Origin of the sequence: Marinimicrobium koreense, assembly GCF_003762925.1 — a bacterium.
In the GTDB taxonomy this organism is placed as follows: Bacteria; Pseudomonadota; Gammaproteobacteria; order Pseudomonadales; family Cellvibrionaceae; genus Marinimicrobium; species Marinimicrobium koreense.
On sequence record NZ_RJUK01000001.1, the window covers coordinates 976,061 to 1,206,746 of the forward strand.

General features: G+C 59.9%; 207 protein-coding genes, 6 tRNA genes and 1 pseudogene. 79 read left to right on the top strand and 135 right to left on the bottom strand.

Translation table 11 applies throughout. The features are described 5' to 3' along the window. Positions 1 to 168: 168 nt before the first annotated feature. The 6 genes from acpP to EDC38_RS04165 form a co-directional block, all read right to left on the bottom strand. Positions 169 to 405: an acyl carrier protein gene (acpP, locus tag EDC38_RS04140; RefSeq protein WP_012487300.1), complete on the bottom strand. Its 237-nt coding sequence runs from the start codon at positions 403 to 405 to the stop codon at positions 169 to 171. A 208-nt stretch (positions 406 to 613) separates the two neighbouring features. Further along, positions 614 to 1,360 (bottom strand): 3-oxoacyl-ACP reductase FabG, encoded by a 747-nt coding sequence (gene fabG, locus EDC38_RS04145; RefSeq protein WP_123637424.1) that lies wholly within the window; start codon positions 1,358 to 1,360, stop codon positions 614 to 616. A gap of 5 nt (positions 1,361 to 1,365) precedes the next feature. Further along, positions 1,366 to 2,313, bottom strand: a complete 948-nt coding sequence (gene fabD / locus EDC38_RS04150; RefSeq protein WP_123637425.1) for an ACP S-malonyltransferase — start codon at positions 2,311 to 2,313, stop codon at positions 1,366 to 1,368. 52 nt (positions 2,314 to 2,365) lie between these two features. Then, positions 2,366 to 3,358 (bottom strand): phosphate acyltransferase PlsX, encoded by a 993-nt coding sequence (plsX, locus tag EDC38_RS04155; RefSeq protein ID WP_123637426.1) that lies wholly within the window; start codon positions 3,356 to 3,358, stop codon positions 2,366 to 2,368. 33 nt (positions 3,359 to 3,391) lie between these two features. Continuing rightward, positions 3,392 to 3,574, bottom strand: coding sequence for a 50S ribosomal protein L32 (gene rpmF / locus EDC38_RS04160; RefSeq protein ID WP_024460253.1), 183 nt, complete (start codon positions 3,572 to 3,574; stop codon positions 3,392 to 3,394). A 40-nt stretch (positions 3,575 to 3,614) separates the two neighbouring features. Next, the gene (locus tag EDC38_RS04165; protein ID WP_024460254.1) at positions 3,615 to 4,151 is read right to left on the bottom strand and encodes a YceD family protein; all 537 of its coding nucleotides are present in this window, start codon (positions 4,149 to 4,151) and stop codon (positions 3,615 to 3,617) included. A gap of 121 nt (positions 4,152 to 4,272) precedes the next feature. Here EDC38_RS04165 and EDC38_RS04170 point away from each other — a divergent pair, with 121 nt between their 5' ends. Further along, positions 4,273 to 4,878 (top strand): Maf family protein, encoded by a 606-nt coding sequence (locus EDC38_RS04170; RefSeq protein WP_123637427.1) that lies wholly within the window; start codon positions 4,273 to 4,275, stop codon positions 4,876 to 4,878. Position 4,879: 1 nt separating this feature from the next. Here the strand turns inward: EDC38_RS04170 and EDC38_RS04175 are convergent, their stop codons facing one another. Together EDC38_RS04175 and rluC are read right to left on the bottom strand one after the other, a co-directional pair. Further along, a complete protein-coding gene (locus EDC38_RS04175) occupies positions 4,880 to 5,521 on the bottom strand; it encodes an HAD-IA family hydrolase (protein ID WP_123637428.1) in 642 nt (213 codons plus the stop codon). A gap of 56 nt (positions 5,522 to 5,577) precedes the next feature. After that, complete coding sequence (rluC, locus tag EDC38_RS04180) at positions 5,578 to 6,570, bottom strand: 23S rRNA pseudouridine(955/2504/2580) synthase RluC (RefSeq protein ID WP_123637429.1); 993 nt, start codon at positions 6,568 to 6,570, stop codon at positions 5,578 to 5,580. A gap of 792 nt (positions 6,571 to 7,362) precedes the next feature. Between rluC and rne the strand changes: the two genes are divergently transcribed. The 7 genes from rne to EDC38_RS04215 all read left to right on the top strand — a co-directional run bounded on the left by rne (position 7,363) and on the right by EDC38_RS04215 (position 13,180). Further along, on the top strand, positions 7,363 to 10,557 hold the full coding sequence (gene rne / locus EDC38_RS04185) for a ribonuclease E (protein WP_123637430.1): 3,195 nt from the start codon (positions 7,363 to 7,365) through the stop codon (positions 10,555 to 10,557). 149 nt (positions 10,558 to 10,706) lie between these two features. After that, positions 10,707 to 10,797: transfer RNA gene (locus EDC38_RS04190), tRNA-Ser, on the top strand. 205 nt (positions 10,798 to 11,002) lie between these two features. Continuing rightward, complete coding sequence (locus EDC38_RS04195; protein WP_123637431.1) at positions 11,003 to 11,686, top strand: Bax inhibitor-1/YccA family protein; 684 nt, start codon at positions 11,003 to 11,005, stop codon at positions 11,684 to 11,686. 68 nt (positions 11,687 to 11,754) lie between these two features. Beyond that, positions 11,755 to 12,147 (top strand): sulfurtransferase complex subunit TusD, encoded by a 393-nt coding sequence (gene tusD, locus EDC38_RS04200; protein WP_123637432.1) that lies wholly within the window; start codon positions 11,755 to 11,757, stop codon positions 12,145 to 12,147. 16 nt (positions 12,148 to 12,163) lie between these two features. Beyond that, entirely contained in the window at positions 12,164 to 12,526 is a 363-nt protein-coding gene (gene tusC, locus EDC38_RS04205) for a sulfurtransferase complex subunit TusC (RefSeq protein ID WP_123637433.1), read from the top strand. An 11-nt stretch (positions 12,527 to 12,537) separates the two neighbouring features. Continuing rightward, positions 12,538 to 12,846, top strand: a complete 309-nt coding sequence (tusB, locus tag EDC38_RS04210) for a sulfurtransferase complex subunit TusB (RefSeq protein WP_123637434.1) — start codon at positions 12,538 to 12,540, stop codon at positions 12,844 to 12,846. A 1-nt stretch (position 12,847) separates the two neighbouring features. Further along, positions 12,848 to 13,180, top strand: a complete 333-nt coding sequence (locus tag EDC38_RS04215; protein ID WP_123637435.1) for a TusE/DsrC/DsvC family sulfur relay protein — start codon at positions 12,848 to 12,850, stop codon at positions 13,178 to 13,180. A gap of 12 nt (positions 13,181 to 13,192) precedes the next feature. Here the strand turns inward: EDC38_RS04215 and EDC38_RS04220 are convergent, their stop codons facing one another. From EDC38_RS04220 to EDC38_RS04245, 6 genes are all read right to left on the bottom strand, one after another. Beyond that, positions 13,193 to 14,566, bottom strand: coding sequence for an alanine/glycine:cation symporter family protein (locus EDC38_RS04220; protein WP_246004330.1), 1,374 nt, complete (start codon positions 14,564 to 14,566; stop codon positions 13,193 to 13,195). 3 nt (positions 14,567 to 14,569) lie between these two features. Continuing rightward, on the bottom strand, positions 14,570 to 14,899 hold the full coding sequence (gene yajC / locus EDC38_RS04225) for a preprotein translocase subunit YajC (RefSeq protein ID WP_024460265.1): 330 nt from the start codon (positions 14,897 to 14,899) through the stop codon (positions 14,570 to 14,572). A 146-nt stretch (positions 14,900 to 15,045) separates the two neighbouring features. After that, on the bottom strand, positions 15,046 to 15,489 hold the full coding sequence (locus EDC38_RS04230; RefSeq protein ID WP_024460266.1) for a helix-turn-helix domain-containing protein: 444 nt from the start codon (positions 15,487 to 15,489) through the stop codon (positions 15,046 to 15,048). 359 nt (positions 15,490 to 15,848) lie between these two features. Beyond that, positions 15,849 to 16,328, bottom strand: coding sequence for a thioredoxin-dependent thiol peroxidase (gene bcp, locus EDC38_RS04235; RefSeq protein WP_123637436.1), 480 nt, complete (start codon positions 16,326 to 16,328; stop codon positions 15,849 to 15,851). Between the two features lie 83 nt (positions 16,329 to 16,411). Continuing rightward, positions 16,412 to 17,293 (bottom strand): carbon-nitrogen hydrolase, encoded by an 882-nt coding sequence (locus tag EDC38_RS04240; RefSeq protein ID WP_123637437.1) that lies wholly within the window; start codon positions 17,291 to 17,293, stop codon positions 16,412 to 16,414. Beyond that, the gene (locus EDC38_RS04245) at positions 17,280 to 18,323 is read right to left on the bottom strand and encodes an agmatine deiminase family protein (RefSeq protein ID WP_123637438.1); all 1,044 of its coding nucleotides are present in this window, start codon (positions 18,321 to 18,323) and stop codon (positions 17,280 to 17,282) included. The genes EDC38_RS04240 and EDC38_RS04245 overlap by 14 nt, the downstream gene beginning before the upstream one ends. Before the next feature lie 154 nt (positions 18,324 to 18,477). On the opposite strand from EDC38_RS04245, the gene EDC38_RS04250 reads away from it, so the two are divergent. Continuing rightward, positions 18,478 to 18,957 (top strand): J domain-containing protein, encoded by a 480-nt coding sequence (locus EDC38_RS04250; RefSeq protein WP_123637439.1) that lies wholly within the window; start codon positions 18,478 to 18,480, stop codon positions 18,955 to 18,957. Between the two features lie 6 nt (positions 18,958 to 18,963). Here EDC38_RS04250 and EDC38_RS04255 read toward each other — a convergent pair whose 3' ends face one another. From EDC38_RS04255 to EDC38_RS04270, 4 genes are read right to left on the bottom strand one after another with little or no spacing between them, the layout of a single operon-like run. Then, the gene (locus EDC38_RS04255) at positions 18,964 to 19,779 is read right to left on the bottom strand and encodes a methyltransferase domain-containing protein (RefSeq protein WP_123637440.1); all 816 of its coding nucleotides are present in this window, start codon (positions 19,777 to 19,779) and stop codon (positions 18,964 to 18,966) included. 8 nt (positions 19,780 to 19,787) lie between these two features. After that, the gene (locus EDC38_RS04260) at positions 19,788 to 20,399 is read right to left on the bottom strand and encodes a MiaE family protein (RefSeq protein WP_123637441.1); all 612 of its coding nucleotides are present in this window, start codon (positions 20,397 to 20,399) and stop codon (positions 19,788 to 19,790) included. Between the two features lie 14 nt (positions 20,400 to 20,413). Then, complete coding sequence (locus EDC38_RS04265) at positions 20,414 to 20,902, bottom strand: DUF1289 domain-containing protein (RefSeq protein ID WP_024460273.1); 489 nt, start codon at positions 20,900 to 20,902, stop codon at positions 20,414 to 20,416. Between the two features lies 1 nt (position 20,903). Continuing rightward, positions 20,904 to 21,962, bottom strand: coding sequence for an SMP-30/gluconolactonase/LRE family protein (locus EDC38_RS04270; protein ID WP_123637442.1), 1,059 nt, complete (start codon positions 21,960 to 21,962; stop codon positions 20,904 to 20,906). Between the two features lie 771 nt (positions 21,963 to 22,733). On the opposite strand from EDC38_RS04270, the gene acnB reads away from it, so the two are divergent. Further along, positions 22,734 to 25,352, top strand: coding sequence for a bifunctional aconitate hydratase 2/2-methylisocitrate dehydratase (gene acnB / locus EDC38_RS04275; RefSeq protein WP_123637443.1), 2,619 nt, complete (start codon positions 22,734 to 22,736; stop codon positions 25,350 to 25,352). Between the two features lie 83 nt (positions 25,353 to 25,435). On the opposite strand, the gene EDC38_RS04280 is transcribed toward acnB, so the two are convergent. Further along, positions 25,436 to 26,677 carry a pectate lyase family protein gene (locus EDC38_RS04280; RefSeq protein ID WP_123637444.1) on the bottom strand — a complete coding sequence of 414 codons (1,242 nt, stop codon included), beginning with the start codon at positions 26,675 to 26,677 and terminating at the stop codon, positions 25,436 to 25,438. A 134-nt stretch (positions 26,678 to 26,811) separates the two neighbouring features. Beyond that, positions 26,812 to 29,271, bottom strand: coding sequence for a pectinesterase family protein (locus EDC38_RS04285; protein ID WP_123637445.1), 2,460 nt, complete (start codon positions 29,269 to 29,271; stop codon positions 26,812 to 26,814). A 150-nt stretch (positions 29,272 to 29,421) separates the two neighbouring features. Between EDC38_RS04285 and EDC38_RS04290 the strand changes: the two genes are divergently transcribed. From EDC38_RS04290 to EDC38_RS04300, 3 genes are all read left to right on the top strand, one after another. Then, positions 29,422 to 30,159: a dienelactone hydrolase family protein gene (locus tag EDC38_RS04290; RefSeq protein ID WP_123637446.1), complete on the top strand. Its 738-nt coding sequence runs from the start codon at positions 29,422 to 29,424 to the stop codon at positions 30,157 to 30,159. Positions 30,160 to 30,257: 98 nt separating this feature from the next. Beyond that, entirely contained in the window at positions 30,258 to 31,280 is a 1,023-nt protein-coding gene (locus EDC38_RS04295; protein WP_123637447.1) for a DUF3080 family protein, read from the top strand. A 69-nt stretch (positions 31,281 to 31,349) separates the two neighbouring features. After that, complete coding sequence (locus EDC38_RS04300; RefSeq protein WP_123637448.1) at positions 31,350 to 32,186, top strand: SDR family oxidoreductase; 837 nt, start codon at positions 31,350 to 31,352, stop codon at positions 32,184 to 32,186. Between the two features lie 42 nt (positions 32,187 to 32,228). On the opposite strand, the gene EDC38_RS04305 is transcribed toward EDC38_RS04300, so the two are convergent. From EDC38_RS04305 to EDC38_RS04325, 5 genes are all read right to left on the bottom strand, one after another. Further along, entirely contained in the window at positions 32,229 to 32,687 is a 459-nt protein-coding gene (locus EDC38_RS04305; RefSeq protein ID WP_024460280.1) for a methylglyoxal synthase, read from the bottom strand. Positions 32,688 to 32,715: 28 nt separating this feature from the next. After that, entirely contained in the window at positions 32,716 to 33,738 is a 1,023-nt protein-coding gene (locus EDC38_RS04310; RefSeq protein ID WP_123637449.1) for a quinone-dependent dihydroorotate dehydrogenase, read from the bottom strand. A 68-nt stretch (positions 33,739 to 33,806) separates the two neighbouring features. Then, the gene (locus tag EDC38_RS04315; protein ID WP_123637450.1) at positions 33,807 to 34,028 is read right to left on the bottom strand and encodes a DUF2835 domain-containing protein; all 222 of its coding nucleotides are present in this window, start codon (positions 34,026 to 34,028) and stop codon (positions 33,807 to 33,809) included. Then, the gene (locus EDC38_RS04320) at positions 34,025 to 34,912 is read right to left on the bottom strand and encodes a substrate-binding periplasmic protein (RefSeq protein WP_123637451.1); all 888 of its coding nucleotides are present in this window, start codon (positions 34,910 to 34,912) and stop codon (positions 34,025 to 34,027) included. The genes EDC38_RS04315 and EDC38_RS04320 overlap by 4 nt, the downstream gene beginning before the upstream one ends. Positions 34,913 to 35,033: 121 nt before the next feature. Continuing rightward, positions 35,034 to 36,308: a DUF2254 domain-containing protein gene (locus EDC38_RS04325; RefSeq protein ID WP_123637452.1), complete on the bottom strand. Its 1,275-nt coding sequence runs from the start codon at positions 36,306 to 36,308 to the stop codon at positions 35,034 to 35,036. A gap of 170 nt (positions 36,309 to 36,478) precedes the next feature. On the opposite strand from EDC38_RS04325, the gene EDC38_RS04330 reads away from it, so the two are divergent. The 3 genes from EDC38_RS04330 (at position 36,479) to dbpA (ending at position 40,495) form a co-directional block, all read left to right on the top strand. Beyond that, positions 36,479 to 38,023 carry a glutamate synthase-related protein gene (locus EDC38_RS04330; RefSeq protein ID WP_123637453.1) on the top strand — a complete coding sequence of 515 codons (1,545 nt, stop codon included), beginning with the start codon at positions 36,479 to 36,481 and terminating at the stop codon, positions 38,021 to 38,023. A gap of 112 nt (positions 38,024 to 38,135) precedes the next feature. Beyond that, complete coding sequence (locus tag EDC38_RS04335; RefSeq protein ID WP_123637454.1) at positions 38,136 to 39,050, top strand: type 2 periplasmic-binding domain-containing protein; 915 nt, start codon at positions 38,136 to 38,138, stop codon at positions 39,048 to 39,050. A 74-nt stretch (positions 39,051 to 39,124) separates the two neighbouring features. Beyond that, positions 39,125 to 40,495, top strand: coding sequence for an ATP-dependent RNA helicase DbpA (gene dbpA / locus EDC38_RS04340; RefSeq protein ID WP_123637455.1), 1,371 nt, complete (start codon positions 39,125 to 39,127; stop codon positions 40,493 to 40,495). Between the two features lie 12 nt (positions 40,496 to 40,507). Here dbpA and EDC38_RS04345 read toward each other — a convergent pair whose 3' ends face one another. The 7 genes from EDC38_RS04345 to EDC38_RS04375 form a co-directional block, all read right to left on the bottom strand. Beyond that, positions 40,508 to 41,713 (bottom strand): pyridoxal phosphate-dependent aminotransferase, encoded by a 1,206-nt coding sequence (locus tag EDC38_RS04345; protein ID WP_123637456.1) that lies wholly within the window; start codon positions 41,711 to 41,713, stop codon positions 40,508 to 40,510. Positions 41,714 to 41,726: 13 nt separating this feature from the next. Then, positions 41,727 to 43,133, bottom strand: coding sequence for an amidase (locus tag EDC38_RS04350; RefSeq protein ID WP_123637457.1), 1,407 nt, complete (start codon positions 43,131 to 43,133; stop codon positions 41,727 to 41,729). Between the two features lie 16 nt (positions 43,134 to 43,149). After that, positions 43,150 to 44,094 (bottom strand): D-2-hydroxyacid dehydrogenase, encoded by a 945-nt coding sequence (locus EDC38_RS04355; protein ID WP_123637458.1) that lies wholly within the window; start codon positions 44,092 to 44,094, stop codon positions 43,150 to 43,152. Between the two features lie 28 nt (positions 44,095 to 44,122). Next, positions 44,123 to 45,382, bottom strand: a complete 1,260-nt coding sequence (locus tag EDC38_RS04360; RefSeq protein ID WP_123637459.1) for an aspartate aminotransferase family protein — start codon at positions 45,380 to 45,382, stop codon at positions 44,123 to 44,125. A gap of 65 nt (positions 45,383 to 45,447) precedes the next feature. Continuing rightward, entirely contained in the window at positions 45,448 to 46,608 is a 1,161-nt protein-coding gene (locus EDC38_RS04365; protein WP_123637460.1) for an isocitrate/isopropylmalate dehydrogenase family protein, read from the bottom strand. A gap of 5 nt (positions 46,609 to 46,613) precedes the next feature. Continuing rightward, positions 46,614 to 48,092: an NAD-dependent succinate-semialdehyde dehydrogenase gene (locus EDC38_RS04370; protein ID WP_123637461.1), complete on the bottom strand. Its 1,479-nt coding sequence runs from the start codon at positions 48,090 to 48,092 to the stop codon at positions 46,614 to 46,616. 180 nt (positions 48,093 to 48,272) lie between these two features. After that, positions 48,273 to 53,165: an NAD-glutamate dehydrogenase gene (locus EDC38_RS04375; protein WP_123637462.1), complete on the bottom strand. Its 4,893-nt coding sequence runs from the start codon at positions 53,163 to 53,165 to the stop codon at positions 48,273 to 48,275. Positions 53,166 to 53,390: 225 nt separating this feature from the next. Between EDC38_RS04375 and EDC38_RS04380 the strand changes: the two genes are divergently transcribed. From EDC38_RS04380 to EDC38_RS04430, 11 genes are all read left to right on the top strand, one after another. Next, the gene (locus tag EDC38_RS04380; RefSeq protein WP_123637463.1) at positions 53,391 to 54,350 is read left to right on the top strand and encodes an AAA family ATPase; all 960 of its coding nucleotides are present in this window, start codon (positions 53,391 to 53,393) and stop codon (positions 54,348 to 54,350) included. Continuing rightward, complete coding sequence (locus EDC38_RS04385) at positions 54,350 to 55,318, top strand: DUF58 domain-containing protein (protein ID WP_123637464.1); 969 nt, start codon at positions 54,350 to 54,352, stop codon at positions 55,316 to 55,318. The genes EDC38_RS04380 and EDC38_RS04385 overlap by 1 nt, the downstream gene beginning before the upstream one ends. 12 nt (positions 55,319 to 55,330) lie before the next feature. Next, a complete protein-coding gene (locus EDC38_RS04390) occupies positions 55,331 to 55,876 on the top strand; it encodes a DUF4381 domain-containing protein (RefSeq protein WP_123637465.1) in 546 nt (181 codons plus the stop codon). Continuing rightward, the gene (locus tag EDC38_RS04395; RefSeq protein WP_123637466.1) at positions 55,869 to 56,882 is read left to right on the top strand and encodes a vWA domain-containing protein; all 1,014 of its coding nucleotides are present in this window, start codon (positions 55,869 to 55,871) and stop codon (positions 56,880 to 56,882) included. The genes EDC38_RS04390 and EDC38_RS04395 overlap by 8 nt, the downstream gene beginning before the upstream one ends. Then, positions 56,882 to 58,783: a VWA domain-containing protein gene (locus EDC38_RS04400; protein WP_123637467.1), complete on the top strand. Its 1,902-nt coding sequence runs from the start codon at positions 56,882 to 56,884 to the stop codon at positions 58,781 to 58,783. Before EDC38_RS04395 ends, EDC38_RS04400 begins: the two co-directional genes overlap by 1 nt. A 56-nt stretch (positions 58,784 to 58,839) precedes the next feature. Beyond that, positions 58,840 to 60,555: a BatD family protein gene (locus EDC38_RS04405; protein ID WP_170162850.1), complete on the top strand. Its 1,716-nt coding sequence runs from the start codon at positions 58,840 to 58,842 to the stop codon at positions 60,553 to 60,555. Next, a complete protein-coding gene (locus EDC38_RS04410; RefSeq protein ID WP_123637469.1) occupies positions 60,552 to 60,845 on the top strand; it encodes a GIY-YIG nuclease family protein in 294 nt (97 codons plus the stop codon). The genes EDC38_RS04405 and EDC38_RS04410 overlap by 4 nt, the downstream gene beginning before the upstream one ends. After that, the gene (locus EDC38_RS04415; protein ID WP_123637470.1) at positions 60,842 to 61,444 is read left to right on the top strand and encodes a tRNA-uridine aminocarboxypropyltransferase; all 603 of its coding nucleotides are present in this window, start codon (positions 60,842 to 60,844) and stop codon (positions 61,442 to 61,444) included. The genes EDC38_RS04410 and EDC38_RS04415 overlap by 4 nt, the downstream gene beginning before the upstream one ends. A gap of 26 nt (positions 61,445 to 61,470) precedes the next feature. Continuing rightward, complete coding sequence (locus tag EDC38_RS04420; RefSeq protein WP_123637471.1) at positions 61,471 to 64,407, top strand: insulinase family protein; 2,937 nt, start codon at positions 61,471 to 61,473, stop codon at positions 64,405 to 64,407. A gap of 623 nt (positions 64,408 to 65,030) precedes the next feature. Next, the gene (locus EDC38_RS04425; RefSeq protein WP_024460305.1) at positions 65,031 to 65,882 is read left to right on the top strand and encodes a PP2C family protein-serine/threonine phosphatase; all 852 of its coding nucleotides are present in this window, start codon (positions 65,031 to 65,033) and stop codon (positions 65,880 to 65,882) included. Next, positions 65,882 to 68,233, top strand: a complete 2,352-nt coding sequence (locus EDC38_RS04430) for a bifunctional serine/threonine-protein kinase/formylglycine-generating enzyme family protein (RefSeq protein WP_123637472.1) — start codon at positions 65,882 to 65,884, stop codon at positions 68,231 to 68,233. Before EDC38_RS04425 ends, EDC38_RS04430 begins: the two co-directional genes overlap by 1 nt. Before the next feature lie 39 nt (positions 68,234 to 68,272). Here the strand turns inward: EDC38_RS04430 and murB are convergent, their stop codons facing one another. The 7 genes from murB to EDC38_RS04465 form a co-directional block, all read right to left on the bottom strand. Then, positions 68,273 to 69,292 (bottom strand): UDP-N-acetylmuramate dehydrogenase, encoded by a 1,020-nt coding sequence (murB, locus tag EDC38_RS04435; RefSeq protein ID WP_246004331.1) that lies wholly within the window; start codon positions 69,290 to 69,292, stop codon positions 68,273 to 68,275. A 17-nt stretch (positions 69,293 to 69,309) separates the two neighbouring features. Then, positions 69,310 to 69,783, bottom strand: a complete 474-nt coding sequence (locus tag EDC38_RS04440; RefSeq protein WP_123637474.1) for a low molecular weight protein-tyrosine-phosphatase — start codon at positions 69,781 to 69,783, stop codon at positions 69,310 to 69,312. A gap of 391 nt (positions 69,784 to 70,174) precedes the next feature. Further along, positions 70,175 to 70,933, bottom strand: a complete 759-nt coding sequence (kdsB, locus tag EDC38_RS04445; protein WP_123637475.1) for a 3-deoxy-manno-octulosonate cytidylyltransferase — start codon at positions 70,931 to 70,933, stop codon at positions 70,175 to 70,177. Beyond that, positions 70,930 to 71,961, bottom strand: a complete 1,032-nt coding sequence (lpxK, locus tag EDC38_RS04450) for a tetraacyldisaccharide 4'-kinase (RefSeq protein ID WP_123637476.1) — start codon at positions 71,959 to 71,961, stop codon at positions 70,930 to 70,932. The genes kdsB and lpxK overlap by 4 nt, the downstream gene beginning before the upstream one ends. 16 nt (positions 71,962 to 71,977) lie before the next feature. After that, the gene (locus EDC38_RS04455) at positions 71,978 to 72,403 is read right to left on the bottom strand and encodes an ExbD/TolR family protein (protein ID WP_123637477.1); all 426 of its coding nucleotides are present in this window, start codon (positions 72,401 to 72,403) and stop codon (positions 71,978 to 71,980) included. A gap of 19 nt (positions 72,404 to 72,422) precedes the next feature. Beyond that, positions 72,423 to 73,049 carry a MotA/TolQ/ExbB proton channel family protein gene (locus EDC38_RS04460; protein WP_024460312.1) on the bottom strand — a complete coding sequence of 209 codons (627 nt, stop codon included), beginning with the start codon at positions 73,047 to 73,049 and terminating at the stop codon, positions 72,423 to 72,425. Between the two features lie 131 nt (positions 73,050 to 73,180). Next, complete coding sequence (locus tag EDC38_RS04465; RefSeq protein ID WP_170162851.1) at positions 73,181 to 75,574, bottom strand: DNA internalization-related competence protein ComEC/Rec2; 2,394 nt, start codon at positions 75,572 to 75,574, stop codon at positions 73,181 to 73,183. 166 nt (positions 75,575 to 75,740) lie between these two features. On the opposite strand from EDC38_RS04465, the gene EDC38_RS04470 reads away from it, so the two are divergent. Together EDC38_RS04470 and EDC38_RS04475 are read left to right on the top strand one after the other, a co-directional pair. Further along, the gene (locus tag EDC38_RS04470) at positions 75,741 to 77,915 is read left to right on the top strand and encodes a coiled-coil domain-containing protein (protein WP_123637479.1); all 2,175 of its coding nucleotides are present in this window, start codon (positions 75,741 to 75,743) and stop codon (positions 77,913 to 77,915) included. A gap of 85 nt (positions 77,916 to 78,000) precedes the next feature. Continuing rightward, positions 78,001 to 78,540 (top strand): DUF2062 domain-containing protein, encoded by a 540-nt coding sequence (locus tag EDC38_RS04475; RefSeq protein WP_123637480.1) that lies wholly within the window; start codon positions 78,001 to 78,003, stop codon positions 78,538 to 78,540. A gap of 6 nt (positions 78,541 to 78,546) precedes the next feature. On the opposite strand, the gene EDC38_RS04480 is transcribed toward EDC38_RS04475, so the two are convergent. The 3 genes from EDC38_RS04480 to EDC38_RS04490 are packed head-to-tail and all read right to left on the bottom strand — an operon-like array spanning position 78,547 to position 81,683. Then, the gene (locus tag EDC38_RS04480; protein ID WP_123637481.1) at positions 78,547 to 79,776 is read right to left on the bottom strand and encodes a lipoprotein-releasing ABC transporter permease subunit; all 1,230 of its coding nucleotides are present in this window, start codon (positions 79,774 to 79,776) and stop codon (positions 78,547 to 78,549) included. Then, positions 79,769 to 80,452: a lipoprotein-releasing ABC transporter ATP-binding protein LolD gene (lolD, locus tag EDC38_RS04485; RefSeq protein ID WP_123637482.1), complete on the bottom strand. Its 684-nt coding sequence runs from the start codon at positions 80,450 to 80,452 to the stop codon at positions 79,769 to 79,771. The genes EDC38_RS04480 and lolD overlap by 8 nt, the downstream gene beginning before the upstream one ends. Beyond that, entirely contained in the window at positions 80,445 to 81,683 is a 1,239-nt protein-coding gene (locus EDC38_RS04490; RefSeq protein WP_123637483.1) for a lipoprotein-releasing ABC transporter permease subunit, read from the bottom strand. The genes lolD and EDC38_RS04490 overlap by 8 nt, the downstream gene beginning before the upstream one ends. A 163-nt stretch (positions 81,684 to 81,846) precedes the next feature. On the opposite strand from EDC38_RS04490, the gene EDC38_RS04495 reads away from it, so the two are divergent. Beyond that, entirely contained in the window at positions 81,847 to 82,461 is a 615-nt protein-coding gene (locus EDC38_RS04495; protein ID WP_123637484.1) for a PilZ domain-containing protein, read from the top strand. Then, positions 82,458 to 82,790 carry a hypothetical protein gene (locus tag EDC38_RS04500; protein WP_123637485.1) on the top strand — a complete coding sequence of 111 codons (333 nt, stop codon included), beginning with the start codon at positions 82,458 to 82,460 and terminating at the stop codon, positions 82,788 to 82,790. Before EDC38_RS04495 ends, EDC38_RS04500 begins: the two co-directional genes overlap by 4 nt. Here EDC38_RS04500 and sthA read toward each other — a convergent pair. The 9 genes from sthA to EDC38_RS04545 form a co-directional block, all read right to left on the bottom strand. Further along, positions 82,777 to 84,174, bottom strand: a complete 1,398-nt coding sequence (gene sthA, locus EDC38_RS04505) for a Si-specific NAD(P)(+) transhydrogenase (protein ID WP_024460321.1) — start codon at positions 84,172 to 84,174, stop codon at positions 82,777 to 82,779. The two genes, EDC38_RS04500 and sthA, sit on opposite strands and share 14 nt — an antisense overlap. Before the next feature lie 5 nt (positions 84,175 to 84,179). After that, positions 84,180 to 84,476 carry a (Na+)-NQR maturation NqrM gene (nqrM, locus tag EDC38_RS04510; protein ID WP_123637486.1) on the bottom strand — a complete coding sequence of 99 codons (297 nt, stop codon included), beginning with the start codon at positions 84,474 to 84,476 and terminating at the stop codon, positions 84,180 to 84,182. Between the two features lie 53 nt (positions 84,477 to 84,529). Further along, positions 84,530 to 85,516 (bottom strand): FAD:protein FMN transferase, encoded by a 987-nt coding sequence (locus EDC38_RS04515; protein WP_246004332.1) that lies wholly within the window; start codon positions 85,514 to 85,516, stop codon positions 84,530 to 84,532. 67 nt (positions 85,517 to 85,583) lie between these two features. Beyond that, entirely contained in the window at positions 85,584 to 86,807 is a 1,224-nt protein-coding gene (gene nqrF / locus EDC38_RS04520) for an NADH:ubiquinone reductase (Na(+)-transporting) subunit F (protein WP_123637488.1), read from the bottom strand. A 17-nt stretch (positions 86,808 to 86,824) separates the two neighbouring features. Next, the gene (nqrE, locus tag EDC38_RS04525) at positions 86,825 to 87,433 is read right to left on the bottom strand and encodes an NADH:ubiquinone reductase (Na(+)-transporting) subunit E (RefSeq protein WP_123637489.1); all 609 of its coding nucleotides are present in this window, start codon (positions 87,431 to 87,433) and stop codon (positions 86,825 to 86,827) included. A 2-nt stretch (positions 87,434 to 87,435) separates the two neighbouring features. After that, complete coding sequence (locus EDC38_RS04530; protein WP_123637490.1) at positions 87,436 to 88,095, bottom strand: NADH:ubiquinone reductase (Na(+)-transporting) subunit D; 660 nt, start codon at positions 88,093 to 88,095, stop codon at positions 87,436 to 87,438. Positions 88,096 to 88,098: 3 nt separating this feature from the next. After that, the gene (locus EDC38_RS04535; protein WP_123637491.1) at positions 88,099 to 88,878 is read right to left on the bottom strand and encodes a Na(+)-translocating NADH-quinone reductase subunit C; all 780 of its coding nucleotides are present in this window, start codon (positions 88,876 to 88,878) and stop codon (positions 88,099 to 88,101) included. After that, positions 88,871 to 90,073, bottom strand: a complete 1,203-nt coding sequence (locus tag EDC38_RS04540) for an NADH:ubiquinone reductase (Na(+)-transporting) subunit B (protein WP_123637492.1) — start codon at positions 90,071 to 90,073, stop codon at positions 88,871 to 88,873. Before EDC38_RS04540 ends, EDC38_RS04535 begins: the two co-directional genes overlap by 8 nt. Before the next feature lie 3 nt (positions 90,074 to 90,076). Beyond that, positions 90,077 to 91,420: a Na(+)-translocating NADH-quinone reductase subunit A gene (locus tag EDC38_RS04545; RefSeq protein WP_123637493.1), complete on the bottom strand. Its 1,344-nt coding sequence runs from the start codon at positions 91,418 to 91,420 to the stop codon at positions 90,077 to 90,079. Positions 91,421 to 91,888: 468 nt separating this feature from the next. On the opposite strand from EDC38_RS04545, the gene mfd reads away from it, so the two are divergent. Both mfd and EDC38_RS04555 read left to right on the top strand, forming a co-directional pair. Beyond that, positions 91,889 to 95,350 carry a transcription-repair coupling factor gene (gene mfd / locus EDC38_RS04550; protein ID WP_123637494.1) on the top strand — a complete coding sequence of 1,154 codons (3,462 nt, stop codon included), beginning with the start codon at positions 91,889 to 91,891 and terminating at the stop codon, positions 95,348 to 95,350. Then, positions 95,347 to 96,279 carry a CsiV family protein gene (locus EDC38_RS04555; protein WP_123637495.1) on the top strand — a complete coding sequence of 311 codons (933 nt, stop codon included), beginning with the start codon at positions 95,347 to 95,349 and terminating at the stop codon, positions 96,277 to 96,279. The genes mfd and EDC38_RS04555 overlap by 4 nt, the downstream gene beginning before the upstream one ends. Before the next feature lie 109 nt (positions 96,280 to 96,388). Here the strand turns inward: EDC38_RS04555 and EDC38_RS04560 are convergent, their stop codons facing one another. From EDC38_RS04560 to EDC38_RS04570, 3 genes are all read right to left on the bottom strand, one after another. Next, the gene (locus tag EDC38_RS04560; RefSeq protein ID WP_024460332.1) at positions 96,389 to 96,604 is read right to left on the bottom strand and encodes a cold-shock protein; all 216 of its coding nucleotides are present in this window, start codon (positions 96,602 to 96,604) and stop codon (positions 96,389 to 96,391) included. Between the two features lie 206 nt (positions 96,605 to 96,810). Continuing rightward, complete coding sequence (locus EDC38_RS04565) at positions 96,811 to 97,404, bottom strand: hypoxanthine-guanine phosphoribosyltransferase (RefSeq protein ID WP_211331040.1); 594 nt, start codon at positions 97,402 to 97,404, stop codon at positions 96,811 to 96,813. Further along, positions 97,358 to 98,617: a mechanosensitive ion channel family protein gene (locus tag EDC38_RS04570; protein WP_123637496.1), complete on the bottom strand. Its 1,260-nt coding sequence runs from the start codon at positions 98,615 to 98,617 to the stop codon at positions 97,358 to 97,360. Before EDC38_RS04570 ends, EDC38_RS04565 begins: the two co-directional genes overlap by 47 nt. A 289-nt stretch (positions 98,618 to 98,906) precedes the next feature. Between EDC38_RS04570 and EDC38_RS04575 the strand changes: the two genes are divergently transcribed. From EDC38_RS04575 to EDC38_RS04585, 3 genes are all read left to right on the top strand, one after another. Beyond that, complete coding sequence (locus EDC38_RS04575) at positions 98,907 to 99,221, top strand: DUF6763 family protein (RefSeq protein ID WP_123637497.1); 315 nt, start codon at positions 98,907 to 98,909, stop codon at positions 99,219 to 99,221. A gap of 137 nt (positions 99,222 to 99,358) precedes the next feature. After that, entirely contained in the window at positions 99,359 to 99,961 is a 603-nt protein-coding gene (lexA, locus tag EDC38_RS04580; RefSeq protein ID WP_024460336.1) for a transcriptional repressor LexA, read from the top strand. Continuing rightward, positions 99,954 to 100,349, top strand: coding sequence for a cell division inhibitor SulA (locus tag EDC38_RS04585; protein WP_123637498.1), 396 nt, complete (start codon positions 99,954 to 99,956; stop codon positions 100,347 to 100,349). Before lexA ends, EDC38_RS04585 begins: the two co-directional genes overlap by 8 nt. 180 nt (positions 100,350 to 100,529) lie before the next feature. Here the strand turns inward: EDC38_RS04585 and EDC38_RS04590 are convergent, their stop codons facing one another. The 3 genes from EDC38_RS04590 to topA form a co-directional block, all read right to left on the bottom strand. After that, entirely contained in the window at positions 100,530 to 100,787 is a 258-nt protein-coding gene (locus EDC38_RS04590) for a hypothetical protein (protein ID WP_123637499.1), read from the bottom strand. Between the two features lie 65 nt (positions 100,788 to 100,852). Then, positions 100,853 to 101,362 (bottom strand): DUF6586 family protein, encoded by a 510-nt coding sequence (locus EDC38_RS04595; RefSeq protein WP_123637500.1) that lies wholly within the window; start codon positions 101,360 to 101,362, stop codon positions 100,853 to 100,855. 31 nt (positions 101,363 to 101,393) lie between these two features. Further along, positions 101,394 to 104,015, bottom strand: a complete 2,622-nt coding sequence (topA, locus tag EDC38_RS04600; RefSeq protein WP_123637501.1) for a type I DNA topoisomerase — start codon at positions 104,013 to 104,015, stop codon at positions 101,394 to 101,396. A 341-nt stretch (positions 104,016 to 104,356) separates the two neighbouring features. Here topA and EDC38_RS04605 point away from each other — a divergent pair, with 341 nt between their 5' ends. Beyond that, complete coding sequence (locus EDC38_RS04605; RefSeq protein WP_123637502.1) at positions 104,357 to 105,061, top strand: hypothetical protein; 705 nt, start codon at positions 104,357 to 104,359, stop codon at positions 105,059 to 105,061. Here the strand turns inward: EDC38_RS04605 and EDC38_RS04610 are convergent. Further along, entirely contained in the window at positions 105,021 to 105,533 is a 513-nt protein-coding gene (locus tag EDC38_RS04610; RefSeq protein WP_123637503.1) for a hypothetical protein, read from the bottom strand. The two genes, EDC38_RS04605 and EDC38_RS04610, sit on opposite strands and share 41 nt — an antisense overlap. 133 nt (positions 105,534 to 105,666) lie before the next feature. Here EDC38_RS04610 and EDC38_RS04615 point away from each other — a divergent pair, with 133 nt between their 5' ends. Next, a complete protein-coding gene (locus tag EDC38_RS04615; RefSeq protein ID WP_024460344.1) occupies positions 105,667 to 106,119 on the top strand; it encodes a universal stress protein in 453 nt (150 codons plus the stop codon). A 19-nt stretch (positions 106,120 to 106,138) separates the two neighbouring features. On the opposite strand, the gene uup is transcribed toward EDC38_RS04615, so the two are convergent. Further along, complete coding sequence (gene uup, locus EDC38_RS04620) at positions 106,139 to 108,037, bottom strand: ATP-binding cassette ATPase Uup (protein WP_123637504.1); 1,899 nt, start codon at positions 108,035 to 108,037, stop codon at positions 106,139 to 106,141. A 210-nt stretch (positions 108,038 to 108,247) separates the two neighbouring features. Between uup and EDC38_RS04625 the strand changes: the two genes are divergently transcribed. Continuing rightward, positions 108,248 to 110,239: a transglycosylase SLT domain-containing protein gene (locus tag EDC38_RS04625; RefSeq protein ID WP_123637505.1), complete on the top strand. Its 1,992-nt coding sequence runs from the start codon at positions 108,248 to 108,250 to the stop codon at positions 110,237 to 110,239. A gap of 18 nt (positions 110,240 to 110,257) precedes the next feature. Here the strand turns inward: EDC38_RS04625 and EDC38_RS04630 are convergent, their stop codons facing one another. Next, entirely contained in the window at positions 110,258 to 111,196 is a 939-nt protein-coding gene (locus EDC38_RS04630) for a chemotaxis protein (protein ID WP_123637506.1), read from the bottom strand. A gap of 210 nt (positions 111,197 to 111,406) precedes the next feature. On the opposite strand from EDC38_RS04630, the gene EDC38_RS04635 reads away from it, so the two are divergent. Continuing rightward, on the top strand, positions 111,407 to 112,636 hold the full coding sequence (locus EDC38_RS04635; protein WP_123637507.1) for an EAL and HDOD domain-containing protein: 1,230 nt from the start codon (positions 111,407 to 111,409) through the stop codon (positions 112,634 to 112,636). 17 nt (positions 112,637 to 112,653) lie between these two features. Here EDC38_RS04635 and EDC38_RS04640 read toward each other — a convergent pair whose 3' ends face one another. The 6 genes from EDC38_RS04640 to EDC38_RS04665 form a co-directional block, all read right to left on the bottom strand. Continuing rightward, positions 112,654 to 112,899 carry a glutaredoxin family protein gene (locus EDC38_RS04640; RefSeq protein ID WP_211331041.1) on the bottom strand — a complete coding sequence of 82 codons (246 nt, stop codon included), beginning with the start codon at positions 112,897 to 112,899 and terminating at the stop codon, positions 112,654 to 112,656. Then, on the bottom strand, positions 112,900 to 114,174 hold the full coding sequence (locus EDC38_RS04645; RefSeq protein ID WP_123637508.1) for a DUF5610 domain-containing protein: 1,275 nt from the start codon (positions 114,172 to 114,174) through the stop codon (positions 112,900 to 112,902). Positions 114,175 to 114,248: 74 nt separating this feature from the next. Continuing rightward, complete coding sequence (locus EDC38_RS04650; RefSeq protein ID WP_123637509.1) at positions 114,249 to 115,106, bottom strand: FHA domain-containing protein; 858 nt, start codon at positions 115,104 to 115,106, stop codon at positions 114,249 to 114,251. A 42-nt stretch (positions 115,107 to 115,148) separates the two neighbouring features. Continuing rightward, on the bottom strand, positions 115,149 to 115,841 hold the full coding sequence (locus EDC38_RS04655; protein ID WP_123637510.1) for a sensor histidine kinase: 693 nt from the start codon (positions 115,839 to 115,841) through the stop codon (positions 115,149 to 115,151). Positions 115,842 to 115,895: 54 nt separating this feature from the next. Continuing rightward, positions 115,896 to 117,539 (bottom strand): tetratricopeptide repeat-containing response regulator, encoded by a 1,644-nt coding sequence (locus tag EDC38_RS04660; protein ID WP_123637511.1) that lies wholly within the window; start codon positions 117,537 to 117,539, stop codon positions 115,896 to 115,898. Between the two features lie 115 nt (positions 117,540 to 117,654). Beyond that, on the bottom strand, positions 117,655 to 119,460 hold the full coding sequence (locus EDC38_RS04665; protein ID WP_246004333.1) for a bifunctional diguanylate cyclase/phosphodiesterase: 1,806 nt from the start codon (positions 119,458 to 119,460) through the stop codon (positions 117,655 to 117,657). A gap of 96 nt (positions 119,461 to 119,556) precedes the next feature. Here EDC38_RS04665 and cmoA point away from each other — a divergent pair, with 96 nt between their 5' ends. Continuing rightward, a complete protein-coding gene (gene cmoA, locus EDC38_RS04670; RefSeq protein ID WP_123637512.1) occupies positions 119,557 to 120,291 on the top strand; it encodes a carboxy-S-adenosyl-L-methionine synthase CmoA in 735 nt (244 codons plus the stop codon). Further along, on the top strand, positions 120,288 to 121,265 hold the full coding sequence (gene cmoB, locus EDC38_RS04675) for a tRNA 5-methoxyuridine(34)/uridine 5-oxyacetic acid(34) synthase CmoB (RefSeq protein WP_123637513.1): 978 nt from the start codon (positions 120,288 to 120,290) through the stop codon (positions 121,263 to 121,265). The genes cmoA and cmoB overlap by 4 nt, the downstream gene beginning before the upstream one ends. Positions 121,266 to 121,271: 6 nt before the next feature. Here the strand turns inward: cmoB and EDC38_RS04680 are convergent, their stop codons facing one another. Next, positions 121,272 to 121,817 carry a flavodoxin gene (locus EDC38_RS04680; protein WP_123637514.1) on the bottom strand — a complete coding sequence of 182 codons (546 nt, stop codon included), beginning with the start codon at positions 121,815 to 121,817 and terminating at the stop codon, positions 121,272 to 121,274. 177 nt (positions 121,818 to 121,994) lie between these two features. Here EDC38_RS04680 and EDC38_RS04685 point away from each other — a divergent pair, with 177 nt between their 5' ends. The 3 genes from EDC38_RS04685 to EDC38_RS04695 all read left to right on the top strand — a co-directional run bounded on the left by EDC38_RS04685 (position 121,995) and on the right by EDC38_RS04695 (position 125,312). Continuing rightward, the gene (locus EDC38_RS04685; protein WP_024460358.1) at positions 121,995 to 122,714 is read left to right on the top strand and encodes a response regulator transcription factor; all 720 of its coding nucleotides are present in this window, start codon (positions 121,995 to 121,997) and stop codon (positions 122,712 to 122,714) included. Continuing rightward, the gene (locus tag EDC38_RS04690; RefSeq protein ID WP_123637515.1) at positions 122,711 to 124,123 is read left to right on the top strand and encodes an ATP-binding protein; all 1,413 of its coding nucleotides are present in this window, start codon (positions 122,711 to 122,713) and stop codon (positions 124,121 to 124,123) included. Before EDC38_RS04685 ends, EDC38_RS04690 begins: the two co-directional genes overlap by 4 nt. Before the next feature lie 268 nt (positions 124,124 to 124,391). Continuing rightward, positions 124,392 to 125,312 carry a GGDEF domain-containing protein gene (locus EDC38_RS04695; protein ID WP_123637516.1) on the top strand — a complete coding sequence of 307 codons (921 nt, stop codon included), beginning with the start codon at positions 124,392 to 124,394 and terminating at the stop codon, positions 125,310 to 125,312. Positions 125,313 to 125,322: 10 nt separating this feature from the next. Here EDC38_RS04695 and rluB read toward each other — a convergent pair whose 3' ends face one another. The 5 genes from rluB to EDC38_RS04720 form a co-directional block, all read right to left on the bottom strand. Then, positions 125,323 to 126,204: a 23S rRNA pseudouridine(2605) synthase RluB gene (rluB, locus tag EDC38_RS04700; RefSeq protein ID WP_246004334.1), complete on the bottom strand. Its 882-nt coding sequence runs from the start codon at positions 126,202 to 126,204 to the stop codon at positions 125,323 to 125,325. A gap of 137 nt (positions 126,205 to 126,341) precedes the next feature. Next, on the bottom strand, positions 126,342 to 127,340 hold the full coding sequence (gene scpB, locus EDC38_RS16480; protein WP_246004335.1) for an SMC-Scp complex subunit ScpB: 999 nt from the start codon (positions 127,338 to 127,340) through the stop codon (positions 126,342 to 126,344). A gap of 40 nt (positions 127,341 to 127,380) precedes the next feature. Beyond that, a complete protein-coding gene (locus EDC38_RS04710) occupies positions 127,381 to 128,253 on the bottom strand; it encodes a segregation and condensation protein A (protein ID WP_246004336.1) in 873 nt (290 codons plus the stop codon). 146 nt (positions 128,254 to 128,399) lie between these two features. Next, entirely contained in the window at positions 128,400 to 129,026 is a 627-nt protein-coding gene (locus tag EDC38_RS04715; protein WP_024460363.1) for an L-threonylcarbamoyladenylate synthase, read from the bottom strand. Between the two features lie 47 nt (positions 129,027 to 129,073). Continuing rightward, complete coding sequence (locus EDC38_RS04720) at positions 129,074 to 129,907, bottom strand: PHP domain-containing protein (RefSeq protein ID WP_246004337.1); 834 nt, start codon at positions 129,905 to 129,907, stop codon at positions 129,074 to 129,076. Between the two features lie 97 nt (positions 129,908 to 130,004). Between EDC38_RS04720 and EDC38_RS04725 the strand changes: the two genes are divergently transcribed. From EDC38_RS04725 to EDC38_RS04755, 7 genes are all read left to right on the top strand, one after another. Then, positions 130,005 to 130,745 carry a VC0807 family protein gene (locus EDC38_RS04725; protein WP_123637518.1) on the top strand — a complete coding sequence of 247 codons (741 nt, stop codon included), beginning with the start codon at positions 130,005 to 130,007 and terminating at the stop codon, positions 130,743 to 130,745. Positions 130,746 to 130,793: 48 nt separating this feature from the next. After that, on the top strand, positions 130,794 to 131,093 hold the full coding sequence (locus tag EDC38_RS04730; RefSeq protein WP_123637519.1) for a YciI family protein: 300 nt from the start codon (positions 130,794 to 130,796) through the stop codon (positions 131,091 to 131,093). A gap of 123 nt (positions 131,094 to 131,216) precedes the next feature. Then, positions 131,217 to 131,906, top strand: coding sequence for a TIGR04211 family SH3 domain-containing protein (locus EDC38_RS04735; RefSeq protein ID WP_123637520.1), 690 nt, complete (start codon positions 131,217 to 131,219; stop codon positions 131,904 to 131,906). A gap of 16 nt (positions 131,907 to 131,922) precedes the next feature. After that, complete coding sequence (locus EDC38_RS04740) at positions 131,923 to 132,519, top strand: peptidylprolyl isomerase (protein ID WP_123637521.1); 597 nt, start codon at positions 131,923 to 131,925, stop codon at positions 132,517 to 132,519. Beyond that, entirely contained in the window at positions 132,516 to 133,280 is a 765-nt protein-coding gene (locus tag EDC38_RS04745) for a pyridoxine 5'-phosphate synthase (RefSeq protein WP_123637522.1), read from the top strand. The genes EDC38_RS04740 and EDC38_RS04745 overlap by 4 nt, the downstream gene beginning before the upstream one ends. A gap of 98 nt (positions 133,281 to 133,378) precedes the next feature. Next, the gene (locus EDC38_RS04750) at positions 133,379 to 133,792 is read left to right on the top strand and encodes a CBS domain-containing protein (protein ID WP_024460370.1); all 414 of its coding nucleotides are present in this window, start codon (positions 133,379 to 133,381) and stop codon (positions 133,790 to 133,792) included. Positions 133,793 to 133,945: 153 nt separating this feature from the next. Next, positions 133,946 to 134,737 carry a TrmH family RNA methyltransferase gene (locus EDC38_RS04755; protein ID WP_123637523.1) on the top strand — a complete coding sequence of 264 codons (792 nt, stop codon included), beginning with the start codon at positions 133,946 to 133,948 and terminating at the stop codon, positions 134,735 to 134,737. 526 nt (positions 134,738 to 135,263) lie between these two features. On the opposite strand, the gene EDC38_RS04760 is transcribed toward EDC38_RS04755, so the two are convergent. The 20 genes from EDC38_RS04760 to leuC form a co-directional block, all read right to left on the bottom strand. Continuing rightward, on the bottom strand, positions 135,264 to 136,562 hold the full coding sequence (locus EDC38_RS04760) for an ammonium transporter (protein WP_123637524.1): 1,299 nt from the start codon (positions 136,560 to 136,562) through the stop codon (positions 135,264 to 135,266). Between the two features lie 366 nt (positions 136,563 to 136,928). Continuing rightward, complete coding sequence (locus EDC38_RS04765) at positions 136,929 to 138,947, bottom strand: transglutaminase TgpA family protein (RefSeq protein ID WP_123637525.1); 2,019 nt, start codon at positions 138,945 to 138,947, stop codon at positions 136,929 to 136,931. Next, complete coding sequence (locus EDC38_RS04770; protein WP_123637526.1) at positions 138,940 to 139,923, bottom strand: DUF58 domain-containing protein; 984 nt, start codon at positions 139,921 to 139,923, stop codon at positions 138,940 to 138,942. The genes EDC38_RS04765 and EDC38_RS04770 overlap by 8 nt, the downstream gene beginning before the upstream one ends. A gap of 107 nt (positions 139,924 to 140,030) precedes the next feature. Then, positions 140,031 to 143,471, bottom strand: coding sequence for a LamG-like jellyroll fold domain-containing protein (locus EDC38_RS04775; protein ID WP_123637527.1), 3,441 nt, complete (start codon positions 143,469 to 143,471; stop codon positions 140,031 to 140,033). Between the two features lie 203 nt (positions 143,472 to 143,674). Continuing rightward, positions 143,675 to 144,598, bottom strand: a complete 924-nt coding sequence (locus EDC38_RS04780; protein ID WP_123637528.1) for an AAA family ATPase — start codon at positions 144,596 to 144,598, stop codon at positions 143,675 to 143,677. 35 nt (positions 144,599 to 144,633) lie between these two features. Further along, entirely contained in the window at positions 144,634 to 145,821 is a 1,188-nt protein-coding gene (locus EDC38_RS04785) for an O-succinylhomoserine sulfhydrylase (RefSeq protein ID WP_123637529.1), read from the bottom strand. An 11-nt stretch (positions 145,822 to 145,832) separates the two neighbouring features. Beyond that, positions 145,833 to 147,368 carry an amidophosphoribosyltransferase gene (gene purF, locus EDC38_RS04790; RefSeq protein ID WP_123637530.1) on the bottom strand — a complete coding sequence of 512 codons (1,536 nt, stop codon included), beginning with the start codon at positions 147,366 to 147,368 and terminating at the stop codon, positions 145,833 to 145,835. A 55-nt stretch (positions 147,369 to 147,423) separates the two neighbouring features. Beyond that, complete coding sequence (locus EDC38_RS04795; RefSeq protein ID WP_024460379.1) at positions 147,424 to 147,918, bottom strand: CvpA family protein; 495 nt, start codon at positions 147,916 to 147,918, stop codon at positions 147,424 to 147,426. Positions 147,919 to 148,029: 111 nt separating this feature from the next. Further along, on the bottom strand, positions 148,030 to 148,617 hold the full coding sequence (locus EDC38_RS04800; protein WP_123637531.1) for an SPOR domain-containing protein: 588 nt from the start codon (positions 148,615 to 148,617) through the stop codon (positions 148,030 to 148,032). Next, positions 148,610 to 149,929: a bifunctional tetrahydrofolate synthase/dihydrofolate synthase gene (folC, locus tag EDC38_RS04805; protein ID WP_246004338.1), complete on the bottom strand. Its 1,320-nt coding sequence runs from the start codon at positions 149,927 to 149,929 to the stop codon at positions 148,610 to 148,612. The genes EDC38_RS04800 and folC overlap by 8 nt, the downstream gene beginning before the upstream one ends. Continuing rightward, positions 149,930 to 150,793, bottom strand: a complete 864-nt coding sequence (gene accD / locus EDC38_RS04810; protein WP_123637532.1) for an acetyl-CoA carboxylase, carboxyltransferase subunit beta — start codon at positions 150,791 to 150,793, stop codon at positions 149,930 to 149,932. A gap of 83 nt (positions 150,794 to 150,876) precedes the next feature. Then, on the bottom strand, positions 150,877 to 151,683 hold the full coding sequence (trpA, locus tag EDC38_RS04815; protein ID WP_024460383.1) for a tryptophan synthase subunit alpha: 807 nt from the start codon (positions 151,681 to 151,683) through the stop codon (positions 150,877 to 150,879). Positions 151,684 to 151,707: 24 nt separating this feature from the next. Then, positions 151,708 to 152,952 (bottom strand): tryptophan synthase subunit beta, encoded by a 1,245-nt coding sequence (gene trpB / locus EDC38_RS04820; RefSeq protein WP_024460384.1) that lies wholly within the window; start codon positions 152,950 to 152,952, stop codon positions 151,708 to 151,710. Continuing rightward, positions 152,942 to 153,580: a phosphoribosylanthranilate isomerase gene (locus EDC38_RS04825; RefSeq protein ID WP_123637533.1), complete on the bottom strand. Its 639-nt coding sequence runs from the start codon at positions 153,578 to 153,580 to the stop codon at positions 152,942 to 152,944. The genes trpB and EDC38_RS04825 overlap by 11 nt, the downstream gene beginning before the upstream one ends. Before the next feature lie 80 nt (positions 153,581 to 153,660). Continuing rightward, on the bottom strand, positions 153,661 to 154,560 hold the full coding sequence (gene truA / locus EDC38_RS04830) for a tRNA pseudouridine(38-40) synthase TruA (RefSeq protein ID WP_123637534.1): 900 nt from the start codon (positions 154,558 to 154,560) through the stop codon (positions 153,661 to 153,663). Between the two features lie 149 nt (positions 154,561 to 154,709). After that, positions 154,710 to 157,886, bottom strand: a complete 3,177-nt coding sequence (locus EDC38_RS04835) for a FimV/HubP family polar landmark protein (RefSeq protein ID WP_123637535.1) — start codon at positions 157,884 to 157,886, stop codon at positions 154,710 to 154,712. Between the two features lie 359 nt (positions 157,887 to 158,245). Then, positions 158,246 to 159,355, bottom strand: coding sequence for an aspartate-semialdehyde dehydrogenase (gene asd / locus EDC38_RS04840; RefSeq protein ID WP_123637536.1), 1,110 nt, complete (start codon positions 159,353 to 159,355; stop codon positions 158,246 to 158,248). A gap of 262 nt (positions 159,356 to 159,617) precedes the next feature. Continuing rightward, positions 159,618 to 160,697: a 3-isopropylmalate dehydrogenase gene (gene leuB, locus EDC38_RS04845; RefSeq protein ID WP_123637537.1), complete on the bottom strand. Its 1,080-nt coding sequence runs from the start codon at positions 160,695 to 160,697 to the stop codon at positions 159,618 to 159,620. A 172-nt stretch (positions 160,698 to 160,869) separates the two neighbouring features. Beyond that, entirely contained in the window at positions 160,870 to 161,517 is a 648-nt protein-coding gene (leuD, locus tag EDC38_RS04850) for a 3-isopropylmalate dehydratase small subunit (RefSeq protein ID WP_123637538.1), read from the bottom strand. Further along, the gene (gene leuC, locus EDC38_RS04855) at positions 161,514 to 162,950 is read right to left on the bottom strand and encodes a 3-isopropylmalate dehydratase large subunit (RefSeq protein WP_024460391.1); all 1,437 of its coding nucleotides are present in this window, start codon (positions 162,948 to 162,950) and stop codon (positions 161,514 to 161,516) included. The genes leuD and leuC overlap by 4 nt, the downstream gene beginning before the upstream one ends. 121 nt (positions 162,951 to 163,071) lie before the next feature. On the opposite strand from leuC, the gene EDC38_RS04860 reads away from it, so the two are divergent. Both EDC38_RS04860 and EDC38_RS04865 read left to right on the top strand, forming a co-directional pair. Further along, complete coding sequence (locus EDC38_RS04860) at positions 163,072 to 163,938, top strand: LysR family transcriptional regulator (protein ID WP_024460392.1); 867 nt, start codon at positions 163,072 to 163,074, stop codon at positions 163,936 to 163,938. A gap of 102 nt (positions 163,939 to 164,040) precedes the next feature. Then, on the top strand, positions 164,041 to 164,784 hold the full coding sequence (locus EDC38_RS04865) for a TIGR04219 family outer membrane beta-barrel protein (protein ID WP_024460393.1): 744 nt from the start codon (positions 164,041 to 164,043) through the stop codon (positions 164,782 to 164,784). Between the two features lie 150 nt (positions 164,785 to 164,934). On the opposite strand, the gene EDC38_RS04870 is transcribed toward EDC38_RS04865, so the two are convergent. The 3 genes from EDC38_RS04870 to prmB form a co-directional block, all read right to left on the bottom strand. After that, on the bottom strand, positions 164,935 to 165,708 hold the full coding sequence (locus EDC38_RS04870) for an amidohydrolase (RefSeq protein WP_123637539.1): 774 nt from the start codon (positions 165,706 to 165,708) through the stop codon (positions 164,935 to 164,937). 91 nt (positions 165,709 to 165,799) lie between these two features. Further along, on the bottom strand, positions 165,800 to 166,897 hold the full coding sequence (gene aroC / locus EDC38_RS04875) for a chorismate synthase (protein WP_123637540.1): 1,098 nt from the start codon (positions 166,895 to 166,897) through the stop codon (positions 165,800 to 165,802). 38 nt (positions 166,898 to 166,935) lie between these two features. Then, the gene (gene prmB, locus EDC38_RS04880) at positions 166,936 to 167,853 is read right to left on the bottom strand and encodes a 50S ribosomal protein L3 N(5)-glutamine methyltransferase (RefSeq protein WP_246004339.1); all 918 of its coding nucleotides are present in this window, start codon (positions 167,851 to 167,853) and stop codon (positions 166,936 to 166,938) included. A 199-nt stretch (positions 167,854 to 168,052) separates the two neighbouring features. Between prmB and folE the strand changes: the two are divergent. After that, positions 168,053 to 168,595 (top strand): annotated as a pseudogene (folE, locus tag EDC38_RS04885) (GTP cyclohydrolase I FolE); the annotation flags it as partial. 21 nt (positions 168,596 to 168,616) lie between these two features. Here the strand turns inward: folE and EDC38_RS04890 are convergent. The 7 genes from EDC38_RS04890 to EDC38_RS04920 form a co-directional block, all read right to left on the bottom strand. Beyond that, positions 168,617 to 169,576: a DUF4892 domain-containing protein gene (locus tag EDC38_RS04890; RefSeq protein WP_123637542.1), complete on the bottom strand. Its 960-nt coding sequence runs from the start codon at positions 169,574 to 169,576 to the stop codon at positions 168,617 to 168,619. A gap of 40 nt (positions 169,577 to 169,616) precedes the next feature. Then, positions 169,617 to 170,498: an alpha/beta fold hydrolase gene (locus tag EDC38_RS04895; protein WP_123637543.1), complete on the bottom strand. Its 882-nt coding sequence runs from the start codon at positions 170,496 to 170,498 to the stop codon at positions 169,617 to 169,619. Beyond that, on the bottom strand, positions 170,495 to 171,394 hold the full coding sequence (locus EDC38_RS04900) for a substrate-binding periplasmic protein (RefSeq protein WP_170162852.1): 900 nt from the start codon (positions 171,392 to 171,394) through the stop codon (positions 170,495 to 170,497). Before EDC38_RS04900 ends, EDC38_RS04895 begins: the two co-directional genes overlap by 4 nt. A 56-nt stretch (positions 171,395 to 171,450) precedes the next feature. Further along, positions 171,451 to 171,918 carry a phosphohistidine phosphatase SixA gene (gene sixA / locus EDC38_RS04905; RefSeq protein WP_123637545.1) on the bottom strand — a complete coding sequence of 156 codons (468 nt, stop codon included), beginning with the start codon at positions 171,916 to 171,918 and terminating at the stop codon, positions 171,451 to 171,453. A gap of 9 nt (positions 171,919 to 171,927) precedes the next feature. Then, the gene (locus EDC38_RS04910; protein WP_123637546.1) at positions 171,928 to 172,266 is read right to left on the bottom strand and encodes a DUF4389 domain-containing protein; all 339 of its coding nucleotides are present in this window, start codon (positions 172,264 to 172,266) and stop codon (positions 171,928 to 171,930) included. Continuing rightward, positions 172,266 to 173,285: an NAD(P)H-dependent glycerol-3-phosphate dehydrogenase gene (locus EDC38_RS04915; RefSeq protein ID WP_123637547.1), complete on the bottom strand. Its 1,020-nt coding sequence runs from the start codon at positions 173,283 to 173,285 to the stop codon at positions 172,266 to 172,268. Before EDC38_RS04915 ends, EDC38_RS04910 begins: the two co-directional genes overlap by 1 nt. A 488-nt stretch (positions 173,286 to 173,773) precedes the next feature. Beyond that, on the bottom strand, positions 173,774 to 174,310 hold the full coding sequence (locus tag EDC38_RS04920) for a flavin reductase family protein (RefSeq protein WP_123637548.1): 537 nt from the start codon (positions 174,308 to 174,310) through the stop codon (positions 173,774 to 173,776). Between the two features lie 175 nt (positions 174,311 to 174,485). On the opposite strand from EDC38_RS04920, the gene EDC38_RS04925 reads away from it, so the two are divergent. The 6 genes from EDC38_RS04925 to EDC38_RS04950 all read left to right on the top strand — a co-directional run bounded on the left by EDC38_RS04925 (position 174,486) and on the right by EDC38_RS04950 (position 177,592). Beyond that, positions 174,486 to 174,562 (top strand) — tRNA-Pro (locus tag EDC38_RS04925). Positions 174,563 to 174,587: 25 nt separating this feature from the next. Further along, positions 174,588 to 174,664 (top strand) — tRNA-Arg (locus EDC38_RS04930). A 161-nt stretch (positions 174,665 to 174,825) separates the two neighbouring features. Beyond that, positions 174,826 to 174,901 (top strand) — tRNA-His (locus tag EDC38_RS04935). A 112-nt stretch (positions 174,902 to 175,013) separates the two neighbouring features. Further along, a complete protein-coding gene (gene folD, locus EDC38_RS04940; protein WP_123637549.1) occupies positions 175,014 to 175,862 on the top strand; it encodes a bifunctional methylenetetrahydrofolate dehydrogenase/methenyltetrahydrofolate cyclohydrolase FolD in 849 nt (282 codons plus the stop codon). Between the two features lie 10 nt (positions 175,863 to 175,872). Continuing rightward, positions 175,873 to 176,568 carry a pseudouridine synthase gene (locus tag EDC38_RS04945; protein ID WP_342769059.1) on the top strand — a complete coding sequence of 232 codons (696 nt, stop codon included), beginning with the start codon at positions 175,873 to 175,875 and terminating at the stop codon, positions 176,566 to 176,568. Beyond that, complete coding sequence (locus tag EDC38_RS04950) at positions 176,561 to 177,592, top strand: class I SAM-dependent methyltransferase (protein WP_170162853.1); 1,032 nt, start codon at positions 176,561 to 176,563, stop codon at positions 177,590 to 177,592. Before EDC38_RS04945 ends, EDC38_RS04950 begins: the two co-directional genes overlap by 8 nt. A 6-nt stretch (positions 177,593 to 177,598) precedes the next feature. Here the strand turns inward: EDC38_RS04950 and EDC38_RS04955 are convergent, their stop codons facing one another. After that, on the bottom strand, positions 177,599 to 178,351 hold the full coding sequence (locus EDC38_RS04955; protein WP_123637551.1) for a methyltransferase domain-containing protein: 753 nt from the start codon (positions 178,349 to 178,351) through the stop codon (positions 177,599 to 177,601). 3 nt (positions 178,352 to 178,354) lie between these two features. Continuing rightward, positions 178,355 to 178,978, bottom strand: a complete 624-nt coding sequence (locus EDC38_RS04960; RefSeq protein WP_123637552.1) for a DNA-J related domain-containing protein — start codon at positions 178,976 to 178,978, stop codon at positions 178,355 to 178,357. A 241-nt stretch (positions 178,979 to 179,219) separates the two neighbouring features. On the opposite strand from EDC38_RS04960, the gene EDC38_RS04965 reads away from it, so the two are divergent. After that, positions 179,220 to 179,295 (top strand) — tRNA-Asn (locus EDC38_RS04965). 90 nt (positions 179,296 to 179,385) lie between these two features. On the opposite strand, the gene EDC38_RS04970 is transcribed toward EDC38_RS04965, so the two are convergent. The 4 genes from EDC38_RS04970 to EDC38_RS04985 form a co-directional block, all read right to left on the bottom strand. Continuing rightward, complete coding sequence (locus tag EDC38_RS04970; RefSeq protein WP_123637553.1) at positions 179,386 to 180,930, bottom strand: alpha/beta fold hydrolase; 1,545 nt, start codon at positions 180,928 to 180,930, stop codon at positions 179,386 to 179,388. After that, the gene (locus tag EDC38_RS04975; RefSeq protein ID WP_123637554.1) at positions 180,930 to 182,465 is read right to left on the bottom strand and encodes a putative bifunctional diguanylate cyclase/phosphodiesterase; all 1,536 of its coding nucleotides are present in this window, start codon (positions 182,463 to 182,465) and stop codon (positions 180,930 to 180,932) included. Before EDC38_RS04975 ends, EDC38_RS04970 begins: the two co-directional genes overlap by 1 nt. A gap of 322 nt (positions 182,466 to 182,787) precedes the next feature. After that, positions 182,788 to 183,993 (bottom strand): glycoside hydrolase family 26 protein, encoded by a 1,206-nt coding sequence (locus EDC38_RS04980; RefSeq protein WP_123637555.1) that lies wholly within the window; start codon positions 183,991 to 183,993, stop codon positions 182,788 to 182,790. A gap of 175 nt (positions 183,994 to 184,168) precedes the next feature. Next, positions 184,169 to 184,924 (bottom strand): DUF748 domain-containing protein, encoded by a 756-nt coding sequence (locus tag EDC38_RS04985; protein ID WP_170162854.1) that lies wholly within the window; start codon positions 184,922 to 184,924, stop codon positions 184,169 to 184,171. A 129-nt stretch (positions 184,925 to 185,053) separates the two neighbouring features. Here EDC38_RS04985 and EDC38_RS04990 point away from each other — a divergent pair, with 129 nt between their 5' ends. The 3 genes from EDC38_RS04990 (at position 185,054) to EDC38_RS05000 (ending at position 187,978) form a co-directional block, all read left to right on the top strand. Further along, entirely contained in the window at positions 185,054 to 186,607 is a 1,554-nt protein-coding gene (locus EDC38_RS04990) for an FMN-binding glutamate synthase family protein (RefSeq protein WP_123637557.1), read from the top strand. Then, the gene (locus EDC38_RS04995; RefSeq protein WP_123637558.1) at positions 186,600 to 187,112 is read left to right on the top strand and encodes a DUF3806 domain-containing protein; all 513 of its coding nucleotides are present in this window, start codon (positions 186,600 to 186,602) and stop codon (positions 187,110 to 187,112) included. The genes EDC38_RS04990 and EDC38_RS04995 overlap by 8 nt, the downstream gene beginning before the upstream one ends. Positions 187,113 to 187,405: 293 nt before the next feature. Then, on the top strand, positions 187,406 to 187,978 hold the full coding sequence (locus EDC38_RS05000; RefSeq protein WP_123637559.1) for a TMEM165/GDT1 family protein: 573 nt from the start codon (positions 187,406 to 187,408) through the stop codon (positions 187,976 to 187,978). A gap of 118 nt (positions 187,979 to 188,096) precedes the next feature. On the opposite strand, the gene EDC38_RS05005 is transcribed toward EDC38_RS05000, so the two are convergent. After that, the gene (locus EDC38_RS05005; protein WP_123637560.1) at positions 188,097 to 188,519 is read right to left on the bottom strand and encodes an HIT family protein; all 423 of its coding nucleotides are present in this window, start codon (positions 188,517 to 188,519) and stop codon (positions 188,097 to 188,099) included. Positions 188,520 to 188,861: 342 nt separating this feature from the next. Here EDC38_RS05005 and EDC38_RS05010 point away from each other — a divergent pair, with 342 nt between their 5' ends. Continuing rightward, the gene (locus EDC38_RS05010; RefSeq protein ID WP_123637561.1) at positions 188,862 to 190,691 is read left to right on the top strand and encodes a DEAD/DEAH box helicase; all 1,830 of its coding nucleotides are present in this window, start codon (positions 188,862 to 188,864) and stop codon (positions 190,689 to 190,691) included. A 187-nt stretch (positions 190,692 to 190,878) separates the two neighbouring features. On the opposite strand, the gene EDC38_RS05015 is transcribed toward EDC38_RS05010, so the two are convergent. Further along, a complete protein-coding gene (locus EDC38_RS05015) occupies positions 190,879 to 191,160 on the bottom strand; it encodes a hypothetical protein (RefSeq protein WP_024460422.1) in 282 nt (93 codons plus the stop codon). A 27-nt stretch (positions 191,161 to 191,187) separates the two neighbouring features. Beyond that, positions 191,188 to 194,112: an RNA polymerase-associated protein RapA gene (gene rapA, locus EDC38_RS05020; RefSeq protein ID WP_123637562.1), complete on the bottom strand. Its 2,925-nt coding sequence runs from the start codon at positions 194,110 to 194,112 to the stop codon at positions 191,188 to 191,190. 185 nt (positions 194,113 to 194,297) lie between these two features. Here rapA and EDC38_RS05025 point away from each other — a divergent pair, with 185 nt between their 5' ends. After that, the gene (locus EDC38_RS05025) at positions 194,298 to 195,194 is read left to right on the top strand and encodes a D-hexose-6-phosphate mutarotase (protein ID WP_123637563.1); all 897 of its coding nucleotides are present in this window, start codon (positions 194,298 to 194,300) and stop codon (positions 195,192 to 195,194) included. Between the two features lie 125 nt (positions 195,195 to 195,319). Here EDC38_RS05025 and EDC38_RS05030 read toward each other — a convergent pair whose 3' ends face one another. From EDC38_RS05030 to EDC38_RS05055, 6 genes are all read right to left on the bottom strand, one after another. After that, a complete protein-coding gene (locus EDC38_RS05030; RefSeq protein ID WP_123637564.1) occupies positions 195,320 to 196,303 on the bottom strand; it encodes a malate dehydrogenase in 984 nt (327 codons plus the stop codon). A gap of 217 nt (positions 196,304 to 196,520) precedes the next feature. Next, the gene (gene lapB / locus EDC38_RS05035; RefSeq protein WP_123637565.1) at positions 196,521 to 197,705 is read right to left on the bottom strand and encodes a lipopolysaccharide assembly protein LapB; all 1,185 of its coding nucleotides are present in this window, start codon (positions 197,703 to 197,705) and stop codon (positions 196,521 to 196,523) included. Positions 197,706 to 197,710: 5 nt separating this feature from the next. Then, entirely contained in the window at positions 197,711 to 198,010 is a 300-nt protein-coding gene (locus EDC38_RS05040; RefSeq protein ID WP_123637566.1) for a lipopolysaccharide assembly protein LapA domain-containing protein, read from the bottom strand. A 27-nt stretch (positions 198,011 to 198,037) separates the two neighbouring features. After that, positions 198,038 to 198,328: an integration host factor subunit beta gene (gene ihfB, locus EDC38_RS05045; protein ID WP_024460428.1), complete on the bottom strand. Its 291-nt coding sequence runs from the start codon at positions 198,326 to 198,328 to the stop codon at positions 198,038 to 198,040. Positions 198,329 to 198,642: 314 nt separating this feature from the next. Next, on the bottom strand, positions 198,643 to 200,544 hold the full coding sequence (gene htpG, locus EDC38_RS05050) for a molecular chaperone HtpG (RefSeq protein WP_123637567.1): 1,902 nt from the start codon (positions 200,542 to 200,544) through the stop codon (positions 198,643 to 198,645). 355 nt (positions 200,545 to 200,899) lie between these two features. Then, on the bottom strand, positions 200,900 to 203,350 hold the full coding sequence (locus EDC38_RS05055) for a glycoside hydrolase family 3 protein (RefSeq protein WP_281273504.1): 2,451 nt from the start codon (positions 203,348 to 203,350) through the stop codon (positions 200,900 to 200,902). Between the two features lie 194 nt (positions 203,351 to 203,544). Between EDC38_RS05055 and EDC38_RS05060 the strand changes: the two genes are divergently transcribed. The 3 genes from EDC38_RS05060 (at position 203,545) to EDC38_RS05070 (ending at position 205,363) form a co-directional block, all read left to right on the top strand. Continuing rightward, a complete protein-coding gene (locus EDC38_RS05060; protein ID WP_123637568.1) occupies positions 203,545 to 203,964 on the top strand; it encodes a secondary thiamine-phosphate synthase enzyme YjbQ in 420 nt (139 codons plus the stop codon). An 89-nt stretch (positions 203,965 to 204,053) separates the two neighbouring features. Continuing rightward, entirely contained in the window at positions 204,054 to 205,028 is a 975-nt protein-coding gene (locus tag EDC38_RS05065; protein ID WP_123637569.1) for a DnaJ C-terminal domain-containing protein, read from the top strand. 2 nt (positions 205,029 to 205,030) lie between these two features. Next, positions 205,031 to 205,363 carry a chaperone modulator CbpM gene (locus EDC38_RS05070; protein WP_123637570.1) on the top strand — a complete coding sequence of 111 codons (333 nt, stop codon included), beginning with the start codon at positions 205,031 to 205,033 and terminating at the stop codon, positions 205,361 to 205,363. Positions 205,364 to 205,373: 10 nt separating this feature from the next. Here the strand turns inward: EDC38_RS05070 and EDC38_RS05075 are convergent, their stop codons facing one another. Both EDC38_RS05075 and EDC38_RS05080 read right to left on the bottom strand, forming a co-directional pair. Further along, a complete protein-coding gene (locus EDC38_RS05075; RefSeq protein WP_123637571.1) occupies positions 205,374 to 206,162 on the bottom strand; it encodes an ion transporter in 789 nt (262 codons plus the stop codon). Positions 206,163 to 206,172: 10 nt separating this feature from the next. Continuing rightward, on the bottom strand, positions 206,173 to 206,844 hold the full coding sequence (locus tag EDC38_RS05080; protein ID WP_123637572.1) for an RluA family pseudouridine synthase: 672 nt from the start codon (positions 206,842 to 206,844) through the stop codon (positions 206,173 to 206,175). A 35-nt stretch (positions 206,845 to 206,879) separates the two neighbouring features. Between EDC38_RS05080 and EDC38_RS05085 the strand changes: the two genes are divergently transcribed. Further along, entirely contained in the window at positions 206,880 to 207,101 is a 222-nt protein-coding gene (locus tag EDC38_RS05085) for a DUF2970 domain-containing protein (RefSeq protein WP_024460435.1), read from the top strand. 1 nt (position 207,102) lies between these two features. Here EDC38_RS05085 and EDC38_RS05090 read toward each other — a convergent pair whose 3' ends face one another. Next, the gene (locus tag EDC38_RS05090) at positions 207,103 to 207,585 is read right to left on the bottom strand and encodes a MarR family winged helix-turn-helix transcriptional regulator (protein ID WP_123637573.1); all 483 of its coding nucleotides are present in this window, start codon (positions 207,583 to 207,585) and stop codon (positions 207,103 to 207,105) included. 167 nt (positions 207,586 to 207,752) lie between these two features. Next, complete coding sequence (locus EDC38_RS16345) at positions 207,753 to 207,890, bottom strand: hypothetical protein (RefSeq protein WP_170162818.1); 138 nt, start codon at positions 207,888 to 207,890, stop codon at positions 207,753 to 207,755. Between the two features lie 386 nt (positions 207,891 to 208,276). On the opposite strand from EDC38_RS16345, the gene EDC38_RS05095 reads away from it, so the two are divergent. From EDC38_RS05095 to EDC38_RS05105, 3 genes are all read left to right on the top strand, one after another. Then, positions 208,277 to 209,941, top strand: coding sequence for a nitrite/sulfite reductase (locus EDC38_RS05095; protein ID WP_123637574.1), 1,665 nt, complete (start codon positions 208,277 to 208,279; stop codon positions 209,939 to 209,941). Next, positions 209,925 to 210,434 (top strand): DUF934 domain-containing protein, encoded by a 510-nt coding sequence (locus EDC38_RS05100; protein WP_123637575.1) that lies wholly within the window; start codon positions 209,925 to 209,927, stop codon positions 210,432 to 210,434. Before EDC38_RS05095 ends, EDC38_RS05100 begins: the two co-directional genes overlap by 17 nt. Before the next feature lie 118 nt (positions 210,435 to 210,552). Further along, on the top strand, positions 210,553 to 211,269 hold the full coding sequence (locus EDC38_RS05105; protein WP_123637576.1) for a LamG domain-containing protein: 717 nt from the start codon (positions 210,553 to 210,555) through the stop codon (positions 211,267 to 211,269). On the opposite strand, the gene EDC38_RS05110 is transcribed toward EDC38_RS05105, so the two are convergent. The 11 genes from EDC38_RS05110 to EDC38_RS05160 form a co-directional block, all read right to left on the bottom strand. Then, a complete protein-coding gene (locus EDC38_RS05110; RefSeq protein WP_123637577.1) occupies positions 211,266 to 212,345 on the bottom strand; it encodes an alkene reductase in 1,080 nt (359 codons plus the stop codon). The genes EDC38_RS05105 and EDC38_RS05110 overlap by 4 nt on opposite strands. 162 nt (positions 212,346 to 212,507) lie before the next feature. Continuing rightward, positions 212,508 to 213,530, bottom strand: coding sequence for a 3-dehydro-L-gulonate 2-dehydrogenase (yiaK, locus tag EDC38_RS05115; RefSeq protein ID WP_123637578.1), 1,023 nt, complete (start codon positions 213,528 to 213,530; stop codon positions 212,508 to 212,510). Between the two features lie 21 nt (positions 213,531 to 213,551). Continuing rightward, on the bottom strand, positions 213,552 to 214,721 hold the full coding sequence (locus EDC38_RS05120; protein WP_123637579.1) for an ABC transporter permease: 1,170 nt from the start codon (positions 214,719 to 214,721) through the stop codon (positions 213,552 to 213,554). Then, positions 214,718 to 215,473, bottom strand: a complete 756-nt coding sequence (locus tag EDC38_RS05125; RefSeq protein WP_246004340.1) for an ABC transporter ATP-binding protein — start codon at positions 215,471 to 215,473, stop codon at positions 214,718 to 214,720. Before EDC38_RS05125 ends, EDC38_RS05120 begins: the two co-directional genes overlap by 4 nt. A 12-nt stretch (positions 215,474 to 215,485) precedes the next feature. After that, the gene (locus EDC38_RS05130) at positions 215,486 to 217,012 is read right to left on the bottom strand and encodes an alpha/beta hydrolase (protein WP_123637580.1); all 1,527 of its coding nucleotides are present in this window, start codon (positions 217,010 to 217,012) and stop codon (positions 215,486 to 215,488) included. 17 nt (positions 217,013 to 217,029) lie between these two features. Next, a complete protein-coding gene (locus tag EDC38_RS05135; RefSeq protein ID WP_024460444.1) occupies positions 217,030 to 218,175 on the bottom strand; it encodes a patatin-like phospholipase family protein in 1,146 nt (381 codons plus the stop codon). Between the two features lie 19 nt (positions 218,176 to 218,194). Further along, positions 218,195 to 219,823: an AMP-binding protein gene (locus EDC38_RS05140; RefSeq protein ID WP_123637581.1), complete on the bottom strand. Its 1,629-nt coding sequence runs from the start codon at positions 219,821 to 219,823 to the stop codon at positions 218,195 to 218,197. A gap of 179 nt (positions 219,824 to 220,002) precedes the next feature. Further along, entirely contained in the window at positions 220,003 to 220,809 is an 807-nt protein-coding gene (locus tag EDC38_RS05145; protein WP_123637582.1) for a dienelactone hydrolase family protein, read from the bottom strand. A gap of 108 nt (positions 220,810 to 220,917) precedes the next feature. Further along, positions 220,918 to 221,229 (bottom strand): YqfO family protein, encoded by a 312-nt coding sequence (locus EDC38_RS05150; RefSeq protein WP_123637583.1) that lies wholly within the window; start codon positions 221,227 to 221,229, stop codon positions 220,918 to 220,920. A 37-nt stretch (positions 221,230 to 221,266) separates the two neighbouring features. Then, positions 221,267 to 222,124 carry a CheR family methyltransferase gene (locus EDC38_RS05155; RefSeq protein WP_024460448.1) on the bottom strand — a complete coding sequence of 286 codons (858 nt, stop codon included), beginning with the start codon at positions 222,122 to 222,124 and terminating at the stop codon, positions 221,267 to 221,269. A 52-nt stretch (positions 222,125 to 222,176) separates the two neighbouring features. Beyond that, entirely contained in the window at positions 222,177 to 223,127 is a 951-nt protein-coding gene (locus EDC38_RS05160) for a chemotaxis protein CheV (RefSeq protein WP_123637584.1), read from the bottom strand. A gap of 212 nt (positions 223,128 to 223,339) precedes the next feature. Between EDC38_RS05160 and flgA the strand changes: the two genes are divergently transcribed. The 5 genes from flgA (at position 223,340) to EDC38_RS05185 (ending at position 226,043) form a co-directional block, all read left to right on the top strand. Continuing rightward, the gene (gene flgA / locus EDC38_RS05165; protein ID WP_123637585.1) at positions 223,340 to 224,110 is read left to right on the top strand and encodes a flagellar basal body P-ring formation chaperone FlgA; all 771 of its coding nucleotides are present in this window, start codon (positions 223,340 to 223,342) and stop codon (positions 224,108 to 224,110) included. A 139-nt stretch (positions 224,111 to 224,249) separates the two neighbouring features. Next, positions 224,250 to 224,567, top strand: a complete 318-nt coding sequence (gene flgM / locus EDC38_RS05170) for a flagellar biosynthesis anti-sigma factor FlgM (RefSeq protein ID WP_123637586.1) — start codon at positions 224,250 to 224,252, stop codon at positions 224,565 to 224,567. 69 nt (positions 224,568 to 224,636) lie between these two features. Further along, positions 224,637 to 225,131: a flagella synthesis protein FlgN gene (locus EDC38_RS05175; RefSeq protein ID WP_123637587.1), complete on the top strand. Its 495-nt coding sequence runs from the start codon at positions 224,637 to 224,639 to the stop codon at positions 225,129 to 225,131. Between the two features lie 89 nt (positions 225,132 to 225,220). Further along, positions 225,221 to 225,296 (top strand) — tRNA-Arg (locus tag EDC38_RS05180). A gap of 36 nt (positions 225,297 to 225,332) precedes the next feature. Further along, positions 225,333 to 226,043 carry a 16S rRNA (uracil(1498)-N(3))-methyltransferase gene (locus EDC38_RS05185; RefSeq protein WP_123637588.1) on the top strand — a complete coding sequence of 237 codons (711 nt, stop codon included), beginning with the start codon at positions 225,333 to 225,335 and terminating at the stop codon, positions 226,041 to 226,043. A 10-nt stretch (positions 226,044 to 226,053) separates the two neighbouring features. Here EDC38_RS05185 and EDC38_RS05190 read toward each other — a convergent pair whose 3' ends face one another. The 3 genes from EDC38_RS05190 to ttcA form a co-directional block, all read right to left on the bottom strand. Beyond that, on the bottom strand, positions 226,054 to 228,498 hold the full coding sequence (locus EDC38_RS05190; protein WP_123637589.1) for a putative bifunctional diguanylate cyclase/phosphodiesterase: 2,445 nt from the start codon (positions 228,496 to 228,498) through the stop codon (positions 226,054 to 226,056). Positions 228,499 to 228,545: 47 nt separating this feature from the next. Further along, positions 228,546 to 229,658 (bottom strand): alanine dehydrogenase, encoded by a 1,113-nt coding sequence (gene ald, locus EDC38_RS05195; protein ID WP_123637590.1) that lies wholly within the window; start codon positions 229,656 to 229,658, stop codon positions 228,546 to 228,548. A gap of 77 nt (positions 229,659 to 229,735) precedes the next feature. After that, entirely contained in the window at positions 229,736 to 230,617 is an 882-nt protein-coding gene (ttcA, locus tag EDC38_RS05200) for a tRNA 2-thiocytidine(32) synthetase TtcA (protein ID WP_123637591.1), read from the bottom strand. Positions 230,618 to 230,686 lie beyond the last annotated feature (69 nt).

The window sequence follows — 230,686 nt, forward strand, 5'->3', positions numbered from 1 at the left end:
CAATCACCGAGCCCGGGCCAGCTCCCGCTGCGGTGCAACGAGGGCCGGCCCGGGACCGAGTGTGATCTGGCATTATCGCCGTCCGGGACGGCAATAAGCAAAAGAAAAAGCCGTACTATTTCACAATAATACGGCTTTTCGGAAGACGGTAATCAACCAGCTTGAAGATTACGCCAAGTTGGCATTGATGTAATCGATAGCCAACTGAACAGTGGTGATCTTCTCGGCTTCTTCGTCAGGAATTTCGGTTTCGAATTCCTCTTCCAGAGCCATTACCAGCTCGACGGTATCGAGAGAGTCGGCACCCAGATCTTCAACGAAAGAAGCTTCGTTTTTAACTTCTTCTTCTTTCACACCCAGTTGCTCGGCAACAATTTTTTTAACCCGTTCTTCAATGCTGCTCATGATGTTATATAACTCCTAGTAGGTAGTATCGACGAAGCCAATACCGGACCCGGAAATACCGGTAATACCCGGAAAGACTCCTTAGATTAAGCTACGGACAAAATCGACGCGCATTTTACATCGAATTGCCCCGGGTTGTAACGGATATGGCCAATTTTCTTTGATTTTTACAAAAACCCATTAAAAATCAAAAGGTTAACCAAAGCCATTACGCCATATACATGCCCCCGTTGACATGTATCGTCTCGCCGCTGACGTAACCTCCGGCATCACTCGCCAGGAAGGCAACCACAGAGGCAATCTCCTCAGGCTGGCCCAGACGGCCAAGAGGGATCTTGTCGAGCAACTGATTGCGCTGCTCTTCCGGCAGAGCACGGGTCATATCGGTATCGATGAACCCCGGCGCCACGGTGTTAACCGTAATACCCCGCGAGCCTACCTCAGCGGCCAGTGATCTTGCAAATCCGGCAACTCCGGCCTTACTGGCCGCATAGTTGGACTGGCCCGGATTGCCCATGGCACCGACCACGGAACTGATGTTGATGATGCGCCCCCAGCGGGCCTTCATCATGCCGCGAAGCACCGCTTTGCTCAGGCGGTAGACGGCGCTCAGATTGGTGTTGATCACATCAAACCATTCGTCGTCGCTCATCCGCATCAGCAGATTATCCTTGGTGATACCGGCATTGTTCACCAGAATCGCGGGCAGACCGTGCCGCGCCTTCATGTCCGCCAGCACCGATGCGACCGACTCGGCATCGGTCACATTGAGCACCATACCTTCGCCGGTGACGCCCTGGGACGCGAGACGCTCAGTAATCCGGTCGGCACCGGCCTGGCTGGTCGCGGTACCCACCACCACAGCGCCCGCAGCGCCCAGCTGCTCGGCAACAGCGGCGCCAATGCCCCGACTGGCACCGGTAACCAGCGCTACCTTACCCTCAAGATTGTTCATGGGTGTTATTCCCCTTTGGTCTGTTGCAGTACCGCCTGGAGGTCTTCAGGCGATTCAATGGAAAGCGTGTTCAGCGATTTATCGATACGCTTATTGAGGCCCGAGAGAACTTTGCCCGGCCCACACTCAACTGTGCTGGAAACGCCACTGTTGACCAGAGCGCGGACACAGTCGACCCATAGCACGGGACTGTAGATCTGCTCGATCATCAGGCGCTTGATCGCCTCCGGATCCGTTTCACTTTTGGCGTTCACATTATGAATCACAGGAATCGTCGGCGCACGGAACTCGGTCTCAGCAATTTTGGGGGCCAGACCGTCCGCGGCCGGCTGCATCAGACTGGTGTGGAATGGGGCGCTGACCGGCAGAGCCAGGGCACGTTTGGCGCCCGCCGTTTTACAGAGAGCCATGGCGCGATCGACGGCAGCCGAAGCCCCGGCGATGACAACCTGACCCGGCGAATTGAAGTTGACCGGCGCCACGACTTCTCCTTCAGCGCCCTGCTCACACGCCTTGATAATGGCGTCGTCTTCGAGCCCGATGATGGCGGCCATACCGCCCTGCCCCGCTGGCACCGCTTCCTGCATCAGCTTGCCGCGTTGCTGCACCAGAGCAATGGCATCGGCAAAGCTGACCACATCCGCCGCCACCAGCGCCGACCACTCACCGAGACTGTGACCCGCCAGCAGTGCGGGCACCGCGCCGTTCTGGGACTTCCAGACGCGCCATACGGCCGTGCTCGCTGCCAGCAACATCGGCTGGGTGCGCTCGGTGAGGTTGAGCTGCTCCTGAGGCCCCTTTTGAACCAACTCCCACAGGTCATAGCCAAGCACATCGGACGCTTCGGCAAATGTATCCGTCACTACGCCGTATTCCGCGGCCAGATCCGCCAGCATACCCACCTTTTGCGAACCCTGGCCGGGGAAAACAAAGGCCAACGATTGTTCGGACATAAACTCCACCTCTTATGATGTTGTTTCCAGAACCACGAAGCGCACCCTTCGGTCAGGACTCCGCGAGCTCGGTTTCAATATGTTCTGTTACCCGCCGGCGCACCTGCTCTATAGCCACATTCAGGGCTCCGGCAAAGGCCCCCTCATCAGCGCCACCGTGACTTTTGATCACCGGCCGCCTGAGCCCCAGGAAAATGGCCCCGTTGTAGGCGCCCGGGTCCAGCTCGGTGCGCCAACGGCGAAGCAGGGGCATCAACAGGGGAACCGCCAGGCGATAACGCCAGCGCGATCGGATACCCGAGCGCAGCTTCTCGCCAATCAGCTTCGCCACACCTTCGCTGGCCTTGAGCGCGACGTTTCCGGCAAAGCCATCGCAGACCACCACATCGGCCCGCCCGGTGTAGATATCATCCCCTTCAATGTAGCCGATATAGTGCAGGCGGCGGTCATCGGCCATCAGCCGACTGGCGGCCTGCACCACTTCAGGGCCCTTGCCGGACTCGACACCGACATTCAGCAGGGCCACTTCGGCATCCCGGCCCAGTTCCCGAGTCGCCAAGACCGCGCCCATCAGGGCAAACTGGTGCAACTGCTCCGCCGTCGCCTGAGGATTGGCGCCAAGGTCCAACATCCAGGTTCGCCCACGGGACACCGGCATCGCCTTGCAGATGGCGGGTCGCTCGATGCCCGGCAGGCTTTTCAGAAGGTAGCGGCCCATCGCCATCAACGCCCCGGTGTTGCCAGCACTGACGCAGGCATCGGCCTGACCGGTGCGCACCAGATCCAACGCCCGCCACATGGAGGTTTCACGCCCGTGACGAAGCGCCGCGCGCGGATCATCATCCATCGCCACCCAGGATGGCGCATGATGCACGGAGACAGAGGACGGGAGAGTCGCGGGCAGCAAGCGCTCCAGAACGGAACGTTCACCCACTAGGATAAAGCGAACCCCGGAAGCGGCCGAGGTTGCCAATCGGAGCACCGCCAAGATAGCAGTGCGGGGACCTAAGTCCCCGCTCATAGCGTCTACCGCTATACGAATCATTTCCGGATGGCTGAGTAGTCAGCGACTCCGAAATTACTCGTCGTTGCCGGTGTCGACCACTTTACGACCGCGGTAAAAACCGTCGGCAGACACGTGGTGACGCAGGTGTTTTTCACCGGTCGTCGGGTCTACTGACAGCGCTTTTCCGGTCAGCGCGTCGTGAGAGCGACGCATGCCACGCTTGGAACGGGTCTTACGGTTTTGTTGTACGGCCATGATGATCTCCTGTTGACAATACCACTGAAGCCGGGGCGCCTCACGATTTCGGCGAGCCCTTGAGTTGCTTCAGAACTTGAAACGGGTTTTTTGTCGGCTCCGGCTCCACCGGCTCGCCACTGCTGAGCAATTGCTCATCAATGCACAGCGCCTCGTGATAAGCCACCGACGGCAAACTTAACAATAGCTCTTCTTCTACCATTGTGTAGAAGTCCGTGTTTCCATCCTCCGGCAATATCCAGGGATCCAGGGCGCGAGGCAGCTGTCGGGCTTCCTCTTCCGTGCGCACCAGTGCCAGCTCAATCTGCGCGTCCACCGCAACGGTCACCGGACCGAGGCAGCGTTGGCAGGTAAACACCAGATCAGCGGCGGCCGAACCTTCAACCACCAGCTTACCGGCCTCACTGATCCCGAAGGTCAGATCCACGCGAGCCTGCGCCCCTTCCTCCAACAGCAGATCCTGAATCCGGGTCAGTTGATCCACCGGCACATAGCCACTGATCCGGACGCCCTGTTGCGCGAATTTGCGCGGGTCGCCCTGACGCGGCAGAGGCTTGTCAAAGGGGGCTGAAAACATAAGCGCGCAATAATAGGGATAAGCGCCGCCTGTGTCAAAGAAAAAAGTGGCCAAAGGCCGCAACGACGGGGGTTTCCGTTAAAATGTTGACCGATTATCACTGTTTTTCGGAGATTGACCCATGCCAGAGCTATTATTGGCCTCCCGCTCGCCCTATCGACGCCAGCTACTCGAGCGGCTGAATCTGACCTTCACCTGCACCGCTCCCGAGGTTGATGAAACCCCCGCCCCAGGTGAAACACCAGAGGCCCTGGCCCGGCGACTGGCCCACATGAAGGCCCGCGCCCTGGCACCCACCGAAGCTCACGACCTGTTAATCATTGGCTCGGACCAGGTGGCCACCCTGGATGGCGAACAGTGCCTCGGTAAACCGGGCGATCACCAGAGGGCCGTTGAACAACTGCGCGCGGCCAGCGGGAAGGTGGTCACCTTTTACACCGGCCTTTGTATTTACGATGCCCGCACCGGTACTGATGAAACCCGGTGCGAGAGCGTCCGAGCGCACTTTCGCCCCCTGACGGACACACAGATTGAGCAGTATCTGCGGCAGGAAACGCCCTACGACTGCGCCGGCGCTTTCAAAGTGGAGGGGCTGGGCATTTGCCTGTTCGAGCGCCTGGAGGGCGATGATCCGAATGCACTGATCGGTCTGCCGCTGATCCAGTTGACCGAAATGCTGCAAAAGGCCGGTCTCGACCCCCTGCTCATGCCAACGGCGTCCCGTTAGCTTACAACCGATCCCACCGGAGCAGCCCATCAAACTGATCCAGGCACAGGGCGGGCTCATAGGGATGCAGCCGATCAATGGTATGGGCACCGTAACTGACGGCAATGCGATCCATGCCCGCTCGACGTCCCATTTCCATGTCGTATTCGGTATCCCCCACCATGACCGCGCTGGACGGCTCGGCCCGAAACGCCTCCAGCAATTGATGAAGCATCAGCGGATGCGGCTTCGAGGCGGTCTCATCGGCGCAGCGGGTGCCGTGAAAAAAACCATCAAGCCCCATGACCTTCAACACCCGATCCAGCCCCACCCGGCTTTTGCCGGTCGCCACGGCCATCTGATGCCCATCGTCACGCAACCGGGTCAGCGTTTCCATTACCCCGGGGAACAGCTCGGAGGGCTGCGCCTGATCGGCACGCAGATAGTTCGACCGATACCGATCGCGCAGCAGGCCATGCCCTTTGTCATCCTGATCCGGGAACAATAAATGAAGCGCCTCGGGCAAACCTAGCCCGATGATGTTCTGCACGGCAGCAGCTTCCGGGATCGGCCAACCGAGATCCTCGGCCGACTGTTGCATGGCCCGGGTAATCAGGCCTGTGGAATCGCTCAAAGTGCCATCCCAGTCAAAAATCAACAACAACGCTTATACCTCTTGATAACGTCCATCAAACACTCATAGCCTCATTCGTATTGGCGTCACTCTTGGGGCGTTTGCGCCAGAACGGTCTGCAGATCATCCGGCAGCGGTGCAACCACGCGCGTCATGGCCGACTGGTCCGGGAGGTAAAAACCCAGCTCCGCGGCATGCAGGAACAGGCGCTTTACGCCCCCCGCCCGCCAACGCCTATTGGCTTCATCATCGCCGTACTTCTCATCCCCAACCAGACTGTGGCCGGCGGACTGGGCATGAACCCGAATCTGGTGAGTCCGCCCCGTAATCAAATGTGCCTCGACCAGGGTCGCCCCCTCAAAGCGCCGCAGAACCCGAAACCGGGTCAGGCTCGGCTTGCCCTCCGGATGCACCTTGACGATCCGGTCACCGTTGATTTCCAGGCGCATCAGGGGCGCATCGACTTTGGTTTTACGCTCAGACCAGCGCCCCAGCACCAGCGCCTGATAGATTTTGGTGACGCCGCTGGCGCTCTTGTCTCTGAGCGCCGCCTGCATATGACGGAGCATACTGCGCTTTTTGGCCACCATAATGCAGCCGGACGTATCCCGATCCAGCCGGTGGATCAATTCCAGAAAGCGGGCCTCCGGCCTCATCTGCCGCAGCACCTCAATCAACCCCAGACTGACACCGCTCCCACCGTGAACGGCGAGACCCGGCGGCTTATTGAGCACCAACAGTCCCTCGTTCTCGAACAGGATGGCGCTATCAAGCTGACGAACCAGTTGATCGCTGGGCTTGGGTGCGGGCGCACTTTGGGTCACCCGCACCGGGGGCACACGGACCTGATCCCCAGAGACCAGACGATAATCGGGTTTGACCCGACCTTTATTCACCCGCACTTCGCCCTTGCGCAAAATGTTGTACACCCGGGACTTGGGCACCCCTTTGAGGCGAGCCATCAGGAAGTTATCGATTCGCTGACCGGCCTGGTCAGCATCAATCGTCAGCCACTGAACCTGAGTGGGTGGCGTCTGGGGCGGCGGGGCCGACCGGGAGGAAGAGGAGGGTTTAGTCATGGCGCGCATGATAGCGTAAACCGGGCCGGGTCGCGACGGGATACTCCCCGACGACAGGCTCGGGCCCGAAAACAAAGGCAGATTGAAGCTTTTTGCAATTACTGTTATATTCCGGGCTGCTGGGACAGGCAGGTTTCCGGACAGGTAAGCGTAAATCAGGCCTGTTGCGAGGAAATACCGCTGACAGCAACAGGGCCACTTCGGGCCAGGCGAGATGGTTTACCTCCCCCCGATGTTGGCCAGTGAACTGACAAAACCGGTGCTACCGCAACGACGCCCGAAAGGCCTGCGGGGCACCCCATGACCATCGCGCCAACCGCGTGATAGCCATAGTTGATACTGTACGTGTTTTTGTAGAACTCTGATTTCTACGCATTGCCGGCCAGGTGATTTTCCGGCGTCACAGCGAACACAGGGTCCAGACCAAGATGGTTTCTGGCGGACCTGAGAGATACCACGTGACGATTCGGCACCCGAACACAACACCGGCACTGCCAGATTCCACGCGGAACCCCCCGTTGAGCCCAGCTCCACCCGGGGAACCGCCTGAAGCCGAAACGAGAAAACTAGAGTTTCATGGAGCAGGATTGCATGACGATCAAGGCAACCGACAGCCCCCTCCGCCGACCGGCTCTTTGCCGGGCGGAGCCTGTGGCTGGCCGTCTGCCTCTGCCCCCAACCCCGACAGGCTCTACCCTGGAGCCCGGTCGGCCCTAAGGTTGTAAAACACAACAGCGTTAACCTTGGTTATTCCGCCGGCCTGGCGCCCCGGACGACTATATTAGGTAACGCATGAAAAGAATGCTCATTAATGCAACTCAACCCGAAGAGTTGCGCGTAGCGCTGGTCGACGGCCAATGGCTGTACGACCTGGACATCGAAAATCGCAATCGAGAGCAGAAAAAAGCCAACATCTACAAAGGCAAAATAACCCGGGTTGAACCCAGCCTGGAAGCCGCCTTTGTTGACTACGGTGCCGAGCGCCACGGCTTTCTCCCCCTGAAAGAAATCTCCCGCGAGTACTTCAGCAAAGCCCCCAACGATGTTGAGGGCCGCATCAAGATCAAGGAAGTGGTCAAAGAAGGTACCGAAGTGATCGTGCAGGTCGACAAAGAGGAACGCGGCAACAAAGGCGCCGCGCTCACCACTTTTGTCAGCCTGGCGGGTCGCTACCTGGTCCTGATGCCCAACAACCCCCGCGCCGGTGGCATTTCCCGCCGCATCGAAGGGGAAGACCGGGCGCAGCTCAAAGATGCCCTGAGCGGCGTCGAAATCCCCTCCGGGATGGGAATCATCATTCGCACCGCCGGCGTTGGCCGCAGCGCGGAAGAGCTTCAATGGGACCTGAACTACCTTCTGCAACTGTGGGAATCGATCGACAAGGCCGCCAAAAGCGCCCCGGCACCGAACTTCCTGTTTCAGGAAAGTAACGTCATCATCCGCGCCATTCGCGACTACCTTCGCCAGGACGTCGGCGAAGTGATCGTGGATAACAAGGAAGCCTTCGATCTGGCCAACGGTTTCATCCAACAGGTGATGCCCAACTTCGGCAGCAAGGTCAAGCTGTACAACGACGACATTCCGCTGTTCAACCGTTACCAGATTGAAAGCCAGATCGAGACCGCGTTTCAGCGCGAAGTCAAACTGCCTTCCGGCGGCTCCATCGTCATTGATGTGACCGAGGCATTGGTGTCCATCGACATCAACTCCTCGCGCGCCACCAAAGGCGGCGACATCGAAGAGACCGCCCTGCAGACCAACCTGGAAGCCGCTGACGAGATCGCCCGGCAATTGCGTTTGCGGGACATGGGCGGCCTGATTGTGATCGACTTTATCGACATGCAGCCTGCCCGCAATCAACGGGAAGTGGAAAACCGCATGCGCGACGCGTTGAACATGGACCGGGCCCGCGTTCAGGTAGGCCGCATTTCACGCTTTGGCCTGCTCGAAATGTCGCGCCAGCGCCTGCGCCCTTCCCTGGGCGAAGTGCACTCGAAAGTCTGCCCCCGCTGTAACGGTCAGGGCACCATTCGCAGCACCCGCTCTCTGGCCCTGTCGATCCTGCGTCTGGTGGAAGAAGAAGCACAGAAAGAGCGCAGCGCCGAGATCCGCGCGATCGCGCCGGTTTCTGTGGCCACCTATCTGCTCAACGAAAAACGCAAAACCATTTCCAACATCGAGCAGCGCAACAGCACCCGCGTGGTCGTCGTGCCGAACGCCGACATGATGACGCCACACTTCGAAGTTCAGCGTCTGCGCGATGACGACGAGGGCACGCTGGAGACCAGCTACAAAATTGTCGCCACCGCCGACGAACACAGCGAAGAGGAAGTGGAAACCAGCAGCAAGCCGGCGCCCCTGCCCCAGCCCGCTGTGCAACCGGCCGCGCCCACAGAAGCGGCACCCACGCCCGTGGCACCCAAAGAGCCCAGCCTGTGGGAGCGTTTTGTCGCCCTGCTGGCAGGTCTGTTCAAGGGTAATGAAGAGGACAAGAAGTCATCGTCGTCGAAAGGTCGCGGCCATCAACGCAGCCGGCACAGTCGCGGCGGCAACCAGAATCGACGTCGCGAGGGCGGCAACCGCAACCGCCGCGGTGGTCGTCGTGATGAACGCGGCAACCAGCGCGATGGCGACAGTCGCCCTGAAAAGCGTCAGGACAAAGCCGCCGACAAAGCCTCGGACAACAGTCAGGACAAGGGGCAGGAAAAAAACACAGAAGGCAACAGCGGTCGCCGTTCCCGTGGTGGCAGAAACCGTCGCGGTGGCGCCGGCAACAAGCCGGAAACCCGCGGTGATAACAGCCAGCCGAAAGACGCCTCACCGCAGAAAGCCGAGGCCGCCGAGGTCAATGAGCCGGCACAAGAGCAGGCCACCAATGAGCAGCAGGAAAACCGGCCGCCCAAGCGCCCGGCGGGACGTCGCACCCGTTCCGGCCCCCGTCGCCGTAACCGCCGCGAACTGCCCGAGGAGGTGATCGAGAAGGCCAATGAAATCCAGGCCGCCAATCAGGACACCACCGACAACGTGAAGGCCGAGCGAAGCAACCGGGCTAACCGTGACCAGAAGGCAGGCTCCGAGGCCCGCAGTGACAATGCGACCGACGACAAACCCGCCAAGGCGGATACGTTGGCTCGTCGCACTGACACAGGACCAGTGACGGCTCAGGCAGACACAGACCAGAGTGAAGAGCGCGAAGCGCGGCGCACTCGCGGCAACACTGAGGCCCGCAACACCGCGACCACTGAGGAGCCTCAATCTCCGAAGGACGCCGACGCTGAAGCCACCATCAAGCCAACGGCTACGGCGGAACTTCGGGAAGAGGCGCCCCGTCGCGTCAGCCAGCGTCAAGTGGGCGAGCCTCGCCCAACCCAGGACGCCGCTGCCCCGAAAGTCGACACGGCAGAAAGTAGCACCACAAAAAGCGATACCAAAGCGGCGCAGAACGCAACGGATACTGAGGCACCCCAGGGCCGCTCGGTAACCGACGCGGGCTCGGCTGAAACCGACGCCGAGGTCTCTGCCAAAGCGGTCCAGCCGGCCACTCCAGAGCCGGTCGCTGAGCCCGCCAATACCGCCGCCCCGGCGGAGCCCGCAGCGCCCGAGGAAAATGCGCTAGCCGAGGACGAGGCAAGCAAAGAAAGCGTCACCGCCGACACTCAGGAGCCGACAACCGCTGAGGCGCCGGCAGCCACTGCAGAACCCGCAGAGGCTCCGGCCGCGCCGGCAGAGGAGACGCAGGAAGTCAGCGCACCGACTCCGGAGCCCGCACCCCGCTCGTCGGCGCGGGCGACCAATGATCCGCGTCTGGCTCCCCAGCCCAAGGTACCGACGGAGATCGTGACCGAGCACCGTCAACGCTCCGCAGCCCAGGCGCTGGATACCCGGCAACCGCCCGCGGTAAGCCACAACCCACGGCCTCTGGCGCGCCCGGCAAATGACCCGCGCAACCGGCAGGCTCCAGAGGTTGAGTCAAGCGCCAGCGAGTAAACCTCGTAACGGCAAGTACAAAGGGCGCTCTCTTCGGGGAGCGCCCTTTTTTTGGCTCTTCAATCACTACTAAGTCTTCGAAATCCTTGAGTTTTTTTCCGCCCTCCCCTTGCCCCACAGAAAAAGCTCTGTATAATTTGCCCCTCTTCGGAAGGGTGGCAGAGCGGTTGAATGCAGCGGTCTTGAAAACCGCCGTAGGTTAATAGCCTACCCAGGGTTCGAATCCCTGCCCTTCCGCCATATAAAAACCCCTGCCAGCAATGGCAGGGGTTTTTTTATGGCAAAAGGGACGGGTAAGAACCCTCCGTTCGACTAACAAATATTTACACCACCCCCCCTAGAACTCCCCCAACCCGCCCCCATCTAATGCAACAAGCTTGGCAAGTTTCCGCCGGTTCCAGTATGATCTATGTCAGGCAATATTTGTCATCAATGGAGAAAAGCAATGCGAGAGCTCTACACCCAGAATGCCCGTGCTGATATCGGCAGCAGCATTGAGGTCAACAAGGTTTTGCGCAACACCTATATGTTGCTGGCACTGACCCTGGCCTTCAGTGCCGTGACCGCGGGTATCGCCATGGCCATCAATATGTCTCACGGCATGGGGCTGATCATGAGCGTCATTGCCATCGTATTGGTCTGGTTCGTACTGCCCAAAACCGCCAACTCCTCGGCCGGTCTGGGCGTCGTGTTTGCGTTCACCGGTCTGATTGGCGCCAGCCTCGGCCCCATCGTGAATCATTACCTGGCCATGTCCAATGGCGGCTCCATCGTTTTGCAGGCCCTGGGCGGCACTGCGGTCATTTTCCTCGGGCTGTCCGGCTACACCCTGACCACTCGCAAGGACTTCAGCTTCCTGCGCGGTTTTGTTGCGGTCGGCCTGATGGTGATGATCGCCTGTATGCTGTTGCTGATCGGCGCCTCCCTGTTCGGTTTTGATGTATCTGCCCTGAGCTTGGCCTTCTCTGCCGGTATTGTGTTGCTGATGTCGGCACTGATTCTGTTCCAGACCAGCGCCATTATTCATGGCGGTGAGACCAACTACATCATGGCGACCACATCACTGTACCTGTCAATCATCAACCTCTTTACCAGCCTGCTGCACCTGCTCGGTGCCAGCAACGAGTAAAGCGGGACGCACCACCATGAAAAAAGCCCCGTAGATCGGGGCTTTTTTTGTTTCAGGAACCAGCGCTGATGAAATTCTCACTCGCCGTATACGCCGCACCCTTCAACTCAGAGGCCAGCCAGAGCGCCCTGAACTTCGCGCAGGCACTCCTGCGCCAAGGCCACGACATCTATCGCGTTTTTTTCTATCAGGAGGGAGTGGCAACAGGTAATCGGCTCGCCACTCCCGCTCAGGATGAACAGAACCTGGTGGAGGAATGGCGAACCCTGGCCCGCGAGAACGCCATCGATGTGGTCGTCTGCATCGCCGCGGCGTTGCGTCGAGGCATTCTCAATCAGGAAGAGGCTGACCGCTACGAGCACGATGTTGCCAACCTTGCACCGGAGTTCAGTTTAAGCGGTCTGGGGCAGTGGGTGGACGCAGCGGTTCATGCCGACCGGGTCGTCACGTTTGGTGCCTGATGGAAAGGAGATGGAAATGAGTTGCCGCTTATTGTTTGTGATGCGCCACGCCCCCTACGGTAGCAGCACCGCCCGGGAGGCCCTGGATGCGCTCCTGGCGACCGCGGTATTCGGCCAGGACGTCGGCGTCCTGTTCATGAATGACGGGGTTTTTCAATTGGTACGGGATCAGTCTCCCGACACCCTCCCCCAGAAAAATCTGGCGTCAAGCCTGCAGGCATTACCGATCTACGACGTCGAACGATTGTATGTACACACCCCCTCACTGACCGAACGGGGTCTGGTAATGTCCGATCTGGTCATGGACAACCTTATCGAGCTGGACAACCGTGCGGTAGGCCGCCTGTTTTCCGAGCAGGACCAACTCCTCAGCTTTTAAGGTCGTTCTTCATGAGCACACTCCATACCGTCAATAAATCCCCATTTGAACACCGGACCCTTCGCGCCTGCCTTGATGTCTGCCAACCCGGGGACGCGGTGCTTCTGATTGAAGATGGTGTCTACGGCGCCCTGCCCGCCTCACCGGAAGCGAGTGCACTGAACGACTTGCACGAACGTCAGATTGAGGTGTACGCGCTGGAAGCGGACCTTAAGGCTCGCGGCCTGATGGAACGGATCGCGAACGGAGTGTCGATCTCGGACTATGAGAAATTCGTGGCGCTATCCGTCGCGCACAACACAATCCAGAGCTGGTACTGACATGTCACTGACAGTGGACGGTAAGACGTTGAGCACAGACAAGGAAGGCTATCTGAAAGACTTGGGGGACTGGAGTCCGGCGGTCGCCGAGGCGCTGGCCAGTCGCGAAAACATTACTCTGACAGCAGAGCACTGGGAAGTGATTGAACTGCTGCGTGAATTCTACCGCGAGTTCGAACTATCCCCCGCCATGCGCCCGCTGGTCAAGCGGGTGGGGCAAAAACTCGGCACGGAAAAAGGGCGCAGCATTTACCTGATGAAACTGTTTCCGCCCAGTCCGGCCAAGATTGCCAGTAAAATCGCCGGGCTGCCCCGCCCCGACAATTGTCTGTAGCCTGAACGAAGTTTACAGACCGAGGGGGTCGGTGTTTTTGCGCGCGAAGTACTCTCGGGTCAGACCTACCACAACACTGGATAGCGCCAGTAACGCAATCAGATTGGGAATGGCCATCAGGCCATTGAGAATATCCGCAAGAATCCAGACCACACCCAGGCTCATATTGGCGCCGACCGGAATCGCCAGCACCCACAGCACCCGAAACGGCTTAACCACACGCTCACCCATCAAGTACTGGGCACAGCGTTCACCGTAGTAGCTCCAGCCCAACAGGGTCGTGAACGCAAACAGGGAGACGCTCAGTGCGATCAAATGTTGCCCCTGGGGAATCACCGATGCGAAAGCCTCTTGGGACATGGCCGCACCCTCGGCCCCTGTCTGCCAGGCCCCCGTGACGATCAACACCAGGCCCGTCACGGTGCACACCACCAGTGTGTCGATAAAGGTGCCGAGCATCGCTATCAGCCCCTGGCGTACCGGGCTGTTAGTCTGCGCCGCCGCGTGGGCAATAGGCGCGCTACCCAGGCCCGCCTCGTTAGAGAACACCCCTCGGGCAACCCCAAACTGAATCGCCATCATCACGGTGGCGCCGGCAAAACCGCCGGTCGCCGCGGTCCCGGTGAAAGCGGAGTCAACCACCAACAGGACCGCCGCCGGCAGCACCGGCAAGTGGAGCGCCAGAATCACCAGCCCCGACAGAAGGTAGACGATGGCCATGAACGGCACCAGTTTCCCGGCGACACTGGCCAGACGCTTGATACCACCGATCAGAACGGCCCCCACCAGCGCCATAAGCAGGACACTGGTAATCCAGGGGCTGATGTTGAAACTCTCGGACAGTGCATCGGCAACGGAATTGGCCTGTACCGTGTTGCCGATACCAAACCCCGCGAGCATGCCAAAAAAAGCGAACAGAGCGCCGAGCCACATCCAGCGTTTGCCCAGACCGTTCTTGATGTAATACATGGGGCCACCGACGTGGCGCCCCTGATGATCGGTTTCCCGGAACTGGACCGCACACACGGCTTCGGCGTACTTGGTCGCCATCCCCACCAGGGCGCTGCACCACATCCAGAACAACGCACCCGGGCCGCCAATGCCGATGGCCGTGGCGACCCCCACGATGTTGCCCGTGCCGATGGTCGCGGACAGCGCCGTCATGAGCGCGTTAAAGCCGCTGATGTCCCCTTCGCCCTGAGCCTGGCGGCCCTGGAAGAGTTGCCGGAAAGCGGTGCCGATGCGTCTCAGGGGCATGGCGCCGAGTCGCACCATCAGGAAAAGGCCGGTGCCCAGAATCAGCACCAGCATGAACTCCCCCCACACCAGATCACTGAGGGTCTTCAAAAAGCTTTCCAGTGAACGGATGGCGGAGGAGTCAGTCATGGATTAGATGGACTTGATGGTGCCTTTGGGCAGAACGGCGTGAACCGCAACCTTCTGGAACTTCTGCTCAATGTTTTCGCCGGTTTCCAAAACGATGTAGTTGTCGTCAACCTTGAGGATTTTGCCCAGCAGGCCGCTGGTCATGACCACTTCATCACCTTTGCTCAACGCGGACACCAGGTTCTGATGCTCTTTTTGACGCTTGCGCTGCGGGCGGATGATAAACAGGTACATGAACACAAACAGGCCCACAAACATCAGCAGAGTGACCATCGGGTTACCCTGGGGTTGCGCAGCATCTTGAGCCATTGCGGCGGGAATAAAGAAATCCATGAAACAAGCCTCATTTTTCTAGGTCGGAAAAAGGGCTAACTCTACCCTGTTTGTGCGGGGCAGGCAATTACATGGAGGGGGTTGGTCGGTGAAAATCAAGAAGCCCCAGCCGCTGGGGACGGCTGAGGCAATCGCCAAATCTGTGGTCAGGCGTAATCGCGAAACAGCTTGCGGAAGACACTCGGAGAAAGTCCGGTCCACCGCTTGAAAGCGTTGGTAAAACTGGTGCGGTCCGAAAAGTCCAATGCTTTGGATACCGCATCAACGCTCATATGCTGATCAATAAGAAACTTGATCGCATAGTGGAAACGTAGACTGTCCCGCAGTTGGGCAAAGTTTTCGCCCTGCTGCTGCAAACGACGCTGCAAAGTCCGTTTTGACAGGTCCAGATCCTCGGCAATGTAATCAATTGCCAAAGGGTCCTGACCGACGCGACGGTGCAGAACATCCAGAACCTTGGCGGCCACCCCTTCTGCCGGGGGAATACGCGCTAACTCCAGATATTCATGATAAGACCGGACACCGGGCGTGGCGAACGGGCGTGCCGCACTTTCACTGATTCGATCGTCGATACGCTGTAACTGAATCATACAGGCCTCTCCTTCTGCCAAAAACTCTGGGCATTGAAAATTAATGACGCTGGGTGGTCGCGGAGCGACTGTCAACCGAAGCCGCCAGTAACCGAGCTCGCGCGATCGTTATTGTCGACCAGCGGACAGGCCATGCCTGAGCCCTGATCGGTCCCGAGGTTTGACGGTCAACCCTGTACCTCGAGGGCCGGGCCCTCAACCTCAAGACATTTCTAGTATAGGCCAATCGAAGCGGAATTGTCGCTAACGGAGTCAAAAAACCCGACATTCAGCGGGACTAAGATCACATTTTTATTAAAAACCTGATCTTATACCGTAAAAGTCACCCTCGACTCCGATTTGGCCTAACCAGTGCGTCATTAACTTCCAAAATGCTCTCGAACCCAGGACAGAATCACCTGGTCGTGGTTTTTGGTGGTGAACTTTTCAGGGATGGCCCGCAGACGCCCTTCTTTATCAATGATGAAGGTGGTGCGAATCAGCCCCATAAACTCTTTACCGGCAAACTGCTTCAGCCCCCAGACGCCATATTTTTCGGCAATCTGGTGCTCCGGGTCGGACAGCAGGTCAAAGGTCAATCCCTGTTTGGCAATAAACTTCTGCAGTGCCGGCTCCTTGTCCGGACTCACTCCCAATACGACCGTATCGTACTGCGCCAGTTCCGCGAGCGAATCGCGCATGCCACAGGCCTGGACGGTGCAGCCCGGGGTGGAGGCCTTGGGATAGAAGTACAACACGACGTTCTGTTTACCTTTGAAGTCTTTCAGGCTGACCGCTTCACCATTCTGATTGTTCAGGGTGAAAGCCGGGGCCAGATTGCCGATTTTCGGTAATGCCATGGTTCGCTCCGAATTGCATTGTCAAAGATCATCTTGAGGCACCGCACCGAAGTAGTGCAATGCCGTTTGCCGTTACGCCGAACTCAATCCCGGTAGAGTTTGAGCAGGTCCCCGTAATGGTCCACCCGCCGATCTCTCAGGTAGGGCCAGATGCGCCGCACGTTCTCGCTGCGCGCCATATCCAGGGAGACCACGGTGTGCTCCACCTGATCTGTGCTGCCCTGGTAGAGAAACTCCCCCTGGGGGCCGGCGACAAAGCTGCTACCCCAGAAATCGATACCGGAGCCGCCGCCGGGATCGGTTTCGTGACCCATGCGGTTGACGCTGACCACGGGCACACCGTTGGCCACCGCATGGGCGCGCTGAATGGTGATCCAGGCCTGGCGCTGACGCTCCTGCTCCTCGGGGTCATCTTCCCGACTCCAGCCGATGGCGGTGGGGTAAATGAGCAGTTCCGCGCCCGCCATGGCCATCAGGCGGGCCGCTTCCGGGAACCACTGGTCCCAGCACACCAGAACTCCGAGCTTGCCCACTGAGGTCTGAATGGGCTGAAAGCCCAGATCGCCCGGGGTGAAATAGAACTTCTCGTAAAAACCCGGATCGTCCGGAATGTGCATTTTGCGGTAGGTGCCGGCGATGGTGCCATCGCGCTCCAGAACCACCGCTGTGTTGTGATACAGCCCCGGCGCCCGACGCTCGAACAGCGAGGCGACAATCACCAGGTTCAGCTCGCGGGCCAGGGCGCCCAGACGATCGGTACTGGGGCCGGGAATGGGCTCTGCCAGATCAAACTCGTCCACGTCCTCCTGCTGACAGAAATACAGGCCCCGGTGCAATTCCTGCAGCACCACCAACTGGGCGCCCTGCTCCGCCGCGCGGCGGATACCGTCAATGGAAGCCTGCAGGTTGGATTCGAGGTCGGCACTGCAGGCGTGCTGAATCAGCCCGACGTTAAGCTGGGTCATAGAGAACTCCCTCGGGTAATTGCATGGTAATACAGTGCAGGCTGCCCCCCTGCTCGATCAGTACCGAGCAGGGAATGCCGAAGATGTGATAACCGGGAAAAGCCTGCATCACCTGCTCCAGGGCCTGTTCATCACTGGGGCAGTCGTACTGCGGCACCAGAACGGCGCCATTGATGATCAGAAAGTTGGCGTAGGTGGCCGGCAGGCGCCGGCCGTCGTCGCTGTGTACCGCTCCCGGCCAGGGCAGTGGTACCAGTTGGTAGGGCTCGCCATCGGCATCGGTCATCAGCGCCAGTTCGGCTTCCATCGCCTTGAGTTCGGCGTAGTGCGAGTCCTCCGGGTCATCGCACTGTACATAGGCGATGACATTGTTTGGGCACAACCGCGCCAGGGTATCGATGTGGCTATCGGTGTCATCCCCTTCGAGATGGCCGTGCTTGAGCCAATTGACCTTGCGTACCCTGAACGCCTCCTTCAGACGCATTTCAATGGCCTCCCGACTCAACCCCGGGTTGCGGTTCTCATTCAACAGGCAGACTTCGGTGGTGAGCAGCGTGCCGCGCCCATCGACCTCAATCGAACCGCCCTCCAGCACCCAATCCTGGCGCTCCAGCGCCACCTCGGGAAAGGCGCCGTCGCGATGCAGGCGCTCGGTAATGCCGTTGTCCAGATCGTGGGCAAACTTGCCGCCCCAGCCATTAAACTGAAAGTCCAACAGGACCGGACGCTCGCCCTCGAGCACGGTTAGCGGGCCGTGGTCCCGGGCCCAGGTATCGTTGCTCGGCGCCGGGCGCAGGTGAACGCTGTCCATGGGCACATTCATCGCCTCCAGGCGGCTCTGTATGGCGTCCAGCTCCTGCTCCGGCACGACTATGATCAGGTCCGCATAGTCCGCAATCACGGTCACCAGCCCCTCATACAGCGGGATCACCTCATCGAGCAGCGGCGCCCAATCGCTGTCCCCATGGGGCCAGGTCAGCAGCACGGCGTCCTGGGGTTCCCACTCGGCGGGCAGGCGGAATTGTGGCATCAAAAGCACCTCGTTGGTTCGGCTTCAAAGGGCGGCGATTATAGCGCATCCGGGCCGCTAAGGTCCGCCGCGCTAACACTATCACCCGCCGCTCACCCTCTCTATAATAGCCGCCACTGAATACGTCGCGCTTGAGCGACCGGACGAGTTCACTATGCTTCGATTGCTTATCGCCCTGATTGTCATCATCGGCCTCTGGGCAGCCATGGCCCATATCCGGCGCCTGCCGCCGGCCGAGCGCAAGCGCCTGTACTGGCGCCTCGGTCTGTGGGGCGGCGGTCTGGGACTGATTCTGATGGTCGCCACCGGGCGGGCCCACTGGCTGTTTGCCGTGCTGGGCGCCCTGCTCCCCCTGGCGAAAACCGCCATTGCCCTGGGCCTGCAGTTTTTCCCGCTGTGGAAGCAGCGCCAGCAGCAGGCCGGCCCCGCCAGCCCGCCGAGCGGTCCCATGGATGTACGCGAAGCCATGGACACGCTGGGCCTGAAAGGCGACGAGCAGGCACTTACTCGGGAGGACATCATCGGTGCCCACCGCAAACTGATGCAGAAGCTGCACCCGGACCGGGGCGGCAATGACTATCTGGCGGCCAAGGTCAACGAGGCCAAAGAGCTGTTACTCAAACGCCTGAGCTGATGGATATCAGGTCAGGCGTTTGAGTAACACATGCACATACCGTCCGAGCGAGCGGTAGGGTTCCAACTGCGAGAGTCGCAGCTCCTGCTCCAGCACCTTGTCCGGCGCCTGCTCGCGCAGTGACTTGTCCAGAATGTAGTCGTGAAACACCCGGATGCCACTGGTGGCCAGCCGCTCCAACGGCCTCGCCGCCAGCCACTGATCCACCGTCTCCGGATAGAGCGGATTGATGGGGGACAGACTGCCCCGAAACCCGCCGTAATCCCCCCGCTCCACCTTCTTGAAGTTGGCCCGCAGCAGGTTTTTGTACACCGCGCCGTGCAGATTGTAGTAGCACAGGGAGAGGTGACCGCCGGGCTTGAGCCAGCGAATCAGGTGATCGATCAGGGCTTCCGGATCCAGCACCCATTCAAGTACCGCGTGACAGATCACCAGATCAAAAGGCTCAGCCTCTTCTGGCAAGGCGTCGTCCAGAGACTGGATGGCGCTCTGCACCAGGGTCACCCGATCGCTGACCCCCAGCTGATCCGCTTCCGCCCGGGCACCAAGCAGCATCTGCTCAGACAGGTCGCACAGGGTAATGGCATGCCCGGCCCGCGCCAGGGGCAGGGAAAACTGACCCTGGCCGCCACCGGCATCCAGAATGCGCAGGGGCGGCCGACCGGTGTCGGGCACAAAAGGCGGAAACGGCCAGTGTTGACCAAAGTCGCGGCGCAGCACGCTGAGCCGGATACGCCCTTTGAGCCCACCGTAGACATTGCGGGCGAAACGCTGGGCGAGATCGTCAAAGTTGCGGTCGCCGGTGACCGGTTGCTTGGGCATAGCGTGCCTCAGGCGGCCTGGGGCACGCCGCTGTGAAAGCGGAAGGTGTCATCCGGCGATTCGATCAGCGAACGTTCCAGTGCCAGAAACTCTTCCACCCGAGCCTCGATGGACTCCCCACCGGCGGCCTTGCGGGCCAGCTTAAGATAGTCCTGAAAGTGCCGGGCCTCGGACTTGAGCAGCGACAGATAAAACCCCTGCAGCTCTTCATCCAGGTGCGGGGCCAATTTGGCGAAGCGCTCACAGGAGCGGGCTTCGATGATCCCGCCCACAATCAGGGTATCCACGTAGCGCCCCGGCTCGTGGGTACGGATCGGCTTGCGCAGCTCGGAGGCATAGCGGCTGGGGGAAATCTGCCCGTAAGCGATGTCGCGCTTTTGCATCAGGCTCATCACTTGCTCGTAGTGACGCAGCTCTTCCCGGGCCAGCCGGGACATCTTATGCATCATCTCGAAGTCGCCCACATAGCGGTACATCAGCGTCAGCGCGGTGGACGCGGCCTTCTTTTCGCAGTTGGCATGATCGAGTAACAGCAGCGGCTCATTGGCCAGCGCCCAGCGAACCCAGGCATCCGGAGTTTCGCACTGAAGAAAATCAAGAATAGGTTTTATATCAGTCATTTACATCACAAAGTTCAAGTGTTTTGCGCTGCTTTTTGCATCGCATCCGCGGCCAAACCCGGGGCAATATAGCGCTCGTAGTGCGCGCAGGAAAGCTCGTAATAGTCGTGATCGATCTGATCGCGCAGCTCGGGTAGAGAATACGCCCGCCATTCGGGGCGCACCCGCAGACCGTAGTGCGCCGGTTCCCGGATCTGGCTGGCCCCGGCCTTGAGCAGATCGAAGATCCAGCAGTGCGGGTCCCGATCTTCGTTGAACCGCACCTGCTGGTGCCGGATCTGCTCGTGCAAAACGGCTTCGTCCAGAATCTCGAAGCGCGCCGCCACCACCTGGGTCAGAAAGGCCTCCAGGCGTTTGACGATAATGTAGCGCTGCTCCTGATCGTAGGCATTCCAGTCGATCACCTCATGGGCAAATCGCTTGCAGCCCCGGCACACGCTATCCCCGATGCCCGTTGAACAGACACCAACACAGGGGGTTTTGACCCGCTTGAATACTGCCATATCAATAAGGATATCCCGCTACATCCAGTTCAATCTGCCAGAGCGTACCCGCGCCGGTCAGGTACAGCGTCTGACGCTCGGGGCCGCCGAATGCGGCATTGGTGATATTCGCATCGACACGGATCTCCGCCAGGGATTCACCCTCAGGGGAGAACACCCGCACCCGCTGCTTGGTGTGTTCGGTGACATAGATGTTACCCAGGCAGTCAATCGCCATACCGTCGGGGACAGTCACCTCGGCCAGATCCCGCTGCCCGGTTACCTGCCCGTCCGCATCCAGCGAATACGCCCTGAGCACGCCCTGCTCGCCGCCGCCGGCGACGTAGAGGGTCTGCTCATCCGGGGACAGGGAGACACCATTGGGATTGCTCAGGGTATCGTCCACCACGGACACACCGTCGGAATCAATACGATAGACCCGGGTCTTTGGTTGTCCACCCGGTGCCGCTGAGCGCTGAAAGTCCGGGTCGGTAAAGTAGATCGCGCCATCGCGGGTCAGGGTCAGGTCGTTGGGGGAGTTGAACGGGCTGTCGGCATACTCATCCCAGACAATCTCCCGGTCGCCGGTAGAGAGCTCGTAGCGTGAGATGGCCTTGGCATCGTGGGTGGCGGCCATCAGAAAGCCTTCGGCATCCACCGCCAGGCCATTGCTGCCGCTGTCTTCCAGCGCGGTTTCCAGGGTACCTTCCGCCGTCAGGCGCTGCACTCGCGAGGGGAAGCCTTCCTGAAAGGTAAAATCGGAGAAGTACAGGGACCCACCAATCCACACCGGCCCTTCATACAGGCCCGCTTCTTCCTGGGTGGTGGCGGAGCCCGGAATCCGCTCGGCAGTCAGAGTACCCGAGGGTGCCTGACCGGCGTCTTGCGGGCACTGCCAATGGCTGTCTGGCGTGGACGCGGTACCGGGATTGTCCGGGTCGCTGTACTCGACTCCACTGGCCGCGGCATTACCGGAGGCTTCGGGTGCCGGCTGCGTCTCTTCGGCGGGTTCACAGCCCCAGAGAATCAGCGCGGTCAGTGCGGCACTCAGAGGCGCCAGGGTGTGTCGGGTGGTGTTCATGGAGGATGTCCTTGTGCCGATTTTAAGTTATTTATAGCTTTAGGTTCTGACTGTAACCCATTGTTTTTAATACAATCCAATCAATCAGAAAATCAACAATCATTATACCGATCACTTGAATCATGAGCCAGTAACTTTAGTTTGACCGCCAGTCGATCGGCGCTCTTTGCTCCTCCAAAAAGGCGCTCCGATCATAATGCTCCGATGGGGTATAGCCTTGCGAGACACGCCGTAAACCCATCCATGGGGGCTCATCACCCGCCATCCAGGCGGGTGACGGTCTCACAAGGCTATACCCCATCTCCGCAGTGCGAACGTAACGTTTCGGGAAATAGCACCTTAAGTTCAATTTGGCACTGAGGGCCGGGAAGGGAAAGCCCTTTCAAGACCGTAAGCGGAGGGACTCCGCGCGTCGAGCCCCCAGGGATGGGTTTACGGCGTGTCTTGAAAGGGCTTTCCCTTCGCGGCCCGGACTTGATGCTTTCCACCAGTCTATCTGCCATATTCGGCGTGCCTCACAAGGGTATGCCCCGTCGGAGCGCCACAACCGGAGCACCATAAGCATCGAAGCTCCATACAGCCCAACCGGGCGCCCTACACACTTAAAGGGGGTTACTGTATAATCCGCCGCCGTTGAGCCGTGCCATCAACCGCCTCCCGGGGCGCGGCGCCGGACCCTGGGTCCACTCGCATCCATGACGGTCATGGATAGTCTCTCAAGGCAGAGATCCTGTTGAGAGAGTAACCCCACAAAATCAGAGGAACTCAATCGTGCTTGAAGCCTATCGTACTCACGTCGCGGAACGCGCCGCGGAAGGCGTACCCCCCAAACCGCTGAACGCAGAACAAGTTGCCGAACTGGTCGAACTGCTCAAAAACCCACCCGCTGGCGAAGAAGACACCCTGGTCGAGCTGATCAGCCACCGCGTCCCCGCCGGTGTGGATGAAGCCGCTTACGTCAAAGCCGCTTTCCTGAGCGCCATCGTGAAAGGCGAAGCCGAAAGCCCCCTGATCTCCAAAGAACACGCCGTCAAACTGCTGGGCAACATGCACGGCGGTTACAACATCGAAACCCTGGTCGAGCTGCTCGACAACACCGCACTGGCTCCCCTGGCTGCCGACGAACTCAAGCACACCCTGCTGATGTTCGACGCCTTCCACGACGTGGAAGAAAAAGCCAAAGCCGGCAACGAATTTGCCAAAGGCGTTCTGCAATCCTGGGCCGATGCCGAGTGGTTCACCAAGCGCCAGAAAGTGCCCGAGAGCATCAAGCTGACCGTATTCAAGGTCACCGGTGAAACCAACACTGACGACCTGTCCCCAGCCCAGGACGCCTGGTCCCGCCCGGATATCCCGCTGCACGCCCTGGCGATGTACAAAAACGAGCGCGAAGGCCTGACCCCGGACGAACCCGGCACCATCGGCCCGATCAAGCAGATCGACGAGCTGAAGAAGAAAGGCTACCCGCTGGCCATGGTGGGGGATGTGGTCGGCACCGGCTCCTCGCGTAAATCCGCCACCAACTCCGTGCTCTGGTACATCGGTGAAGACATCCCGGGTGTGCCCAACAAGCGCACCGGTGGCGTCTGTATCGGCAGTAAAGTGGCGCCGATTTTCTACAACACCATGGAAGACGCCGGCGCGCTGGTATTCGAAGCGCCGGTGGACGACCTGAACATGGGTGACGTCATCGAAGTGCGTCCCTATGAAGGCAAGATTCTCAATGGCGAGACCGGCGAGCTGATTTGCGAATTTGGTCTGAAGTCCGAAGTACTGCTGGACGAAGTCCAGGCCGGCGGCCGGATTCCGCTGATCATCGGTCGCGGTCTGACCGGCAAAGCACGTGAATCCCTGGGCCTGGCCCCTTCCGACCTGTTCCGCAAGCCCGAGCAGCCCAAGGACACCGGCAAGGGTTACACCTTGGCCCAGAAGATGGTCGGCAAGGCCTGTGGCATGGAAGGTGTGCGCCCCGGTACCTACTGCGAGCCCTACATGACCACCGTCGGCTCCCAGGACACCACCGGCCCCATGACCCGCGATGAGCTGAAAGACCTGGCCTGCCTCGGCTTCTCCGCCGACCTGACCATGCAGTCCTTCTGCCACACCGCCGCTTACCCCAAGCCGGTGGACATTGACACTCAGCACACCCTGCCCGACTTCATCATGACCCGTGGCGGTGTGTCCCTGCGCCCGGCGGACGGCATCATTCACAGCTGGCTGAACCGCATGCTGCTGCCCGATACCGTGGGCACCGGCGGTGACTCCCACACCCGTTTCCCGCTGGGCATCTCCTTCCCGGCCGGTTCCGGCCTGGTGGCCTTTGCCGCGGCTACCGGCGTAATGCCGCTGGATATGCCGGAATCGGTTCTGGTGCGCTTCAAGGGCGACATGCAGCCTGGCATCACTCTGCGTGACCTGGTCAATGCAATCCCCTACTACGCGATCCAGAAAGGTCTGTTGACCGTCGAGAAGAAAGGCAAGAAAAACATCTTCTCCGGCCGCATTCTGGAAGTGGAAGGTCTGCCGGACCTGAAAGTCGAACAGGCCTTCGAAATCTCCGATGCCTCGGCCGAGCGTTCCGCCGCCGGTTGCACCATCAAGCTGGGCAAAGAGCCGATCATCGAGTACCTGAAGTCCAACATCACCATGCTGCGCTGGATGATCGAACAGGGCTACGGCGACGTGCGTACCCTGGAGCGTCGTGCGCGCAAGATGGAAGAGTGGCTGGACAATCCGGAGCTGATGGAAGCCGACGCGGACGCGGAATACACCGAAGTGATCGAAATCGATCTGGCGGAAATCACCGAGCCGCTGCTGGCCTGCCCGAACGACCCGGACGATGTGAAGAAGCTGTCCGACGTGCAGGAAACCAAAATCGATGAAGTGTTCATCGGTTCGTGCATGACCAACATCGGCCACTTCCGTGCCGCCGGCAAACTGCTGGAAGCCACCAAAGAAGAACTGGCCACCCGCCTCTGGATCGCACCGCCCACCAAAATGGACGAGCACCAGCTGATGGAGGAAGGCTACTTCAACATCTTTGGCAGCAAAGGCGCCCGCACCGAAATGCCCGGCTGCTCTCTGTGCATGGGTAACCAGGCGCGAGTGGCTCCGAACTCCACGGTGGTATCCACCTCCACCCGTAACTTCCCGAACCGTCTGGGTCAGGGTGCCAACGTCTACCTGGCCTCGGCCGAGTTGGCCGCGGTAGCCGCCATCACCGGCAAGCTGCCCACCCCGTCGGAGTACCTGGAGTACACCAAAGGCCTGAACAGCATGGCCAGCGATATCTACCGCTACCTCAACTTCAACGAAATTGAGGAATACCAGAAGTCTGCGGACGAAGGTAAGCGCATCGCGTCGGTGCAGATTGAGGAAGTGGCGGTGTAAACCGCCCTACCCTCATCGCCCACAAAAAAGCCCGCTGGCGTGAGTCAGCGGGCTTTTTTTGTGAACCGAAAAACCGACTTCACTCAGTTGTTGGCGTCATCCTCTGGAGAAGGCAAATCCAGGCAGGCATCAATTTTATCTGCGCCCGCATTCTCGAAGACGTACTCCGGCACCTCTTGTGCAGGCATCAGGATGTGGTCGTAATCATACGGCGGCGTGTACTGGCCGGTTGATTCCTCGTGGGCGCCTTCACAGGGCGGTACGCTACTGCCACAACTTCCACTGCTACTGATATCAATAAAGGCGTTGTCCTCCACTTCCCAGTAACCCAGCTCGTCACTGTAGAGCGACACAATGGGATGAGACACCCGATTGAAGACGTTACCATCAATACGCGCCTCAGCAGTCTGACGCACATTGATGCCGCTGCTTTCCACATCGAGATAATAGTTGTTGAACACATGCAGCTCGCCATAGCGGAATAGCGGCAACCGAGAGTTCACGTTCTGCCACAGGTTGTGATGGAAGGTCACGGTCCGGTTGGCTTCATCGCTGTCCGAGGAGCCCCACAGCGACGTTTTCCAACTGTCATGCAGGTGGTTGTAAGAGATGGTGATCCGACCCACATCGCCCCGACCGCTTACCAGCTCATCGTGGTAATTCTTGTTGCACTCTTCAGTGGTACAGCCCGCCGACTCGGGGGCTTCCAGCCGGTTATACAGTTCATTGTGGTCGATCCAGATATTGCGGATGGGGCCATCGCGGCCATCCAGACTGATGATGTCGCCCGAACCGTGTGACTGTGGCACATAGCGCATTCGCAGGTTGCGCACAATGATGTTTTCCACCCCTTCCGATGGCGCTTTTATTTCAATACCAACGCCTTCAAACCCGGCATTTTCACCGCGGCCGATGATCGAAACATCGGAGCGCTCAATACGAATATCACTGTTTCCCGAGTTTTCCCAGGTAATCAAATCATCAATATAAATGGTCAGGGGTTTGTCCTGATAAGGCGAGCTTGAGGAGTAAACCACTTCGCGCAACGCCTCGCCGGTACTGACACCCACCACGTAGTTCCCGTCGCCCAAATCGGCGCCACCGGTGGTGCCGGATTCCATGGAGGCAAAACCTTCCACGGTATTGATCTGCTCACAATAGTCGGCGGTCAATCCGCCGGAGGCATCGCTGCTGCTTGAGGAACTGCTTTGACTGGAGCTGGAAGAGCTGCTCGAATTCGTAGGCGTGTTGTTAGACGAAGTGCCGCCACAGGCGACCAACACGCTGGTGCAGGCCACTATCATGGCCAGGGGTAACTGCTTCATACTGCGTTCTCTCACGTTATTTCTTAATAATGCATTACTTCCGGATCGTTGCCGGAATGCGGACTCTATCATCAAGAAGGTTCAAAAGCGCCCCCTCTTGAAGAGGGGGCAGAATCAATGGGTCGTTACGATAACTAAGGCAGAGGGCTCCAACCTTCGCCATTATTGAAAGTCGAGAAAATTTTCTCGCGAGTTGAAAACTCCGCTTCGTACTCTTCTTCCGTCAGTGAATAGCTCACCCAACCGCTGGTATCCAGCGGGTCGCCATTGATATCCATGCTGTTGTATTCGCGCCAGCCGTTAGTGGCAGTGGCGGTTGCCGGGTTGGGAGTCGGGTCGGTGTGCCAGGCACTTGAACGGATGTGGTCATCCATACGGGTATTGATGAATACCACATTGTCGAAATAGTCCTGACTGCCGCCACTGCGCGCGAGGGCAAACGTATTGTCAGCCACATTGGCACCGGTCGGTCCTTCACCGCGAGTCAGTTCGCTGTTCAGGAACACAAAGCCTTTGACGCTGTCCGGTGTGCGCGCCTGAAGAATGTATCCGCCGCTGCCGCCATCGGATCGACCCACCGTGCGAATCTCACTGTTTTCAAACAGTGCCGCCTCCACATAACCCCAGATGTAATCCACGTTGCCGGCAACCAGGGACTCATAGAACCAGCTGTAGCCCTTGAGCAACAGAGTGTCCTGCTCGCTCAGAAAGGCAGCGTCTTTGGCCACCAGGCGATGCGAGCTATTGAAGTAAATGGTTTCGGCCTGACCACCATCGCCGATCAGGGTGGTGTTCTCAATCGTGAGGTGTTCAAGAACCAACATGTCCGCAGACTCGACCAGAAACAGGGGGCGACCACTGGTGCCACCATTGAGCTGCTCGTTGTTGCGGTACTCGATGCGGGTATTCTCCCGGCTCTCACCGCGCAGGGTGAGGTTGTTTTTGTTGCGCAGGTACAGCGGTTCTCGGTAGGTACCGTTCATGACATTGACGGTCACCGCATCGTCTTTCCCCAGCTCCAGCATGGCATAAGACAGTGCGCCCTGCACCGTGCGGAAATCCGCCTCGCCGCTTTCAGCCACCGTCAGCTCATTACCGGAAGGCGCGTCCGCCGTGGTACTGAACGTCCAGGCGGCGTCTTTACCGAGACCTTCAAATTCAGCCCCGTTGAGGGTGCCGTCAATCACCCCATCGGCAATGGCCACATAATAGGTCTCGCCAGGCTCCAGAACTCCGTAATGGGGCGCGATCACCACGCTGTTGCCCTCGACCCAGATCTGCTCCGTGTTGAGGGTGCGCGCACGATCGGCCGATTGCAGACTGTCCTGCTCGCCCAAGACACTGATATTGTCGATCACAGCGTCATCACTGGCGCGGTAAATACGGGCCGAGCCCGCCGCACCGAGCGTGGGAACATCGTCAAAGGTCAGTTTGATCCGGGTGTCGCGCAGAATATCGGTTGCACCAACGGCGGGAACAACTCGTTCAGCCAGATCGTAAACCGCGGTTGGCTGGACGAACGCCGGAGTGATTGTGGCTTCAATGGTCCGGACCAAAGTCGCGTCAGAGCCGCTGGTAAAGGTAACGGTCGCCTCTCCCTCGGCCAGGGGGCTCAAGTGCACCTGATTGCCCTGCACATCGACACCGACCACAGCCGTATTCGAGGATTCGACGCTGAACGTATCCGGATCGCCATTGCTCTGCACCGCCGTTACGTCGATCACATAGTCATCGGTCTGGGCCTCGGCGATCCATTCATTACTGGCCGGATCAATGGTCAACTGCACCGGTTTGTTGGCCGGATCGCCGATGACCACATCATCAATCTCAAACGACTTGTTGGCGGTAAAGAGCCCAATATCGCCAATACCGGTATAGTCGGTATCGGTATGGGAGCCGACATTTTCACCATTGAAGTAGACCGTCAGGGTATCGCCGATCAACTCAAAACGGACGGTGTACCACTGCCCGCCCTCCAGCGTATCTCTGGGGCCCTGGACGATTTCCCGGCCCACCTGGACCGGACGATCGATCGTGCCGTCCACCGACTTGGCGATCTCCACCTTGGTACTGTCGGTGTTGTTCTGCACATTCAGACCAGCGGCATACCAGTTACCTTCACTGTGATAGCGTGCCACCAGGTACAGGAACTTGTTTCCGGTGGTGCTGTTTTCGCGGGGGCGTATCCGCGCTTCCACGTAGTAGTCTTCCGACGGGATTTCAAGAGCGTTCACGTCGATAAAGGCCAACTCGCCGCCCTGACTGGCGGCGGTGAAGCGCAACACGTGGTTGTCGCCATCCTCCACCACATCGAAGGTACCGTTGGGTTCACCCTCCGGGTTATCCGGGGACGACTGCAGAACCCACTGATCGGCCGTGCCATCGGAGAAGTCGTCACAGAAGTACAACCCGCTCTCCGGGCAGACAAATACCGTCGACGCCGGCTCTGACGAGGCGCTCGCGCTGCTGGAGGAGGCCGGATTGCTTGAGGACGAACTGCTGGAGGAGGAACCGTTTTCGGGGGATGAAGAGCCGCCACAGGCGGCCAGCGCACTGCTCAACAGCAGCACGTACAGCCATTTTGGTTGATTCATTGTTTTTACTCTCACGTAATTATTTATAATATGTCATATCAAATGACCCCCAAATAATCTCAGTCGCTCGCCGGCAGGTCAAGCCCCCGGCTTAGGCTCTTTGGTTATACTGTGGTATTTCCCGACCACCCGCTATTGACGGACCCGACCATGCTGATACAAAACGACCATGTCGATCTCGACACTCCCACCGGCACCATGCGCACCTACGTGTACCGCCCCTCGGCCGAAGGTCGCTATCCGGCCATCATTTTCTACTCGGAGATTTTTCAGCAGACCGCCCCCATCGCCCGTTCAGCGGCGATCATGGCCGGGCACGGCTTCGTCGTCCTGGTACCCGAGGTGGCCCACGAGCTGAATCCGATTGGCACCGTGCTGGGCTACGACGACGCCGGCAAGGAAAAAGGCAACAACGACAAGTTCGCCAAGCCGCTGAAGGATCACGATAGCGACACCGGGGCTATGGTCGCGTTTCTGGAGAAGCAGCAATACTACTCAGGCGCGGTGGGCAGCATGGGAGTCTGCCTGGGTGGGCACCTGGCCTTTCGCGCCGCGTTGAATCCGGCGATCAAGGCGGCCTGCTGTCTGTACGCCACCGACCTGCATTCAAATACCCTACCGGCACCCGACGAAGACCAGACCCTCGCCCGGGCCGGCGAGATCCAGGGGGAGCTGCTGATGATCTGGGGCCGTCAGGACCCACACGTTCCGGATCAACCTAGGGCGGAGATCAATCGCGCTCTCAGGGACGCGGGCTGTACCTTCAGCTGGCTGGAAGTCAACGGCCAGCACGCGTTCATGCGCGATGAGGGCGATCGCTACGATCCGGAGTTGGCATTGCAGTGCTACCAGATGGCGGTCAGTCTGTTTCGGAAAGCGCTGCGCTGAGAGCGGTCAGGGACCCTGACGGTATTTCGCCGCCAATGTCCTGAGCCCACCGCACCCGTGGCTCGTCCGTATCGGTTTCGGGAGCGTACAATAGCGGTATGCGTGTTATTACCTGCCTGCTAACGACTGCCCTGCTATCCGCCTGCCAGCCAACGCCGCCGGCCGAGGCGATGCTGGACGACTACCTGACTCGGTTATCCAGGGTGTTATCCGTAGATATTCCCGCCATAGCCGCTGAGCCCGCACCCCGTATGCCGCCACCGCGGGAACTGCAGGTCGAGCTGGAGCCCCTGTCCATCAATCTATTGGATTTCTGGGGGTTTCGTCAGTGCGGCCTGGCCGAGGTACTGGGCGAACGCAACAGTATTCTCGGGCGGGTAATGGTCCCCTCCCAGCACCTGCACATGGACGGTCGTATTCTCCAGCGACTGCGCCATTGCATCCGGACACTGGACGACGCAGAACTGGTGGCGCTGGCCGAAGACCTCGAGCGGCGCAAGCAACAGCAGTGGCCGGCTCGCTACTGGAATGCCAGTGCGGCGGCACCGGAGCTGCGGGCTTTCTGGAGCCCATCCACCACGCCACTGGAACCCGGCCGGGAAGCCACTTTCCAGGAAGCGCTGACCGCCCTCGCCTTTCTATCGCGATTGCCAGAGCGCCTGGAACAGCAACAGTGGCCGGAACGTCCGGAGCTCGAATCGCAATACAAGGCGCTGGAGCAATACGCTCTGGGCGGCAAACTGCTGCAGAGCCTGGTGCTTGGCGAGCGCTATACCCAAGCGGCCAACCGGATGCTGGAACGAGCCCATCAGCAGAAAACGCTCTGCCCGGCGGGCCTGCCGAAGCGAGAGCTCGAATACGCCCGCAACGTCATGGTGAAGGTATTTGTGGGTGAGGTTCAGCCCTGGCTGGCGGCAGTCAATCGTCGGGCCAATAACGTCATGACGCACTATGAAGCGCTGCTGGACCAACAGTCCGCCGAACTGAGGCCTGCCATTCAGCCATTTTTTGATCAAGTGACCACGCAACACCTCGCCTTCCAGAACAGCCTGCGTGACCACGTGGCTCACTGGCAAACCCTGTTCGACGAGTGCGACAGCAAGGCGATTCCGTCGAGGTGACCGGGGCCGGAAAAATCCAGTACACTGCATGCCCTTCTAATGGTTCAACAAACGGCGAGATCATTCCGCATGTCCGACACCAAAACCGTTCTGGTAACCGGCGCCTCCACCGGCATTGGTTACCACTGCGCCAAAGCACTGCAACAAGACGGCTACCGCGTCATTGCCAGCTGTCGAAAACTGCCCGATGTCTCCCGCCTGCAGGCCGAGGGCCTGACCTGCATTCAATTGGATGTTGCGGACTCCGGCAGCATCCACCGGGCCGTCGAGGAAACCCTGCAATTGTGTGACGGGAGGCTGTACGCCCTGTTCAACAATGGCGCCTATGGCCAGCCCGGTGCGGTCGAAGATCTCAATCGGGACACTTTGCGCCGCCAGTTTGAAACCAACTTTTTTGGCTGGGCGGAGCTGACCAATGCCCTGCTCCCCGCCATGATTGCCGCCGGTGAAGGGCGCATCATTCAGAACAGTTCCGTGCTGGGCTTCGCCGCCATGCCTTTTCGGGGGGCTTACAATGCCAGCAAGTTTGCCCTGGAGGGATTGACCGACACCTTGCGCTTGGAGCTCGAAGGAACTGGTGTACATGTCAGCCTGATAGAGCCCGGCCCGATATTGAGTGATTTCCGTAAAAACGCACTGGCGGCGCTGAAAAGCAATATCGACATGCAGAACAGCCGGCATCGGGAAAAGTACGCTAACGCCATTCAGCGTCTGAGCAAAAAGGGGCCCACTCAGCGGTTTACTCTGGGGCCGGATGCGGTCTACAAACGCCTGAAGCACGCCCTGGAAAGTAACCGACCCAAGCCGCGCTACTACGTCACCTTTCCGACCTATCTGATGGGCTATCTGAAGCGGGTGCTGAGCACCCGGAGGCTGGATAAAATCTTGGGGAAAGTGGCCACCTGAGCGACTATCTGTCATTCATCAGACGGTAATCCACGGGCACTTTTATTGTGCCCGTTTTGCCATATACGCTTCGTAGTCCGGAATGGAGCGATCCACTTCGTTGTTGAACAGCGGCGAGGCCACCATGAAATCGGCCGATATCTGGTTGCAGGCCACGGGAATGTTCCACACCGCGGCGATACGCAATAGCGCTTTTACATCCGGGTCGTGCGGCATCGGCTCGAACGGATCCCAGAAAAAAATCAGAAAATCCACTTTGCCTTCGGTGATCAACGAACCCACTTGCTGGTCACCGCCCAGTGGACCGCTGATCAGTTTGTTGATCGGCAGTTGTGTCGCATTGGCGATCACCGTTCCGGTGGTTCCCGTGGCGTAGAGCGTATGGCTCTTCAGGGTCTCCCGGTGCTTGCTGCACCAGGCCACCAGATCCTGCTTTTTGTTGTCATGTGCCACCAACGCAATGCTTTTGTTGTTGGGCAGGGTTACGGTTTTAAATTCCATACTCCACTCGCTTTAGAATCGTTATCGGTTAATCGCGTTTCTCGGCCAGGGCCCGAGTGACATCGGCAATGAGTCGAGGCCCCTGATAGATGAATCCGGTGTACACCTGAACCAACCGGGCACCCGCGGCCATTTTTTCGACGGCACTGGCGCCATCGCTGATACCGCCCACGCCAATAATCGGCAACCGGTCCTTCAGGTGACTGTGCAAGGACGCAATGACATGCGTGCTTTTATCGCGAACCGGCAGACCACTGAGGCCACCGGTCTCTTCACTGTGCGCCAACCCCTCGACCCCTTCCCGGCCAATGGTGGTATTGGTGGCGATCACCCCGTCCATACCCTGCTTCAGCAAGACCTTGGCGACCTGCTCGATGGCCACATCATCCATGTCCGGCGCGATTTTCACGACCAGGGGGACATAGCGCCCAATGGCCTGATAGTGTTTCTGTTGCTCCACTTTCAGACGCTCAAGCATTCGGGCCAGGCTGTCGCCAAACTGAAGATCACGCAGCCCCGGGGTATTCGGAGAGGAAATATTGAACGTGATGTACTCGGCGTGTTCATACACCCGATTGAGACAGAAGAGATAGTCATCAACGGCATTTTCCAGAGGCGTGGTGGCGTTCTTGCCGATATTGATTCCCAGGATACCGGAATAACGACGACGCTTGACCTGCTCCACCAGGTGATCCACACCCAAATTGTTGAACCCCATCCGGTTGATGATCGCCTCCTGCTCCGGCAGGCGAAACAATCGCGGCTTAGGGTTTCCCGGCTGGGGCTTGGGGGTGACGGTCCCGATTTCGACAAAACCGAAACCAAGCGCGCCCAGCGCATTGAAATAATCACCGTTTTTGTCGAGTCCGGCCGCCAGGCCCAAAGGGTTGGCAAAGCGCAACCCCATGACTTCGACCGGGTTGTACGCCGCTTTGGGTTTGAACAACGGCAGCAGCTTCAGCCGCTCCGCCGCCCCCAGCCAGTCCAGGCTGATGTGGTGAGCGGTTTCAGGGTCCAGATTGAACAGGGCGTTGCGAATCAGCGAATACATGCAAGGGCTCTTTGCAGCGAGGTGAAACAGCGTCAAAACAGAGCCGAAGGATACTGGATTTCGGGTTTCTAGTCGATTTTTTCGATCTTCTTGAAGCGATTGTCGGCATCGAAGTGGATCCGGAATCGGCCCCGGATTCCCTCGCGGGTGACAAACTGCCGCAGAATCGGCGCCGGGAACCGTACACTGCGGCCATCGACGGTCTGGGCAAGCACGCTCTGAGCGCTCCCCTGGTACCAGCGCTGATATTCATCCGGGGAAATATAGAGATTGACGATTACGGCGTTCAAGGGCGATACCACAGCTCCGGGCGGTCCAGTGGGGTGTCGGGCGTCATCAGCGGGTTGTCCAGGCGAATGAGGGTACGCTCATCGAGACGGGCCCGCTTCAGGCTCTCTCCGAAGTGTGCCATAATCACCCGATCAAATGAACCATCGTCAATGGCGGCCAGCAAACCGCGCTCGATCGCTTCGGCCAGGCGCTCGTTGTTCCGGCGCACAAAAAAGTAATACGCCGATGGATAGACCAGAACCACATGCTCATCCACCGCCAGCTCCAGCTCGGAGAACACCCGCTGCTCCTTCCAGACTTCCACCACCGAACGGGGAAAGTAATCGACCCGACCGGCGTACAGCATTTTGAACATTCCTTCCCAGTGGGGCGTGCGAATCACCGGCAGGCCGTTATGTTCCAGGATGGCGCTATCTGGCCAGTCATGCCCCTGGACGGTTTTCAGATCTCGCAGCGGCTCAAGGTCAGTCATGTTGGCAAACTGGTCCTCGTCGCCTGAGCGAACCATCAGCAGTCGCCAGCCGATCAACCCTTTGAACAGGGGCACCCGGACGGGGCGCAACACCGTTTCCCGGGTGGCATTGGTGTTCATCCAGTGAATGTCGTACACGCCTTTTGCCACGGACATGACGCTGCGACTCTCACGAAAGTTTGATAGCGTGACGGGATCCAGAACATACTCTTCCCCCGCCTTTTCCAGCGCCAGGGTCAGCAGCTCCAGAAAGTAGTTGGACCAAGTCTGACCATATTCTTCGCCCAACATCGGATATCGAATCACCAGTGCCTCACCCTCAGCGGTATTGCTGTCGGCCCAGGAAACACCGCTCAGTGCCACTGCCAGGAGCACCCCTTTCAACACCGTTTTTATAACCTGAAGTCGCATTTATCTCGCCCCATCCGCATAATAGTTATTAGTCATCAAGAACTGCGGAACCATAGGCACAATAACGAATTCACGCACCAATTCAAAGCACGACGCCTTGCAATTTTCAACCAGAGGGTCGTCAGATATCGACGGTTTCGGACAGCGCGACGGCGCGCACCGCGGCCCGGTCCTCCGCCAGATCCATAGCGTGATCTGAGCGCGCCAGTGCCAGGCGGGAGTGTCGGCTTGCGGCTCGGACCATGGCCTGGTCCTCCTGCGCCGCGAGAGCACACAGCGCCTTTTGGAGCCGGATCGCCACTTCGGCAATCCCGGCACCATCTCGGGCAATTGCTGTAAAAGCGTCGTCAAACAGGTCATCCACTGACAGCTCGGGGACCCATACCCGGTCGTAGCGTGTCGCGGCTTGCTCGCCCTGCTCCAGCGGCCGGCGCCAAAGGGTGAACAGGCGCACCAGCGTGCCAATCACGTCGATCGCGGTCCCCGGATCGTTGACGCCGGGAGACAGCGCCTTATCGGCAATTTCAGACAATGCCACCAGACCAAACCGGGGATCATCCTCAAACGTCCGGGTGCGGCCGATGGTAAAGGCGGCCCGCAGCGGGTCTTCATCGATCGCACCTTCCGCCTCAACATAGGCCAGTACCCGATCGGGGCTGGCGAAGGTTCCGGGCAAGACAACCACTTCGATACGGGCACTCTGGACCTCGGCGCAGTCCTGCAAAGTCGCCAGGTCGACGTGCTGGACGTAGCCCACTCGCGAGCACATCAGGGGCTGGCCCTGCGCCCGAACGTCGCGCAGCGGGGTCGCGCAGAGCGTGGGAGCACGTCGCCGCCGCGCCAGCGCCTCAGCCGTCGACTCTTCAACCCGCTCAATGGTGTTGACCACCCTCCCCAGCCGGGCAATGCGATCAACCCAGCGAACAAAGGTAATAATGACAATGCCAAAGACCCATACGGTCAGGGCAAAGATGGTGAACAGGCCGGCCCCCTGAAAGTAGCCATTTGTGACCGCGATCAGCGCCACCAGACTGAAGATGAAAGCGCCAATAAAGGCCGAGAGCGCGTTCTGGGTGACATCATCGGCAATCACCAGGGGAATGGATCGAGGCGTGGCGGCGGCGCTCGCGGAGGCGTAGGCCGCGACCATGGAGCCCACGGCGAAGGTCGCTATCACCAGCATGCTGGATGCCATCACCGAGAGCAGCGACTCCACCGAGTCGAGACTGACGACAGGGAGAATGTCGGCAAATGGGGCGCCTTCTGCGAGCTTGGCCAGGAATACACCGCCAACAGAAAGCACGCAGAGCGCCAGAGGCTTCACCCAAAGGCGCTCTCGAATTCGCTGGATGAGAAAGCGTATCCGGTCTAACGACAGGAAAGAGGATGGTTTCATAAATGCAAATAGGCCTACCGCCATTAAGCCATAGTGCCTGAAGCGTAGGCCCGGCACCCTGAAGCGTCAAGCGTTTGGGTTCTGCGGAAAACACATCTATTATTCAATGATAGGCGTACCCAGAGCGCAACCCATCGGTAATACCTGTACCCACATAACAAGGAGCCACCATGAGCCAGCCCGTGATCGCCGACAACAAACCCGCCAAAGTGACACTCAAAAAAGGCGAAGAGTACGCTTTCTGCCGCTGCGGGCGCTCCAAGGATCAACCCTTCTGCGATGGCTCCCACTCCGGAACCGGCTTTACCCCCAAGATGTTCAAGGCCGAAAAAGACGGCGATGCCTTTCTCTGTCAATGCAAGCACACCGACGATGCCCCCTTCTGCGACGGTACTCACAAGCAGTTCAGTGATGATCAGGTGGGGAAAGAGGGGCCTGCCGGGGAAAAGGACGAGCAGAGTGGTGCTCCAACCGCCAAAGCGACACCGGAGGAGCCCACAGTCGAATTCATTCACCTGCTCGCACGGGAAGGACTGAAAAATCTCGGCAGCCACGGGCCGGTATCGGCCATGGGCGTCCCGCGCAACGAACTGCCCCACTGGGATGACCTCCAGATCATGGTCGCCCAGATGGCGACAAAGCCCCTGATGGAGGATGTCTCCATTGATACGGAACTGGTGGTCGGGCCCGAGGCGAAAAAACCACTCAGTCTGAAGATTCCCCTATTGGTCTCCGATATGAGCTTTGGCGCCTTATCGGAGGAAGCTAAAGTGGCCTTGGCCAAAGGCGCCGAGCGGGCCGGCACCGGCATCTGCTCCGGCGAAGGCGGCATGCTCCCGGAAGAAAAAGCCGAAAACAGTCGTTATTTTTACGAGCTCGCCAGCGCCAAGTTTGGCTACAAGGAGGAGCTGTTGAGCGATATCCAGGCGTTCCACTTCAAAGGGGGTCAGGGCGCCAAGACCGGCACTGGTGGTCATTTACCGGGTAACAAAAACACCGAAAAGATCGCTCAAGTTCGCCAGATAACCGCTGGCGAACCCGCCACCTCTCCACCCACGTTCAAGGACCTGTCCAGCGTCAAGGATTTCAAGCGCTTCGCTGACCGGGTGCGGGAGATATCCGGTGGCGTCCCGGTCGGTTTCAAATTGAGCGCCAACCATATCGAGCGGGACATTCAATTCGCGCTGGATGCCAGTGCGGACTACATCATTCTGGACGGTCGGGGCGGCGGCACGGGTGCGGCCCCCGAGATGTTCCGCGATCACATCAGCGTGCCCACCATTCCCGCCCTGGCGCGGGCCCGGCGCTATCTGGATGAGCAGAAAGCCAGTGGCCGGGTGACCCTCATCATCACCGGTGGACTCCGGGTTCCCATGGACTTTGTGAAGGCGCTGGCACTGGGCGCCGACGGTATCGCACTGTCCAACAGCGCCATTCAGGCGGTCGGCTGTGTGGGAGCGCGAATCTGCAATACCAACAATTGCCCCGCCGGTATCGCCACACAGCGCGAGGATCTGCGCAAGCGACTCAATGTCGATCAATCCGCCGAGCGTCTGAGTACTTTCTTTGACGCATCGGTGCAGTTGATGAGCGTCATGGCCAGGGCCTGCGGTCACAACGCGCTGCGGGACCTCAACCAGGAAGACCTGGCCACCTGGCATCGGGAGATGGCTCTCCTGTCGGGGGTTCGATACGCGGGCATCGGCACCCCCTGAACCCGCTTGTCTGGAGGCGCCCAGGGTGTGGTTGGCGCCTCCGGAGCAGACGTCACCGCAACATTCGATTATCATGGGTGGACAGACTCAACGACAGGCTCTGACCCGCCCGATGCGACTGACAGCCCTACTGCTTCTATTGGCACTCTGCCAGGCCACCTTCGCCGCCCGGTCAACGGAGGCGGCGGAAGTGGTGGTCGACATCCCCTATATGGAGCGGGCGGGGCTGCACCTGGACTATGCCATTGATTTGCTGACCCTCGCCCTGGCGCTGTCCGAGCAGCGCTATGGCCCCTATAAAATCGTGCAGCAGCCGTCCCAAACCGTTATCCGCCGTCAGTTACTTGAACTACAGAAAAATGAGCGTTTGTCGGTCGCCATCTCCATGCCCATGCCGGAATGGCTGAACAATGCCGAACAGATTCCGTTTCCTATCATGAAGGGCTTGGCCAGTTACCGCCTGTTTTTCAGCCACCGTCAGAATCTGGAGCGGGTCAATGCCATTGAAGGTCTGGCAGCGCTCAAAACCCTGAAAATCGGACAGGGCGCGGGCTGGTCTACCGCTAAAATCCTCGAGGATAACGGCTTTGAGGTCGTGTACGGCGGGCCTTACGAGACACTGTTTCCGATGCTGCTGGGAGATCGCTTCCAGTTACTCATGCGCGGGGTGTACGAAATCAAGCCCGAACTGGAGGTCTACCAGCCCGACATGCCCGACCTGGCGATGGTGGATGAGATTGCCATATACACTTACCTGCCGATGTACTTTTTTGTATCCCGAAAGCAACCGGAACTGGCCGAGCGATTGAACTTCGGTCTGAAAAAAGCGCACGAAACCGGTCAGTGGGACGCGCTGTTTTATCACTATTTCAGTGATACGCTCAGCCTGCTGAACCTCGAAACAAGACGGGTGTTTTATCTGAACAATACCAATATTGACCGTTCTTTCTATGCCAACGACAAGCCCTATCTGCTGCCGTCCATTGTGACGTTGGAGTCGCAGCGACAACAAGCCATCACCGATTGACGCCGTCCCGCTCTGAATGCCGGAACAACACCGGACACTTATCCGATTCAATCCATTTTTTGAGAGAGTGACTTTTGACCCCTACCGACTTTGCGACCCTGCCCCTCGATCCTGCTCTGCTTCGCAACCTGGATTCCCTGGCGTACCACCAGATGACGCCGGTTCAGGCCCAGAGCCTACCCGAGGTGCTGGCCGGCCGGGATGTGATCGTTCAGGCACGTACCGGTTCTGGTAAAACCGCCGCCTTCGGTCTGGGCCTGTTGCACAAGCTTCAGGCGCAACGCTTTCGCATTCAGTCACTGGTGCTGTGCCCGACCCGGGAGCTGGCCGACCAGGTGGCCGAGGAAGTGCGCACCCTGGCGCGAACCCTGACCAATATCAAAGTGTTGACGCTTTGCGGCGGTGTGCCGATCGGACCGCAGATCGGCTCTCTGGAGCACGGTGCGCACATCGTTGTGGGCACACCCGGGCGGATCGAGGACCATCTTCGCAAAGGCACGCTGAATCTGAGCACCGTGGATACCCTGGTGCTTGATGAAGCGGACCGGATGCTGGATATGGGGTTTCAACCCGTGCTGGACCGGATTGTCGAACACATCCCCTCGGACCGACAGACACTGCTGTTCAGCGCCACTTTTCCTCCGGAAATTGAATCCATCGCACAGCGGATCATGAATCAACCGGTTCGCATTACCGTTGAGGAGCGTCACGATGAGCGCAGCATTGAAGAGCTTTTTTCGCCGATTGACGGGCTGTCCCGCCCCGAAGCGGTGCGTCTGCTGCTGTTGGCGGAACGACCGAACGCCGCCCTGGTATTCTGCAATACCAAACAGGGCGTCAAAGCCCTGACCCAACACCTGAACCAGAATGGTCTCAACACCCAGGCGCTGCACGGTGATCTGGATCAGAGAGAGCGGGATCAGACCATGGTGCTGTTTGACAACAACAGCTGTTCGATCCTGGTGGCCACAGACGTCGCCGCCCGAGGGCTGGATATCGACGCCGTGGACCTGGTGATCAACCATGAAATCGCCCGGGACAGCGCGGTGCACACGCATCGGGTGGGGCGCACCGGCCGTGCCGGCCGCCAGGGGAAGGCCATTACCCTGTTTGATGAAAAAGAACGTTTCAAATTGGCCCGCCTGGGGGACTCACTCACCATCGAGCCGCTACCGGACAAGGGCATTCTCACACAGCCGCCCTATCGGGCGCCGATGGCCACCTTGCAGATCGACGGCGGGAAAAAACAGAAAGTACGCCGGGGCGATATTCTCGGTGCGCTCACCGCACCCGGCGGACTGGACGGTCAACAGGTGGGCAAAATACACCTGCAGGACCTTCGAGCCTACGTCGCGGTCAAACGCTCGGAAGCCACGCTCGCCCTGGAGATGATCAACAAAGGCAAACTGAAAGGCCGACAGTTCCGCGCCCGCCTGGTGCGATAAGCGGATGCCTCGTCAGTCGAAGTCCTGCTGTTCCATCCAGGGAATGATGCGCTCGAACGCTTTCTCGATATTGTCCATGGAGGTGGAATAGCTCAGCCGCAGGGAATTGCTGCAGCTACTGCCAAAGGTTTCCCCGGGGATGGTGCACACCCCGGTTTCCTTGAGCAGACGCAACGCGATATTGGTACCGTTGGCGCCCTCCGGCAATGACGGAAACAGGTAAAACGCCCCTTCCGGGACATAGCCGGTCATGTGCGGCGTCTGCTCCACCAGCTCCACTAGACGATCCCGGCGCGCGGTGTATTCCTTGAGCATGTGATTGATGAAATCATTGCCGCCGTGCAGTGCCGCCACCCCGGCCCACTGGAACGGGGTATTGGCCACGGTGGTGGTGAACATGTGGTAGCGACGCAGTTTTTTGATCGCCCCCTGACTGCCAATCAGCCAACCGATGCGCATACCCGCCATGCTGTAGGTTTTGGAAAAACTGCTGACCACCATGACATGATCGAGATCGCTGCAGCAGGACAACACCGATGGGTAGGTTTTTCCGTCGTAAATGAGATGGTCGTACACCTCATCACTGATGATCTGGATACCGCGATAAGCGGCTTCTTCAACAATCGCCTCCAGGGTTTCCCGCGGATAGACCGTACCGGTGGGATTACTCGGTGAATTGAGCACAATACCGTAGGTATGGGGCTCGATCGCGTCGATGACTTCCTGGGGGTCCAGTTGGTGATTGTTTTCCGCGCGGGTGGGAATTTCGGTGACCTCCCCCCCGTTCATCCGGATCAATGGGGAGTACAACATGAACGCCGGATCTGGCACGATGAAATGCCGCCCCGGCGCGGACACGGCGGTCAGCGCCAGGTAAAGCGCCTCGGTGGCGCCGGTGGTGATCATGATGTTGTCCGGGCTCAAGGTCCGCTGGTACCGCTCGCCGTAGTAGATCGCGAGCGACTCCAGCAACTCGGGCAGGCCGGCATCCATGGTGTAGCCGGTCTGGCCACGCTGCAGCGCTTCCACCCCCGCGTTGATCACATTCTGAGGCGTCGGCAGGTCCGGTTGGCCGATGGACAGATGAATCACATCGTCCATGGTGGACGCCAGGTTGACCATTTTCCGGATGCCCGGAATCGGAATGGTCATCAAGGCCGGATTCCAGATGGGATCCTCGGATTCGTAGAACTCGAAATCCATATTGCTCAGTGGCATACCGCTTCCCCCTTCAAGACATCAGTGCCGGACGACGATCGGTCAGATCGTTGGCCTGCTGATACGCATCGGCGGTTTGCAACACCAAAGCGTCATTATAGCGCGCCCCCACCAGTTGCAGGCCGATGGGCATACCACCCGAATCAAAACCACAGGGCACGGTAATGGCGGGCTGCCCGGTCATGTTGAACGGATAGGTAAAGGGCGTCCAGGTGGGCCAGCGGGTATTGGGCCAGTCCTCCGGGACTTCCCGTCCGGTCTTGAACGCGGTAATGGGCAACGTGGGCGTCAACAGCAGATCGTACTTCTGGTGGAAATTCGCCATGCGCTCACGCAGGCGCATGGATTCATCCACCGCGCCCATATAATCAATCATGGTCAGTCTGCCGGCCTTTTCCGCGACCTTGACCAACTGAGGGTCCATCCGCTCGCGTTTTTTGGTGCCCAGCTCGCGCATGGCATTGGCCGCGCCGCCGTAGAACAGATGGCCAAAGGCGGGTAAAGGATCGCTGAAGCCCGGGTCCACCCGGACCACCTCGGCGCCCAGCTCCCGGAACAGTTCAACCGACTGCGCCACCGCCCGTTCAACCTCCGGGTCAACGTCGACATAGCCCAGATTGGGACTGTAGGCGATGCGCAGCCCTTTGATACTGCGCCCCAGGTTCCCCAGATAATCAATATGTCGACGGGGAATGGCCCGGGTGTCGCGATGATCATGCTCGGTGATCACATTCATCATCAGGGCACAATCCTGCACCGTCCAAGTCATGGGGCCTGCCTGGGTCAGCGAGCCGAACGGACTGGCGGGCCAGTGGGGTACTTCGCCCGCGGAGGGTTTGAAACCCACCAGGCCGCAGAAGGACGCGGGAATACGGATGGAACCACCGGAGTCCGTGCCCAGCGCCAGTGGTGCCATCCCCAACGCCACCGCCACGGCGCTGCCGCCACTGGCACCACCGGCGGTTTTCTGTGGGTTCCAGGGGTTATTGGTTACCCCATCGACCGGATTGTCGGTCACCGCTTTCCAGCCGAATTCCGAGGTGGTGGTTTTGCCGATGGGCACATAACCGTGGCGGGCCAGTGCCGCGGTGGAGGGGGTCGTCCTGTCCAGCGTATGTTTGGGGTCCACCGCCAGAGAGCCCTTACGGGTGGGCCACATGGGGGTAAAAAACACATCCTTCACCGCCACCGGCACACCGTCGAGCGTACCCTGGGGCTGATGCTGTTGATAGCGCTGTTCGGACTCGCGCGCCAGCGCCAGGGTGGTGTCGCGATCCACCAGGCAAAACCCGTTGGTTTCGGAATCCACCCGCTCAATCTGATCGAGCATGGCCGTGGCCACCTCGACCGGTGACAGGGACCCGTCCCGATACTGCTCCAGAAGTTCTACCGCGGTCATCCGCAACATCGTTTGGCTCATCAACGGCCCTCCCCGGTCAGCCTTTGGATACCAGATTGTTCAGTGCTTCACCCGCCTGCCAGCGGGTGAAGTTGTCGGTGAATTGTTCGCCCAGCGCCCGGCGCCAGCCGATAAAGTCACCGGCCATGTGGGCGGAAATCATCACATTGGGTTTATCCCACAGGGGATGATTCTCGGGCAGGGGCTCTTCCTCGAAGACATCCAGCGCCGCCCCGGCAATGTCACCCTGTTCCAGCGCCGCAAGCAACGCCTCAGAGGCCACAATGGGCCCGCGCCCGACGTTGATCAGATGCGCCGACGGCTTCATGGCCCGAAAGGTTTCCCGGTCGAACAGGCCTTCGGTATCCGGTGTTAACGGCGCGGTGATCACCACATAATCGACATGGGGCAACACCGCCATCATGTCTTCCTGGGCGTGCACCTTGCGAAACCCTTCAATAGTCCGCTCGGTTCGGGCGGTGCCTTCAACCTCGAGCCCCGCCGCATTGAGCAACTGCCCCACCGTGGTGCCAATCGAACCGGCGCCGACTATCAGTACACGTTGGCGATCAATCAGCCGGGTTTCCCGGTGCTGCCAGCGATGCAGACGCTGGTAGTTGAGGTTCCCCATGGTGTCTTTGGCAAACAACAGAATGGCCCCCAGCACATATTCGGCAATACCTCGATTGAAAATGCCCCGGGCATTGGTCACGGGAATGTCGCTGTCGCGCAGCGCCGGGAACATCAGCGCATCCACCCCCGCGCTGGTGGCATGCACCCAACGCACGCTGGGCTTTTCAGGCCAACAGCGCTCGATCATTCCTGAACGGAAGTCGGTGACCACCAGAATGTCGGCTCGGGTCAGCGCCTCGGTCAGGGCCTGCTCGTCTCTCACGTGGGTCACCCGAACCGAATCGGGCAGCCCATCCAGGCCTGGCAGATCCGGTTCGTCGTCGGCCGTGAGTACCGCTACTTCGGTCATGATGGATCCCTTTGAGTCGATTCAGTCGTTACAGTTCAGAGGCAACGGCTTCGAGCACTTTGCCGAAACGGTCCGCCGCATCGTCCACTTCTTCCGCCGAAACCACCAGCGGCGGCAACCAGCGGATGATCTGCCCGGCGGTGCCGCAGCGCAGCAAAAGCAGTCCACGCTTCTCGGACTCCTTTGCCAGTTTTTCCGCAATGTCCGCGCGGGGTCGATCCGGGCTGTGGGCGATCTCCATGCCCAGCATCAACCCCCGACCACGCAGGTCATCGATCCAGGCGTACTCTTTCTTATACGCCTCCAACCGAGCATACAGCTGTTCGCCTCGCTCGGCGGCATTGGCGACCAGCTTCTCGCCCTCGACCACGTCGAGTGTCGCCAACGCAGCGGCACAGGCCACCGCATTGGCACCGTAGGTCCCACCCTGCGAACCGGGCAAGCCTTGGTTCATCAGCGACTGGGACGCGGCAATCGCCGACAGCGGAAAACCACTGGCCAAGCCTTTGGCGGTAATGACAATGTCTGGGTGGACATCGGCATGTTCATGGCTCCAGAAGCGCCCGGTGCGGCCGTAGCCGGCCTGGATTTCATCGGCAATCAACAGGATGTTGTGGTCTTTACAGCGCTGGGCGATGCCTTCCAGAAAGGCCTTCGGAGCCGGGTAATAGCCATATTCACCCTGCACCGGCTCAATGATCATGGCCGCAGTATCTGAGGGCGCACTGTGGGTTTTCAGGATTTCATCCAGCTCGCGCAGGCAGAACTCCACCGCCGCCTGTTCGTCCCAACCATAGCGATAGGCGTGGGGAAAGGGGGCGGTCACCACCCCGGCCATCATGGGGTGAAACCCGGTGCGCACTTTGGTACCGGAGGTAGTCATAGAGGCAGCGGCCATGGTCCGACCATGAAAACCGCCGTGAAAGGTCAGGATGTTGGCACGGCCGGTGGCGTGTCGAGCCAGCCGCAAGGCCATTTCGACCGCCTCGGAACCGGAGTTGGCAAACGCCACCGAATCGATGCCCTTGGGCATTTTTTCCACCAGGCGATCGGTCAATTTGAGCATGGGTTCATGGGTCACCGTGGTGTACTGGGCATGAATGACTTTACCCACCTGCTCCTGTGCCGCCTTGACCACCGTGGGATGGCAGTGGCCCGTACTGGTTACCCCGATACCCGAGGTAAAGTCCAGATAAGCCTGACCGTCAGTATCGTAAAGCCAGGCGCCCTCGCCGTGTTCAACGCAGACGTTACTGGACTGTTTCAGGAGTGGCGACAGATGGCTCATGGATAGTGCTCCTGTTTTCTCGATGGTGCTTTCATTTACGATCGGTGATGATATTCAATCCATTCTCATGAAAGATGCCCGAGAATGGATTGGGTGATCTCATCGGTGGTGCGCGCACCGCTGTTCTGCTCTTGTGATTGACGATGTTGTGCCTGCAGATCTTCGGCAACCGCCGAGCGCAAGGATTGCGCCGCATCCGCCAGACCGAGCCAGTCGAGCATCATCGCCGTGGTCAACAGCATGGCGCTCGGGTTTGCGATACCCTGCCCCGCGATATCCGGCGCGCTGCCGTGGGTCGGCTCGAACAGGGCCGGCCGGGACTTGTCATCGGGGTTGATGTTGCACGAGGGCGCCACACCCAGTCCACCGGCCAACACGGCGGCCAGGTCGGTCAGAATGTCGCCGTGCAGGTTGCTGGCCACCACGACATCGAACTGCCAGGGGCACTGGACAAACTTCATGCAGGCGGCGTCCACCAGTTCGTGATGCACGCCAATGTCCGGATACTCCCGCGCGACCTGTTCAAAGACCTCGGTATACATTTCACCCCAATGCGGTTGTGCATTGCGCTTTGTAATCAGGCACACCTGGGCGCCCTTCAGGCCCGAGCGGTCGCACAGGTACTCGCGCAGCTCGCCGTCCTGCTCTCGCAACGTCAGTCGCTCCCTGGCCCGATTGAAGGCATGCCGGATCAGTCGTTCGGTGGCCTTGCGGGTAAACACTTCCAGTTGGGTGGCGGTCTCATCCGGCGTGCCGGCGCGCAGTCGCCCACCCTGATTGACGTATTCGCCCTCACTGTTTTCCCGAATGACCAGCATGTCGATATCTTTGGCCCGCTCATCGGCGAGGTACTGGGGCGCTCCCGGAAGCAGGCGCGCCGGGCGCTCACAGGCCCAGAGATCCAGGCCTTTGCGGAAAGTCAGCAACGGCGCCAGAGACACACCGTCGGATAACCGGTAACGCTTGGGATCGCTGGTCGGCCCCGGATCGCCAAGCGCACCCAACAACAGGGCCTGATAGTCGCCGAGCCGCTCCAGCGCATCCGCCGGCATCATTTCGCCGTGCTCACGATGCCAGGCGGTACTCGGCCAGGGCAGTGTGTCCCAGCTCAGAGGCAGGTCATACCGCTGGCGCAAGGTGTCCAGCACCCGTTCGGCCGCGGCGACCACTTCCACACCGATACCGTCTCCGGGCATCAACGCCAGCTTGATCGGTTGCTGGGCCATGGCCGTTACTCCCCACCCATGCAGAGGTATTTGATTTCCTCGTATTCGGCCATACCGTGACTGGACCCTTCCCGTCCCAGTCCCGATGCTTTCATGCCACCGAAAGGTGCGGCGGCATTGGACACGGCGCCCTCGTTGACGCCGATAATGCCACTCTCCAGCGCATCGGCGACACGCCAGACGCGATGAATGTTCTGGCTGTAAAAGTACGCCGCCAGACCATAGGGCGTATCGTTCGCCAGGCGAATGGCGTCGTCTTCAGAGTCAAACGCCATGACCGCGGCCAGGGGGCCAAAGGTTTCTTCGTGACAGACCTGCATTTCCGGTTTGATACCGGTGAGCAACAGTGGCTCCACATAGTTGCCCCTGTCGCCCTCCGGTGCCGGACCGAAGACCCGCTTGGCCCCTTTGCTCATGGCGTCCTGATAATGCTGCTGGACCTTTTCGACCGCCGCGCGGTTGATCAATGCGGATTGATTGACCCCTTCTTCAAAACCGTCGCCGACCTTGAGTGTCTTCATGGCCTCGGTGAGTTTTTCAACGAAGGCATCGTGCACGCTGCGCTGCACCAGAAACCGGTTCGCGCACACGCAGGTCTGGCCGGTGTTGCGAAACTTGGAGGCCATCGCCCCCTCGACCGCTTTATCCAGATCGGCATCATCAAACACGATAAACGGCGCATTGCCGCCCAGCTCGAGGGACACTTTCTGAATGTGTTCGGCGCACTGGGACATGAGAATACTGCCCACCCGGGTAGAACCGGTAAAACTGAGCTTGCGCACCACCGGGCTACGGGTCAGCGCCTCGCCGATTGGTTGGGGTTTGCCGGTGATGACGTTCAGCACACCGGCGGGCACTCCAGCCTCCTCGGCCAGTTGCGCCAGCGCCAGCGCCGTATAGGGTGTTGCCTCGGCGGGTTTGACGATCATTGAGCAACCCGCTGCCAGCGCTGCGCCCGCTTTGCGGGTGATCATGGCGGCCGGGAAATTCCAGGGGGTGATACAGCAGGTCACGCCCACAGGCTGACGGGTCACCACAATATGCTGACCGGGTTTGGCGCCGGGAATGGTTTCGCCATAAGCGCGGCGCGCCTCCTCGGCAAACCATTTGATAAACGATGCGGCGTAATTCACTTCGCCCTTGGCTTCGGCCAGGGGTTTGCCCTGCTCAAGCGTCATCAGGGCACCGAGGTCATCGGTATGATCCAGCATCAACTGATACCAGCGCATCAATACCTCATTGCGCTCATTGGCCGTCTTGTGACGCCACACCTGAAAACCCTTCTCGGCTTCCGCGATGGCACGTGCCGTGTCCTGCTCATTGCAGTTAGGAACCTGGCCGATGATCTCCCCCGTTGCCGGGTTGTCCACGTCCAGCGTTGCACCGCTTTGCGCCTGCGACCATTGGCCACCGATGTAACAGGCTTGCTGAAACAGTGCCGCGTGGCGGAGTTTGATCGGGGCTGTTTGCTGGGTCTTGGCCATCGTCATCGAGCTCCTGTCCATCTCATCGTGAAATCGTAAAACGATCAATTCGTTACCTGCTCCAACTCTAGCAGACATCGGCTGGCTGAAAGCAAGTGTTTTTCCGACTTTTTGTCAATAAATGTTGACAACTTCGTTGAACCCTAACAGTTCGTGGGCAAAAGTTTTGACGCCTAAAGATTACTCCCAATCTCCGTACTGGGTGATCTGCACCAGATCGAGCAGCTCGCGCAGCGCCACGGAAAAAATCGCGTAATCGGTACCGCTGCTGTTCTGCACCTCATTCATCATGGAGCGCCAGCGATCCAGCTGCGGAGCGAACTGTTCCGCCCAGTGTGCGACCGTGTGCTCCACTGAACACTCGTTGCTTACCCATCCGCACAATGCCAACGTCAGACTGCGCAATTGCGATTCCAGATCATCCAGATAGGTTTCCCGCGCCATCGCCTGCCAGTAGCTTTCTACGGCCGCCTCAGAAATCTGGCGGGCAAACTCATGCAACTGCAATTGCTCGTTGATACTCAAATAGAGACCCAATACAGACAACAGAGGCAACTCGGTGTGACGAGAAGCCTCGGCGACGCTCAAGCCGGAATACAGATGCCCAGGAGTTGCGACGCGAGGCACCAACGCTTCAGGCACGCCAGCCTGGGTCAGATAGCCGACCTGCGCCTGCCAATCCTCCAGGGCGGCACCGCTCAGTTGCCCCGGCAAGGTGCGAATGACCTCTTCCACCAGGGGCATGAACTGTTGGATTTCCGTGCCCGGATCAAGATGACTGCGCCGGTTGCGTAAAAACCAGCGTGACGCCCGCCGAACTCGTCGCATCAAGGTTTTCATCAGCTCCATCTGCACACTGGCATCAACCTGATAATCCAGCGACTCCAGCGTCTGCCAGACATCATCCAATTGATAAATATCCCGGGCAATCACGTACGCCTTTGCCATATCTCCGGCGCCCACACCGGTGGAGTCCAACAGTCGTTGAGCAAAACTGAGCCCCATGGTATTGACCAGATCGTTGGCCACCTGGGTCGCGACCAGCTCCTGACGCAGCCGATGGCGATTGATCCACTCGGGGTAGTCTTTCTGCAGCGGCTCGGGAAAAGCACGAAACGCGAATCGGGCAATATACTCATCACTGGCAAGATCCGCTTCGGCCAGGTCGTTTTTCAAAATCACCTTGGCATAGGAAATCAGCACGGCCAACTCCGGACGTGTCAGACCTTGCCCCTGAGCCTGACGTTCCGCGAGCGTTTCCTCGTCCGGCAAAAACTCCAACTGGCGATTCAGCCGCCCCTCGGATTGCCACACGCTCATGACCCGCCGATACTCAGCATTACGACGCACCGCATCGGAACTCGCAAGGCTGATGGCCTGGGTCTGGCGATAATTGTTATCCAGAACCAGTGCCGCCACCTCCTCGGTCATGGTCTCCAACCGCTGATTGCGTTGTTTTTGCGTCAGGTCACCGTTACTCAGCACCTCGTTCAGCAGTATTTTGATATTGACCTCGTGGTCCGAACAATCCACGCCCGCCGCATTGTCAATGAAATCGGTATTACAAGCACCGCCCTGCAGCGCAAACTCGATCCGGCCGCGCTGGGTCATACCAAGGTTACCGCCCTCGCCCACCACTTTGCAGCGCAGCTCACTGCCGTCAACGCGGACTGAGTCATTGGTCTTATCTCCCACCTCCATATGACTTTCGGTACTGGCTTTGACGTAGGTCCCTATACCACCGTTCCACAAAAGATCCACCGGTGCTTTTAGCAATTGATGAATCAGCTCGTTCGGGGTCAGCTCATCGTCTTCCAGCGCAAAGCGCTGCTTCATTGCGTCGGTAAGCGGAATCGCTTTGGCGTCCCGGGAAAAAACGCCCCCGCCCTCGCTGATCAGGGATGCGTCATAATCGGCCCAGCTTGAGCCGGGCGTACTGAACAACCTCTGACGCTCCTGAAAGCTCTTTGCCACATCGGGATTCGGATCGATAAAAATATGCAGATGGTTGAACGCCGCCACCAACTGAATGTGTTCGGACAGCAGCATACCGTTGCCGAACACATCGCCACCCATATCGCCAATACCGACAACGGTAAAGTCCTCGCGTTGAATGTCCAGGCCCTGTTCCTTGAAATGCCGCTGCACCGCCACCCAGGCTCCACGTGCCGTGATCCCCATCGCCTTGTGGTCATACCCCTGGCTTCCTCCGGACGCAAAAGCGTCCCCCAGCCAGTGGCCATACTCGGCTGAAATTTCGTTGGCAATATCGGAAAAGGTCGCGGTCCCTTTATCGGCGGCCACCACCAGATAGGGATCGTCTTCATCCAGTCTGACCACCTGTTTGGGTGGCACCAACTCCCCCGCCACCCGATTGTCCGTCAGATCAAGCAGCCCGCGGATGAACGTCTGATAGCAGGTGATTGCCTCCTTTTGCAGCGCCTGTCGGTCACCCCCAGCGGGCGGACGCTTGCAGACAAAACCGCCTTTTGCGCCATTGGGCACAATGACCGCATTCTTGACCTGCTGGGCTTTGACCAACCCCAGCACTTCGGTTCGATAATCCTGCAGTCGATCCGACCAACGCAGCCCCCCGCGGGCAACCTTACCCGCGCGCAGGTGTACACCCTCCACACGCGGGGAATAGACAAAAATTTCATACAGCGGGCGGGGCTCCGGAATATCGGGAATCCGGCGGGGCATCAATTTGAAGGCCAGATATTCTTTGAAGCGGTCATCCCCATCTCGCTGAAAATAATTGGTTCGCACCGTACCATCGAGAATCGCCAGATAGCGTCGAATGATGCGATCCTCATTAAGGTTGGACACCTGATTCAGGGAATCCAGAATACGCGCGTGAATGGTGCCTCGCCGCTCGGTACGATCACCACTGGCTGATGGGTCAAATTGCGCTTTGAACAGGCTGATCAGATCCCGGGTTATGCGGGCATGATTGACCAGTGCCGAGGCGATATAACCCTCGGTAAAATTGAACAATGTCTGGTGCATATAGGCCGCCAGAGCCCGCAACACCGTCACTTCCCTCCACGTCAACCCGGCACTCAGCACCAGGCGATTGAAACCATCGCTCTCGGCGCGTTGATTCCAGACCGCCGAAAAGGCATCCTGGAATTTGTGGCGCACGGCCGGTATATCCAGAGAGGCCTCGGCATCGTAAGTGAGATGGAAGTTGTGCAGATAAACCTCATCCCCCGAGCTCGATACGATGTCGTAGGGGTGCTCCGCTACGACCCTAAGCCCCAGATGTTCAAGAACTGGAATCACATCCGACAATTCCATCGGGGCGTGTCGGCGGAACACCTTGAACCTCAACCCCTGCGCCGAACGATCCGCCGGTTGATAAAAGCTCAGGGCGAGATCACCGTCGCCGTCGAGATTCAGGATATGATCGAGGTCCTGAACCGCGATCCGCGCATCAAAGTGCTCGCGATAGGCGGAAGGGAATGCGTCCTGGTACTGTTCCAGAAGCTTGACCGCCAGTTCCTCTCCTTTTGCTTCCGTCAGCGCCTCAAGCAACTGATCCTCCCAGGACCGGGTGATTTCGATGATCTGCCGCTCGAGCTGATCGACATCGAACGGCACCGTGCTGACGTTGGATGCCGGACCATCGTCTTCCAGGCGGAAGACCAGATGCACCCGGGCCAGAATCGACTCGGAAAAGTAGGTGTTAAACTCCACTTCCTCCGCGCCCAACGCTTTGCCCAGTAGCGTCTGGATCTTGATCCGGATGCGGGTGGTGAAAAGATCCCGTGGCACGTAGACCAGACAATTGACAAAACGACCGAACGCATCGGGACGGACAAACAGGCGAACCCGGTAGCGCTCATTGATTCGGGCCACACCGGTGGCAATTTCATAAAGCTGGCTGGTACTGCTCTGGAACAACTCGTCCCGGGGAAAGGTTTCAAGAATCTGGCGCAGTGCTTTGCCATCGTGACCGCTGCGACTCAGTCCAGAGCGCTCGAATACTTCACTGACTTTTTCCCGAATCAGCGGAATTTCATAGGGGCTCAGGGTGTACACCGCCGAGGTATACAGACCCAGTAATCGGCTTTCACCACACAACTGACCGTCGGCATCAAACCGTTTGATCACGATATAATCAGAGTAGGCCTGCCGGTGCACGCGGGAACGCTGTGGTGCTTTGGAAAAGGCGATCAACTTGGGAGACAGGTGAAACTGCAGCGTGCCCGGGTTTTCGTCACTGACCGGTTTGCGATCCGCAGCGGTATCGGCATCCCGGAACAGGCCGAGACGCTTGTCCGTGCGCTCCACCAACCAGGTGTCACCGTTTTCGGTCACCAGGTCGTATTCGGTGTACGCCATGAAGGTAAAATGATCCCGAAGGAGCCAGTCCAGAAACGCCTGATTCTCCGGCACCTTATGATTCAATGGTGCCTGGGTAACCCGACTGAGCTGCTCTGCAGCGCTTGACGCGGCCTCTTTCAGCGCACTGAAATCATCCACCACCCGCCGCACCTGCTCCATCACCGTCATCAGCGACCGACTGATCTGGCGCAGTTGACGCGTATCGGTGTGCAGCCGGATCTCCATGTACACCAGCGCTTCCACGGCGCCTTTGTCAGAATCATCCGACGTCTCATCGCCCTCAGCCGGCCAGAGTCCAACCGGCCGCTGCTGCTCGTCTCTGATCACACCGAGCACCGTGCTCTTGATGCTGTGAATCGCAATATTGCGCCGATTCAGCTCGATCCGAATGGAATCGACGAGAAAGGGCATATCCCGCTGCTGAACCAACAACACACTGTGCGGACAGAGCCAACCATCCTCTTCCAGAGTTGGATTGAACAGGCGCACGGACGGCTTGCCGGGCCGGAACTGATTCATCAACCGCCAGGCGCTGTGCACCGCGCCGAAGACATCCTTGATCGGTCGACCGACCCATTCCTCCAGAGGTAAACGTGCAAAAAAAGCCCGACTGAAGGTGAGCCAGAGTGCCCATTGGCTTTCCTCAATGGAATCTCCCGCCAGGGCATCCAGGTCCGCAAACAGCTCATCCTTATCTCCGGCGTTCACCAAGCGTATATCCACACTGCCTCCTGTTCATCGTCCCGCAGACGTTATCGGTGTCGCTCAGTTTTCAGTTTGGTCCGAGGGTGTACACTTGTCGAGTGTCACTGCTTGAAAATCAGGGAACTGACGCCATTAACACAAGTCTACGGGCGCATCGCCGCAGAATTGCCGCGATTTGGTCAGCTTTTGATCAGGTCGCCCATTCATCCAGGCTCAACATCCGATCACAATAAGTGGGGACCCATGCAGGCACACGACGCATTACACACCCTCAATCATTGGCTCAATCAGCAGATTGTCGGCCAGGAACATCTGGTTCAACGCATGCTGATCGCCCTGTTGGCGGACGGCCACCTGCTGGTGGAGGGCGCCCCCGGGCTGGCGAAGACCAAGGCGATCAAAACCCTGTCCGATGCCATTGAAGGCAACTTTCAGCGCATACAGTTCACTCCCGACCTGCTGCCATCGGATGTGACCGGTACCGATATCTACCGCCCTGAGCAGGGTCGCTTTGAATTTCAACCCGGGCCCATCTTTCACAATCTGGTCTTGAGTGACGAAATCAACCGGGCGCCGGCCAAAGTACAGTCCGCCCTGCTCGAAGCCATGGCTGAACGACAGGTCAGTGTGGGCAGCACCACCTACCCGCTGCCGGACCTGTTCATGGTGATGGCGACCCAGAACCCCATTGAGCAGGAAGGGACCTACCCGCTACCGGAAGCCCAACTGGATCGTTTTCTGATGCAGGTCCTGGTGGACTACCCGAATATTGAGGCCGAGCGGAAAATCCTGAAGCTCGCCCGGGCCGAGGCCGCTCACCAGGAGACTCCGCCCCCCGCCGAAATCAGCCAAAGCCTGTTGTTTGAAGGTCGCCAGGCGGTTCTGGCGATCCACATGGCCGAGCCGGTGGAGGAGTATATCGTCCAACTGATCAATGCCAGCCGGCGCCCCGGCGACTATGACCCCGATCTGGTCAACTGGCTGGAATACGGCGCCAGCCCCCGGGCCACCATTGCCCTGGACCGGTGCGCCCGGGCCCATGCCTGGCTGGAAGGCCGGGACTATGTCAGCCCCGACGATGTGCGCGCGATTGCCCACGACGTGCTCCGCCACCGCCTGATTCTGAGCTTTGAGGCCGAGGCCACGGGGATTTCCCGTGAGCAGGTGATCGACCGACTGCTCGACGTGGTGCCGGTGGCCTGATGGCAGGAACCAAGGCCAGACCCACTGCCGCCGCGTTGGCCCCTCAGGGCGCTTACTGCGACCTGGGAGATCTGTTGCGCCTGCGCTTTGCCGCCCGGGACCTGCAACTGTTCGCCCGGCAACCGGCTCGCAGTCTGCTGACCGGCGGGGTACGCACTCGAATGCGTGGACGGGGGATCGACTTTGAGGAAGTGCGGCTCTATCAGCCCGGAGATGATGTCCGCACCATCGACTGGCGGGTCACCGCCCGGACCCAGGTGCCTCACACCAAGATCTTTCGCGAGGAGCGCGAACGCCCGGTATTTGTCGTCGTGGATCAGCGTTCACCGATGTTTTTTGGCAGCCGTACCTGTTTCAAATCGGTGCTGGCCACCCATATTGCCGGCACCCTGGCCTGGGCCGCCCTGAACCAGAGTGACCGGATTGGTGGCCTGATATTTGGCGATCATAACCAGCGGGACGTCCGGGCCCGGCGCAGCAAACACGCCGCGCTGGAACTGCTCCACCAGATGCACGACTACAACCGAGAGCTGGCAACTCCGGTGCCAGACGAGGCCATTACCTCTCTGGAGACACTGTTGGCCGATGTCCGTCGCGTCGCCAAGCCCGGCAGTGCCGTGTTCGTGATCAGTGATTTCCACGACTTCGACACCCGCTGCGAGCAGCAACTGTTCGAGCTGGCACGCCATACCGACGTAACCCTGATGCACGTATACGATCCGCTGGAGCGGGAGCTGAGCAGCAACCATTTCCTGACGGTGAGCGACGGGGAGGAGCGCCTCCAACTGCCCGCCCAGGACCCGGCGTTCCGCCAGGCCTACCGTCGGGAATTCGAGACGCAGTTGCAGGCGCTGACCGAAAGCAGCCGGCGTCTGGCGTTACCGTTGCTCTCCTACGCCACCGACGACGACATTCACACATTGCTGCGCGAGCGTTTTGGCGCCCGCCGTCACCGCGCCCGAGGCTGATTGACTGCACCCATGAATCCGCAAGACCCACTGGCACAACTGAACGACATTCATCTGCCGGAGCCCATCGGCTGGTGGCCCCTGGCCTGGGGCTGGTGGCTGTTGATTGCCCTGCTGCTGATCGTGCTCGGAGCACTGCTGTGGCAGGGTTACCGCCGTCAACGCCGGCAGCGCTACCGTCGCCAGGCAATGGCGCTACTCGAACATGCCTACCGGGACTACCAGCGGAGCGATCCGGGCCCGACCACCCGCCGACACTATGTGCAGCAGGTCAGCCAACTGCTTCGCCGAACCGCGCTGAGCGCCCTGCCCGAAGCGCGCGAAGCTGAATTGGCGGCACTGAAGGGGCCCCAGTGGCTGCGCTTTCTGGACGCCGGTGCCGGGCTGGAACCGGCGTTTACCGAAGGGCCCGGTCACATCCTGGCCGACGGCCCCTATCAACCCGATCCGAAAGTGGATGTCGAGGCCCTGCATCAATTGGCCGCACAATGGATTCGCCGCCACCGCCTGTCCGAGCGACGCGTTCAGCAATGGCTCGCGGAGGTGCACCATGCTTGAGCTGCAATGGCCCTGGCTGCTGCTGTTACTGCCGCTGCCACTGCTGATGCGCTGGGTTCCGGAAGAGCCCAGCCGCGAGGCGGCCCTGCGGGTGCCTTTCTTCAGTCGATTGAAGCGACTGCGAGGCGAAGAGTCCCGTGAAGGCGAACGGCGCTGGTTGATGGCCGCCAGCCTCTGGCTGATCTGGAGCGCCAGCCTGCTCGCCGCCAGCCACCCCCAGTGGGTCGGCGAGCCGGTCAGCCTGCCCAGCAGCGGCCGGGATCTGCTGATGGCCGTCGACATTTCCGGCAGTATGGAAATCGAGGACATGCAGTACCAAGGGCAAGCCATCAATCGTCTGCAGGCGGTCAAAGGGGTGGTGGGTGATTTTGTCCAGGAGCGCCAGACCGACCGCCTCGGTCTGATCCTGTTCGGTACCCGTGCCTACCTGCAAGCGCCACTGACCTACGATCGGCAGACCGTCTACACCCTGTTACAGGAAGCCCAGATCGGTTTTGCCGGAGAAAAAACCGCCATCGGTGATGCCATCGGGCTGGCCGTCAAACGTCTGCGGGACCGCCCCGAGGCCAGCCGGGTGCTGATTCTGCTGACCGATGGTGCCAACAACGCCGGGGAACTGACCCCACAGCGGGCCGCCTATCTGGCCGAGCAACACAACGTCAAGATCTACACCATCGGTTTTGGCGCGGAGGAAATGATCACCCAGACCATCTTTGGCCAGCGCCGGGTAAACCCCTCCCGGGACCTGGATGAAGACACCATGAGAGAAATAGCTGCCCAGACTGGCGGGCGCTATTTCCGGGCGCGCAGTCTGGAGGAGCTGTACCAGGTGCACCAGACATTGAATGAACTGGAGCCCATTGAATACGACGAGGAAACCTTCCGTCCCACCCGGAGCCTGTTTCACTGGCCCCTGGCCTTCGCCTTTGTGCTCAGCGCTCTGCTGGCCGCCGGCCGCTGGCTGAGCCCCCGACTGACCGCACGCACCTCGGGAGGATCTCGCTGATGGATACACTTCAGACAGCACTTGAGAACTTCCACTGGCTGCGGCCGCTCTGGCTGCTGGCCCTGATTCCGGCGATCGCTCTGGTTCTGTTGTTGTGGCAACAACGCCAGCAGGCTCGCCAGTGGCGCCAATTGATCGCTCCGGGTCTGCTGGAGCACCTTCTGGACCCGGCGACCCAACAAAAGCGCCGCGGCTACCTGTGGGGACTACTGGCGGCCTGGGTACTGGCCTGCCTGGCCCTGGCCGGGCCCAGTTGGGAAAAACGGCCCATGCCCGTCCACAAGACCGAGAACGCTCTGATCATCGTGCTCGATCTGTCGCCCTCCATGCTGGCCGAGGACCTGGCGCCGTCGCGTCTGGTCCGCGCCCGCCTGAAAATCGCCGATGTCCTGCGCGAACGCAAAGAAGGCTTTACCGGCCTGATCGCCTATGCGGGGGACGCCCATGTGGTCTCGCCCCTGACCGACGACACCGCCACCATCCGCAGCCTGCTCAACGCCCTGCACCCCAACGTTATGCCCCTTCCCGGCAGTCGCCCGGAGGAAGCCATCGAACAGGCCAAGACCCTGTTTGCCGACGCGGGCATCAGCGAGGGACAGATCCTGCTGCTGACGGACGGGGTTGTCGAAAAGGCGACCGCCCCCATTCTCGAGCAGCTCGGGGATACCGCATTCCGGCTGTCCATTCTCGGCGTCGGTACCCCGGATGGAGCCCCCATTCCCAACGATCGGGGTGGCTTTGAGCGGGACCGCCAGGGCAACATCGTGGTCGCCAAGCTAGAACAGGACCGCCTTGAACGTCTGGCCGGGCGCACCGGCGGGCGCTATGAGCGTATTGATGCCAGCGCCGACGACGTGCAGTGGCTGCTGGAACAACCCGGCTGGATGGAAGGCAAGGAGCGTCAGTTGGACCGACAGTTCGACACCTGGTACGACCGGGGCCACTGGCTGGTGCTGCTGTTGTTACCCATCGTGCTGTACAGTTTCCGGCGCGGTCTGCTGGTGCTGGTAGTCGCCCTGCCCCTGTGCGGCCTGCTCCCCCAACCGGCTCAGGCGGCGGACTGGCAGGCCCCATTCCTGACTCCGGATCAACGGGGCGCCCAGGCTCTGGAAGACAGTGATCCGGCCGCGGCCGCCGAGCACTTCCAGAACCCGGAATGGCGCGGCAGCGCGCTGTATCGGGCGGAGGATTACGCGGCGGCGGCGAAAGCCTTCGCCCAGAGCGACAGTGCCCGCGCCCACTACAACCGGGGCAACGCCCTGGCCAAAGCCGGTGATCTGGACGGTGCCATCGACGCTTACGAACAGGCGCTGGAAAAAGATTCGACCCTGGAAGACGCCCGGGCCAACAAGGCGCTGGTTGAACAGCTCAAACAGCAACAGGAACAACAGGAGCAGCAACAGAACGGCGACGACTCACAAGACAGTGACAATGACTCCGGGGAGTCCGGGCAGAACGAACAGGATTCACAAAGCGAACAGGACGGAGAGCAGCAATCACCCTCTGAGAGCGAGTCCTCCGGCGACAACGAACAGAACACCAGCGAAGAGAATCCATCGGATTCCGACACCAGCGACTCACCAGGCGACGACGAACCACAGAGAACCGATACGGACAGCCCATCGCCGGAGGGACAGGACGACCAGGCCGAGCGGGAACAGCCAGAATCCGGAAACCCGGAAGAGGACGGCCAAGAGGGTGACGAAGAGACCCCAGCCGCCACCCTTCAAGAGGGCGATGTCAGCGATGAAGAGCGCCAGTCCATGGAGCAGTGGCTCCGTCAGGTACCCGATGACCCCGGCGGTCTGCTGCGCCGCAAGTTTGAGTACCAGAGCCAACAGCGGCGCTTACAGCAGATGCGCGGCGAAACCGAGGGACAGGGAACCGAAGAGCGCTGGTAGCCCGAGTATACTCAACCCACATGACCATGAGACAGACACCGGACACGATGACATTCATGAAGCCATTCGCGACCCACTTGAGGGCGACATTACAGACCACGTTACTGATGATCCTGCTACTGGCCAGCCACACCCAGGCCCAGGAGCTGATCGCCAATGTCGACCGCGAGACCATCGGGTTGAACGACACCCTGACACTGACCGTGCGCCAGACCGGGCGAACCCTGACCGGGGGGCCCGATTTCGACGGGCTGCGCCGGGACTTCGACATCCTCAGCAATCAGCGCAGTCACCAGATGCGCATCGTCAACGGCGACATGGAAGGCTGGACCGAGTGGCGCCTGATGCTGGCCCCCAAACGGGCCGGCACCCTCAACATCCCCGCGTTCGAATTCGGAGGCAGCCAGAGCGAACCCATCACCGTGACGGTGCAAGAACGGCAACAGCAGCCAGATAGCGAAGGCCGGGACATTTTTGTGGAAACGGAGCTGAACAAGGAAAGGGTCCACGTTCAGGAACAGGTCCTGTTCACGGTGCGTCTGTACAGCCGGGTCAATCTGGATGGCGCGGAAATTCAGCCGCTGGAACTGAACGATGCGGTGATCAAGGCCGTCAATGAAGAAAACTACATCAGCCAGATCGACGGCCGCCAGCACATTGTTCTGGAAACCACCTTTGCCCTGTTCCCCCAGCGCAGTGGCACCCTGGAAATCCCCTCCCTGGTGTATGAACTCGCCGTCAGCCGGGGACAGCGAGATTTCTGGGGCCGCAGCAGCCGACAGCGAGTCCGTACCGACGCCCTGACTGTGACGGTGGACCCGACGCCCGATCAATACACCGGCAACACCTGGCTGCCGGCCCGCAATCTGCAGTTGAGCGAACACTGGGGTACCGATCCGGACTCCCTGCGTCAGGGTGAACCGGTGACTCGCCGAATCACCATTCAGGCGGACGGTCTGACCGCCGCGCAACTCCCCGCCCTGACGCTGGAAGAAACCCCGGGCCTGACACTCTACCCGGACCGGCCGCAAACCGAAGAGCAGGTCAATGCGAGTGGCGTCCAGAGCACCAGCACCCTGACCCTGGCGATGGTGCCCAACCAGAGCGGACGCCTCGAGATTCCAGCGGTCACCCTGACCTGGTGGGACACCGAGGCCGATCAGATGCGCACCGCCGAGCTGCCTGCTAGCACCGTCAACGTCACCGCCATACCCGGCGCCGCCCCCGCTTCCGAGGTCACACCGTCCCGGGAGCGCGAAAATGGCGAAGACGCCACCGCCCCCCGCCCGGCTGCAAGCGGGCCAGCGCCGCTGGTTACCGTAGTACTGGGCATAGCCACGGCGCTCCTGTCAGCCTTGAGCCTCTGGCTCGCCTTCCTCGTCTGGCGGCTGAAGACCGATCTTGCCGCGCGCGAGGCACAGGCCCGAGGCGAGAGAGATCGGGCCCGGGCCGCCCGCGGCCGAGCCTGGCAAGGCGTCAAACGCGCCGCCAAAGCCGATGACCTGCACGCCCTGCGCCGGGCCCTGCTCGACTGGGGAACCGCCATCTGGCCCGACGTGCCCCCCCGGGGCCTGACCGACCTGGCCGAGCGGCTCGACGACGACGTGGCGCGGGTGCGACTGCAAGAGCTGGACGCCATACTGTTCAAGGGTGAGCCCGACTCATCGTTCGACACCACCGCCCTGCTGCAGGCTCTGAATCAGAGCCGGGCCGGTCATAGATCCAGGCGCACCGATACCGGGGGACTCAAACCCCTGTACCCATACTCATGATGGCCGAGAGCCGCTGGCAGGTTTACATCATTCTCGGTGACGATGGCCGGTACTACACCGGCATCACCACCGATGTGGTACGCCGCTGGAAGGAGCACAGCGGCGGACCCCGTGGAGCCCGCTATTTTCGCGGTCGCCAGCCCCACCGGTTATGCTTTCTGGAACATCATCCCGACCGCTCCAGTGCCAGTCGACGGGAGTACGCCATCAAGCAGCTGTCGCGCGCCGCCAAAGAACAACTGATCGCCAGCGCACCCGCTCCGGCCGTCGATCCGGAGGCCGCCGAATGAGCCGTGCCCTCTGCCCCCGTTGCGAGCGTCCGGAGCGGGCCTGTATCTGCCACTGGGTTCGACCGATCGACAACGGCGTATCCCTGCTGATTCTGCAACACCCTGACGAAGCCCATCGGGCCAAAAACAGCGCCCGCCTGTTGGACCTCAGCCTGCAGAACAGTCAGCGGGTGGTGGGAGAACAGTGGTCCGATGCCGCTCTGGGGGAACTGCTGAACCGGGCCGACGAATCGATACTGCTCTACCCGGAGACCGACGATCTACCCGCCCCCCGGTATCCGGACCCGAACGACCTTACCGAGCGAAACGATACCGGGCCGCGACGCCAGCTTGTGGTGCTCGATGCCACCTGGCGCAAGAGCCGCAAGATGCTCTACCTCAACCCGCCACTGCACGCACTGCCCAGGTTGGCCCTGACCGATACGCCACCATCGCGCTATCGAATTCGTCGGGCGCGCAAGCCCGGTCAGCTCTCCACCCTGGAAGCCTGCTGTTACGCACTGGCGCATCTGGAGGGCGAGCGCGTAGACTATGAGCCTTTACTCGACGCTTTTGACGGCTTCAACGACCAGCAACTCGCGTTTCGACCCAAGCCGTAAACCGATACCGGAGATTGTGAAACTTTATGACCCACACCAGCCATGCCGCCTTTGAGCACCTGCGCAGCCAGACCATCGACTCCCTGAATCTGCGGGTGGAGGAGTACCAGCACAAAGTGACCGGTGCTCAGCACATCCATCTCGCCAGCGACAACCCGGAGAACGTCTTTCTGGTCGCCCTGCGCACCGTGCCCCAGGACTCGCGCGGGGTCGCCCACATTCTCGAACACACCGCGCTCTGTGGCAGCGAAAAGTACCCGGTACGCGATCCGTTTTTCATGATGATCCGCCGGTCCCTGAACACCTTCATGAACGCCTTCACCAGTCCGGACTGGACCGCCTACCCCTTCGCCAGCCAGAACCGCAAGGACTTCGACAACCTGCTGGATGTGTACCTGGATGCGGTGTTTTTCTCCCGCCTGGACGAGCTGGACTTTGCCCAGGAAGGTCATCGCCTGGAGTTCAAGGAACCGGATAACCCCGATTCCCCGCTGACGTTCAAAGGTGTGGTGTTCAATGAAATGAAAGGCGCCATGAGCTCGGTGCCCGCACAACTGTGGCAGTCGCTGTGTCGCTACCTGTTTCCGACCACCACCTATCACCACAACAGCGGTGGCGATCCGGAACACATCCCGGACCTGACCTACGAACAACTCCAGCAGTTCTATCGCACCCATTACCATCCGAGCAATGCGATCTTCATGACCTATGGCGATATTCCGGCGGCGGAGCATCAGGCCAAGTTTGAAGCCAAAGCTTTGCACCGTTTCAAGCGCCTGGATGATGTCATTGCCGTAGGCGAAGAGAAGCGCTACCACGCCCCCATCGCGGTGGAAGAGGCCTACCCGCTGGAGGAAGGCGAAGACCCGACCCACAAAACCCATGTCGTCATGGGTTGGCTGCTGGGCAATATCACCGACCTGGATCAAACCCTAGAAAGCCAACTGATGACCGCCGTCCTGCTGGACAATAGCGCTTCTCCCCTGCTGCACGCCCTGGAAACGTCCGACCTAGGACAGGCGCCCTCTCCACTGTGCGGACTGGATGACTCCCAGTACGAGCTGGCTTTCGGCTGTGGCCTGGAAGGCTGCCAGTTGGAGAAGGTCCCGGAGGTGGAGCAGTTGATTCTCGGTACCCTGGAGCGGGTGGCCGAAGAGGGCGTACCCCAGGAGCTGATTGACAGCGCACTGCACCAGTTGGAATTGCAGCAGCGCGAAGTCGGCGGAGACGGTTTCCCTTACGGCCTGCAACTGATCATGAACAGCCTGCCCGCCGCCACCCACCGAGCTGACCCCATTGCCCTGCTCGACCTGGATTCAGCGTTGGTGAAACTGCGGGAAAAAGTCAAAGACCCGGATTTCATTCCCTCGCTGGTGCGTCGCTGGTTGCTCGACAACCCTCACCGCCTGCGCCTGACCCTGCGCCCGGACAGCCAATTCACCCGCCGGGCCCAGGAGGCCGAGCAAAAACGTCTGGCCGATATCAACGCCAAGCTCACTGACGACGACCGCCAGTGGATAGTGCAGCGCGCCAAGGCCCTGCAGGAGCGCCAAGTACAGAAAGACGACGACAGCATCCTGCCCAAGGTCGGCCTGGAAGACATTCCCAAGACCATGGCGTATGTGGAAGGCAGCCGGGAAACCCTCGACCCGAAGAACCCCGCCAGCGACCCGCTGCGCCGCTACGGCGCCGGCACCAACGGCCTGGTGTATGAACAGGTCACCTGCAAACTGCCTGACATCAGCGAGGAGGAGCAGCCGCTGCTGCCGCTCTACTGCAACGCCCTGACCGAAGTCGGCCTGGGCAACCTCGATTACCTCGAGGCTCAACGCTGGCAGGCAAGCGCCGTGGGGGGTATCAGCGCCTCGGCGACGGTGCGTGGCACCACCGATGATGTTCAGAACATTGATGCCTATTTTTCGCTGGGCTCCAAGGCACTGAACCGCAATGCCGGGGCCATGAACGAACTGCTGCGCGCGACCCTGACCCAACCGCGTTTCGATGAGCACAACCGGCTGAAAGAATTGGTGTCGCAGATGCGCGCCCGCCGCGAACAGAGCATCACCGGCAACGGCCACAGCCTGGCCATGCTGGCCGCCTGCGCCGGCATGGCCCCGTCGGCTCGCCTGACCCACCGGATTGGCGGCCTGGAAGGCATCGCCCACCTGAAGCGGCTTGATCAGGCCCTTAAAGACGGCGAATCCCTGAAAGCCTACGCCGCGCAACTGGAGGGCATTCACGCCCGCCTGCGGGTCGCACCAAGGGAGTTTCTGCTGATTGGTGAACCCCATCAGCTCGACGAGCTGCGCGACACCGTGCAGTCGCACTGGCCCAGCGAGCCGCCGGTGGCCGACTTCCGCTCCTTCGGACTGCCCGCCGTTCACGAGCCCGTACGCGAAGGCTGGCTGACCAACACCCAGGTCAACTTCTGTGCCCAAGCCTACCCGACGGTGCCCTCGGAGCACCCGGACGCAGCCGCCCTGACGGTGCTGGCCGGCTTCCTGCGCAACGGTTATCTGCACCGCACCATTCGCGAACAGGGCGGCGCCTACGGCGGCGGTGCCAGCCAGGACAACAATATCGCGGCCTTCCGGTTCTTCTCCTACCGCGACCCCCGCCTGGCGGATACCCTGAAGGATTTCGAGGCGGCGGTGGATTGGCTGTTGTCCAGCGAACACGAATGGCAGCCGTTGGAGGAGGCGATTCTGGGGGTGGTCAGCAGCCTGGACAAGCCGGCTTCTCCGGCAGGCGAGGCCCGTCAGACGTATCAGGCGGAGTTGTTTGGCCGCACCCGGGAGAAACGCGAGACTTTCCGCAACCGGGTCCTGGGCGTCACCCTGGCCGATATCCAACGCGTGGCCAATGAGTACCTGAAACCAGAACGGGCCAGCACGGCGGTGGTCAGTCACAGCGGAGAACGAGCGGTCCTAGAAAGCCTGGGCTTGGAGTTGCGTGAGCTTTAATCAAACACCCTTCAGGCATTAGATAGGGTCTTTGTTGCTTCGCGACCGGGCCGCGAAGCGGAGACCCTTTCAAGACACGCCGTAAACCCATCCCTGGGGGCTCGACGCGCGGAGTCCCTCCGCTTACGGTCTTGAAAGGGTCTCCGCTTCACGTCCCTCAGTGCAGTAACCGAACTTGTGTGGTCTTAGCAACGGCGGATTCGCTATGCTCCGAATCGTCGGACCGATCAGCCGTACGGGTACCACGGAAGTTTGCGTAGAGCGGATAAGCGCAGCGCATCCGCCATTGCTCAAGTTGCAGTGCGAAAGGCGCTAGTTCCCGGAACGTCACGCTGGCACCGCGGAGGCTGGGTAACCCCTTGCGAGACCGTCACCCGCCTGGACGACGGGTGATGAGCCTACATGGATGTATTTACGGCGTGTCTCGCAAGGGGTTACCCAACCGCAGCTCTGCATACGAAGTCCGATTAAAAAGTCCTTTCGAAAAACCGAAGGGAATTTTGGTACGGGAGCCATCGAAAACCCAAACCGCGACCTGTTATGTAGTTTTCGACGGCAAAGTGCTTTAGGATTCCCGAGGCGATCCCAAGCCGGTAACATACGATGGTGACAACGGACTAACTATGCCCCAGCCACCCCTGGAATACAGCGCCGCCACCCACGCGGGCCACAAGCGCGACAACAACGAAGACACGCTCCTGAGCCTGCCCGAGCGCGGCCTATGGCTCGTGGCCGACGGCATGGGTGGGCACGAAGCCGGCGAAGTCGCCAGCGCCATCGTCCGGGACACCCTGCTTGACCAACAACACAAAAGCCTCACCCAGGCCATTCAGGCCTCCCACCGGGCCGTACTCAAAGCCGCCGCCAATGGCGAAGGTGCGCCGGGCATGGGTTCTACCATCGTCGCCCTGCGCAGCCTCGGGGACGACTACGAAGTCGCCTGGGTCGGCGACAGCCGGGCCTACCTCTGGACCCACACCGAAGACGGCGGTCGTCTCGAGCGACTCACCACCGATCACTCCTACGTCCAGATGCTGCTCGCCTCCGGTGTGATTGAAGAAGCGGAGGTCGAGGGCCACCCGGATAAGAACATCATCACTCAATGTCTGGGCTCCTACGAACTGCAGGAGGTCAAGGTAGACTCAGTGCGCGGCCAATGGCTGAAGGACCAGTGGATCCTGCTGTGCAGCGATGGGCTCACCGACGAATTGGATGACGAAGCCCTGGCCCGCCTTCTGTTTCGATGCCGCAGCCCGCGTGCTGCCGTCAATCGGCTGATGCGCGCCGCGTTGGACGCGGGAGGTCGCGACAATATAACCCTGCAGTTGATCCAGTCACCGCTGAGCCAGCGCTCGCGCTGGAGTACGCTGTGGCAGTGGGTGCCGCATATTACCGGTCGGCGCGGCCCGGATCTGGCCCTGTATGCCACCGCCCTGCTGTCACTGGCGTTAGTGCTCTACTGGGTGGCCCGGTAATGCATATTCCCGGCTACCGCATCATTCGCAAAATCAACCAGGGCGGGATGTCCACCGTCTACCTTGCCATTCAACTGAGCGTGGGCCGAGAAGTTGCCTTGAAAGTCATGTCTCCGGCGCTCAATGGCGATCCGGTGTTCAGCGAACGCTTTCAGCGCGAAGCCAATATCGTCGGGCAACTGTCGCACCCTAACATCGTCTCCATCTACGATATCGGGCGTTACAAGAACCTGAACTACATCGCCATGGACTATCTGGCCGGCGGTTCCATTCACGAAAAAATGGCCTCCGGGCTGAGCACTCAGGAAGTCCTGCGAATTACTCGGGAAATCGCCGGGGCGCTGGACCACGCTCACGAGAAAGGCTATATCCACCGGGATATCAAACCCGAAAACATTCTGTTCCGCGAAGACAACTCCGCGGTATTGTCCGACTTTGGGGTCGCCAAGACCGTCAGCTCCGCCTCCCGGATGACCAACGCCGGCACGGTGGTCGGCACGCCTCATTACATGAGCCCGGAGCAGACCCGGGGAAAACCCGTGGACGGTCGCGCCGATATTTACAGCCTGGGTGTGGTCTTTTACGAAATGCTGACCGGACAAGTGCCCTACCAGGCGGACGAAGCAGTGGCCATCGCCATCAAGCACCTGACCGCGCCCATTCCCAAGCTCCCGCCCCAGTATCAGGCGTACCAGAAGATTCTCAATCAGTTGCTCGCCAAAGACCCGGACAATCGCTTTCAGCGGGGCCGGGATGTGATTGCGGCAATCGATGCACTGGAGGGGCCCGCCGGCCTGGGACAGACCTATTTCACCACCGCGGACTCCACCCGGGTTCAACTCCTCTCGCTGTTCCGGGCACTGTTGGCGACCACGCTCGGAGCCTTGCGAGAACAGATACGCTTGGCATGGCAGAGCCTGTGCTCGCTGCGCTGGACGCCGCGCCGCGGCCTGTACCGCCACCCACAGATCCGGGTAACCGAAATCAAGGGGCCACTGAGTCCGCCCCAGGAACACACCACTGTCATTTCCACCCAGGTGCAGCAGGCGGCGCACTACCACAGCCTGTGGCGAGGACGCCGGTTAGTTTCCCGCACTCTGACCCTGGTGATACTGCTGACAGTCATCTGGGGTGCCTTCAGCCTGGCGTTGAACGAATGGACACTGCCCGGTGAGCGCTGGCTGCCGGACCCGGTGCAGTCACTCGCTCGTCGCACCGCGCACTTGATCGCCCCGACACCGACCGAGCCCCGCCCCCAGCCGGTCCGCACCACCGAGATTCCCACGACTCCGCTGGTCTTGCGTCCCGAGCCCGAAACCGAGAATCAGAGCAGCACGGAAGCATTGATGGGGATGAGACCCGAGACACCCGTGGAAACCCCGACGGCCGCCCCACCACGCTACGAACTGCGGGTCACGCCGGAGCCGGAAAACGCCCGGGTCCGCATTCTGAACATACCGGATCGCTATTACCCGGGCATTCCCCTGTTGCCCGGGCGCTACCACATCGAAACCAGCTATGCCGGCTACGATACCGACACCCGATGGATTGAGGTGGAAGACGAGGCGGTGACGCTGCCGGTCTCCCTGCGCAAAACACCGGTGGCAGGTGCAACCTTTTACAACGAGCTCCGCGACGGCGACCGGGGGCCCGAGATGGTGATCGTTCCCGCCGGTCGTTTCACCATGGGCAGCAAACTGGACAGCCGCAGCATGCCCGAACGGAATGTCCGGATTCCCCGGGCATTCGCCATCAGCCGATTTGAAATCACCTTCGCCGACTACGACAAGTTTGCCCGGGCCACGGACCGCCCGCTGCCCGACGACGAGCGCTGGGGACGAGACAACCGGCCGGTGATCAATGTGAGCTGGAACGATGCCCTGGCCTACGTAAACTGGCTCAGTGAGAGCACCGGCAAACGCTACCGCTTGCCGAGTGAGGCGGAGTGGGAGTACGCCGCGCGGGCGGGCACCCAAACCACTTTCTGGTGGGGAGAAGCTGGCGCCGACGCTGACGGACTCGCGAACTGCCGAAGGGGCTGCAACAGTGAGTACACCGGTCTCTTTTCCTCAAAAAGCGCACCCGTGGGTTCCTATCCGGCCAATGCCTTCGGCTTGCACAGTGTCGCGGGTAATGCGGCCGAGTGGACTCAGGACTGTTACCGGAACCACTTGCTGGAAATGCCTCAGAACGGCACGCCCCTGATCACCGAAAATTGCACCGAGCGGACTATACGCGGAGGTTCGTTTGAAGATTCGGTGGGCAATATCGCCACCCATGTTCGGCGGGGTGCGCCCACTGATTATCGGGAGAGTAACCTGGGGTTCCGGGTCGTGGTCGAGTTGTACTGACCGTTCGGCATCGGTAGCCCCGGATAAGGGGCCGGTGCGTCAGGGATAGACCCGGGGTTCGGGCTCAAGATCCACACCGTACTCCGCGGCAATGGAGTGACGAATCTCTTCGGCCAGAGCCAGCACTTCCCCACCGGACGCCCGGCCCGGATTGGTCAATACCAACGCCTGATGCGCGTGCACCGCCACCGGCCCACGGGCCACGCCTTTCCACCCCGCTCGCTCGATCAGCCATCCGGCGGCAAGCTTCACATGGCGCGCATCCACCGGGTAGGACACCAGCCCGGGATGACGCACCTGCAGTTCGAGAAACTGATCCAGCCCCACCAGCGGATTCTTGAAGAAACTTCCCACATTGGGAATCTCCACCGGGTCCGGCAGTTTGCTGCGACGAATCCGGCACACCGCCTCACTCACCGCCAGCGGCGTCAGTTCCGCCATGGGTATCGCGCCCACCGCTTCTTTCAACGCCGGATAAGTCACTTTCAGATGCGGCTGCCGAGACAGTTTCAAAGTCACCGATAAAATGATGTACCGGTCCTTACCGGCCCGTTTGAACAGGCTGTCGCGATAACCGAATTCGCAGGCGTCTTTATCGAACCGATGCACCTCACCGGTCGCCACATCCATGGCCTCCAGCTCCGAAAATACATCTTTCAGCTCCACACCGTAGGCACCAATATTCTGAATCGGCGCCGCCCCCACAGAACCCGGGATCAGCGAAAGATTTTCCAGCCCCCAGTATTCGTTCGCCAGACAATACTCAACCAGTTCATGCCAGTTTTCCCCAGCGGCCACGCGAAGCCAGCCGTGATGGCGATCTTCCTGAACCAGGGTTTTACCGGTCATGCGCATGTGCAGAACCAGGCCGGGAAAATCCTCTCGCAACACGACATTGCTACCGCCACCGAGAATCAGAAGGGGCAGATTTCGATCCCGCGCAAACTGCCGCAACGCGGGCAGTTGCGACACATCTGTGACCTCCGCATAGTGCTGCGCTTTGGCGGGCACTGCCAGGGTGTTGTAGGGTTGAAGGCTGATATTGTCTTGTATATCCACGCGTTCCGAGTCTCTCATTACCGCTGAGTTTTGATGTGTTGAAGCAGACCGTCGCAGGCGCTTTCAACCAGATCGAGCACCAATTCAAAACCGTCGCCTTCACCGTAGTAGGGGTCGGGCACTTCGCGATAGTGGTCGTTGTCACCAAACTCCAGGAATAAACCGAGATGCCCACTGTAATGAGCCGGTCTCATGGCTTGCAGGTCCTGCAGGTTGCTGTGGTCCATGGCGAGGATGTAGTGGTATTCGTCAAAGTCAGCCGGGTTCACCTGCCGGGCCCGAAGCTGACTGAGGTCGTAGCCACGTTTGAGTGCCGCACGCTGGGAACGCGCATCGGGCCCTTTACCAATATGCCAGGCACCCGTACCCGCCGAATCGATCTGGATACGTCTCTCCAATCCCGCCTGCCGGACTTTCTCCTCAAATATCCCATGGGCGGTAGGCGACCGACAGATATTCCCCAAACACACAAATAGAACATTTACGCTCATGCTTAAACCTTTGTCCGAATTAGTGCAACTTCCAGTGGTGAGTGCAAAGTCCGCAGAGGCGGCCAATACCTTTTTGGGGGACGCTACGAGCACATCCCTGTGAGCTCATCGGCGCGCCATCCCTGGCGGCCGACGCCCCCAAAAAGGTATTGGCCGCCTCTGCTCCGTGCCACGCGAAAACTTATGTGGATACAACGACTTATCACGTACTCGATTATGGTCACCACAGATTGTCCGTTGGCACGGAGGCGTCTGAGGGAGAGACACTGTTTGGAGACTCTCGGAGACATGGATGTCGACGAGAAGCCCCCATGGATGGGTTCACGGCGGGTCTCCAAACAGTGTCTCTCCCTCAGACGCCGGACTCTCACCACGCCACAGAACCAAAAACTCAGTTACCAAAAAACCGCCGAACCCGATCCAAATCAAGCTCAGTATCAACACCACCAGGAACAGGCCGACAAGCCTCAGCAACGTGAATCGACTCACCTTGCCACAGTACCCGCAACTGCTCCAACGACTCAAACCGCTCCAACGGCGCCTGATCCCAAGTCACAAACCGGTGCAACAACCCCACCCGATACGCATAAATACCAATATGCCGCCGCGCCACAAAATCCTCCGGTAACGCCCTACCCTCACCCGCAAACGCATCGCGAGGATACGGAATCGGCGCCCGACTGAAATACAGCGCACGCCCATGGGCATCCATTACCACCTTCACAATATTCGGATTACAAAAATCCTCCACCAACTCAATCGGCTCACACAAGGTTGCCACACTGGCCGAACTATCACCCGCCAGATTCTGCGCCACCTGATTGATGACCGCGGGCGGAATCAGAGGTTCATCGCCCTGCACATTGACCACAATCGCATCGTCCGGCAACCCCAACTGACTGACCACCTCCTGCAATCGGTCGGTTCCCGACTGATGATCCGCAGAGGTCATGCACACCGTCGCCCCGAACGCGCGGGCCGCCTGTTCGATGCGTTCATCATCCGTGGCGATGATCACCTGCGTGGCGGCGCTCTCGCGGGCTCGCTCGTAAACGTGCCGAATCATCGGCTTGCCGGCGATGTCTTTGAGGGGCTTGGCGGGCAACCGGGAGGAGGCGTAGCGCGCGGGGATGACAACGTAAAAGCTCATGGGATTGAATTCGTTTCAGGTGTGGATTTCAGGGATTCAATACGGTTCAGAAACTCGCTCCAGAACGCCTCCGGCAATGTCGCACTGACACTCAGATACCACCAGTCCGGCTGGGCGAAGGGCTGGCATTTGACCGCATCTTTGGCGGTCATCACAACCGGAAAGGCCGGCTGGAAAACGAGCTCGCCCGGGCGGTAGTGATGATGATCGGCGAAGCGGTGGTGAACCGGTTCCAGGCCGAGTTCTTTCAGCGTGGAAAAAAACCGGTCGGGGTTGCCGATTCCCGCCACCGCGTGCACGGATGTCTGTGGGGCAAAATGGGTCAGCGATGCGCGGGTACCATCGGACACCCGATGCCAGGCATCCGGGGTCACCTTCATGGTGTACTGGACGGTGCGAAGCGTCGGGGCCTGTTGACGCACCTTGTCCTCCGAACCGTTGACCACCACCCAATCTACTTCGTTGAGCCGTTCGACCGGTTCACGCAATGGGCCCACGGGCAGACACCAGCCGTTGCCAAACGCGCGCGCGCCATCGACCACGGCGATTTCCAGGTCCCGGGCCAAGCGGTAGTGCTGCAGGCCATCATCGCTCAACACAATATCGCAGCCCTGCTCGCGCAGCGCTTGGGCCGCTTCCACCCGATCCGGGCTGACACACACCGCGCATTGGGTGGCCCGTGCAATCGCCAGGGGTTCATCGCCACAATGCGTGACCGGGGTGTCTGCGGAAACCATGAGCGGATAGCGCGGGGCCTTGCCTCCGTAACCCCGACTGACCACGCCCGGGCGATAACCTGCCTTGCGCAGACGCTGGACCAGGGCAATGAGCAACGGGGTTTTTCCGGTGCCCCCCACACTGATATTGCCGACGACGACCACCGGCACATCAAAGGCGACCGCCCGACTTTTGAGACGGCTTCGACGCCGGCGCGCCAAAGCCCGGAACAGCCAGGCCAAAGGAGCGAACAGATACACCCAGCGGGCCTTACCGTACCAGGCATTTTCCCAGACCGAGGCCAGCGTCATGTCAAACGCCCCCGAATCACTCCCCGGACTCGGGGCGCCGGGTGGTGATACTCAGGTGCACAAACCCCAACTGGCCGGCAGCATCCATGGCCCGGACCACGCTTTCGTGGGGGGCTTTGGCATCAGCGGTAATGGTCAGAGGCAACTGATTGTTGCCCTCCGAGGCCTTTTCCAGGGCCGACTTCAAGGTCACCAGCTTACTGTTTACCAGGCTGCGACCATTGATCGAGTAATCGCCTTCCGCGGTGATCAGAATATCCAGCGGCGCATCGGCGTCCTGCTCGCTCGCTTCACCTTCGGCTTCAGGCAGGTCGATGCTCAAATGGGTTTCTTTGGTAAAGGTGGTGGACACCATAAAGAAAATCAGCAACAGAAATACCACATCGATCAATGGTGTCAGATTGATGCTGTCATTTTCTCTAGATTGACGTCGAAATTGCACCCGCTTGCTCCTCGGTCAATCAGTTGGCTTTCACATCGACCCGACGGTCGCTGTGCAGGGCGTCCACAAGTTTTACCGCTTCTTCTTCCATGGTGACCACAATGGTGTCCACCCGGCGCTGGAAAAAGCGGTGCAGAATCATCGCGGGAATGGCCACGGTCAGGCCGGCGGCGGTAGTGATCAGCGCCTCGGAAATCCCGCCGGCCAGAACGCCGGCATTGCCAGTGCCCTGTAGCATGATGGCGGTAAACACCTTGATCATACCGATCACGGTGCCGAGCAGACCGAGCAGCGGTGCGATATTGGCAATGGTGCTGAGGATGGTCAGGTAACGCTCCATCTCGTGGATGACCTGACTGGCCGCTTCCTGAATACTGTCCTTCATGACTTCCCGGCCATGGCGGGAGTTACTCAGCCCCGCGGCCAGAATGCGCCCCAGAGGGGAAGACTGTTTGAGCTCGCGGAGTTTGCCCGCGTCCAACTGGTTGTTCTTGATCCAGCTCCACACCTGTGCGAGCAGATGCCGTGGGGCGATTTTTTTGGGATCCAGGGTCCAGTAACGCTCTCCACCAATGGCGATCACCAGGATGGAACAGAGAATAATGGGGACCATCAACCAGCCACCCGCGGTAATAATCTCAAACACTGAACTTTCCTCTTTTGAATCGTTGTCTGGCCAAGGCGCCTGACCATCAGGGGCGCAAGATAGCACAGACCATTTCCAGCGGGAAAACACCCGGTCACATTTTGCGACAGTCGCCAACGGCCACCGTCACCTTATTCATACCACCAACGTCTTGGCGCATACCGGGCATACCGCTCGGTGCGCCGCCCCTGCTCATCCCATTCGAACACAATGGCCCCCAGGCTCGCGGTATTGAGCACCTCAGCACCCCGGGAGCGATAGCGCTCTACCACCGTCTCATTCGGATGGCCATGCCGCCCCTGAAAAGCGGCGCTGACCACCGCGCGGGCCGGGCGGGTCTGTTCAACCCACTCGATCGACGAGGACGTGATGGCGCCATGGTGCGGAACCTGCAGCACGTCGATGGAGCCGTTGAGCTGATCCCGGCCGACCAACCGCCACTCCACTTCCCGTTCGATATCACCGGTCAACAGGAGCCGCTGCCCCGCGTATTCAATCTCGAGAACGCAGGAGCGATTATTGCCATTCACCTGCGCCGGGAAGCCGCCGTGCAGAAACCGGAATTTCACCTGATTCCACTGCCACGAAGCCCTCTGATGGCAATCCCGCCCGAGCTTCGACGTGGACAGTGTCGCATCGCCCACCCAGAGTGCCTCGGTCGGGAGACTTTTCAGCACACTGGAAAGCCCTCCCGAGTGATCATCGTGACGATGACTGACCACCACCGCGTCCAACTGATGGACACCCAACTGCCGCCAATAGGGCACGATCACGCCAGAACCCGCATCCAGCCGCTCACTGTAGGTGGGGCCCGTATCATACACCAGCCGGTAATCCGGCGTCTGTACCGCCACCGCCAGGCCCTGCCCCACTTCCAGAAACGTCACTCTCAAGGGGGGTACCGGTGGCCCCGGGAGCAACAGCGCCAACACTATCCCGGGGTAACCCAGCCACCGTCCGGGCAGCCCTCGTGGCAACAACATCAGCAGCGTGGCCAGTCCGGCCAGGGCCAGTGCCGGCCAGGACAGCGCCGCCTGAAACAGCGTCATTGGCGCCGCGTCCTCCAGCCACTCCAACCAGGCCAGAAGTGCGGACAAGCCCAGGTCCGCCACCACCAGCGAGAGGTCACTGGCCCAGGGCCAGAGGGCGCCCAGCAGCAACGCCACAAGCAACCAGGGAACCACCATCAGGGTCACCAACGGAATCGCCAGCAGGTTGCCAATCGGCGCCACCAGGCTGACTCCGTGCACCAGTATCAGGAGCGGAACCATCAGCCCCAGAAAAACCGCCCACTGAGACCGCACCACCGTTTGCCCCCACCACTGAGCACCCGCGCGGCGCCGCCCGCCAAGTGCCAGCATCAGGACCGCGACGGCGCTGAAGCTGAGCCAGAACCCGGTATCGTAAGGGGCGAGCGGGTCCCTGACCAGAACCGCCACCCAGGCCAACAGCAAGCCGGTGGAGGCGGGTAGACTTCCCCGGCGCAGCAGCACCCATTGCACCACGCCGATCATGATTAAGGCGCGCTGGGTCGGAATGCTGAATCCGGCCAGGGCGCTGTAGAAAAGCGCGAAGCCGAGCGCGAATACCTGACCCACCGCCGAGGCGGGTATCCGATGGCACAGCGCGTTGAGTCCGCGCCCCAGAATACCGCCCAGCCAGAGTCCCGCCAGCGCCACCATGCCCACATGTAATCCGGAGATGGCCAACAGGTGATTGGTGCCCGTGCGCTGCAGTCGTGTCCAGCGCTCGGGACTCAAGGTGGAGCGATCACCGATCAGCAGCGCCAGCATCAGGTCCCGGTGAGCCACCCCGGACGGATGGTGGTCGAGCCAGCGACGAACCCGCTCCCGCCAGTGACTCAACGAGCCTGCCGCGGGTGCGCTCAACCTTCGATTATCCGCACTCTCCCGCACATAGGCCGTGGCATCCACGCCCTGGCGCATCAACCATAACTGGTAGTCGAACCCGCCGGGATTGACGAACCCCCGGGGCGGCTTGACCCTCAGCTTCAGTTGCCAGCGCTCACCGGCGTGTAGAGGCGGCCCGCCGTACCAACTGACCAGAATGTACCTGAGGGGCAGTGCCAGGGGATCGCCCTCGACCGACTCGACTTGCTCCACCCGCAGGCGGATACGCTCGCGGCGGGCATCGTGATCCGGCAGCCCGACCAGGGTCCCCTGGACCCGAATCTCGTCACCACTGAAGGAGGGGGGCAGTCGATGATCAAGCTGCCAGTGACCGAACAGCACGCCCCAGAACAATCCCAGGAGCACGAACGCCACACACTGACGCCAACGGGGCGCGCGCCAGAACAGACACGCGATCAGAGGCGCTGACAACCACAATGCAAATGGTGGCGGTAAACGGGCCGATTGGGAGGCGAGAATGATGCCCAGAGAAGCACTAAGCAGTGCAGCGTTGAGGGAGAAAGCCAGTCGTCGGCGCTTCAGCAGACGATGCACCGACTTTACCAGCGCCTGACGGCCTGGGCTTTGAACGGTTGGGGCTCCTTGAGAGGTCATCGCAGGTCCTTTGCGTAAGAGCGAAGCCCGATTATGCGCAAACCGGGACACACCACCAAGCTCAATAGAGGCTATACTGGGCTCGACTCTTATAACTGTGACAGAACCCACAGTTTTAACGCGGTATCGACAGTAATTTGACGCTTGCAGAGGGCGCGGAACAACAATGCTGGATTCGTTGACACTGACAACGATCATTCTTGGAGAGCTGGTCTTTTTACTCTCCCTGGGTTGCGCGCTGCTCGGTGTGCTGTTGCTGCGCGAGCGTCGCCATCAGAAAAAAATCATGGCTGCCTACCAGCGTCTGCGCAATACCGTACGTACCGAACGGGCCCAGAACCGCGCCGCCCCGCCGGAAGAGTCTTCAGCGGGCGACGCGGTGACTGAATACTTCTTGCGCGTGAAGGACGAAGCGCGGGATCGGTACCGGAACATTACCCAGACCAACCTGCCCCGACTGACACCGGAACACCCGTTTAACGCCAAAGTTGCCGCCCTGCGGTTCCTGTTCACCGAAGCCGAGGAGCGTGCCTACCGCAAGGAAAAAGCCTCCGGCGATGCCTGGGTCCTTCTGGAGAAGCAGCTTTATGATATCGCTCGCTGGGTGGTAGACCGACAGGAAAGCAAACCGGGACGTCAGCGCAACAATCAGGTCAAGTTACTCCAACAGCGGGTCGAAAAACTGAAAGGTTTTGAAAAACAGGCGCGGGATCTGCAACGCAAACTGGAACTGAACCGGCTCAAACGGGAGGAGTTGGAACAACTGCAGGAGGAAAACCGCCTTACCATTGAAAAGCTTCAGAAAATCAATGAAGCCTTGGGCCTTTCGGGGGATGCCGATGCCGAAAGCCTGCGCCGCCAGCTGCGCGACATCATGGATTCCGATGCACGCCCCCTGGTGGCACCACCTGAACGCCGTCTGACCAATATCGAACACTTCTCGGCCGACAACCAACGCCTGAACAGTGAGTTGGCTCGAGAGTTGCGCTCATACAACGCCGAGTTTCCCGATAACCGAAGCGATCATATGGAGCAGACCCTCAAGCGCCTGGAGGCGGAACTGTTCCGCTCTGAACAGCACATTCGGGAACTGAAGCAGCAGCGCTCGAACGCCGAGACCGAGTTACTAACCTCCACCAATGATGCCGACCGGTACCAAAGCAGTCCATGGCAGCAGACTCAGCAACGCGCCGAGTCCATGGAACAGATCGAGGAAACCCTCCGGGTGATCCACACCAACATGGCGGACAGCAGTCAGGCGCTGAATGTGGCGTCTGGCAGTGGCGGTCAGTCGCCCTACTCTCTGGCGGAGATCCAACAGCTGCGCCATAACAACACTCGCCAACGCAACCTGATCGTCGACCTGGAAGATGAGATGCGTCGCCTGCGAGACACCATCCCCCACACCGAAGACGATAACGAGCGGGCGCAGCAAACGGAAAAACTGTTCAAGCTGGAACGACTGGTCAAGGAGTGTGAGCACTGCATTCTGGCACTGGAAAGCGAGGTCGATCTTCTTTATACACAGCTCAAAGAGCGCGAACAGCGCCAAACCCAGAGCTCCGGCCCCACGGATGAGGAAGTGTCACTTGAACAGTTGCAGTCCGAGCTCAGCGCCATGGCCAATCGGCTTGAAGACGTATTGCTGAACAGCGAACGGGATTCAATCCTGAGCCAGTTTGCCCAGGCGAGCGTGCGAGTCCAGTCCATTGAAGAGCTGGCCCGGTGCGTGATCAACGCCCTGAAAAGGGGTCAACTGACTGCCGGATTTTACCTTCAGTCGAAGCTCGGGCACGCGGAGTACTATCCGGCGAAACAGTTCAGCGAGCGCGAGCGGGCCATGATCCGTCGCACCACCATCAGTCAGAATGTGGCGTACCTGAACGAGGGCATCATGTTCGCGAGCGATCATATGCACCTGCTGCTCAAGGACCCTCATGCCGACGAGCTGGAATTGCAGAAAACCGAACAGCTTCTGCAGGCCCTGATGGACATTACCGGCGCCCGGGTAGACAGCCTGGAGATAGAACAGGCCGGTCAGCACCAGCGCCGGTACTTGCAGGACTGGTCCGATGGGGCTCACAACACGCTGGTCAATATGGAAATCCGTTACGCCTACCAGGTCGAAGAGACGCAGCGCCTGGTCGACGCCCTGGTTGAGCAGATGCAGAAGGCCTGTTCCGTTCTCGAGGCCAGCGAGGCCACCCGGGCGGTGATCGACAATGCCCTGAGCGAGTGTCAGCACCGGATCCGCAGTCTCATGACCCAGGACGACAGTATTGATGAGGGTTGTACCTGGTTGTTGAGCCACCTCGACGAGCTGCCCAAGATTGCGAAATAAAGCGTCGTTTCACGGGTTTATCATCGTTTTTTCACCCGAGGACAGGCATAATAGCCCCTTTATTTTGGCCGTTATGTGATCGAGTATGGCACGCAAGCTACTACGGCGCTTTATCCCCAGCGCACACGCCATCAAGAGCAACCCCGCCCTGCATTTTCTCGGGGACCTGCTGCACGATCCCAACCTGTTTCACCTGAACCGCCACTCCGTTTCGGTCGCATTTTTTGTCGGTATTTTCGTCGCGTTCATTCCACTGCCAGGCCAGATGCCCATCGCGGCGCTGCTGGCGCTGCTGCTGCACTGCAACCTGCCTATCTCGGTGGCCCTGGTGTGGATCAGCAATCCCCTGACCATGCCCGCGATTTTCTTTTCAACCTACCAGTTGGGCCGCTGGCTGCTCGAGCTGCCTCCGGTTCAGGTCTCCCTCGAGCTGAGCTGGCACTGGCTGATGCATGAGTTCAGCCTGATCTGGAAACCGCTGTTGGTGGGCTCGTTGCTCTCGGGGTTGGTTTTCGGCGTAATGGGCTATGTGGTGATGCAACTGTTCTGGCGCTGGACTGTGGTCAAAAGCTGGCAGCGACGCAAATTGAGACGCCGCTCATCACCGCCGAAACCCGACCGCTGAGCCCACTTACTCGAAGCGCAACGCTTCGGCCGGTTGCACGCGTGTTGCCCGCCACGCAGGGTAAAGACTGGCCACCAGGCTGAGCACCAGAGCCGTCCCGGCCACCTGGGCCACATCGGGCCAGTGCAGATCCGAGGGAAGGTAACTGATGGGGTAGACGTCAGACTGCAAAAACTGAACGCCCAACAGCCCCTCAAGCCATTGAACCCAGTCCGTCACCCAATAAGACAGCGTCACGCCAAGTGCGGTACCGATACCGGTTCCGACGACGCCAATCATCCCCCCCTGAATCATGAAGATACCGAGAATTTCCGCGCTGGACGCCCCAAGCGTTCTCAGAATGGCGATATCCCCCTGCTTGTCCACGACCACCATGATGAGGGTCGAGACCAGATTGAAGGCGGCGATGGCGATAATCAGGAACAGGAGCAGACCCACCAGCTGTTTCGACATGTGAATCGCCTGGTAGAGGTTACCGTGAGTGCGGGTCCAATCCGAGCTGTAGTAGCCACCGGGCAGATCGTACACCAGATCCCGGGCCACTTGCGGCGCGGAAAACAGATCGTGTACCTGGAACCGTATGCCACTGGCAGCCCCGGGGTGCCCGGTCAGTCCGGAGGCGGTCTCCAGGGCGGTGAGGGCCAGGTTATTATCCAGCTCGGTACCGGTGTCGAACACCGCCAGGACGGCCAGGGCCTGAACCCGGGGCGCGCCCTCCCCCGCCGGCACCACCAGAATCAACTTGTCATCAACCTTGACCGACAGGGACCGGGCCAGCCCGGCCCCCAGCAGCACGCCCCGGGGGTTGTCCGCGAGGCGGTTCCATATCCCCTCGGGGAGATAGTCAGAGAGCACCGCCAGGGAATCCCGCTGCTCCGGCGGTACCCCCACCAGGCCCACGGGTGCCACCTCACGCTTGTGGGAAAGCAGCCCTTCCAACTGAACAAAAGGCGTCGCCGAGGTCACGCCGGGATGGGCATTCACCCGCGCGGCCAGATCCCGGTAATCGGCCACTCCGTCCCGGTGATACAACGCGGCGTGAGGCATGATGCCGAGAATGCGATCGCGCAGCTCCCGGTCAAAGCCGTTCATGATCGCCAGCACGGTAATCAGCAGCGCCACCCCGATCACCAGGCCGACAATGGAGACCGAGGAGATGAACGAGACCAGGTGACTATGCCGCCGTGACAGCGCATAGCGACGTCCAATCAGCCCAATATAGCCAGTGCTACCCATGCAGGGCTCCATCTTCCAGCGTCAGAGTCCGATCCATCCGCGCCGCCAGGCTCAGGTCGTGAGTCACCACGACAAAACTGGTACCGCTGTCCCGGTTCAGCTCTGTCATCAGCGCCTGAATGGATTCCGCCGTATGGCTATCGAGATTACCGGTGGGCTCGTCCATCAGAACGCAGGCGGGCGAGGTCACCAGCGCCCGGGCAATCGCCACCCGCTGACGCTCACCGCCAGACAGTTCCGAGGGTTTGTGACTGGCCCGCTCACTAAGCCCGACCCGCCCCAACATGGCGCGGGCTCTCTGGTGAGCTTCAGCTCGGGAGGACCGGCCGATCAACAGCGGCATGGCGACATTCTCCAGGGCGCTGAACTCCGGCAGCAGATGGTGGAACTGATACACAAAGCCGAGTTTGCGGTTGCGCAGGCGACCCCGTTGGTCGGCACTGAGTGTGCGCAGCGACTGCCCCGCCACTTCCACATCGCCCTCATTGGCCAGATCCAATCCACCCAGAATGTTCAGCAGGGTCGATTTACCGGAGCCGGAGGCGCCGACAATCGCCAGACGCTCACCCGGAGCCACGGCCAGATTCACCGCGTTGAGCACCGACACCGTCTGCGGGCCCTGAGCGTAGGTTTTATGGACGTTGTGGCAGCGCAATACTGCGGTTGAATCACTCATAGCGCAAAGCCTCTGCTGGTTCGATTTTCGCCGCCCGCCAGGCGGGATAGAGCGTGGCCAGGAAGCTGAGGAAAAGGGACACCGTACAGATGCTCAGAACGTCCTGCCACAACAACTGTGACGGTAAATGACTGATGAAATAAACGGAGGGATCGAATACCCGAACGTCCAACAGGCCTTCCAGAGTCGCCACAATGGGACCGATATACAGTGCCAGCACACAACCGAGCAGTGCGCCGACCAGCGTACCGACAAAACCGACCGTTGAGCCCTGCACCACAAACACCGCCATGATCTGTCGGGCCGTCATCCCCAGGGTACGCAGGACGGCGATATCGCTGCGCTTGTCGGCCACCATCAGAATCAGGCTGGAGACAATATTGAAGGCGGCCACCGCAATGATGATACCGAGCAAAACGGCGATGACGATTTTCTCCATTTTGACGGCCTGGAACAGGCTTCCCTGGGTCTGACTCCAGTCGCGCACCCGCAGCTCTCCGGGCAGTTCGGAGGCCAGCTCCCGCATCACCAGACCGGCGCGGTAAATATCCTCCACCTGCACCTGAACGCCCTGCACTCCCTCATAGCGGAACAGTCGTCGGGCATCGTCCAGATGGATCAGGGCGAGCCGTTGATCCATCTGCGCCCCCACTTCAAAGACGCCGACCAGAGTGAACCGGCGCACACGGGGGTAAACACCGGCCGGAGTGACCCGAATATCCGGCAGGGTAATCGTGACCGAATCCCCCAGCGCCAGACCGAGTTGACGGGCGAGCAGACGCCCCATGACCACCCGGAACTCACCGGGCTGCAGCTCCATAGTGGAGCCAAGTAACATGCGCGACTCCACCACCGAGACATCAGACTGGTATTCCGGCGCAATGCCCTGAATCTGGACGCCTTCCGAACCACGGCCGTAATTGACCAGCCCGAAACCTTCGATATAGGGTGCAACGCCGCGCACCTCCGGGTGCTGTCTGACGTGGTCTGCCACTGCGCGCCAATCCGCCAACTCCGGCGTGCCATCGATGAAGCCGTGGGGCACCACACTGAGAATCCGCGATTTCATCTCGCGATCGAAGCCGTTCATCACTGACAGAACGACGATGAGCGCCATCACACCCAGCGCCATGCCCAGCAGGGAAAAGGCGCTGATGAAAGAGATAAACTGGTTGCGGCGCTTGGCGCGCGTGTAGCGCAGACCGATATGTAGCGGGACGTTGATTGGCATGAGCGCATTTAACCCTATTGACCTGAACGCCACAAGTCCGGCAGGCGGATTTGCCGGGCCGCGCAGCGTCAGTGACGCCACAGAACGTCATAGTGGCGGGGCACACCGGCAACGCGGTATGCTATACCCTATTACAATGACAAAAGCCTGTTGCGGGACTGTTATGCCTGAACGACGACTCTATTTTCGCATCGACGACTACCTGGACCTGGAATACCTGGCCGTCGACGAAGACACGCTCCAGCACACGCCAGCCGAGAACCTGTTTCCCGGCGCGGCGGCGCTCAAGACTTACGCGGAGCTGAAGAAAATTGACAGCGAATCGAGCCAACTGTTCTATCAGATCAAGGACCGCGATCGGCAGATTGCCGATTACCTCTACCTGCTCAATCGGAAAATTGACCTGCTCGCCCAGCAGCTGATCAGCGAACCCCGGCTGCACGGGACCCATCCAACGGATCAGCGACGCGTCAACATCAGCGAAGGCGGACTGGCCTTCAGCAACCGGGAAGCGCTGAAGATTGGCCAGGCAGTAGCCCTGAACCTGACATTCCTGCCCACCTACGTCGGGTTGGCCATCTACGCCCGAGTCGCACGCTGTGAACCACTTCGCACCGGCGGCTACGAAATTGCGGCAGAATTCGAAACGCTGACAGACCCTCAACAACACCTTCTCAGCCAACAGATCATGCGCGCCCAGATGGCGGAGAAACGCCGCCTGCAGGATATCGATCCCGACGAAAAGGGCAACCTCTACTCCAAAGGAGCTTCTTCATGACGACGTTTCGATCCTACACCCTACTCGCCCTGGGTCTGACCCTGGGGCTGGGATTATCATCCGCCTCGATCGCCGACCGGGTGGAGATTCCGGTAGGCCAGCAGGGAGGGGCCGAAAACGCGGGCGACGTGCCGACCAATGGCATGACCCAGGAGCGCGTCGAGTCGCGTTTTGGTGCGCCGCAGGAACGCCGTGTAGCGGTCGGCGACCCACCGATCTCCAGTTGGGTTTACGAAGACTACGTAGTCTATTTTGAGCACGACAAAGTGCTGCGCACGGTATTGAAGCACCGCCCCCGGGCGGGGGCGGCACCCGCTAACGGCGGTTGATGCGGTTGATGCCGTCCAACGCCGCCAGGCGATAGGCTTCTGCCATGGTGGGATAATTGAAGGTGGTGTCGAGGAAAAACTGTATGGTGTTTCCCGCCCCACTCTGACTCATGATGGCCTGACCGATGTGAACAATCTCGGCGGCCTCTGCCCCGAAGCAGTGGACGCCCAGTATTTCCAGGCTGTCAACGTGGAACAATATTTTCAACATCCCCACGTCTTCGCCACTGATCTGTCCCCGCGCGGTGTTTTTGAACAGCGCCCGGCCCACTTCATAGGGTACTCTCGCCGCGGTCAATTCGGTTTCCGTCTGCCCGATGGAGCTGATTTCCGGCAGGGTATAAATACCGGTGGGCACATTGGTGACCGGCTTGCAGGGCTCTCCGGTGATCACCGACGCGACCGCCCGTCCCTGATCAAACGACGCACTGGCGAGACTCGGCCAGCCGATCACATCGCCGACCGCAAAAATGTTGTCCACCGAGGTTCGATAATCCTGGGACACCTTGAGATTGCCCCGGTAATCCACGTCCAGCCCGGTCGCCTCCAGATTCAGCTTATCGGTATTACCACTGCGCCCATTACACCAGAGAATCGCATCGGCCTTGAGTCGCTTGCCAGACTTCAGACGCAGCGTCACGCTGTGATCATCGGCCTCAATGGATTCGTATTCTTCGCTGTGACGTACGGTCACATCGCTGTCGCGCAAGTGGTAGCTGAGCGCGTCGGAAATCTCGTCATCCAGAAATGAAAGCAGCCGATCGCGATTGTTGATCAGATCCACTTTCACCCCGAGACCGGAAAAGATGGACGCATACTCACAGCCGATAACGCCCGCTCCATAGATGATCATATGGCGGGGGGTGTGCTGCATTTCCAGAATGGTATCGCTGTCGTAGACTCGTGGATGACTGAAATCCACATCCGCCGGCCGATACGGGCGCGAGCCGGTGGCGATGATGATCGACTCGGCGGTAATCGTTTCCTGGGCACCATCACCCGAGTCGACATTAACGGTATTGGCATCCACGAAAGAGGCCATCCCGGTGTGCAGGGTCACCCGGTTGCGGATATAAAACTCCGTGTGCAGCTCGACCTGCTTGGGAATCACCTTGGAGGCCGCCGCCAACACCCTGGGGTAGGACAGCCAGCGAGTATCCCCCATCTCCCGGAACAGACTGACACTGTTGTAGCGAATCAGTTGCTTGACCGCATGACGAAGGGATTTGGACGGAATAGTACCTTTGTGCGCACAGTTGCCGCCCACATGGGCCCGACTTTCAATTACGGCAACTCGCAGATTGGATTTTGCCGCCGACATGGCAGCGCTTTCACCCGCTGGTCCGGACCCGATTACCAGCACATCGTAGGTGTGATCAGCCACTAGGATTAATCTCCTGATTGGGTTTTGGAGGACGTTGCTCTCTCTTTACCCTCTGATGCCGCCCCCTGGCTGGCATCGTACGCCAAATCGTCGACGGGCAGACCCGCCTGCTGGCGTTCGTTGATGGTTTTGCATTTTTCTTCGTCGTTACCACACAGATCACAGACGTAGTCTTTCTCGCCCAGGGCGGCGCCGACACCGCCACAGGAACCTTTGAGAGGCTGGCGGCCGAACAGAACGCCGACGGACATCCCTACCACCACCAGAAGCATGACCAACAGGGAAACCAGAACCATACCCATGTGTTACCTCACCTGCCCTTGGGGCTTTCGTTGTGCACGTTCACTGCTGACGCTCAGCGCCAGGGTGCGAATGCACTGGAATAGTCATCAGTAAAACCGTCATCGGTTTTGACAATCATATACACGGGGAGTTTTTCCCGCTCCGCCAGCGCCATACCCGCTTCCGGCCCCAGCACATTCAGTGCCGTCGCCCAGGCATCGGCCTCCGCAGAGGTTGGGGCCAGCACCGTAACGGAGGCCAGGCGATGGGCGATCGGCCGTCCGGTGCGCGGATCGATGGTGTGTGAGTAGCGCACACCGTCGCGCTCGTAGTAATTGCGATAGTCCCCCGAAGTGGCCATCGCAATATCCGTCAACGCCAGCGCCTTGCGGCCATCACCCTGCACCAGACTGGGCTGCTCTACGCCAATACGCCAGGCATCGCCCCGGGGACTGTCACCGCTGAGCCGGACCTCGCCTCCGATTTCGACCAGATAGTGCTCGTAACCCTGTGCCTCGAGCCAATCGGCCAGATGATCCACGCCATAGCCCTTGGCCACGGCCGAGAGATCCAGTCGCACATCACTCAACCGACGGGCCCGCTGTCCATCGAGCGCCACCTGGGCATAGCCCATCGCCGAACGGGCGGCCGCAATCGCCACATCGCTGGGTACCTGTTCGGGCTCAGCCAGAGGGCCAAAGCCCCACAGGTCGACCAGCGGCCCCACCGTAATGTCGAAAGCGCCCTCACTGCGCTCACTGATGCGCCGGCTGATGGCCAACACCTCAGCCAGTGGTGCCGACAGGGACTGCCACTGCCCGACCTTCGAGCGATTGAACTGCATCAACTCGGAGTCATCGATGTAAGTCGACATCTGCTGATTGATCTGCGCCAGCTCCCGTTCCAGCCCAGCCTGAATCTTCGCGGCGTCCACCGGCGGAGACTGGTCGGTCACCACCAGGGTGACGTTGAACGTCGTGCCCATGGTGGGCCCGGAGAACCGGTGCGCCTCGTGTTCAACACGAGGCTCGCAGCCGCCCAGCAGCAAACCTAAAAACAAAAACGAGGCCAGCAGTACCGGCCCCGTTTTTATTGTTGTGAGAACCTTGAACAAATCCTGTCCTCTATTAACCGCCGAAGTCGTCCAGCATGATGTTCTCGTCTTCTACGCCCAGGTCCTTGAGCAGTTTGATGACGGCAGCGTTCATCATCGGTGGCCCACACATGTAGTACTCACAGTCTTCCGGCGCCGGATGATCCTTCAGGTACATGTCGTACAACACGTTGTGAATGAATCCGGTCGGCCCTTCCCAGTTATCTTCCGGCTGGGGATCGGACAGCGCTACGTGCCACTCGAAGTTCTCGTTCTCTTCCTGCAGCTGATCGTACTCTTCGTGGTAGAACATTTCGCGCAGTGACCGCGCACCATACCAGAAGGTGATCTTGCGATCGGTTTTGATCCGGCGCAGCTGATCAAAGATGTGTGAGCGCATGGGCGCCATACCGGCACCACCGCCGATGAAGACCATTTCCGCGTCGGTGTCCTTGGCAAAGAACTCACCAAAGGGCCCGTAAACGGTGATGGTGTCACCCGGTTTCAGGCTGAACACATAGGAGGACATGATGCCCGGCGGAATGTCCTTGGAGCCCGGAGGCGGTGTCGCGATACGGATATTGAACTTCACGATACCGACTTCTTCCGGGTAGTTCGCCATGGAGTAGGCGCGCATGACCGGCTCGTCGACCTTGGATTCCAGATCGAAGAAACCAAAGCGCTCCCAGTCGCCACGGAATTTCTCTTCAATGTCGAAGTCCTTGAACTTCACATGATGCGCCGGGCACTCAAGCTGGACGTAACCACCGGCACGGAAATCGACGTTCTCGCCTTCCGGCAGCTTCAGTGTCAACTCTTTAATGAAGGTCGCCACGTTCGGGTTTGCCTCAACGGTGCACTCCCACTGCTTCACACCAAACACGTCTTCCGGCACTTCAATGACCATGTCTTCTTTGACCGGTGTCTGGCAGGACAGACGCCACCCATCACGGGCCTCGCGCTTGGTGAAGTGACCTTCCTCGGTCGGCAGCATGGCGCCACCGCCCTGCTCTACCACACACTTACACTGCGCACAGGTGCCGCCACCGCCGCAGGCCGACGGCAGGAACAGGCCCGCATTGGCCAGGCTCTGCAGCAGCTTGCCACCGGCAGGAACCTGGATCTTCTTCTCGTGATTGATCTCGATCGTTACGTCGCCACTGCTCACCAGTTTGGCGCGGGCGCTCAGGATGATTACCACCAACGCCGCAACGATGACGGTAAACATGACCACGCCCAATATAATTTCCAAATTCATCTAGCCTACCTCGCTGGTTACAGGTCGATGCCGCCGAAAGACATAAAGCCCAGGGACATGAGACCGACAGTAATGAAGGTAATGCCCAGGCCACGCAGACCCGCCGGCACATCGCTGTACTTCATCTTCTCGCGAATACCCGCCAGAGCGGTAATCGCCAGGGCCCAACCGACGCCGGAACCGGCACCGAAGGCAACACTCTCGGCAAAGTTGTAGTCGCGCTCCACCATGAACAGCGAACTACCCAGAATGGCGCAGTTCACGGTAATCAGAGGCAGAAAGACACCCAGAGCGTTGTACAGCGCGGGCATGAACTTATCCAGCACCATTTCCAGAATCTGAACCAGCGCGGCGATCACACCAATGTAGGTAATCAGACCGAGGAAGCTCAGGTTGACATTGGGCAGACCGGCCCACGCCAGGGCCCCATCAGCCAATACGTAGGTGTAGAGCAGATTGTTCACCGGTACGGTAATCAACTGCACGACCACGACCGCAATGCCCAGGCCAAAGGCGGCACTGATTTTCTTGGAGATTGCCAGGAAGGTACACATCCCCAGGAAGAACGCCAACGCCATGTTTTCAATGAAAACGGTCCGTACAAAAATACTCAGTAACTGTTCCACGATCAGGCCTCCTGCGGCTTGGTGTTAGGCGCCATCTTGAACTCTTCTTCCTCAACCTGCTCCGGCTTCCAGGCGCGGATGGCCCAGATGAAGAAACCGATCAGGAAGAACGCGCTCGGCGGCAACAGCAACAGACCGTTCGGCACGTACCAGCCACCCTCGGTCACCGGGGTCAACAGAGTGACGCCAAACAGGCTGCCGGAGCCGAACAGCTCGCGGATGAAGGCCAGACCCAACAGGATGACGCTGTAACCCAGGCCATTACCCACGCCGTCGATAAAGCTCGGCAGCGGCGGGTTCTTCATGGCAAAGGCTTCGGCGCGGCCCATGACGATACAGTTGGTAATGATCAGGCCTACGAAGACCGACAGCTGCTTGCTGATGTCATACGCCACCGCCTTCAGCACCTGATCCACCAGAATCACCAATGAGGCGATGATGGTCATCTGCACGATGATCCGGATACTGCCCGGAATGTGATTGCGCACCATGGAGACAAACAGGTTGGCAAATGCGGTTACCGCGGTCAGGGCGATACACATCACCACCGTCACGCTCAAACTGTTGGTAACAGCCAGAGCCGAACAGATACCCAGAATCTGCAGCGCAATCGGGTTATTGTCAAAAATCGGTTCAATCAGAAGTTGCTTGAGCTTCTTCATGGCTTAGGCCTCCCCTTCGCGCAAGTTCTTCAAAAACGGCTTGAAGCCCATATCACCCAGCCAGAACTCCACCAGGTTATCCACGCCCTTGCTGGTCAGGGTAGCGCCCGAGAGGCCATCCACCTTGTACTGGGCATTGGGGTCGGAGGAGTCGACACTGCCTTTGATGACCGACAGTTGGACCTCGCCATCGTCGCCGTAGACTTTTTTACCGTCCCACTGGGCCTTCCAGCTCGGGTTATCCACCTCACCGCCGAGACCGGGGGTTTCGGCGTGTTCGTAGAAAGTAAGACCGGCAACGGTATTACCGTCGGCTTCGATTGCCATAAAGCCATAGAGGGTGGACCAGAGTCCGTACCCGCGAACCGGCAATACCAGCGTCTGCAGCTCGCCCTGCTCGTTCTCCACCAGGAAAACCTCGGCGTAGCGTTCACGACGGGAAATGCCCGCGATGTCTTCATCACCGCTTAGGTCCATGGAGCGGCTCGGATCTTTGGCCGCTTTCCACTGATCGTAGCTGTCCGGGTCCACTTCATCGGTGAACTGGCCAGATTCGAGATCCACCACACGGGTTTTGATCCGTGATTCGAAAATCTCTTCGACGCTGCCCTCTTCCCCGCTGAGACCGGCCGCAGCAATGATATTGCTTTTGAAATCCAGCTCCTGGTTCATCTGCTGCATGGGGCGCAACAGCACGGCGGCTGTCGACACCACGACGGAGCAGACGATACACAGTGCCAGAGTCACTGTGATGGTCTTTTTGATCGTATCGTTATTAGCCACGTGCCAACCTCCGCTTGATATTCGCCTGTACAACAAAGTGGTCAATCAGGGGGGCGAACAGGTTGGCAAACAGAATCGCCAACATCATCCCCTCCGGGAAGGCCGGGTTGACGACGCGGATCAACACACACATGAGGCCAATCAGAGCGCCAAACCACCAGCGACCGGCGTGAGTCATGGAGGCGGATACCGGATCCGTGGCCATGAACATCATGCCGAATGCAAAACCGCCCACGACCAGGTGCCAGTACCAGGGCATGGCAAACATCGGGTTGGTATCGGAGCCAATCGCGTTGAACAGTAGCGTGGTGGCGATCATACCCAGCATCACACCGGCCACAATCCGCCAGGAGGCAATACCCATGATCAACAGAATGCCGCCACCGATCAGAATGGCCAGTGTGGACACTTCACCAATGGAGCCGTGGATGTTGCCAATGAACGCGTCCATCCAGCTCATCTGCTGGTATACGCCGTCCATACCCTGCTGGAAGGCGACCGACAGAGCAGTAGCACCGGAGTAACCATCGACCACGGTCCAGACACTGTCGCCGGACATGGACGCCGGGTAGGCAAAGTACAGGAACGCACGACCGGTCAGTGCGGGGTTCAGGAAGTTCTTGCCGGTACCGCCGAACACTTCCTTACCGACCACAACACCGAAGCTGATACCCAGGGCCGCTTGCCACAGGGGCAGATCCGGTGGGCAGATCAGGGAGAACAGAACCGACGTAACAAAGAAACCTTCGTTCACTTCGTGACCGCGTACAGTGGCAAACAGGACTTCCCAGAAGCCGCCAACCACGAACACCACGAAGTAGATCGGGATAAAATAGGCCGCACCGTGCCAGAAAGAGGCCCAGATGCTGCTGGCGTCATAGCCGCCCATCATTTCAATAAAGGCACCCCGCCAACCTTCCACCGAGGCGATACCCATATCCGCCATGATGGTATTGGCCTGAAAGCCCATGTTGTACATGCCGTAGAACATGGCCGGGAAGGTGCACAGCCACACGGTGATCATGATGCGCTTGAGGTCGATGCCGTCGCGCACATGAGCGGTGGTTTTGGTCACACTGGCGGGGCGATAGAAAATGGTGTCCACCGCTTCGTACAGGGAGTACCACTTTTCCAGCTTGCCGCCCTTGTGGAAGTTCGGCTCGATCTTGTCGAGATAGTTGCGCAGAGCTTTCATACCTTAGCCCTCCTTCTCAATAGTGGTGAGATTGTCGCGCAGGATCGGGCCGTATTCGTATTTGCCCGGGCACACGAAGGTGCACAGGGCCAAATCTTCCTCGTCCAGCTCCAGACAACCCAATTGCTGGGCGGTCTCGGTATCCCCGACAATCAGGGAGCGCAGCAGCTGCGTCGGCAGAATATCGAGCGGCATCACGCGCTCGTAGGCACCCACCGGCACCATGGCACGCTCACTACCACCGGTGGTGGTGGTGAAGTTGAACTGCTTGCCTTTGAACAGCTTGGAGATGTAAATGCCCATGACGGAAAAGGCATTGAAACCGGCGCGCAGGTAGTGAAGCATCGGGCGATCGTTGCCCTCTTCCAACACGGACACCTGCTGGTGGTAGCGTCCCAGGTAGGCCAGCGGGCCACGACCGTTACGACCACCAAAGACCGAACCGGAAATCAGGCGGTTCTCGGCAGGCTTGAGCTCGCCAGCGGTCAGTTCTTCGAGGTTGGCACCCAGACGGGTACGCAGCAGACGGGGCTTCTCGACCTGCGGACCACCCAGAGCCACCACACGACGGTTATCCAGCTTGCCCGTGGTAAACAGCGTACCAATGGCGATCACGTCCTGATAGTTGACGGTCCAGACCAGCTTTTTGTCGCTGACCGGGTCGAGGTGGTGGATGTGGGTGCCCGCATTGCCGGCCGGGTGTACGCCACCAAACTCTTCAGTGACAAAACGCTCGCCCGAGGCAGCGGGAATATCGGCGCCAGCGGCCTTACAGACAAACACCTTGCCCTCGGTCATCCGACTGAGCACAACCAGGCCCTGCTTGAACGCCTCGGCCTGCTCGGCAACGATCACCTCCGGGTTGGCCGCCAGCGGATTGGTGTCCATGGCAGTCACAAAGATGGAATTGGGCTTGCTGTCCAGAGCCGGGACCTTGCTGAACGGGCGGGTCCGCAGCGCGGTCCACAGGCCAGATTCGTTCAACAGGGCGCGGGCGTCCTCGTCAGACACCTGCGCCGGGTCCGTGCCCTTATAGGCCTCGAAGGTCTCGGCGTCGTCGCCTTCGACATCGATCACAACGGACTGCAGCACCCGGCGTTCGCCACGATTGATGGCCGCCACGGTACCGGAGGCGGGTGCGGTATAGCGCACGCCTTCCGTCTTTTTATCGGTAAACAGTAACTGACCGAGCTTGACCTTGTCCCCCACCTGGACCGCCATGGTCGGTTTCATACCGTGGTAATCGAAACCGATGACAGCCACAGAGCGGATTTTTGGACCCTCGCTGATGGCCTGCTCGGGCACACCGGATATAGGTAAATCCAATCCCCGACGGATCTTTATCATACGTCTCTGCCTAATCACTCGTTGGATAAACTGACCTGAAGGGGAACATCCCCAACCGATCGGTGTCGTATGCCGGGCTAACGGATTGCACTTCGCACACTCAACCCCAGCGGCCCGACAGTAACTGGGTTGCGATATTCAAATGTGTGCGGATATATAGTTGTTAGAAGCGCAAGTTCCAGGTGCCTGAGCAGGTCAAACCCCGCCATCCCTCAAAAAGCACCTCAGCTATGAGATTTCTCCGCCTCAACACCCATTGCGGAGTCGATTCGGGCACATTTTCTGCCCACACCCTTGGAAAAATCGCCGCAATTATAAAGATCACAGCGCCGAAAGGCCAGTCCGCTGGCGGGTTTTTTGCAGTCACCGGATGGTACTCACAGGGTGGATGGCGCCATCATCGCAGCAGCCAAACACAATCTCATCAGGTCGGGTACAATGGCGGCTTTTTTCCGCAGCCGTCAAATCATGAGTGAACAGAACCCGCTGAACCCGCCAACCACCGTCCGCCCCGGCGATCGTCAGACCTGGGGACAACTCCACGGTGCCGCTCAGGCCCTCGCCCTGGCAAATGCCGCCCGGTCCCACGAGGGCCTGAGCCTGGTCATCGCACCGGATACCAGCACCGCTCAGCGCCTGGAGAGCGAGCTGCGCTACTTTGCGGGCGACCAACTGCCGGTACTGCACCTGGCGGACTGGGAAACCCTGCCCTACGACACGATTTCCCCGCACCAGGACATCATTTCCGAGCGCCTTCGCACCCTCTACCGACTGCCCGGCACCCGCCAGGGCATATTGGTGGTGCCGGTCACCAGTATCCTGCAGAGGCTGATGCCGCAGAGCTACCTGCTGAGCAACAGCCTGCTCCTGGAGCCGGGCGAGCGCCTGGACCTGGACGCACTGCGCAGCCGACTGGAAAAAGCCGGCTACCACTGCGTCGACACGGTGTACGAGCACGGCGAGTTTGCGGTGCGCGGCGCCCTGATCGACCTGTTCCCCATGGGCAGCGATTACCCCTACCGGATCGATCTGTTCGACGACGAGGTGGAAACCCTGCGTCGTTTCGACCCCGAAACCCAGATGACCGTCGAGCAGGTAAACCGTATCGAACTGCTCCCGGCACGAGAATTCCCTCTGGATAAAAACGGCATCAATCGCTTCCGGGATCACTGGCACGCCCGTTTTGATGTCGATCATCGCGCCTGCCCGGTCTACCAGGACGTCTGCAGTGGCATTGCCCCACCCGGGATTGAGTACTACCTGCCACTGTTTTTCGAGCAGTCGAGCCACCTGTTCGAGTACCTGCCGGAGAACACCCGGATTTTTGCCCTGGGGGAGCTGGAAGCGGCCGCCGAGCGCTTCTGGAACGAACTGCAGAACCGCTATGAGAGCCGCAAGGTCGACCCTCAGCGCCCCATCATGCCGCCGCGGGACATCTATCTCGGTGTGGACGAGCTGTTCGGCCTGATCAAACCCCTGGCCCGCACCTTCGTGCAGACCGCGCCCGTCGAGCCGGGCGCCGGCCGGTTCAACTTTGCCACCCAGGCGCCCCCGACCCTGCCGGTCAACCATCAGTCAGACACACCCCTGGCAGCGGTGGAAGCGTTTCTGATGGAATTCGACGGTCGGGTACTGTTCTGCGCCGACTCCGCCGGCCGACGTGAAACGCTGCTGGAACTGCTGGGCCGTATCCGTGTGCACCCGACCATCGTCGACAACTGGGACGCCTTTGCGCAGGACGACGCGCGCCTGGCCCTCTCCGTGGCGCCCCTGGATCAGGGCCTGCGGCTGCAGGACCCCAATGTGGTGGTCATTGCGGAATCCCAGCTGTTTGGCGACCGGGTCCGTCAGCAGCGCCGACGTCGTCAGGCACAGGACAACAGCGATCTGATCGTCAAAAACCTGACCGAGCTCAAACCCGGTGCCCCGGTGGTGCACATCGACCACGGGGTGGGCCGCTACCGCGGCCTGGAAACCCTGGAGGTGGACAGCCAGTCGACGGAATTCCTGACCCTGGAGTACGCCGAGGGCGCCAAGCTGTACGTGCCGGTCACCAACCTGCACCTGATCAGCCGGTTCAGTGGCGCCGATGAAGAACTGGCGCCCTTGCATCGCCTGGGCAGCGAACAGTGGCAGAAAGCCAAACGCAAAGCCGCCGAACAGGTGCGGGATGCGGCCGCCGAGCTACTGGATATTTATGCCCGCCGCGCCGCCCGCAAAGGCTTTGCCTTTGACGACCCCAAGGCCGCCTATGAGAGCTTTGCCGCCGCTTTCCCGTTTGAGGAGACGCCGGACCAGCAGCGGGCCATCGAAGCGGTGGTGCAGGACATGCTCTCCCCGCAACCCATGGACCGGCTGGTGTGCGGCGACGTGGGCTTTGGCAAAACCGAAGTGGCCATGCGGGCGGCCTTTATCGCCAGCTACAGCGGCAAACAGGTCGCCCTTCTGGCCCCAACAACCCTGCTCGCCCAGCAACACTTTGAATCCCTGAAAGACCGTTTCGCCGACTGGCCCATCACCATTGAAGTCCTGTCACGCTTTCGCACCACCAAAGAGGTCAACGAGGTGCTCAAGCGCGTGGAGGCGGGCAAAGTGGATATCGTTGTGGGGACTCACAAGCTGCTGCAGGGAGACCTCCGCTACAAGAATCTGGGGCTGCTCATCATCGATGAGGAGCATCGGTTCGGTGTGCGCCAGAAGGAGAAACTCAAGGCATTGCGGGCCGAGATCGATATTCTCACCCTGACCGCCACCCCGATCCCCCGGACGCTCAACCTGTCAATGTCCGGTATTAGGGATCTGTCCATCATTGCCACCCCACCGGCGCGACGACTGTCAGTCAAAACCTTTGTCCGCACCCAGGACGACGCCACCATCAAGGAGGCGATTCTGCGGGAAATCCTGCGCGGCGGGCAGGTGTATTACCTGTACAACGAAGTCAAAAATATCGAACGGATCGCCCGGGAGTTGGGGGAAATGATCCCGGAAGCCCGGGTGGGCATCGGCCACGGCCAGATGCGCGAGCGCGATCTGGAACGGGTCATGTCGGACTTTTACCACAAGCGGTTCAATGTGATGGTGTGCACCACCATTATCGAGACCGGCATCGACGTCCCGAGCGCCAACACCATCATCATTCACCGGGCCGACAAATTTGGCCTGGCCCAGTTGCACCAACTGCGGGGCCGGGTCGGCCGCTCGCACCATCAGGCCTACGCCTATCTGCTGACCCCCGAACGCCGCGCCATGACCGCCGACGCACTCAAACGCCTGGACGCCATTGCGGCGGCCCACGACCTGGGCGCCGGCTTTACCTTGGCCACCCACGACATGGAAATTCGCGGCGCCGGGGAACTGCTCGGGGAGGAACAGAGCGGCCAGATCCAGACCGTGGGCTTCTCGCTCTACATGGATATGCTGGACCGGGCCATCAAGGCCATCCGGGCCGGCAAGACGCCGGATATCGAACAGCCTCTGGACTCCGGCATCGATGTGAACCTGCGCATCCCGGCCCTGATTCCCGCGGACTATCTGCCGGATGTCCACACCCGCCTGGTGCTGTACAAGCGACTGGCCAACGCGGAATCCGATGAGGCGCTGCGCGAGCTTCAAGTGGAAATGATCGACCGGTTCGGGCTGCTACCCGAGGCGACCAAGAATCTGTTTGCGGTGACCGCCCTGAAACTGCGTGCAGAAAAGCTCGGCATCGCCAAACTCGAAGCCGGTGACCGGGCCGGTCGGCTGGAATTTTCCGAGCAAACCGAGGTCGATCCCCTGACCATTGTGCAATTGGTGCAAAGTGACCCACAAACCTACCAATTGGCAGGGGCGAATCATTTAAAATTCGTTCGAAATATGGAAAATGGCGAAACACGACTGAACGCTGTTTCAGAACTGCTGGATAAACTGACGCCCGGAAACCGCTCATGACCCACGCTTTGCGCACCTCCCGCACCTCCCTCGCTCTGGCCGCCCTGCTCGGCCTGGCCGCCACCTGCGCCATGGTGCCAACCCTGGCCGAGGACTCGGCCGACTGGTACCAGGTGGAAATGCTCGTGTTCGAGCGGATCGGCGGTGCAGACGGCATCGAACAGTGGCCACGCAACATCCAGCTGCGCTACCCATTCAACTGGGTGACACTGCAGGACCCGGAGGCCGAACCGGCGGACGCCGATGACGCCTCCGCCCCGCGCCCCTCCTGGGACAACGGCCTGGCGGCCCTGCGGGAACCGGCCCCCGCCGACCCGGCCCGGGACGCTTTTCTACCCCTGCCCGAGGACCTGCGCTCCATGGACCGGTTCGCGAACGCCATGAACCGCTCCGGTCAGTATCGGGTCCTGTTTCACGAGGCCTGGCGCCAGCCGGTCACCGAGCTGGAAGAGAGCCCCTCGCTGCTGATTCGGGGAGGCGATACCTTTGATAACCACACCGAGCTCGAGGGCAGCATCACCCTGAGCGTGTCACGCTACCTGCACCTGCACACCCGCCTGTGGTTCACCGAGTTCGAACCCAATTACGGCCAGCCCCCCGGCGCCTGGCCGGAACTGCCCCGGCGCCCCGACGCACCGCAGCCGGACACTGCCCCCACCGCCGACGGCCGTGAGGCCGCGCCACTGTGGGGCGACGAATGGCAAAGCCCCACCGGTAGCGCCTGGGACACGAGCCTGAACACCACCTCAACCCTGCCGGACTTTCTGGGAGAGGACTACCTTCCCCGCCGGATCGTGACTCTGAACCAGCAGCGGCGAATGCGCAGCGAAGAGTTGCACTACCTGGACCACCCTATCGTCGGGCTACTGATTCGCGTCATCCCTTACGAACGTCCCGACGAGGAAGAGACCGGAAGCGAAGAAGAGTAAGCGAAAAAACAGGCGGGTGAGAGGAAAATAATCGAAAGGAGAAACGGTTATTACCTTGATCAACATGAACACACCCGCCCGCTACCGGCGACGGGTGACCGCACTGGTGTCAGGCAACGGCGACGACGTCGTCGGCCTGGAGCCCTTTATCACCTTCGAGCAGTTCAAACTCCACACTCTGCCCCTCGGACAGAGAGCGGTAGCCCTCACCTCGAATGTTGCGGTAGTGCACGAAAATATCGTCACTGTCTTCGCCACAGGTGATAAACCCGTAGCCTCTGGCGTTATTGAACCATTTGACGGTTCCTGACGCTCGCTCAGCCATAGTGATACCCCATTATTCTTATGAAAAATCCTGACGTCTTTCGTCTTTGGTTTTAACGCCCGGTCACCCGGGCTTTACTCCATCCGTTATTGACGGACGCCCACGTTTTAAGCCATCTGACCCCGATTGTCCAGTCTCACCTGTGGATTTTGAGACACTCTTAGCGTTTTTGGTTATATGGACAACCAGATAGCCAGACCGTCGGACTAATGCCCACCATCAGATTCGGGAACGGCGTATAGGCCGGGCGCGTTACGCCACAGCCCCTGATAATCCATGCCAAACCCGAAAACAAAGCGATCCGGCACCGTCAGCCCAACGAAGTCCGCCTCGACCGCCGGCGGGTCAGGCAGGCGTTTTTGCACCAGCGCCGCCGTATGGATGGAGAGCGCCCCCTGAGCCCGACAGGCCTCCACAAGCCCCTTCAGCGTCAGCCCCTGATCGAGGATATCGTCAACAATCAGGATCCGTCGGCCAGCCAGCGGAGTGGCCGGTCGGTGCAGCCACCGCAACTGGTCATCGCCGTCCATCCGATGCCCATAGCGACTGGCGTGAACATAGTCCGTTTCCAGCGGCATCGACAGGCGCGGCAGCAAGTGTCCGGCGGTCACCAGGCCGCCATGCATCACCGTGAGCACCAATAATGGCTCAGGCCCGGTCAACCTGTCGCCTATTTCGCGCGATAGACGATCGAGCGCCCGCTCCAGCTCGTTGCGGGTATACAGGCACTCCGCCGACTCGGGCCAATTGGCATCAATCACCATCGCCACCGGATTGCTCGCCGTCCACCTCAGGACCATAGGTCGCATCGCCCGCCGAGCGATTGCTCGGTTCTTGATTCTTGCCTGAGGCCCGGTCTGCTCCCTTATTCTCCGCCGGTGATTCACGCTCGGACTGGGATGTCCCCCCACCGTCATGGCCCGACAGACGGACCGGCTCAGGCACATGCAGTGTGGAAGTCGGGAACGCAATTTCCGCACCGTACCCAGCAATAATGTCGGCGATTTTCAGCATGACATCCTGCTTGATTTCGTGAAACTCCACCCAATTGACAGTTTTGGTAAAGGTGTAGACGAAGAAGTCCAGCGAACTGGCGGCAAAGGTGTTGAAATTGACAATGAGCGTCTGATGGTCCGTTTCAATGCGCTCATCGTCCAGCAACATCTGTCGGACATCGGCAACAATATCACCCATCTTGTCGACATCATCATAGCGGATGCCGATGGTTTCCAGAATCCGCCGATTTTCCATGCGCGACGGGTTCTCCACCGAAATCTGGGTGAAGGTAGCGTTGGGCACATACAGTGGCCGGCGGTCAAAGGTGCGGATACGGGTCTGACGCCAACCGATATTTTCCACCACACCCTCAATCTCCTTGTCCGGTGACCGCACCCAGTCACCGACCGCGAACGGTCGATCCATATAAATCGTCAGACCACCAAAAAAGTTCGCCAGCAGGTCCTTCGCGGCAAAACCCACTGCGATACCGCCGACACCACCAAAGGCAAGTACCCCGGAGATACTGTACCCGAGCGCCTGCAGCAGCCCCAGCACCGCGGTGATGACCACCGAGGCCCGTAACAGCTTACTGACCGCACCTACCGTGGTGGGATCACCCGGCTCCCCGACTCTCGGGTTCAGAAACTCTTTCTCTCCCAACCGGATAAAGCGCACCAGAAACCACGTAACCAGCAACACAATACCCACCTGACGAATGGTCTCAACCGCACCCATCAGCTCGATATCCGCCCCCTGATGGGTCAGGTAGCTGGCCCAACTGATGCCCATCAGCCAGATGATGCCCTTCAATGGCGGTCGAACCGAGCGGAACGCCATCATCAGCCAGATGGCGTTCGCGCTGTCTGCCTTCTTCTCCAGGCGTTTGACAATAAAGCTGACCACCATGGCCACTACCAGAGTGGCCAACACCACAGCAAATGCATGCAGTATCCAGAGCTGATCCCGATCGGCCAGATCGGTCAGGAAGGTCTTTATCGGATCCAATAATTCCATGGCAATCACTCAAACATGTTTAGACAAAGTTTTTATGTAAAACTCTGCCGATAGATTCATTTAGACTCAGCGGAGTATACCCACGCCGAGGCAAAAGCCAAAACCTCAAGGAAAATTAGGCAATTACCGCGACCGACCCCACGAGTTCCCGGACAACTCGCTTCCTGAGCGTCCTCCCGCCGCTCGCGCACCGCTTGCTAGGGAGCGGAAAAGCCATGGTAAGGTAACTCATCGGCGATTCCGCCGCACCGCGGACGCTTTTCATTCACGCAAATGGGAGCATTGAGTCATGGGCTTTCAGTCTCCAAGCATTGGCGCCTGGTACTTTGATCGCGAAGACCAGCAGGTCTTTGAAGTGGTCGCGCTGGATGAGCAGCAGGGTACCATTGAGGTGCAGTATCTCGACGGTGCCATCGGTGAATTTGACCTGGAAACCTGGCCCCTACTGCCACTGGTGCCCGCGGCCGCCCCGGAGGACTCCGAAGCCGGCTACGAACTCAGCCAGGAGGATCGCTGGAACGACGATGACGTGCTGGTCCCGGACTCCTGGAACAACCCCCTGAACGACATCGAGCCCGACCTCTTCCCCGGCTACGACGACTGACCCCGCCGCCAACCCGCCCTGCCCCCAACCACTTTTGTCACCTGTGCTTGCATACAGGTGATAACTGTATATAATCACAATATCTGTATAAAAACCCAGACCACACTGGTCCCCACAGAACTGCCACGGAGCTCGCCATGTACAACTTGACCCCTCGCCAGGAAAAGGTGTTGCAGTTGATCAAGAATTACGCGGAAGAAACCGGCTATCCGCCAACCCGCGCCGAGATTGCCCGCATTCTGGGGTACAAATCCGCCAATGCGGCCGAGGAGCACATCAAGGCCCTGGCCCGCAAAGGCGCCATCGAAGTGATTCCCGGCGCCTCCCGCGGCATCAAGCTGGTCGAGCCCCAGCAGGGACTGCCACTGGTCGGACGGGTCGCGGCCGGCAGCCCCATTCTCGCACAGGAACACATCGAAGATTACTGCCAGCTCCCCCACAGCTTCTTTACCCCGCAGGCGGATTACCTGCTGCGCGTACACGGTATGAGCATGAAAGACGCGGGCATTCTGGATGGCGATCTGCTGGCGGTTCACCGCACTCAACAGGTCCGCAACGGTCAGATTGTGGTCGCTCGCATTGGTGAGGAGGTCACAGTAAAACGCTTCAAGCGAGTCGGCAACCGCGCCCAGGTGGAGCTCTGGCCGGAAAATCCGGATTTCGATGTCATTGAGGTGGACTTGCGCGATCAGGAGTTCACTATTGAAGGTCTCAGTGTAGGAGTCATTCGCCGTGATTAACGCCCCCATTCAATCGGCATCACCGGCACCCGCCGGCGGCATTACCGAGCTGGTACTGACCCACAACGCCCCGGAGCAGACCCAACTGTTACTGCCCATGGTGGCGCACCTGAGCCGAACCCCGAGCGATCGTTGGCTGACCTGGATCAGTCCCGGCCCGGTGGACCGCAGGTTGCTCGAGCGGTACGGCGTGGATACACGCAGCATTCGCCTGATTCACGCACCGGAAACCGACGACAACCGCTGGATACTCTGGGAAGCCCTTGCCAAAGGCAACAGCCACACCGTCATTGCAAGCCCGGGTGCCTTGAGCGATCGCGAGCTAAAGCAACTCGAAGCCGCCGCCTTGCAGGGGCAATGTCAGGCTCTGTTATTGCGGGTTCGATAGCGGAGGGACAGGCGGCCTGCGCTCCAGGACTGGAGCGGCTCTGTACTGCTTGAAACGCTAACTCTTCGCCGCGCGTGAGCGCGGCTCATGGGGCACGAGACTGTGACCTGAGTGGAGGCTGTGACCTGAGTGGAGGCTGTGACCTGATTGGAGACTGTGACCTCAGTGGAGACTGCGGCCTCAGTGATAAACCGGCTTTTCCTCGGTATCGGCAAACTCACCCAGAAAATCTTCCGCGCCGTCTTCGGCAATCTCACTGGCGGCTTCCATTCCCGCCTCAATCATGGCCTTGGCCACATCCAGCTTGCCTTCGCGCATATAGGACAGGGAGTCGGCAGAGAACCGGATGCTCACCAGAGGCTCGCCATTCTCATCGGCCCGCTGCAGAACCACATCGCCATTGGCCAGCTCCACAATTTCATACAGGGATGATGACATAACTTCTCCGCCTTCTTCGATGACAACTGGGCGTCAGTTTACCACAGGCTGCCAGACCTGGGCCCTCAGTATTCCGCGCTGGTCTCCCGCTGTCGTTCCACCAACTCGTTGAACGCCTCAAACCACAGGGTCATCCGGGCCTGAGTAACCTTTCCCGGAGCGCCGTCGGGCGACTCCAGGTCCAGCACCTCAATGCGCGCGACCGGCGCCGCTCCTGAGGCGGCCCAGCAGGCGTCGAAGGCCTCTTGGAGGGCACCGAGCCAACTGTCCGGATTGGTGCGAAGGGTGAGCAGCTCACGGGCTTCTGAGGGGTTCTTGCCGAAACGCTCGAGCGCCTCCAGCAAGTCCTGCTCGGTGGTGATACGACTCACGTCGGGAACCGAGTAGTTTTCGGCCAACTCCCGCAGATAATGCCGGTAGCCACAGAGCAAGTGAAATGCCGCTCCATCGAGCAACGCCTGCTGGCGCAGGCGTTCGTTGGCATTCCCGGGCGCGCCGTCCCGGGCCAGCTGCTTGAGCAGCGCGCGACAATAGGCCAGCTTCTGATTGACCCGTGTCAGACTGGTTCCAGCCATTAACAAACCTCATCAACAGCCCGGCGGCTGATTACTTGTTGGCGACCCACTTGCCTTTTTCATAAAAGGCTTTCCAGCCGGTCGCCTTACCATCCACTTCGGACTGTACATACTGCTCTTTGGTCTTGCGGCTGTAGCGAATCACCGTTTTGTTGCCATCCGGGTCTTCCGTCGGCGCGGAAAAGAGAAACTTGTATTTGGGATCGATCTCTTTTTTGTGCGGCACAATTTCCGCCACCAGAGGCGCGCGGGTCTCCCGGTTTTTGGGGAACTGGCTCGCCGCCAGGAACAGGCCGGATGCGCCATCGCGCAGGACGTAGGTGTCATCCACCTTCTCGCACTTGAGCTCCGGCATGGGTACCGGGTCCATTTTCGGTGGCGCAGGCTCACCGCTCTTGAGCAGCTTGCGGGTATTTTTACACTCGCTGTTGGTGCAGCCGAAGTACTTACCGAAACGGCCGGTCTTGAGCTGCATTTCGCTGCCGCACTTGTCGCACTCAAGAGTCGGACCTTCGTAGCCTTTCAGCTTGAAGCTGCCCTCTTCCACTTCGTATCCCGGACAGTCCGGGTTATTGCCACAGATGTGCAATTTACGCTTGCTGTCGAGCAGATAGCTGTCCATTGCGGTATTGCACAATTTGCACCGGCGCTTGGTGCGCAGCAGCCTGGACTCGGCCTCTTCATCCGCATCCGCATCCAGCGCTTCGTCGCCGGAGACCAGGTTCATAGTGTTTTTACAACGCTCTTTGGGCGGCAGACTGTAGCCCGAGCAGCCCAGGAACACACCGGTACTCCCGGTGCGGATCTGCATTGGCCGACCGCACTGTTCGCACTTGATATCGGTATCGGTGGGCGAGTTGGCCCGCATACCGTTGTCACTGCTCTGGGCCTGCTCCAGTTTACGGGTGAACTCCGCATAGAATTCATCGAGTAGCTGCTGCCAGTTTTTCTCACCCTGGGCAACATCGTCGAGGGAGTCTTCCATACTGGCGGTAAAGCCGTAGTCCATCAGGTCATCAAAACTCTCCACCAGACGCTCGGTGACGATATCGCCCATTTTTTCCGCGTAGAACCGGCGATTTTCCTGACGCACGTAACCGCGATCCTGGATCGTGGAAATGATCGACGCGTAGGTCGATGGGCGCCCAATCGCCCGCTTCTCCAGCTCTTTTACCAGGCTCGCTTCGGTAAAGCGCGCCGGCGGTTTGGTGAAGTGCTGGGAGGGTTCAAGTTTGATCAGAGGCAGCACCTGCCCCACTTTAATATCCGGCAGCACTACGTCTTCATCTTTTTTGGCCACCGGAGGCAGCACCTTCAGGAAGCCGTCAAAGCGAATGACCCGGCCGCGGGTGCGCAGCTCGAAGTCCTCGGCCTTGACCACGATCGAGGTGCTGGTAAATTCCGCCGGGCTCATCTGACAGGCCACAAACTGCTGCCAGATCAAAGTGTAGAGACGCTCGGCATCACGCTCCATACCACTGAGGTGGTTGGGCTTGACCGTTACATTGGAGGGACGGATCGCTTCGTGTGCCTCCTGGGCCCCCTCCTTGCTGGAGTAGACCACGGGGCTTTCCGGCAGATAGCGCTTGCCGTACTCGTCCTGAATAAAGTCGCGGCAGTTGGCCACTGCTTCCTGACTCAGATTGGTGGAGTCGGTTCTCATGTAGGTGATGTAACCCGCCTCATACAGGCGCTGGGCCATCATCATGGTTTTTTTGACCCCAAACCCCAGCCGGGTACTCGCGGCCTGCTGAAGGGTAGAGGTAATAAATGGCGCGGGCGGTTTGGACTTGGTGGGCTTGTCCTCCCGGTCCGCCACCTCGTAGCGTGCCCCTTCCAGCGCCTTGACCGCGGCCATGGCCTGGGACTCATTGAGCGGCTTGAACGCCTTGTCTCCCTGCTTTTTGACTTCGAAGCGCACCGCCTCGCCACCACCGGCTTTCAGTTGGGCTGCCAGGGTCCAGTATTCCTCGGGCACGAAGGCGCGAATTTCCCGCTCGCGCTCAACCACCAGGCGCACCGCGACCGATTGTACCCGCCCGGCCGACAGACCGCGGGCGATTTTCTCCCACAGCAGCGGCGACAGCATATAGCCGACCACCCGGTCCAGGAACCGGCGCGCCTGCTGGGCATTGACCCGGTCCCGATCGATACGACCGGGCTGCTTGAAGGCGTTCTGAATCGCGCTTTTGGTAATTTCGTTGAACACCACTCGCCGATACTGCTCGGGCTGACCACCAATGGCCTCCTGCAGGTGCCAGGCAATCGCCTCCCCTTCGCGGTCCAAGTCCGTTGCGAGGTAGATGGTGTCAGCCTTGGCCGCGAGCTTGCGCAGCTCATCGACCACCTTTTCCTTGCCCGGCAGAATTTCATAGTGGGCGTCCCAGCCGTGCTCGGGATCAATACCCATCCGTTTGATCAACTGCTCTTTCTGCTTCTTCGCCTTGTACTTGGCCTTTTCGGCCGGTGACAGCTTGCGGGTCTTGGCCGCCTGGCGGGCGCGCTCTTTGGGATCGACCGGTTTGGAGTTGCCACTGGTGGGCAGATCCCGAATGTGACCGACACTGGACTTGACGATAAAATCGTTGCCCAGATATTTATTGATCGTCTTGGCCTTGGCCGGGGATTCGACAATAACTAAGGATTTACCCATGCGACTCTTCTTTGTCCGTTCCGAGTGAGAGCGGCTAGCCGGATGGCCAGAGCGCTGCAAAATGCCGGTTGAGGTGCGCATATATAAGTCCTCAACCGGGCTGGGTCAAGTCGCGAACTTCCTCAAGGCGTCGATCAACACCGCCAGAACCGTCGCTCAGGTGCTTCCCTCACAGCGCTGGCAGGGTCGCCGACGGCCCCGGGAAGACGCGTCTATCTGCTTGATTTACAAGGGTTTGATAAAAATAGATCATAAAGCTTTGGCAACGCGAGCCGACAACCTGAAAAGCGGGCCCAACCCCGTCAGGAATTATTTCTTCCATTGATGACCCCCGGAGCGTCATGGCCAGCTTATTGCTGCTGACATCACTGCTGTTTCTATCGCTGCTGATCGTGCATCTGGTCAACCAGCGCGAGGAACGCTTTCGCCAGATCCGATTGCGGCAGCGCCGGGTTCGCTGGCGGATTGACGCCCTGGAGGAGGTCTTGGTCGGGATCGAAGAAACGCTGCGCAACCGCGCCATCGCCCGTTGTATCAACCGGGAAATACTGCACCTGCTCGAGCAGATGCTGGAGCTCGAGGAGGGCGACAAAACCCACCTGGAAACCCGGATCGCCCATGTCCGGGAGCGGGCGGACGAAATGTTGCACGATCAAGAGCCGAGCCACGCCGGCCGCCTGAGGGAGAGCGACGCCGAGATGGCACGCGCCAGGGAGTGCCTTGATCAGGCCGCTCAGGTATTGCGCCGACAGGACAACGAGGGGCGCCTGGAGGGGGGCACGCTCAGTGACTACCTGCTCGACCTGTCCTGGACCCGACTGATGATCGATGTGGTGACCTACATCGCCGAGGGCCACAAGGCGTTGCAGCGCGGCGATATCACTACGTCCCAGGCGTATTACAAACGCGCCCAGGGGCTGCTGATCGGTTCCGATCACCCCTACCCGCAACGCATGGCGATGATCCGGGAGCTCGGGGAGGTGATTCAGGGCAAGCGCAAGGCGCTCAGCCAGGAGCTGATGCCGGAGACGGACTACAACCCCTGAGGGCGGCCAGAGTCTCCTCGACAACCGCGAGCGCCCGGTCACCCCCCGCTTCGGTCCAATAGATCGACCACCCCCCCGGGTCACCACTGAGGGCGCGTACCGAGCGCGGCATTCGGGGCAGACACTCGCGCAAACAGGCTCGCTCAGCGGGCGTAGCTCGGCCCTTTCCCTGCCAGGCCCATACCCCCATAAAATGCGACTCGTGCTCGTAGGCGGCCCGCACCAGCATCCAGTCCCGGGCCGGCCCTCCCCCTTTGGCCGCGGGCTGGCGATAGACCGGCAGTCGCTCCGGTTCACTGAGATCGGTTGCCTGTCTAGGCAAGGCTTCCAGAGTGACCCGCAGGCCTTTTTCGGTCGCCCGCCGACGCACCGCTTCCTGCTGGCGGTCGCGCTCGCTGGGTTGAAGCATCATGACCGGCCCCAGCACCATGGCGAGCACGCCCAGTAAAATGACGACTATCCAGATATTCACCGCTCACACTCCTCCCGGTATTGACTGTTCCACTGATCCCGCTCTTTAAAAGTGCTACTATCAATAGCATCGGAGAGCAAAATATCTCTCCCAGTTACAGGTCGTTCGCCAACCAGTTACGGGACGTCAGATTATGGCAGTTTACAAACATATTATTGCTGGCCTGGACTTGTCCGAGGAGTCGCCCCAGGTTCTGCAGAGAGCCACCGAGCTCGCCCAGGCCTGCCAGGCTACGGTCAGTGTCGCCCATGTCATCGAGCCGCTGACATTCGCCTACGGCGGCGACATGCCCGTGGATCTGTCAGAGGTTCAGGAGCAACTGCAACTCAAAGCCGAACAGGAGCTGCATCGTCTGACCCAGCACGTCGATTTCCCCATTCAGCAGGAACATGTGCTGGTGGGCCAACCGGCCACCGAGTTGCACTATCTCGCCAATCAGGAAGGAGCCGACCTGATCATTGTCGGCAGCCACGGCCGCAAAGGTTTTGCGCTACTGCTCGGCTCCACCTCCAACAGTGTTCTGCACGGTGCCAGTTGCGACGTGCTCGCGGTCCGGGTAGCGGAATCCGACACCCGAGAGACCTGATGTTTGCGCCAGGGCGCTCTCAGGCGCCCTGCATGTCCTCCAGCTCGGCCCAGCGTTCAAAACACGTCTCCAACTCCGCCTCCACATCGGCCAGCGCTTTCAAATGCGCATCCACCTTGTCCTGTGGCTCGCTGTAGAACGCCGGATCCGCGGCCTGCTGCTGCAATGCGTCCAGCCGGGCGTCCAGCGCTTCAATCCGCTCCGGCAACTGATCAAACTCCCGCTGCAGTTTATAGCTGAGCTTTTTGGGCTTGGTCGCCGGCGCCGCCGGGGCCGACGGCGCGGAGGAGACCCCGGCGGCGGCTGGCTCAGACGGCGCGCTATCATCAGTCCAGCGTCCCCCCTGGCGCAACCAGTCGTCGTAGCCCCCGACATACTCACGCACCCGACCGCGCCCCTCAAAGGCGATGACACTGGTGACGATATTGTTGAGGAATGCCCGGTCGTGGCTGACCAGCAATACGGTGCCGTCGTAATCAGTCAGCAAGTCCTCAAGCAGCTCGAGCGTCTCGACATCCAGGTCATTGGTCGGCTCATCCATGACCAGAAGGTTGGCCGGCTTACTGAACAGCTTGGCCAGCAGAACCCGGTTGCGCTCGCCCCCGGACAGCGCACGCAAGGGGGTTCTCGCCCGCTCCCCGGTGAACAGAAAGTCGCCCAGATAGGAAATGATGTGCCGCGACTTGCCGTTGAGCTCGATGAATTCGCGCCCCTCGGCAATATTGTCCACCGCGCTCTGATCGAGGTTAAGCTGTTCCCGCAACTGATCAAAATACGCCACCTGCAACTGGGTACCCAGGCGCACCCGTCCTTCCTGAGGTTCCAGCTCCCCGAGAATCAACTTCAGCAGCGTACTCTTGCCGGCGCCATTGGCACCGATCAGGCCAATACGGTCACCGCGCATGATGACGGAGGAAAAGTCCGAGACAATTGCTTTCTCCGGGAAGCCGTAGGACACCTTTTCCAGCTCCGCCACCAGCTTGCCGGAACGCTCCCCGGAGCTGACCGAGAACGAGGCCTTGCCCTGGAGCTCCCGGCGCTCATTGCGGGTTTCCCGCATGGCTTTCAGAGCGCGAACCCGTCCTTCGTTGCGGGTGCGGCGCGCCTTTATGCCCTGACGGATCCAGACTTCCTCCTGGGCCAGTTTCTTGTCAAACAGCGCATTGTGACGCGCCTCTTCCGCCAGAGCCTGCTCCCGGTACTCCAAGTACCGGTCGTAAGTCCCCGACCAGGTGCGCAAATGCCCCCGATCCAGCTCGGCAATGTCGGTGGCAAGTTTCTGCAACAGAGACCGATCGTGGGTAATGAACACCAGGGCGCCCGGGAACTGGAGCAACTGCTGTTCGAGCCACTCAATGGCGGCAATGTCGAGGTGGTTGGTGGGCTCATCGAGCAGCAGTACGTCCGGCCCGGACACCAGCGCCTGAGCCAGAGCCACCCGGCGGCGCCAGCCGCCGGAGAGGTTGGCCATGGCCCAGTCGCCTTCGAGCCCCAGGCGGGTCAGGGTGGTATCCACCTTCTGCTGGAACTGCCAGCCGTCCTGCGCTTCGATCTGCTGTTGCAGGCGCGCCAACTCACTCATATCACTCTCGCCACCGGCGTGGGACAGGTGATGGAATTTCTGCAGCAACTCGCCCACATCCCCCAGCCCCTCGGCCACCAGGTCAAACACGGTTTTGTCATCGGCCTCGGGAAGATCCTGGGCCAACCGCGCCACCTTGACCTCGGGACCCACCTGCACGGTACCGCCATCCAGATCGACCTCACCGGCCAGCACTTTCATCAGGCTGGACTTGCCGGCCCCATTGCGGCCTATCAGGCAGAGTCGGCGACCTTTTTCAACCGACAGGTCAACGCCATCCAGAAGCACTTGCAGGCCATAACTGAGTTGGGCATTTTCTAAGCGAATCAATGACATGGGAACACTTTTTGATGTACTGCACAAAGGGAATAAAAATCCGGTTTTTATCGCGGAACGCCAGTAGCGCGGGCCCCGGGGGCCTGTTATGCTGAGCTGACAAGCGCGGGACGGATGGGCATCATACAGCCTTCCTTCTCGTCACAGAAGAATAATCCGGTCAATCCGCGAATTACCGGTTCATGTACGAGAGAATGAGGTAGCAACACCATGTGGTCGCTGCGTATTCGGTCCCACGTCTTCCTGTTCGCCGTTTTTGTCGGCCTGTCCCTGGCCGTACCCAAAGTACTCGCGGATCCCTCGTCGCAAGACGCCGCATGGCCGGACGCCACCACGGCAAGCTCTGAACGTCTGGCCCAGCGCCAGACATTTCTGGAGGCCCGGGATGCCCTGTCCCGGCGACAGATGACCCGCTACGAGACCCTTCTTGAGCAACTGGAGGGGTATCCCCTCGCCCCCTACCTTACCTACCGGGAACTGACCCGCAACCTGCAGAAAGCCTCCCCCGAGGCGGTCGGGAATTTTCTGGAGGCCGAGTCGGGCTCCTATCTCGCCCATCAACTCCAGCGCCAGTGGTTGCACAGCCTCGCCCGCCAGAAGCGCTGGGAACAGTACCTCAGCGATTACCCGGGCGCCCTTGGGGACACCGAGCTGGCCTGCCACGCCCTCCACGCCCGCCTGACCCGGGGCGACAAGAGTGCCCTGGATGAGGTCGAACCCCTGTGGAATGTGGCGCGTTCGCAACCGGAGGCCTGTGACCCGGTATTCGACCGCTGGATGGCCGAAGGGCGTCTGACACCGGCCATCACCTGGGAGCGCCATACCAAGGCCATCAAAGGACGCGCCTACGGCCTGGCCAACTACCTTGCGCGACAGATGCCGGATAGCTGGCAAGGCAAAGCCAGATTGATGCGAGAGGTGAACCGCAACCCCAAGGCGCTCGCCCAGACCGCACGTTTTCGCGAGCAGTCCGAGGCCATGCAGGACATCATCAGCCACGGCATTCAACGCCTTGCGCGCCGGGATGCGCTTCAGGCTCTTGCGCTCTGGCGCGGTTACGATGCCCAGCAACTGTTTTCCCACACAGAGCGCCTGGCCACCCAGGAGACCATTGCCCAGCGCTTGATCTTCCAGGGCCACCGGGAGCAGGCCGATCAACTGCTGGCCACCGTCCCGGCACTGGGCAATACCGAGCTGGTCGAATCCCTGATCCGAGACGCCCTGGAGCAACTGGACTGGGAGCGCGCCTATACCTGGCTCAACCAGCTCCCCGCCGAGGCTCAGGACAGCGAGCGGTGGCGCTACTGGCGCGCCCGGATGATCGAGGAACTGGCGCTGGAGAACACCGGCCCCGAACCGAGAGATCTCTACGCCGCCGTGGCCGCCACCCGGAGCTTTTACGGGTTTCTCTCCGCCGACAAGCTGGGTTTCGAGTACCGACTCCTGGACCAGCCAGCACCGGTTTCAGACGCCGTGCTGACCGAAATGGAACAGCACCCGGCGTTGCAGCGCGCCTATGAATGGTTGATGATCGGCGACACCGTTGCGGCCAGCCGCGAGTGGTATTACACCGTACCCGGGCTGGAGCACGAGCGGATCATGGCGGCCGGCAAACTGGCCCAGCGCTGGGGCTGGCACCGCAAAGGCATTCAGGCAATGATCAGCGCTCGTTTCTGGGACGACCTGCAGATGCGCTTTCCCCTCGCCTATCAGGAGCATGTCCAGACCGCCGCCCGGGACACCGCCATCCACCCTCACCTGCTGTTCGCCATTGCCCGCCAGGAGAGCGCCTTCATGCCCCACGCCCGCTCACCGGCCGGCGCCATGGGGCTTATGCAGCTGATGCCCGCCACCGCTCAGCAGACCGCCCGAAAAGCGGGCGTGCCCTACCGACGCGCCGATCTGCTCAGCCCGGAGAAGAACATCGCGCTGGGGAGCCGTTACCTGAATGAACTGCTGACCGAGTTCGGCGGCAACCGGATTCTCGCCACGGCGGCCTACAACGCCGGCCCCTATCGAGTAAAGCAATGGTTGCGAGAGAAGACCCACAAGTTGCCCTACGACGTCTGGATTGAAACCATACCGTTTCGGGAAACCCGGGGCTATGTACAGAACGTGCTGTCTTACTCGGTGATTTACGGCTACCGGATGGGAGAGAAAAGTCCCTTCATTACCGCAGAGGAAGCAAGCGCGCCCTTCTGATCGAGCGCGCTACCGGAATCAGAGGTTCAGGTAGGCTTTCAGCCGGGCCTGAACCACACTGGCCAACTCGTCCGGCGCGAACTTTGACAGAAAGGCATCACAGCCCACCTTGGATACCATCGCCTGATTGAACCCGCCGCTGAGCGAGGTATGCATGACCACGTGCAGGTCCCCGAAATCCACCGACTGACGAATTTCCGCAGTCAGTCGATAACCGTCCATTTCGGGCATCTCCGCATCGGTGATCAGCATGACCACCTCATCGGTAACCCGCTTACCCTCGGCGACCCACGCCTGCAGTTGCCGCAGCGCTTTCAGGCCGTCTTGCACCGCAATCAGCTCGAGCCCCAGCTCGCTGAGCGTCTCCCGGACCTGGGCGACGGCGGTTGCCGAGTCCTCGGCGAGCAGCACCTTCAGCCCCCGTGCCCGGGCTTCGCGGGCCAGCGTATGATCCAGCGTCTGATCGGATACCGCGGTGTTCAGCGCCGCCACTTCAGCCAGAACCCGCTCAACATCCAGAATTTCCACCAGCCGGCCGTCCACACGGGTGATCGAGGTCAGAAAGTGACCGCGTCCCGCCCCTTCCGGTGGCGGCAATACCTCCTCCCAGTTCAGATTGACAATACGGTCTACCGGCCCGGTCATGAAGGCCTGTACCGAGCGGTTGTACTCCGTGACGATCAGGTTCTGTTCGGTGCCCGGTGGCAGAGCCCGGGCGCCGATCGCGGCACTCAAATCCAGTACCGGAATCGTCTGTCCGCGCCACTGGGTCACGCCACAAACCTGGGAGTAACTGTGAGGCACCCGGCGCAACCGGGGCATTTTGACCACTTCCTGGACCTTGAAGACATTGATTGCGAACAACTGGGCGCCCCCCAATCGGAACAACAGCAGCTCCAACCGGTTTTCGCCCACCAGGCGGGTTCGCTGATCCACGGTACTGAGCAGGTTTGCCATAGTGAAATCCCCGAAAGAAGGCGCGCTTGATTATTGTCTGATGAGCATTGCAGCGGCGCCAGATACCGCCCAGTCTAGCAGAAATGGCACAATATTCATCAATTTGGCCTTACCCATTTCCCCGGCTTCCGCTCCCGACGATTGTGTACAAGGACCGGACCGGGCTAAACTGGCCCACTGGTTCGATTTAAGGATAACGCAGTAGCCCCCATGTCTGAGCTTCTACCGCTGCTGGCGCGGCAGCCCATTTTCAACCGTTCCATGCAGGTCGTCGCCTACGAACTGCTGTGTCGCTCAGGCTCCGGAAACCTGGCTTCCTTCACCAATGGTGACTCCGCCAGCTCGCAGGTACTGCTGCACACCTTCACCGATCTCTCACTGGAAAAAGTGGTCGGTAAACTCAAGGCCTACATCAATTTCACCCGGACACTGTTGATCACGCCCCCGCCCTTCGACCGACGCCAGATGGTGGTGGAAGTTCTGGAGGATCAGGTGGTCGATCAGGCACTGCTGACCGGCCTGACGCAGTTGCGCTCCGAGGGCTATACCATTGCCCTGGATGATTTTGTGCTCACCGAGCAGACCCGCCCTCTGCTGGAGTACGCCGACATCGTCAAGCTCGACGTACTGCAACTATCGGAAGCCGAGCTGCTGGATCATATAGAACACCTCAAACCTCTGGGCCTCACCTTGCTGGCCGAAAAGGTGGAAACCTACGAAATGCTCGAGCGCTGCCGGGCCCTGGGGTTCGACCTGTTTCAGGGCTATTTCCTCGCGCGTCCGAAAATTCTCTCGGGTCACAAAATCTCGGAAAGCAAGCAGGCCGTTCTGCAACTGCTCGCTGCCCTGCACGATCCTGACGTATCCATTCTGCGCGTCGAGCAGTTGCTCTCCCAGGACCCGGTACTGAGCTATAAACTGTTGCGCCTGGTCAACTCCGCCGCCTTTGCCCTACCGCGAACCATCGAGTCCTTACGCCAGGCCATCACCCTGCTCGGCCTGGATATCATCAAAAACTGGGTCAATCTGTTGGCCATGGCCAACCTCGGCAACAAACCCACCGAACTGAGTGTGGCGGCGCTGACCCGCGCCCGAATGTGCGAGACCCTCGCCAGTGCCATGCAAAGAGAGGCCCGTCAGGACGCGTTCTTCACCGTCGGCCTGCTGTCCACCCTGGATGCGTTCATGGACGTACCGCTTGATGTGCTGTTGGGGAACCTGTCCCTGAGCCCGGAACTGAGCGAGGCCCTGCTGCGCCACCAGGGGCACGAGGGACGGATTCTGGATATCGTGGAGCATTATGAGCGAGGCGCCTGGGGGGCGATCGACTGGTCCTATCTGAGCAGCGTGGGCATCACGGCCAGCCAGCTCTCACAAGCCTACCTGGAAGCCATTCAGTGGGTTTCCGACACCATGGATCAGATCGGGATAAAGCTCTGAGCCGACCGGAGGTCGCACTATCCTTCGAGTAATCCCGTTACCTCACCCGAACTGAAGGGCCAGCCCAGTTCCGCTCCGGAATCGGACCGGGCGACCACCGGAATGCGCGTTCCGTAGCGAGCCATCAGGCTATCCGAGTCCGCTATATCCACCTCTTCCAACCGCCACCCGGTCTGTGTCAGTGCAGGCCAGAGTTCATCTTTGGCCTGTTCGCACAGATGACAGCCGAGGGTGGTGTACAGGATCAGAACCGGTTCCGACAATCAGGCCTCCCCGGACGTATCACCGACATCAGCCGAAGAACGCTGAGGCGGTTCGGCACCCACCGGGTCGGTGGTCAGCGTCTCCAGCATCTGCGCCATGAACCCGCGCAGGGACTGGGCTGGAGTCTCGGTTTGATCAGACGGCAGCATACGCTCGGCGACGTCCAGAAGCAGCGTTTCAGGACCCGCAGACACCCGGGATGCGTCGGCCAGCGCTGCCTCCAGGCCCCGGAGAAACTGTCCCAAGGGCGCCAGTCGCTCCTGAAGCCCGGGCCCCTGCTCGGGCTTTCCGGTGCTCCGACCATAAGTTTCACTGACCTGCCGGATTGACGATTGACTCAGATTCAGGGAGAAGCTGGCCACTTGCTCGCGGTCGTAACCGAGCGCCATGGCCGATTCCAGCGCCCCATTCAGATCACCGGAGAAGAACTGTTCGGCCAGACGATCAACGCCCCCCAGAAGGGATTCGATCGCGGACCGTTCATCGGCATTCAGATCGCCCTCCACAGACCAACTCAATGACCGGCTGGCCGCAGCGGAAAAGGAGGACCCATTGCCCGACCCACTGAGCGACACAGCGGCACTGCTGTTGGCCTGTATGGCAACGCGGTCCCCCTCGGCGGTCATCAGCTCGAAGCTGAACCGACTGGCGCGGGCCTGTTCATATCGATAGGCGAGCGGTCCCTCGGACCGGGAGGTATTGGCACCATCAGCGCGCTCATCCGACGGGGATTGACCCAGTTGGGATTGACCTAGTTGTTGGTCAACAATCCGCTGCCTGAGGTCTTCGACACCGGCTAACACCCGTTCGCGGGTATCATCGATATCGGCCTGGATTTCGGGGGTAAAGCTCGCCAGGGCTTCCAGTTGCTTCTGCGCCTCGGCAAAGCCCTTTTTGAAGCCCTCCAATCCGGCATCCAGGCGCGCCTGCAGTTGAGCTTCGGTGGCGCCTTCGGCCGCGTCTTTGAGGAGTCGACGTTCGATAAAACCAAGTATATTACCCGCGACTTTTTCGGCGCTCAGGGGCTCAAAGCGGTCGAACGCCTGAGCCGCGCCACCGCGCTTCGAGGCGAGCTTTTCGTAGCCCATGGCCAGGGTCTGCTCGATGGTCTGGAACGCTTTCTGTCGGCGTTCCTCCAGGCTGGAGGTCTCGGCACCCGGGGATCGCTCCGATGCCACTGCTCCCTGAGAAGCAGCCCCACCATTGCGCCCGGACTGCTCGGGGAGAAGATCCGCCGGGCGACCGGAGGCACTGTGAATTGAGGAAATGGGCATTATGCACCTCCCGGGAGGCGAGTGAATTTACGATACGCTTTCCCGGTATCGGCCGACGCCAGCAAACCTTTAGGTTATTTTTTGACCAACCACACGACAACCACCGCTGCCAGCAGCCCCAACAGGACCAAGCCTCCGACCCAGCCCCGCTGGCGGGCGGTCCGTTCGGAGCCAGCGGTCGACGCCGTCGGCTGAGGCTGAACCGTCTGAGGCTCCTTGGCCGCTTCCCGTCGGGTCGTCTCGTCCACTCTGGGTTTCTGCGCGCTCGCCTTTGCTGCGGGTGCCCTGGTCGGAGCAGTGCTGCGTACGGTGGTTTTCCCGAGATCATCGGAGGGGCCAATGACACCGAAGCTCAGGGTATCAAAGCGCAGCTCGTCACCCCGACGAACCCGCGCCTCGGTGACCCGCTCACCATTGAGGAAAGTGCCGTTGGAAGAGCCGAGATCCTTAACGTACAGCAGACCATCCAGAATCTGAAGCTGAGCGTGTCGGCGTGACAGGTGTGCGACCGCCAGATGAATATCACACTCGCTTGAACGCCCCACTACCGTCGTCTGGGCGAGCGGAAATACCCGAGAGCCGAGCGCCGCGCTATTGGGCTTGAGGCTCCACTCGGTAAGCGCCGGCGGGGCCTGGCCAACATCTTTTTTCGGGTCGATGATCTCCAGCTCCAGATCACCAAGGGTTATCCGGTCGCCCTCCTGAAGCCTGCAGCGGTCATCGATGAGTTTGTCATTGACCCGCAATGGCGTTTCCGGCGCTCGGTTTTTGAGAATGAGGCGGTCGGCGCGAACACCGATGACGAACTGCAGGCTGGCCACGCTGGCGTGGTCCAGGATCAAATCGTTGGAGGCTGAACGCCCCACTTTAACTCCCGGTTCTACCAGCCACACGGACTGGTGCTTATTATGTCGGGCTCGAAGTTTCAGCATAGTTATTATGAATTGCCTGTTAAGGGTTTCAGTGCCCGGCCATCACGGCAGGGTCAGAGTCAGAATGCCACCGCCCAGCGGGCCATCATTGGCCAGTTTAAGGCTGCCGCGGATGCCGTGAGCGCGATGCAACTGGACAATCCGGGCCGCAAACAGCAGCCCCAGGTTGGTACTGCCACTGGAAAAAGAAACGCCCGCGTTCATCTCCAGTGGGGCATCCAGCATTGACTGGGGGTAACCCTGTCCATCATCGGCAATGCGGATGTCCAGCCCCCGGTCCGTCACCTCAGCGCTGATCAACAGTTGCGAGTGCGAGTACCGGGCACAATTTACCAGAATATTGTTGATCACGCCGCCAAGCAATTCGCTGTCAAAGTACCATTTGAGATCCGGATCACACTTTACTGTCACCTCCAGGTCCCGAGCCTGGAACAGCACATCGTTCCGGTCCACCTGGTCCTCCAGCAGGTCCACCACGTGGTGCTCGTCGACCTGAACCCGCAGCGATTCGTGCTGCATGCGATACAGGGTCAACAGCTGAACAAGCTCACTGTTGATTCGCGATGCTTCGTAGCCGAGCACAGAGAAGGTTTTCCGCTGTGCATCATTTTCCGGCGGGTTGTCCGCCAACATGGACTCCAGAGTATGCAGCAGCATACCCAGCGAGTTTTTCATGTCATGAACGCTGGAGGCCAGTACAAAGCTGAAATCCAGACCCTCATCTTGTTCGTCCATTGCTCTCCCCTCTTGGGTGTTCAGGGTTTGATTCACCAATGCCACGTCACACCCTCAACTACCGATTTTGACTTTGTTCTCGACTTGCCGATGCAGATCCTGAAGCTGCCGGAAGCGACGGAACTGCTCGTGGTTGGGCAGGATGGTGTCAGTCACAAACTGAAGAGTAACCGACACTTTGGCCAGGTCGCTCTCATGAGCACCTTCCCGATCGATTTTATCCAGCAACGCTTGAGCGAGGTTAAGGCGGACGCCGATATGTCGCGGAAACTTGCGCAACGCTTCATCAAAGCATTCAATTGCATCCCGATACTGTTGCTGCTCATAGAAACTGATGCCGCGCTGGTTGATTTCGGCCACCAGCTGCCGGTTTTTATGGCTGACCGGCTCTTCCAGCAGCCGGTCAATTTTTTCCAGATCACGCTCCTGACCGGCGTGCAGAGACGTCAACTCCTCCAGCAATTCGCTGGCCTCGGTGGCCCGATCCGTAGCGCGATAGGTCTTCGCCAGCTCAAGCGACGCATCCAGACTCAGGACCAGACCCTCATCCGCCAGCAGCGACTGAGTCTGCTCGAGCAATTGCTCCGCCAGTTTTTTATCGCCCTGTCCCGCTGCGATCTGAGCTTCAATCAACAACGCTTCCGCTTTACGATCGGTCTGTTTCCCAAACCGCTGCTCGTAATCGCTGAGGGTTTTCAGCGCATCCCGGGCGTATTGCTTGGCCAGCGTTTTGTCTTCGGCGAACAGGGTCGCCGTCGCCCGGGCAAAATCCAGATGAACATCGGCCCGGTCATACACCGAATTCTCGCCCAGCCGAACCGCTTTGCGGTAAGCCGTTGCCGCGGTAACCACATCGTGGTTTTCCATCGCCGTTTCGGCCAGCGTCTGTTGTCGTAAAATCGCGAGCGGAGAGACTTCAACGGCGTGTTCAAGCACTTTCTGAAGACGGTCACGGGCGCCCTGCTCGCGACATATTTGCGCCTGCAGGTCATAGGCCTTCATGAACAACGGGTGTTCCTGCACCGTTTCTTCCAACCATTGCTGCGCCCCCAGAAGATCGCCCCGCGCGCGCTTGACCTCCGCCATGCCGACCATCGCCCAGTCCAGTGAGCGGTGCTCGAGCGCTTCGCGATACAGCGCCTCGGCGGCATCAACATCTCCCATCTCGAGATACAGGTGACCGAGCATTTTCTGGCAGTGAGCCGCGAACCGGCCGTCGGAGGCCACTTCTTTGCGACACAGCTGAATGGCGACATCAAACTGCTTGCCATTGATGGCCCGATACACCGGTGTCAACTTGTCGCGCCGGGCCATCAGGCGATCGAGACGCCGCTGCAGGGATCGGGTGGTGATCGGTTTGGCCAGGTATTCGTCCGGCTCCGAGTCGTAGGCGGCCATCACCATACTGCGGCTGGACTCCGCCGAAATCAGGATAAAAACCGCCGTGGGATCAAGAATTTTGTGATAGCGAAGATCTTCGAGTACCTGCTGCCCCGTTTTCCCTTTCCCCAGATTGTGGTCACACAGAATCAGGTCGTACATTTTGGCCTTGCACAGGCGCAGGGCTTCAGCGCCATTGCTGGCGGTATCAATCGAGTTTACGCCCATTTCCTGAAGCATTTTGCTGACGGTCATACGAAAGCTGTCAAAGTCGTCCACAATCAGTGCGTGCAGCTTTTTGTAGCCCGCATAGGCCATAGGGGAGTCTCCGGAACCGAGTCATACAGGGCATCAACGCCTGCCCACAGAATAGCGTATTTACGGAGGGGGTGACAGAAAATCGAGAAAATTCAGGAGCCTGCAGCAGCGCCGGTCATGTGGGCTGGCGCCGGCGGGACTCAAACAGTGAGTTGCCGCCCTGCGCTTTGGCGCTGTGCTTTGCCTCGGCCAGTAACTGAGCCACCTGGTGATGGGTTCTGCAATGTACGGGATCGGGAGTCACACAACCGATGGACAGTGTCAGGGGACCGAAGCGCTGACGCTGACCAGTGCGATCGTGGCTCCAGTAGTCCCGCTGCTCCGGGGGCATGAGGTCGGCTGCGTCCTCGATGAACTGCGCCAGAATACGCTGGCAGCGAATGCGCCAATCATCACTGCGAAAGACCACGACAAAATCATCACCACCAACATGTCCGACAAAATCCAGAGCCTCGTGGGCGTGCTTGACCAGAAGCGTCCCCAGCATCAGGATCACATCGTCTCCCAACCCGTAACCGAAGGCATCGTTGAACGGTTTGAACTGGTTGATATCGCAATAGGCGACCGTAAAGGGTCGGGCATCGAGAAGTAGCTGGTCTATCCACTCGTACAGAGGCACGTTCCCCGGGAGCTGGGTCAGCGGGTTGCTGTGTCTCGCGAGCCGCATTTTTTCCTCGGTGATACAGCGCAACAGCCGTCCCACCCGAACGACGCCGGCATAGCGGCCCTCCCGTTCAACCAGCAGATCCACGCTCAGATTCTGCAGGGGGTCCTCCGTGACCATCTGGCCGGCCAGTTTCAGTTCGCAATCAACATCAACTCGGATGGTGCGCTTACATATGAAGGTCGCGATCGGTTTACCCGCGTGCAGTTCATAAGAATATCGATGCGAGAAGATGTTCAAGAGCTCGCTGCGGCTGACCATCCCCAAAGGCCGCCCCTCTTCCACGACCGGCAGGCAGGTCAGTTGCTGATCGGCCCGAAACCGTTCGACCACTGACAGGGTTGAAACCGTTGGCTCGACGGCCTCGGCGTACTGAACAATGTCACCAACCCGCTGACGGAAGGTGAAGGTGTCGTGCAGTCGCGGCCGAAAACCGACCAGTCCCTCGAGCCCCACCATCTGCTTGGGCGGGTGGCTGCAGGGCCTCAGCAACAGGTACCCCTGCACATACTCGACCCCCAGTGCGGCGAGCGTACGCAATTCCTCTTCGCGCTCGATACCCTCGGCAATCACCCGATTTCCGAGCCGATTTGCAATGTCCAGCATGGCGCGCACAAATTCCCGTTTGACCGGATCGGCGTCGATATCGCTGATAAAATGTCGATCAATTTTGACGTAATCGGGATTGAGCTCACTCCAGACCCGCAGCCCCGCGTAGCCGGCGCCCAGATCATCCAGTGCCACCGCGAACCCCTGGTGGCGAAAGTGATCCGTGGCCGCCCGGAGCGAGACAAACTCATCCAGCGGCTGGCGTTCGGTCAATTCAAAGACCACCCGCTCGGGATCCAGGCCGACCCGGGTCAGAATCTCCCGGGTGACCCCTTCCCGGTAGTGCCGGTCGGTAAAGCTCAATGGCGACATATTAAGAAACAGCTTACCCGGCAGCGCCTGTGCCACAAAGGCCTCGCAGGCCACTTCCCGACAGGCGTATTCCAGGGCGGCCAATTGCTGACTGCACCGGGCCGCATCAAACAACTGGGCCGGGCTGTGCAGGTCGCTGTCCTCGGGCCCCCGAATCAGCGCCTCGTAACCAACGATCCTGCCACCATCAAGTGCGATGATGGGCTGGAACAGTGGCGTCAGCAGCTTCCGGTCAATCAGGCGCTGCAACGCCTCCGATGGGGCGGATACCGGGGAAAGCGGGCCATTGGCCAGACAGGACGAGAGATTGGCAGACATTTCTGCATGGTGAAACATCGATGTGACAATTCCGTGACAGGCGGGCTCTGCCAATTCGGGACCGCAATCGGTACAATTCGCGCCTGAACTTGCCCGACTCATCTGGAAATGCCCATGTCCGACAGCCACTCCGACCAACTCTACGCCGACCCACTCGCTGAAGTCAGCCGTTTCGCCTTCGATCAGAAGGTTGTGGAGGTCTTTCCGGATATGATCAAGCGCTCGGTTCCGGGCTACGCCACCATCATCAATATGATCGGCGACCTCGCCGAGCGCTACGCGACCTCGAACAGTCGCTGCTACGACCTGGGCTGCTCTCTGGGGGCTGCCACTCTGGCCATGCGACACCGGATTCGCGCCAGCAACTGCGACATCGTGGCGGTCGACAACTCCCCCGCCATGATTGAACGATGCCGCCAGGTGCTCGCCGCCGACACCGCCGAACCCCCGGTGCAGCTGCTCTGTGCCAACCTGCAGAGCACCCCGGTTAGCGGCGCCTCCATGGCGGTCCTCAATTTCACGCTGCAGTTCATCCCCCCCGGCGAACGTCAGGCCGTGCTCGACCAGATCGCCGAGGGCCTGCAGCCGGGCGGCATTCTGATCCTGTCGGAAAAAGTGGCGTTCAAGGATCCGCTGCACAATGAGCTGATGATCGAGCTGCATCACAACTTCAAACGCGCCAACGGCTACAGCGATCTGGAAATCGCCCAGAAGCGCAGTGCGCTGGAAGAGGTCCTGATCCCGGAAACGCTCGAAACCCATCGCGACCGTCTCCGCCAGGCCGGGTTTACCAGCGTGGACGTCTGGTTCCAGTGTTTCAATTTCGCATCGATGATTGCTATCAAATGATTGAGTATTACCACACCCTCCTCGAGACGCTTCGCCTCGACCCGGTCTTGTCTCGCTGGGCTGAACAACTGCCCGAGCAGATCCGTCGGGGACTGGACACCCGTCGCTACGGCGACCTTCCCGACTGGCTCAATGCGCTGGACCAGTTGCCCGATATTCATGCCGACTCGATCGAGCTGAACAACGAGGTTCGAATCGAGACCGATGACGCGCTTGATGCCGACACCCTCCAGCAATTGCGAAGCGCGCTGGAAGCGTTGATTCCCTGGCGCAAGGGGCCCTACCACCTCCACGGTATTCATCTGGATACCGAGTGGCGCTCGGACTGGAAGTGGGATCGGGTCAGCCCCCATCTGGCGGACCTGACCCACCGGCGGGTGCTGGACGTGGGCTGCGGCAACGGTTATCACTGCTGGCGGATGCTCGGCGCGGGCGCATCACGGGTCATCGGCATTGATCCATCACCGCGTTTTGTCGTGCAGTTTCTCGCCATTAAACGATTGCTCGGCGGGAACCCGCCGGTCGACGTGGTACCAGTAGGCATAGAAGCCCTCCCCCCCAAACTGGAGGCCTTCGATACCGTGTTCTCGATGGGTGTTCTCTATCACCGGCGCTCCCCCATGGATCACCTTCGGGAGCTGAAAGAGGCGCTGCGCCCTGGCGGTCAAGTGGTACTGGAGACGCTGGTGATCGAAGGCGGACTGGGTGAGGTGCTGGTGCCCGAAGGCCGGTACGCCAAAATGAATAACGTGTGGTTTTTACCCAGCGGCCCCAGTCTCCTGAGCTGGCTGCGCAAAGCCGGCTTCCGGAGCCCGCGCATGGTCGATTTCTGCCCCACCACTACGGAAGAGCAGCGCGCCACTGACTGGATGAGGTTTCACTCACTGCCGGAGTTTCTGGACCCGGACGATCCGAACCGAACCGCCGAGGGTCATCCCGCTCCGATTCGGGCGGTGTTCATCGCTGAAACCTGAATCAGGTCAGTCGTCGCTCAGCGAGCTCAAGGGAGTAGTCAACCCAAATGCCTGATGGATCTGCTCGCACCAGAGATTCAGCCGGCTGAGGGTCAGTTCTTCCTGCTGATCTTCATCCAGAGCCAAGCCGACAAACAGGCCCTCGCCGGGAATTTCGGCCTTGGACGCCTCATAATCATAGCCTTCCGTGGGCCAGTGCCCCACGATAGTGGCGCCGCCGGCGACCACCACATCGTGCAACATTCCCATGGCATCAAGGAAGTAGTCACCGTAACCAAACTGATCACCCAGGCCAAACAGCGCGATGGTCTTGCCACTGAAGTCCACTTCAGCCACATCATCCCAGAACTCTTCCCAATCCGACTGAATCTGTCCGAAATCCCAGGTCGGGATGCCGAGAATCATCTGGTTGTAATCCGCCAGATCCAGTTGGGTCACATCGGCGATATCGTGCACGGCGACCACATCCTCGCCCAGACACTGCTGGATCAGGTAAGCCACCCGTTCGGTGTTACCCTCGTCGCTTCCAAAAAACAAGCCTATCTGCGCCACATGCACCTCTGCTGGTATCACTCCGGATGGACGGGAATTCTCCCAATTCTGGCCCCGGCAGGCAAGTGCGGGAGCCATGTTAAAAAAGGTTAAATTGTGTCCCACGCCATGACAGACGGCGGAGGCTGTAGCACACTACACACTCGGCATTCAAACGAGGCAAGAACCGACACTACCATGGTGAAACTGCTACTGATCGACGATGACCAGGAACTCTGCCAGCTACTCAACGAGTATCTGACTGCAGAGGGGTTCGAAGTGGACGTTGCCCACGACGGCGAGCAGGCGCTGGAGCAAGTCAACCGCGGCCATTACGCGGCGATCATCCTGGATGTGATGCTGCCCAAGCGCAGCGGATTTGACGTGCTCAAGTCGGTGCGTCAGAAGTACACCACCCCGGTGCTCATGCTCACCGCCAAGGGAGACACCATCGATCGGGTCGTAGGCCTGGAAATCGGGGCCGATGACTACCTGCCCAAGCCCTGTGATCCCCGGGAGCTGGTTGCCCGCCTGCGGGCCGTGCTGCGCCGGGCCGGCAGTGCCGTGCAGTCACCGGGCGGCGCCGAAACCCTTCAGGTGGAGGCACTGCGCCTGCACCTGGGCAGCCGAAGCGCCCACTGGCAGGATCACGATGTCCCCCTGACGGGCACCGAGTTCAGCGTACTGGAGCTGCTGGTTCGCCAGGCCGGCCAGGTGATCAGCAAGGATGAGCTCACCGAGCAGGCGCTGAACCGCAAACTGACCCCCTACGACCGCAGTATCGACGTGCATGTCAGTAATATCCGCAAAAAGCTGACCAGTGCCGGAGCCCGACGGGAAATGATCATCAACGTCCGCGGCGCCGGTTATATGCTCACCCTGAACGATACCCACGAGGGTGGCCTAGCCTCCGCATGACACGACTTTACCTGAAAGTATTTTTCACCTTCTGGCTGATCACGGCCACGATCATTGTGGCCACCAATGTGCTGGTGCACTGGTTTGATCTGGCGCCGGACGCCAAGCTACACCAACACCGCTATGACAAGGACTACGCCCCGGCCCGCCGCCTGTTGTTTCAGATGGTCGGCTCGGCCATCAACCGCAATACCGAAGAACTGATTCAGGACATGAGGGCCATGCCCGGCTGGTCCACACAGTATTTCTATATTGTCGACGAACAAGGTGAGGACCTGTTGGATCGCCCGGTGCCTCAGGGCGTCCAAGCGCTCATTCCCGAGCTGACCAGCATCAAGCCCTACGGCCGGCACATCGAAGGTCATCAGAAAATCTATGGCCGCTACCTCTCGCTCAATGATGGCCGAAAGATCAAGGTGATTACAGTGTCGTCCACCCACGACGACCCCTCCGAAGCGGATATCATGTGGCAGCTGTTTATCAGCAACATCTGGCCGCTACTGCTGGTCTCGATTCTGATCTGCGGGGTGGCTTGCTACTTCCTTGCCCGACATTTTTCCCGTAGCGTTGCCACTCTGCAGAAAGCCACCAAGCAGATCGCCAATGGCGACCTGAGTGTACGCGTCAGCCCCCACTTTGCCGGACGGCGGGATGAAATTGCGAGCCTGGGCCGGGATTTCGACCACATGACCGAACGGCTCGAAAAGGCCATGCTGGAGCAGAAGCGCCTGATCAAAGATGTGTCTCACGAGCTTCGCTCTCCCCTCGCCCGACTCCAGGTGGCACTCGGCATTGCCCAGCAGCGCAGCAATGGTTCGGTAGACAAGGAACTGGATCGGATCAAGAAAGCCGCCGACTATCTGGGCGATGTCATCTCCGACATTCTGGCGCTGCCCGTACACGACAACGGCGGCTGGGAGCTGGACGACACCCTGGACTTGCGGGCCCTGCTGGAAACCCTGATGGAAAACTATGGCGCCGAGGCGAGACGTAAGGGTGTGACCCTGGTGCTGGATTCGGAGCTGGACGAAGCTCTGGTCCCGACCCACGGCAACATGCTGGTCGGCGTGTTCGAGAACATCCTGCGCAACGCCCTGCATTACACCGATCCCGCCTCGACTGTCCGCCTGTCACTCAGCGCCGACAAACCCCATAAGCCCGACGATCCGTACTACTGCGTGCAGGTCTGCGATCAGGGGCCTGGGGTGCCGGCAGAGAGCCTTTCTGACATCTTCCAGCCCTTCTACCGTACGGACGAGGACCGCAACCGGGAAAGCGGTGGTTACGGGCTCGGGCTGGCCATTGCCCAGCGCAGTGTCGCGCTGCACCAGGGCACCATTGATGCGCAGAACCAGCCGGAAGGCGGGCTTTGCGTCCGTGTCTGCCTGCCGGCCGTGAACGAAAGCTGACGGCAGCGTGCGCGCTGAACGGGCGGCACCGGCAAGGTTTGACCGCCCGGCGGCAAACCTTGTCAAAATTCCGCCACCACATCGCATTTTGATGGTTTACACGCCAAAAACCGTCAACGAACCCCTCGGTTTTTACAACAAAAACAACAAGTTAACATTCATTTTCTGAATCTGGCATAAAAATCGCTTGAGAGACTACTCGAGAACCACGTTACGGAGTATTTCCTTTACCCGGCAAACGTGACCAACAGACAGAGCGAACCCGTTCATGCCAGACGACGCCCAACCGCTACATCGCCAACAACCTCGTGCGCCCCAGAAAGACGCTGCCGAGCAGCGACTAGGTCTGTTGCAGCGCCTGATGACCACCCAGGAACCGGGCACCATGGTCACCCGTTTCTATGACGGGGTGGCTCCACTGCTGAGTCTGAAAGGGGTGCGCTATGAAGCGCCGGTGCCGGGGGGCATTGTGGATATCGGCAATACCGGACGACACCAGTGTGATTACGCGCTGCACGGCTCCGGCCAGCCCCTCGGTTCACTGCTGTTCTATCGGGATCGTCGGTTTTCCGAAATGGAGCTGGCGCGACTGGAGGAGTGGCTGAGCCTGCTGGTGGTCCCTCTTAGCAATGCCCTCAACTACCAGAATGCTGTGCGCCTGGCCTCTGTGGACGCCCTGACTGGTCTGGGCAACCGGGCCGCCCTCGACGCCGCACTTCACCGGGAATTGCGCCTGGCAGAACGCTGCGGCAGCGAATTTTCCCTGTTGCTGGTCGACGTGGATCACTTCAAACAGATCAACGATCGCTGGGGCCACAGTCGGGGCGATCAGGTTCTGAGAGAGGTGGGTAAAGCGATCAGCCACGCCTGTCGAGAAACCGACTTGGTGTATCGCTACGGGGGCGAAGAGTTTGTCGTGCTGCTCAGTGGCACCGATGCAGGCGGCGCCCAGACCTTCGCAGAGCGATTGCGCAAAGCGGTCCAGACTTGGCTTTCCGACATGGAGCGACTTTCGGTCACTGTCAGCATCGGAGTCAGCACTCGTAAACCGGAGGGTGAAACCTCTATCCACAGCCTGTTCGACCGGGCAGACCAGGCGCTCTACCGGGCGAAAGCCCAGGGGCGCAACCGGGTGGCGATGGAGTTGACCTGCCACACCGGTGAAGCCCCCTGCGTTCAGGCGGGGTAGTCCGCTGCGCTCAACTGTCCTTGGGCGCTCTGGGCTTCTTCTGTTTTACGGCGGGAGAACGCTTGCCGACCCCGGCTCGCAGACGCTTTTCCTGTCGCTCCATGCGCTTTCGTTCGTCCGGTGTCAGACGGCTCACTTTGGGCCGCTCAATCCCCGCGGTCAGCAGAAGATCCCGAATTTCCTTGTCGTTCAGCTCAATCCACTGACCCACCCGGACGTGGGAGGGAATGAAAATATTCCCGTAGCGTACGCGCTTCAGACGGCTGACTTTTACCCCCTGGGACTCCCACAGGCGGCGCACCTCCCGGTTACGCCCTTCCATCACGACGCAATAGAACCAGCGGTTGCGCCCTTCCCCGGCGCCCTCAACAATATCGGTGAAACGTGCTACGCCGTCGTCCAGCAGTACGCCTTCGACCAACTGGCGCTTCATTTCATCGTCCACCGCACCCTGAATCCGCACCAGGTACTCCCGGTCGATGACTGAGGAGGGGTGCATCAACTTGTTGGCCAGTTCACCGTCGTTGGTGAACAGCAGCAGACCGCTGGTGTTGTAATCAAGGCGCCCCACCGAAATCCAGCGCTCGCCCTGTAACGCGGGGAGGTTCTCGAACACGGTGCGCCGCCCTTCCGGGTCCTGACGGGAACAGATTTCGCCTTCCGGCTTGTTGTACAGAATCACCCGCTGACGGGATACCTGGGTACGCACCTGAACCCGCTCACCCTTGAAAAAGATGGCGTCATCGGGCGTCACTCGATCCCCCAGATGCGCCGGGCGGTCATTGACTTTTACCAGACCGGCCTCGATGGCGCGCTCCATTTCCCGGCGGGAGCCCAGCCCGGAGCGGGCCAGCACTTTCTGCAGCTTTTCATCCAACGGTGCCTCAGCCACGGGCTTTTTTTCCCGGGGAGCCGCAGGTGCCTTGCCTTTGGCGGCCTTTGGCGGAGCGCCACGACCGCTCTTGCCGGGGGCTGCTGGCTTGCTGGTGTTGCTCGACGGCCCAAAGGGGCCTGGTCGTTTCGATTTACTCATAGGGACGATTGGTCTGCCTCGGGGTTCTGACGCGGCTCGGCGTCTGTATCATTCGTTTCGTCGCGCTCAAACAGCGAACCTTCATAGTATTCGGTCTCGGTGGACGCATCCTCCGGGTCTTGCTCACCGTCGGGGTCTTGAGAGGCTTCTGACGTTGCTGACTCATCGACATCCTCTTCTGTCGCTTCGTCTGCTGCGGCTTCCGTGTGCTCTACCTCATCCGAAGTGGACGGTTCGGCCTCGTCGTTCACCGGCTCGGCCTGCGCCTGAGTCTCGTCGAGATCATCGCTACCCGCTTCAGCCTCGGCTGTGTGTTCAGCCCCGTCGTTCTGGTCATGGCTCTCAGCCGCGTTATCGTCAACGTTTTCCTCGGGACTCGCTTGAGTAGCGGAATCGTCATTCGTGTCGTCATCGCTGTTCCCCTCCGCTTCCGTGTCGAGGTCCAGCGCCGCATTGATGTCGTTGAGGTCACGGATTTCACCCAGGCTCGGCAACTCGTCCAGACTTTTCAGATTGAAATAGTCCAGAAATTGCCGGGTGGTGGCATACAGGGACGGACGGCCCGGCACATCCCGGTGACCGACGACCTTGATCCACTCCCGCTCGGTCAGTGTCTTGATGATATGGGAGCTGACCGCGACGCCGCGGATCTCTTCAATATCGCCGCGGGTGATGGGCTGGCGATAGGCCACCAGCGCCAAGGTCTCCAGTAATGCCCGGGAGTACTTCTGGGGTTTTTCTTCCCACAGTCGGTTGATCCAGGGCGCCACCTCGGTCCGCACCTGGAAGCGCCAGCCAGAGCCGACCTCCTTCAACTCGAACCCCCGGCCCTCGCAATCCGCTGCGATGGCTTCCAGAGCCGATTTCAACGCATCGGTTTCCGGCTCTTCACCCTCTTCGAACAGGGCTTTGAGTCGATTGAGATTCAGCGGTTGTCCCGCGGCCAGTAGAGCACCTTCAACAATATTGCGCAGCTGGGTCGATTCCATGGTCATGCTTGGTTCACACTGATTGATCGGGAGTACCCGGGCATGGCTATTGCACCCGGGCCTTTACGTGAATGGGGCCAAACGGCTCGCTCTGGACAATCTCCACCAGGGATTCCTTGATCAGCTCCATGACCGCCAGAAACGTCACTACGACGCCAAGACGGCCCTCCTCCACGCGGAACAGGGCAACAAAGGGCATAAACTGATTGTGGGCCAACCGGTCCAGCACCTGAGCCATTCGTTCCCGAGTGGACAGCTTTTCCTTTTCCACATGGTGGCTTTCAAACATATCGGCCCGCCGCAACACCTCGGACAGCGCCAGGAGAATCTCCTTGAGCTCGACATCCGGGTCGGGGCGGGTCAGGTTCCGGTCTGGCGCCTCCGCGCTGGCCTGGAAAACCTCGCGCCCCACCCGGGGCAGCTCATCCAGGTCCTCAGCCGCTTCTTTGAAGCGCTCGTACTCCTGCAGACGACGGATCAGCGCCGCCCGGGGATCCTCTTCTTCCTCTTCTTCCTCGCTGGAGCGCGGCAGGAGCATCCGCGACTTGATCTCCGCGAGCATGGCCGCCATCACCAGATACTCCGCCGCCAGCTCAAAGTGCGCGGCGTCCATCAGCTCCACATAGGCCATGTACTGACGGGTGATTTCGGACACATCGACGTCCAGAATATCCAGGTTCTGGCGCCGAATCAGGTATAGCAACAGATCCAGCGGCCCCTCGAACGCTTCCAGGAACACTTCCAGGGCATCCGGTGGAATGTACAGGTCCTTGGGCAGCTCGGTGTAGGCCTTGCCCTGAACGATCGCGAAGGGCATCTCCTCCTGGCTGGGGCGATGCGTCAACTCAGCCGCCGGCTGTTGCTCTGCCGGGTCGTCGCGCTCGGCTGCTTCGGCCGTATTGTCTGCGGATGAACTCATTCACTCTCTCGCCCCGAGGCTACTCGGGATGGCTAACGGGTTGACGGGCATGCGGCTTGACGCCACTGGCCGGGCATTATAACGATTTAACCCGCCGGGGCCTACTCGGCGCTCACGGGGCATCGCGCGGGTCCTGCTGACAGGGTCTAATCCGGAATGAACGCGGAGGCATCGCCCTTACCCTGGCGGGTTACCTCGGGCACGGCCCCGGTCAGGTCAATGACCGTGGTCGGCTCGAGGCCGCAATTGCCCCCGTCGATGACCAGCTCCAACTGATGTTCAAGCCGATCGCGAATATCTTCGGGATCGCTCATGGGCAGGTCATCGCCGGGCAGCAGCAGACTGCTGGTCATCAGGGGTTCACCCAGTGCCTCCATCAACGCGAGTGCAATCCGGTTGTCGGGCACCCGCAGGCCGATGGTTTTTCTTTTGGGGTGCATCAGTCGGCGAGGCACTTCCGAGGTGCCGGGCAAAATGAAGGTAAAGGGGCCGGGGGTGTGGTTTTTCAGCAGCCGGAAGGCCTGATTATCCACCTTGGCGAAGGTCGCCAGCTCGGAAAGATCCCGACACATCAGGGTAAAGTTGTGGTGCTTATCCAGGCGACGCATCTGGCGGATGCGATCCAGCGCGTTTTTGTCACCGATATGACACCCCAGGGCATAGGCCGAATCGGTCGGGTAAGCAATGATGCCCCCGCTGCGAATGATATCGACCGCCTGGCGGATCAGGCGATCCTGGGGGTTATCCGGATGAATCTGAAAATACTGGGCCATAATCGTGCTCTTGTTGTCATGGGTGTATCTGACCTCGTGCGGGTCGCTCACGGCGCGAATCCGGGAAGCTCCCACACCGGTCGGCAGCGCTCGGGCAGTGGGCCGAAATTCCCCAGCTCCTGCCAGGGAGCGTCCGGGCGATGAAAGTCACTGCCACAGGAGGCCGCGAGCCCTTCCCGCTCGGCAATGCGCGCGAGATCATCGGCGACCCCGGAGGGTTGCTGGCCGCTGACCACCTCCAGCGCGTCGCCGCCGAGGTCGGCAAAATCCGAGATCAGGGCGCACATTTTGGTTCGGGTCAGCGGATACTTCTTCGGGTGCGCGAGCACCGCGAGCCCGCCGGCCTGATGGATCCAGCCGATCACCTGCTCCATGCCCGGCCACTGGAATTTCACATCGGCCGGTTTACCGGCGCCGAGATATTTCTTGAAGGCGGCGCCCACGTCCTTTACTTTCCCCTGAGCCACCAGAAACTGTGCAAAGTGGGGGCGTCCGAGCTGGCCACCACCGGATTCGCGTCGCGCACCGGCCAGGGCACCGGGAATCCCGAGCTGCTCAAGCCGCTCGGCGATGGCCTCAGCCCGACTCGCACGAGCCCCCTGCTGAGCCCGAATGGCCGCCTGCAGCGCTGGCGACTCGATATCGATGCCCAACCCGACAATATGGACCCCGCCTTTACCCCACTGGCTGGAGAACTCAATACCGGGAATCAGTGTCAGACCGATATCGGCAGCCGCAGCCCGGGCCCGGCTTACGCCCTCCACGGTATCATGGTCAGTCAGCGCCAACGCGGACACGCCCTGGTCCCTGGCCCTCGACATCAGCGCCTCAGGGCTTAAAATACCGTCTGAGCAGTGACTGTGGCTGTGTAAATCGTACAAAAACAGGGCTCCCGCCGTAAAAGCGGCATTATGGCACGTCTGAGCGCCCGGGAGCCAACGAACCTTGCAACCCCTGACTTTCAACATCGAGGCCCGAATGACCGACAGCGACAGCGTCACCGAAAAAACCGCCAAACTCGGCCCTAACCCCAAACGGGAAAGCCTGCTGGCCAACCTGCTGCTGAACATTGTGATTCCCACCGTCATCCTGACCAAATTCAGTGGCGAGGATCACCTGGGCATTAAAATGGGCATCGTGGTCGCCCTGGCCTTTCCGCTGATCTACGGTGCGCGGGATTTTATCGTCAGCCGCAAGCTCAACGTATTCTCCGCCTTGGGCTTTGTCAGCATTCTGCTCACCGGCGGCATCAGTCTGCTGGAGCTCGATCCCAAATACATCGCCATCAAGGAAGCCGCCATCCCCGGCCTGATTGGCCTGGCCACGCTGTTCTCTCTGAAAACCCGTTACCCGCTGGTCAAAACCTTTCTTTATAACGACAAAGTACTCAAGGTAAACAAAGTCGCCACTGCCCTGCGCGAGTACAACAATGAGAGCGCCTTCGAGCAGACCCTGCGCAACGCCTCCTATCTTATTGCCGGCTCGTTTTTTCTCTCGTCATTCCTGAATTACGTGCTGGCCAAACTCATTCTGGTGAGCGATCCCGGCACCGTGGCCTTTAACGAGGAACTGGGCAAAATGACCGCGCTCAGTTTTCCGGTCATTGCAGTGCCCGCCATGTTGGTAATGATGTTTGCCCTGTTCTATCTGTTCCGTCGGATTCGGCAATTGACCCACCTGGCGCTGGACGAAGTCATCAATGACGGAAGCGACAACTGATCCCACCGGCTTAACCCCCGGAATTCAACTGTTTGACAAGGAGCCACCATGTTTTATGCCATAATCAGCGAAGACGTTCCCAACAGCCTGGAGAAGCGCAAAGGGGCTCGCACCGATCACCTGGCCCGATTGAACGCACTCAAGGACGCCGGCCGCCTGCTACTGGCCGGCCCCCACCCGGCCACGGACAGTGAAGATCCCGGCCTGGCCGGTTTTACCGGCAGCCTGGTGGTCGCCGAGTTTACTTCGCTGGAGGAGGCGCGCACCTGGGCGGATGCTGATCCCTATGTCTCCGCCGGGGTTTATGCCCGGGTGACCGTCAAGCCGTTCAAGCGGGTATTCCCCTGACCATGAGAGTGATGCGCCATCGGTCACTGAGGTTGAAATTTGTGGCCTGTGCCACTTGGTTTGTACCGTCTTTGGCGTACAATCCCGACGTTTAACCAACTTAAAAAGACTACGGGTATCAGCGTGAACAAACTTCTGATCAGTCTCTGCCTCATCGCCCTGGCCTCGCCCTTACTGAGCGTCTCGGCCCAGGCTCAGGATCGCTACATCTCCGACGTGTTGTACGTGCCGCTGCGCAGCGGTATGGGCAACCAGTACCGGATCGTGCACAGCGGGTTGCCCAGTGGCACGCGCCTGGAGCTGGTCCGCGAGGAGCAGAGCAGCGACGGTGAAAACTGGAGCCTGGTCCGTCTGGAAGACGGCGAGGAAGGCTGGATCCGCAGCCAATTCCTGCTGGCGGAACCCACCGCCGAACTTAAATTGAGCAGCGCTCAACAGCGCGCGCAACGTGCCGCGCAAGAAAGCCAGGCGCTGCGCGATCAACTGACCGAAGCGCAGCAACAGGTGGAACAGTTACAGACCGAGCTGTCCGATGTGCGCTCCCGATACGAAGCACTTCAGCAGGAGCATGAGCGGCTGCGCACACTGTCTTCAGACGCAGTAGGCTTACACGAGCAGCACCAGGAGTTGAGCGAAAACTATCAGGTACTGCAGACCCGCTACGACGTCGTTCAGGCCGACAATGAACGCTTGAAACGGGACCGTCGTTACCAGGACTGGCTGTTTGGTGGTGGTATTCTGGTGGCCGGCGTCATCCTGTCCCTTATTCTGCAGGCGATCGGAAAACGTCGTCGCCAATCTGAATGGCGCTAAAGGAGCAACTCCGATAATGAAGTTTCTGGCCCTGCTTGGTTTGCTCACTCTGTCTGTCGCCGTTCAGGCAGAGAACGATAGCCCCCGGGTCGAGCTGACCACGGATGAGGGCACCATCGTTCTGGAACTGTTCCCCGACAAGGCACCAATTACCGTGTCGAACTTTCTGCAGTATGTCGATGACGGCTACTACGACGGTACGATTTTCCACCGGGTCATTCCCGGCTTTGTGGCCCAGGGCGGAGGACTGACCTACGATTTCACCCGCAAGCCGCCGCGCGATCCGATTGCCAACGAATCGGATAACGGGTTGAGCAACAAACCCATGACCCTGGCCATGGCCCGGCACAGTGATCCGGACAGTGCCACGTCTCAGTTCTACATCAATCTGAACCACAACCCGGGCCTTGACGCGACCGAGGAACGTCCCGGTTACACCGTGTTCGGGCAGGTCGTGGACGGCTACGATACAATCATCACCATCGTCCAGGCCCCCAAAGGTAACTACAAACAGTTCCCGGATGCACCCAATGTCCCCATCCGGATTCTGGAGGCCCGCCGGCTGTCGGCTCCGGCCGATACCACGGCGGACGGGAAGGAGTCATCGCAATGAATGCCACCAAACTGAGCGTCAACCTGAACAAGGTTGCACTGATCCGCAACTCCCGGGAAGGCAACTACCCGGATGTGACCACCTTCGGGCAGATCTGCCTGGACGCCGGTGCCCACGGGCTGACGGTTCACCCCCGCCCGGATCAGCGCCATATCCGCCCCGGCGATGTGTTCGCGCTGAGCGATCTGGTGCAACAGCACCCGGGCATCGAGTTCAATATCGAAGGCAACCCGAACGCTGGCGCCCTGGGCGACTATCCCGGCTTTATGACGTTGGTCCGCCAGACCCTGCCGCACCAGTGCACTCTGGTCCCGGACAGCAATGAGCAATTGACCTCGGATCATGGCTTTGACCTGACCCGCAGTGGCGATGCGCTGCGCCCCATCATCGAAGAGCTGCGCGAGCTCGGTTGTCGGGTCAGCCTGTTCATGGACCCGGACCCGGCACAGATTGATCTGGCACGGGCGGTCGGCGCCGACCGGATTGAGCTATACACGGGTCCCTACGCGGCCGCCCACAAGGCGCACAACTCGGAAATGCACAAGCTGCTGGACCAGTACCGCTATGCCACGGAGCACGCCCGTGATATCGGGCTGGGGGTCAATGCCGGGCACGACCTTAACCTGGACAACCTGGAGCAGTTTCTGCACATCCCGGGTATTGATGAAGTGTCTATCGGACACGCCCTGACCGTCGACGCACTGACCATGGGTATGGCCACCGCCGTGCACGCTTACCTTCGACTCTGCCACCATCAGTAAGGCAGAAGGCGAGGATCCATCGGGCAAGTGCCCGTTTATCGGCTATCCTTAAGGTGTAAGTCAGACGGTTTTACCCGCCGTAAACAAAGGAGTCAGCCATGCATTCGATTTTGGTAAAAGACTATATGCAGCCGGCCGCCCATGCCATTTCCGTAACCGCCAACACGGCAGAGGTGGTCGAGCGGCTACTGAAAAGCGGATTGACCGGCGTCCCCGTGATTGATGAGCGTGAAGCGGTCGTGGGTTTTGTCTCGGAACAGGATTGCATCAAGGAGATGCTCAACGATGCGTTCTTTTGCGAAGAGCCCGCCAGCGTCAGAAAACTGATGAGTGAAACAGTGCTTACCGTGACCCCCAACACCAGCATCGTCGAGCTCGCCCAGACCATGATGCGCGAAAAACCCAAGAACTACCCGGTGGTCAGTGACGGCAAACTGGTAGGCATCATCACCCGCCGACACGTGCTCCAGGCATTGATCGACAATGACGAGGACTGCTACCTGCGTACCTGATTGAGCCTCGGACACACCGCCCCCCAGCGCCCCCATGGCGAGCCGCACACCCGGCTCGTCACCGCCTGACTTCTCCATGCACCTCAGACCGCGCAGACAATAGCGCGGTCGACACGTTATAATTCCCGGCCACACTTCCCAACGATGGTCACTATGCCCAAGCCAGACAGACCCCAGCAGGACTCGGCCAGCTATCGAGCCAAGAAACAGTTTTTCGATTCACTGCTGACGGTGTACGGACGCAAGCCGGTGCTCGAGGCGCTGCGCGATCCGGCGGTCAAGCTGTTTCGCCTGCACCTGGCGGAGAGCAACAAACCCGCCGGGATTCTCGATGAAATCCTGGGCATCGCCAAGTCCCAGGGTGCGGACATTCAGCACCATGACCGCAAGGCGCTATCTCGCATCTCCAAAAACAGCAAGCAGGATCAGGGAGTGGCGGCGGATCTACAATGCAAAGCTTACCAGTCGCTCGAACAGTTCTTGAGTCAACCACCCCGCGCAGATTTTCGATTGTTGGCCCTGGACCGAATCACCAATCCGCAAAACCTGGGGATGATCATCCGTTCGGCGTGCGCGGGCAATGTGGACGGCATTCTGTTACCACAGAAAGGCGGCGCACAGATTGATGCCCTGGTGATCAAGGCAAGCGCGGGCACGGTGTTCCGGGCTCCGATCATTCACTGCCCTACTCTGCCCGAGGCGTTGGCCAAACTCAGAGAAGCCGGCGCCACCATCTGCGCATTATCCTCACACGCTCGTCAGACGCTGGGTGATTTCAACCCATCCGGCGGTAGTGTGTATGTGTTGGGAAATGAAACGGAGGGGGTTTCGACGGAGACGGCCAAGCACTGCAATCACCAGCTTTCCATCCCAATGAACAACGGCGTCGAGTCACTCAACGTAGCGGTCACCGCCGCCCTGATCGCTTTTCAGGACGCTATCTGAAGTTCTCGCCTTTTACAGATCAACGCCACTGGTTTGGCACTCCGCCTAAAGTGCTGCGGGTGGGTATACCAGTGTGAGACACGCCGTGAATACGTCCCTGTAGGCTCATCACCCGCCATCCAGGCAGGTGACGGTCTCACACTGGTACACCCACCCTCCGCGGCGCCAAATTGACGTTTCGGGAACTAGCTCCTTTCGTACGGCAACTTGGGCAACGGCGGATGCGCCTTCGGCTTATCCGCCCTACGGATAGCGCGTCGGCTTGGCGTAGGGCGGATAAGCCGAAGGCGCATCCGCCGAAACACGTTACGTCAGTTAGATTTGGCACTGAGGGCCGGTGAGGGGAAAGCCTTTCAAGACCGTAAGCGGAGGGACTCCGCGCGTCGAGCCCCCATGGATGGGTTTACGGCGTGTCTTGAAAGGCTTTCCCCTCATCGGCCCGGACTCGATGAACACCTCAGTAGAGTGTCTCAGAGGGGATTACCGTGCCGCAGCACACCCTACGAAGCACACACAATAACCAGCCCTAAAGCTTGTACCCCTCTTCCTCATGATGGGTAATATCGAGGCCAATCAATTCTTCTTCGCGAGTCACCCGCAATCCAGAGGTCAGAACACCGGTCACTTTCAACAGAATGAAGGTCACCACCCCGGTGTACACCGTTGCCACGACAACGCCAACCACCTGAACTCCGAACTGCTGGCCCATCGTCTCGATACCGTCGGCAAAACCCTGACCACTGAACACACCCAGTTGAGTCGAAGCAAAGACCCCGGCCAACAGCGTACCCAGCATACCGCCGACACCGTGTACCGGAAACACATCCAGCGAATCATCGATCTTGAACACCCGCTTCATCGCCTGGGTCGCGTAGAAACAGACAATGCCCGCCGAAACACCGATAATCAGAGCACCGCCGGGGCCCACGAAGCCCGACGCCGGTGTGATGGTTCCCAGACCGGCCACCATGCCGGTCACGATACCCAGCACACTCGGGCGACCGAACTTCACCCACTCCATCGTCATCCAGGCCAATGAGCCGGCAGCGGCGGAAATGTGGGTTACCAGCATCGCCATGCTGGCGTCACCGTTGGCCGCCAGCGCGCTGCCGCCGTTAAAGCCAAACCAACCGACCCAGAGCATGCCCGCACCGGTCACCGTCATGGTCATATTGTGTGGAGGCATCGCCGTTTTCGGGAAGCCGTCGCGCGGGCCGAGCACCAGCGCTGCCACCAGCGCCGCCACCCCGGCGGTGATGTGCACAACAATGCCCCCGGCGAAATCCAGTACCCCCATGGCGCCCAACCAGCCGCCACCCCAGACCCAGTGACAGATCGGAAAGTACACCCCGAACAGCCACAGCGTTGAAAAAATCAGGACTGAAGAAAACTTCATCCGCTCGGCGAAGGCCCCAACGATAAGAGCCGGCGTAATGACGGCAAAGGTCATCTGAAACAGGCTGAACAGGCTCTCGGGAATATCGCCAGACAGGGAGTCCGATTCCATGCCCGAAAACAGAATCCGGCTTGCATCCCCGATCCAGGCATTGCCTTCGCCAAAGCTCAGGCTGTACCCGGCCACCAGCCAGATCAGTGAGGCGATACAGGCAATCGCGAAACACTGCATCAGAATCGACAAAATATTTTTCGACCGGACCAGGCCGCCATAAAACAGAGACAGGCCCGGCAAGGTCATAAACAGAACCAGAGCCGTTGCCGTCAGGATCCAGGCGGTGTTGGCGCCATTGAGTTCCGCTTGTGCCAGCGCGGTACCGGGCAACAGTGCCAGGCTGATCAACCCGAAAGCGACAGGTCGCTTGTTCATACGCTCATCCTCATTTTGTGCGTCGGCCCAAGGTCGCCGACTATTATTGAGTCACTGCAATGCCCCCGATCGGTGCAGACAAGAGAGGGCAACCCACTGAAAGTACGGGCAACACCGACCAGGAAATTCCAGCAACTGGAACCTCCGAAGACGGCGTTGCACGAGAGTGCAGAGCGCTTTGGGAAGCAGGAATCGTGCCTCAACATTTTTTCTTTTTATATCAATGACTTAGAAAAATTACCGGAAGAGATCATTGATGATTGGCACCAACACCGTGCACGGCGGACACTTTTGTGCACCACAGAAGAACACAGTGCGGGAGAATTGCCTGATCACCGTGCGTCCGTCGAAGCAGGCGCACCAGGATCAGGCAGGAGGGGTTTCAGGGGTCGTTCGCGCGCCTCTGAACGCCGTCACCGCGCGGGCCAGATCGGTCAGCGCGGCTCGGTTGTCGCCATAGCTCACACGCTCGTAAAGATCCGCAATGCGGATCAGGGCCGGCTCCAGTTCGGCCTGTTGGCGCCCCAACCGGCGAGCCAGCGCGGTCAAGGGTTCTCCCCGTCGGCGCGGACACCCCATGCGTCTCAGTTTGCGCTCCAGGCGCGCGAGTTGGCGATCGGCCGGATAGCGGTAGTGCGGGCGTTGTCGCCAGAACATCCAGAGCAGCAGCACCGACACCAGCGAGGCACCGGTCAGCACCACCGCCAGGGCGATCCGCCACAGATCGGCGCCGCCGAGCCAGTCTTCCAGAAACGCGTCCTGGCGCCCTTGATCGTAACCGAGCACCCAGCGGTGCCATTCGTAATTGAGCGCATCCCAGCGCAGTTGCAGCTGCATCACAAAGGGTAAATCGGCACCAAAGGGTCTCTGCAGCATGTCGCCGTCGGTGGCGCTCAGCGAGACGTCCAGACCTTGCTCGATTCGCTCCGGTGCCACAGCGCCGGTCGGGTCAAAACGCACCCAGCCTTCTCCCTCCAGCCACACCTCCGCCCAGGCGTGAGCATCCCGTTGGCGGACGGTCCAATAATCCTCCAGAGGATTGTGGGTGGCGCCGAGATACCCCACCACCACCCGGGCGGGAATGCCCGCCGCGCGCAGGAAAAATACAAAGCTGCTGGCGAAGTGCTCACAGAAGCCCTCTTGCGCCTGCCACAAAAATTCATCGACGCTGTGCTGTCCCAGTGTCTGTGGACGCAGGGTGTAACGAAACCGCTCCCGGTAAAGCCCCATCAGTCGCTCTATCAGCTCGCTGGGCGATCTGGCGTCCCGCGCCCACTGCCGGGCCGTCGCTCGGGTTTCCGGGTTGGAGTCCCGGGGCAACTGCAACTCCTGGCGTCGCTCCCACTCACTCAGCCCGGAGCGCTGGAACCCATACCTGGTGTGCGACTGAACCCGGTAAGCGGTGCGCTGCATGACCGGATCATCCCGTTGTAGCCGCATCTCCTGCCCTACTCCGATGTCGTCACTCCAGCTGACCGGTGCCGCCAGCGCATACAGCCAGGGTTGGCGGGTCGGTTCCAGCATGACCTCATAGGCCACCGGTTCACCCAGGGGATCGACCTGGTTCATCCATTGCCGGACATCATCCTCGCGCCAGCTCATAAAGTGCGTCGCCCGCTGACGTTCGGTAGGTTGCCATTGCCGTCCATCGAAATAGGAAAACACCAGGCCACGCCAGTAACGATCTCTGGGCGACGGCGCCTCGCCATCAAAAGTGACCCGAAAGGCCAGCGCATTGGATTGTGCCAGCTCACCGATATCCCCCGGAGACATGCTGTCACTGATGCCCGTGGTCGCGGCCCGGCGGTCCTGCGGAACCGACCAGAGCGCACCGGTGCGGGGAATGACCAGAAACAGGATCAGCATGAGGGGCGTCGCCTGTAACACCAACCACCCCGCCTGCCGAATACTGGGCCAAAAGCGGACATTGCCCAACGACTGGTGCGCCGCCAACAGCGTCGCCGTCAATAACAACAACGACAGGACACCATACACGCCCGCCAGCGGCCCCGAATGAAACAGGAATTGGGTCGCGGAAACAAAGTAGCCCAGATAAACGGTGACCAGCAGATCCCGACGTCGGCGCAGCTCCAGCAATTTGAGAATAAAGCCGGCCAGCAACAAACCGACCATGGCAGTCATATCAAACCGGGCGCCGTAGCTCATCACCAGACCACCGCCGAACCCCGCCATCAGTCCGAGCCGCACCCACAACGAGGGGAAGCTCCAGGCACCGCGAAAGATCTGCCAGCGCCAGACCACCACGCACAACCAACCAGCCCACAGCCAGAGCGGCGCATGGACCGAGTGCGGCAACAGAATGATGGCCTGGGCCACCAGCAGCCAGGCGAGACTGGTGCGGGTAACCTGTTCCCGTTCAGCCACGTTCACCTCCCTCGGCCTGCTCCGGCATACCGTAGAGCGCCAGGGCCCGCAGTACCCGCTCCTGATGGGCCTGCCCACGCCCCAGCGGAATATCCAGCCCCGGAAGGCGCAGGCCGTATTCAGCGGAGGTTTTGCCGTACTCCACGGCCCAGAAACACAGGCGGCTCAATCGGCTTTCCTGATCCAGCCCCGGGAGGGCGTCCCAGTCCAGCCAGACCTGTTCACTCTGGTAACCGGCGTAATCTTTCAGATAGAGCCCCTGCTCCCGGGCGTAGAGCTTCCAGGCCACATGGGCCATCGGGGCACCGACCTGATAGGGCCGAAACCCCTGAAACTCTTCCTGATTCTCTGCCGAAAGCTGCTCTCCGACCTCGCCGCTCAGATGCGCTTGCGGTGGGTGGTCGCTGGAGCGCGGTGCGGGGTAAATCAGTGCCCGCCCATCCAGGTGAACCCAGGACCAGACCCGAAACAGCCCCAGAGGGTAATAACTCTGTACCCGGAGGCGCTCCGGAACCAGCCAGCCTCGCCGGCGGGCACGGTACGCCAGCGTCACCGTGCGCTCTGCCCGGTGGGGCACATCGGCTTCAACGGTCAGGTCCCGATCCCACCCGAGCAGCAGGGCTTCGTGGCGCGAGCCCGAGGCAGGTTGCAGCATCAGGTCAAACTCGGCCCACTCCCCGGCGAAGGCGGGATGAGCCCGCTGTACCGAGAGGGTCAACCCGGACAGGTTACGGAACGCATGCACCACCGACACCGTCATCAGACTGAGCAGCAGAAAAGCGGAGGCCAACACCAGATTGTTTTCGTAGTTGGTGCCCAACAGCCACAGCAGTGTGATGACCAACAGAAAGCCGATCCCCTGCGCCGTCGGCAGAACATAGATGGATTTGTGACGCAGACGGACCGACTCGGCCCGGGGCGCGCGACGCACCACCCAGTGCCAGAACCAGTGTGTCAGAGTATCGGGTAAACGCATCGGGGCTCAGTGATTCATCGAACTCGGGCCCTTACCTTACCCTGTCCACCATAAAAAAAGCCACCGGTCGATCGACCGGTGGCTTTTTTACTGTCGCGAGCGACGGACTAGGGTGCGCTACTGTATAGAGCCGCCACATCGTCAGCGCTCAAGGGCACATCATAGATGCTCAGCTCATCCACCAACCCGTCATAGGGGGTATCCCAGTAATTGACGCCCACCCCGAATACCGTGGTTTCCGCGGGCGTAAACACATCCGGGAAACCCTCCCCGGTGAACACCGCTTCACCATCGAGATACAGCGTCAGGTTACCCGCGTTGTTGACCGCCACAAAGTGGGTCCAGGTATTCGTAGCAATCTGCGTCCCGGTATCGCCATCAAACCAGTCCGTACCGGACCAAAGCATGGTGTTGCCGGCACCGGGACCATTGGGCACTACACTGATCCAGCTGTCGGCAGACGCCGCTCCGAAGAATGCAGTGGTGAACTGGGTCAATGCGGACGGATTGAGCCACATCGATACAGTGTAGGTTGCATCGGTAATCAGATTGTCCGGCAGTGCAACACCATAGGTACCGTCGAGACTGAGTGCGCTACCGACGCGCCCCTCGTCAAAGCTGAGCGAGCCTCCGGTGTTGTCCAGCCGGTTACCGGTCACCGTACCCGAACCCATATTGCCCGTAGCATCGTCGAGATGATCATCGAAGCTGAAGCGCGCGGCGGGCTCCGGCATACCTTCCGACAGAACGGTGACCGTAATGTCGCGGGTGACCGATTGCCCCTCCAGACTCAGGGTCGCGGTCAGGGTCACATCGGCATCGCTAGCCGCCGGCCGGGTCACCTGTGCGGTGGCCCCATCAACTTCAACGACGCTGCTGTCTGACGAAGTCCAACTGACCGCGGTCGCAAACGGTCCGCTTACCGGCAGCGCAAAGTCTTCAATCACAGCGCTGGTATCGCCGAGCGTCAACTGGTCACGGGCAACGCCGAGCAGCTCCGAGGTGGACAACCGATCAATATCCAGTGCCTGAACTTCGGCGGCGCTGAGCGCAGCATCGTACACATTGAACTCATCCACCAGACCGTTGAAGGGCAGATCCCAGTAATTGACGCCAAGAGCGAAACGCCCCGTATTGTCGGTAAAGAAGTCCGCTACTGAACCACCGGCATACGCCTGCTGACCGTCGATATAGACCTGCACATAGCCCTGGGAGACCGACACCGCCAGGTGACTCCACTCCCCTGCGGGAATGGTTTCGCCCGTCGCTCCGTCAAACCACGCATCGTTATTCCGGCTCCAGAACATGACATTCTCATCCCAGGAACTGGGCAGGAAGCTGAACCACTGGCTCGGTTCAACCAAGGGGTCTGAGGTATCCCCCGGCACTTCACCAAACACCAGTGTGGAGAACTGGGTGATGACGTTGGGACGTACCCACAGAGACAGGGTGTATTCATAGTTGTTTATCAAGCCGTCGGGCAACCGTACACCGCTGCTACCATCCAGCGACACCGCCTGTCCGGCACTGCCCGTGGTGTAACTGAGGTTGCCCTCGCCCACTTTATGAATACGGTCACCCGTACTCATGGCGGCCTCATACTGACCAGTACTGTCGGTCAGGTCGTTTTCAAACTCAAACCGCGCCACCCGGTTGAAGGGCATACGTTCGGGCACCAGTACCTCGAGGGTGACCGTTTCCTCTTCGCCCTGATACAGAATGGTCGCGGTGAGATTGACCGACGCATCACCGGATCCCGGCGCGGGGCGCTCGACTTGTCCATCGGTACCGATGACGGCTTCATTGCCGCTCTCCCAGAGAATCTGGGCACCGCGAATTCCGTCGGTGGGCAACGTCAGCGCATCGCCTTTGAAGGTTTCCGGCAGAGTCAGCTCGGCGGCAACCGCAGCCAACACCTCGGTTGCTGACTGTGCGGGCAACCGGGTTCCCCAGACACTTTCACCGCTACCGGACACCGCCGAAAACGCCGGCACGAGTTCTGCAATACGCTCATCCCACTGCCAGCGCAGCTGGCCCTCAAAGGCGCCAAGGCCATCCAATTGCAACACGATGCGATTGAGCGCTTCCGGGTCCAGTTGATAGGTGCCGGTCACTTCGCCGGTGATGGTGCCGTCGTCATGCAGGGTCATCGCCTGCGACTGACGCGCTTCCCGGTTGATGTCCTTGCCATGATTGATGAACTGGTAGTCCCCAACCACATCCTCGCTGTCCACCACATTGTCGCCCTCAATGGGCGCGTAGCGGTGCGGCGATGCAACCAGCCAGCCATCGGCGGTGGCCATCAACTCATGGACCCGAATGGCATGCTGCTCACCCCGATTGGGGAAACGGGTGTGGGTGATCAGGAAATGCTGCCCCGTGGCTTCGTCGTAGTACGCCGAGTTGTGTCCCGGTGCCAGGTAACCCCGGCTGCCGTGGTCGTCACCGGTGCGCGAACGGAAGTTGAAGCCTCCCATCAGCTTGACGCCATAGGGCGCGATACCGTCCCAACCGCCCCGAGCCAGGGCCATGTCGTTACCCTCGGCATCGAGGTAGGGACCATCGGGCGTGCGCGAGCGGGCAATGCGTATGTTGTACCCGTCGGTCGAGACAAAACCGCCAAAGGAGGCGAACATGTAGTAGTAATCGGTCTCGGGGCTGTAGAGCACAAAGGTGCCCTCGATAGCGCTATGGTCGCCCCCGGTCAGATGTTTGCCGTAGCCCTGCCCCGGTTCGGGCAGCCCGGTTGACTCATCCATGGCGAGAATGTGAATACCGCCCGCGTAAGAGCCATAGATCATCCAGAGGTTGCCATCCTTGTCATGAAAAGTGTGAGGATCGATGGCATTGGGATGGATGTTGCCGTTATAGGATTCGATGTCCCCGACACCGTAACCCTGATCAATTTCGGCGTCTGTCTGCCCGGACCAGAGGAATATGCCCTGGTTTTCATAGGGGCCGAAAACGCTGTCCTCCGAGGTGGCCAGACCGAGGTAGGAACGCGGCGCATCGCAGACGCCGCTGGCCGGGTTGGTGCAGTGATTGAAGTAGAAATAGTACTTGCCGTCGGCCAGTTTACGGATGTCCGACGCCCAGGAACCTACATAACCACCGGTCCACTCAATGCCTTCGGCCACTTCCGTTTCATAGTTGCCAAACAGCGGGTAATCAGTGAGGTCGGGATTCTCCAGCGCGATGCCCGGCGCCTCTGAAGTCCAGGTAATCAGATCCTGGGAGCTGGCCATCGCCAAGTGGGAACCCACCACATAGTAAGTGCCGTCGTCGTCCCTGAAGACCGAGGGATCGTGCACTGCCACATCGTTGTACTGAATCAATTCGCTGTTGACGGTGGGATTGGCCCGGGGCTCCACTCGCGCGAGACTCGACGAGCTGGAGGATTCAGAGGAGCTCGATGACACTTGTGATGCGCTGGAACTGGAGCTGGATGCCACCGATGAGCTGGACCCACCACTGTCTCCACCGCTACCGCCACAGGCCGCCAGAACCAGCGTACTCCCCAGCACCCAGGATAGTCGTTGTATTTTCATGATCTAATGCCTCTGCTGCGTTTATTGTTAGACAGAACTGCAACATAAATAGTATTACAATACTACCTTAATTGGTAGGCATATAATCACACAATTAGGCGCTAACCAGAACGGATTTGGACTAAAAAAGGCGAACCCTTAGATCATAAAGCAATTTTACCCGCCAAACAGCAAAAACTCCGCCTTTATTTGTATTATTTATATTAGGCGGGAACGATGTCAACGGCGTTCAACAGTTCCGTGATCAGCGCCTGCTCGTGCCCCTCGGTGCCGCTGGCAGCCGGGGCAATTCGGTGCGCCACCACGGGAGGCAGCAGCGTCTGTAGGTCTTCAGGAATGACGTAACTCCGCCCGTGCATGAACGCCCAGGTCTTAGAGGCACGAAGTAGCGCCAGAGCCCCTCGTGGGGAGAGGCCGCAGGCAAACTCGGGGGAGTGCCGGGTGTGGTGAACCAGCCGTTGCAGGTAATCCAGAAGGCTGTCTGAGGTTTTGACCTGTTCCGCAGCCTGCCGGATCTTGGGCAGCTGCTCGGGCTTCAGACGGGTTTTGACTCCGGCCAGTTTTTGGCGGGGATCACCGCCGAGAAACATCTGACGCTCAGCATCCGCACTGGGGTAACCGAGGCTGATGCGCATCAGAAAGCGGTCCAGTTGCGATTCGGGCAGCGGGAAAGTCCCCATCTGGGACAGGGGATTCTGAGTGGCAATGACGAAAAAAGGGTCTTCGAGCTTACGGGTCTCCCCTTCTACCGTGACCTGACGTTCCTCCATCGCCTCCAGCAATGCGCTCTGGGTTTTCGGCGTGGTCCGGTTGATCTCGTCGGCCAACAGCAACTGAGTGAATACCGGGCCGGGATGGAAGGTAAAGCGCGACTGCTCCCGCTCAAACACCGATACGCCGATAATATCGGCGGGCAGCATATCGCTGGTAAACTGGATCCGCTGATAAGACAAGCCCAGCACCTTGGCAAGCGCATGGGCCAGGGTGGTTTTCCCCATGCCGGGCAGGTCTTCAATCAACAGATGCCCGTCGGACAGCAGACACGCCAGGGCGAGCTTTATCTTGTCTTCCTTGCCCAACAAAACCTGGCCGATTTCATCGACAACAACCTGGATAAAATCCCGCATTGACCCTCTGCCCTGTTCTGGTGGGTTCGGCGGACTCAGGACAGTCCGCGCAACAAATCGTTTTTCAGATCCTCGACATCCTCCAGCCCCACCGCCAACCGGATCAGATTGTCGGCAATGCCGGATTCGGCCCGCTGCTCCGGTGTCAGGCGTCCATGGGTGGTCGTGGCCGGATGCACGATGGTGGTTTTTGCATCACCGAGGTTGGCAGTGAGCGAGCAGATCCGGGTGCTGTCGATCACGCGCCAGGCGGCAGCCTGATCCCCTTTGACCTGAAAGGACAGCACCCCACCGAAAGCAGACTGCTGCTTGCGCGCCAATTCATGCCCGGGGTGTTCGGGCAGACCGGCGTAGTACACACGCTCGACCTGGGGCTGACGCTGGAGCCATTCGGCCAGCGCCTGCGCATTGCGTGAGTGGGCCTCCATCCGCAGACGCAGGGTTTCCAGCCCTTTCAGGAACACCCAGGCATTGAAGGCACTCAGGGTGGGTCCGGCACTGCGGACAAACGCCAAAACGTCATTGATGGTGTCCTGATCTCCGGCAACCACGCCACCCAGGCAGCGCCCCTGGCCATCGATGTATTTCGTCGCCGAGTGAATGATCAGGTCGGCACCGAACTCGATCGGGCGTTGCAGTGCCGGGGTGCAGAAACAGTTGTCCACCACCAGCCTGGCACCCCGGGCATGGGTCAGATCCGCCAACGCCTGGAGGTCGACGACATCGCACAGAGGGTTGGACGGGGTTTCCACAAACACCAACCGGGTGTTGGCCTGAAAACCGCGCTCCCACGCGGTCAGATCGGTGGGGTCGACAAAGGTTACCCCAACCCCGAACCGCTGCAGATACTTGGTAAACAGAACCGTGGTTGTGCCGAATACACTCCGGGAGCAGAGGATATGATCTCCCACCTGCAGCAGTGCCATGCAAGTGCTGAGAATGGCCGACATGCCGGAAGCCGTCGCAATGGCACTTTCGGCCTTTTCCAGAGCGGCAATGCGCTCCTCAAACGCGCGCACCGTCGGATTGGTATAACGCGAATACACGTTGCCGGGAGCGTCGCCAGAGAAGCGGTCCGCCGCTTCCTGGGCGCTGCCAAACACATAACTGGAGGTCAGGAACAGCGCTTCGCTGTGTTCCCCTTCCGCCGTGCGGTGACATCCCGCACGAACGGCCAGGGTGTCCAGGCCAGCACCGGTCAAGCTGTCATCATATTCACTCATGAGCGATCTCGTCAGGGGTTTTCCGCCACATCATTGTGCAGGCCGATCAGCGTGCCCTCCGGCTTGGCCGCTTTCTTGTGCGCATTACTCTTGGCGCCATCGTTGCGCTCGGCCTCGAGTTTCTCCAGATAGGCATCATCCACATCACCGGTCACATACTCACCGTTGAACACGGCACAGTCAAACTCGGTAACCTTGCGGGTCCCTTCCGCCGAGGCGGCCACCAGGTCTTCCAGATCCTGATAGATCAGCCAGTCGGCACCGATCTCCCGACAGATTTCTTCGTGACTACGACCGTGAGCGATCAGTTCTTTGACTGTGGGCATATCGATGCCGTAGACATTCGGATAGATGACCGGTGGTGCCGCCGAGGCAAAATACACTTTGGCGGCGCCAGCATCGCGGGCCATTTCGATAATCTGCTGACAGGTGGTGCCACGGACAATGGAATCATCCACCAGCAGCACGTTCTTGCCACGAAACTCCAGCTCGATGGCATTGAGCTTCTGGCGCACAGACTTCTTACGCTGCTGCTGCCCGGGCATGATGAAGGTCCGACCAATGTAGCGGTTTTTCACCAGCCCTTCCCGGAACTTCACACCCAGATTGTAGGCCAGTGCCTGCCCGGCCACCCGGCTGCTGTCGGGAATCGGCACCACCACATCGATATCATGGTCGGGACGTTCGCGCAGAATTTTTTCCGCGAGCTTTTCACCCTGGCGCAGGCGAGCCTTGTACACCGAGATGCCGTCCATGATCGAATCCGGGCGGGCGAAGTACACATGCTCAAAGATACAGGGCCGCAACCGGGTATTCTCGGCACACTGACGACGATGAAGCTCGCCCTCGGCGGTGATGTAAATCGCCTCACCGGGGGCTACATCGGCAATCAGATCAAAGCCGAGCACATCCAGCGCAACGCTTTCCGAGGCAACCATGTACTCGACTCCACCCTCGGTTTCCCGCTTGCCATAGACCAGGGGACGAATACCGTTTGGATCGCGGAACGCAATCAGGCCGTAGCGGGCAATCATCGACACCACCGCGTAACCACCGCTGACCCGACGATGCACGCCGGCAATGGCTTCAAAGATGTCATCCTCATTGGGCTGCAACTTACCCTGGGACTGCAGCTCGTGGGCAAACACGTTGAGCAACACCTCGGAGTCCGAGTCGGTGTTGACATGACGCAGGTCGGTTTTGAAAAGCTCTTCGCTGAGCTGGTCCGCGTTGGTCAGGTTGCCGTTGTGGGCCAAGGCAATACCGTAGGGAGAGTTCACATAGAAAGGCTGGGCGAGCGCCGGGCCCGAGCTGCCCGCCGTCGGATAGCGCACGTGGCCGATACCGATATTGCCCACCAGCCGCTGCATATGACGGGTCCGGAAAACGTCTTTCACCAAGCCGTTGGCCTTCTGCTGAGCCAGCTTGCCGCCGTCACAGGTCATGATACCCGCCGCATCCTGGCCGCGATGTTGGAGTATGGTCAGCGCGTCATAGAGCTGCAAATTGACATCGCTTTTACCCACAATACCCACAATGCCGCACATAGAAAAACCACCTTTACGTCATAAAAAAACGGAACACCCGGGCGGCGTCCCGGGATTAAAACCACTGAAAAAAGAAGCGGGTTGTCTCAGCCGCCAGTGCGCGAGCCCAATCTTCGAACGCGAGAAAATGCGGTACCAGGGCTGACTCGCGCCACCACTCGTCCTGGTCAACGGGAATGATCGAGGGCAACAGAATCAGCAGCGCCATGACCACCACCAGGCCACGGGCCAGCCCAAACAACATGCCGAACAGTCGGTCGGTGCCCGACAGACCGGTCATCCGGACCAGCTCGCCGATCAGATAATTCACCATGGCGCCGACAATCAGTGTCGCCGCGAACAGAATGACGAAGGCCGCCATTTCTCGAATGGAAGGGGTGGGAATCAAGTCCGTGAGCAGCACTGCCAGGCGATCGCCGAACAGCACAGCCACCACAAAGGCCACCAGCCAGGTGACCAACGACAGGGCTTCTTTGACGAAGCCGCGTTTGATGCTGATAAGGCTGGACACCAACAGTATGCCCAGTATGGCCCAATCTGCCCAGTTCATTCGCTGGCCCGACTCATGCTATGGAAAGCTCCCCGGTTGCTTGCGCGCGCATTTTAGCAGAGGCACCGCGGATCAGATACCCCCGGCGCCCGTCGGTGCCACCGGAGAGGCTCAAGGCTGAAAGCGCAGAATCAGCGCATCGACCTTCAGGGCCTGATCGACCGCCGCCTTGGTCGACTCGGCCTCCGAACGGCTCACTTTCGGACCGATAAACACCCGGCTGACCGCCCCGGCGTCGGTGCTGGCAGAGCGCACGTAGGCACGGTAGCCCTCTCCCTGCAAGCGATCCCGCAGCGCCCGCGCGGTATCCGGGTCGCGGAAACTGGCGACCTGGATGACCCAGGCTGTACCTTCATCGGTATTCACCTCCGTCGCCTCAGATTCCGGCGCAGAACGTTCCGGCGGCGGATCGGCCTGAGCCTCCGTCGGCTCGGACTGGGCCTCTTCCAGGGAGTCCACTACCGGCTGGGAGTCATCTTCGGGCATAAACATGGTGTCGGGCTCCGGTGCCGGCTCAATATTATCCGGCGCCGAGGGCGCTTCGAAGACCATGGTGTCCCGAGAGGGACGGTCGGGAATCAGCGTCTGGGTACTGACCGGCTCCACCTGCCGATCCCGCAGGATGCTGGGCACTACCAGAATGCCAATCGCGATAAGGACGATCGCACCCACCAGGCGCTGTTTCAGACCGCTATTCATGGTTACTCTCTATATTGTCGCGCAGAGGGTCTGGCCTATCGCTCTCAGCATCCAGCCAGTCGAGGGCCGCGCTGACCGTGTAAAAAGACCCCATTATCACAATCCGATCTCCGGGCCGGGATTCCCGCCTCAGTCGCCCCATCACCTCGGCTACTGTACCACAGCCGCGTGCCGAGACATTGAGCGCCGCCAGGTCCTGCTCCAATTGTGCCACGGTGGCGGCCCTGGGGATCTCCGGAAGCGATACCAGCCAACAGTGAGTCATCAATGGATAAAGCGGTGCCAGAGTGGCGACCCGATCCTTATCCGCCATCATGCCGACCACGAGGTGGGTATCTACCGGGCCAGCGCTCGTCAGACGGGTCGCCAGATGCCTGGCAGCGGCCGGGTTGTGTGCAACATCCAGCACCAGGGTTCGCCCCGCCCAGGGGCGAGTCTGATAGCGCCCGGGCAGCGTCAGCCGATCGAGCCTGGAGGCTTGCGCCAATGGCTCGACCTGATGGCCCAGTTGAGCGACAACCTGCAGGGCAGCGGCAATACTTGGCCAGGGCAGCACCGGCCGCTCGAGCTGGCACTGTTGCGGCTGACCATCACGGCCCTGCCCCCACCAGCACCAGCCCCCATCCTGTCCAGTAAATCCAAACCGCTCGCCAATGCGCTGTAACTCGACTCCAATTGCCCCGGCCGCCGACAGCAGGCCGGCCGGAGGTCGCTCATCAGCGCACAGTGAAATCTGACCGGCACGGTAGATACCGGCTTTTTCCCGACCGATACTGTCGCGGTCATTGCCCAACCAGGCCTGATGATCCAGGTCGACACTGGTGACCACTGCCACATCGGCATCCAGCAGGTTGACCGCATCAAGACGTCCACCCAGCCCCACTTCGAGCACCATGACATCCACAGCCTGCTCCTGAAAAATCAGCAGAGCGGCCAGGGTGCCGAACTCGAAGTAGGTCAAACTGATGTCGGTGCTCGCGGCATCAATGCGGGCAAACGCACGGCACAACTCACCGTCGCCGACCGGGACACCGTCGATCTGGATGCGCTCGTTATAGTGCTGTAGATGGGGAGAGGTATAGGCACCGACCCGCTGCCCGGCCGCCCGCAACAGCGCGGAGCAGGCGGCCACGCAGGAGCCCTTGCCGTTGGTACCCGCTATGCTGACCACCCGGGCCTGGGGGGATAGCAGGTCGAGGCGCTCGGCCACCGCACGGATTCGGGTCAGGCCGAGTTCAATTTCAGTGGGATGGTGGCTTTCGAGCCAGTGTAACCAGTCGTCCAGGCGCTCAAAGCGCATTGCTGGTGCCAATCAGACCGCCTCGCGGCGAGTGAATTTAGCCAACAGGCGCGCGAGCGTATCGCGCATGTCCCGACGATGGATGATCATGTCGATGGCACCCTTATCGAGCAGGAACTCACTGCGCTGGAAACCTTTGGGCAGCTTCTGCCGAATGGTCTGCTCAATGATATTGGGACCGGCAAAACCGGCCCGGGCATTGGGCTCGGCGGCATTGATGTCACCCAGCAACGCGAGACTCGCGGATACGCCGCCGTAGACCGGATCGGTCATGACTGACACGTAAGGGGTGCCCTGACGCTTCAGACGTTCGATGACAGCGCTGGTCTTGGCCATCTGCATCAGGGAGATCAACGCCTCCTGCATGCGGGCACCACCGGTGGCCGAAAAACACACCAGAGGAACATCTTCTTCCAGCGCCACTTTGGCCGCCCGGGCAAAGCGCTCGCCGACGACGTAGCCCATGGAGCCGCCGTGGAAGGCAAACTCAAACGCCACTGCCACCACCGGCATGCCTTTCAGAGTCCCCTTCATGGCCACCAGGGCGTCTTTTTCGCCCGTGGTTTTCTGGGCAGTTGACAGGCGATCCTTGTATTTTTTCACATCGCGGAACTTCAGCCGATCGATCGGCTCAACGTCAGTCGCCAGTTCCTGACGATTTTCCTCATCCAGAAACAGGTTCAGCCGGGTTCTGGCGCCAATGCGCATGTGATGGTCGCATTTGGGGCAGACATCCAGGTTGCGCTCCAGCTCAGGACGATAGAGGACCGCCTGACACTTGACGCATTTTTTCCAGAGCCCTTCCGGTACCTTGCTGCCACCACGCTTACCCTCTGCACGGGCCATGCTCGGTACAATCTTTTCTAGCCAACTCATGTCGATTCTCTCTGCGAAATCTTGAGGTTTTCAGTCTCTGTCGGGCTGCCGGGCCCGACTCGGGTATTCGTTACTCGGAGCGATCAGGCATCCAGCGCTGTGCGGATACCGCCAACAATATCTCCCACGGCGGCGGCTATCTGCTCGGGCGACTGTTCGTACCGATCACCCATGGTGCTCACCAGGACGCTACCGATCACAACGCCGTCGGCCAGCGCGGACAGCTTGCGAGCCGTTTCCGGATCCTTGATGCCGAAGCCGATACATAGGGGCAGATCGGTCAGTTTACCAAACTCGTCCAGCTTGGCCTTGACCGCGTCCACATCCAGGTGTCCTGCGCCGGTCACCCCCTTGAGGGAGACATAGTAAATAAAGCCGCTGGCGAGGGCGGACACCTGCCGGGCGCGTTCAACACTGGTGGTCGGCGCCAGCAGCAGGATGTTGTCCATGCCCACGGCGGTCAACTCGCGCTTGAGCGGCTCCGCCTCTTCCGGCGGCAGGTCAACCGTGAGCAGCCCGTCGACGCCCGCCTCGGAGGCCAGCTGCGCAATGGTGTCGTAACCCATGCGCTCGATCGGGTTGGCGTACCCCATCAGTACCACCGGCGTATCGGCATCGGTTTCCCGAAACTGGCGCACCAGCTCCAGAGTGCCGCGCAAGCTGATTTTGTGCTCCAGCGCCCGCTCGTGGCCCCGCTGGATCACCGGCCCCTCCGCCATCGGGTCAGAAAAGGGAACCCCCAGCTCGATGATATCGGCCCCCTGCCTGACCAGTTCGTGCATCGCGGGCAGCGTGGCTTCGGGGTAAGGGTCACCATTGACGATATAGGTCACCAGGGCTTTTCTTCCCTGCGAGCGCAGGTCCTGCAGGCGTTTGGCAATACGACTCATGAATTCTCTATCCTGATTCTGCGCTTACACTTCGATGCCATCGAGCTTGGCAACGGTAAGAATGTCTTTGTCTCCACGGCCGGAGAGGTTCACCACAATACTCTGATCCGGACGCATGGTCGGCGCCAGCTTTTCGGCATAGGCCAGGGCATGGCTCGACTCGAGCGCGGGCATGATACCTTCGGTCAGGGTCGTTTTACGGAACGCCGCCAGAGCTTCCTGGTCATTGATCGCCACGTAATTGACCCGTCCCTGATCTTTCAACCAGGCGTGCTCCGGACCCACACCCGGATAATCCAGACCGGCGGAGACCGAGTGGGTCTCGATGATCTGGCCGTTTTCGTCTTCCATCAGATAGGTCCGGTTGCCGTGCAGCACCCCGGGGATACCGGCGCTCAGCGGTGCGGCATGGCGTCCGGTCTCAACGCCGTCACCGCCGGCCTCGACGCCGTACATTTCGACACTGTCATCCCCGAGGAAGGGGTGGAACAGGCCGATGGCGTTGGAGCCGCCGCCCACACAGGCCACCAAGGCATCGGGCAGACGACCGGTCTGCTCCAGACACTGGGCCCGGGCTTCGCGACCGATCACTGATTGGAAATCGCGCACCAACTGAGGATAGGGGTGCGGACCGGCCACGGTGCCGATAATGTAGAAGGTGTCGTCGACGTTGGTGGCCCAGTCACGCATGGCCTCGTTCATCGCATCCTTGAGGGTGCGGGAACCGGAGGTCACGGGAATGACTTCGGCACCGAGCAGCTTCATCCGATAGACGTTCAGGGACTGGCGCTGGACGTCCTCAGCCCCCATGTATACGCAACACTTGAGACCGAGCCGCGCCGCCACAGTGGCCGATGCCACGCCGTGCTGCCCTGCCCCGGTCTCGGCAATCACCCGCTGCTTACCGGTGAACTTGGCCAGCAGTGCCTGACCAATGGTGTTGTTCACCTTGTGGGCACCGGTGTGGTTCAGGTCTTCCCGCTTGAGGTAAATCTGGGCGCCACCCAGTTCGCGACTCCAGCGCTCGGCGTGGTACAGCGGGGATGGGCGCCCGACGTAGTAGGCCAGATCCTTGTCGAATTCCGCCTGAAAATCCGGATCGTTTTTCAGGTCCCCGTAGATGCGCTTGAGCTCATCCAGGGCATAAATCAATGTCTCGGACACAAACCGCCCGCCATAAGGGCCAAAGTGGCCATCGGCGCTGGGAAACTGGCTGTAGTCGGTGTCAGAGTACCGTTTGCTTGAAAACGCTTGAGTCTTAGAGTTCACCTTGATCACCGTTGAGGGCGTTAAACATAAACTGGTTTACTTTGCCGGCATCCTTGAGACCGGGCGACGCTTCTACCCCGCCACTGACATCCACGCCATAAGGGCGGGTCGCGGAGATCGCCTGACGGACGTTGTCGGGCGTCAGGCCACCGGCCAGAATGACCGGTCGCTCAGGGTTGCGAGGCACCCGCTCCCAGTCAAAGGTTTCTCCGGTGCCGCCCGGGACCCCTTTGCGGTAGGCATCCAGCAAAAAACCAGACGCGTGTGGATGCTCTGCCATGGCGGCCATCACATCCAACTCAGGACGCATACGCAACGCTTTGATATATGGACGCCCGTACCGGACGCATTCGTCGGCCGTTTCATCGCCATGGAACTGCAGCAGCTGCAGAGGCACTTCGTTCAGGACCGCGTCGATCGTGGCCGGAGCGGCATTTACAAACAGCCCGACGAGGGTCGCGAACGGCCCTACGGTGCGGGCGACGGCTTTTGCCTGCTCAATGTCCACGGCCCGGGGGCTGGCCGGATAGAACACCAACCCCAGGGCGTGAGCGCCGGCTCTGAGCGCCAGTCGGGCGTCTTCCGAGCGCGTAATGCCGCATATTTTAACCCGAATGTCCTGACTCATGTCCGCCCTGTCCGCCGCTGTGAAAACAGACCGGGGATACTAGCAGAAATCCGCACAAATTGCTGCCAGAGGCCGCCGGATCAGGGATTTTCCATCAATCCACCCAAGGGCTCAGGCACAAAAATCGGGCCCGGCTGACCGCTGGGCAGGCCAAAGGCCGCCGGGTAATCGACATGGACCAGGTACAGTCCAAAGGGGCGCGCCGTCACCCCACCGGCGCTGCGGTCCCGGGCCACCAGGATATCCGCCGCCCAGCCAATGTCCGCCTCGCCGGCGCCAATCGCAAGCAGAACGCCCACGATATTGCGCACCATATGGTGTAAAAACGCGTTGGCCCGGACTTCGAGCACAATCAGGTCGCCGCGCCGGACGAGATGCAGGTAGTCTATCCGGCGAACCGGGCTGCGCGCCTGGCACTGACTGGCCCGAAAGGAGGTGAAGTCGTGCTCCCCGACCAAGGCCTGGGCCGCCTCACGCATGGCCCCGACGTTCAACCGCTTGCGGGACCAGGTAATGTGCTGGTGGGTCAGCGCCGAGTAGGTGTCGCGATCGGAAATCAGGTAGCGGTAGGTGCGTGAGCGGGCACTGAAGCGCGCGTGAAAACCGGGCTCAACCGGCCTGGCCCAGCGTACCGCTATATCAAAGGGCAACTGAGCACGGGTGCCGAGCACCCAGGCCTTTTCCGGCCTCTCGGCCATCGTGTCGAAGTGGACAATCTGACCGGTGGCGTGAACCCCCGCATCGGTCCGGCCGGCGCAGATCAGGGAAATCGGCTCGTTGGCCACGGCGCTGAGCGCCCGCTCCAGATGCCCCTGCACCGTCGGAACCCCACTGGGTTGCGTCTGGAATCCGTGGTAGTGGGTTCCCTGATACTCGACCGCCAACGCGACCCGGTGCATCCCCTCGGGCCACTCGGTATCGGGAAAGATTTCGGCGTTGCGCTTGTAGGCTCTGGGCTGGGCCTGACTGGTTTCGGTCATCACTTACTCTTGCCTCGACAATCGGCCGCTTTAGAGAACTCAATCAGCCCCCCAAAAACCGCCAATCCTGAAAAACATTGCCACCCCTGAAAAAACAAAGCCCTGCGCACAGGATGCGCAAGGCTTTGCAGGAGAACCAGCCGGAAAAATCAGCTTTCGATTCGACCCAACAGCTCCTCCGCTTCCTGCTGCTGCTGTTCGTTGCCCTCCTGGCGCACCTCTTCCAGAATATCGCGGGCACCGTCCGCATCACCCATATCGATATAGGCACGGGCCAGATCCAGCTTGGTCGCCGCCTCATCGGTGTCGGCGAGGAAATCCAGCTCCGCATCCATATCCTCATCGGACTCTTGAGAATCCGACTCCGTGGCCGCTGAATCATCGGAGGCCAACCCAGACAACGCCTCTTCAAACACCTGGTCTTCATCGACATCGGCCGAAGCCGGCTCTGGCGTCTGAGCGGCGGTGTCCGCCTGGGGAGTGTTTTCAGGCTCTGAATCGGACGCACCTTCGAGGTCGGCATCCAGATCGCTCATTTCTTCATCCAGTGAGGACAGATCCAGATCACCGGTTTCCAGGGCATCCAGGTCAAAATCGTCACTGTCATCCGCTGCGGGCTTCGCCTCCACTCCGGGCTCCTGGTCACGCTGAGCATCAGACCAGTCTTCGGCCAATGCATCGTCCAGGTCCGCAAACGCATCCTGACCCGCCTCCTGTTCATCCTCAGAGGTCGCGTCCCGGTCCAGGCCGGATTCGTGTACGGTCAACTCGTCATCCGCGTCATCCTGAAAATCCAATGACAGGTCGTCGTCTTCAGCGACCGATTCAGAACCTTTGTCTGAATCCGCACCATCCATTGGCTCCAACGTCAGGGAAGAGGTCTCCGCAGGCTCCTCGTCCAGATCGGAAAGCGCATCGTCCAGAGCTTCGATACCACCTTCGGAGGAGGTCTCATCCAGCTCAAAATTCCAGTCATCATCGGTGCTGACGCTGTCGGTGACTGGCGCATCGCTTTCGCCCACTTCATCGTCCAGCTTGAGATCCAGCTCGGGGAAATCATCCTGATCGCCATCCCCCGCTTCAGCGGTTTTTTCCGACTGCAGGGTGACCTGATCATCCTCATCGTCCAGATCAAAGTCCAGAGAGAACTCCTCGTCAGCTGCCGCTGGTTCGGACTCGTCAAAGGACAGGTCATAGCGGTTCGATGAGGCATCCAGATCCGACTCGGTGGTGACCGGCTCGACGGTTTCCTCCTCCAGGTCCAGATCATCGTCCAGATCGAAGTTGAAGTCATCGTCCAGGCTCAACTCATTGTCATCCGCCGCCTTCTGGTCACTCTGCGACGCCTTGGGCTCTTCCTCCAGATCGAGATTGAAGTCGAAATCATCGCTGTCGCTCTGTTCGAGCGAGCTGAAATCGTCCTGCTCATCAACAGGCGCAGTGGCGCCGGTATCCAGTGCGTTGACATCAAATTCTCCGGCACCGGGAATCGTGTCCCGCAGTTCACCGGCACGCTGAATGGCCGACCGATCATCGGTACCCAGCAGGGTGGAATAGTGGCGATCAAACGCCTCTACGTCGCGATTTTCGGCATAGACTTCCAGCAGCTTGGACAGGATGGCCGGAGAAGCGGGCTCTTTTTCCAGCCCCTTGAGCAGCAGCTCTTCCGCCTGATCCAGTTTGCCATAGGCGATGTAAATATCCGCCTCACCAACCACATCACCGGTTTCGGCTTCAACGGAATCATCGGTCTGCTCATCCCAGGCGTCCGGCTCCTCCGGTTCGGCATCTTCCTGCGCCAGATCAATACTGTCGTGGTCACTGCCCGACTCATCGGGCTCAAACTCTTCCGCGAATCCCTCTTCGTCAAACGCTGGCTCAAAATCGTCATCACTGTCTCGTTCAACCGGGGTTTCACCACTCTGGCGTCGACGCAGCAGCGCCAACACACCCAGCAGGATGACCAGGACACCGGCACCGATCCACAGGAGGTTGTCCATCACGTGATCCATCAGGGTTTTTTCCTGAGGAATGGAGCGCACGACCCGCTTGCTGCGGTCCACCGGCTCTTCCTGTGCGGGCGCGGCGGCCTCAGAGGTGTCCGCCGCGGCGGCGGGAGTCTCAGCCTCTGCCTCGGCTTCCGGAGAAGGCTCAGCCGCAGCCACGTCAGAGGCTTCTTCCTGCGCCTGCTCCGCTTCGCGGTTTTGTTGGGCGCTGGTCTGAAGGGCCCGCAACTGCTCGTTGCTGGCCTCAATCAGGCTTTCCATGGTATCGATCTGCGCTTCCAGCTCTTCCACGCGAGAAGACAGCTCCCGGTTCTCACGGCGGCTCTTTTCAAGTTCTTCCTGGGCGGCTGACAGCTCAGCCTGCAGCTCGGAGCCGGAATCCGTGCTGGCACCTCCGCCCTGCCCGGCCTCACCGGAGTTACCCTGGCTCGGCGCCGCCAGGCGCACCTGACCGCTGACATCGCTGGGACCGCTGCGCTGGCTGGCGCCGCGCTGACCGGCATCCAATTGGGCTCCCAGGGCGCCACCCGACCACTCACGATTGTGCTCGGCCACTTCGCGTACCGCATTCTGCGGGTTCAGGTTGCGAATTTCGTCGCGGTTGGGCAGGCGCAGAACCTGACCCTCGCGGAGAAGATTGATGTTGCCATTGATGAAGGCTTCGGGATTTTTACGCTGAATCGCCAGCATGGTCTGCTGAACTGACAGGTCGCGACCCGGACGAACCCGCAGAGCAATCTCCCACAGGGTGTCATTGGACGTGACCGAATAGGTATCGCCGTCGTAGCCCGCCTGGGGACGGGTTTCAGATTCAGCACGCTGACGCGGCTGCGGACGTGCTTCGGGTTGGCGTTCGGCGGCCGACCGGGTACCGCCCGACGTGGCGGATTGCACCGGCTGGGCCTGACGCTCGTCATCGAAGGTGGGCAGATCCAGCAGGAAGGTGTATTCGCGCAGCAGACGGCCACTGGCCCAACGCGCCTCCACCAGGAAGTTCATGTAGGGCTCCCGCACCGGCTGTTGCGTGGTCACCCGCACAATTGGGCCTTCGGGATGGTCCAGCAACAATTCGAACTCAAGCTGACCGTAGAACGCCATGCGCTCAAGGCCGGCACGCTCAAAATCTTCCTGGGAAGCCAGCCGGACGATAATCTCGTTGCGACTCAACCCTCTCAGGTTGGTCAACTGGATGTCCGCCTGGAAGGGCTGATTGAGCGCCGACTTCAACTCGGACTCCCCAAGCCCCAGGGCAAATCCCGGTTGAGCAACCAGCAAGGCGGCCAATCCGATTACAAAACTCAGCTTACGAAGCAGATGCATAGGACGATCCTTTATTATCTCCCTGGCCCCATGTGCCCGACTGAAGTCATCGACTCTCCCGTCGATTTTGACGGCACGGTGAACCTGATTTGGCTTAGCAGGAGTTATAAAACCTAGAATAATTCTTCACTAATGGCTGTAAGTATTCATTATAAGTAGCTTTTTATCAACACTTAAGCCCGTCAACTGGGGGGCTTTATGGCATGTTTTTATACATTATTTGCACCGCCGCACAAAAAATAACGATTTTGACGCCGGCGGCGGGGAACTTTTCTGAGATCCAGATCGACCGCCCCACCCTTTCATAAAAAAAGCCCCGCGCGGTCAGACCGGGCGGGGCTCGTCTTGCCCGAGGACAATCAGGCCTCTTTGAGAATGCGCAATACGCGACGAAGCGGCTCGGCAGCACCCCAGAGAAGCTGGTCGCCCACCGTGAAGGCGGACAGGTACTGGGAACCCATATTCATTTTGCGCAAGCGACCCACCGGCACCGTGAGGGTACCTGTCACCGCGGTCGGTGTCAGGTCACGCAGGGTGGCTTCACGCTCGTTCGGCACCACTTTGGCCCACTGGTTGGCCTCGGCCAGCATGGACTCGATTTCATCCAGCGGCACATCTTTGTTCAGTTTGATGGTCAGTGCCTGACTGTGGCAGCGCATGGAGCCGATGCGCACACAGAGCCCATCGATGGGCACCGGGTTGTCGCTGCGACCGAGAATCTTGTTGGTCTCTACATGCCCTTTCCACTCTTCCTTGCTCTGGCGGTTGTCCAGCTGCTTATCGATAAACGGCAGCAGGCTCCCCGCCAGGGGCGCTCCGAACTGGTCGGTCGGGAAGTCGTCGCTGCGCATGGCGGCGGCCACTTTGCGGTCGATATCCAGGATCGCCGAGGCGGGATCTTCCAGCTCACTGGCGACCGAGTCGCGCAGGCCACCCATCTGGTTGAGCAGTTCGCGCATGTTCTGGGCGCCGGCACCACTGGCGGCCTGGTAGGTCATGGAGGTGGCCCACTCGACCAGGTTGTTCTGGAACAGGCCACCGAGGCCCATCAGCATGAGGCTGACGGTGCAGTTGCCACCGACGTAGTTTTTCACGCCTTTGGCGATGCTGTCTTTGATGACGTCCAGGTTGACCGGGTCCAGCACCAGAGCGGCGTCGTCGGCCATACGCAGGGTGGAGGCGGCGTCGATCCAGTAGCCTTTCCAGCCGCTGTCGCGCAGTTTTCCGAACACTTCAGTGGTGTAGTCGCCGCCCTGACAGGTGACAATGGCGTCGAGGGCCTTGAGGGCGTCCAGGTCAAAGGCATCTTTCAGGGGCGGCACGCCGTCCACCACCGCGGGGGCTTTACCACCGGCGTTGGAGGTGGAGAAGAACACCGGCTCGATGTCCGCAAAGTCGTTCTCTGCCTGCATGCGCTCCATCAATACGGAGCCGACCATGCCGCGCCATCCGATAAAACCTACTTTCATAATAGTTCTCTCTTTCTCAGTGAGTGAATTCTGTTGTTGCCTTGAATGTTTGTGGTCTTATGGTAGTCCGGTCTGAGGTGGAGGATACCGTTCGAAGACCCGCCGTAAACCCGTCCCTGGGGGCTTCTCATCGGCATCCATGCCTCAGAGAGTCTTCGAACGGTATCCTCCACCTCAGACCTCAGTGCCAAAGTTTGCGTAGGGCGGATAAGCGCGAAGCGCGCATCCGCCGTTACCCACGCAATGACACCACATGGATACCCTACGAATTAAGCGCCGCAACCACCGCATCGCCCATTTCCGCCGTGGACACCTTGCGACTACCCTCGGTGACGATATCCGCGGTGCGCAACCCCTGGTCCAGCACTTTGCCCACGGCCGCCTCAATGGCGTCAGCCGCATCGGTCATAGACAGAGAATAGCGCAACATCATCGCGGCGGACAGTATGGTCGCCAGCGGGTTGGCGATGCCCTGGCCGGCAATATCCGGGGCCGAGCCGTGGCAGGGCTCGTACATGCCGCAGCCATTTTTATCCAGGGACGCCGAGGGCAACATGCCGATGGAGCCGGTAAGCATGGCGGCGGCGTCGGAGAGGATGTCGCCGAACATGTTGCCGGTGACGATCACGTCAAATTGCTTGGGCTCGCGCACCAGTTGCATGGCGGCGTTGTCCACGTACATATGAGACAGTTCCACGTCCGGGTACTCCGGCGCCAGGCGGTCCATGACTTCGCGCCAGAGCATGGTGGCTTCCAACACGTTGGCTTTGTCTACCGAGCAGACTTTCTTGTTCCGTTTGCGAGCCATTTCGAACGCGGTACGACCGATTCGCTCGATCTCGCTTTCGCTGTATTTGTAGGTGTTGAACCCTTCCCGTTCGCCATTCTCCAGGGTGCGGATGCCTCGGGGCTCTCCAAAGTAGATGCCACCGGTGAGCTCGCGGACGATCAGGATATCCAGCCCGGACACCACTTCCGGCTTGAGGCTGGAGGCTTCCACCAGTTGCGGGTAGAGCATGGCCGGGCGCAGGTTGGCGTATAGCTCCAGGGAAGAGCGGATTTTCAACAGGCCTTTTTCCGGCCGGATGGCCCGATCCAGCTTGTCCCATTTCGGGCCACCCACAGCGCCGAGCAGAATCGCATCGGACTGGCGGGCTTTTTCCAGGGCTTCGTCGGCCAGAGGTACACCGTGTTTGTCGATGGAGCAACCGCCCATCAGGTCTTCTTCAAAGCTCAGGCCGAGCTGGAACTGGTCGTTGACCACATCCAGTACTTTTTTGGCTTCGGCCACGATTTCCGGACCAATGCCGTCGCCCGGGAGTAGTAGAATCTGTTTTCCCACTGGGGGTCTCCTGTTTAATTCCTGGTAGATATTTGTAATCTTCGGTCTACGGTAAATTCGGATATTGTGTTAACGGCGGATGCGGGCTTCGCCCTTATCCGCCCTACGAATAGCAAGGCAGTTCGCGTAGGGCGGATAAGCAAAGCGCATCCGCCGTCACCCAGCTATTTCTTTACCGCAATCCGTCAAAAAGCCAGGGGGCGTCTTTGCGGCGCTGCGCTTCGTAGGCCTCGATCGCATCGGCATGTTCAAGCGTCAGACCGATATCATCCAGACCATTCAGCAGACAGTGCTTGCGAAACTCATCGATCTCGAATGCAAACGACTCGCCGCTCGGTGTGGTGACCGTCTGCTGCTCCAGATCGATGGTCAACTGATACCCTTCCTGTTCATACATCTCGTTGAACAGGCGGTCGACAACCTTCGCATCCAGAACGATCGGCAAAAGACCGTTCTTGAAGCAGTTGTTGTAAAAAATCTCCGCAAAACTCGGCGCGATCACACAGCGGAAGCCGTAATCGTCCAGCGCCCAGGGCGCGTGCTCACGACTGGAACCACAGCCGAAGTTTTCCCGGGCAAGCAGCACCGTCGCACCCTGATAGCGCTCGAAATTGAGCGGAAATTCCGGGTTGAGCGGGCGCCCGGTGCACTCCTGATCCGGTTGCCCCTCGTCGAGGTAGCGCAGTTCGTCAAACAGGTTTTTGCCAAACCCGGTGCGCTTGATCGACTTCAAAAACTGCTTGGGGATGATCATGTCGGTATCGACATTGGCGCGATCCATGGGCGCCGCAATGCCGGTCATCTGGGTAAAGGATTTCATGCGGCCTGCCCTCCAGTAATTTCACGCACATCGACAAAATGGCCCGCAATGGCGGCCGCCGCGGCCATTGCCGGACTGACCAGGTGGGTGCGGCCACCGTAGCCCTGACGTCCCTCGAAGTTTCGGTTCGAGGTGGAGGCACAGTGCTCACCGGCACCCAACTTGTCGGCGTTCATGGCCAGACACATGGAACAGCCCGGCTCACGCCATTCGATACCGGCGTCGATAAAGATTTTATCCAGGCCTTCTTTTTCCGCCTGAGCTTTCACGGTACCGGAGCCCGGCACCACAATCGCTTCCTTGACTGAATCGGCTTTGCGTTTGCCTTTGACCACCGCGGCCGCCGCCCGAATGTCTTCAATCCGGGAGTTGGTGCAGGAGCCGATAAACACCCGATCGAGCTTGATGGAGCGCATCGGCTGACCGGCCTGAAGCCCCATATACTGCAGAGCCCGCTTCATGCTTTCGCGCTTGACCGCATCTGCTTCCGCCTCCGGGTCCGGCACAGAGTCGTCAATGGACACCACCATCTCCGGCGAAGTCCCCCAACTGACCTGGGGCTTGATGTCCTCACCGCGCATTTCCACCACGCGGTCGAAGTGCGCGCCTTCGTCGCTCTTGAGGTCGCGCCAGGCTTCTACCGCCTTGGTCCAGTTTTCGCCTTTGGGCGCGTAAGGCCGACCTTCCACGTAGTCGATGGTGGTCTGATCCACTGCCACCATGCCCGCGCGGGCACCGGCTTCGATGGCCATATTGCAGACGGTCATCCGCCCTTCCATGCTCATATTGCGGAACACATCGCCACCAAACTCGATGGCATAACCCGTACCGCCGGCAGTACCGATCTTGGCAATGATGGCCAAGACCACATCTTTCGGAGTGACACCGGGGCCGAGTTCACCGTCGACCCGGATCAACATGTTCTTCATTTTCTTGGCGACCAGACACTGGGTGGCCATCACATGCTCCACCTCACTGGTACCAATGCCGTGCGCCAAGGCACCCAAGGCACCGTTGGTGGCGGTATGGGAGTCGCCACAAACGATGGTCATGCCCGGCAGACTGGCGCCGGACTCCGGCCCGATCACATGCACAATGCCCTGGCGCTGATCGTTGATCTTGTACTCGGTGATACCGTACTCGTCGCAGTTGTCGTCGAGGGTTTTCACCTGGATCAGGGACACCGGATCCTGAATACCGGACACGCCCGAGGCCCGCTCTTTCGAGGTGGTCGGGACGTTGTGGTCCGGCGTGGCCAGGATGGAATCGGCCCGCCAGGGTTTACGACCCGCCAAGCGCAGGCCTTCAAAGGCCTGGGGCGAAGTCACTTCGTGGATGATGTGCCGATCAATATAGATCAAGGCGGAGCCATCGTCGCGCTTTTGCACGAGGTGGGCATCCCACAATTTGTCGTAAAGGGTTCTGGCGCTCATAAGGGTTGTCTTCTCAAAGCAGATCACGATTTGAGGGTATTTTAAGGGCCCACAACCAATAAAACAAATTTATAATTTTTATCTATTGCATTCCATTCCGGAATGGATAGACTGACAGCTTATGGATACCCAACACCTGCAAGCCTTTGTCGCCGTCGCCGAAACCGGCTCGTTTTCCGCCGCCGGCCAGCGCCTGCACCTGACCCAGCCCGCCGTAAGCAAGCGCATCGCCACCCTGGAGCAACAACTGAACAGCCCCCTGTTCGACCGGGTGGGCCGGCAGATCAGTCTCACCCATGCCGGTTTATCGTTACTGCCCAATGCCAAGCGGATCCTGCAGGAGGTGGCGGACGCCGAACGCGCCATTACCGACCTTCAGGGCGAGGTGCGCGGCGCGCTGAGTATTGCCACCAGTCACCACATCGGCCTGCACCGCCTGCCCCCTACACTTCGCCACTTCACCGAGCGCTACCCCGAGGTGAAACTGGATCTGCACTTTCTGGATTCGGAGCAGGCCTATGGGGAAGTGCTGCAAGGACGCTTTGACCTGGGCATTGTCACCCTGGCGCCGGAATCGGACCCTCGCATGGCCGAGGACATCATCTGGCGCGACCAACTGCACTTCGTGGTGTCGCACAATCACCCCCTGGCCCAGCGAAAGTCCCTGACATTGGCGGATCTCAGCCCCTGGCAGGCGATTTTGCCGGATACCAACACCTATACCACCCGACTCGTTCAGGCGCTGTTCGACGAGCAGTCCCTGACGCTTGATGTGGGCATGGTGACCAACCACCTCGACACCCTGAAGATGATGGTTTCGATTGGCCTCGGCTGGGGAGTGCTACCGCAGACTCTGCTGGGTGATGGTCAAGTACACCCTTTGCCCCTGGACCACACGGTGATCACCCGCAACCTCGGGGCCATTCATCACAAACAACGCAGCTTGAACAATGCCGCGCGAGTCTTCCTGCAGTTATTACAGGGATAATACCCAGCCGCGCTGATTTGCTCTGCGTCACACTTTTTGTAGCCTGCTCTGCTAAGATACGGGGCAGTCCATTCACCCAACCAACACAATGGGAACGATGTTATGAAAAAAGTAATGCTTGCAAGTGGTCTGATGCTGGCTGCACCGCTCGCCTCAGCGGATTTTCTCGGCGTATACGCGGGCGCTGGCCAATGGCAAAGCGATTACTCCGGCGTCATCGGTGATGCCAATAACGATATTGATGTCAACGAGCTGGGCCTGAACGAAAGCGACAACAACTTCTTTTACGTCGCGTTTGAACACCCGATTCCGCTGCTTCCCAATGTGCGTCTTCAGCACACCGACCTGAGCAGCTCTCAGTCGGCCACCATCGTCGACACCTTCACCCTGGACGGCGAGACTTTTACCCCCGGCGAAGTGGCCACAGACGTTGACCTGACCCATATCGATGGCACTTTGTATTATGAATTACTGGATAACTGGGTGAGCTTTGACCTGGGCCTGACCATCCGAAAATTCGATGGCTATGTACAGGCCGAAAGCGAAACGGTCGGCAATTCTCAAAACGTCGTGTTGGATGAAGCCATTCCCATGGTGTACGGCAAGGCCCGTTTTGATCTGCCGTTGACCGGCCTGTCTGTGGGCGGCCAGGCGAACGTGATCAATTACGACGACAACAGCCTGAGCGACATGAGCGTCAACGTGGCTTATGACTTTATTGACTCTATGGCGCTGGATCTGGGTATCGAAGTCGGCTACCGGCAGATGAACCTGGAGATCAATGAAGACGTGACCGCCGATGTGGAATTGAGCGGGCCTTATGCGTCGCTGAATCTGCATTTTTAAGAGACAGCATTCAGAGTCTGGTGACGGCGGATGCGGGCTTCGCCCTTATCCGCCCTACGGCCGAGCGCAGCGGTATAAACAAGCGTAGGGCGGATCGGTCCGACGCATCGGAGCGAAGCGCATCCGCCGTTACCCAATCAGAGCCAACACTCAGCGCAAAATCTCAAACCCATCCGCATCCAGATGGGCGGGAAATGACTCACGATATTGGGTCAGCCTTTCCGCACTGAGCACCGTGGTAAAACACCCTTCGCTATCCTCTGCATTGACCAACACCTCGCCGGCCGGACCATAAATCGCGCTGTCACCACGGTAATCCTGATCCTTCTCATCCACGCCGATACGATTCACGCCCGCCACATAGCTCAGGTTTTCAATCGCCCTCGCCTGCAAAAGGTGCCGCCAGTGTAACGATCGGGCAGCCGGCCAGTTGGCGACATACAGGGCCAGATCATAATCGCCCCGGTTGCGACTCCACACCGGGAATCGCAGGTCATAGCAGATCATCGGCAGAACACGCCAGCCATTCAACTCGACCAACACCCGCTCCTGTCCCACGGCGTAACGCTTGTGCTCGCCGGCCATACGAAACAGGTGCCGCTTGTCATAGTGTACCCAGCTACCGTCGGGGCGCATCCACACCAAGCGATTGCTGTATTGGTCATTGTCCTTCACCACCAGAGAGCCGGTCACCACGGCATTCAGCTCGGACGCCCAGTGCGCCAGCCACTGCCAGGCTCGCCCGCCCACGACTTCAGCGTGGTCACGCGCCGTGGCGCTGAATCCGGTGGTGAACACTTCGGGGAGTATCACCAGGTCACTGCCCCGGGCCCGCTCCAGCCAGGGTTCATAACCGGCCAGGTTACGCTCGGGGTCATCCGGTGCAATGGTGGTCTGAATCAGGGATAAAGTGAGGTCTTGCATACACAGGCTCCCGGAGATTCTCGGAGCCCGGCAGGTCAGGAAGGTGGCATGCCGGGATAAAGGCCCAGCATGCCACAATCGCCACGGGGAATCACGACTGTGCGGGAATCACCGGCGTATCGACACGTACGTCCGCATTCTGTGCCCGGTGACGCAGGCTGTGATCCATCAGCACCAGAGCCAGCATCGCCTCGGCAATGGGGGTTGCGCGAATGCCCACACAAGGGTCGTGACGTCCGGTGGTGATCACCTCCACCGGCTCGCCCTGGACGTCAATGCTGCGCCCGGGCACCCGCAGACTGGAGGTGGGTTTGAGGGCCAGATGAGCCACTATGTCCTGGCCGGAGGAAATGCCGCCCAGAATGCCGCCGGCGTTGTTGGAGGTAAAGCCTTCCGGGGTCAGCTCGTCACGGTGCTCGGTGCCTTTCTGGGCCACCGAATCAAAGCCCGCACCGATCTCCACCCCTTTCACGGCGTTGATGCTCATCAGCGCGTGGGCGATATCCGCATCCAGGCGATCAAAAATCGGCTCGCCCAGCCCCGGCTGCACGCCACTGGCCACCACGGAAATCTTGGCGCCTACGGAATTGCCCTCTTTGGCCAGCGCCTGCATGTAGGTTTCCATCTCCGCCACCTTGGTGGCGTCGGGGCAGAAGAAGGGGTTCTCGCTGATCTGATCCCAATCCACCGACTCAATCGCAATGGGCCCCAACTGCGAAAGGTACCCACGCACTTCGATGCCGTAGCGCTCGCGCAGGTATTTTTTCGCGATCGCACCGGCCGCCACCCGCATGGCGGTTTCCCGGGCGGATGAACGGCCGCCGCCGCGATAGTCGCGCACGCCGTACTTGTGGTGATAGGTGTAGTCCGCATGCGCCGGGCGGAACTGATCCTTAATCTTGGAGTAATCCTTGGAGCGCTGATCGGTGTTTTCAATCAACAGGCCAATGGGCGTACCCGTGGTTTTGCCCTCGAACACGCCGGACAGAATCCGCACCTGATCGGCTTCGCGCCGCTGGGTGGTATAGCGGGACTGACCGGGCTTGCGCCGGTCCAGGTCGAACTGCAGGTCTTCCTCGGACAGCGCCAAGCCCGGAGGGCAGCCATCCACCACGGCGCCCAGCGCCGGGCCGTGGCTTTCGCCAAAAGTGGTCAGGGTAAACAGTTTGCCAAAGCTATTGCCGGACATAATCGGTTCCGAATTTCTCTTAAACGCAAAAGGAGGAATTATACCTCAGAAAAGGCCGCCAGCGCCCGAGCGCTCAGCACGAACACCCCGTGACCGCCCCGCTCGAACTCCACCCAGGTAAAGGGCAGCTTGGGAAAAGCCTGCTCCAGAGCCACCTGGGAGTTGCCCACCTCCACCACCAGAACCCCGTCCTCGGTCAAGTGTCGAGGCGCCTCGGCGAGCAGGCGCCGGGTAAAGTCCAGGCCATCATCCCCGGAGCCCAGCCCCAGCTCAGGCTCGGCATGATACTCCGCCGGCATGCTGGCCAGATCACGAGCATCCACATAGGGCGGATTGCTGACGATCAGATCGTAGCGACGCTCACCGAGGGCCGCAAACCCATCGGACTCCAGGGCCTCAACCCGCCCCTCCAACTGGTGGGCCTTGATGTTGGCCCGGGCGACGTCCAGCGCATCCGGGGAAATATCGCTCAGGTCGACCTGAGCCTCAGGAAAGGCATAGGCACACGCAATACCGATACAGCCACTTCCGGCACACAGATCCAGCACCCGCTCCGGCTCCAGCTCCAGCCAGGGCTGAAACCCGGCTTCGATCAACTCGGCGATAGGCGAGCGCGGGACCAGCACCCGCTCGTCCACCGCAAAACGCAAGCCACAGAACCAGGCCTCGCCGGTCAGATAGGCTGCCGGCACCCGCTCGCGGATGCGTCGGTCCAACAGCGCAGCAACCGTCTCTCGCTCGGCATCAGTCAAACGCGCATCCAGCCATTCCTGGCGACTGTTCTGAACCGGCAAGTGCAGTGCATGCAACACCAGTTGGACTGCCTCATCCCAGGCGTTGTCGGTACCGTGGCCGAAGAACAGCCCCTCGGCATTGAAGCGACTGGCACCCCAGCGAATAAAATCTCGAACGGTTTTCAGTGGCGCCCAGGGCGGCAAGACATCAGCAGATGACACGAGGCGGATCCTTTGTGATGCGGTAAAAAAACGCTATTGTACCGATTCTGAGGCACCCGTGGGTCGCATTTCTCCCAATCGGGACAGGTGATCCCAAACGATAGACAGGTCGTAAAAAGCCCTTTACCAATTTGGCCGCTTGACGTAGGGTAGCCGCCCTCCTGATAAGCTTGCAGGCCCCTACAGGGTTGAGGAACAGACAATGAAAGAACATTTTGCCCGGATTATTGAAGGCATCGGCGAAGATCTGACACGTCCGGGACTGGTGGATACCCCCAAGCGGGCCGCCAAAGCCTTCCAGTTTTTGACCAAAGGATACGAGCAGGACCTGGAGGAAGTCGTCAATGGCGCCCTCTTCCCCTCCGACTCCAGCGAAATGATCATGGTCAAGGACATCGAGCTGTACTCCCTGTGCGAGCACCATCTGCTGCCCTTTATCGGTAAGGCTCATGTCGCCTACATTCCCACCGGGCATGTGTTGGGTCTGTCAAAGGTGGCCCGGATTGTGGACATGTTTGCGCGCAGACTGCAGATTCAGGAGCAACTTACGGTACAGATTGCCGAATCCATCCAGAACATCACCGGCGCCTCGGGCGTGGGCGTGATCATCGAGGCACAGCACATGTGCATGATGATGCGCGGCGTGGAAAAACAGAATTCGGTGATGAAAACCTCGGCCATGCTGGGCACCTTCCGCAGCAATCAGGCGACCCGCACCGAATTTCTGTCACTGCTTCGCTAGCCAGGTTCAAACGTCCGATAATCAGCGCTCGGGTAAACGCACCACCTCCACCCGGGCGCTGCGCTCCCCCTTGCCCGCCGGAGACAGACTTCCCAACCCAAAGACCGGGATCCGTTGCTCACTGACTCCCTGCGCTTTGAGTTTTTCCCGCACCTGTTCGGCGTAATGCAGCGACTGGGATTGCTGCGCCTCCAGAGAGTCCGCACCGTAGTCATGGCCGACCAGCGCCACGACCCAACCGGATTCCTGCCGCAACAGGGTGGCCAGCGCATCGATGGCCGATTCGGAAACCGACACCCGCCAATCCTGCGCCGAACCCACGACATCAAACCCGGGCAGCACAAAATAGCCTGCCTCACGCAAGCGCTCACCCAGCACCGCAGGACTCAGGGTCAGCGCCGGCCGATCCACTTCCGGCATCTGCACCAGGTCCAACTGGACGTACACCCGCCGGTTCCCGCGACGCACAGAGTACAGGCTCGCGTAATAAACCGTGTCATCGCGCACGATTTCATACACACTGTAGTACTGGAATTGATCCAGACCGTATAGCTGAATCACGTTGAAGTGGTTGTTGGCCCAGTTGATACTCCCGCCGCACTCACGCTCCTCACAGGCAAACAGCTCGCGGGCACGACCGCTGGTCAACTGCTCTTCGTAAAACCGGAAACCTTCGCGAGCACTAAAACCCGACGGCAACTCGAGCGTGCGGCTGAGGACATTGCCCTGGACTCGTTGCTCCCGCTCCGCCGACCAGGTTCCGCCGACTTTCTTGAAGGTGGACAGCGCCAGTACATACGTCTGATCCGGGCGGTACTCACGCATCATGACCCGGGCTTCCGGAAAATCCTCCAACCCCAGAAGTTCCGGTACTTGCGTACCATTCTGCGCAACCGCACCGGTTGCGGCCAGCAAAAGAGCCCACCCCGTCAGCGCCATCGACAAAACAAAAGGCAGGGTGCGATAACACTTCAATCGCATGTCATTCTCCCATCAAGATCGGACCACCGAGTGGAGCTATTCATTGGGGGAGTTCATTCCATCCCAACGCCTGGCCGTTGAAAAACCGGCGTAAACATTCGGCCACCTGTGGCGCCTGGGATTCCAGATGCAGGTGATGCCCTCCGGGCAACTCAATCCAGTCGAGCCGATCGGGAAACCGCTGCAGAGCCTCCCGATAATGACTGAATAATCGCGGAATGCCGTCCCGCCCGAGAATCATTGCCATATCCGCCGTGGCACTGGTAAGAAACGCCTCGATATAATCCTCGGTCAGTTTTATCGCAGACGGCGCGAGCAGCCGTTGATCGGTACTCCAGGAGTAGCCGCCATCAACGGCTTTGGTCCCACGCTCGGTCAGCGCCCGGGCCGCGTCGATACTCAGCGGAAACATGCCTCTGGCACGCGCTTTGGCCGCCCGGGCCAGATCCCGGTACACACTGAGCGGTTTACTCCGCAAAGCACTCATCTCCAGGATCGAGCGGGCCAGTTGTCGCGGGGCCGCCTGGGGTTGATGCACTTCCGGCCACAGCGCTTCAATCAGGGCCAACCGGGTAATACGTTCGGGAAACGTGCCCGCCGCTATCATGCCGATAATCCCGCCGCGCGAGTGCCCCAGCAGCGAAAACCGGTCCCACCCCAGTTGATCCGCCACCTCAAACAACTCCGAAACATCTTCCCAGATATTATAGGGGCCGACACCGGCGCGGTGTCCGCTGCGACCGTGTCCCGCGAGATCCAGCGCGACGATGTGGGTATCTGGAAGCAGCGGCGCCAGCGCATTGAAGGTGGCGCTGTTATCAAGCCAACCGTGCAGCGCCAGAATCGGTTCACCGCCCGGCTCACCCCACTCCTGGGCCGCCAGGGTCATACCCGGGAGAGAAAAGGTCCGCTCGCGACTCATGGGCGACCCACTTTATGCTGCGCCGAATCAGCGATGACATCGTCCGTCATGTCGGGGTGCCACCACAACTCGGAACGATCCAGAGGCGTGCGCTCCGGCAGCAGAGGATTGGTCAGTTTCAGCACGTGGCGCTCGGACAATTCCGCGCGCTCAAAAATCGGGCGCTGACTCGGGTGCTGAAAGAACAGCTCATCAAAACTGCCATCCGCGATCGCCCGCTCGAGCCCCTGCTCCAGCCGTTGCGCAAGTGCCGCGTTCTGACGACGCACGAAAAAATAACTGGCCGCCGGGTAGTGCAGCAACAGCCTCGGCTCGACCTTAAGATCAAGTTCCGGACGCTGCGCCACTTCCGCCCAGGGTTCATTCAGAGCGCGGGGGATATAATCAATGCGTCCGTGCCGCAACATGGTGAACAGGGAAAAATAACCACTCGTGGTAACGGGCAGCTCATTGTGCCGAAGGATATCGGTATCCGGCCAATCCGCCGCTTGCCCGGCGACATGTCGGGCGAGTGCTTCCAGAGTCGTCGCATCGGCAAAACGGGCGTGATCGTCGCTTCTGACCACCAGCAACCGGTAACCCGCCATCCCCTTGGTCAGTGGGATGCGCACAGGCCTTAAGTGGCGCTCGCGATTGCGCGTGGTCATACTCCAGAGCACGTCGATCTTTTCGCCTGCGGAAAGCAATCGGAGGATACGCCCCTGGGGAACGCGCAAGGGCACCGCCTGCAGACGGTAATCGCCGAAATCGTCCCGCGTTTTCTCCAGAGCCAAGCGTAGCAGTTGCTCGAAATAGTCGTTTCGCTGGTCCAGGGGGCTGCTCATATCCGGGTAGCGCACCACCAGCGGCTCGCCGCCTTCGGTCGACGCCAGCGAGGCTCCACTCCATAGGATCAAGGTGGCAATTCCGGAACACAGCATTCGAGACCAGGTCGCCACCGGAACCACCATTATCAGTCTTCCCGGTGACGGAGCCAGCGTAATTCTCCGACACCACCGGCGACCACATCCAGGGTCAGACAGGCGACGGACGCCGTACCCATGGTATAGCGACCCGGTTCGGCGCCAGTCAGATAATGAATAAGATCGCCGACCAATGGCATGTGACTGACCAGCATCAGGTTATCCTCCTCACAGGCCTGCAACTGGGCACACAGCGCCTCGAGGTCGGCCTCCGGGGTGAGCAGCTCGGTCTCGACCGGCTCGGCCCCGCGGCCAAGGACCTGATTGACGATTGCGGCCGTCTGCCGGGCGCGGCGGTAAGGGCTGACCCACAACTGATCCAGATCGGACAGCTCGTCGCTCAGCGCGTTGGCCACCCGCTCGACATCCGCCTCACCCCGGGCGGTCAGGGGGCGCTCGGCATCCGATGACGCTTTGGTCTGAGCCTGACCGTGACGCATAATGAACAGGGTTTTCATTCAGACACCTCAGTTGCGCGAATGATCGTCGCCGGTCTCTTCCCGCTCGTCTTGTCGGGGTGCTGGTGACTCAGCCTCCGGCCAGTCACTGAATGGAAATGGCTTGTCATCGCTACTGTAGGTGAGAAACTCCAGAGCGCGATAAATATACAGCGCCAGCGACTTTCCAAACTGGCGCAGATTCCGGTTGGGGCTTCCGGTCAGCAGTGCAAACAGGAATTGCAGGACGATCACAACCCCCATAACCACCCCGGCGACATAAAGCAGTACGGCAAACAACAGCATATAGACCAGCCGCAGCCAATGCTTGCCCGAGGTCACATTGGTTTTCAGAGTTTCGCTATCCATCAGTCTGCTCCCATATATTCCACGTCGTGGTTTTGTTCACCCAACATCAGTTTCCGGGCGACATCGGCGATTGCCTCACCTTCGAATAGTACCGCAAATAGCCCCGAAACCAGAGGCATATAAACACCCAGCTCGTCCGCCTTCTGTTTGACCTGGCGCAGGGTGTTGACCCCCTCCGCCACCTGCCCCAGCCCCTGGATGACCTCCTCCAGAGGCTGTCCCTGCCCGAGCGCGTAGCCTACCCGGTAATTACGGCTCAGGTCCGAGGTGCAGGTGAGGATCAGATCGCCCACACCCGCCAACCCCAGAAAGGTCATCGGGTTCGCCCCCATGGCGGCAGCAAAACGCCCCATTTCCGCCAGGCTTCGGGTCAACAGCATCGCCTGGGTGTTATGCCCCGCCCCAAGGGCAGCGGCCATGCCACACACAATGGCATAAATGTTCTTCAGTGCGCCACCAAGTTCCACTCCGTAGCGATCGGGGTTGGCATAGACCCGGAAGGTCTCCGAGCGCAGGCAACTCTGCACCTGTTGGATCAACGCCTCGCTCTCGCTCGCCACCACGGTACCGGTCTGCTGTCGGGCGACAATTTCCTTGGCGAAATTCGGACCGCTGAGCACGCCAATGGCGTGGTCGGGCAACTCCTGCTCGAGAACCTGGCTCATCAGGGTGAAGCCCTCCGGCTCAATGCCCTTCGCCGTACTGATCACCATCGCCTCTTTGCGCAGCAGCGGCGCAATCTGTCGGGTGACTGCCCGAAAGGAATGGCTGGGAATCGATACGAACACCAGGTCACTGTCGGACACCGCCCGGGTCAGATCCGACGTCACCTCCAGGCCGTCAGCCAGACGCTGCCCCGGCAGGTAGCGCCGATTCTCCCGCGTTGACTGGGTCTCGGTGGCACTGGCGGAGTCCCGCATCCAGAGAAAGGTGCGAACGCCGTTCTCGGCAATGATATTGGCAATGGCCGTTCCGAAGCTTCCGCCTCCGAGTACGGCCACCGTGAGCTTTTGGGTCATAGGATTAGATCCGTCCTGCATTGATACCGATCGCTTTAAAGTGTAGCCCGCTTCGGCGGGCCGGGAGATGACAACCCACCTATTCAAGGAAGGCGGGTTGGAGACATAAAAAATTCACATTTTTCTTGTCCACATTTTCTGTGGATAACTTGGTGGATACTTTTTGGGAAAGTGCCTCGAAGCCGCATCATCTCTGACCGTTGCACAGATTGTCCAAAAAATAACCGGCTCAATTTTTTCTTTATTTATCAATATGTTACGAATGTCAACCAGGGATATAGCGAAGTTTTCGCACTCTGTCGGAACCCTTGACAAGTACCGCACTGCTAATGTGCATAAACCAGTTAGTGAACCTTAACCGCGAAACTCCCGTAGCCACAAAACTTTCATAAAGCAAGCGTATTATTGCGCGCTTTCGGGATCACTTTGACGCCATCCGTGCGCCCGAACGAGGCGCACCGAAGCCATCGCCAAACACCTCCCGAGTTTCAGCGGGGCGCCAGCACGCCGTAGCCGCCATCGACATATATCAGCGGGTCTACCGCCAGCTCACCGAGCTTCACTTCGTGAATCCGGGCCACCACGATATGGTGGGTGCCATAAGTCATAATCTGGTCCGACTCGCAGAAGAAGGTCGCCTGGGCGTCCGCCAGGTAAGGCACCTCATCCCGCCCCTGACGCCAGTCCCCGATACTGAAGCGCGGTTGATCGCCCTCGAAACCGGCACACCGATTGGAGATGGCCTGCTGATCAGACCCCAGGATATTGATGGCAAAAGGCGTGCCTGGCGTGGATAGATGCCCTTCCAGCGCCACTTGTTTGTTCACACAGACCAACAAGGACGCGGGATTGTCTGAGACCGAGGTCACCGAAGAGACCGTCATCGCATGACGCTCACCATCGTCCGAACGGGTGGATAACACCGATACGCCGGAGGCCAGGCGACGCATCCCCATCTTCATGGCCATACCCAGTTCGGCCTCTTGCGGGTGATCGACCTCTTGTTGCTTGGGGGTATCCTGCATGCTTACTCCTCACATCTGGTAAGCCGCTATTCTGACTAGCCGCCGTGACAGACACAAGTGCCACTGAACGCCCGAACCTTGCGAGACCAAATTACCGTTGACGCGGTGGGGTACCATCGGTATTATGCGCACCTCGCGAATGACGGCGTCCACTGGATGGCCATTCGGTCTACGGCGGAGTGTAGCGCAGCCTGGTAGCGCGTCTGCTTTGGGAGCAGAATGTCGGGGGTTCGAATCCCTCCACTCCGACCACTCGCCTGCGAGATTTCCCAGCCATGCGCCCGTAGCTCAGCTGGATAGAGCACCCGCCTTCTAAGCGGGTGGTCGCAGGTTCGAGTCCTGCCGGGCGCGCCATCTTCAAGTGGGGCAATGAATCCACTGAAAGATCGGAAGGCTCGTCAGACGACAAACCTGTATCAGGGTAAGACCTCAAAGGTCTGGATTCATACCGAAAACTTCGGTAGAGTACGCGCCCTGAAATTGACCCCGGCAATCGGGGACAACACCTTGCAATGGTGGCTGTAGCTCAGTTGGTAGAGTCCTGGATTGTGATTCCAGTTGTCGCGGGTTCGAGCCCCGTCAGCCACCCCACTTCCCCCCTTTCTGATTCCCCTGCAACACTACAACGGCGCTTTGCCTGAGCGGAGCACTGTGGGACAATAGCGCCCTTTTCTACTCCAGCCCAGCATGAGGAATTCGGTCCATGCCAGCACAGATTCTCGACGGTAAAGCCCTCGCCAAAAAAACCGAGCAGGAGCTCGCCCAGCGCGTTGCCGATCTCAAGGCCCGCAGCAATGGCCAGGCCCCGATTCTCGCCACCATTCTGGTCGGCGATGACCCCGCCTCCGCCACCTACGTAAAAATGAAAGGCAACGCCTGCGAGCGCATCGGGATGGAATCCCTGCGCATCGAGCTGCCCGCGAGCACCAGCACCGACGAACTGCTGGCCAAAATCGATGAGCTGAACAACGACCCCAACGTGCACGGCATTCTGCTGCAGCACCCGGTACCCGAGCAGATTGACGAACGTCGCTGCTTCGATGCCATCAGCCTGGAAAAAGACGTCGACGGCGTCACCTGTCTCGGCTTTGGCCGGATGAGCATGGGCGAAGAAGCCTACGGCTGTGCGACCCCCAAAGGCATCATGCGCCTGCTGGAAGCCTACGACATCGAACTGGAAGGCAAGCACGCGGTCGTGGTCGGTCGCAGCGCCATTCTGGGCAAGCCCATGGCCATGATGCTGCTCGGCGCCAACGCCACCGTCACCATCTGTCACTCGCGCACCAAAAACCTGCCCGAACTGGTTCGCCAGGCCGACATCGTCGTGGGCGCGGTTGGCCGCCCGGAATTCATCAAAGCGGACTGGATCAAAGACGGCGCCGTGGTGGTCGATGCCGGCTACCACCCGGAAAAAGTGGGCGACATTGAACTCGAACCCCTGGTCGACCGGGTCAGCGCCTACACCCCGGTGCCCGGCGGCGTCGGCCCCATGACCATCAACACCCTGATTTACCAGACCGTAGAGTCCGGCGAAAAGAGCATCGGCCAGTAGCGAGTTCGGCATGGCCATGCGCCTGGACAAATACATCAGCCAATGCACCGGCCTTTCCCGCAAGGGTGTGCGCATCGCCCTCTACGGCAAGCGGGTGCAGGTCAATGGCGTCACTACCAAAAGTGTCAGCCAGGCACTGACGGGGAACGAGCAGGTGACGCTGGACGGCGAACCTCTCGCCCTCCCCCGGGCCCGCTACCTGATGCTGCACAAACCCGCTGGCACCCTAAGTGCCACCCAGGACAGCAGCCAGCCCTGCGTGCTGGATCTGCTGCCGCCGGCATTGGCGGACGGCCTTCAGATTGTCGGCCGCCTGGATAAAGACACGACCGGCCTGCTGCTGTTGACCGACGACGGCGCCTGGAACCACCGGATCACCTCCCCCCGGCGCGCCTGCGCCAAGGTGTATGACGTCACCACCGCCGACCCTATTGCGCCGGATATCGCCAAACAGTTTGCCGACGGTATTCTGCTTAACAATGAAAGCAAGCCGACCCTGCCGGCCACTCTGGAACAACTGGACGAGCGGCGGGCCCGAGTCACACTTCAGGAAGGTCGCTACCATCAGGTCAAACGCATGTTCGCCGCCACGGGAAATCGGGTCGTCGAACTGCACCGGCTCGCCGTGGGTGGCATTGTGCTCGACCCCGAACTGGCACCCGGCGACTTCCGCTCGCTGACCGAGGATGAGATCGCCCGTGTCTGACAGCGCCTCTCAATGGCTTCTGGAACAGATCCATTCGGCCCGGGGAATGGCCAGCCTCTGGTGTCTGGATGAGCACGCCCAGGGCGACACCCTGCCAAACGCTTCATCCCTCAGCGTGATCACCAACCGTTGGGATCAGTCCGAACTCACCCGCCACGCCGGCCTGAATACCCACTTCAGTGATTTTGATTTCTCGCCTCGGGCCGACGGTTCACTGGATCGAGTATTCTATCGCGTCTCCAAAGAAAAACCGGTCGTGCACCACATCATCAACGAAGCCGGCCGCTGCCTGAAGCCCGGTGGTGAGCTGGTCCTGTGCGGGCACAAAACCGACGGCACCAAAACCTATATCGACAAAGCCTCCGCGTATCTGGGCCAGCGCGAGAAGGCCAAAAAAATGGGGCAACTCTACGTCGCGCGCCTGGTCCGGTCCGATAGCCTGGCAACGCCACTGGATGACAGCGACTACACCATTCCCCGCCCCATTTTCACCGACGATGACGTTCAGTTTTTCAGCAAACCGGGGCTGTTCGGCTGGCAGAAACGGGACCGGGGCAGTGCCATGTTGTGGGAACAGGCGGCGCCCCGTCTGCAGACTTCCGTCGCTGAAACCCTGCTGGACCTCGGCTGCGGCTACGGCTATCTGGGGCTTATGACTCAGCGCCTGCCACTGAAGCGGAGAGTGTTGACCGACAATAATGCTGCCGCCCTGGCCATGGCGGCCTACAATGCCGAACACAATGGTATTCCCGCCGAAGTGATCGGCGCCGACTGTGGCGAGCGCATTACCGACACCTTTGATGCCGTGCTGTGCAACCCGCCCTTTCATCACGGGTTCGGTGTCAGCGGGGATTTGACCGACCGGTTTTTACGCAGTGCCCACACCCACCTGACGCCCAATGGTCGAGCCTGGTTTGTGGTGAACCGGTTTATTCCCCTGGAACAGAAAGCCCGCGGCCTCTTTACGCACGCCGAGGTACTGGCTGACCGGGACGGTTTCAAAGTGATTGAGCTCCGCCGCTAACCCCGATCAACCCCCCAAGGCCTTGCGGCGATACCGCAGCCGGCATTGCGCCCGCCGCTGGTCCAGTTCGGGATGCACCTGCAACCGGGCTTCAAACGTCTCCCACTCCGGCGCCTGCCGAAAGAAGGCCCCAATAGCATTGGCGTAATGCTGCGTGCTAAGGCGCTGCGCCTCGGCCCAGAGTCGGCGGATAACGCGATCTTTGCAGAGCGCCGACGCAAGCAACTGCGCCTCACTCTCAAAATTCATCACCAGAGCACCGCCCGGCGCCACCACCGACCAGAGGGCGCTGCACCAGTTTGCATCAGCCGCAATGGCGCGCTCTGCTTCGCCGCCCACATGGCCGAACAGGTCATCAATCACCAGATCAAACCCCGGCCCCCGATACTGTGCCAACCACTCCCGCGCGTCCGCCTCAAGCAGGCAGACATTGGCTGCCGAGGCACCGAACACCTCTCGCGCCACCTGCAAATGGACCGGGTTCAACTCAATCCCGACAATCAGGTCCGGGCTCAGAAACCGGTTGAGCTGGCACACCACAGCGCCACCGCCAACGCCCAGCAGCAACACCCGCGACGGACGCCCAGACCGGAGTGCAAAAGCGGGCAGCAACAACAGGTCCCAGACGCTGCCGGTTACCGGCTCGGCGGGATTGTACTGACTGTGGAATACGCCGTTGGTGTACAGGCGCAGACTGTTGCCCGCCCGGCGGACCTCGTAGCGATCCTCACCCTGTTGGCGCAACCAGAACAGCGCCACCGGCTAGCGACCCCGCCCTAGTACCGCCATGGCAGCGTTGATCTGCTGCAGACGTCGCTCGGAGCCGCCCCGATCCGGATGGTGGTCCATCGCCAGACGACGGTAGCGCTGCTTGATTTCCTCCCGGGTAACCGGGTCGGTCAGCTCCAGCGTTGCCAGGGCATCGGCCCGCTCCTGGTCGGAGGGAGCCGCCCCCTGCCCCAGACGCTTCCAGAAACCCGCCAGCAGTTCTACCACCGTCTCTTCGGTCGCGTTGTCGTAATACGACCAATCCAGGTAGAACTCGCGTAAGGGCCCCGCCTCCGCCTCGGATACCGCCCGGGCACTCTCCCCGTCCGCCAGCGGCCGCAGATAGATCGCCAGGGGCGAGATCACCAGCGCCTGCCCCTGGCAGGCAAACTCCTCCTGGAGCCGATGCAGGGCGTTGAACACCTGAAAGTGCACCCGGAACAGGGTCAGCGGATGAAAACTGTAGTCCCGATCCACCAGCCCCCGGGTCTTGAGGCCTTTGATCAGGGTAAACTCGGTCTGGGCCACCCCCTGGGCGGCCTGCAGTAGCTCCCGAACGGGGCCGATCAGCGGGTTGCGCTCCCCCTCGTCGGGCAGCCTTTGTGTCTGTTCAGTCATAGCCGCCAGTATAGGGAAAGCGGCCTGGATTACCAGCAGAAGACCCGACGCCAGGCACCAGCCCACTCAATCTAACCCGTTGAAAAAGCACCAGTTATTACCCAAAGTGCACAGAGAACACCCAAATTGCACAAACCGTCACCAGGCCACCCCAAAAGGGGCACTTTTTTCTGAAAAAAGGGTTGACCGATCCAAATCCGGACTATAGGATACGCACCACTTCCAGACAGGAAGGCGCCACTCCGCCTTAGCTCAGTTGGTAGAGCAAATGACTGTTAATCATTGGGTCGCTGGTTCGAGCCCAGCAGGCGGAGCCAAATTACTAGCCAAACGCTAGACCAGAAACCACCCACCTCGGGTGGTTTTTTTATGCTTGTTGATTAACCTCCCACGACACTTTCATACAGTTATTCCACTTCAGCCTCGCACTCCGGCGTCCACTCCTGCTCCGGGTGATCCAGAAAACGGCCCAGTGCTGACTCTACACAGGTGTCCGACCATATCACCGAGTGGCCGACTTCTTCGGCAATATAGAGCTGGGCCTCTGGCCAGCGACGGGACACATCGCGAGACCATTGCGCCGGTGTGACGGGGTCCAGTTCGCCGGCCAATATCAGCGTAGGTGTGGCGGGCGGTTCGAGGGGTGGCAGAGGTTCATCGGCGGAGCCCAACCAGCGACAGATGTAACTGTCCCAACGATCCATATAGGCGGCGTAGCGTGGGTAACGGGCCAACTCGGCATTGTAGGCGACCTCGGTGCCCAGCGTATGATCAAAGCAGTCCACTGCCATGAACGTCAGCCTTGATAGGCCGCCCTCCAACGCCTGGTTGATAAAAGACTCCACCAGCGGGGTCACTCGTTCGGGCTCTTCGCTCACAACCCCCTGCAGCGCCTCGACAATCATCGGCCAATCGCCATGGTTATACAGGGCGCTGAATACCGTGGTCATCATTCGGTGATCGTCCAGTACCACTTCGATGGATTCCGTTCGGTACCAACTGTCCACGGACAATTCCAACGGCTGACTCTCCAGCGTTTTGAGGGCCTGCATCAGCAAGGCGTTCAGGTCCGGCACCGACTCGGCGCAGCCCTGGCGCCCTTGGCACCAGCGGATGAAACGCTCAATGCTTTGGGTTACCACACCGGGCCAACTGATCAACCCACCCTGGTCCGGTGGGTAGAGCGCATCCAGAACCAATGTTCGCACCGGCGGCGGCTCTTCAGGGTTCAACGCTACGGTCGCCAGAGCGAGGCGCGTACCGTAGGACACGCCGATCAGATTGAACTGGTCGTAGGGCAAGAGGCGCATCAGTGCAGCCAGATCGGCGGCGCTTTGCCGGGTACCAAACTGATCCTGACGAAAGTGCCCCGCAGCCTCCAAGTCCGCAAAACAGGCTTGCAGCAACTCGGCGGCTTCCCGCGCTTCCCGCTGCGGCTCAATATGCTGAGCAACGGCCTGCTCACTGTAGATGTCATACTCCGGGCAGGTCAGTGCGGGCTCGCTTTGCCCCACGCCGCGCCGATCCATCAGAATCAGGTCACGGTGCAGATTGCTGTATTCCTGCCAGGACTGCCAGAATTCGATGCTGTGTTTGTCGAGTCCGGCCGAACCACCGGGGCCGCCGGGCAAGTAGATCACCGGGTCGTCCCGTCGCTCGGCCGAACTGGAACGGAGGATGACCACCGGCAGGTGAAAACGCTGCTCACCCGAGTCGGTCGCATAGCCGGGCGTCAACAGGTCGGCGCAGCGGACGTCTTTACGCCAGTGGCTCTGGAAGTCGCAACGGCGGTAACGGAGCTCATAGTCCGTAGCAATTGCCGGTGCATTATCAGGCGTCGATTCCGTCGCTCTGGCCGTTATCGTTTCAGGGGAAACGTCAATAAACCAACAGGTGGCCGCCGCGCCCGCAATGCCCAAACACAAGACCCATATCCACCAGAGTTTGCGCATCAAGCGTTGACCGTTTGCTGCAGAACCAGAGCCCGGTATTCATCGCCCGGCATGGGACGGGCCAGCCAAAAGCCTTGCAGGTAGTCCACACCCAGGCCTTCCAACGCCAGACTCTGGGTTTGCGTTTCCACGCCTTCGGCCACGACTTTCAGATTGAGTGCCTGAGCCATGGCCACACTCGCTTCCACCAGAGCTCGATCCTGCCGGGACTGGTCCATGCCCTGCACAAAGCTGCGATCAATTTTCAGATAACTGAAGGGGTGTTGGCGCAGGTAACTGAGTGACGAGTAGCCCTGACCAAAGTCATCCATGGAGATGGCGACCCCCAGGTCGGTCAATTGATTGAGAACTTCCGCCGCTTCGATCACGTTATTCAGTAGCACGCCTTCGGTGATTTCCAGAATCACGCACCGCGGGTCGATGCCGGATTCGTGCAACGCCTGTTGCAGGTCACTGACGATGTACCCGTGCACAAACTGTTTGGGGGAGACGTTTACCGAGATGGTCAGCGCCTGCCCACTCTCCTTGATCAAGGCGACGGTGTGGGAAAACGCTTTTCTGAGCACCATCATTCCCAGTTTTCGGATCTGCCCGCTCTGCTCCGCGACCGGAATAAAGTCCGCCGGTGAAATAAACCCTTCCGCCGTGCGCCAACGCACCAGGGCTTCGGAGCCGGTGCAGCGCCCCTCAACCGGCTCGTACACCGGCTGGAAGAAAACCTCCAACCCATTCTCATCCAGCGCTTCGCGCAACTTCTGTTGAAGATCAAAGCGATGCTGCAGGCTGGTGGCCATTTCCGGTTGATAAAAGTTGAAGCAGTGTTTGTATTTTTTGCTGTGATGCAACGCCAGATCGACGCTGCGCATCAGGCCCAACAGCTGTCGACCATCATCCGGATAGCAGGCCACCCCGGCACTGGCGGTGACGGTCAGCTCCATACCATCAAGCGTAACCGGCTCGGTCAGTGCTTCGAGCAGCGCACCGGCACGGGCCGCCACCCGATGGCGGCTTTCGGTACCGGCGCACATCATCAGAAACTCATCGCCGCCCTGGCGCACCAGGTGCTCACCAAGGCCGAGCTGGGCCTTGAGCCGCTCGGCAAGCGCGACGATCAGTTGATCCCCCGCCCTGTGGCCCAGACTGTCATTGACCTGCTTGAAGTCATCCAGGTCCAGCAGAATGACACAGAAACCTTTGTCGCTGCGTTCGGCCTGCCCCAGCAACCGCCGCATGACCCGCAGGCCGAAGCGGCGGTTCGGCAATCCCGTCAGGTAATCGGTGTAGGCTTTGCGGCGCACGAGCGACAGGTGTCGGCGTTTCAGATCGAGCTGCCGGGAGAGCGCCCAGTTCAGCCGAAAGGCCAGCAGGTAAATGATGACGCTGGAGGCGATGACAAACAGCCAGCCTTTGGTGGTCTGCCAGAACAGGAAGCTGGTGGAGTCTGCGGCGACCAACCAGTACAGCACCCGGTCGGATAGCAATATCCACAAGGAGGCGAGCGCGAGGTAGATCAGGGCTATCCGTACTGGGGTCATAAATGGTCAGTATCACTTCAACAGGCTTGACTTGAGGATAGCAGCCATAGAACGATGCGACCATATGTCGGCGCTTTTTTGCTCCACAATAGACTATGGCAATCACTGTTATAGCGACTGCCCGTTGCTATACTAGGCGCAGGTGTCCGCCGAGGGCTGCGCAGTGACGGGAGTTTCGCCCCTACGAGCGCCCATCTCGGCGCTCCTGATGCCGGTCCCCCGCGGCGGCAAGCGCCTCGGAAAATCCCCTCAGGGCCGGTCAATCAGCCGACAGACGGCAGCCCAGCGGACACCCTCTTCCCTGCCTCCCGGCGCATCAGCGCTACTCGTACAGGGGTGGCAGGTCGGCCTCAAACAGGGTCGCCGGATGTTCGTGGAACTCAATGAAGTTGTCCGCCGCCGAATGGCCCGAGTACGGCACATAAAAGTGATTCCGGCTTTCCCGTTCGCGATTGGCGTTACGCCACACTTGCACATACACGATCTGTCGCGTCCACTCGTTTGCCTGCCAACCTTTGAGCAACCGTTCGGTGAAGAAGTCTGACTCGAACAGCGTATCCTGCCCACCTTCGGTCATGGCCGCCAGTTTGCCGCGCTGCGCCGCCAATTTGGCCAAGGCACCCAGACTGGCAATAAACCGCGCGGCATCTTCCTCCGGTGTGGCGGTGTTGGCGGAATGGCCCAGATCCCAGTAGTTATCAATACCGAGAATATCCACGTAGTCATCGCCGGGGTAGCCGTAAAGATAGGACGACTCAAACTGGTCCAGATTCAACCGACTGCGATCCGGAGAAAACGCGAACAGCAACTGGTCGAGCTGTTGCTCTTGGGCCAAATAGTCCACGGTAAAGCGCCACAAGGCTCGATAATCCTCCTCGGATGTCGGCCCCTTGCCCCACCAGAACCAGTCGCCATTGTGTTCGTGCCAGGGCCGGAAAATCAGTGGCATGGGTCCGGTGCGGCCATCGGGCAACGACACCTCCAGGGAGCGGGCGAACGCCGCAAATTGATCCAGCGCCAGGCGCAGATCCTTATGGTATTGCCCGCCCGGCAGCAGCTCGGCGGCGCCGGTGTCGGTTTCCCAGGAGCTGCTGCCAGTGCCCGGGTGGGTCATATGCCAGGAGACACTCACTACACCACCGCGGCGGTAGGCATCACGCATCCAGTCGCGCATTTTCGCAAAGGGGACGCCGTCCAGGTTCCGGGCATCGTTCAGCTCCAGGCGTCCCAGATCCCAGCCGTAAAGCGCGGGGTAGTCACCCGTGGTGAGTTTGACATCGGAGCGCCCGGAGTCATCACGCCACTGTACCCCGTACGCCAGGCTGTCCTGGTGACCGAATAGAAAGCCCTCGCCTTTCAGCCGGTGCAGGTTGCGCCAGAGCGCCTGGGCGGCGGGATCAATGTTCTCAGTGATGGGCTCGACGGAGCCTGCGGTTTGTTGCGGGGCGTCAGATTGAGGCGCTGAGCAAGCCGTCAGCAAGGCAACCAGGCCCGCCAGCAGGCCGTGAAAGACGGTGGTCCTGACCATATCACACCTTGTTTATTGGGTTATTGACGTTGTTTTGGCACGCTGCCGTCGACCGGAGAGGTTCGACGCCAACCGATTGTAATCGGTTACACAGCCAGAATGCAATTTCTCTGTGTCAGAAGAGAAAAACATTAAGGGGAAATCCCCGAGGCGAAACCCCGGGGAGGCAGGTGGATCAGCGGTTGAGCAATGACCGGACAGCGTCGACTTTTTCCTTATCGTCATCGGACATACGGGACTCCAGCTCCTCTTTCAGAGCGCCCTCGGCCTCCGAACGCACTTCCGCTTCCACCCGCTGGCGGGCCTGCTGCAGAAGCGGGTCGAGAATCGCCCGGGTCAGCTGGGCCGGGGTCAACCCCTGCTGACGGTCACCCAGGTTTTCCAGATTGATGTCCCTCAGCGTCAATTCACGATTGCCCAGTTCGTCCGAACTCAAGCTCAAGCCGGCGTTGGTGAAGCTCAGTTTCTCCACCATAAAGCGCACATCGGGGCTGGCGGTGGTGGACTTGGGTGTTTCTTCCTGGGAGCCGGAACTCATCTGGTCCAGCAGGGTTTTGAGGTTGATCTGGGTCAGGTCTCGATGCTCGGCGTTGAGCTGGGCACCGTCGACTTTGATTTCCTCAATAACCACCACATCCTCGGTGATCGAACTTGGGCGAATATCCAACGTCACATCGCCCACGCGAAAAATCGGCTGATCCGAATAGCCTTGCGGGTTGGCGATGGACAAGCCACTGATGGTACCCCGCCCCTCGGTCAATTCAATGTGTACCCCATCCACCTGCACGTCCGTTTTGGTCACCGTGGGTCCGACCGACTCGATGGCCGCTTCGACCAGAGTGTCCAGGTTGCGCAGGCCGATAAACACCGCAATGGCGATGACAACGATCAGGGCCACCAGAATGCTGACTATGATTTTTGTGGCTTTCATGGAGGTTCCTCGGTTTTTGACAGGGTGTTGTATGGGGTGCGACATGGTCGCAGACCACTAAAAGCCTTATGATAGCGGCCAGCTTGAACTCACGCCAATGCCATTTTCGGCCCGACAGTGAAGGTTGCCATGTTCGACGATGTATTTGCTCTGAAATTGCTGACCATTCTGGTCCTGATTTTTGTCACCCTGATCGGGGTCGGGTTGCTCACCGTGGCCGCCATGTATGTGGTGGATGTTACCCAGCGCAAACACACCATTCGGCGGAACTATCCGGTGATCGGTCGCTTTCGGTATTGGTTCGAGCACCTGGGCGAATTTTTCCGGCAGTATTTTTTCGCCATGGACCGCGAGGAAATGCCGTTCAACCGGGCCGAACGCGCCTGGGTTTACCGGGCAGCCAAAAACCTCGACCTCAACCTGGCCTTCGGCTCCACCCGGGACCTGAACCCGTCGGGCACGGTGCTGTTTCTGAACTCGGCCTTCCCCACTCTGGAGCAGGACGCCGCCATACCCTCGGCGGTCACTGTTGGCCCCTACTGTCGGCATCCCTACACGACCTCGGCCTTTTTCCACATTTCCGGCATGAGTTATGGCGCCCTCTCCGCGCCGGCGGTGCGCGCCCTATCCCGAGGCGCCGCCAAGGCCGGTTGCTGGCTGAACACCGGTGAGGGCGGCCTCTCGCCCTTCCATGAAGAGGGAGGCGGCGATCTGGTATTTCAGTTGGGCACCGCCAAGTACGGCGCCCGGGACCTGGACGGCAAACTCTCGGACGAAAAATTGATCCAGCTGTCGGCCAAAGAATCGGTCAAGATGTTTGAGATCAAACTCAGCCAGGGAGCAAAGCCCGGCAAGGGGGGCATTCTGCCGGCGGAAAAAGTCTCCGCCGAAATCGCCGCCATTCGAGGAATTCCCGAAGGGCATCCCTCCATCAGCCCCAACGGCCACCCGGATATCCGCTCGGTGGACGACCTGCTGGATATGATTGATCACATTCGCCAGGTGACCGGCAAACCCGTGGGCTTCAAAACCGTGCTGGGCGATAAGCAATGGTTGCGGGATATGGTGGCCGCTATCCGCATTCGCGGTGTGGATCGGGCGCCGGATTTCATCACCCTGGACAGCGCCGACGGCGGCACCGGTGCCGCCCCGCAACCGCTGATGGATTACGTCGGGCTACCGCTCAAGGAAAGCCTGCCCTGGCTGTGCAACCTGCTTAGTGAAGCGGGCCTGAAAGAGCGTGTGCGCGTGATCGCCTCCGGCAAGCTGATCAACCCCTCCATGGTGGCCTGGGCCATCGCGTGCGGCGCCGACTTCGTGACCAGCGCCCGGGGGTTCATGTTTTCCCTGGGCTGCATTCAGGCCATGCAGTGCCACAAAAACACCTGCCCGACCGGGGTAACCACCCACGACCCGAAACTGCAACGGGGCCTGGACCCCACCGACAAGGCCGAGCGGGTGGCCCACTATCAGCGCAATCTGACCTACAGCGTCGGGCTGATCGCCCACGCCTGCGGCGTTCCGGAGCCGCGCCTGCTGCGCCGCCACCATGTGCACATGGTGTTACAATCCGGCCTGTCTCAGCCCTTGAATGAACTCTACCCGGAGCCCATCACTCTGATAGAGAATGGCGAGGATTCGCCCGCACTGGACTCCAAACCCAAAGAGGTAACCCATGAATAAATTGTGTTTCGGTCTGGGCCTGCTGCTCCTGCTTGCCAGCCCGGCCACTCTGGCCCAGGAGGTCACAATTGAGGACCTGGCCTGGATGGACCGCAACCACATGGCCCAACAGGTACAGCGCGTGGACGACCTGGCACGCACCCGGGTCGGAAGCCAGATTCGCGAGGATCTGAGCGATCTGACCACACTGCAGCGGATTGTCGATCGGGAGCTGGTCGATCAGGACGACCGGTTGACGCTTCAGGCGCTGGGCGCGGTGCTGGGCAATGTGATGGCCGCCGAAGTGGACGAGCTGGAGTGGAAGATTTACGAGGACAACCGGGGCCGTAGCCGGGCGCTATGTGTCGAGGGCACCGAGGAGTGCCTGTTCCCCATCACCATGCTCTCCCGAAGGATGGAGGTGGGACTGAAGCCCGATGTGCGTCAGGTGTATAAAGACGCGCTGGCGCTGATTGAACCCTATTTGCCGGAGTTGCCCTACGGCGGGGCTGCCAGCCGTCGCTGAAGCCCGGCCATCACGGCCCCTCGGAGCCCCGCCGGAGAACGGCGAACGATTCGCATTTGACTTGCGGGGCAACACTTTCTAAAATGCAGCCCTCTCTCGGGGGAGTAATCGGCCAGCGCGCAGTATCGCTGGCGTTACTGTCAACATAATTGCGCCACAGCGCATGGCAGTAACACCCCACCCTGCGGCTCCGCCGCACGGGTCGGGCTGATGAGACCTGAGGTACAGACGCTTATCCCGGCGGGGTGGTGTGTGTATCTCTGTCTAACAGCCCCGCCCGGACGACGTTTTTGATGGAAGCACTGATCGGATCGACTCTCGCCGTGGCTCTGGCCGAAATCGGCGACAAAACCCAGCTCCTGGCGCTGCTTCTCATTTCCCGCTATCACCGCCCCTACGCCATTGCCGCCGGCATCCTGGTCGCCACCCTGATCAACCATGCCCTGTCCGCCCTGCTGGGCAGTTGGCTGGCGGACCTGATACCCGCACAGTGGGTGCCCTGGATACTCGCCAGCAGCTTTCTGATTGTCGCCCTGTGGACCCTGATTCCCGATAAGGCCAGCGATGAGCCTGGCCGCTTCCATCAATACGGGCCATTCGTGGCCACTCTGGTGCTGTTTTTCCTGGCGGAAATCGGCGACAAGACCCAGGTCGCCACGGTGGTGCTGGCGGCCAAATTTGACGCCTTTCTGATGGTGGTGATCGGCACCACGGTGGGCATGTTATTGGCCAATATCCCGGTGCTGTTTGCGGGCCGCTGGCTGATGGACAAGATTCCGCTCAAGTACGCCCGCATCAGCGCCTTCATGTTGTTCGTGATTCTGGCGGTGGTGACGTTGATTCATACCAATGGGCAAGTACATTGACGTGTTACATAGGGTTCAGCTTGGGTTACGGCGGATGCGCGCTCACGCGCTTATCCGCCCTACGCGTGTCTATGCCGCTGCGCTCCGCCGTAAACAAAACCCGACCACACCCGCCAATTTAACTCAAATCCGCTTCACCATGCCCCTGGGCAACCAACACCTTGCGAATCTTCTGCGCCGCCTCCGCCAGATCCTCGGCGTCAGCGCTGCTCGCATGGTCAAAACTCAAATCCCCCATTGAATCCAACGGCACCAGGTGTATATGGGTGTGCGGCACTTCCAGACCGGCGATCATCATTCCCACCCGCTTCGCCGGATAGGCCTCTTTCAGGCCCTTGGTCACTTTCTGGCTCACCTGAATCAGGTGGCTGAGTAAGGCCGGCGGCAGGTCATCCCAGTGATCCACCTCCTCACGCGGCACCACCAGTACATGGCCCTCACGAATCGGTTGAATGGTCATGAAGACCACGGCGTTGTCGTCTTTCCAGACAAAATGGCCGGGGAATTCGCCGGAAATCACTTTCGAAAATACGCTTGCCATAATTCGCTCCTTTATTGACATCAGGTTGTTACTGACAAGGATAACATTGCGCGGGCGATGAAATGCGCCTATAATCCGCGCCTCTTCAGTTAAGCCCTCTATGCGTTTGGGGAAATGGTGTTACGGGGCAGAGCTGAGACGACAGGGACCTGTCATGGCTGCAAGAGTGCAGCCCAGGCGACCGCCCACTGGCGGAACACACGCCCAACGTGCCGCGATAAGGCCCCGGACCTGCCGAGATCGCACCCTCTGATCACCCGACAACACCCCCTGACCACGCCGCGCCCATTATCCCGCTGCTCCGGCCGCCGCGCGCCTATTGCATATTGAGGCTAACACTCCATGACCGAACAAACCCCCTTGCTGTTTACCGACCTGGGCCTGTCTGAACCCGTGCTTCAGGCCATCCAGTCCGTCGGCTACGAACAGCCCTCGCCGATCCAGGCGGCCGCCATTCCGGCCCTGCTTGATGGCAAAGACATCGTGGGCATGGCCCAGACCGGCACCGGTAAAACCGCCGCGTTTGCCCTGCCCCTGCTCTCGCGCTTCAACCCCGAGCAGCGCGAGCCGCAGATTCTGGTGCTGGCACCGACCCGCGAGCTGGCCATTCAGGTGGCCGAAGCGTTTCAGCGCTATGCCAGCAAGCTGAACAACTTTCACGTACTGCCGATTTACGGCGGCGGCGACATGGGCGGCCAGTTGCGCCAGCTCAAACGCGGCGCCCAGGTGGTTGTGGGCACCCCGGGTCGGGTAATGGACCACCTGCGTCGCGGTACGCTGGACCTGTCCAAGCTGCAGAGCCTGGTGCTCGATGAAGCCGACGAAATGCTGCGCATGGGCTTTATCGACGACGTCGAATGGATTCTGGAGCACACACCCAAGGAGCGCCAGACCGCCCTGTTCTCGGCCACCATGCCCAGCCAGATCCGCAAGGTTGCCAGCCAGTATCTGAACAGCCCTCAGGAAATCAAAATTGCCAGCAGCACCTCCACCGGCGCCAACATCGAGCAGGTGTACTGGATGGTCAGCGGCACCAACAAGCTCGATGCCCTGACCCGCATTCTGGAAGTCGAGCCGTTCGACGGCATGATCATTTTCGCCCGCACCAAGAACGCCACTGTGGAGTTGGCGGAGAAACTTGAGGCCCGCGGTTATGCAGCGTCCGCGCTGAACGGCGACATGAACCAGCAACTGCGCGAACGCACCATTGAGCGGCTGAAAAACGGCAAGCTGGATATCGTGATCGCCACCGACGTGGCCGCCCGTGGTATCGACGTGGAGCGGGTCAGCCACGTACTCAACTACGACATTCCGTACGACAGTGAAGCCTACGTGCACCGCATTGGCCGCACCGGTCGTGCCGGTCGCAGCGGTAAGGCGATTCTGTTTGTGGCACCGCGCGAGAAGCGCCTGCTGTACGTGATCGAAAAGGCGACCCGCCAGCCGATCAAGCACATGGAGTTGCCGACCGGCGCCGCCGTGACCGCTCATCGCATTGATCAGTTCAAGCAGTCGATTCAGCAGGTATTTGATACCAGTGTGGATCTGAGTTTCTTTAACGATCTGTTGGCCGATTTCAGTCATCAGACGGACCGTTCACCGGAGGAGATTGCCTCGGCCCTCGCCTATCTGGTGCAGAAAGAGCGCCCGCTGCAGGTGAAGCTGGCCGAGATTCGTCCGGAAAAGCCCAGCACCAAGGGCAAGAACAAGCTGGCTCGTGAAGCCAAGGCCGGCAAAGGGCCGAAGCCCCGCGTCAATGATTCGGACCTGCAGCGTTATCGGCTGGATGTGGGTCGCAGTCATGAGGTTCGTCCGGGGGATATCGTCGGCGCCATTGCCAATGAGGCGGGTATCGACAGTCAGTATATTGGTCACATCAAGTTGTTTGATGAGTTTTCCACGGTGGATCTGCCCAAGGGTATGTCGCCGGAGGTGATGCAGTTGCTGAAGAAGGTGCGGGTGCGCAATCGGCCGCTGAATATTGCCGAGGACACGGGTCCGCGCAACGATGGTCCGGCGCCGGATTTCAAGCGTCGCGGTCCGAAACCGGGCGATAAGCGTGCGCCGGGTAAGTTTGCGGGTAAGGGCAAGCCGGATGGTAAAGGTAAGCCGAAAGCGAAAGTGCGTGATCGGGATGTGAAGAATAAAGGGTATCGCGCGAAGAAAGTATAGAATCCAGATTCCACCCGTTTGCACCTACCATGGTGGGTAACGGGGACCACGGCGGCCACGGTATAAACCGGTTGGAGACCCGCCGTGAACCCATCCCTGGGGGCTTCTCGTCGGCATCCATGCCTCCGAGAGTCTCCAACCGGTTTATACCGTGGCCGCCTCAGTGCCAGATTATTGTATCGGTGTCCTACTCATCAAACATCTGAATCATGTAGCCGCCTTTGATGGCGGCCTGCATCGCTTTGTCGGCTTCCACGACGCGGGGGTCTTTGCGCAGGGTGTCGGCGACGTATTTGCGGTTTTCAATTTCGATCTCGGTGAAGCCCGCGCGCATCAGGTAGATTTTGCACAGTTGTTCCGCACCGAATAAATCCACGTAGTCGATGTAGACGATAAACGGCTTTTTGTCGCCGGCTTTGATGTCGTCGCGATCCGCACGTGCGGTGCCATTGGCGGAAAATATATACATTCAGAATCCTCTGGGACGGCCGGGCCGTCATACCGTCATGATGACACGCACTGCGTCCATTCGCAGTTGCGCACGATTCAAATACTGCTCGGAATCCGTCAGCTGTTTTTCAAGCGTTTCGATTTCCTGGTGGCGAACGTTCGGGTTCACTTCGGCCAATGCCCTCAGGCGCTCAAGCTCTGCGGACAGCGCTTGGGTCACTCGTGTGCGTGCGTCGTCGATCAGGGCCTGTTGCTTGGGTGCAACCAGGGCTTCGGCTTGGTCCATCATTTCCGCCAGTTGTGGGCGGGCGTGGCGGACGAGGTCCTGGGCGCTGGGGCGTGGGACTTTTTGCAGGAGGCTGTCGAGCTTGCCCGCTGCGAGTGCGCCGCTGAGGTCTTTGCCTTTTGGATCGAGCAGAACCCGCAGGACCGATTCGGGCAGGTAGCGGTCCAGTTGCAGTGCGCGCGGCGCCGGGCAGTGCAGTACGAACAGGGCTTCCAGCAGTAGGGTGCCGGGCTTCAGAGGCGGCAGCTTGATGGTGGCCAGGGCGGTGTTGCCGAATTCGCTGTGGGCAATCATTTCCTGGGCGCCGTGTACCATTGGGTGCTCCCAGGTCAGGTAGTGCATGTCTTCCCGGGACAGGGCGAGGTCGCGATCAAAGGTCACGGTCATGCCCTCTTCCACCAGACCGGGGAAGTGGGAGACGCGCATCTGTTCGCTCGGGTGCACCACCCAGCTCTGTTCGCCGTGCTCGTCCTGATCAATCCCGAAAGCGTCGAACACCCGCTCCAGGTAGGCCGGCAGGGTTTCATCGGAGTCCTGTTGTTCCAGCGCCTCGACCAGAGGTGCGGCTTTTTCCGGCTGGCAGGAGTTCAGCTCCAACAGGCGATCCCGTCCGGCCTGCAATTGCGCCCGCAGGGCTTCAGCCCGCTCGCGGGTGTCGTCCAGCAGCGAATCAAATGCGGTGTCGTCTACATCGGTGAGCGAGGCGAGCAGTCGCGCTTCAAACTCATCGTACAGTGTCCGGCCAATGGCACAGGTGTGCTCGAAGGCATCCAGGCCACGGTGATACCAATACAGCAGGTGTTCCTGGGCGGTATCCGCGTAGTGCGGCGTATGGATATTGACCTGTCCCTGTTGGCCGATGCGGTCCAGGCGACCGATGCGTTGCTCCAGCAGGTCCGGGTTCAGAGGCAGGTCAAACAGCACCAGGTCCTGGGCGAACTGGAAGTTGCGCCCCTCACTGCCGATCTCCGAACAGATCAATACCTGAGCGCCGGCTTCCTGATCAGCAAAATAGGCGGCGGCCCGGTCGCGCTCCAGCAGACTCAGGTGCTCATGAAAAACGGCCGAGGCGATGCCTTTGCGCAAGCGCAAATAGAGTTCCAGTGCCTGGGCGCTATCGGCACTGGCGCAGATGACCAGTACCTTGTTACCGCGTTGGCTTTTGAGGAAATCACTCAGCCAGTCGACCCGTGGGTCCACCAGCCACCAGTCGGCCCCCCGGTGTTCAAACCAGAAATTTTCCGGTCGCAGTTGTTCATCCAATGGCCGCTCGCTCAGGGCCATCAGGTCGTCATCATCCAGGTCCAGGGGATGGTTGTGCAGCTTGCGCTCCGGGAAGCCGGATACGGACGCACGGGTATTGCGAAACAGTACCCGGCCGGTGCCGTGACGATCCAGCAGGGCGTGAATTGCCTGCCCCACGGCTTCACCCGGCTGATCCTTGGCCTGGGTCTTGAGGCGCTTGAGTTCCGCCTCCGACAGATAGTCGGTCAGGGCGCCATCCAATGCGTTTACCACATCGCTTGAGCTCCCGTCGCGGGCGGCCAACAAACCCTGTACCCGCTGGTTGAGCGCTTCGTAGCCATCGTGCTCGGCGAGAAAGGCGTTCAGGTCATGGTAGCGATCCGGATCCAGCAGGCGCAGACGGGCAAAGTGGCTTTCCACACCCAACTGCTCCGGTGTCGCGGTCAGCAGCAACAGACCGTCCGAGACTTTCGACAGCCCCTCAATGCAGCGATAGGAGGCGCTGGGCTCGCCATCGTGCCACTGCAGGTGATGAGCCTCATCCACCAAGAGCAGGTCCCAGCCGGCTTCCACCGCCTGCTGGTAGCGCTGCTCACTGCCGCTCAGAAACTCCAGGGAACAGAGAATCAGCTGTTCGCTTTCAAACGGATTGTCCTCGGCCTCGGCAATGACGATTTCCTCGTCATCGGGTAACAGGGACGGATCGATATCGTCCAGTCCGGCCATGCCCTGGCAGCGCGCTTCATCCAGTAGCGTAAAGCTCAGGTTGAAGCGTCGCAGCATTTCCACCAGCCACTGATGCTGCAGACTTTCGGGCACCACTACCAGCGCGCGACGGACCCGCCCGGTCATCAGCTGCTGATGCAGAATGAGGCCCGCTTCGATGGTTTTACCCAGGCCAACCTCATCCGCCAAGAGCACACGAGGCGCCTGACGTCGCCCCACTTCGCTGGCAATGTATAACTGGTGTGGCAGCGGTTGAATGCGCGGACCACTCAGGCCATAAACCGCGCTCTGCCGGTGGCGGTGCAGGGTGTCCAGGGTCTGGTGGCGCAGGCTGAAGTGGGTGTACTTGTCGATCTGGCCGGAAAACAGGCGCTCGCGCGGCGTGCTGAATTGGACAAAGCTGTCCAGTTCAAACTCCGGGATCAGGTGCTCGTCCCCTTCCTCGGTATAACCTTTGTAGGCCAGCAACAGCCCCTGCTCCATGACTTCGGCGATGGTGATGGTGGTGCCGTCCTGGTGGCTGATCACCTCGTCCACCTGATAACGGACCCGACTGACCGGCGCACTGCGCAGCGCGTAAGTCCGACGCTGACCGGCGGCCGGGAACCCCAGGGTGACCTGTCGCTCGTCGGTTTCCAGGACAATGCCCAGACCCAGTTCCGCTTCGGTGTCGCTTACCCACCGCTGACCAATGACAAATTGCTGTTGACTCACGCCGGCCTCTTTCTTTCGCTGATTTCAGGGTGCGCATGATACTGGCTGCGTGGCCGAAAGCCAAAGGGTGAGCGGGCGGCGGAGCAAAATAGCCGGTGTTGCCGCCGGCAACATGGTCTGTTTTCCCCCATTTGGCGTAAAATAGGACGGTTTTTCTTCACAACGTCCGTCGACGAGGAGTCACTATGCCCGCATTGGCCGATCTGGTGCGCCCCTACGCGGGGATCACTTTGACCGACAGCAAAACCCTGTTTCCCGACGCCCAGGGCACGGGACTGCCCCTGATTCGCATTGACACCGACCTGTGTCAGGCCGTGGTCGCCCCCCAGGGCGCCCAGTTGCTGTCCTTCACCAAGGCCGACGGCACACCCCTGCTCTGGCTGAGCCCGCAGTGCCAGTTCGAGCCGGGCAAGGCGCTGCGCGGCGGGGTACCGGTCTGTCTGCCCTGGTTTGGCCCCCACCCTGACGACAATAAACCCCAGCACGGGTTTGCCCGCACCTCCGACTGGGCGCTGACGCAGGTCGCCCAGGCCGATAACGGTCGCTGCGAACTCTGGTTTGAACTGGAACACCCCGGCGATGAGCGGTTTAGGCAACCCTTTACTGCAGCCCTGCGAATGGTATTGGGTCAGACCATTGAGCTGGAACTGAGCCTGACCAATCACGACTCCCACGCTGCGGATTTTACCTGGGCGCTGCATAGCTATCTGCCGGTGCAGACACTGAGCGATGTTCGGGTGCCGGTGCTTGCCGGACGGGACTATCTGGACAACCTGCAGAACCACGCCCGCCTGACGCAAGGTGGCCCCCTGACATTCACCGGGGAGGTGGACCGGGTGTTCCCCGACGTGGAATCCGAGGTGACTCTGGAGCCAACACCGCGCCTGCGGCTGAGCCATGAAAATTGTCCCAGCCTGGTCACATGGAATCCCGGCGCCGAAAAAGCGGCGGCCATGGACGATATGGGAGAAGGCAACGAACAGGGGTTTGTGTGTCTGGAACGGGGGGCGGTACTGGATGAGGGATGGACATTGGCACCCGGCGAAACCCGCCGAGGGAAGGTGACGATCAGTGCGCTGTAGTTTTCAGTCGAGAGGTGAGGTGTCGGATTACGCGCTGGGCGCTAATCCGACCTACGGGCCGACCATATTCAGTAGGTCGGATTAGGCCCGAAGGGCCGTAATCCGACACCACTTCAGGAGCCGCCTTATGCCGGCAGCAGATCCTTCACCGCATCACGCTCTTCCTGCAGTTCTTTTTCGGTGGCCTGCATCTTCTCGCGGGAGAAATCATTGATCTCCACGCCCTGAACAATTTCCCAGTCGCCGTTTTTGCATACGCAGGGGAAAGAGTAAATCAGGCCCTTGTCGATGCCGTAGCTGCCATCGCTGTGCACGCCCATGCTGACCCAGTCACCTTCAGCACTGCCCAGAGCCCAGTCGCGCATATGGAAAATGGCCGCATTGGCCGCAGATGCCGCGGAAGAGGCACCACGGGCATCAATGATAGCCGCACCGCGCTTCTGGACCACCGGAATGAAGTCACTCTCGTACCAGGACTGGTCAACCAGTTCCATGGCGTTGGTGCCGGCCACTTTGGTCTGGTGAATGTCCGGATACTGAGTCGAGGAGTGATTGCCCCAGATGGTCAGGTGGGTGATATCGTTGATGGTTTTGCCGGTTTTCTGGGCCAGTTGAGTCAGGGCACGGTTGTGGTCCAGGCGGGTCATGGCGGTGAACTGACGCGGATCCAGATCCGGGGCGTTGCGTTGGGCGATCAGGGCGTTGGTGTTGGCGGGGTTGCCGACCACCAACACTTTTACGTCGCGGGAGGCGTGGTCATTCAGCGCCTTACCCTGAACAGAGAAAATCTTGGCGTTGGCTTCCAGCAGGTCCTTACGCTCCATACCGGGACCACGGGGACGGGCACCTACGAGCAGCGCGTAATCGGTGTCTTTGAAAGCCACCGCCGGGTCGTCGGTGCAGGTCATGCCTGCCAGCAGCGGAAAGGCACAGTCGTCCAGCTCCATGGCTACGCCTTCGAGGGCCTTGAGCGCCGGAGTGATTTCCAGCAGTTGCAGAATGACCGGCTGATCTTTGCCCAGCATTTCGCCAGCGGCGATGCGGAACAGAAGTGAGTAGCTGATTTGACCGGCGGCGCCGGTGACAGTAACGCGTACAGGTGCTTTCACAATGTGTCTCCGTTTTGGGTATAAATTCAGTGGCTTCCCCGGCGCCCGTAACCAATAAGGGGGCGGCTTCATCCGGCGGAAGTAGTGGCTGTCTTGTTGTGGGAGGTTGAACCGACGCAGCCTGACGGCCGGACATTATAGGGGATTGGGAGAAAATTTCACCCGTTTGGCGCCTATTAACTCCTGCGATGGAGGGAACACTACCGCCGAACCGGTACTACTCCCCTTCCACCCCGGTAATAGGTGTGATGCTGCCCCAGGTCTTGCAGCTGGGACACAGCCAGTGCAGCTGGTTGCCGGTGAATCCACATTTGCGGCAGTGGTGGCTGGGCTTGGCTTCCAACACCTGATCCACCAGTTGCTTGAGCAGTTGCAGGTTGTCTCGCGCCCTGCCCTCGGAGTGCAGCAGATACAGCTCGACCAGCCGGTTCAACAGCTTGATGGTGGGCCGCTGACGCAGATGCTCGGCGATAAAATCCGCCGCCGCGTAATCATCCCGTGCCCAGCGCACCTGCTCGGCCATTTTGATCACCAGGGAGCTGCTCGGATATTGGGCCAGCAGCTCTTCCAGATAACGCTGCAGCCCTTTACTGTCACCCAGGCGCTCGTAGCAGGCACATACCAGCTCCAGACTCTCCACCACCAGCTCAGGGTCCTGGTGGGGAATGCGCTGCAGAATTTTCAGCGCTTCGCGTTCATTACCCTGGCCGTGTTCCAACTGGCCCCAGAGCAGGCTGGCGCGCACCGACTGGCGATCAAAGCCCAGCGCTTTCTGCAACTGGCGGCGCGCGGTGAGCAGATCGTTCCGTTCCATGGCGTCTTCCGCCAGCTCACAACAAAAGTGCGCCCGCGCTATGGCCCGCTCGCCGGTGTTTCGGCCAAAGCGACGCTGGCCGATCTGATTGGCGGCCTCAATGGCTTTTTCCCAGTCTTTTTCGTCCTGGTAGATTTCAATCAGGTGGGTGAGCGCTTCGGATTTATATTGGCTGTTTACATCCACCAACTCGTGGAGCAAGCCTTCCGCACGATCCAACAGCCCCGCCCGGATAAAGTCGCGGGCCAGTTCCAGCTGGGCTTCATGGAGTTGCGGAGTGGTCAGACTGGGGCGAGCCAACAGGTTCTGGTGAATGCGGGTGGCTTTGGCAATTTCACCCTTGCGACGCAGAAGATTGCCCAGGGCCAGGTGGGTTTCGAGGGTATCAGAGTTGACCTCCAGGGACTCGATAAAGGCATCCACGGCGCTGTCGGCCTGTTCATTCAGCAGGTAACTGAGCCCCTTGAAATACTTGGGGCCATAGTGCTGGTTCTCCTGCTGCAGGCGACGACCACGCTGCCGCCAGCCGAGCACAAAGCCCGCCGCAATCGCCACCATGATCAGGCCAAACAAGCCGATATCGACCATGGGCATCAATCCCGGATGGGTTGCAGGCGAAGTTGCTTGAGCTCTTTCTCGCACCGGGCGAGTTGACGTTCACGGGCGCGCAACTGACGGCGCAACCGCAGCACTGTCGGCAGACTGACCGCCATGCCCAACAGGGTACCCAACGCGGTGAAGATCAACAGCCAGACGCCCAGAGACAGGCTGGGAAGCCCCAATCCCATAAGAGTGACCGGTACCGCCTGAGCGTTTTCCAGCGCGAACCAGACGCCCAGCAGAAACGCGAGCACCAACAGGGCGACTTTAATCCAACGCAGAAGTGGTTTCATGGTGCGATAACCTTGGGATAGGGTGCGTCAGTGGTGCAGGCTTTCGTTAACACGATCGCGCATCTCCTTACCCGGCTTGAAGTGAGGGACATACTTGCCTTCGAGTTCAACCGTTTCGCCGGTTTTCGGGTTGCGGCCCATACGGGGGGCCCGGTAGTGCAGAGAGAAGCTTCCAAAGCCGCGTATTTCGATCCGCTCGCCGGATGAGAGTACGTCGGCCATGTGGTCGAGAATGAGCTTGACCGCTAACTCAATGTCTTTGACCGGCAGTTGGTCCTGTTGCTCGGCAATGTACTCGATCAGTTCCGATTTGGTCATGGCATTTGCCCTGTTATTGGAGAAGAGGGTCCCCGCTGTTTACGTCGCTGGGCACCCCGTGCTGGCCTTGCACTTATTTTTGTCCAATTTCAACAACTTAGGCTAGCTTATACCGGACCAGAGGCACAAGCAAGGGGGCGGATTTCAGGTCAAAGTCTTGGGTAACGGCGGATGCGGCGGATTTGGGTAACGGCGGATGCGCTGCGCTCCGATGCGTCGGAGGCCAGAGGCCGCCCGCCGTTGCCCAACCACCGCAGCACGCGTAGGGCGGATAAGCCGAAGGCGCATCCGCCGTTGCCAAACCATGATGGCCTTTAGTGGCTCAATTCCAACAGCAGCTTGTTCAGCCGCTGCACGTAAGCCGCCGGGTCTTCCAACTGGGTGCCCTCGGCCAGGTTGGCCTGATCGAACAGCACTTTGGCCAGATCGGCAAAGCGGTCTTCATCGGGCTCCTGATCCAGTTTCTGTACCAGCGGATGGTCCGGATTGAGCTCGAAACTGGGCTTGGACTCGGGCACTTTCTGTCCGGCCTGCTCCAGAATACGGCGCATCTGGGCGCCCATTTCATGCTCGGCCACCACCACACAGGCGGGCGACTCGGTCAGGCGATGGGTAATGCGCACCTCGGCCACGTCGTTCTCCAGGGCCTTCTTGACCCGTTCCAGCAGCGGCTTGAGTTCCTCGGCCTGCTTCTCCTGAGCCTGCTTTTCGTCCTCGGAGTCCAGCTTGCCCAGATCCAGCTCGCCCTTGCCCGCGTCCTGGAATGACTTGCCGTCGTATTCCATCAGGTGGCTCATCAACCACTCGTCCACCCGATCGAACATCAGCAGCACCTCGATGCCCTTCTTGCGGAACACTTCCAGATGCGGGCTGTTCTTGGCGGTGTTGAAGTTCTCCGCCGCAATGTAATAGATCTTGTCCTGGCCTTCCTGCATCCGGCTGATGTAATCGTCCAGGGACTGATCCTGCTCCGGCTTGTCAGTGTGGGTGCTGGCGAAGCGCAACAGCTTGGCGATTTTCTCGCGGTTGGCGAAATCCTCCGCCGGCCCCTCTTTCAGCACCTGACCAAACTCGGTCCAGAACTTCGCGTACTGCTCCGGCTCGTTCTTGGCCATTTTGGTCAGCATATCCAGCACCCGCTTGGTCAGCGCGGTGCGCATGGTGTCGATGTTCGGGTCTTTCTGCAGGATTTCCCGCGAGACGTTCAGGGACAGATCGTTGGAATCCACTACCCCTTTGATAAAGCGCAGATACAGCGGCAGAAACTGCTCGGCGTCATCCATGATGAAAGTGCGCTGTACGTAAAGCTTCAGGCCGCGAGCGCCGTCCCGGTTGTACAGATCAAACGGGGCATGCTCCGGCACGTACAATAGGCTGGTGTAGTCCAGCTTGCCTTCCACCCGGTTGTGGCTCCAGGTCAGCGGATCGGCATAATCGTGGCTGACATGCTTGTAAAACTCTTTGTACTCTTCATCGCTGATATCGGAACGAGAGCGGGTCCAGAGCGCGGTCGCGGTGTTGACCACTTCGTCCTCGGGCGCCTTATCCTTGTCCTCTTCCGAGGTCTGCAGCTTCTGCATCAGCACCGGAATATCGATGTGGTCGGAGTACTTTTTGATGATCGAGCGCAGGCGCCAGTCATCGGCAAACTCGTCGGCATCGCTGCGCAGGTGCAGCTCAATAGACGTACCACGGTCAGCCTTCTCGACGGTTTCGACACTGAATTCGGCCTCACCGGCACTTTCCCAGCGCACCGCTTCGCTGGCCGGAAAGCCGGCCTTGCGGGTGGTCACCACAACCTTGTCGGCGACGATAAAGGCGGAGTAAAAACCCACCCCGAATTGACCAATCAGTTTGGAGTCTTTCTTCTGGTCACCGGTCAGGTTTTTAAGAAACTGGGCGGTACCGGACTTGGCGATGGTGCCCAGATGCTCGATGACCTCGTCCCGGGACATGCCGATGCCGTTGTCGCTGATGGTGAGCGTCCTGGCTTCTTTGTCGACGCTGACACGCACTTTGAGGTCACTGTCGCCTTCGTAGAGGCTGTCATTTTCCAGGGCTTCGAAGCGCAGTTTGTCCGCCGCATCGGAGGCGTTGGAGATGAGCTCGCGCAGGAAGATCTCGCGGTTGGAGTAGAGCGAGTGGATCATCAGGTGCAGCAGTTGTTTGGCTTCGGTCTGGAATCCAAGCGTTTCTTTATGGGCGTCCACGGTCATGGGTGCGTAGCTCCTGTCATACAATTGGCATTGAACACGACTCCCAACCATCACTGGTCGGGGTTTGAATTCTGTGGGTGGGTAATGGGGGCTTTCGGGGGAATATCAAGGGTTGGGGCTTTTACGTTACCTGGGGGCAGGTACTCCGGCCACAGGGCTGCGGATGTTTGGAACGAGAGGGTGCTATTTCCCTGGACGCGAATCTACTGAAGCGGAGAGCGGGTACACCGTTGTGAGACCGTCACCCGCCTGGACGGCGGGTGACGAGCCTACATGGATGTATTTACGGCGTGTCTCACAACGGTGTACCCGCTCGCAGCCATTTGGCCGGAGCACCTTAATCAACACGTTCTTGTTAAATAAAACCTTTTTCAACGCGTACACCCGAGAAAGTTAGCTCCAGCTCGCCTTCGGTCGCGAGACTGAAGGGCTCGAGGACGCGGGTGAAGAACTCTTCCGGGGGGAGGACCAGGCCGAAATCCGACCCGACGTCGGGGAAGCGGTCCAGGGCGATGGACAGCGTCTGCCAGCCCTGCCCCGCCAGAGCGCGCAGCTCTTCAGTGACATCCACCTGAGACAGTGCCGACGGGCCACAGCCGACGCGCCACTGCACCGGTGCCGTAGGTGCGCGATCCACCTTCACGTCCACCACCAACGCCCCGTTGGCCTTCCAGTAATCCGTCAGCACCTGACGATCCCGGGTCGCCAGCGCCATAGCGCCGAAACCATCACCATTCCAGATCACCTGCCGGGCATCCTCCTGCACCTCACGGTCTACCGCATTCACCGTTACCGTGGACACCTGCACCTGGTTGCCCTTCATCACCGCCTTGTCGTTCACCTGGCCCTCGACTTCCACCTGCCAGGCGTCCAGCGGGCGCATCTTGAACAGCGTCCAGACATCCTCGGTAGCGGGTAGTTGCAGGCCCTCCTCCGACAGATCGTCGCCCAGCGGATCGTCCTGTCCATACGCCAGGCTGTAGCCAAAGGGAAACAGCGGCGCGTAGCCTGGCTCGCCCATATTCAGGGGGCACTGATCTGGGCGGTCGGGCCAGGAGAAACTCAGCTTGCCCTTGATTGGATGACGCACCTGACCCTCGGTGTCGGTAAACAACACGTCGGCAACGCCTCCCCCTTCGGTGCCCGGCTGCCAGATGACCACAAATGCATCGGAGGCGTTCAGCTCGCGGTTCACCCACAGCGGACGACCAGTAATAAACAGGGATACCACCGGAATGCCCCGGGCCTTGAGGGACTTGAGCAGTTGCCAGTCTCGTGTGTCGCGGGGCTTGTATTGGACATTCTGCACGTCGCCCTGCATTTCGGCGTAGGGGTCCTCCCCGAACAGGACGATGGCCACATCCACGGACTCATCGCACTGACCGTCCAGGCTGACGAACACCTCGCCTCCCGCCTCCCGAATGGTGGCGTCAATGCCGGCGCTGACGGTGGTGGCGCCCGGAAAGTCCCGAGCGTCCGTTCCGGTGCCCTGCCAGGTGACCGACCAGCCGCCCACCTGCTTGCTGATATTGTCGATACCGTCGCCCGCCAAAAGCACCCGCTGTTTTGGGTTGAGCGGAAGCAGCTGATCGCGGTTTTTCAATAGCACCAGAGATTCGCGCACCGCCTGACGGGCCACGTCCCGATGTTCTGGGGCACCAATGAGTGACTGACGACCCGCAAGGGTCCGGCTTGAGGGACGATCCCGCTCAAACAGACCCGCGCGCAACTTCACCCGCAGAATCCGACGCACCGCATCATCGATTCGGGATTGCGCAATGGTGCCGTCGCGCACTTGCGCCACAGTGTTGTGGAACAGGGTTTTCCACTCGGGGTGTGGCACCATGAAAATATCGAGCCCGGCATTGATCGCCTGAGGACAGTTCAGCACATCGGCGCCGGGGATGAAGGCGTGACCATTCCAGTCCCCCACCACCAGGCCATCAAAGCCCATCTGTTCTTTCAGGACACGGGTCAGCAGGTGATGATGACCGTGGAGCGGCTCACCGTGCCAGCTATTGAATGACGCCATCACGGCCTGCACGCCGGACTCGATCGCGCTGAAATAGCCCGCACCGTGAATGTCCCGCAAGCGCTCCTCGGAATCGACATTGTCACCCCGATCGATGCCGTTCACCGTGCCACCGTCACCGATAAAGTGTTTGGCGGTAGCAATGACATGCTGCTCATCCAGGCAAGCCTCGCCCTGCCCCTGAAGCCCCCGCACCATCTCACCGGCATAGGCACGCACCAGCTCCGGGTCTTCCGCCCAGGATTCATAGGTCCGCCCCCAGCGATCATCTCTGGCCACGGCAACGGTGGGCGAAAAATCCCAGTCCAGACCGGTTGCGACAATCTCCCGAGCGGTAGCCTCGCCAATGCGGCGAATCAGTTCGGGATTGTGGGCGGCGCCAAGCGCAATATTGTGTGGAAACAGGGTGGCCCCCACCAGGTTGCCCACCCCGTGCACCGCATCGGTTCCCCACATGATGGGAATGGGCAGGCGTCCATCCCGGTCATCCATAGAGGCTTCCCAAAACTGATCGGCCAGGGCGACCCAGTCACTCGCCTGAGCGTAACGGTCATTGTTGGGCACACTGCCGCCGCCGTTGAGCACGGAACCCAGGTGGAAGTCCCGGATATCGTCCGGGGTTACCTGTTTGATCTCCGGTTGAATCATCTGACCCACTTTCTGTTCGAGGGTCATTCGATGCAATAGCGCGTCGATACGCTGCTCAATGGCATCATCCCTGGAAATGGCGCTTTTCAGGCGCGGCCAGGTCACTTGGCGGGAAGCGTTGAACATGACGACAGGGGCTCCGATTATTAAATGGTTTTACGGACTATAAGGTGGGGCATTCTAGCACAGTCGCCAATCCCTTAAAGTCGGGGCTGCAAATTCAACAACACCGCGTTACCCTTTGTGTCTGCATGACGTCGAGTGCGCCATTTCTGGCGCCGACGTCCTCCACGCGACCGACCGATACAGGCAGATAACCTATGTGGCAACAGACTGAATTTCGCCTGCCCCCCAAAAGCCGGGGCTTCCACCTGGTCACCCAGGAAGTGCTCAGAGCGCTGCCCCCGCTGGACCACCTTCGCTGCGGCCTGCTGCACCTGTTTATTCAGCACACCTCCGCATCACTGACCATTAACGAAAACGCTGACCCGACCGTACGCGGCGACCTGGAGCGACACTTCAATCAGTTTGTCCCCGAGCGGGCCCCCTACTACGAGCATGACTACGAAGGCGACGACGACATGCCCGCCCACATCAAATGCACCACCATTGGTGCCAGCCTGACCATTCCGATTACCGACGGTCGTCTGAACCTGGGAACCTGGCAGGGAATTTACCTGTGCGAGCATCGCAATCACGCCGGTAGCCGCACCCTGGTCGCCACCGTTCAGGGAGAGTAAGTGCCATACTTGATGAATATCAATTTGCCCCAACCATTTAGGCGCTAAGGTTTGTTCGTATTGGGTTCCTGTGATTCGCGAGGTCACCGATGGAATACAAGGACTACTACAAGACCCTTGGGGTCGAGAGAAACGCCGGCCAGGATGAGATCAAACGCGCCTACCGGAAGCTGGCACGCAAGTATCATCCGGATGTCAACAAGGATGCCGGGGCGGAAGACCAGTTCAAGGAGCTGGGCGAGGCCTACGAGGTATTGAAGGACCCGGAAAAACGCGCCGCTTACGATCAGCTCGGCAGCAACTGGCAGCGCGGCCAGGACTTTGAACCGCCCCCAGATTGGGGGAAGGACTTCGATTTTGCCGGCGCCGGGCGTCACTACCGCGGCGGTATGGGCAGTGGCGATTTCAGTGACTTTTTCGAGAATCTGTTCGGCGGTGGTTTTCACGGCGGAGGCTTCACCCAGAACAGCAGGTTCGGCCAAGATGGCGGTTTTCGGGCTCGCGGCGAAGATCAGCATGCCCGCATTCAGATCGACTTGGAAGACGCCTTCAGCGGCGCCTCCCGGCAGATTACCCTGCGCAGCCAACAGGCGGATGCCCAGGGACGAATCCAGGCCGTCCCCCGTACCCTGAACATCAAAATTCCCAAAGGGATAAAGCCCGGACAGAATATCCGCCTGGCGGGCCAGGGATCGCCTGGTTTGGGTGGTGGGCCCAGTGGCGATCTCTATCTTGAGGTGGAATTCAGACCTCACCGGTACTTCCGGCTGGACGGGCGAGACCTGTTTCTCGATTTGCCCCTCACCCCCTGGGAGGCGGCATTGGGTACCAAAGTGAAAATCCCCACGCCCACCGGCAAAGTCGACCTGAAGATTCCCGAGGCATCCCAAAGCGGCCGCAAACTCCGGCTCAAGGAGCGCGGACTGCCCGGCTCTCCGTCGGGAGACCTGTACGTTGAGCTGAGCATTCACACGCCGCCCGCCCAAAACGCCTCGACGCGAGCGGCTTACGAGCAGTTGGCAAACGCCGCGCCGTTCAACCCACGCCGCCACCTGGAGAGCTGATTATGTCGGGAGATACCCATCGCCTGATGGCAGGCACCATTCTGGAAGAAGACGTTGAATTGACGCTGGGCGAGCTCTGCCGACATTGCCAGGTGGAGGCCGACTTCGTGGTCGAACTCATCCATGAAGGGGTCATCGATCCGATCACCCCTTCAAGCCCGCGCTGGACCTTCAGAGGACACTGCCTCACCCGATTGAAGCGTGCCCGTCGCCTGCAACGGGACCTGGGGTTGAACCTCGCCGGTATCGCGCTGGCACTGGAGCTGCTCGATGAGCGCGAGCGCCTGTACGCCGAGCTGGCCCGCTGGCAGCGGGCGGATCGCGAAACAGAATAGTCCGGCGGAGTTAATCCTTTTCCCGGCGGTTTTTCTGCATGGCTTCGCTGAACGCTGCTGCCATGATTCCCGTCGGCATGGCGATGATGCCAATACCCGAAAGTGCCGTCAGCGCCGCAAAAAACCGCCCGAGCCCGGTCACCGGATACACGTCGCCGTAACCCACTGTGGTCAAGGTGGCCACTGACCACCACATGGAGCGGAGCACACTGCCGAATGCCTCCGGCTGCACCCCTCCCTCCAACAGATACAACATGATGGACGAGGTCAATAGCACCAAAAACGCCAACCCGAAACTGACATACAGTTCAAACTGACGCAGCCGGACCGCATGCCCCAACTCCCGCAGGGCTTTGGAGAAACGCCCCAGCCTCGCCAGACGCAAGATCCGCAGCACCCGGATCAGACGCATGAACAGGGCTTCCATGCCCACCAGCCCCAAAAACAGCGGCAAAATGGCCAGCAGGTCAACCACCGCGGCAAAGCTGCCCAGATAGCGAAGGCGGCCCCACACCGGGTGGGCATAGCGGGCGCCCTCCACAGCCACCCAGGCTCGAATCAGGTATTCCAGCAGAAAAATCGCTCCCACCACCCACTCGAAAGCGACGAACCACGGCTCACGCCCTACCCTGATGGCGGGCTCGGTTTCCAGTAATGCCACCAACACCGCCACTGTGATCAGCGCGCAGATCCATCGGTTGGCCGGGGAAAGCCCCTGATCAGGCCAGGCGCCCGGCTCCAATTGCCGATATAACCGGGCTCGCCAGGGGTGCTTTGCGGAGGATGACGAGTGAACCATGAACAGGCTCCTAAAACGGTACGACCGACTCAAAAGAGGCAGCCTCACCCGATTCCGGGTGGGCAAAGCTGAGCGTTGACGCGTGCAGCAGCAGACGTGTCGCCTGCTGGCGCACCGACTCCGGCGCATAGAACTCACAACCCAGAATCGGATGCCCCAGCTCGGCACAGTGTAGGCGCAACTGGTGCGAACGTCCGGTGACCGGAGAGAGCGCCAGGCGCGTGGTGTTGTCCTCCCGGTTGCGGGACAGCACCCGGTAATGGGTCAGCGCCGGCTTGCCGTCCTCAGAGATTTTACTCCGTGGACGCCGCTCCGGGTCGGGGGCAATCGGCCACTCCATGACGCCCTGATCTTCCAGTACCAGGCCGTGTACTACCGCCGTATAGGTTTTCTTCACTGTACGAGCCTGAAATTGGCGACTGAGGTTGGATAGGCTGGCCTTGGTAAGGGGAATCACCAACAGTCCGGAGGTGTCGAAATCCAACCGGTGAACCGCGTGAACATCCGGGTAAGTCTCCCGCAGCCGGGCGATGACACTGTCACGATTGGCCGGATGACGGCCGGGAACGGTCAACAGCCGGGTCGGCTTATCCACCACCACAAAGCTGCTCTCCTGGCGTACAATCCCAACGTCCTCCTCACAGGGGGGCAGAACGGTCAGATGATCCGTTGAAGACGACATAATACGACTCGCAAATAAGACTATGAGGCCGAAACATGAGTGCCCCTGAAGACCCGGATAAAAAACCCAACCTGTTTCAGATCATCATCAGCACTCTGGCCGCTGCGTTTGGTGTGCAAAGCAGCAAAAACCGCGAGCGCGACTTCAAGCACGGCAGCATTGCCGCCTACATCATTTCCGGGGTGTTGTTCACCGCGATCTTTATCCTGATCATGGTGTTCGTGGTTCGACTGGTGCTCTCTCAGGCCGGACAGTAAGTCAGACGTGCTTCCAGAGCTGCGTGCTATCGATATCAACGGCTTTGAGCAGCTTCTGAATATTACCCTTGAATGCCCGAAGCTCCGTCGGATGCAACTGATTCAGAAAGCGGTTCTGGTGGGTGACAGCCAACTCATTGAGCGTTTCGACCAGTGCGTGTCCCGACCGGGTCAGGTGCACTTTCACGGAGCGACGGTCCAGACCGTCGTGCTCACGCTGCACCAGTTGCTTGGTTTCCAGGCGGTCCAGAAGACGGGTGACCGCTGAGCGATCCACCGCGATATTATCAGCAATCTGGGCCGGCGTATTGGCCAGCTCATGGAACAGCACGTTGAGGATCATCCACTGGGGCCAACTGACCTCATGCTCGGTCAGCGCCTCATTGAACGCCTCCCGCATCTGACTGGCCAGACGGTTGATCCAGAAGGTGAAACTGTTGTGCAGGTGCAGGCCTTTGGTGGCCGCTCGATCAGAACCCAGCATGACTCCCTCGCAATGACATCAGACAGGTGAAAGGAATCCTGCCAGACATTAATTGACAACGCAATTATTTCAATGCAAAGAGTCGGAAAGACATCGGGTGGGATCGGGGCGCTCTGATGGCAACGTCAAAGACACCCCCGGTCGATCAGTGTGCCGGCAAGAAAATCTTATTGGCCACTGACCCAGTAAACACAGGTGACCACGAAGATGGCAATCAGCGCCACCGCCGCCATGGCATCGGCAAACGCATCGCCCTCGTGGGCTTCATGGGTCTCATTTTTCATAACATCAGTCTGCTCAGACATTATTGTTATTCTCCTCTCGCCAAACGTGGTAAGGATAGGAGCGCTTTACAGCCATCAGCTGAGCCGCTTTACGCCCCCAACAGGACAGTCGAATCTAATCACACCCCACCCGGATTGACAAGCGACCGCCACCGGATATAACCAAAAAGCATTAGGATAGCGGAAAACATTCGTTCAAACCGGCCCCCGGTCTCTGGTATTTTTGCGCCCTCTGAGACGGGTGTGTGGCCTGCCACCGGGCCGACCACCACCTCCGTTCAGGGTCGCGCCGAAGCGGGTTTTGCTGTATCCTCCGCCGCGACAATACACCGGTTTACGGGCGCTATTGCATTAGCGTTCGCTAACATACCCAACCTTTCCCGGAAGTACAGGTAATACAGCCCTCTATGTACATCTATGACGAATACGACCGCCGCATCCAGGGGCAGCGCGTTACCCAGTTTCGCGCGCAGATGGAGCGGTATCTGGACGGCCAATTGGAAGAAGCGGAATTTCTTCCCCTACGCCTGCAAAACGGCCTCTATGTTCAGCGCCTGGCGCCGATGCTGCGCATTTGCGTGCCCTACGGCCTGATGAACAGCCGCCAGTTGCGCAAAATGGCCCACATTACCCGTACCTACGACAAGGGTTACTGCCACATCAGTACCCGCCAGAACATCCAGCTCAACTGGCCCCAACTGGAAGAAGTGCCGGACATTCTGGCGGAACTGCTGGAGGTGGAGATGCACTGCAACCAGACCAGCGGTAACTGCATCCGCAACACCACCACCGATCAGTTTGCCGGTGTCGCGACCGATGAGCTGGTGGACCCCCGCCCCTATTGCGAACTGATCCGTCAGTGGTCCACCTTCCACCCGGAATTTGCCTTTCTACCGCGCAAGTTCAAGATCGCCGTGAGCGCCACTCAGGAAGACCGGGCCGCCATCCGCGTACACGATATCGGCTTGCAGATTGTGCGTAACGAGGCCGGCGAACTGGGCTTCTCTGTCTTCGTGGGCGGCGGTCTGGGTCGCACCCCGGTCATTGGCAGTCTGATCAATGAATTCGTACCGGAGCAGCATCTACTGACCTACCTGGAAGCGATTCTGCGCATCTACAACCAGTTCGGCCGCCGGGACAACAAATTCAAGGCCCGCATCAAGATTCTGGTGCGCGCCATGACCCCCGAAGTATTCGCCGAAAAGGTCGAGCAGGAATGGCAACACCTGCGCGATGGCAGCGCCACCCTCACTCAGGCAGAAATCGACCGGGCCCACAGTTACTTCACCGAGCCGGCCTATGAAAGCCTGGATGATGCCGCCGCACAGGCCGAGCTAGACACGCTCGCCAGCGACAACAAAGCCTTCTCCAACTGGCTTAAGCGCAACGTGCGCGATCACAAGAAGCCCGGCTACGCCGCCGTCAACCTGTCGCTCAAACCGACCGGTATCGCGCCCGGCGACATTACCGACCGGCAGTTGGAAATCATCGCCGATCTGGCCGATGACTTCAGCTTTGGCGAAGTGCGCACCACCCACGAGCAGAACATGGTGTTGGCGGATGTGAAGAAAGCCGATCTTTTCGACCTCTGGCAGAAAGCCAAGGCCGCCGGCTTTGCCACGCCCAACATCGGCACCCTGACGGACATCATCTGCTGCCCGGGTGGCGATTTCTGCTCACTGGCCAATGCCAAATCCATTCCGATTGCCGAGGCCATCCAGCGTCAGTTTGAAGATCTGGACTACCTCTACGATCTGGGTGACATCGACCTGAACATCTCCGGCTGCATGAACGCCTGCGGGCATCATCACGTCGGTCACATCGGCGTTCTCGGGGTCGACAAGAAAGGCGAGGAGTTCTACCAGGTGACCCTGGGTGGCAACTCCAGCAACGATGCCGCCCTTGGCAAGGTGATCGGCCCCTCTTTCACTGCCGAGGATATGCCCTCGGTGGTCCAGAAAATCATCGATGTGTACGTCGAGAAGCGGACCGAAGAAGAGCCCTTTATCGACACCGTCAACCGACTGGGTATTGCCCCCTTCAAGGAGCGTGTCTATGCCAAAGCTAGTTAAAGACGGCGCCATCGTCGACAACGAATGGACCCTGATGGCCAAGCCCGAGGGCGAGGCAGCCGAGGCGGAAGTACCCGCCGGACAGATCATTGTCCCGCTCTCGGCCTGGCTTGCCCAGAAGGATAAGCTGTCCGCCCGTGACGATATCGGCGTATGGATCGATACCGACGAGACCGCCGATCAACTCGGTGAAGACGCGCAGCGTTTCCCGCTGGTCGCAGTGCACTTCCCGGCCTTTGCCGACGGTCGCGCCTTTACCAATGCGAGGATGCTGCGCGAGCGCTTCGGATTCACCGGTGAGCTACGTGCCGTTGGGTATTTCCTGGCCGAACAGGCCTGTTACCTGCGCCGCTGTGGCGTCAACGCGTTCGATTTCGGCGCGGATCGGGAACAGCACCTGCAGGCGACGGTCGATGCACTGCAGGATTTCACCGAGTACTATCAAGCCTCGGTCGACGAGCCCCTGCCGCTGTTTCGCCGCCGGGCGTCCTGAGGGACTTTCATATCGAAGAGCTCCCAGCATAGCGAGGGCCTCCCGGCCCTCGCTTGATCAATTCCGCTCGCTGTGACACGCTTTGGGGACAACAACATAACCCCAGAGAATCAACCTGATGACACCATCTTCCCAGATACCGAAGACTCTGATCCTCGGCATATTAGTCTGTGCCGCCGCCAGTTGCAGCACTTCCCGTTCAACGCCCGATGACAACGACAGCACCCTGTGGAGACTTGATCGCCTGGACCGGGCGGGCTCTGTGCCGGCTCGAGCTGAGGGCAATCCAACCTTGGTGGACACCGTCCACGGCCCCGCGATTCACTTCGATGGCGATGAAGACCGACTGCTGGTTGAGCACAATCCGCTGGCCGAGCAGAATCAATTTACCATCGAGGTCTGGTTCAACCCGGCAGATGTTTGGCCGGCGAACTGGGAACCGCGCTTCTTCCACATCGAATCACTCGACAACCCCGATCGTCGGATCACAGTCGAGCTTCGGCTGAATGATCAACAGCAGTGGTACCTCGACGGGTTTCTGAAGTCCGAGCGGGACGCCCTGACGCTAATTGACGAGACGCTAGTCCACCCGGTGAATCAATGGCACCACGCCGCCCTCACCTTTGATGGAACCACGATGCGTACTTACGTCAACGGTGCACTGGAGCTGGAGGGTACAGTAGACTTTGAACCGATTGGTACCCTCGCGCGCACTTCAATAGGCGCCCGATTGAATCGGGTTCACTGGTTCAATGGTTTGATGCTTGCAGTGAGAATGACGCCCCAGGCCCTGGAGCCCGAAGCGTTTCTGGACTGGGAAAAACTGCCCGACTAGACCGTCTCGGGCTTCCTTGCAGAGTACTTGAGCGAAGGATAGTCGGTATAGCCTTCCGGGCCCGAGGCATAAAATGTTGTCGGATCCGGTTCGTTCAGGGGAGCGTCCTGAGCAAAACGTTCCGCCAGGTCCGGATTGGCGATATAGAGTCTGCCAAACGCGACGGCATCCGCTTTGCCTTCGGCCAGCCAGCGCTCGGCGCTGGTCTTCTCATAGTTTTCGTTAGCAATGTAGACGCCGCCGAACTGCGCTTTCAGGTCCGGACCCAGGCTGTCCTCCGCTTCGTGCTCCCGCGAGCACAGAAAGGCTAACTCGCGCTTGCCAAGCTCCCGCGCCACATAACCGAACAGCGCGGCCGGGTCTTCATCCCCCATGTCGTGGCCATCACCGCGCGGCGCCAGATGCACCCCGACCCTACCCGGCTCCCAAACGCTCAGTACCGCATCGGTCACTTCCAGCAGCAGTCGGGCACGGTTTTCGATCGAGCCCCCGTACTGATCGGTGCGCTGGTTACTGTTGGTCTGCAGAAACTGATCCAGCAGATAACCATTGGCGCCGTGAATTTCCACTCCATCAAACCCCGCACGCCGAGCGTTCTCGGCCCCGCGTCGATAGGCTTCGACCAACTCCGGAATTTCATCCAGGGTCAGCGCTCGCGGCGTGACATATTCTTTTTTCGGACGAATCAGACTGACGTGCCCTTCCGGACGAATCGCACTGGGGGCGACCGGTAATTCGCCCTCCAGATACACCGGGTCCGAAATCCGGCCAACGTGCCACAGCTGCAAGAGAATTTTTCCACCCTCAGCGTGCACCGCCTGTGTCACCTTGCGCCAGCCCGCTACCTGATCTTCCGACCAGATTCCCGGGGTGTTCGGGTAACCAACGCCCATGTGCGTCACGGAGGTGGCCTCGGTCAGAATCATGCCCGCACCGGCACGCTGGCGATAGTACTCCGCCATCATATCGTTGGGCACCCGGCCTTTGGAGGCGCGACAGCGCGTCAGGGGCGCCATGATGATGCGATTGGACAACTGTAGGTCGCCAATCCGGATTGGGTCGGTCAAATGGGGCATGTTTCGTTCTCCTGAACAAAATCCGTAGAGCACGGAAAATCAATGAACGGATGTACGTGAACCCCTATTGCTTGGGATCATTTCCCCCTTTTAAATCCTCCCCGAGATGACCTTTACCTTCCTTTACGTGAGGCCCAGCTCTCGTCTCTGACACAGCACACGCTATAGCGCTTGAATCGAAGCCCAGAGTGCAGCATCAACCGGTATGCCGCGCTGCTGATTCTCCGCACGTCGAGCCATTACCGCTTCACCCGGATAGCGGATAACGCCGTCGGGCTTTGCCGGCCGGGAGCGATGGAGATCGTCGATGATCGACTGGACCGCGCCGCGTAAAGCGGGGCGATCTCCCAGTTGGTTGAGATCAATGGCGATAAAAACCTGAGACACACCATACTCCAGTGTCTGCTGACTGATATCCGCCGTGGAGCGGCCACCACTGAGCAGGGTGGCGAGCAGGTCCAGCATCAGCGACAGCCCTGCGCCTTTCCAGTAACCCACGGGCACTGGCCGCTGACTTTCGAGAATTGCCCGGGGATCGTCAGTCATGTGCCCGGCGGTATCGTAACCCCCGGGCACGGAAAGCTTGCGCTGCTGTTCGACCGCCAACTCCATCGCACCGTAGGAAAATTGCGATTGCGCCATATCCAGGACAACCGCACCCGGTTCGTGAGGTACCGCCATCACCAACGGATTGTTCCCCAAACGACAATCCGCAGCCCCCCAGGCCGGCAGGTTGGCGATGGTGTTGGTCCAACCGATAAACACAAACCCGCGCTCAGCGGCTTGCCAACCATAGGTACCACCGCGCATCCAGTGGTTGGTGTTCGCCAGTCCCACACAGCCCAATCCGTGAGATTCGGCCAACACCATGGCCCGTTCCGTGGCGGTGCAGGCGTTGAGTATCCCCGCCCCCAGGTGTCCGTCCCACTGCTCAAGAGCGCCCGCCGCCAGAGTGCACTCGGGCTTCGCCGAGGGCACGACATGGCCGCGACGGATCAGGTCGACAAAACGGGGAAAGCGGTTCAGTCCGTGGGTGTAGACACCATCAATACTGTTATCGGTGAAAGTCTTCGCCAGGTGCGCCGCCTCGGTTTCTGCGAAACCCTCCCGGCGCAGAATGTCGCTCAACGTCTGTACGCTGAGCGCCGGACTGATCAAAAGATTCTGAGCCTTATGGGACGACATATACCCCTCGCCTTCATTGAATTACTGGAGAATCGACTCGTGACGATATCGACGCACGGCCATCGACATCAATAACACCGCCAGCGCAACGCAGCTGGCACTCGAAAGCACCCAGTGCACCGGAACAATCGACTGCCCATTTACCAGTTGAGTCATCAGTTGGTACTGACCGAGCAGTGGAATCGCCATGGTGAGACTCTGCTCGGGAATATTCAGGAACTGCAGTAGAAAAAACGGCAACATGGGCACCAGCATGGCAATGCCCAACTGCGTCTGAGCCTCCTTGGTCGAACGGGCAAACGCCGCAATGACAAACAGGAACGCGGTCATCAACAGGGCGACCGGCAAATGCAAAAACGCTGCGGCGACGAACGTCGATGCCGAAAAATCATAACGGCTGGTGAATACTCCATCGTCCAGCAACCCGAACAGAACGAAGCCGCTGATCAACGGGAGAATGAGAGACATCAGGACGAACGCCAGTATGGCGACATACTTACCCAGTACCAGTTGCCAACGCGGGACGGGTAAAGCCAGCAAGGGCTCAAGCGATAACCGCTCCCGCTCTCCGGCGGTCGTGTCCACCGCCAGATAGAAGCCGCCCATCATCATGGAGAAGAGCAACATGAACGGCAGGATCAAGCCCATGAACGCCTCACCCGGCACTTGGGTGGAAACATCCCGCTCGCTGATATGGAGCGGGTCAAAGACCTGCTCGTCCATCCCCCGGGCCAGAAACCGCAGGCTTCTCAACCGGGAATCATACCCATCGAGCACCGCCCGTAGTCGCCGCCGCTGCTGGGTCGCGTCGTCACCTCCGCTGTGATAATGGATCACCACCGGGGCGGGTCTGGCGTTGCGCAAAGCCGGTTCATAGTCCTCCGGAATTTCCATAACCAGCGGCAATTCACCACGGCGCAGTGGCTCAATGAAGTCCTCTTCCGTCGTCTCGGTATTGATGTTGTGCTCGGCGAGAAAGGCCATCAGGTTGGGGGCTCGCTCGCGCCCGACCACCGCCACTGACAGTGGCTGTTCCGTATCGACACTGAATTTATTGACGTTGAATACCAAGGGCCCGATCATCAACGCGGGTAACAGCAGAGGGCCGTATAACAGGGTGAAAAACATGGAGCGCCGATCCCGCAGGTTGTCCCGTATCTCCTTCAGCAGAATGACCCAGAACGACTTCATGGCTGCACCTCGGGCTGTTCACCAATGGCGGCCACGAAGGCATCTTCCAGATCATTTTGCCCGGTACGTTCCAGAATGCCGGTCACGGTATCGGTCATGGCAATGCGTCCCTCACTGATGATGGCCACCCGGTCACACAGACGGGACACCTCCTGCATGATGTGGCTGGAAATCAACACACAATGACCTTCGTCCCGAAGGCGGCGGAGAATCGTCCGCAGGTTGCGTGTGGCCATGACATCCAGGCCATTGGTTGGCTCATCAAGAATGAGGGTGCTCGGGTTATGAATCAAGGCGCGCCCCAGCGCCACCCGGGTTCTCTGTCCCTGGGAAAACCCTTCGGCCCTTCGGTCGGCAAAGCCTTCCATATCAAGCCGCTCAATGAGATCACTGGCCCGATGATGCGCCTCCTCGGCACTCAATCCGCACAACTGCCCGTAGTACACCAGGTTTTCCCGACTGGTCAGCCTCGGGTACAGTCCGGCATTGTGTGGCAAAAACCCCAACCGCCGGCGGGCCGCCAGGGGCGCTTTCACCACATCATGACCATCCACTCTGGCCAGGCCGCGGTCAGGTTTTACCAGCCCGGCCAGAATTCTCAGGGTGGTGGATTTACCGGCACCGTTGGGGCCGAGCAGACCGGTGATTTCCCCATCCTGCGCGTCAAAGCTGACATTCACCAGCGCCTGGACCAGTGTCTTCTTGCGGCCCCTGGGATGAAAGGATTTTACTAATGCCTGGGTGTAAATCACGTCAGTGCCGCCTCAGGGTGATGGTCCGTTTCGGTCCAGAAACAGGGGAACCGTCTGCACTCTGTCCAGACAGTCGGCCGACAATGAACCCGGCTCCGCCGAGATGACAAAGCGCGCGATGATATCCGGCACACACCCCAGCAAGCCGACCTGGTGTCCCCGCTCCGGCACCACCAGGTGGCGCGCATTGCCCAGGGTCTGCATGAGCTGATCACCGTAGGCCGGTGGCGTAATCGGATCCCTCCCACCGCTGAGCAACAAGGTGGGAATGTCCGATTTCAGGGGCGCTTTGAATTGCTCGCCCATCTCTCCGCGAGGCCAGGGTTCGCACATGGCTTTCAGCCCCGCCAGAAAGCCCGGCCCCATATAGGTGCCCTCGCCTTCCTCCGCATCGACCTGCGGATAAAAGGGCGCGTCCTCGGTACAGACCACACTATTGTGCATACCCAGTGCGATATCGTCACTGATATCGAGCCGCTGGGCGAGCCGCGCCAGAGCGACCAGATTGTTGTCCCGAGCCGCGGAGTCAATCATCGGCGACAGCACCGAAAGCACATCGCTGTTATACAGCGCCATGCGAATCACGTTGACCAAGTGGGCGCGGGTGAACCTCAACGTTTGCCAGCTTCCATCGCGAAGGGATTCATAGCGAACCTCCACCGGCTCCGATTCAAGCCGATCCAGCAGTTGGGTAATGTCCCGTTGCAGTTCGGGAAACCGCTCCCGACAGGGAGATGATTGATCGCACTGACGAATCAGTGCATCCAGGGCGGCCTGGCTGTGAACGGCTATTTGGGGGCCGAGACTGACATCGGCGGGCAGCACACCGTCCAGAACGGCCGTTCGGACAGCGTCCGGATAGCGGCGCATGTAAGTCTGCGCTACCCGAGTGCCATAGGAAACACCGTACAGGTTCCAGCGGGACACCCCGAGCGCCTGACGCACCCGCTCCAGATCCCGCACGGCCACCTCGGTTGTATAGTGGCGCGGGTCGCCGTTGAAATCCTGCAAACAGGCCCTTGCCAGAGAGGACAATTGCGCGGGGTCCGGGTCGGCCAATGGCATGGCAGCATCATCCACCGCACAAGGCTGCGGGTTCGATTGTCCCGTGCCGCGTTGATCCACCAGATAGATATCACGCCGCCGGGCCAGTTGGGCAAAGGCCCGATCCAGGCGGAGAAAACTGCGACTGGCCGCCTGACCGGGGCCGCCGGCAATCGCCAGAACCGGATCATCCTGGACCTGAGCGGCAGTGGCCGGAAGACGCACGATCAGCAGATCGATCCAGACATCGTCCGGCCCCTGCTGCTCATAATTCTCCGGAACGCTCAAACGGGCGCACTGCACATGGCGAAGTCGTTCGTTGGCCGTGAGGGCACAGTCGGAAAACTCCAGTTCTTTCCCCGAGGATGACAACGCCCCGACCTTACCCGCTTGAGGTTTATCGTCCGCCGCCAGGGCAAAGCCTGTTACTGATACCAAAGCAGGCAACAGTAGTGCGAACCAACGGTGCCCGAATTTTCGCTGTTGCATGAACATCGACGGAGCCTCCCGGGTTACCCGCTTGTGACTCCAAAAAACGGCTTGAGTCGATCGGCTTCCCACATGGTGTCCTGGTAACCGAGTTCCATCAATTCGCCGATGAAAGACTGGTGAAACAACAGATAACTGGCCGCTGTCGCACCGCCTCCCTTGGCGGTCGCACCGATGGCACGCAGGAAAAAACGCAGGCTTTTGGGCAGGTTCCGCACCTTGCGCCCGGCGATATTATCCAGCTCCCGGGAGGGGGAAATGATCCGGTTATCCACCGCGCGCAGCGGTAAATCGGCGGCGGCGAGCTTGTCTTCGGGAATCATTCCAACCAGTTCATTGATGCGTTCCAGATGCTCCAGGTCTCCTTCCAGTGCATCGATGAAAGCGCTGTTGAAAAGCTGCCCGACAATCTGGGCCATGGAGGGCGAGTGCCGTACGGTACGACGATGCACCGGCTTGCGGGCTTCACGATTGCCACTGACCCCGACAATAAACAGGGATTCCGCCCCGAGGTGTAACGCCGGGCTGATGGGCGCCAACTGGCGAAGCGCACCGTCACCGAAATATTCCCGATTGATGCGAACCGCCGGGAAAATGGTCGGAATGGCCGACGAGGCCAATAAATGTTCCAGTTTCAGTCGGGTCGGCATACCGACTCTACGATGGCGATTCCAGCCCTCCAGCTCGGGCGCCCCCTGAAAGAAACTGACCGACTGCCCCGAGCTGTAACCCATGGCGTTGACCGCCACTGCATGCAGCTTACCGCTGGCAATGGCGGCATCGAGATTTTCAAAACGTACCGACGTCCCCAACAGATGCCACAGGGGGCCGTTATCCAGCATCGACAGAGGCCGCGTACGCCCCACCCCTTCGTTGAACAGGGAGAACCCGAGCAGACCCAACCCGCGGGCCAGATCACTCCAGCCGTGGCGATAGACCTGGCCGGGGGTCAACCGCTGCCAGATGCCCGCCAGCGACTGGACTGATTCGCGAAAATTGCCCGGGTGGCACGCCAGCGCCAGCGCATTGATCGCCCCGGCGGAAGTGCCGCAAATGATCGGAAACGGATTGACGGTGTCCGCTGGCAGAATATTGGCCAGCGCCTGTAAAACACCCACCTGGTAAGCGGCACGCGCGCCACCTCCAGAGAGAATCAGGGCTCTTTTCATGAACACTCTCTAGCTGATGTCACGCACGGCCGGTTTTCGCTGGTTCCTCGTCCCGCAACTCACGCCGCAGCACTTTGCCCACGTTGGATTTGGGCAACTCGTCCCGGAACTCGACATCGTGCGGCACTTTGTAAGGGGTCAGATTTTTCTTGGCAAATTCCCGGACTTCTTTCACGGTCATGTCCCGGTTGGTGACGATATAGGCTTTAACCAGCTCACCGCTTTCCTCGTCGGGTACACCCACGACCGCCGCCTCGACAATGTCCGGATGGGTGCAGAGCACATCCTCCACTTCGTTCGGGAAGACCTTGAACCCGGACACATTAATCATATCCTTCTTGCGATCGACAATCCGGATGTAGCCATCCTCCTGAATGACCGCCATATCGCCGGTTCTGAACCAGCCATCCTCATCGAGTACCTGTCGGGTTTCATCGGGTCGATTCCAATAGCCCTTCATGACCTGGGGGCCACGCACGCACAGCTCACCGGGCTCACCGTTGGGCAGCGACTGCCCCTCTTCGTCAATGACCTTGCACTCCGTGTCCGGCATGGGTAGCCCGACAGTACCCTGCTGAATCGCACCCGGCGGATTAATGGAAACCACCGGAGAGGTTTCGGTCAGGCCGTAGCCTTCAAAAATGCCGACACCGGTGACTTCTTTCCAGCGCCGTGCGGCAGCGGCCGTCAGCGCCATGCCACCGGAGGCGGTCAGTCGCAAATGGCTGAAGTCCAGCTTGACGAAATCCGGATCCCGGCACAGGGCATTGAACAGGGTGTTCAACCCGACAAAGCAGGTAAAGGGCTTGTCTTTGAGGGTTTTGACAAAGCCTTTGATATCCCGGGGGTTGGGAATGAGCAGGTTGTGATTGCCCAGGGACAGCGCCGAGGTGATGTGCAGCGTAAACGCATAGATATGGTAGAGCGGCAACGGGGCAATATAGTATTCCTGATTGACCCGGAACTCACCCTCCATGTGCTTGTTCACCTGAAGCATATTGGCAACCAGGTTGCGGTGCGTCAGCATGGCGCCTTTGGCAACGCCGGTTGTGCCGCCGGTGTACTGGAGCACGGCGACATCGTCCGGAGACTGCTCGACTTTGCGATAGGCACCCTGAGCAAGCCCGAGCGCCTGGCGGAACTCAACCTGATGGGGGAAGTGAAAGCTCGGCACCATGCGTTTGATGTACTTGATGACGGTGTTGAGCAGCACCCGTTTCACGGGTGGATGGAGGTCCGCCAGCTCAGTAACGATCACCTGCTCGACCTCGGTGTCAGCCACAATCGAGGCAGCTTTGTCCGCGATGTTGGCCAACACCACCAGCGCCCGTGCGCCGGAGTCCTGCAACTGATGTTTGACTTCCCGGGCGGTATACAGTGGGTTGGTGTTGACCACCACCAGCCCCGCGCGCAGGGCGCCCAAGAGAGCCACCGGGTACTGGAGAATGTTGGGAAGCTGGATGGCAATGCGGTCGCCGGGCTGCAGGTCCGTGTGCTGCTGTAGATAGGCCGCAAACTGGCTGGAGAGACGGTCCAGATCGCCGTAGGTCAGCGTATGGCCGAGACAGGTGAACGAATCGCTGCGTTCATACTGTCGCAGAGCCTCATCCAGAACCGACACGACGGTACGGTCATAATCTAGGGTCATAATCACTGTACTCCATTTCAGGGCCCGCTCCGTCTTCCTGTGAACCGCGGTGCCGGGCTTGATTTAGTGTTATCTACAGTGATTATCGGTGCCCCGCCAGGGACTTGCAACCGATGTCCCGCACTTTTGCTCCGCCACCCCGACATTGCTTGCCAAAGTGGCAGAACACCGGCAACCCGCTAGCGGAACAGGTCCTCAAGGAACTGTTGCGTCTTGTGCCAAGAATCCGCATCGGCACTGGCGTCATAGCTCAGCGGGAGCTCGAATTGACGCCCCAGCTCGGTCGCCTCCGGGTTGGTAAAACCATGTTGGGCACCGGCGTAGTTCACCAGTTCGTAGTCCACGTCGGCCTGACGCATTTCCGCCTCAAAGTCCGCCACCTGCTGGGCGGGCACCATCGGGTCCGCCTCACCGTTGAACACCCTGACGGCGGCCTTCACGTCTCCCGGCTGCGCGGGCGAATCCGCAGCCAGCATACCGTGATAACTCACCACCCCGTCCAGGTCCACACCGGCGCGGGCCATGTTCAACACCACGGCGCCACCAAAGCAATAGCCCAGCGCGGCAATATCATCCGGTGCCACCATGGGTTGCTCACGCAACACCGAAAGCGCCTCGGTGAAGCGCGCTTTGGCCGCCTCTTTATCGCTCATCACCGCCTGCATGAACTCATTCGCCTGGCTGGGATGTTCCGCGTATTTATCCGAGCCATACATGTCCAGCGCGAAGGCGGCATAACCGAGTTTGGCCAGCATCTCGGCGCGCTGGCGGACATACTCCCCATGCCCCCACCATTCATGCACGATCAATACACCCGGTCGGGTTCCGCTATGCGCATCGTCATACGCCAGGTAGCCGGTGAACGTCTCACCATCGACCTGATAATCAATTTCACGGGTCTGCAGCTCGGCCTGGGCGCTCAGGCAGACCGAAAGCAGGCTGCCGGCAAGCGTCCATAGAATCAAACGGGGGAACAGGTTGTTCATGACGAGTACTCCTTTTTCCTTTGGGGGATAAACATTGGGTAGAGCTATACGCCGCAACCACCGCCTTGTATCACTTTGGATCCTTACTGAAACCGGAAAACCCGGGACTCACAGTTCGGCCAGCTGCCAGACGTCGTACGCCGGTTCTTCATAGGGATGGGCCGCCCTCAGGGCCGAGATGGCGGGGCGGATCAGATCGTCGGCGCACACAAGCTCAACGCGATACTCGGCTACGCGCTCAACCTCGCCCTGACGCCCGAGAAACGGTTGACTGCCCGCCAGAGGTCGAAACTGTCCCTGCCCAAGACTCTGCCAGCAACAGCTGTCGTAATCACCGATACGCCCGGCCCCGGTGGCAAAGACGGCGGCTTTGACGGTTTCAAGATGACTCTCGGGAACGAAAAAAGCCAGTTTATACACGGCGTTTCTCCTCTCTCATCCTCTCTCGGGTCATTCGCTATTTGGCGCGATAGAGAATACCGGGGTCACACCGGACCATTTCGAACAGATGGGACGCCCCCGCCAAGCCTTCAGAGGAACCCAGAAAAAGAATACCGCCCGGTTTGAGCGAGCCGTGGATTTTTTCCAGAATCCGACGCTTGAGGTCAGCGTTAAAATAGATCAGAACGTTGCGGCAAAAGACGATATCAAACTTGCCCAAGCCCGCGTAGGAATCCAACAGGTTCCAGGCTTTGAACTCTATTCGGTCCCGCACCAGCGGCTTCACCCGCCAGACATTCTCCCGCGGGTTGTCAAAATAACGCTCCAGCCGCTCCGTCGACAGTCCGCGCACCACCGACAGGCGATCGTATTCGCCCCGCTTGGCCTGGTCCAGCACGATGGATGACAGGTCGGTCCCGACAATCTGTACCGGTCGGGCCAGGGCGCCCATCCGCTGACGCCGGAACTCCTCCACCATCATGCTGATTGAATAGGGTTCCTGGCCCGAGGAACAGGCGGCAGACCAGATGCGGATCGGCCCGGCCATGCGGTGTTCGGTCTGCATCCAGGACGGCAGCAGGGTGTTGCGCAGATACTCGAAGGGATAAATGTCACGAAACCAGAAAGTTTCGTTGGTGGTCATGACATCAATGACCTGCTCTTTCAAACGACGGTTAGTGTTCTGCTTGAGCGCTCTGACCAGGTCACTGAACGAGGACAGTTGATACTCTTCCAGCAGGCGCCGGATGCGATTGGAGACCAGGTACTGTTTATTGTCCCCCAGCGCAATGCCGCAGGCGTCCTGCAGAAACTGACGAAAGTGATCAAACTCCGCCTGATCAAAATTGTCGCGTTTTCCCGCCGCATTACTCATCAATACTTACCGCTCAAAAGTATGCTCCCACGGCGGCCTGAGCCACCCCTCATTAGCTCTGCTCCAGCAGATCTTCGCCCGTGATGGCTCTGACCCGGTCATTGACCTGGCGCGCCAGCTCATCCGGACTGAACTTGGCCAGGAAGGCATCCGCCCCCACTTTCTTGACCATTGCCTGATTGAAAACGCCACTGAGCGAAGTGTGCAGCAAAATGTGCAGTCCCTTCAAATCCGGGTGATTACGCACCTCGGCGGTGAAGGTATAGCCATCCATCTCCGGCATTTCGATATCCGAGATGATCATCACCAACGCCTCATCCGGGTTCTGACCTTGAGCGACCATATCCAACAGATAGTTCAGCGCTTCGCGCCCGTCTTTTTTCAAGGTTGTCTGGATTCCGATGGACTGCATCACCCGCTGCACCTGCTTGCGGGCAATGACCGAGTCATCCACGATCAGAACATGCTTCTGGACCACCCGCTCGCTGATGCCGTCTTCAATGACACCTTCGCTGATCTGCTCATTGACCGGAGCCGCTTCCGCCAGAATTTTTTCGACATCCACGATCTCCACCAGCTCGCCATCGACCTCGGTTACCGCCGTCAGGTAGTGGGCTTTGCCGGCTCCCCGCGGTGGCGGATGGATATCGCTCCAGTTCATATTGACGATCCGGTCCACTCCACGCACCAGAAACCCTTGGGCTGTGCGGTTATACTCGGTAATGATGACAAAACTCGACCGTATGTCTTCCAATGGCGCCTTGCCGATGGCCTGATTCATATCCATGATCGACAGGGTGCCGCCGCGGATATGAGCGACCCCACGTACCACCGGGTTACGTCCGGGAATGGCATTCAGCGGCGGGCAGGGTAACACCTCTTTCACCTTGAACACGTTGATACCGTACAGCTGCCGTCCCCCCAAGCGGAACAATAGCAGCTCCAGCCGGTTTTCACCCACCAGACGCGTTCTCTGGTTCACGTTATCCAATACTCCGGCCATGGAAGCCCCTTCTACCTCTGATTTGTTGAACGTTAGTTAACCCATTGGTCGCGAGGATAAACCCCCACCCCATACGCGTATGCGCCACTGCTCCCCGCTAGCACTACTCCAGGCGGCACGCTCCTTGCTTTATTACCACCTGTAATGCCGTTAACGGCTGAAAACCGTCACGCTTTAACCTTTACGGTCATGCACAAAGAATAGGACAAAAGATGGGTCCCTGTCGCCTTTTTCAGAGCCTGAGCGAATGCTCCACCCGAGGAGTCGGGCCGCTGTGCGGGCGACTGGCGGGCGCATTGCTGCTGGCTCTGCTCGCCGCGGCGCCCCAGGCAACGCCGGAGAGCGCGCCATATCAGGACTTGAGCGAGCTCAGGGCCGAAGTACAACAGTTCCTGGAGGCACACTACCGAATTCCGTCAGTAAATCGCACCAAGATTACCGTGGGCAGGCTTGACAGCCGCCTCCGCCTGAAAGCCTGCGAGGCCCCTCTGGCGCTGTCGGTCAGCGATGAGGAGCGCAGCGGCGGAAATCTGACAGTGCACACCCGCTGTCCCGGCCCCAACGCCTGGGCGCTGTACGTCCCGGCACAGGTGGCGGTATACCGGGAGGTCGCCGTCGCCAGCCGGAGTCTGGGACGAGGCCACCGGATCGCCCAGGACGATATGACAATGGCATTGCGAGACACCGGCCAATTGCGTCAAGGTTTTGTCGTTGATGCAACGTCGGCCTTGGGGAAGGAGTTGCGCCGCCCGCTGAAGGCCGGCGAGCCGGTCCGCCTGGGGCTACTGATCGAGCCAACCATCGTCGAACGGGGCGACCAGGTGCGCCTGCGCGCCCGGATGGGCACCATCAGTGTTGATACCACGGGCACCGCCCTGAGCTCCGGGCGGGTGGGAGAGCAGATCCGGGTGCGGAATGACCGCTCTGAACGTATCGTCAGAGGGCGAATCACCGGACCCGGGACGGTCGACGTGATTTTATAACGCGAAATGGGTCACATTTATACACAAAGAGTATTAAAGTTATAAGGATGCCGGCCGATAGACTGGTCAGAAGCCCGCATTTTGGCTGGCTTCCGGCCCTCTGGCCGGCATCATCGAACATTTTGTTGGGGAACAAAATATGGTTATTGACTCAAACAACGGTATCAAGCCCGGCAATAACGGCGGCAACAGCCGCCCCAGCACCGTGGCACCCCGAGAATCCGGTCCACAATCCGGAGCCGCTGGCAGCAGCCCGCGTCCGGCGAGCCGCGACAGTGTTGAACTCAGTGCGGAGGCACAGAGCATGAACCGCCTGGAAGAGAACCTGGCGCAACTGCCGGATGTCGACGTCGAGCGCGTCGCGAGTCTGAAACAGGCCATTGCCGAGGGTCGATTTGAAATCGACCCCGAACGCATCGCCCAGAATATGCTCAATCAGGACGACCTGCTGGGATAACCCCCCGCTGGCCCGGCGGGCCCCCAACACCGCCCGGGCCAAGCAGCATTCGATTTTCGATGATCCGCCATGACCGAGGCCAATATGACTCCCTCAGCCGAATCCGTCAGCCAGATGCTGGCACACGACGCCCAAGCCATTGAAGAGCTCAGTCAGGTGCTGTTGCAAGAGCGCGAAGCGCTGGAGCAGCGCGATCTGGACGCCCTTCCCCCGCTCATCGACGCCAAAAACCGGCTCATGGCCGCACTCGGAGAGCACGCCCTGCAACGCCAAAGCTGGCTGGATGCTGCCACGCTTCCCCACAACCACGAAGGCTGGCAGAAGTGGTTGCACCAGCGCCCGGACACCCGCGGACAGGCCCCACAATGGCAAGAGCTCGCCGAGCACTTTGAGGCCTGTCGGGCACTCAACGATATCAACGGCAAAATCATTCAGCGCTCCCGGCAGACGGTGGGCACGCTTCTGGATCTGCTAAGAGGGCAAAGTAACGACGGTCCCTCGCTGTACAACGCCCAAGGGCGCTCCGGGCCCCAGGGCGGCTCCCAGACCCTGGTCAAGGCCTGATCGCCCCTTACGCCGGCTTGTGCCGGCGTAAGGCTTTTTAGTATAGTTGCCGACCCTGTCGGCGCCCCCGGGCCAGCGCGGCAGCGGATGTCCCCGTCGATTAACAGGATAAATCCTCCGCCTCCTAAGCGGAAGCTCCAGGTTCGAGTCCTGGCGGGGACGCCATTTTGTCGATTCAACGCCCGCAACCGGTCACCCCCAATGAACTTACTGCTGCTTGCCGACAGCGACCTGCTCAGTCCCACGGTGGCCGACCTGTCGGATAAGCGCCGACTCGACCATATTCTTCAGGTACTCAAACCCCAGCTCGGTGACCGCCTGACCGTTGGCCGGCTGAACGGCGACTGGGGTACTGGCGAGGTGACCGAACTGAGCCGGGAACGAATCCGGTTATCCCTGACGCTGAATCGCCCGCCTCCGGAACCTCTGCCCTTGACCCTGGTTCTCGCCCTGCCCCGTCCCCAACAGATCAAGCGTATATTGCAGACCGTCGCCGGTAGCGGCGTCAAAGAGCTGCACCTGATTCACAGCCGTCGAGTGGAAAAAAGCTACTGGCAGTCACCCAGCATCCATCCGGACGCGGTGGAGACTCAGCTGCAACTGGGGCTGGAACAGGGGTGCGACACGGTGATGCCACAGGTGCACTATCATCGCCAGTTCAAACCGTTTGTAGAGGACACACTGCCCGGGTTGATCGAAGGTCGACGCGCCATGGTGGCCCACCCCTACGACGCCATTGCCTGCCCGGCTCAGGTGCAGGAACCGGTCACCTTACTGGTGGGCCCGGAAGGTGGGTTCAATGAATACGAGATCGGTCGACTCGGTGAACTGGGGGTTCAGGCGGTACACCTGGGGCCCCGCATTCTCAAAACCGAAGTGGCCATCCCCTACCTGCTGGGACGCCTGTTCTGATACCCGGCCCTCAAGCGGATACGGTATGCTCCGCCAGCATGGTATCGAACGCCGACAGGGTAACGCCGGGGCTGAAATAGAAGCCCTGATAGTAGTGACAGCCGTAACGCTGGAGAATATCGAACTGGGCCTCCAATTCCACGCCCTCAGCGACCACATCAAGATCCAGCAGCCGACCCATGGTAATGATGGTTTCCACCAACACCCGGTCGTTGTGATCATCCACAATATCCCGAACAAAACTCTGATCGATTTTGAGCACGGTCACCGGTAGCTGTTTGAGGTAGCTGATGGAGGAGTAGCCGGTCCCGAAATCATCCAGAGAGAAGCTGATCCCCTGCTCTGCCAGGCGCCGCATGGTGACAATCGCCTCGTCCACCTGCTGAATCACAATGCCCTCGGTCACCTCCATTTCCAGCGAATTCTCAGGTATCGGATAGCGTTTCAAGGTGCGCAGGACGTCATCGGCAAAGGCGGCGCGCCGAAACTGCCGGGGGCTGATATTGATGCTCAGACGCATACCCGGTTTCCACCAGCCCTGCGCCTGCCAGTGCACCAGAGTATCACAGGCGGTTTCCAGCACCCATTGGCCAACGTCCAGAATCAGCCCGGAAGTTTCAAGAACGGGAATGAAATCCGCCGGCGAGATCAGTCCCTTGGTGGGATGATGCCAACGCAACAAGGCTTCGGCGCCGACAATGGTTCCAGTGCCCATATCAACTTTGGGCTGATAGTGCAGCGCAAACTGTTTGCCCTCGAGCGCACGATGCAGATCGCCTTCCATAACCAACTGCCGGCTGACTTTGTCCGCCATATCCTCGTTGAAAAACTCGATCGCATCGCGTCCCTTTTCTTTAACCTGGTACATGGCGGTATCGGCAAAGCGCAGCAGCTCATGCACCGAGCTGTTTTTATCCGGATAGATCACCACCCCGACGCTGCAGCTGATTCGCAAATCCAGGCTGTCCGTGTGGAAGGGGCGGGAAATGATACGCCGGATTTTTTCACTGATTTCCCCCGCCCTCAACGCGGCGGTCGACAGGTCTTTATCCAACACTGTCAACACCACGACAAATTCATCGCCGCTCAGCCGGGCAACCAGGTCCTCCTCCCGGACCGAGCTGACCAGGCGCTGTGCCACTTCCTTGAGAACCTTGTCGCCCACGGGATGGCCCAGTGAATCGTTGATGTTCTTGAACTGATCCAGATCGATAAACAGCACCGCACCGCAATAACCGTGCCTGGCCGCACGACGGATTTCAAGATCCAGGCGCTCGACCAGTTGGACCCGATTGGGCAGATTGGTCAGGGCGTCGTGATGGGCCATGTGCTCCATCTTTGCCTGAGCATTCTTGCGCTCGGTAATGTCCACGGACACGATCAGAGCAACTGTCTGATCGTAGTAATGGAGCGGCATGACGTGACTCTGCAGGTAGAGTTTTCTGCCTTCACGAGTCAAAAAGGCCTCTTCATTGATTTCAACATCAATGCCCTGACGAATCACCCGCTGATCGTTCTGCAGAATCAGTTCCACATCATCCACGGCATGGCGGAACAGGTCCCGCACATCCTGTCCGCGCATGGTGTCAACATCGCGACCCACCATGCTCGCCAGCGCCTTGTTGGCAAACAGGTAGCGTCCCTCAATATCCCGGGCGCCGATCATCACTGGCAAACTGTCGATAATCTGGCGCAGATGCCCTTCGCTCTTTCGCAACGCCAACTCTACCGCGCGACGCTTGGCAAGCGACAGATCTACTGCGTTCAACAATTGGTTACTGCTGTCGAGCAGTTGCGCCAGCTCATCATGTCGTCCGGGCAACGGAGTTAGTCGACGGACGCCGGGTTCTTCCGGGTTGATGCTTTTGATTTCGCGGGACAGGCGCGCGAGGGGTTTGGCCACCACAAAGTAAAAGGCGAAAAACAACAACACCACCAGCATCGCATTGCGAACCAGCCCGGTGATCAGGTTGAGGCTCGATCGCTCATAAAAAGCCTGTAGCGCCTGGTCCATATCGACGGTAAACGCCAGACCACCGGACGCGGTCTGGCCGTAGCCCGGGATGATCAGGTCGGAATACAGCTCCCGGGTCTCGTCGCTGATCAGCGAGGTCAGCCACCGGGTCTGGGAGGGTTTCTGTGCTGTCTGCCCCTCGGCCAGGGTATTACCCAACTCATCGGTGACGCGCACGCCGATGACAAAGTCATAGGCCAACAGCCCATTGACCACTTCAGCGGACAGGTCATCATCCAGGGTGTGAACGGCGCGCATCGCCGGCGGCGTGGCCACTTCCATGACCCGACTGAACAGCAGGTTAAGCTCCTCACGCTGGTTGTCCAGGTCAAGATACAACTGCACCGAGCTCATCAACAGGCCGAGTAGAAAGGCCAGGATGATGCCGATTTTCGCCAGTTGGAAAGAAACCCCCTGGAAAAGCGACGGTTCGTTCGTCATTTATGATTATTGTCCCGTTAATGTCGTTTGTTTCAACAATTGATAGCTTACTCCGGTCCGCTGCCGAACGCTACCCAGGGTTTGCCAAGCGCCCGGGCGACCGCCTCATGGGTGATATGGCCCCCGTGCACGTTCAGGCCCGCCCTCAGGCCGGGGTCCCGCCTCAGGGCCTCCAGGCCATTCTGCGCCAGCGCCTGTACATATGGCAAGGTGGCGTGACTCAACGCCAGAGTGGCGGTTCGGGCCGCCGCCGAGGGGATATTCGCAACGCAGTAGTGAACCACGCCATCGAGCGAAAAGGTGGGCTGACGGTGCGTGGTGGGCCGGGAGGTGGCGAAGCATCCCCCCTGGTCAATGGCCACATCCACCAATACCGCCCCCGTGGGCAACGCCCCCAGTTGCTCCCGGGACAGCAGCTTGGGCGCCGAATCGCCGGTTACCAGTACCGCGCCGATCAGCAGATCGGTCTGCGGTAGCGCCTGCTCCAGCGCGTCTTCGGTCGCGTACTCGCAGACCAGTCGCCCGTGAAACAGCGCATCCAGCTCCCGCAGGCGCACCAGAGACTTGTCCAGAATTCTGACCTGCGCCCCCAGCCCCAAAGCCATGCGCGCCGCCTGAGTCCCCACCACTCCCCCGCCGATGATGGTGACTCCCGCCGGCGGTACTCCCGGAACCCCTCCGAGCAGGATGCCCCGCCCGCCCTGATGCAGCTCCAGGTGATGGGCGCCCGCCTGGGTGGCGAGCCGCCCGGCCACTTCGGACATGGGGGTCAACAGCGGCAGGCGTCCCGCCTGGTCCGTGACGGTTTCGTAGGCAATGCAGGACGCGCCCGAGGCCAGCAGCCCCTCGGCCTGCTCGGGGTCTGGCGCCAGGTGCAGAAAGGTGAACAGAATCTGATCAGGATGGAGCTGGCGATACTCCTCCGGCTGCGGCTCCTTGACCTTGACGATCAACTCGGCCTGGGCGAATACCGCTGAGGCCGAGTCCACCAGAGTGGCCCCCGCCGCTTCGTAGGAGGCATCATCCAGGCCCACCGCAGCGCCCGCCTCCCGTTCGACCAACACGCTGTGGCCCTGGCCCGCCAATTCCCGCACAGCACTGGGCGTCAGCCCTACGCGGTATTCATCGGTTTTGATTTCCCGGGGTACGCCAATCCTCATAGACACCTCTCTGCCTGAGACCCGTGCATAGGGCCGATGTACCCCGAGTATAGGAGCTGGCCGCCGGCCGGGCTAACTCAGGATACTTGCAGAGCCGGGATAAACTGCTGAACGCCGGCCTCAGCCTGGGCCTCATCCCCGGCGTCGGCCACAGCATCCGGATCCACTTTCAATCCGGCAAAGTCAAACAGCGCGGTATCCGCCAACTGAGAGGGCGCCACATTGCGGATGGCGGAAAAGATGGTCTCGGTACGTCCGGGGTACTGGCGTTCCCAGTCGGTCAGCATCTGCTTGATCACCTGCCGCTGGAGGTTCTCCTGGGAGCCGCAGAGATTGCAGGGAATGATCGGGAACGCCTTGTAATCGGCAAAATCCGCCAGGTCCTGCTCTTTGCAGTAGGCGAGCGGACGAATCAGGACGTTGCGTTTGTCGTCGGCGAGCAGCTTGGGCGGCATGGCCTTGAGTTTGCCACCGTAGAACATGTTGAGGAAGAGGGTCTCGATGATGTCGTCCCGGTGGTGACCCAGGGCGATTTTGGTCGCCCCGATCTCATTGGCGAAGCTGTACAGGGTACCGCGCCGCAACCGCGAGCAGAGCCCACAGGTGGTTTTGCCCTCGGGAATCACGTCTTTGACGATGCTGTAGGTGTCGCGCTCGATGATATGGTACGGCACCCCGACCTGTTCGAGATATTCTGGCAATATGTGCTCGGGAAAGCCGGGCTGTTTCTGATCCATGTTGACGGCGATCAGTTCGAAGCGGATGGGGGCGGTTTTCTGCAGGCTCATGAGGATGTCGAGCATGCCGTAAGAGTCTTTGCCACCGGAGAGGCAGACCATGATCCGGTCGCCCTCTTCAATCATGTTGTAATCGGCAATGGCACTGCCGACCTGACGACGCAGGCGCTTTTGCAGTTTGTTGTATTCGAGGCGCTCTTTGCGCACGGCGGGCTGACTCATAATACTCTCGATGTTCGACGGTCCGAAAAATGCCGCCATTGTACGGATTTTAGCCGCCCCAGGGAATTG

Excerpts from the sequence above, each read along its gene's own strand:
- EDC38_RS04390 (WP_123637465.1), top strand. The coding sequence starts at position 55,331 with ATGAATCCGCAAGACCCACTGGCACAACTGAACGACATTCATCTGCCG.
- EDC38_RS04300 (WP_123637448.1), top strand. The coding sequence starts at position 31,350 with ATGTCCGACACCAAAACCGTTCTGGTAACCGGCGCCTCCACCGGCATT.
- EDC38_RS05120 (WP_123637579.1), bottom strand. The coding sequence starts at position 214,721 with ATGAAGTCGTTCTGGGTCATTCTGCTGAAGGAGATACGGGACAACCTG.
- EDC38_RS04490 (WP_123637483.1), bottom strand. The coding sequence starts at position 81,683 with ATGCCAATCAACGTCCCGCTACATATCGGTCTGCGCTACACGCGCGCC.
- EDC38_RS04590 (WP_123637499.1), bottom strand. The coding sequence starts at position 100,787 with ATGTCATCATCCCTGTATGAAATTGTGGAGCTGGCCAATGGCGATGTG.
- EDC38_RS04750 (WP_024460370.1), top strand. The coding sequence starts at position 133,379 with ATGCATTCGATTTTGGTAAAAGACTATATGCAGCCGGCCGCCCATGCC.
- EDC38_RS04915 (WP_123637547.1), bottom strand. The coding sequence starts at position 173,285 with ATGACCCAAAAGCTCACGGTGGCCGTACTCGGAGGCGGAAGCTTCGGA.
- bcp (WP_123637436.1), bottom strand. The coding sequence starts at position 16,328 with ATGGCATTACCGAAAATCGGCAATCTGGCCCCGGCTTTCACCCTGAAC.
- EDC38_RS05085 (WP_024460435.1), top strand. The coding sequence starts at position 206,880 with ATGAGTGCCCCTGAAGACCCGGATAAAAAACCCAACCTGTTTCAGATC.
- EDC38_RS05160 (WP_123637584.1), bottom strand. The coding sequence starts at position 223,127 with ATGGCCGGAGTATTGGATAACGTGAACCAGAGAACGCGTCTGGTGGGT.
- ihfB (WP_024460428.1), bottom strand. The coding sequence starts at position 198,328 with ATGACCAAATCGGAACTGATCGAGTACATTGCCGAGCAACAGGACCAA.
- accD (WP_123637532.1), bottom strand. The coding sequence starts at position 150,793 with ATGAGTTGGCTAGAAAAGATTGTACCGAGCATGGCCCGTGCAGAGGGT.
- EDC38_RS05155 (WP_024460448.1), bottom strand. The coding sequence starts at position 222,124 with ATGAGTAATGCGGCGGGAAAACGCGACAATTTTGATCAGGCGGAGTTT.
- rluC (WP_123637429.1), bottom strand. The coding sequence starts at position 6,570 with ATGACTAAACCCTCCTCTTCCTCCCGGTCGGCCCCGCCGCCCCAGACG.
- EDC38_RS04310 (WP_123637449.1), bottom strand. The coding sequence starts at position 33,738 with ATGTATTCGCTGATTCGCAACGCCCTGTTCAATCTGGACCCTGAAACC.
- EDC38_RS04780 (WP_123637528.1), bottom strand. The coding sequence starts at position 144,598 with ATGCGGGATTTTATCCAGGTTGTTGTCGATGAAATCGGCCAGGTTTTG.
- EDC38_RS04330 (WP_123637453.1), top strand. The coding sequence starts at position 36,479 with ATGAGCCAGCCCGTGATCGCCGACAACAAACCCGCCAAAGTGACACTC.
- acpP (WP_012487300.1), bottom strand. The coding sequence starts at position 405 with ATGAGCAGCATTGAAGAACGGGTTAAAAAAATTGTTGCCGAGCAACTG.
- EDC38_RS04355 (WP_123637458.1), bottom strand. The coding sequence starts at position 44,094 with ATGACCGAAGTAGCGGTACTCACGGCCGACGACGAACCGGATCTGCCA.
- EDC38_RS05025 (WP_123637563.1), top strand. The coding sequence starts at position 194,298 with ATGCCCGCATTGGCCGATCTGGTGCGCCCCTACGCGGGGATCACTTTG.
- fabD (WP_123637425.1), bottom strand. The coding sequence starts at position 2,313 with ATGTCCGAACAATCGTTGGCCTTTGTTTTCCCCGGCCAGGGTTCGCAA.
- topA (WP_123637501.1), bottom strand. The coding sequence starts at position 104,015 with ATGGGTAAATCCTTAGTTATTGTCGAATCCCCGGCCAAGGCCAAGACG.
- asd (WP_123637536.1), bottom strand. The coding sequence starts at position 159,355 with ATGAAAGTAGGTTTTATCGGATGGCGCGGCATGGTCGGCTCCGTATTG.
- EDC38_RS16345 (WP_170162818.1), bottom strand. The coding sequence starts at position 207,890 with ATGTCTGAGCAGACTGATGTTATGAAAAATGAGACCCATGAAGCCCAC.
- EDC38_RS04760 (WP_123637524.1), bottom strand. The coding sequence starts at position 136,562 with ATGAACAAGCGACCTGTCGCTTTCGGGTTGATCAGCCTGGCACTGTTG.
- EDC38_RS04295 (WP_123637447.1), top strand. The coding sequence starts at position 30,258 with ATGCGTGTTATTACCTGCCTGCTAACGACTGCCCTGCTATCCGCCTGC.
- EDC38_RS04945 (WP_342769059.1), top strand. The coding sequence starts at position 175,873 with ATGGCCATGCGCCTGGACAAATACATCAGCCAATGCACCGGCCTTTCC.
- EDC38_RS04410 (WP_123637469.1), top strand. The coding sequence starts at position 60,552 with ATGATGGCCGAGAGCCGCTGGCAGGTTTACATCATTCTCGGTGACGAT.
- EDC38_RS04960 (WP_123637552.1), bottom strand. The coding sequence starts at position 178,978 with ATGACTGAACAGACACAAAGGCTGCCCGACGAGGGGGAGCGCAACCCG.
- EDC38_RS04385 (WP_123637464.1), top strand. The coding sequence starts at position 54,350 with ATGGCAGGAACCAAGGCCAGACCCACTGCCGCCGCGTTGGCCCCTCAG.
- EDC38_RS04345 (WP_123637456.1), bottom strand. The coding sequence starts at position 41,713 with ATGCCACTGAGCAATATGGATTTCGAGTTCTACGAATCCGAGGATCCC.
- EDC38_RS04800 (WP_123637531.1), bottom strand. The coding sequence starts at position 148,617 with ATGAATAGCGGTCTGAAACAGCGCCTGGTGGGTGCGATCGTCCTTATC.
- flgM (WP_123637586.1), top strand. The coding sequence starts at position 224,250 with ATGGTTATTGACTCAAACAACGGTATCAAGCCCGGCAATAACGGCGGC.
- EDC38_RS04910 (WP_123637546.1), bottom strand. The coding sequence starts at position 172,266 with ATGGATAGCGAAACTCTGAAAACCAATGTGACCTCGGGCAAGCATTGG.
- EDC38_RS04285 (WP_123637445.1), bottom strand. The coding sequence starts at position 29,271 with ATGAATCAACCAAAATGGCTGTACGTGCTGCTGTTGAGCAGTGCGCTG.
- EDC38_RS05015 (WP_024460422.1), bottom strand. The coding sequence starts at position 191,160 with ATGTATATATTTTCCGCCAATGGCACCGCACGTGCGGATCGCGACGAC.
- EDC38_RS04245 (WP_123637438.1), bottom strand. The coding sequence starts at position 18,323 with ATGCCACAATTCCGCCTGCCCGCCGAGTGGGAACCCCAGGACGCCGTG.
- EDC38_RS04625 (WP_123637505.1), top strand. The coding sequence starts at position 108,248 with ATGTGGTCGCTGCGTATTCGGTCCCACGTCTTCCTGTTCGCCGTTTTT.
- EDC38_RS04895 (WP_123637543.1), bottom strand. The coding sequence starts at position 170,498 with ATGAGTCGCGAGCGGACCTTTTCTCTCCCGGGTATGACCCTGGCGGCC.
- EDC38_RS04740 (WP_123637521.1), top strand. The coding sequence starts at position 131,923 with ATGAAGTTTCTGGCCCTGCTTGGTTTGCTCACTCTGTCTGTCGCCGTT.
- EDC38_RS04420 (WP_123637471.1), top strand. The coding sequence starts at position 61,471 with ATGACCCACACCAGCCATGCCGCCTTTGAGCACCTGCGCAGCCAGACC.
- EDC38_RS04690 (WP_123637515.1), top strand. The coding sequence starts at position 122,711 with ATGACACGACTTTACCTGAAAGTATTTTTCACCTTCTGGCTGATCACG.
- ald (WP_123637590.1), bottom strand. The coding sequence starts at position 229,658 with ATGAGGATTGGCGTACCCCGGGAAATCAAAACCGATGAATACCGCGTA.
- EDC38_RS04365 (WP_123637460.1), bottom strand. The coding sequence starts at position 46,608 with ATGGCCCAGCAACCGATCAAGCTGGCGTTGATGCCCGGAGACGGTATC.
- purF (WP_123637530.1), bottom strand. The coding sequence starts at position 147,368 with ATGTGCGGCATTGTGGGTATTGTGGGTAAAAGCGATGTCAATTTGCAG.
- EDC38_RS04870 (WP_123637539.1), bottom strand. The coding sequence starts at position 165,708 with ATGCAAGACCTCACTTTATCCCTGATTCAGACCACCATTGCACCGGAT.
- EDC38_RS05000 (WP_123637559.1), top strand. The coding sequence starts at position 187,406 with ATGGAAGCACTGATCGGATCGACTCTCGCCGTGGCTCTGGCCGAAATC.
- yiaK (WP_123637578.1), bottom strand. The coding sequence starts at position 213,530 with ATGTCGTCCCATAAGGCTCAGAATCTTTTGATCAGTCCGGCGCTCAGC.
- EDC38_RS04425 (WP_024460305.1), top strand. The coding sequence starts at position 65,031 with ATGCCCCAGCCACCCCTGGAATACAGCGCCGCCACCCACGCGGGCCAC.
- EDC38_RS04500 (WP_123637485.1), top strand. The coding sequence starts at position 82,458 with ATGACGACGTTTCGATCCTACACCCTACTCGCCCTGGGTCTGACCCTG.
- EDC38_RS05005 (WP_123637560.1), bottom strand. The coding sequence starts at position 188,519 with ATGGCAAGCGTATTTTCGAAAGTGATTTCCGGCGAATTCCCCGGCCAT.
- lapB (WP_123637565.1), bottom strand. The coding sequence starts at position 197,705 with ATGGTCGATATCGGCTTGTTTGGCCTGATCATGGTGGCGATTGCGGCG.
- EDC38_RS04615 (WP_024460344.1), top strand. The coding sequence starts at position 105,667 with ATGGCAGTTTACAAACATATTATTGCTGGCCTGGACTTGTCCGAGGAG.
- folD (WP_123637549.1), top strand. The coding sequence starts at position 175,014 with ATGCCAGCACAGATTCTCGACGGTAAAGCCCTCGCCAAAAAAACCGAG.
- EDC38_RS04745 (WP_123637522.1), top strand. The coding sequence starts at position 132,516 with ATGAATGCCACCAAACTGAGCGTCAACCTGAACAAGGTTGCACTGATC.
- EDC38_RS05190 (WP_123637589.1), bottom strand. The coding sequence starts at position 228,498 with ATGACGAACGAACCGTCGCTTTTCCAGGGGGTTTCTTTCCAACTGGCG.
- EDC38_RS04220 (WP_246004330.1), bottom strand. The coding sequence starts at position 14,566 with ATGACTGACTCCTCCGCCATCCGTTCACTGGAAAGCTTTTTGAAGACC.
- EDC38_RS04260 (WP_123637441.1), bottom strand. The coding sequence starts at position 20,399 with ATGACTGATATAAAACCTATTCTTGATTTTCTTCAGTGCGAAACTCCG.
- kdsB (WP_123637475.1), bottom strand. The coding sequence starts at position 70,933 with ATGAGCTTTTACGTTGTCATCCCCGCGCGCTACGCCTCCTCCCGGTTG.
- EDC38_RS04575 (WP_123637497.1), top strand. The coding sequence starts at position 98,907 with ATGGGCTTTCAGTCTCCAAGCATTGGCGCCTGGTACTTTGATCGCGAA.
- EDC38_RS04630 (WP_123637506.1), bottom strand. The coding sequence starts at position 111,196 with ATGGCAAACCTGCTCAGTACCGTGGATCAGCGAACCCGCCTGGTGGGC.
- EDC38_RS04715 (WP_024460363.1), bottom strand. The coding sequence starts at position 129,026 with ATGGCCCAGTATTTTCAGATTCATCCGGATAACCCCCAGGATCGCCTG.
- leuC (WP_024460391.1), bottom strand. The coding sequence starts at position 162,950 with ATGAGCGCCAGAACCCTTTACGACAAATTGTGGGATGCCCACCTCGTG.
- EDC38_RS04540 (WP_123637492.1), bottom strand. The coding sequence starts at position 90,073 with ATGAAAGCTCTGCGCAACTATCTCGACAAGATCGAGCCGAACTTCCAC.
- EDC38_RS05060 (WP_123637568.1), top strand. The coding sequence starts at position 203,545 with ATGTGGCAACAGACTGAATTTCGCCTGCCCCCCAAAAGCCGGGGCTTC.
- rne (WP_123637430.1), top strand. The coding sequence starts at position 7,363 with ATGAAAAGAATGCTCATTAATGCAACTCAACCCGAAGAGTTGCGCGTA.
- truA (WP_123637534.1), bottom strand. The coding sequence starts at position 154,560 with ATGACCGAAACCAGTCAGGCCCAGCCCAGAGCCTACAAGCGCAACGCC.
- fabG (WP_123637424.1), bottom strand. The coding sequence starts at position 1,360 with ATGAACAATCTTGAGGGTAAGGTAGCGCTGGTTACCGGTGCCAGTCGG.
- EDC38_RS04730 (WP_123637519.1), top strand. The coding sequence starts at position 130,794 with ATGTTTTATGCCATAATCAGCGAAGACGTTCCCAACAGCCTGGAGAAG.
- EDC38_RS04195 (WP_123637431.1), top strand. The coding sequence starts at position 11,003 with ATGCGAGAGCTCTACACCCAGAATGCCCGTGCTGATATCGGCAGCAGC.
- EDC38_RS04755 (WP_123637523.1), top strand. The coding sequence starts at position 133,946 with ATGCCCAAGCCAGACAGACCCCAGCAGGACTCGGCCAGCTATCGAGCC.
- yajC (WP_024460265.1), bottom strand. The coding sequence starts at position 14,899 with ATGGATTTCTTTATTCCCGCCGCAATGGCTCAAGATGCTGCGCAACCC.
- EDC38_RS04980 (WP_123637555.1), bottom strand. The coding sequence starts at position 183,993 with ATGGTCAGGACCACCGTCTTTCACGGCCTGCTGGCGGGCCTGGTTGCC.
- EDC38_RS05130 (WP_123637580.1), bottom strand. The coding sequence starts at position 217,012 with ATGTTCATGCAACAGCGAAAATTCGGGCACCGTTGGTTCGCACTACTG.
- EDC38_RS05100 (WP_123637575.1), top strand. The coding sequence starts at position 209,925 with ATGCCAAAGCTAGTTAAAGACGGCGCCATCGTCGACAACGAATGGACC.
- EDC38_RS04165 (WP_024460254.1), bottom strand. The coding sequence starts at position 4,151 with ATGTTTTCAGCCCCCTTTGACAAGCCTCTGCCGCGTCAGGGCGACCCG.
- tusD (WP_123637432.1), top strand. The coding sequence starts at position 11,755 with ATGAAATTCTCACTCGCCGTATACGCCGCACCCTTCAACTCAGAGGCC.
- leuD (WP_123637538.1), bottom strand. The coding sequence starts at position 161,517 with ATGAAATCCTTTACCCAGATGACCGGCATTGCGGCGCCCATGGATCGC.
- EDC38_RS05080 (WP_123637572.1), bottom strand. The coding sequence starts at position 206,844 with ATGTCGTCTTCAACGGATCATCTGACCGTTCTGCCCCCCTGTGAGGAG.
- EDC38_RS04440 (WP_123637474.1), bottom strand. The coding sequence starts at position 69,783 with ATGAGCGTAAATGTTCTATTTGTGTGTTTGGGGAATATCTGTCGGTCG.
- EDC38_RS04545 (WP_123637493.1), bottom strand. The coding sequence starts at position 91,420 with ATGATAAAGATCCGTCGGGGATTGGATTTACCTATATCCGGTGTGCCC.
- EDC38_RS04400 (WP_123637467.1), top strand. The coding sequence starts at position 56,882 with ATGGATACACTTCAGACAGCACTTGAGAACTTCCACTGGCTGCGGCCG.
- EDC38_RS04280 (WP_123637444.1), bottom strand. The coding sequence starts at position 26,677 with ATGAAGCAGTTACCCCTGGCCATGATAGTGGCCTGCACCAGCGTGTTG.
- EDC38_RS04710 (WP_246004336.1), bottom strand. The coding sequence starts at position 128,253 with ATGAGTTCATCCGCAGACAATACGGCCGAAGCAGCCGAGCGCGACGAC.
- EDC38_RS04495 (WP_123637484.1), top strand. The coding sequence starts at position 81,847 with ATGCCTGAACGACGACTCTATTTTCGCATCGACGACTACCTGGACCTG.
- EDC38_RS04775 (WP_123637527.1), bottom strand. The coding sequence starts at position 143,471 with ATGAAAATACAACGACTATCCTGGGTGCTGGGGAGTACGCTGGTTCTG.
- EDC38_RS04645 (WP_123637508.1), bottom strand. The coding sequence starts at position 114,174 with ATGCCCATTTCCTCAATTCACAGTGCCTCCGGTCGCCCGGCGGATCTT.
- scpB (WP_246004335.1), bottom strand. The coding sequence starts at position 127,340 with ATGACCATGGAATCGACCCAGCTGCGCAATATTGTTGAAGGTGCTCTA.
- EDC38_RS04265 (WP_024460273.1), bottom strand. The coding sequence starts at position 20,902 with ATGGCAGTATTCAAGCGGGTCAAAACCCCCTGTGTTGGTGTCTGTTCA.
- EDC38_RS05070 (WP_123637570.1), top strand. The coding sequence starts at position 205,031 with ATGTCGGGAGATACCCATCGCCTGATGGCAGGCACCATTCTGGAAGAA.
- EDC38_RS04480 (WP_123637481.1), bottom strand. The coding sequence starts at position 79,776 with ATGGGTAGCACTGGCTATATTGGGCTGATTGGACGTCGCTATGCGCTG.
- EDC38_RS04860 (WP_024460392.1), top strand. The coding sequence starts at position 163,072 with ATGGATACCCAACACCTGCAAGCCTTTGTCGCCGTCGCCGAAACCGGC.
- EDC38_RS04825 (WP_123637533.1), bottom strand. The coding sequence starts at position 153,580 with ATGAGTCAGGACATTCGGGTTAAAATATGCGGCATTACGCGCTCGGAA.
- EDC38_RS04530 (WP_123637490.1), bottom strand. The coding sequence starts at position 88,095 with ATGAAGAAGCTCAAGCAACTTCTGATTGAACCGATTTTTGACAATAAC.
- lexA (WP_024460336.1), top strand. The coding sequence starts at position 99,359 with ATGTACAACTTGACCCCTCGCCAGGAAAAGGTGTTGCAGTTGATCAAG.
- EDC38_RS04395 (WP_123637466.1), top strand. The coding sequence starts at position 55,869 with ATGCTTGAGCTGCAATGGCCCTGGCTGCTGCTGTTACTGCCGCTGCCA.
- uup (WP_123637504.1), bottom strand. The coding sequence starts at position 108,037 with ATGTCATTGATTCGCTTAGAAAATGCCCAACTCAGTTATGGCCTGCAA.
- tusC (WP_123637433.1), top strand. The coding sequence starts at position 12,164 with ATGAGTTGCCGCTTATTGTTTGTGATGCGCCACGCCCCCTACGGTAGC.
- EDC38_RS04635 (WP_123637507.1), top strand. The coding sequence starts at position 111,407 with ATGTCTGAGCTTCTACCGCTGCTGGCGCGGCAGCCCATTTTCAACCGT.
- EDC38_RS04920 (WP_123637548.1), bottom strand. The coding sequence starts at position 174,310 with ATGCAGGATACCCCCAAGCAACAAGAGGTCGATCACCCGCAAGAGGCC.
- EDC38_RS04865 (WP_024460393.1), top strand. The coding sequence starts at position 164,041 with ATGAAAAAAGTAATGCTTGCAAGTGGTCTGATGCTGGCTGCACCGCTC.
- EDC38_RS05135 (WP_024460444.1), bottom strand. The coding sequence starts at position 218,175 with ATGAAAAGAGCCCTGATTCTCTCTGGAGGTGGCGCGCGTGCCGCTTAC.
- EDC38_RS05095 (WP_123637574.1), top strand. The coding sequence starts at position 208,277 with ATGTACATCTATGACGAATACGACCGCCGCATCCAGGGGCAGCGCGTT.
- EDC38_RS04335 (WP_123637454.1), top strand. The coding sequence starts at position 38,136 with ATGCGACTGACAGCCCTACTGCTTCTATTGGCACTCTGCCAGGCCACC.
- EDC38_RS05140 (WP_123637581.1), bottom strand. The coding sequence starts at position 219,823 with ATGACCCTAGATTATGACCGTACCGTCGTGTCGGTTCTGGATGAGGCT.
- EDC38_RS05010 (WP_123637561.1), top strand. The coding sequence starts at position 188,862 with ATGACCGAACAAACCCCCTTGCTGTTTACCGACCTGGGCCTGTCTGAA.
- EDC38_RS04565 (WP_211331040.1), bottom strand. The coding sequence starts at position 97,404 with ATGGTCCTGAGGTGGACGGCGAGCAATCCGGTGGCGATGGTGATTGAT.
- EDC38_RS04970 (WP_123637553.1), bottom strand. The coding sequence starts at position 180,930 with ATGCGCAAACTCTGGTGGATATGGGTCTTGTGTTTGGGCATTGCGGGC.
- EDC38_RS04475 (WP_123637480.1), top strand. The coding sequence starts at position 78,001 with ATGGCACGCAAGCTACTACGGCGCTTTATCCCCAGCGCACACGCCATC.
- EDC38_RS04250 (WP_123637439.1), top strand. The coding sequence starts at position 18,478 with ATGCTTCGATTGCTTATCGCCCTGATTGTCATCATCGGCCTCTGGGCA.
- ttcA (WP_123637591.1), bottom strand. The coding sequence starts at position 230,617 with ATGAGTCAGCCCGCCGTGCGCAAAGAGCGCCTCGAATACAACAAACTG.
- EDC38_RS04350 (WP_123637457.1), bottom strand. The coding sequence starts at position 43,133 with ATGAGCCAAACGATGTTGCGGATGACCGCGGTAGAACTTCTGGAGCAG.
- EDC38_RS04985 (WP_170162854.1), bottom strand. The coding sequence starts at position 184,924 with ATGAAAGCCACAAAAATCATAGTCAGCATTCTGGTGGCCCTGATCGTT.
- EDC38_RS04725 (WP_123637518.1), top strand. The coding sequence starts at position 130,005 with ATGACCGACAGCGACAGCGTCACCGAAAAAACCGCCAAACTCGGCCCT.
- EDC38_RS04170 (WP_123637427.1), top strand. The coding sequence starts at position 4,273 with ATGCCAGAGCTATTATTGGCCTCCCGCTCGCCCTATCGACGCCAGCTA.
- mfd (WP_123637494.1), top strand. The coding sequence starts at position 91,889 with ATGAGTGAACAGAACCCGCTGAACCCGCCAACCACCGTCCGCCCCGGC.
- cmoB (WP_123637513.1), top strand. The coding sequence starts at position 120,288 with ATGATTGAGTATTACCACACCCTCCTCGAGACGCTTCGCCTCGACCCG.
- rpmF (WP_024460253.1), bottom strand. The coding sequence starts at position 3,574 with ATGGCCGTACAACAAAACCGTAAGACCCGTTCCAAGCGTGGCATGCGT.
- EDC38_RS04560 (WP_024460332.1), bottom strand. The coding sequence starts at position 96,604 with ATGGCTGAGCGAGCGTCAGGAACCGTCAAATGGTTCAATAACGCCAGA.
- EDC38_RS04595 (WP_123637500.1), bottom strand. The coding sequence starts at position 101,362 with ATGGCTGGAACCAGTCTGACACGGGTCAATCAGAAGCTGGCCTATTGT.
- nqrF (WP_123637488.1), bottom strand. The coding sequence starts at position 86,807 with ATGAATTTGGAAATTATATTGGGCGTGGTCATGTTTACCGTCATCGTT.
- EDC38_RS04430 (WP_123637472.1), top strand. The coding sequence starts at position 65,882 with ATGCATATTCCCGGCTACCGCATCATTCGCAAAATCAACCAGGGCGGG.
- EDC38_RS05040 (WP_123637566.1), bottom strand. The coding sequence starts at position 198,010 with ATGAAACCACTTCTGCGTTGGATTAAAGTCGCCCTGTTGGTGCTCGCG.
- EDC38_RS04305 (WP_024460280.1), bottom strand. The coding sequence starts at position 32,687 with ATGGAATTTAAAACCGTAACCCTGCCCAACAACAAAAGCATTGCGTTG.
- EDC38_RS04665 (WP_246004333.1), bottom strand. The coding sequence starts at position 119,460 with ATGTTTCACCATGCAGAAATGTCTGCCAATCTCTCGTCCTGTCTGGCC.
- flgA (WP_123637585.1), top strand. The coding sequence starts at position 223,340 with ATGGGTCCCTGTCGCCTTTTTCAGAGCCTGAGCGAATGCTCCACCCGA.
- lolD (WP_123637482.1), bottom strand. The coding sequence starts at position 80,452 with ATGAGTGATTCAACCGCAGTATTGCGCTGCCACAACGTCCATAAAACC.
- EDC38_RS04605 (WP_123637502.1), top strand. The coding sequence starts at position 104,357 with ATGGCCAGCTTATTGCTGCTGACATCACTGCTGTTTCTATCGCTGCTG.
- EDC38_RS04570 (WP_123637496.1), bottom strand. The coding sequence starts at position 98,617 with ATGGAATTATTGGATCCGATAAAGACCTTCCTGACCGATCTGGCCGAT.
- EDC38_RS05075 (WP_123637571.1), bottom strand. The coding sequence starts at position 206,162 with ATGGTTCACTCGTCATCCTCCGCAAAGCACCCCTGGCGAGCCCGGTTA.
- EDC38_RS04215 (WP_123637435.1), top strand. The coding sequence starts at position 12,848 with ATGTCACTGACAGTGGACGGTAAGACGTTGAGCACAGACAAGGAAGGC.
- EDC38_RS04270 (WP_123637442.1), bottom strand. The coding sequence starts at position 21,962 with ATGAACACCACCCGACACACCCTGGCGCCTCTGAGTGCCGCACTGACC.
- EDC38_RS04660 (WP_123637511.1), bottom strand. The coding sequence starts at position 117,539 with ATGGCCTATGCGGGCTACAAAAAGCTGCACGCACTGATTGTGGACGAC.
- EDC38_RS04230 (WP_024460266.1), bottom strand. The coding sequence starts at position 15,489 with ATGATTCAGTTACAGCGTATCGACGATCGAATCAGTGAAAGTGCGGCA.
- EDC38_RS04380 (WP_123637463.1), top strand. The coding sequence starts at position 53,391 with ATGCAGGCACACGACGCATTACACACCCTCAATCATTGGCTCAATCAG.
- EDC38_RS05105 (WP_123637576.1), top strand. The coding sequence starts at position 210,553 with ATGACACCATCTTCCCAGATACCGAAGACTCTGATCCTCGGCATATTA.
- EDC38_RS04695 (WP_123637516.1), top strand. The coding sequence starts at position 124,392 with ATGCCAGACGACGCCCAACCGCTACATCGCCAACAACCTCGTGCGCCC.
- EDC38_RS04290 (WP_123637446.1), top strand. The coding sequence starts at position 29,422 with ATGCTGATACAAAACGACCATGTCGATCTCGACACTCCCACCGGCACC.
- EDC38_RS04465 (WP_170162851.1), bottom strand. The coding sequence starts at position 75,574 with ATGACCTCTCAAGGAGCCCCAACCGTTCAAAGCCCAGGCCGTCAGGCG.
- lpxK (WP_123637476.1), bottom strand. The coding sequence starts at position 71,961 with ATGACGCTGGCCTCGGTCTGGGAAAATGCCTGGTACGGTAAGGCCCGC.
- EDC38_RS04470 (WP_123637479.1), top strand. The coding sequence starts at position 75,741 with ATGCTGGATTCGTTGACACTGACAACGATCATTCTTGGAGAGCTGGTC.
- EDC38_RS04655 (WP_123637510.1), bottom strand. The coding sequence starts at position 115,841 with ATGGACGAACAAGATGAGGGTCTGGATTTCAGCTTTGTACTGGCCTCC.
- EDC38_RS04415 (WP_123637470.1), top strand. The coding sequence starts at position 60,842 with ATGAGCCGTGCCCTCTGCCCCCGTTGCGAGCGTCCGGAGCGGGCCTGT.
- EDC38_RS04890 (WP_123637542.1), bottom strand. The coding sequence starts at position 169,576 with ATGCGATTGAAGTGTTATCGCACCCTGCCTTTTGTTTTGTCGATGGCG.
- EDC38_RS04795 (WP_024460379.1), bottom strand. The coding sequence starts at position 147,918 with ATGAACTGGGCAGATTGGGCCATACTGGGCATACTGTTGGTGTCCAGC.
- EDC38_RS04995 (WP_123637558.1), top strand. The coding sequence starts at position 186,600 with ATGAATAAATTGTGTTTCGGTCTGGGCCTGCTGCTCCTGCTTGCCAGC.
- tusB (WP_123637434.1), top strand. The coding sequence starts at position 12,538 with ATGAGCACACTCCATACCGTCAATAAATCCCCATTTGAACACCGGACC.
- EDC38_RS04650 (WP_123637509.1), bottom strand. The coding sequence starts at position 115,106 with ATGCTGAAACTTCGAGCCCGACATAATAAGCACCAGTCCGTGTGGCTG.
- EDC38_RS04255 (WP_123637440.1), bottom strand. The coding sequence starts at position 19,779 with ATGCCCAAGCAACCGGTCACCGGCGACCGCAACTTTGACGATCTCGCC.
- plsX (WP_123637426.1), bottom strand. The coding sequence starts at position 3,358 with ATGATTCGTATAGCGGTAGACGCTATGAGCGGGGACTTAGGTCCCCGC.
- nqrM (WP_123637486.1), bottom strand. The coding sequence starts at position 84,476 with ATGGGTATGGTTCTGGTTTCCCTGTTGGTCATGCTTCTGGTGGTGGTA.
- EDC38_RS04835 (WP_123637535.1), bottom strand. The coding sequence starts at position 157,886 with ATGCATCTGCTTCGTAAGCTGAGTTTTGTAATCGGATTGGCCGCCTTG.
- EDC38_RS05110 (WP_123637577.1), bottom strand. The coding sequence starts at position 212,345 with ATGCCCCATTTGACCGACCCAATCCGGATTGGCGACCTACAGTTGTCC.
- trpA (WP_024460383.1), bottom strand. The coding sequence starts at position 151,683 with ATGAGTCGTATTGCCAAACGCCTGCAGGACCTGCGCTCGCAGGGAAGA.
- EDC38_RS05175 (WP_123637587.1), top strand. The coding sequence starts at position 224,637 with ATGACCGAGGCCAATATGACTCCCTCAGCCGAATCCGTCAGCCAGATG.
- EDC38_RS04785 (WP_123637529.1), bottom strand. The coding sequence starts at position 145,821 with ATGAGTGAATATGATGACAGCTTGACCGGTGCTGGCCTGGACACCCTG.
- EDC38_RS04325 (WP_123637452.1), bottom strand. The coding sequence starts at position 36,308 with ATGAAACCATCCTCTTTCCTGTCGTTAGACCGGATACGCTTTCTCATC.
- sixA (WP_123637545.1), bottom strand. The coding sequence starts at position 171,918 with ATGAAAACCCTGTTCATTATGCGTCACGGTCAGGCTCAGACCAAAGCG.
- EDC38_RS05145 (WP_123637582.1), bottom strand. The coding sequence starts at position 220,809 with ATGAACAACCTGTTCCCCCGTTTGATTCTATGGACGCTTGCCGGCAGC.
- EDC38_RS04360 (WP_123637459.1), bottom strand. The coding sequence starts at position 45,382 with ATGAGCCATCTGTCGCCACTCCTGAAACAGTCCAGTAACGTCTGCGTT.
- htpG (WP_123637567.1), bottom strand. The coding sequence starts at position 200,544 with ATGACCGTGGACGCCCATAAAGAAACGCTTGGATTCCAGACCGAAGCC.
- aroC (WP_123637540.1), bottom strand. The coding sequence starts at position 166,897 with ATGTCCGGCAATAGCTTTGGCAAACTGTTTACCCTGACCACTTTTGGC.
- EDC38_RS05090 (WP_123637573.1), bottom strand. The coding sequence starts at position 207,585 with ATGCTGGGTTCTGATCGAGCGGCCACCAAAGGCCTGCACCTGCACAAC.
- EDC38_RS04320 (WP_123637451.1), bottom strand. The coding sequence starts at position 34,912 with ATGCGACTTCAGGTTATAAAAACGGTGTTGAAAGGGGTGCTCCTGGCA.
- EDC38_RS04370 (WP_123637461.1), bottom strand. The coding sequence starts at position 48,092 with ATGGCCAAGACCCAGCAAACAGCCCCGATCAAACTCCGCCACGCGGCA.
- EDC38_RS04240 (WP_123637437.1), bottom strand. The coding sequence starts at position 17,293 with ATGACCCAGCTTAACGTCGGGCTGATTCAGCACGCCTGCAGTGCCGAC.
- EDC38_RS04990 (WP_123637557.1), top strand. The coding sequence starts at position 185,054 with ATGTTCGACGATGTATTTGCTCTGAAATTGCTGACCATTCTGGTCCTG.
- EDC38_RS04770 (WP_123637526.1), bottom strand. The coding sequence starts at position 139,923 with ATGCGTTTACCCGATACTCTGACACACTGGTTCTGGCACTGGGTGGTG.
- EDC38_RS04685 (WP_024460358.1), top strand. The coding sequence starts at position 121,995 with ATGGTGAAACTGCTACTGATCGACGATGACCAGGAACTCTGCCAGCTA.
- EDC38_RS05065 (WP_123637569.1), top strand. The coding sequence starts at position 204,054 with ATGGAATACAAGGACTACTACAAGACCCTTGGGGTCGAGAGAAACGCC.
- EDC38_RS04975 (WP_123637554.1), bottom strand. The coding sequence starts at position 182,465 with ATGACCCCAGTACGGATAGCCCTGATCTACCTCGCGCTCGCCTCCTTG.
- EDC38_RS05185 (WP_123637588.1), top strand. The coding sequence starts at position 225,333 with ATGAACTTACTGCTGCTTGCCGACAGCGACCTGCTCAGTCCCACGGTG.
- EDC38_RS05055 (WP_281273504.1), bottom strand. The coding sequence starts at position 203,350 with ATGTTCAACGCTTCCCGCCAAGTGACCTGGCCGCGCCTGAAAAGCGCC.
- cmoA (WP_123637512.1), top strand. The coding sequence starts at position 119,557 with ATGTCCGACAGCCACTCCGACCAACTCTACGCCGACCCACTCGCTGAA.
- EDC38_RS04405 (WP_170162850.1), top strand. The coding sequence starts at position 58,840 with ATGAAGCCATTCGCGACCCACTTGAGGGCGACATTACAGACCACGTTA.
- EDC38_RS04555 (WP_123637495.1), top strand. The coding sequence starts at position 95,347 with ATGACCCACGCTTTGCGCACCTCCCGCACCTCCCTCGCTCTGGCCGCC.